The 227,690-nt window shown below is 72.5% G+C and carries 200 protein-coding genes, 1 tRNA gene and 1 riboswitch (1 of these 202 running past the window's edge); of the genes, 92 read left to right on the top strand and 109 right to left on the bottom strand.

Going from position 1 to position 227,690, the window contains the following annotated elements; genetic code table 11:
• On the top strand, positions 1–894 hold the 3' portion of the coding sequence (locus FGW31_RS27190) for a nucleopolyhedrovirus P10 family protein (protein WP_142196175.1). The gene continues 24 nt to the left of window position 1, outside the view; only the last 894 of its 918 coding nucleotides appear in the window; its start codon lies off the left edge, out of view; the stop codon is at positions 892–894.
• Between the two features lie 42 nt (positions 895–936).
• On the opposite strand, the gene FGW31_RS27185 is transcribed toward FGW31_RS27190, so the two are convergent.
• The 3 genes from FGW31_RS27185 to FGW31_RS27175 all read right to left on the bottom strand — a co-directional run bounded on the left by FGW31_RS27185 (position 937) and on the right by FGW31_RS27175 (position 4,337).
• Entirely contained in the window at positions 937–1,740 is an 804-nt protein-coding gene (locus tag FGW31_RS27185) for an enoyl-CoA hydratase/isomerase family protein (protein WP_142196174.1), read from the bottom strand.
• A gap of 106 nt (positions 1,741–1,846) precedes the next feature.
• Positions 1,847–2,068, bottom strand: coding sequence for a helix-turn-helix domain-containing protein (locus tag FGW31_RS27180; RefSeq protein WP_029385158.1), 222 nt, complete (start codon positions 2,066–2,068; stop codon positions 1,847–1,849).
• 670 nt (positions 2,069–2,738) lie between these two features.
• Positions 2,739–4,337 carry an ABC-F family ATP-binding cassette domain-containing protein gene (locus FGW31_RS27175; RefSeq protein WP_142196173.1) on the bottom strand — a complete coding sequence of 533 codons (1,599 nt, stop codon included), beginning with the start codon at positions 4,335–4,337 and terminating at the stop codon, positions 2,739–2,741.
• A gap of 159 nt (positions 4,338–4,496) precedes the next feature.
• On the opposite strand from FGW31_RS27175, the gene FGW31_RS27170 reads away from it, so the two are divergent.
• The gene (locus tag FGW31_RS27170; RefSeq protein WP_142196172.1) at positions 4,497–4,916 is read left to right on the top strand and encodes a VOC family protein; all 420 of its coding nucleotides are present in this window, start codon (positions 4,497–4,499) and stop codon (positions 4,914–4,916) included.
• A gap of 15 nt (positions 4,917–4,931) precedes the next feature.
• Here FGW31_RS27170 and FGW31_RS27165 read toward each other — a convergent pair whose 3' ends face one another.
• The 3 genes from FGW31_RS27165 to FGW31_RS27155 form a co-directional block, all read right to left on the bottom strand.
• Positions 4,932–6,368, bottom strand: coding sequence for a hypothetical protein (locus FGW31_RS27165; RefSeq protein WP_182675269.1), 1,437 nt, complete (start codon positions 6,366–6,368; stop codon positions 4,932–4,934).
• 192 nt (positions 6,369–6,560) lie between these two features.
• Complete coding sequence (locus FGW31_RS27160; protein ID WP_142196171.1) at positions 6,561–7,688, bottom strand: alpha/beta hydrolase; 1,128 nt, start codon at positions 7,686–7,688, stop codon at positions 6,561–6,563.
• 62 nt (positions 7,689–7,750) lie between these two features.
• Positions 7,751–8,581, bottom strand: a complete 831-nt coding sequence (locus FGW31_RS27155; RefSeq protein WP_142196170.1) for a class II aldolase/adducin family protein — start codon at positions 8,579–8,581, stop codon at positions 7,751–7,753.
• Positions 8,582–8,921: 340 nt separating this feature from the next.
• Between FGW31_RS27155 and FGW31_RS27150 the strand changes: the two genes are divergently transcribed.
• From FGW31_RS27150 to cobC, 15 genes are all read left to right on the top strand, one after another.
• Positions 8,922–10,202 (top strand): inorganic phosphate transporter, encoded by a 1,281-nt coding sequence (locus FGW31_RS27150; RefSeq protein ID WP_142196169.1) that lies wholly within the window; start codon positions 8,922–8,924, stop codon positions 10,200–10,202.
• 31 nt (positions 10,203–10,233) lie between these two features.
• Positions 10,234–10,455: a hypothetical protein gene (locus FGW31_RS27145; protein WP_142196168.1), complete on the top strand. Its 222-nt coding sequence runs from the start codon at positions 10,234–10,236 to the stop codon at positions 10,453–10,455.
• Between the two features lie 179 nt (positions 10,456–10,634).
• A riboswitch (cobalamin riboswitch) is annotated at positions 10,635–10,772 on the top strand.
• 122 nt (positions 10,773–10,894) lie between these two features.
• Entirely contained in the window at positions 10,895–11,836 is a 942-nt protein-coding gene (locus tag FGW31_RS27140) for a cobalamin biosynthesis protein (RefSeq protein ID WP_142196167.1), read from the top strand.
• Positions 11,833–13,344, top strand: a complete 1,512-nt coding sequence (locus FGW31_RS27135) for a cobyric acid synthase (RefSeq protein ID WP_142196166.1) — start codon at positions 11,833–11,835, stop codon at positions 13,342–13,344. The genes FGW31_RS27140 and FGW31_RS27135 overlap by 4 nt, the downstream gene beginning before the upstream one ends.
• Positions 13,341–16,994: a cobaltochelatase subunit CobN gene (cobN, locus tag FGW31_RS27130; RefSeq protein ID WP_142196165.1), complete on the top strand. Its 3,654-nt coding sequence runs from the start codon at positions 13,341–13,343 to the stop codon at positions 16,992–16,994. Before FGW31_RS27135 ends, cobN begins: the two co-directional genes overlap by 4 nt.
• Positions 16,991–18,991 (top strand): putative cobaltochelatase, encoded by a 2,001-nt coding sequence (locus FGW31_RS27125; RefSeq protein WP_142196164.1) that lies wholly within the window; start codon positions 16,991–16,993, stop codon positions 18,989–18,991. Before cobN ends, FGW31_RS27125 begins: the two co-directional genes overlap by 4 nt.
• Positions 18,991–19,590 (top strand): cob(I)yrinic acid a,c-diamide adenosyltransferase, encoded by a 600-nt coding sequence (cobO, locus tag FGW31_RS27120; protein WP_142196163.1) that lies wholly within the window; start codon positions 18,991–18,993, stop codon positions 19,588–19,590. Before FGW31_RS27125 ends, cobO begins: the two co-directional genes overlap by 1 nt.
• Positions 19,584–20,933 (top strand): cobyrinate a,c-diamide synthase, encoded by a 1,350-nt coding sequence (locus FGW31_RS27115; RefSeq protein WP_142196162.1) that lies wholly within the window; start codon positions 19,584–19,586, stop codon positions 20,931–20,933. The genes cobO and FGW31_RS27115 overlap by 7 nt, the downstream gene beginning before the upstream one ends.
• Positions 20,930–21,661: a precorrin-2 C(20)-methyltransferase gene (cobI, locus tag FGW31_RS27110; RefSeq protein ID WP_142196161.1), complete on the top strand. Its 732-nt coding sequence runs from the start codon at positions 20,930–20,932 to the stop codon at positions 21,659–21,661. Before FGW31_RS27115 ends, cobI begins: the two co-directional genes overlap by 4 nt.
• A 109-nt stretch (positions 21,662–21,770) precedes the next feature.
• Positions 21,771–22,589 (top strand): precorrin-4 C(11)-methyltransferase, encoded by an 819-nt coding sequence (cobM, locus tag FGW31_RS27105; protein WP_142196160.1) that lies wholly within the window; start codon positions 21,771–21,773, stop codon positions 22,587–22,589.
• The gene (cbiE, locus tag FGW31_RS27100) at positions 22,586–23,818 is read left to right on the top strand and encodes a precorrin-6y C5,15-methyltransferase (decarboxylating) subunit CbiE (RefSeq protein ID WP_142196159.1); all 1,233 of its coding nucleotides are present in this window, start codon (positions 22,586–22,588) and stop codon (positions 23,816–23,818) included. The genes cobM and cbiE overlap by 4 nt, the downstream gene beginning before the upstream one ends.
• Positions 23,815–25,506 carry a precorrin-3B C(17)-methyltransferase gene (gene cobJ, locus FGW31_RS27095; protein ID WP_142196158.1) on the top strand — a complete coding sequence of 564 codons (1,692 nt, stop codon included), beginning with the start codon at positions 23,815–23,817 and terminating at the stop codon, positions 25,504–25,506. Before cbiE ends, cobJ begins: the two co-directional genes overlap by 4 nt.
• Positions 25,503–26,090: a precorrin-8X methylmutase gene (locus FGW31_RS27090; RefSeq protein ID WP_142196157.1), complete on the top strand. Its 588-nt coding sequence runs from the start codon at positions 25,503–25,505 to the stop codon at positions 26,088–26,090. The genes cobJ and FGW31_RS27090 overlap by 4 nt, the downstream gene beginning before the upstream one ends.
• A complete protein-coding gene (locus FGW31_RS27085; RefSeq protein ID WP_142196156.1) occupies positions 26,087–27,004 on the top strand; it encodes a sirohydrochlorin chelatase in 918 nt (305 codons plus the stop codon). The genes FGW31_RS27090 and FGW31_RS27085 overlap by 4 nt, the downstream gene beginning before the upstream one ends.
• Entirely contained in the window at positions 26,994–28,061 is a 1,068-nt protein-coding gene (cobC, locus tag FGW31_RS27080; RefSeq protein WP_142196155.1) for an Rv2231c family pyridoxal phosphate-dependent protein CobC, read from the top strand. Before FGW31_RS27085 ends, cobC begins: the two co-directional genes overlap by 11 nt.
• 401 nt (positions 28,062–28,462) lie before the next feature.
• Here the strand turns inward: cobC and FGW31_RS27075 are convergent, their stop codons facing one another.
• The 4 genes from FGW31_RS27075 to FGW31_RS27060 are packed head-to-tail and all read right to left on the bottom strand — an operon-like array spanning position 28,463 to position 32,053.
• Positions 28,463–29,554 carry an amidohydrolase family protein gene (locus tag FGW31_RS27075; protein ID WP_142196154.1) on the bottom strand — a complete coding sequence of 364 codons (1,092 nt, stop codon included), beginning with the start codon at positions 29,552–29,554 and terminating at the stop codon, positions 28,463–28,465.
• Between the two features lie 21 nt (positions 29,555–29,575).
• Positions 29,576–30,367, bottom strand: a complete 792-nt coding sequence (locus FGW31_RS27070) for an amino acid ABC transporter ATP-binding protein (protein WP_142196153.1) — start codon at positions 30,365–30,367, stop codon at positions 29,576–29,578.
• Positions 30,364–31,197: an amino acid ABC transporter permease gene (locus FGW31_RS27065; RefSeq protein ID WP_142196152.1), complete on the bottom strand. Its 834-nt coding sequence runs from the start codon at positions 31,195–31,197 to the stop codon at positions 30,364–30,366. The genes FGW31_RS27070 and FGW31_RS27065 overlap by 4 nt, the downstream gene beginning before the upstream one ends.
• Positions 31,198–31,201: 4 nt before the next feature.
• Positions 31,202–32,053 carry a transporter substrate-binding domain-containing protein gene (locus FGW31_RS27060; protein WP_142196151.1) on the bottom strand — a complete coding sequence of 284 codons (852 nt, stop codon included), beginning with the start codon at positions 32,051–32,053 and terminating at the stop codon, positions 31,202–31,204.
• Positions 32,054–32,252: 199 nt separating this feature from the next.
• Here FGW31_RS27060 and FGW31_RS27055 point away from each other — a divergent pair, with 199 nt between their 5' ends.
• From FGW31_RS27055 to thpD, 5 genes are all read left to right on the top strand, one after another.
• Positions 32,253–33,392 (top strand): pyridoxal-phosphate-dependent aminotransferase family protein, encoded by a 1,140-nt coding sequence (locus FGW31_RS27055; RefSeq protein WP_142196150.1) that lies wholly within the window; start codon positions 32,253–32,255, stop codon positions 33,390–33,392.
• Between the two features lie 352 nt (positions 33,393–33,744).
• Positions 33,745–34,251 carry a diaminobutyrate acetyltransferase gene (gene ectA, locus FGW31_RS27050; protein ID WP_142196149.1) on the top strand — a complete coding sequence of 169 codons (507 nt, stop codon included), beginning with the start codon at positions 33,745–33,747 and terminating at the stop codon, positions 34,249–34,251.
• Positions 34,252–34,321: 70 nt separating this feature from the next.
• Entirely contained in the window at positions 34,322–35,593 is a 1,272-nt protein-coding gene (gene ectB, locus FGW31_RS27045; RefSeq protein ID WP_142196148.1) for a diaminobutyrate--2-oxoglutarate transaminase, read from the top strand.
• Positions 35,594–35,628: 35 nt separating this feature from the next.
• On the top strand, positions 35,629–36,027 hold the full coding sequence (locus FGW31_RS27040) for an ectoine synthase (protein ID WP_004932953.1): 399 nt from the start codon (positions 35,629–35,631) through the stop codon (positions 36,025–36,027).
• A gap of 6 nt (positions 36,028–36,033) precedes the next feature.
• Positions 36,034–36,930, top strand: coding sequence for an ectoine hydroxylase (gene thpD, locus FGW31_RS27035; RefSeq protein WP_142196147.1), 897 nt, complete (start codon positions 36,034–36,036; stop codon positions 36,928–36,930).
• Positions 36,931–37,104: 174 nt separating this feature from the next.
• Here the strand turns inward: thpD and FGW31_RS27030 are convergent, their stop codons facing one another.
• Complete coding sequence (locus FGW31_RS27030) at positions 37,105–38,163, bottom strand: aminotransferase class V-fold PLP-dependent enzyme (RefSeq protein WP_142196146.1); 1,059 nt, start codon at positions 38,161–38,163, stop codon at positions 37,105–37,107.
• A 96-nt stretch (positions 38,164–38,259) separates the two neighbouring features.
• Positions 38,260–38,970 carry a DsbA family oxidoreductase gene (locus FGW31_RS27025; protein WP_142196145.1) on the bottom strand — a complete coding sequence of 237 codons (711 nt, stop codon included), beginning with the start codon at positions 38,968–38,970 and terminating at the stop codon, positions 38,260–38,262.
• Positions 38,971–39,237: 267 nt separating this feature from the next.
• Between FGW31_RS27025 and FGW31_RS27020 the strand changes: the two genes are divergently transcribed.
• A complete protein-coding gene (locus FGW31_RS27020) occupies positions 39,238–40,959 on the top strand; it encodes a sensor histidine kinase (protein WP_142196144.1) in 1,722 nt (573 codons plus the stop codon).
• Between the two features lie 102 nt (positions 40,960–41,061).
• Positions 41,062–41,724 (top strand): response regulator transcription factor, encoded by a 663-nt coding sequence (locus tag FGW31_RS27015; RefSeq protein ID WP_142196143.1) that lies wholly within the window; start codon positions 41,062–41,064, stop codon positions 41,722–41,724.
• 3 nt (positions 41,725–41,727) lie between these two features.
• Here FGW31_RS27015 and FGW31_RS27010 read toward each other — a convergent pair whose 3' ends face one another.
• Positions 41,728–43,257: an aldehyde dehydrogenase (NADP(+)) gene (locus FGW31_RS27010; protein ID WP_142196142.1), complete on the bottom strand. Its 1,530-nt coding sequence runs from the start codon at positions 43,255–43,257 to the stop codon at positions 41,728–41,730.
• A 141-nt stretch (positions 43,258–43,398) separates the two neighbouring features.
• Here FGW31_RS27010 and FGW31_RS27005 point away from each other — a divergent pair, with 141 nt between their 5' ends.
• From FGW31_RS27005 to FGW31_RS26945, 12 genes are all read left to right on the top strand, one after another.
• Positions 43,399–44,172 carry an IclR family transcriptional regulator gene (locus tag FGW31_RS27005; RefSeq protein WP_142196141.1) on the top strand — a complete coding sequence of 258 codons (774 nt, stop codon included), beginning with the start codon at positions 43,399–43,401 and terminating at the stop codon, positions 44,170–44,172.
• Positions 44,173–44,175: 3 nt separating this feature from the next.
• The gene (locus FGW31_RS27000; RefSeq protein ID WP_142196140.1) at positions 44,176–44,649 is read left to right on the top strand and encodes a GNAT family N-acetyltransferase; all 474 of its coding nucleotides are present in this window, start codon (positions 44,176–44,178) and stop codon (positions 44,647–44,649) included.
• Positions 44,650–44,730: 81 nt separating this feature from the next.
• Positions 44,731–45,741: a hypothetical protein gene (locus tag FGW31_RS26995; protein ID WP_142196139.1), complete on the top strand. Its 1,011-nt coding sequence runs from the start codon at positions 44,731–44,733 to the stop codon at positions 45,739–45,741.
• Positions 45,738–46,988 (top strand): sensor histidine kinase, encoded by a 1,251-nt coding sequence (locus FGW31_RS26990; protein ID WP_142196138.1) that lies wholly within the window; start codon positions 45,738–45,740, stop codon positions 46,986–46,988. The genes FGW31_RS26995 and FGW31_RS26990 overlap by 4 nt, the downstream gene beginning before the upstream one ends.
• Positions 46,989–47,019: 31 nt before the next feature.
• Positions 47,020–47,676, top strand: coding sequence for a response regulator transcription factor (locus FGW31_RS26985; protein WP_142196137.1), 657 nt, complete (start codon positions 47,020–47,022; stop codon positions 47,674–47,676).
• A 93-nt stretch (positions 47,677–47,769) separates the two neighbouring features.
• Positions 47,770–49,227 (top strand): penicillin-binding transpeptidase domain-containing protein, encoded by a 1,458-nt coding sequence (locus FGW31_RS26980; RefSeq protein WP_142196136.1) that lies wholly within the window; start codon positions 47,770–47,772, stop codon positions 49,225–49,227.
• Positions 49,228–49,519: 292 nt separating this feature from the next.
• The gene (locus FGW31_RS26975; protein ID WP_142196135.1) at positions 49,520–50,125 is read left to right on the top strand and encodes a SigE family RNA polymerase sigma factor; all 606 of its coding nucleotides are present in this window, start codon (positions 49,520–49,522) and stop codon (positions 50,123–50,125) included.
• Entirely contained in the window at positions 50,122–50,955 is an 834-nt protein-coding gene (locus FGW31_RS26970) for a hypothetical protein (protein ID WP_142196134.1), read from the top strand. The genes FGW31_RS26975 and FGW31_RS26970 overlap by 4 nt, the downstream gene beginning before the upstream one ends.
• Positions 50,956–51,328: 373 nt before the next feature.
• On the top strand, positions 51,329–51,925 hold the full coding sequence (locus FGW31_RS26960; RefSeq protein WP_142196133.1) for a TetR/AcrR family transcriptional regulator: 597 nt from the start codon (positions 51,329–51,331) through the stop codon (positions 51,923–51,925).
• Between the two features lie 85 nt (positions 51,926–52,010).
• Positions 52,011–53,240 carry an MFS transporter gene (locus FGW31_RS26955; protein ID WP_142196132.1) on the top strand — a complete coding sequence of 410 codons (1,230 nt, stop codon included), beginning with the start codon at positions 52,011–52,013 and terminating at the stop codon, positions 53,238–53,240.
• Positions 53,241–53,583: 343 nt separating this feature from the next.
• Positions 53,584–54,414 carry a pectate lyase gene (locus FGW31_RS26950; protein WP_142196131.1) on the top strand — a complete coding sequence of 277 codons (831 nt, stop codon included), beginning with the start codon at positions 53,584–53,586 and terminating at the stop codon, positions 54,412–54,414.
• 207 nt (positions 54,415–54,621) lie between these two features.
• Positions 54,622–56,865 carry a family 43 glycosylhydrolase gene (locus FGW31_RS26945; RefSeq protein ID WP_142196130.1) on the top strand — a complete coding sequence of 748 codons (2,244 nt, stop codon included), beginning with the start codon at positions 54,622–54,624 and terminating at the stop codon, positions 56,863–56,865.
• 11 nt (positions 56,866–56,876) lie between these two features.
• Here FGW31_RS26945 and FGW31_RS26940 read toward each other — a convergent pair whose 3' ends face one another.
• The 14 genes from FGW31_RS26940 to FGW31_RS26875 form a co-directional block, all read right to left on the bottom strand.
• Positions 56,877–58,034 (bottom strand): dienelactone hydrolase family protein, encoded by a 1,158-nt coding sequence (locus FGW31_RS26940; protein ID WP_142196129.1) that lies wholly within the window; start codon positions 58,032–58,034, stop codon positions 56,877–56,879.
• Positions 58,027–59,151 carry a pectinesterase family protein gene (locus FGW31_RS26935; RefSeq protein WP_142196128.1) on the bottom strand — a complete coding sequence of 375 codons (1,125 nt, stop codon included), beginning with the start codon at positions 59,149–59,151 and terminating at the stop codon, positions 58,027–58,029. Before FGW31_RS26935 ends, FGW31_RS26940 begins: the two co-directional genes overlap by 8 nt.
• Positions 59,152–59,246: 95 nt before the next feature.
• Complete coding sequence (locus tag FGW31_RS26930) at positions 59,247–60,578, bottom strand: pectate lyase family protein (protein WP_142196127.1); 1,332 nt, start codon at positions 60,576–60,578, stop codon at positions 59,247–59,249.
• Between the two features lie 30 nt (positions 60,579–60,608).
• Positions 60,609–61,406, bottom strand: coding sequence for a rhamnogalacturonan acetylesterase (locus FGW31_RS26925; RefSeq protein WP_142196126.1), 798 nt, complete (start codon positions 61,404–61,406; stop codon positions 60,609–60,611).
• Between the two features lie 141 nt (positions 61,407–61,547).
• Positions 61,548–62,909, bottom strand: coding sequence for an ABC transporter substrate-binding protein (locus FGW31_RS26920; RefSeq protein ID WP_142196125.1), 1,362 nt, complete (start codon positions 62,907–62,909; stop codon positions 61,548–61,550).
• Positions 62,910–62,982: 73 nt separating this feature from the next.
• Positions 62,983–64,506 carry a glycoside hydrolase family 43 protein gene (locus FGW31_RS26915; protein WP_142196124.1) on the bottom strand — a complete coding sequence of 508 codons (1,524 nt, stop codon included), beginning with the start codon at positions 64,504–64,506 and terminating at the stop codon, positions 62,983–62,985.
• Positions 64,503–65,348, bottom strand: a complete 846-nt coding sequence (locus FGW31_RS26910) for a DUF6807 domain-containing protein (RefSeq protein ID WP_142196123.1) — start codon at positions 65,346–65,348, stop codon at positions 64,503–64,505. The genes FGW31_RS26915 and FGW31_RS26910 overlap by 4 nt, the downstream gene beginning before the upstream one ends.
• Entirely contained in the window at positions 65,345–66,526 is a 1,182-nt protein-coding gene (locus tag FGW31_RS26905; protein ID WP_142196122.1) for a Gfo/Idh/MocA family protein, read from the bottom strand. Before FGW31_RS26905 ends, FGW31_RS26910 begins: the two co-directional genes overlap by 4 nt.
• Positions 66,523–67,419, bottom strand: a complete 897-nt coding sequence (locus FGW31_RS26900) for a carbohydrate ABC transporter permease (protein WP_142196121.1) — start codon at positions 67,417–67,419, stop codon at positions 66,523–66,525. Before FGW31_RS26900 ends, FGW31_RS26905 begins: the two co-directional genes overlap by 4 nt.
• Entirely contained in the window at positions 67,416–68,351 is a 936-nt protein-coding gene (locus FGW31_RS26895; protein ID WP_142196120.1) for a carbohydrate ABC transporter permease, read from the bottom strand. The genes FGW31_RS26900 and FGW31_RS26895 overlap by 4 nt, the downstream gene beginning before the upstream one ends.
• A gap of 98 nt (positions 68,352–68,449) precedes the next feature.
• A complete protein-coding gene (gene araD, locus FGW31_RS26890; protein ID WP_142196119.1) occupies positions 68,450–70,201 on the bottom strand; it encodes an L-arabinonate dehydratase in 1,752 nt (583 codons plus the stop codon).
• Complete coding sequence (locus FGW31_RS26885; RefSeq protein WP_142196118.1) at positions 70,198–71,106, bottom strand: dihydrodipicolinate synthase family protein; 909 nt, start codon at positions 71,104–71,106, stop codon at positions 70,198–70,200. Before FGW31_RS26885 ends, araD begins: the two co-directional genes overlap by 4 nt.
• The gene (locus FGW31_RS26880; RefSeq protein WP_142196117.1) at positions 71,103–71,798 is read right to left on the bottom strand and encodes a GntR family transcriptional regulator; all 696 of its coding nucleotides are present in this window, start codon (positions 71,796–71,798) and stop codon (positions 71,103–71,105) included. Before FGW31_RS26880 ends, FGW31_RS26885 begins: the two co-directional genes overlap by 4 nt.
• A 582-nt stretch (positions 71,799–72,380) precedes the next feature.
• A complete protein-coding gene (locus FGW31_RS26875; protein WP_142196116.1) occupies positions 72,381–72,968 on the bottom strand; it encodes a TIGR03086 family metal-binding protein in 588 nt (195 codons plus the stop codon).
• A gap of 660 nt (positions 72,969–73,628) precedes the next feature.
• Between FGW31_RS26875 and FGW31_RS26865 the strand changes: the two genes are divergently transcribed.
• Entirely contained in the window at positions 73,629–74,879 is a 1,251-nt protein-coding gene (locus tag FGW31_RS26865; RefSeq protein WP_142196114.1) for an MFS transporter, read from the top strand.
• Here FGW31_RS26865 and FGW31_RS26860 read toward each other — a convergent pair.
• Both FGW31_RS26860 and FGW31_RS26855 read right to left on the bottom strand, forming a co-directional pair.
• Positions 74,816–75,979: a hypothetical protein gene (locus FGW31_RS26860; RefSeq protein ID WP_142196113.1), complete on the bottom strand. Its 1,164-nt coding sequence runs from the start codon at positions 75,977–75,979 to the stop codon at positions 74,816–74,818. The two genes, FGW31_RS26865 and FGW31_RS26860, sit on opposite strands and share 64 nt — an antisense overlap.
• Positions 75,976–76,917, bottom strand: coding sequence for a 5-dehydro-4-deoxyglucarate dehydratase (locus FGW31_RS26855; protein WP_142196112.1), 942 nt, complete (start codon positions 76,915–76,917; stop codon positions 75,976–75,978). The genes FGW31_RS26860 and FGW31_RS26855 overlap by 4 nt, the downstream gene beginning before the upstream one ends.
• Positions 76,918–77,175: 258 nt before the next feature.
• Between FGW31_RS26855 and FGW31_RS26850 the strand changes: the two genes are divergently transcribed.
• The 7 genes from FGW31_RS26850 to FGW31_RS26820 all read left to right on the top strand — a co-directional run bounded on the left by FGW31_RS26850 (position 77,176) and on the right by FGW31_RS26820 (position 84,647).
• On the top strand, positions 77,176–77,985 hold the full coding sequence (locus tag FGW31_RS26850; protein WP_142196111.1) for an NAD-dependent epimerase/dehydratase family protein: 810 nt from the start codon (positions 77,176–77,178) through the stop codon (positions 77,983–77,985).
• A 288-nt stretch (positions 77,986–78,273) separates the two neighbouring features.
• Positions 78,274–79,044: a DeoR/GlpR family DNA-binding transcription regulator gene (locus FGW31_RS26845; protein WP_142196110.1), complete on the top strand. Its 771-nt coding sequence runs from the start codon at positions 78,274–78,276 to the stop codon at positions 79,042–79,044.
• Between the two features lie 87 nt (positions 79,045–79,131).
• Positions 79,132–80,505 carry an ABC transporter substrate-binding protein gene (locus FGW31_RS26840; RefSeq protein WP_142196109.1) on the top strand — a complete coding sequence of 458 codons (1,374 nt, stop codon included), beginning with the start codon at positions 79,132–79,134 and terminating at the stop codon, positions 80,503–80,505.
• A complete protein-coding gene (locus FGW31_RS26835) occupies positions 80,502–81,443 on the top strand; it encodes a carbohydrate ABC transporter permease (RefSeq protein ID WP_142196108.1) in 942 nt (313 codons plus the stop codon). The genes FGW31_RS26840 and FGW31_RS26835 overlap by 4 nt, the downstream gene beginning before the upstream one ends.
• On the top strand, positions 81,440–82,291 hold the full coding sequence (locus FGW31_RS26830) for a carbohydrate ABC transporter permease (protein ID WP_142196107.1): 852 nt from the start codon (positions 81,440–81,442) through the stop codon (positions 82,289–82,291). Before FGW31_RS26835 ends, FGW31_RS26830 begins: the two co-directional genes overlap by 4 nt.
• Positions 82,288–83,277, top strand: a complete 990-nt coding sequence (locus tag FGW31_RS26825) for a zinc-dependent alcohol dehydrogenase family protein (RefSeq protein WP_142196106.1) — start codon at positions 82,288–82,290, stop codon at positions 83,275–83,277. Before FGW31_RS26830 ends, FGW31_RS26825 begins: the two co-directional genes overlap by 4 nt.
• Before the next feature lie 173 nt (positions 83,278–83,450).
• Entirely contained in the window at positions 83,451–84,647 is a 1,197-nt protein-coding gene (locus FGW31_RS26820; protein ID WP_142196230.1) for a TerD family protein, read from the top strand.
• 52 nt (positions 84,648–84,699) lie between these two features.
• Here FGW31_RS26820 and FGW31_RS26815 read toward each other — a convergent pair whose 3' ends face one another.
• From FGW31_RS26815 to FGW31_RS26800, 5 genes are all read right to left on the bottom strand, one after another.
• Entirely contained in the window at positions 84,700–85,266 is a 567-nt protein-coding gene (locus tag FGW31_RS26815; RefSeq protein WP_142196105.1) for a TetR/AcrR family transcriptional regulator, read from the bottom strand.
• A gap of 80 nt (positions 85,267–85,346) precedes the next feature.
• A complete protein-coding gene (locus tag FGW31_RS26810; protein ID WP_142196104.1) occupies positions 85,347–86,930 on the bottom strand; it encodes a TROVE domain-containing protein in 1,584 nt (527 codons plus the stop codon).
• 375 nt (positions 86,931–87,305) lie between these two features.
• Positions 87,306–87,375 (bottom strand) — tRNA-Met (locus tag FGW31_RS35130).
• A 45-nt stretch (positions 87,376–87,420) separates the two neighbouring features.
• Positions 87,421–88,884, bottom strand: a complete 1,464-nt coding sequence (locus FGW31_RS26805) for an alkaline phosphatase PhoX (protein ID WP_142196103.1) — start codon at positions 88,882–88,884, stop codon at positions 87,421–87,423.
• A gap of 587 nt (positions 88,885–89,471) precedes the next feature.
• Positions 89,472–90,914: a hypothetical protein gene (locus tag FGW31_RS26800; protein WP_142196102.1), complete on the bottom strand. Its 1,443-nt coding sequence runs from the start codon at positions 90,912–90,914 to the stop codon at positions 89,472–89,474.
• A 214-nt stretch (positions 90,915–91,128) separates the two neighbouring features.
• On the opposite strand from FGW31_RS26800, the gene FGW31_RS26795 reads away from it, so the two are divergent.
• The gene (locus FGW31_RS26795; protein ID WP_142196101.1) at positions 91,129–92,952 is read left to right on the top strand and encodes an endonuclease/exonuclease/phosphatase family protein; all 1,824 of its coding nucleotides are present in this window, start codon (positions 91,129–91,131) and stop codon (positions 92,950–92,952) included.
• Positions 92,953–92,977: 25 nt separating this feature from the next.
• Here FGW31_RS26795 and FGW31_RS26790 read toward each other — a convergent pair whose 3' ends face one another.
• The 3 genes from FGW31_RS26790 to FGW31_RS26780 all read right to left on the bottom strand — a co-directional run bounded on the left by FGW31_RS26790 (position 92,978) and on the right by FGW31_RS26780 (position 94,542).
• Positions 92,978–93,685 carry an antibiotic biosynthesis monooxygenase gene (locus FGW31_RS26790; protein WP_142196100.1) on the bottom strand — a complete coding sequence of 236 codons (708 nt, stop codon included), beginning with the start codon at positions 93,683–93,685 and terminating at the stop codon, positions 92,978–92,980.
• A 90-nt stretch (positions 93,686–93,775) separates the two neighbouring features.
• Positions 93,776–94,129: a DUF3618 domain-containing protein gene (locus FGW31_RS26785; RefSeq protein WP_142196099.1), complete on the bottom strand. Its 354-nt coding sequence runs from the start codon at positions 94,127–94,129 to the stop codon at positions 93,776–93,778.
• Positions 94,126–94,542, bottom strand: a complete 417-nt coding sequence (locus tag FGW31_RS26780) for a phage holin family protein (protein WP_142196098.1) — start codon at positions 94,540–94,542, stop codon at positions 94,126–94,128. Before FGW31_RS26780 ends, FGW31_RS26785 begins: the two co-directional genes overlap by 4 nt.
• A 133-nt stretch (positions 94,543–94,675) precedes the next feature.
• Here FGW31_RS26780 and dapA point away from each other — a divergent pair, with 133 nt between their 5' ends.
• Entirely contained in the window at positions 94,676–95,587 is a 912-nt protein-coding gene (gene dapA, locus FGW31_RS26775) for a 4-hydroxy-tetrahydrodipicolinate synthase (protein ID WP_182674627.1), read from the top strand.
• Between the two features lie 104 nt (positions 95,588–95,691).
• On the opposite strand, the gene FGW31_RS26770 is transcribed toward dapA, so the two are convergent.
• The 11 genes from FGW31_RS26770 to FGW31_RS26720 form a co-directional block, all read right to left on the bottom strand.
• Positions 95,692–95,931 carry a hypothetical protein gene (locus FGW31_RS26770; protein ID WP_233288710.1) on the bottom strand — a complete coding sequence of 80 codons (240 nt, stop codon included), beginning with the start codon at positions 95,929–95,931 and terminating at the stop codon, positions 95,692–95,694.
• Between the two features lie 133 nt (positions 95,932–96,064).
• Entirely contained in the window at positions 96,065–97,054 is a 990-nt protein-coding gene (gene dapD / locus FGW31_RS26765) for a 2,3,4,5-tetrahydropyridine-2,6-dicarboxylate N-succinyltransferase (protein WP_142196096.1), read from the bottom strand.
• A 91-nt stretch (positions 97,055–97,145) separates the two neighbouring features.
• The gene (locus tag FGW31_RS26760; protein ID WP_142196095.1) at positions 97,146–97,466 is read right to left on the bottom strand and encodes a DMT family transporter; all 321 of its coding nucleotides are present in this window, start codon (positions 97,464–97,466) and stop codon (positions 97,146–97,148) included.
• Between the two features lie 88 nt (positions 97,467–97,554).
• A complete protein-coding gene (locus FGW31_RS26755) occupies positions 97,555–97,887 on the bottom strand; it encodes a metal-sulfur cluster assembly factor (protein WP_129797254.1) in 333 nt (110 codons plus the stop codon).
• Complete coding sequence (gene sufU, locus FGW31_RS26750) at positions 97,884–98,348, bottom strand: Fe-S cluster assembly sulfur transfer protein SufU (RefSeq protein WP_142196094.1); 465 nt, start codon at positions 98,346–98,348, stop codon at positions 97,884–97,886. The genes FGW31_RS26755 and sufU overlap by 4 nt, the downstream gene beginning before the upstream one ends.
• Before the next feature lie 11 nt (positions 98,349–98,359).
• Positions 98,360–99,616, bottom strand: coding sequence for a cysteine desulfurase (locus FGW31_RS26745; RefSeq protein WP_142196093.1), 1,257 nt, complete (start codon positions 99,614–99,616; stop codon positions 98,360–98,362).
• 88 nt (positions 99,617–99,704) lie between these two features.
• The gene (gene sufC / locus FGW31_RS26740) at positions 99,705–100,469 is read right to left on the bottom strand and encodes a Fe-S cluster assembly ATPase SufC (protein WP_142196092.1); all 765 of its coding nucleotides are present in this window, start codon (positions 100,467–100,469) and stop codon (positions 99,705–99,707) included.
• Between the two features lie 7 nt (positions 100,470–100,476).
• Positions 100,477–100,794, bottom strand: a complete 318-nt coding sequence (locus tag FGW31_RS26735) for a non-heme iron oxygenase ferredoxin subunit (RefSeq protein ID WP_142196091.1) — start codon at positions 100,792–100,794, stop codon at positions 100,477–100,479.
• The gene (gene sufD / locus FGW31_RS26730) at positions 100,791–101,975 is read right to left on the bottom strand and encodes a Fe-S cluster assembly protein SufD (RefSeq protein WP_142196090.1); all 1,185 of its coding nucleotides are present in this window, start codon (positions 101,973–101,975) and stop codon (positions 100,791–100,793) included. The genes FGW31_RS26735 and sufD overlap by 4 nt, the downstream gene beginning before the upstream one ends.
• Positions 101,976–102,032: 57 nt before the next feature.
• Complete coding sequence (gene sufB / locus FGW31_RS26725) at positions 102,033–103,454, bottom strand: Fe-S cluster assembly protein SufB (protein ID WP_142196089.1); 1,422 nt, start codon at positions 103,452–103,454, stop codon at positions 102,033–102,035.
• A complete protein-coding gene (locus FGW31_RS26720) occupies positions 103,451–104,182 on the bottom strand; it encodes a helix-turn-helix transcriptional regulator (protein ID WP_142196088.1) in 732 nt (243 codons plus the stop codon). Before FGW31_RS26720 ends, sufB begins: the two co-directional genes overlap by 4 nt.
• Before the next feature lie 161 nt (positions 104,183–104,343).
• Between FGW31_RS26720 and FGW31_RS26715 the strand changes: the two genes are divergently transcribed.
• The 4 genes from FGW31_RS26715 to FGW31_RS26700 are packed head-to-tail and all read left to right on the top strand — an operon-like array spanning position 104,344 to position 107,960.
• Positions 104,344–105,156, top strand: coding sequence for an AAC(3) family N-acetyltransferase (locus FGW31_RS26715; protein WP_142196087.1), 813 nt, complete (start codon positions 104,344–104,346; stop codon positions 105,154–105,156).
• Between the two features lie 31 nt (positions 105,157–105,187).
• Complete coding sequence (locus FGW31_RS26710) at positions 105,188–106,111, top strand: ABC transporter ATP-binding protein (protein ID WP_142196086.1); 924 nt, start codon at positions 105,188–105,190, stop codon at positions 106,109–106,111.
• Positions 106,108–106,878, top strand: a complete 771-nt coding sequence (locus tag FGW31_RS26705) for an ABC transporter permease (RefSeq protein ID WP_142196085.1) — start codon at positions 106,108–106,110, stop codon at positions 106,876–106,878. Before FGW31_RS26710 ends, FGW31_RS26705 begins: the two co-directional genes overlap by 4 nt.
• A gap of 53 nt (positions 106,879–106,931) precedes the next feature.
• Positions 106,932–107,960 carry a COX15/CtaA family protein gene (locus FGW31_RS26700; protein ID WP_182674625.1) on the top strand — a complete coding sequence of 343 codons (1,029 nt, stop codon included), beginning with the start codon at positions 106,932–106,934 and terminating at the stop codon, positions 107,958–107,960.
• Here FGW31_RS26700 and FGW31_RS26695 read toward each other — a convergent pair.
• The 4 genes from FGW31_RS26695 to FGW31_RS26680 form a co-directional block, all read right to left on the bottom strand.
• Positions 107,918–108,685: a nucleotidyltransferase domain-containing protein gene (locus FGW31_RS26695; protein WP_182674623.1), complete on the bottom strand. Its 768-nt coding sequence runs from the start codon at positions 108,683–108,685 to the stop codon at positions 107,918–107,920. The genes FGW31_RS26700 and FGW31_RS26695 overlap by 43 nt on opposite strands.
• Positions 108,686–108,725: 40 nt before the next feature.
• Positions 108,726–109,832 (bottom strand): amidohydrolase family protein, encoded by a 1,107-nt coding sequence (locus FGW31_RS26690; RefSeq protein WP_142196082.1) that lies wholly within the window; start codon positions 109,830–109,832, stop codon positions 108,726–108,728.
• Positions 109,833–109,915: 83 nt separating this feature from the next.
• On the bottom strand, positions 109,916–110,248 hold the full coding sequence (locus FGW31_RS26685) for a hypothetical protein (protein ID WP_182674621.1): 333 nt from the start codon (positions 110,246–110,248) through the stop codon (positions 109,916–109,918).
• Between the two features lie 93 nt (positions 110,249–110,341).
• Complete coding sequence (locus FGW31_RS26680; RefSeq protein WP_373303446.1) at positions 110,342–111,325, bottom strand: heme o synthase; 984 nt, start codon at positions 111,323–111,325, stop codon at positions 110,342–110,344.
• Between the two features lie 340 nt (positions 111,326–111,665).
• On the opposite strand from FGW31_RS26680, the gene tkt reads away from it, so the two are divergent.
• The 5 genes from tkt to pgl are packed head-to-tail and all read left to right on the top strand — an operon-like array spanning position 111,666 to position 118,244.
• Positions 111,666–113,753: a transketolase gene (gene tkt / locus FGW31_RS26675; RefSeq protein ID WP_142196080.1), complete on the top strand. Its 2,088-nt coding sequence runs from the start codon at positions 111,666–111,668 to the stop codon at positions 113,751–113,753.
• A gap of 34 nt (positions 113,754–113,787) precedes the next feature.
• Positions 113,788–114,906 carry a transaldolase gene (gene tal, locus FGW31_RS26670; protein WP_142196079.1) on the top strand — a complete coding sequence of 373 codons (1,119 nt, stop codon included), beginning with the start codon at positions 113,788–113,790 and terminating at the stop codon, positions 114,904–114,906.
• A gap of 4 nt (positions 114,907–114,910) precedes the next feature.
• Positions 114,911–116,404, top strand: coding sequence for a glucose-6-phosphate dehydrogenase (gene zwf, locus FGW31_RS26665; protein WP_142196078.1), 1,494 nt, complete (start codon positions 114,911–114,913; stop codon positions 116,402–116,404).
• Positions 116,401–117,462, top strand: a complete 1,062-nt coding sequence (gene opcA, locus FGW31_RS26660; protein ID WP_142196077.1) for a glucose-6-phosphate dehydrogenase assembly protein OpcA — start codon at positions 116,401–116,403, stop codon at positions 117,460–117,462. The genes zwf and opcA overlap by 4 nt, the downstream gene beginning before the upstream one ends.
• On the top strand, positions 117,459–118,244 hold the full coding sequence (pgl, locus tag FGW31_RS26655) for a 6-phosphogluconolactonase (protein WP_142196076.1): 786 nt from the start codon (positions 117,459–117,461) through the stop codon (positions 118,242–118,244). Before opcA ends, pgl begins: the two co-directional genes overlap by 4 nt.
• A 109-nt stretch (positions 118,245–118,353) precedes the next feature.
• Here pgl and FGW31_RS26650 read toward each other — a convergent pair whose 3' ends face one another.
• From FGW31_RS26650 to FGW31_RS26630, 5 genes are all read right to left on the bottom strand, one after another.
• Positions 118,354–119,193 carry a carbohydrate ABC transporter permease gene (locus tag FGW31_RS26650; RefSeq protein WP_142196075.1) on the bottom strand — a complete coding sequence of 280 codons (840 nt, stop codon included), beginning with the start codon at positions 119,191–119,193 and terminating at the stop codon, positions 118,354–118,356.
• Positions 119,190–120,554 carry an ABC transporter permease gene (locus FGW31_RS26645; RefSeq protein WP_142196074.1) on the bottom strand — a complete coding sequence of 455 codons (1,365 nt, stop codon included), beginning with the start codon at positions 120,552–120,554 and terminating at the stop codon, positions 119,190–119,192. The genes FGW31_RS26650 and FGW31_RS26645 overlap by 4 nt, the downstream gene beginning before the upstream one ends.
• A gap of 5 nt (positions 120,555–120,559) precedes the next feature.
• The gene (locus tag FGW31_RS26640) at positions 120,560–121,888 is read right to left on the bottom strand and encodes an ABC transporter substrate-binding protein (RefSeq protein WP_142196073.1); all 1,329 of its coding nucleotides are present in this window, start codon (positions 121,886–121,888) and stop codon (positions 120,560–120,562) included.
• 41 nt (positions 121,889–121,929) lie between these two features.
• Positions 121,930–123,549 (bottom strand): glycoside hydrolase family 13 protein, encoded by a 1,620-nt coding sequence (locus tag FGW31_RS26635; protein ID WP_142196072.1) that lies wholly within the window; start codon positions 123,547–123,549, stop codon positions 121,930–121,932.
• Positions 123,550–123,729: 180 nt separating this feature from the next.
• The gene (locus FGW31_RS26630) at positions 123,730–125,001 is read right to left on the bottom strand and encodes an ABC transporter substrate-binding protein (protein ID WP_142196071.1); all 1,272 of its coding nucleotides are present in this window, start codon (positions 124,999–125,001) and stop codon (positions 123,730–123,732) included.
• A 127-nt stretch (positions 125,002–125,128) separates the two neighbouring features.
• Here FGW31_RS26630 and FGW31_RS26625 point away from each other — a divergent pair, with 127 nt between their 5' ends.
• Genes FGW31_RS26625 through FGW31_RS26615 form a run of 3 tightly spaced genes read left to right on the top strand, consistent with a single transcriptional unit; the run spans position 125,129 to position 128,718 of the window.
• Positions 125,129–125,644: a PadR family transcriptional regulator gene (locus FGW31_RS26625; RefSeq protein ID WP_142196070.1), complete on the top strand. Its 516-nt coding sequence runs from the start codon at positions 125,129–125,131 to the stop codon at positions 125,642–125,644.
• Positions 125,641–126,393 (top strand): ABC transporter ATP-binding protein, encoded by a 753-nt coding sequence (locus tag FGW31_RS26620; RefSeq protein WP_142196069.1) that lies wholly within the window; start codon positions 125,641–125,643, stop codon positions 126,391–126,393. The genes FGW31_RS26625 and FGW31_RS26620 overlap by 4 nt, the downstream gene beginning before the upstream one ends.
• Positions 126,394–126,435: 42 nt before the next feature.
• Positions 126,436–128,718 carry an ABC transporter permease gene (locus tag FGW31_RS26615; protein WP_142196068.1) on the top strand — a complete coding sequence of 761 codons (2,283 nt, stop codon included), beginning with the start codon at positions 126,436–126,438 and terminating at the stop codon, positions 128,716–128,718.
• 33 nt (positions 128,719–128,751) lie between these two features.
• On the opposite strand, the gene FGW31_RS26610 is transcribed toward FGW31_RS26615, so the two are convergent.
• The 12 genes from FGW31_RS26610 to uvrC form a co-directional block, all read right to left on the bottom strand.
• The gene (locus FGW31_RS26610; protein WP_142196067.1) at positions 128,752–129,705 is read right to left on the bottom strand and encodes a hypothetical protein; all 954 of its coding nucleotides are present in this window, start codon (positions 129,703–129,705) and stop codon (positions 128,752–128,754) included.
• Positions 129,706–129,795: 90 nt separating this feature from the next.
• Positions 129,796–131,448 carry a glucose-6-phosphate isomerase gene (gene pgi / locus FGW31_RS26605; protein WP_142196066.1) on the bottom strand — a complete coding sequence of 551 codons (1,653 nt, stop codon included), beginning with the start codon at positions 131,446–131,448 and terminating at the stop codon, positions 129,796–129,798.
• Positions 131,449–131,570: 122 nt separating this feature from the next.
• Positions 131,571–131,906 (bottom strand): RNA polymerase-binding protein RbpA, encoded by a 336-nt coding sequence (locus FGW31_RS26600; protein WP_093836171.1) that lies wholly within the window; start codon positions 131,904–131,906, stop codon positions 131,571–131,573.
• A 218-nt stretch (positions 131,907–132,124) separates the two neighbouring features.
• The gene (gene secG / locus FGW31_RS26595; RefSeq protein WP_048456966.1) at positions 132,125–132,355 is read right to left on the bottom strand and encodes a preprotein translocase subunit SecG; all 231 of its coding nucleotides are present in this window, start codon (positions 132,353–132,355) and stop codon (positions 132,125–132,127) included.
• A gap of 101 nt (positions 132,356–132,456) precedes the next feature.
• Complete coding sequence (tpiA, locus tag FGW31_RS26590) at positions 132,457–133,233, bottom strand: triose-phosphate isomerase (protein ID WP_142196065.1); 777 nt, start codon at positions 133,231–133,233, stop codon at positions 132,457–132,459.
• A gap of 6 nt (positions 133,234–133,239) precedes the next feature.
• Positions 133,240–134,451, bottom strand: a complete 1,212-nt coding sequence (locus FGW31_RS26585; protein ID WP_142196064.1) for a phosphoglycerate kinase — start codon at positions 134,449–134,451, stop codon at positions 133,240–133,242.
• Positions 134,452–134,597: 146 nt separating this feature from the next.
• Entirely contained in the window at positions 134,598–135,605 is a 1,008-nt protein-coding gene (gene gap, locus FGW31_RS26580) for a type I glyceraldehyde-3-phosphate dehydrogenase (RefSeq protein WP_142196063.1), read from the bottom strand.
• 225 nt (positions 135,606–135,830) lie between these two features.
• Entirely contained in the window at positions 135,831–138,785 is a 2,955-nt protein-coding gene (locus tag FGW31_RS26575) for a M14 family metallopeptidase (protein WP_142196062.1), read from the bottom strand.
• Between the two features lie 146 nt (positions 138,786–138,931).
• Positions 138,932–139,921: a DNA-binding protein WhiA gene (gene whiA, locus FGW31_RS26570; protein ID WP_142196061.1), complete on the bottom strand. Its 990-nt coding sequence runs from the start codon at positions 139,919–139,921 to the stop codon at positions 138,932–138,934.
• Positions 139,912–140,979, bottom strand: coding sequence for a gluconeogenesis factor YvcK family protein (locus FGW31_RS26565; RefSeq protein ID WP_142196060.1), 1,068 nt, complete (start codon positions 140,977–140,979; stop codon positions 139,912–139,914). The genes whiA and FGW31_RS26565 overlap by 10 nt, the downstream gene beginning before the upstream one ends.
• Positions 140,976–141,974, bottom strand: a complete 999-nt coding sequence (gene rapZ / locus FGW31_RS26560) for an RNase adapter RapZ (protein ID WP_142196059.1) — start codon at positions 141,972–141,974, stop codon at positions 140,976–140,978. Before rapZ ends, FGW31_RS26565 begins: the two co-directional genes overlap by 4 nt.
• Positions 141,971–144,058: an excinuclease ABC subunit UvrC gene (gene uvrC, locus FGW31_RS26555; RefSeq protein ID WP_142196058.1), complete on the bottom strand. Its 2,088-nt coding sequence runs from the start codon at positions 144,056–144,058 to the stop codon at positions 141,971–141,973. The genes rapZ and uvrC overlap by 4 nt, the downstream gene beginning before the upstream one ends.
• A 687-nt stretch (positions 144,059–144,745) precedes the next feature.
• On the opposite strand from uvrC, the gene FGW31_RS35125 reads away from it, so the two are divergent.
• Entirely contained in the window at positions 144,746–144,907 is a 162-nt protein-coding gene (locus FGW31_RS35125) for a hypothetical protein (protein ID WP_167530125.1), read from the top strand.
• A gap of 274 nt (positions 144,908–145,181) precedes the next feature.
• Positions 145,182–146,129, top strand: a complete 948-nt coding sequence (locus FGW31_RS26550) for a hypothetical protein (RefSeq protein WP_142196057.1) — start codon at positions 145,182–145,184, stop codon at positions 146,127–146,129.
• 33 nt (positions 146,130–146,162) lie between these two features.
• Here the strand turns inward: FGW31_RS26550 and FGW31_RS26545 are convergent, their stop codons facing one another.
• Entirely contained in the window at positions 146,163–146,582 is a 420-nt protein-coding gene (locus FGW31_RS26545) for a Rieske (2Fe-2S) protein (protein ID WP_142196056.1), read from the bottom strand.
• Positions 146,583–146,851: 269 nt separating this feature from the next.
• Between FGW31_RS26545 and FGW31_RS26540 the strand changes: the two genes are divergently transcribed.
• Complete coding sequence (locus FGW31_RS26540) at positions 146,852–147,943, top strand: LacI family DNA-binding transcriptional regulator (RefSeq protein WP_142196055.1); 1,092 nt, start codon at positions 146,852–146,854, stop codon at positions 147,941–147,943.
• The gene (locus FGW31_RS26535) at positions 147,940–148,857 is read left to right on the top strand and encodes a carbohydrate kinase family protein (RefSeq protein ID WP_142196054.1); all 918 of its coding nucleotides are present in this window, start codon (positions 147,940–147,942) and stop codon (positions 148,855–148,857) included. The genes FGW31_RS26540 and FGW31_RS26535 overlap by 4 nt, the downstream gene beginning before the upstream one ends.
• Before the next feature lie 70 nt (positions 148,858–148,927).
• Here FGW31_RS26535 and uvrA read toward each other — a convergent pair whose 3' ends face one another.
• Complete coding sequence (uvrA, locus tag FGW31_RS26530; protein WP_142196053.1) at positions 148,928–151,939, bottom strand: excinuclease ABC subunit UvrA; 3,012 nt, start codon at positions 151,937–151,939, stop codon at positions 148,928–148,930.
• 224 nt (positions 151,940–152,163) lie between these two features.
• On the opposite strand from uvrA, the gene FGW31_RS26525 reads away from it, so the two are divergent.
• On the top strand, positions 152,164–152,853 hold the full coding sequence (locus FGW31_RS26525) for a maleylpyruvate isomerase family mycothiol-dependent enzyme (protein WP_142196052.1): 690 nt from the start codon (positions 152,164–152,166) through the stop codon (positions 152,851–152,853).
• Positions 152,854–152,950: 97 nt separating this feature from the next.
• Complete coding sequence (locus FGW31_RS26520) at positions 152,951–153,607, top strand: MBL fold metallo-hydrolase (protein WP_142196051.1); 657 nt, start codon at positions 152,951–152,953, stop codon at positions 153,605–153,607.
• A 51-nt stretch (positions 153,608–153,658) separates the two neighbouring features.
• On the opposite strand, the gene aroQ is transcribed toward FGW31_RS26520, so the two are convergent.
• Positions 153,659–154,132 (bottom strand): type II 3-dehydroquinate dehydratase, encoded by a 474-nt coding sequence (aroQ, locus tag FGW31_RS26515; RefSeq protein ID WP_142196050.1) that lies wholly within the window; start codon positions 154,130–154,132, stop codon positions 153,659–153,661.
• A gap of 102 nt (positions 154,133–154,234) precedes the next feature.
• On the opposite strand from aroQ, the gene FGW31_RS26510 reads away from it, so the two are divergent.
• Positions 154,235–155,290: a S66 family peptidase gene (locus FGW31_RS26510; protein ID WP_142196049.1), complete on the top strand. Its 1,056-nt coding sequence runs from the start codon at positions 154,235–154,237 to the stop codon at positions 155,288–155,290.
• 148 nt (positions 155,291–155,438) lie between these two features.
• On the opposite strand, the gene FGW31_RS26505 is transcribed toward FGW31_RS26510, so the two are convergent.
• The 6 genes from FGW31_RS26505 to FGW31_RS26480 all read right to left on the bottom strand — a co-directional run bounded on the left by FGW31_RS26505 (position 155,439) and on the right by FGW31_RS26480 (position 163,964).
• Positions 155,439–156,536, bottom strand: coding sequence for a calcium:cation antiporter (locus FGW31_RS26505; RefSeq protein ID WP_142196048.1), 1,098 nt, complete (start codon positions 156,534–156,536; stop codon positions 155,439–155,441).
• A gap of 286 nt (positions 156,537–156,822) precedes the next feature.
• Positions 156,823–157,824 (bottom strand): TerC/Alx family metal homeostasis membrane protein, encoded by a 1,002-nt coding sequence (locus tag FGW31_RS26500; RefSeq protein ID WP_142196047.1) that lies wholly within the window; start codon positions 157,822–157,824, stop codon positions 156,823–156,825.
• A gap of 288 nt (positions 157,825–158,112) precedes the next feature.
• Positions 158,113–160,122, bottom strand: coding sequence for a TerD family protein (locus FGW31_RS26495; RefSeq protein ID WP_142196046.1), 2,010 nt, complete (start codon positions 160,120–160,122; stop codon positions 158,113–158,115).
• A gap of 87 nt (positions 160,123–160,209) precedes the next feature.
• Complete coding sequence (locus tag FGW31_RS26490) at positions 160,210–160,788, bottom strand: TerD family protein (RefSeq protein WP_142196045.1); 579 nt, start codon at positions 160,786–160,788, stop codon at positions 160,210–160,212.
• Between the two features lie 136 nt (positions 160,789–160,924).
• A complete protein-coding gene (uvrB, locus tag FGW31_RS26485; RefSeq protein WP_142196044.1) occupies positions 160,925–163,072 on the bottom strand; it encodes an excinuclease ABC subunit UvrB in 2,148 nt (715 codons plus the stop codon).
• Positions 163,073–163,112: 40 nt separating this feature from the next.
• Positions 163,113–163,964, bottom strand: coding sequence for an MHYT domain-containing protein (locus tag FGW31_RS26480; protein WP_142196043.1), 852 nt, complete (start codon positions 163,962–163,964; stop codon positions 163,113–163,115).
• A 277-nt stretch (positions 163,965–164,241) separates the two neighbouring features.
• On the opposite strand from FGW31_RS26480, the gene FGW31_RS26475 reads away from it, so the two are divergent.
• Both FGW31_RS26475 and FGW31_RS26470 read left to right on the top strand, forming a co-directional pair.
• Positions 164,242–165,114: a glycerophosphodiester phosphodiesterase gene (locus tag FGW31_RS26475; RefSeq protein ID WP_142196042.1), complete on the top strand. Its 873-nt coding sequence runs from the start codon at positions 164,242–164,244 to the stop codon at positions 165,112–165,114.
• A 66-nt stretch (positions 165,115–165,180) separates the two neighbouring features.
• Complete coding sequence (locus tag FGW31_RS26470) at positions 165,181–165,735, top strand: methylated-DNA--[protein]-cysteine S-methyltransferase (protein WP_142196041.1); 555 nt, start codon at positions 165,181–165,183, stop codon at positions 165,733–165,735.
• Positions 165,736–165,791: 56 nt separating this feature from the next.
• On the opposite strand, the gene FGW31_RS26465 is transcribed toward FGW31_RS26470, so the two are convergent.
• On the bottom strand, positions 165,792–166,220 hold the full coding sequence (locus tag FGW31_RS26465) for a VOC family protein (RefSeq protein ID WP_142196040.1): 429 nt from the start codon (positions 166,218–166,220) through the stop codon (positions 165,792–165,794).
• 103 nt (positions 166,221–166,323) lie between these two features.
• Between FGW31_RS26465 and FGW31_RS26460 the strand changes: the two genes are divergently transcribed.
• The 3 genes from FGW31_RS26460 (at position 166,324) to FGW31_RS26450 (ending at position 169,436) form a co-directional block, all read left to right on the top strand.
• Positions 166,324–167,232, top strand: a complete 909-nt coding sequence (locus tag FGW31_RS26460) for a pseudouridine-5'-phosphate glycosidase (protein ID WP_142196225.1) — start codon at positions 166,324–166,326, stop codon at positions 167,230–167,232.
• Positions 167,214–168,146, top strand: coding sequence for a carbohydrate kinase family protein (locus FGW31_RS26455; RefSeq protein WP_142196226.1), 933 nt, complete (start codon positions 167,214–167,216; stop codon positions 168,144–168,146). Before FGW31_RS26460 ends, FGW31_RS26455 begins: the two co-directional genes overlap by 19 nt.
• Before the next feature lie 162 nt (positions 168,147–168,308).
• Positions 168,309–169,436, top strand: a complete 1,128-nt coding sequence (locus FGW31_RS26450; RefSeq protein WP_142196039.1) for a magnesium and cobalt transport protein CorA — start codon at positions 168,309–168,311, stop codon at positions 169,434–169,436.
• A 28-nt stretch (positions 169,437–169,464) separates the two neighbouring features.
• Here FGW31_RS26450 and FGW31_RS26445 read toward each other — a convergent pair whose 3' ends face one another.
• Complete coding sequence (locus FGW31_RS26445) at positions 169,465–169,893, bottom strand: CBS domain-containing protein (RefSeq protein ID WP_142196038.1); 429 nt, start codon at positions 169,891–169,893, stop codon at positions 169,465–169,467.
• A gap of 134 nt (positions 169,894–170,027) precedes the next feature.
• Complete coding sequence (locus FGW31_RS26440; RefSeq protein WP_142196037.1) at positions 170,028–170,660, bottom strand: nucleoside/nucleotide kinase family protein; 633 nt, start codon at positions 170,658–170,660, stop codon at positions 170,028–170,030.
• 286 nt (positions 170,661–170,946) lie between these two features.
• Between FGW31_RS26440 and FGW31_RS26435 the strand changes: the two genes are divergently transcribed.
• The 3 genes from FGW31_RS26435 (at position 170,947) to FGW31_RS26425 (ending at position 174,217) form a co-directional block, all read left to right on the top strand.
• Entirely contained in the window at positions 170,947–171,645 is a 699-nt protein-coding gene (locus tag FGW31_RS26435) for a DUF2293 domain-containing protein (RefSeq protein WP_142196036.1), read from the top strand.
• 246 nt (positions 171,646–171,891) lie between these two features.
• Entirely contained in the window at positions 171,892–172,371 is a 480-nt protein-coding gene (locus FGW31_RS26430) for an anthrone oxygenase family protein (protein ID WP_142196035.1), read from the top strand.
• Between the two features lie 355 nt (positions 172,372–172,726).
• On the top strand, positions 172,727–174,217 hold the full coding sequence (locus FGW31_RS26425; protein WP_142196034.1) for a glutamate synthase subunit beta: 1,491 nt from the start codon (positions 172,727–172,729) through the stop codon (positions 174,215–174,217).
• A 525-nt stretch (positions 174,218–174,742) separates the two neighbouring features.
• On the opposite strand, the gene FGW31_RS26420 is transcribed toward FGW31_RS26425, so the two are convergent.
• From FGW31_RS26420 to FGW31_RS26410, 3 genes are all read right to left on the bottom strand, one after another.
• Positions 174,743–175,564 (bottom strand): SAM-dependent methyltransferase, encoded by an 822-nt coding sequence (locus FGW31_RS26420; protein WP_233288708.1) that lies wholly within the window; start codon positions 175,562–175,564, stop codon positions 174,743–174,745.
• A gap of 88 nt (positions 175,565–175,652) precedes the next feature.
• Positions 175,653–175,937, bottom strand: a complete 285-nt coding sequence (locus FGW31_RS26415; RefSeq protein WP_142196033.1) for a DUF397 domain-containing protein — start codon at positions 175,935–175,937, stop codon at positions 175,653–175,655.
• Positions 175,938–176,798 (bottom strand): helix-turn-helix domain-containing protein, encoded by an 861-nt coding sequence (locus tag FGW31_RS26410; protein ID WP_142196032.1) that lies wholly within the window; start codon positions 176,796–176,798, stop codon positions 175,938–175,940.
• 223 nt (positions 176,799–177,021) lie between these two features.
• Here FGW31_RS26410 and FGW31_RS26405 point away from each other — a divergent pair, with 223 nt between their 5' ends.
• On the top strand, positions 177,022–177,699 hold the full coding sequence (locus tag FGW31_RS26405) for an ATP-binding protein (RefSeq protein ID WP_142196031.1): 678 nt from the start codon (positions 177,022–177,024) through the stop codon (positions 177,697–177,699).
• On the top strand, positions 177,696–178,136 hold the full coding sequence (locus FGW31_RS26400) for a hypothetical protein (protein ID WP_142196030.1): 441 nt from the start codon (positions 177,696–177,698) through the stop codon (positions 178,134–178,136). Before FGW31_RS26405 ends, FGW31_RS26400 begins: the two co-directional genes overlap by 4 nt.
• A 45-nt stretch (positions 178,137–178,181) precedes the next feature.
• On the opposite strand, the gene FGW31_RS26395 is transcribed toward FGW31_RS26400, so the two are convergent.
• The 3 genes from FGW31_RS26395 to FGW31_RS26385 form a co-directional block, all read right to left on the bottom strand.
• Positions 178,182–178,364, bottom strand: a complete 183-nt coding sequence (locus FGW31_RS26395; RefSeq protein ID WP_142196029.1) for a hypothetical protein — start codon at positions 178,362–178,364, stop codon at positions 178,182–178,184.
• 156 nt (positions 178,365–178,520) lie between these two features.
• Complete coding sequence (locus FGW31_RS26390; protein ID WP_142196028.1) at positions 178,521–179,210, bottom strand: DUF899 domain-containing protein; 690 nt, start codon at positions 179,208–179,210, stop codon at positions 178,521–178,523.
• A gap of 113 nt (positions 179,211–179,323) precedes the next feature.
• The gene (locus FGW31_RS26385) at positions 179,324–180,703 is read right to left on the bottom strand and encodes an amidohydrolase (RefSeq protein ID WP_142196027.1); all 1,380 of its coding nucleotides are present in this window, start codon (positions 180,701–180,703) and stop codon (positions 179,324–179,326) included.
• Positions 180,704–180,802: 99 nt separating this feature from the next.
• On the opposite strand from FGW31_RS26385, the gene FGW31_RS26380 reads away from it, so the two are divergent.
• On the top strand, positions 180,803–181,237 hold the full coding sequence (locus FGW31_RS26380; RefSeq protein WP_142196026.1) for an ester cyclase: 435 nt from the start codon (positions 180,803–180,805) through the stop codon (positions 181,235–181,237).
• Positions 181,238–181,273: 36 nt separating this feature from the next.
• Here FGW31_RS26380 and FGW31_RS26375 read toward each other — a convergent pair whose 3' ends face one another.
• The 3 genes from FGW31_RS26375 to FGW31_RS26365 form a co-directional block, all read right to left on the bottom strand.
• The gene (locus FGW31_RS26375; RefSeq protein WP_142196025.1) at positions 181,274–183,142 is read right to left on the bottom strand and encodes an FUSC family protein; all 1,869 of its coding nucleotides are present in this window, start codon (positions 183,140–183,142) and stop codon (positions 181,274–181,276) included.
• Positions 183,143–183,365: 223 nt separating this feature from the next.
• Positions 183,366–183,578, bottom strand: a complete 213-nt coding sequence (locus tag FGW31_RS26370) for a DUF397 domain-containing protein (protein WP_142196024.1) — start codon at positions 183,576–183,578, stop codon at positions 183,366–183,368.
• Positions 183,575–184,423 carry a helix-turn-helix domain-containing protein gene (locus FGW31_RS26365; protein WP_373303337.1) on the bottom strand — a complete coding sequence of 283 codons (849 nt, stop codon included), beginning with the start codon at positions 184,421–184,423 and terminating at the stop codon, positions 183,575–183,577. Before FGW31_RS26365 ends, FGW31_RS26370 begins: the two co-directional genes overlap by 4 nt.
• Positions 184,424–184,603: 180 nt before the next feature.
• On the opposite strand from FGW31_RS26365, the gene FGW31_RS26360 reads away from it, so the two are divergent.
• Positions 184,604–185,131: an ATP-binding protein gene (locus FGW31_RS26360; protein ID WP_233452580.1), complete on the top strand. Its 528-nt coding sequence runs from the start codon at positions 184,604–184,606 to the stop codon at positions 185,129–185,131.
• On the opposite strand, the gene FGW31_RS26355 is transcribed toward FGW31_RS26360, so the two are convergent.
• The 3 genes from FGW31_RS26355 to FGW31_RS26345 all read right to left on the bottom strand — a co-directional run bounded on the left by FGW31_RS26355 (position 185,070) and on the right by FGW31_RS26345 (position 187,504).
• Entirely contained in the window at positions 185,070–186,164 is a 1,095-nt protein-coding gene (locus tag FGW31_RS26355) for a hypothetical protein (RefSeq protein ID WP_142196023.1), read from the bottom strand. The genes FGW31_RS26360 and FGW31_RS26355 overlap by 62 nt on opposite strands.
• Complete coding sequence (locus FGW31_RS26350; RefSeq protein WP_142196022.1) at positions 186,161–186,583, bottom strand: hypothetical protein; 423 nt, start codon at positions 186,581–186,583, stop codon at positions 186,161–186,163. The genes FGW31_RS26355 and FGW31_RS26350 overlap by 4 nt, the downstream gene beginning before the upstream one ends.
• Before the next feature lie 159 nt (positions 186,584–186,742).
• On the bottom strand, positions 186,743–187,504 hold the full coding sequence (locus FGW31_RS26345; RefSeq protein ID WP_142196021.1) for a nucleotidyltransferase domain-containing protein: 762 nt from the start codon (positions 187,502–187,504) through the stop codon (positions 186,743–186,745).
• Between the two features lie 208 nt (positions 187,505–187,712).
• Here FGW31_RS26345 and FGW31_RS26340 point away from each other — a divergent pair, with 208 nt between their 5' ends.
• Together FGW31_RS26340 and glpK are read left to right on the top strand one after the other, a co-directional pair.
• Entirely contained in the window at positions 187,713–188,600 is an 888-nt protein-coding gene (locus FGW31_RS26340) for an MIP/aquaporin family protein (RefSeq protein ID WP_142196020.1), read from the top strand.
• 56 nt (positions 188,601–188,656) lie between these two features.
• On the top strand, positions 188,657–190,174 hold the full coding sequence (gene glpK, locus FGW31_RS26335; RefSeq protein WP_142196019.1) for a glycerol kinase GlpK: 1,518 nt from the start codon (positions 188,657–188,659) through the stop codon (positions 190,172–190,174).
• Between the two features lie 6 nt (positions 190,175–190,180).
• On the opposite strand, the gene FGW31_RS26330 is transcribed toward glpK, so the two are convergent.
• Entirely contained in the window at positions 190,181–190,372 is a 192-nt protein-coding gene (locus FGW31_RS26330; RefSeq protein WP_142196018.1) for a hypothetical protein, read from the bottom strand.
• Between the two features lie 174 nt (positions 190,373–190,546).
• Between FGW31_RS26330 and FGW31_RS26325 the strand changes: the two genes are divergently transcribed.
• Positions 190,547–191,680 (top strand): glutathione-independent formaldehyde dehydrogenase, encoded by a 1,134-nt coding sequence (locus tag FGW31_RS26325; RefSeq protein ID WP_142196017.1) that lies wholly within the window; start codon positions 190,547–190,549, stop codon positions 191,678–191,680.
• Between the two features lie 42 nt (positions 191,681–191,722).
• Here the strand turns inward: FGW31_RS26325 and FGW31_RS26320 are convergent, their stop codons facing one another.
• From FGW31_RS26320 to FGW31_RS26295, 6 genes are all read right to left on the bottom strand, one after another.
• Positions 191,723–195,226, bottom strand: a complete 3,504-nt coding sequence (locus tag FGW31_RS26320) for a serine/threonine-protein kinase (RefSeq protein WP_142196016.1) — start codon at positions 195,224–195,226, stop codon at positions 191,723–191,725.
• The gene (locus FGW31_RS26315) at positions 195,223–195,948 is read right to left on the bottom strand and encodes a hypothetical protein (RefSeq protein ID WP_142196015.1); all 726 of its coding nucleotides are present in this window, start codon (positions 195,946–195,948) and stop codon (positions 195,223–195,225) included. The genes FGW31_RS26320 and FGW31_RS26315 overlap by 4 nt, the downstream gene beginning before the upstream one ends.
• A gap of 8 nt (positions 195,949–195,956) precedes the next feature.
• On the bottom strand, positions 195,957–197,471 hold the full coding sequence (locus tag FGW31_RS26310; RefSeq protein WP_142196014.1) for a protein kinase domain-containing protein: 1,515 nt from the start codon (positions 197,469–197,471) through the stop codon (positions 195,957–195,959).
• Between the two features lie 12 nt (positions 197,472–197,483).
• Complete coding sequence (locus FGW31_RS26305) at positions 197,484–198,146, bottom strand: DUF7019 family protein (RefSeq protein WP_142196013.1); 663 nt, start codon at positions 198,144–198,146, stop codon at positions 197,484–197,486.
• A 190-nt stretch (positions 198,147–198,336) separates the two neighbouring features.
• Positions 198,337–199,299 carry a prolyl aminopeptidase gene (gene pip / locus FGW31_RS26300; protein WP_142196012.1) on the bottom strand — a complete coding sequence of 321 codons (963 nt, stop codon included), beginning with the start codon at positions 199,297–199,299 and terminating at the stop codon, positions 198,337–198,339.
• 37 nt (positions 199,300–199,336) lie between these two features.
• Complete coding sequence (locus tag FGW31_RS26295; protein WP_142196011.1) at positions 199,337–200,053, bottom strand: uracil-DNA glycosylase; 717 nt, start codon at positions 200,051–200,053, stop codon at positions 199,337–199,339.
• Between the two features lie 407 nt (positions 200,054–200,460).
• Between FGW31_RS26295 and FGW31_RS26290 the strand changes: the two genes are divergently transcribed.
• Positions 200,461–201,126 (top strand): RNA-binding S4 domain-containing protein, encoded by a 666-nt coding sequence (locus FGW31_RS26290; protein ID WP_142196221.1) that lies wholly within the window; start codon positions 200,461–200,463, stop codon positions 201,124–201,126.
• A 215-nt stretch (positions 201,127–201,341) separates the two neighbouring features.
• Here the strand turns inward: FGW31_RS26290 and FGW31_RS26285 are convergent, their stop codons facing one another.
• Positions 201,342–201,824, bottom strand: a complete 483-nt coding sequence (locus FGW31_RS26285; RefSeq protein WP_142196010.1) for a DoxX family protein — start codon at positions 201,822–201,824, stop codon at positions 201,342–201,344.
• 92 nt (positions 201,825–201,916) lie between these two features.
• Positions 201,917–202,606, bottom strand: a complete 690-nt coding sequence (locus FGW31_RS26280; RefSeq protein ID WP_142196009.1) for a class I SAM-dependent methyltransferase — start codon at positions 202,604–202,606, stop codon at positions 201,917–201,919.
• Positions 202,607–202,840: 234 nt separating this feature from the next.
• On the opposite strand from FGW31_RS26280, the gene FGW31_RS26275 reads away from it, so the two are divergent.
• Positions 202,841–203,116 carry a DUF6343 family protein gene (locus tag FGW31_RS26275; RefSeq protein WP_142196008.1) on the top strand — a complete coding sequence of 92 codons (276 nt, stop codon included), beginning with the start codon at positions 202,841–202,843 and terminating at the stop codon, positions 203,114–203,116.
• A gap of 19 nt (positions 203,117–203,135) precedes the next feature.
• Here the strand turns inward: FGW31_RS26275 and FGW31_RS26270 are convergent, their stop codons facing one another.
• The 4 genes from FGW31_RS26270 to rpsA form a co-directional block, all read right to left on the bottom strand.
• Complete coding sequence (locus FGW31_RS26270) at positions 203,136–203,516, bottom strand: tetratricopeptide repeat protein (RefSeq protein WP_142196007.1); 381 nt, start codon at positions 203,514–203,516, stop codon at positions 203,136–203,138.
• 49 nt (positions 203,517–203,565) lie between these two features.
• Positions 203,566–204,186 carry a dephospho-CoA kinase gene (gene coaE / locus FGW31_RS26265; protein WP_142196006.1) on the bottom strand — a complete coding sequence of 207 codons (621 nt, stop codon included), beginning with the start codon at positions 204,184–204,186 and terminating at the stop codon, positions 203,566–203,568.
• A gap of 82 nt (positions 204,187–204,268) precedes the next feature.
• Complete coding sequence (locus FGW31_RS26260) at positions 204,269–205,207, bottom strand: PAC2 family protein (protein ID WP_142196005.1); 939 nt, start codon at positions 205,205–205,207, stop codon at positions 204,269–204,271.
• A 209-nt stretch (positions 205,208–205,416) separates the two neighbouring features.
• Positions 205,417–206,910, bottom strand: coding sequence for a 30S ribosomal protein S1 (rpsA, locus tag FGW31_RS26255; protein ID WP_142196004.1), 1,494 nt, complete (start codon positions 206,908–206,910; stop codon positions 205,417–205,419).
• Positions 206,911–207,216: 306 nt separating this feature from the next.
• On the opposite strand from rpsA, the gene FGW31_RS26250 reads away from it, so the two are divergent.
• Positions 207,217–208,089 carry a class I SAM-dependent methyltransferase gene (locus FGW31_RS26250; RefSeq protein WP_142196003.1) on the top strand — a complete coding sequence of 291 codons (873 nt, stop codon included), beginning with the start codon at positions 207,217–207,219 and terminating at the stop codon, positions 208,087–208,089.
• Positions 208,090–208,093: 4 nt separating this feature from the next.
• On the top strand, positions 208,094–210,652 hold the full coding sequence (gene hrpB, locus FGW31_RS26245) for an ATP-dependent helicase HrpB (protein WP_142196002.1): 2,559 nt from the start codon (positions 208,094–208,096) through the stop codon (positions 210,650–210,652).
• Between the two features lie 286 nt (positions 210,653–210,938).
• Here the strand turns inward: hrpB and FGW31_RS26240 are convergent, their stop codons facing one another.
• A complete protein-coding gene (locus tag FGW31_RS26240; RefSeq protein ID WP_142196001.1) occupies positions 210,939–212,681 on the bottom strand; it encodes a lytic transglycosylase domain-containing protein in 1,743 nt (580 codons plus the stop codon).
• Positions 212,682–212,969: 288 nt separating this feature from the next.
• Here FGW31_RS26240 and FGW31_RS26235 point away from each other — a divergent pair, with 288 nt between their 5' ends.
• Complete coding sequence (locus tag FGW31_RS26235; protein ID WP_142196000.1) at positions 212,970–213,833, top strand: DUF4184 family protein; 864 nt, start codon at positions 212,970–212,972, stop codon at positions 213,831–213,833.
• Here FGW31_RS26235 and FGW31_RS26230 read toward each other — a convergent pair.
• Both FGW31_RS26230 and polA read right to left on the bottom strand, forming a co-directional pair.
• Complete coding sequence (locus tag FGW31_RS26230) at positions 213,748–214,203, bottom strand: hypothetical protein (protein ID WP_142195999.1); 456 nt, start codon at positions 214,201–214,203, stop codon at positions 213,748–213,750. The genes FGW31_RS26235 and FGW31_RS26230 overlap by 86 nt on opposite strands.
• A 1,004-nt stretch (positions 214,204–215,207) precedes the next feature.
• Positions 215,208–217,934, bottom strand: coding sequence for a DNA polymerase I (gene polA, locus FGW31_RS26220; protein WP_142195997.1), 2,727 nt, complete (start codon positions 217,932–217,934; stop codon positions 215,208–215,210).
• A gap of 165 nt (positions 217,935–218,099) precedes the next feature.
• Between polA and FGW31_RS26215 the strand changes: the two genes are divergently transcribed.
• The 7 genes from FGW31_RS26215 (at position 218,100) to FGW31_RS26185 (ending at position 227,690) form a co-directional block, all read left to right on the top strand.
• On the top strand, positions 218,100–220,418 hold the full coding sequence (locus FGW31_RS26215; RefSeq protein ID WP_142195996.1) for an FdhF/YdeP family oxidoreductase: 2,319 nt from the start codon (positions 218,100–218,102) through the stop codon (positions 220,416–220,418).
• A 57-nt stretch (positions 220,419–220,475) separates the two neighbouring features.
• Positions 220,476–220,958: a PaaI family thioesterase gene (locus tag FGW31_RS26210; protein ID WP_142195995.1), complete on the top strand. Its 483-nt coding sequence runs from the start codon at positions 220,476–220,478 to the stop codon at positions 220,956–220,958.
• A gap of 1,039 nt (positions 220,959–221,997) precedes the next feature.
• Positions 221,998–223,230, top strand: coding sequence for a branched-chain amino acid ABC transporter substrate-binding protein (locus tag FGW31_RS26205; protein ID WP_142195994.1), 1,233 nt, complete (start codon positions 221,998–222,000; stop codon positions 223,228–223,230).
• Between the two features lie 113 nt (positions 223,231–223,343).
• Positions 223,344–224,273: a branched-chain amino acid ABC transporter permease gene (locus FGW31_RS26200; protein ID WP_142195993.1), complete on the top strand. Its 930-nt coding sequence runs from the start codon at positions 223,344–223,346 to the stop codon at positions 224,271–224,273.
• Between the two features lie 5 nt (positions 224,274–224,278).
• Positions 224,279–226,108, top strand: coding sequence for a branched-chain amino acid ABC transporter permease (locus FGW31_RS26195; protein WP_142195992.1), 1,830 nt, complete (start codon positions 224,279–224,281; stop codon positions 226,106–226,108).
• 5 nt (positions 226,109–226,113) lie between these two features.
• The gene (locus tag FGW31_RS26190; RefSeq protein WP_182674614.1) at positions 226,114–226,977 is read left to right on the top strand and encodes an ABC transporter ATP-binding protein; all 864 of its coding nucleotides are present in this window, start codon (positions 226,114–226,116) and stop codon (positions 226,975–226,977) included.
• Positions 226,974–227,690, top strand: a complete 717-nt coding sequence (locus FGW31_RS26185) for an ABC transporter ATP-binding protein (RefSeq protein WP_142195990.1) — start codon at positions 226,974–226,976, stop codon at positions 227,688–227,690. The genes FGW31_RS26190 and FGW31_RS26185 overlap by 4 nt, the downstream gene beginning before the upstream one ends.

Raw genomic sequence — 227,690 nt, 5'->3', positions numbered from 1 at the left:
GCGGAACGATGGACCCAAGTGGTACGGCAGCAGCTGGGGCTCGGCAGGATCCTGCCCCTGGGAGAAGCGCGTGACGGCGCGTGGATCGCGGAGCGGGCGGTCGCAGAAGTCCTGCGGCACGCGGTGGCCCGGGACGCTCCCGGCGTACGCCTGGGCGGTCTGCGGATCGGGCCGGTGGATCCGGTGGGGGCGGACGAGCCGGTCGTCCCGCCACCGCCCAGCGCGTTGCCGCCGGGCCCGCTGCGGGTGACGGCGGAGTTCGCGGCGACGGCTCAGCGGCCGCTGCCGGTGACGGCGTCCGGGCTGCGCGCCGTGCTGGCGGACGTGGCGGCACGACGGATCGGGCTGGTGGTCGCGGAGGTGGACCTGCGGGTGACGGAGCTGCTGGACGTGCGGCCGCCGGTGCCGTCGGAGCCGCTGGTGCCGTCGGGGTCGCCGCCCGTCGCCGCGGCGCGGGAGCCGGCGCCCGGCGGGTGGAGGACCGGCGACTGGGAGACGGGCGGCGCGGAGACGCGCGGCGCGGAAGCGGGTGGCCCGGAGGAGGGCGGCCGGGAGAGCGGCGACTTCGCAGCGGGCGATGCGGAGGCCGGCGGCTCGGACGTGGGGCGGGTGGCCGCCGCGGTGCTGGCGGTTCCGGGGGTGACGCGGCTGACGGGTGTGCTGGGCCGACCGGTGCATCTGACGTCGCTGCCGGGCACGGTGGCTCTGCCGCGCCGGCATGCGCGGGTGGACTTCGCGGTGGACGCGGACGCCCGGCCCCGGGAGGTGGCCCGGGCGGTCCGTTCGGCGGTGTCCGCGTCGCTGCCGGACCACCCGACGGTGACCGCTCTGATCACGGCCGTCGACCGGCCGACGGGCCGGGACACCGGCACCGGCGTGGTCACCGCCGACTGAGGCCGACGACGGGCCGGTGTCGGTGTCCCGACTCCACGGGGTCTATTCGCCGACGCCGGCCAGGTCGCGCAAGCGGCGGGCCTGGGCCGCGCGTTCGGCTGCGCGCTGCTCCTCGTAGGTGCGGTCCTGGGCGCCGCGCAGCAGGGCCTTGGTCTCGATCACGGCGTCCCGGGGCGCGGCCAGCAGGGCCGCGGCGAGGTCCCGTACGGCCGCGTCCAGTTCGGCCGCGGGCACGGCGAGGTTGGCCAGGCCGGTGGTCACGGACTCCTCGGCCGCGACGAAGCGCCCGGTCGCGCAGATCTCCAGCGCGCGTGCGTACCCGACGAGGCCGACCAGCGGGTGCGTGCCGGTCAGGTCGGGGACGAGGCCCAGGCTGGTCTCGCGCATGGCGAACTGCACGTCGTCGGCGACGACGCGCAGGTCACAGGCGAGAGCCAGCTGGAACCCGGCTCCGATGGCGTGTCCCTGGACCGCCGCGATGGACACGATGTCGCTGCGCCGCCACCAGGTGAACGCCTCCTGGTACTCGGCGATGGTCGCGTCCAGTTGGGCGTCGCCGCCGCGCGCGAGGTCGACGAAGGACGGCTCGCCGTCGAAGCCCTCGGGCGTGAACGCCTGCCGGTCGAGTCCGGCGGAGAAGGACTTGCCCTCCCCGCGCAGCACCACGACCCGGACGGAACCGGGCAGCAGTCGGCCCGCTTCGGTCAACGCCCGCCACAGAGCGGGGCTCTGCGCGTTGCGCTTGGCCGGGTTGGTCAGCGTCACCGTGGCGATCGTGTCGTCGACGGTGAGCCGTACGCCGTCCTTGTCGAGTAGCGGACCGAGGTCCTGGGCGGACGTGGCCATGGGGCGCCTCCGATGGGTGCGGTCAACCAAGTGACTGCACAGTAACCACCCGGTCGGTCGGTCGTCCGACCGGGTGGCCACCATCGGGATCGTGGGGCGCCCGGGGTCAGGCCGAAGGGGCCTTCTTGCCCCGCGTCGCCCCGCCACGCCCTCGGAGCGTGACGCCCGACTCGCTGAGCATGCGGTGCACGAAGCCATACGAGCGGCCGGTCTCCTCGGCCAACGCCCGGATGCTCGCACCGGCGTCGTACTTCTTCTTCAGGTCTGCCGCGAGCTTGTCGCGCGCGGCGCCGGTCACCCGGCTGCCCTTCTTCAGAGTCTCGGCCACCCGTGCCTCCTCATGGGAAGTGCGCTCTGGTTCTCCTCATGATCACCCCTTCCGGCCCTGATGGCCACCCATTCGGCAAGGTCGATGAGACAACGTTGTGACGACGGGAGCGCATCCCCACATACGGAATCTCGGATTCCGCGCTGTGCCGACGATGACTCCGAACGGGTTCTCCGGTGAAGTGCCAGGTCAGAAAGGAGTGGCGGCCGAGCCCCGGTCCGCCGGGGGCTCGGCCGCGATATCGGTGTAGGACACACCTCGGGGTGAGGAGATCTCACACGAATGATGGATCACCGATGGGCCGAATGATCCATACGCAGTGGATCACGCCTTCGATCAACCCCGGCTGACCGTTTCGAGCGCCGTCGCTGCCCGTATGGGGCCCACGGCTGCCCGTTTGCGACCCGGCGGCTGCCCGCTCGGCCGGGTCGGTCGCACGGCCCGCGGGCGGCCGGGAGCCGCGCGCTCGGGGCCGCGAGGGCCGCCCTGCACGCGTTCCGGAGGGCGGCCCACCCGTGGGGTCCGACCCTCACGTCCTCGTCCGCAGGGCGGGTCCACCCGTGGGGACCGACCCTCACGTCCTTGTCCGGTGGGTGTCCGTCCGTGCGGGCCGGCCCTCGATGCCGGCGTCCGGTGGGCGGCCCGCCCGTGGGGGCCGCCGTCCGGTGGGTCAGGCGAGGGTGACCAGGTCCGCGTAGTCGGCGCCCCACAGGTCCTCGACGCCGTCCGGCAGCAGGATGATCCGCTCCGGCTGGAGCGCCTCCACGGCGCCCTCGTCGTGCGTGACGAGGACGACCGCGCCCTTGTAGGTGCGCAGCGCGCCGAGGATCTCCTCGCGGCTGGCCGGGTCGAGGTTGTTCGTCGGCTCGTCGAGCAGCAGCACGTTCGCGGAGGAGACCACGAGGGTGGCCAGCGCCAGCCGGGTCTTCTCGCCGCCGGAGAGGACACCGGCGGGCTTGTCCACGTCGTCGCCGGAGAACAGGAACGAGCCGAGCACCTTGCGGACCTCGACCAGGTCCATGTCCGGCGCGGCGGAGCGCATGTTCTCCAGGACCGTGCGGTCGGCGTCCAGGGTCTCGTGCTCCTGGGCGTAGTAGCCGAGCTTGAGGCCGTGCCCGGGGACCACGGCGCCGGTGTCCGGCTGCTCGACACCGGCCAGCAGCCGCAGCAGCGTGGTCTTGCCGGCGCCGTTGAGGCCGAGGATGACGACCCGGGAGCCCTTGTCGATGGCCAGGTCGACGTCGGTGAAGATCTCCAGCGAGCCGTACGACTTCGACAGGCCCTCGGCCATCAGCGGGGTCTTGCCGCAGGGCGCGGGCTCGGGGAAGCGCAGCTTGGCGACCTTGTCGGACTGGCGGACGTCCTCCAGGCCGGACAGCAGCTTCTCCGCGCGGCGGGCCATGTTCTGCGCGGCGACCGTCTTGGTGGCCTTGGCGCGCATCTTGTCGGCCTGGGCGTTGAGCGCGGCGGCCTTCTTCTCGGCGTTCTGCCGCTCGCGCCGGCGGCGCTTCTCGTCGGCCTCGCGCTGCTGCTGGTACAGCTTCCAGCCCATGTTGTAGACGTCGATGGTGGCGCGGTTGGCGTCCAGGTAGAACACCTTGTTCACGACCGTCTCGACCAGGTCGACGTCGTGGGAGATCACGATGAAGCCGCCGCGGTAGGTCTTGAGGTAGTCGCGGAGCCAGACGATCGAGTCGGCGTCGAGGTGGTTGGTCGGCTCGTCGAGGAGCAGGGTGTCCGCGTCGGAGAAGAGGATGCGGGCCAGTTCGACGCGGCGTCGCTGACCGCCGGAGAGGGTGTGCAGCGGCTGGCCGAGGACCCGGTCGGGCAGGTTCAGCGCGGCGGCGATGGTGGCGGCCTCGGCCTCGGCGGCATACCCGCCCTTGGTGAGGAACTCCGTCTCCTGGCGCTCGTACTGCTTGAGGGCCTTCTCGCGGGTGGCGCCCTGGCCGTTGGCGATGCGCTGCTCGTTCTCGCGCATCTTGCGGATCAGGACGTCCAGGCCGCGCGCGGAGAGGATGCGGTCGCGGGCGAGGACGTCGAGGTCGCCGGTGCGGGGGTCCTGCGGGAGGTAGCCGACCTCGCCGGAGCGGGTGACGGTGCCGCCGGCGGGGATGCCCTGGCCGGCGAGGACCTTGGTGAGGGTGGTCTTGCCCGCGCCGTTGCGGCCGACCAGGCCGATGCGGTCGCCCTTGGCGACGCGGAAGGTGGCGCTTTCGATGAGGACGCGGGCACCGGCGCGCAGCTCGATGCCGGAGGCGGAGATCACGGACAGACTCCAGGGCGGGTGTGGGTGGCGGTGGGCGGCTGAGGACGTTCCCGCCGTCTAATGCGCGAGGAGAATGGCCATGCGAGCCATTCTAACGGGGCCGTGCAAGCGGTTTTCCTCGCGCGGCGTCCGGCTACGACGCACAAGGAAGTGATGGCGATGGCAGGTTCGGCCGGCGGGCGTCCGAGCGTCTTCCCGACGCTGCTCTACGCGGACGCGAAGGCGGCGGTACGGCAGCTCACGGAGGCGTTCGGCTTCACGGAGCGGTCGGTGTACGAGGGCGAGGACGGCACCGTGCTGCACGCCGAGCTGGTGCAGGGCAACGGCGCGGTGATGCTCGGCTCGAAGGGCCGCGGCGGGGTGTTCGACACGGCGATGCGCGGCGCGGGCCCGGCCGGGGTGTACGTCGTCGTGGACGACGTCGACGCACACCACCGGCGGGCGGTGGAGCAGGGCGCGGAGATCCTGATGCCCCCGACGGACCAGGACTACGGCTCCCGGGACTACATGGCCCGGGACCTGGAGGGCAACGTGTGGAGCTTCGGCACGTACGCGCCCGAGACGGGGAGCGGGGTCTGAGGGCCGCAGCGCGGCTCAGCCGCCGGTGTGCACCTGGAACGCGGCCCGGCGGACGGCCTTGGCCAGGGCCGGGTCGGGGTGCGCGGCGGCGAGCGCGACCAGCACCTGCACGGTGCGCGGGTGGCCGACCGCGCGCACCTCGCTGAGCAGCGCGGGCACGGTCGGCTGCACCGCGGACTCCAGGTGCCGCACCAGCAGCGGGGCCTCGCCGTGGTCGGCGACGGCGGCCGCGGTGTCCACCCACAGCCAGGTCGCCTCCTCGCGGGTGAGGACCTCGTGCGCGTCCTCGGGGTCGGCGCCGTCGTGCTCGGCGAGCCACAGCAGGGCGTAGGGGCGCAGCGTGGGCTCGTCGAGGGCGGCGCGGACCTCGGGTTCGGCGGGGGCGCCGACCACGCGCAGGGCCTCGAAGGCGAGGCCGCGCAGCAGGGCGTCCTCGCCGCGGGCGGCGGCGATCAGCTCGGTGACGGCGCTGCCGACCGGGCGGGCGGCGAGCCAGGCGCGGTACTCGGCGCGGGCGGCGTTGGGGCGCAGCCGGGCGCAGCCGCGCAGCATGTCCTCGGCGCCCTGCTCGATGTTCCCGGCGGGGCTCTGCGCGGCCACGCAGATCTGCTCCAGCTTGACCCACACCGCCCAGCTGCCGAGCGGGGTGAGGGTGGCCTGGCCGTCGCCGTAGGTGAGGGCGCCGACGGAGGCGAGGGCGCGCAGGGCCCAGTCGAGCAGCGGCTCGAGGGGCGCGTCGGCGGTGGCCGGCTCGGCGAGCGCGGGGCGCGGGGTCTCGGCGTCGGTCCCGGCGCCGGCGGCCGCGGGCTGCGGCGCGTAGTCGATCTCGCAGCGCTCGGTGCGCAGTTCGGTGACGCGCTGCTCCAGCAGGTCCAGGAGCTGCGGCACGGGGACCGGGCCGGCGGACAGCTGGAGGAAGGAGAGCACCTGCGGCATGGCCGTGACCACCTCGGCGACGGCGGCGGGCTCGTACTCCTCGGGCTCCGGGTACGCGAGCGACCAGGCGTCGCACAGGGCGACCCAGCCGCGCAGCACGGCGCTGTCGTCACGGTCCCAGGCGCGCAGCCGCCAGCCGGGGCGGGCGCTGTCGCCGTGCACCTCGATGAGACCGGCCAGGCGGGCGGTGTCCCAGTCGGCGCGGACCCGCTCCGGGGTCAGGCCCAGGGCGGCGGCCGCGCGTTCGGCGGTCGCGTCGGAGAGGGTGGCCTTGCCGTCGGTGGTGGCGCTGTCCCCGCCGGGGCCGAGGGCGGCGTCGGCCCAGCGGGCGACGCGGGCCGCGGCGGCCAGGCCGGAGCGCGCCATTCTGGCCAGCTCCGCGGGTGCGGGGGTGCCCTCCGGGGGGCGTGGCGCGGGGCGGCGCGGGCGCCGCTGGTTGATCGCTGTGGGGGCGGCGGCCAGGGGTCGCGGGCGGACAAGTCGAAGCCTGGAGTCGCGCGGGATACGGGACGTCACGGGTGCAGTCTTCCGGTTGACGGTCCGAAAACCCAAACGGAATGTGCACGAGGGCTCGGTGAGGGCCCTCGTCGTGGCCTCGGACACGGTCGGAGGGAGGAAATCCGGCCAGTGGTACGGCAATAAACGGAATCCTCGGCACCGGCCCCGGCCGGGGTGTGCCGGGGCCCTCGCGCGAGGCGGCCGGCGCCGTCACATGAGAGGGGTGAGGAAGCGCCTGAGGGTCTCCTCGTAGGCGTCCGGGTCGGCGTTCCACATGGCCGCGTGCGGGGCGCCGGCGACGGTGTGCAGGGTGACGGTGTTCGGGTTGTCGGCGGCCAGGCGGCGGGAGTGGCGCCAGGGGGCGACGGCGTCGTCGGGGCCGTGGAAGATCTGCGTGGGCACGGAGATCCGGTCGAGGTGGACGGCGCGCGGGCTGTGGTCGCCGTACAGGCCCGTGCGGCCCTGGGCGGCGCGGACCACGAGCGGCAGCAGCGGTCCCGGGACGCGGCCGGCCGAGGCGAGGGCGCGCACGGTGTCCTCCCAGTCGAGCACCGGCGAGTCCAGGATCAGTCCGGCGACGTGTGCGCGCAGGTCGGAGCGGGCGGCGACGCGCAGCGCCATGGTGGCGCCGGTGGACCAGCCGTAGAGGACGACCTGCCGGGCGCCGGAGTGCACCGCGTGGTGGAGCGCCGTGTCGAGGTCGCGCCACTCGGTCTCGCCGAGGTGGTTGAGGCCGTCCGGGGAGCGCGGTGCGCCCGGGTCGCCCCGGTGGGCGGCGGCGAGCACCGGGAAGCGGTGGCGGTGCAGCGCCTCCATGACGTTCATGGTGTGCTCCCGGGTGGCGCCGAGTCCGTGCGCGGTGATCACCCAGGTGTCCCGGGCGCCGGGCACGAACCACGCGGGCAGCGGGCCGAGTTCGCCGAGCAGGTCGAGGTCGGTGTGGTCCAGGCCGAGGGCGGTGCCGGGGTCGCCGACGTGGAGGTTCGGGGTGAGCCAGGCGCGGTCGCCGGGTTCGGGGGTGCCGTGGGTGACGCGTTCCAGACGGCGTACCACGGTGTCGGCGGTGTGCGGGGAGCCGTTCTGCACGGGTCCGACGACGGCGTGGAAGCCCTCCCCGGTGAGGCCGTAGCGGCCGGGCCGCAGCGCGGCGAGGTCCCGGGTGAGGCTGATCCGGCCGGCGGCGGTGGCGTGGACGGTGAGCCGGGGTTCGGTGGGCAGCGGCCCGCCCGGGGGCGCCTTGAGGGCGGTGTCGCAGGCGAACCGGCCGGCGGCCACCGCGGCGGCGCCGGCCCCGATCACGGCGGTGACGGCAGCGGCCGTCGCTCTGACAGTGCGCACACTCCCAGTGTCGGGGCCGAGCCCGCGACCGGCCAGCGGACACCGCGTGCGGGCCGGGCGGGTCAGCCCCGTTGGCCGTACCCGCGCAGGCGTTCACCGACCTCGGCCAGTTGGTCCGGGGTCAGCAGACGGGGGGTCAGGGACGGGACGGACGAGGCGGTCAGCCAGACCCTGCACATCCACTCCAGCTGGGCCGTGCGGTCGTAGGCCCGGTCGAGGGTGGAGCCGTGGGTGACGGTGCCGTGGTTCTGCAGGAGGCAGCCGGTGCGGCCGTCGAGGGCGCGGAGCAGGTTCGCGGCCAACTCGTCGCTGCCGTAGGTCGCGTAGCGGGCGACGCGGACGGGTCCACCGAGCGCCGCGGCCATGTAGTGGATCAGCGGCAGCTCGTCGACCAGGGTGGAGACGGCGGTGGCGTGCACGGCGTGCGTGTGCACGACGGCGCGCGCGCCGGTGGTGCGGTAGACGGCGAGGTGCATGGGCAGCTCGCTGGTGGGGACCAGGGTGCCGAGGACCTGCCGGCCGGTGAGGTCGACGCCGGTCACGTCGTCCGGGCCGAGCCGGTCGTACGGCATGCCCGACGGCGTGACCAGGACGGTGTCGCCGACCCGCACCGAGACGTTGCCGGAGGTGCCGACGACGAGCCCGTCGGTGACGGTCCGGCGGGCGGTCGCGACGAGGTCCGCCCAGGCGTGCGCCTCCTGCGCGCTCGCCCGCCTGCCGAGCGGCTCCGTCCGCCGCGGGTCCGTCTGCCGGTGCTCCGTGTCCCGGTGTTCCGTGGCCTGGTGTTCCGTGTCCCGGTGTTCCGTCCCGCGCGGATCCCGTGCCCGCCCCGCGTCCCGGGCGTCGTCCGCGGCGCCTTCCGTTTCCCGCCCGTCCCACCGCTGCTCAGCCATGCCATGATCCTGCCAGGCGGCTCCCCGGGGCGCCGGGGGCCGGGGCAGACAGGCCGGAAGCCGACCCCGCGCCACGCCCGCGACGACACGACGGCGGCGCGACACCCTCCCGGGTGACCAGCGTCTCCTCGGCGGCTCACCCGACCGGATGAAGCGTCCCGTCCGGGGCGGCCGGCCGGTCCCTGCGGGGCCCGCACGGCGGGAGCCGCGGCGGGACGGCCGATCGGCGGAGCGACCACCCCCTCTTACGGTCACCCCGACGCCCGTTCCAGTTCATCTTCCGTTCACCCTGGTTACCTACGGTCGACCAGCCAATGACCTCGAACGATTGCCTGGGTAAATGGAAAGCTTCTCGCTGATCCTCGCGATTGTGGTGGTAACCGCACTCGCGTTCGATTTCACGAACGGTTTCCACGACACCGCGAACGCGATGGCAACGACCATTTCGACCGGTGCGCTCAAGCCCAAGGTCGCGGTGGCCATGTCCGCCGTGCTGAACCTTGTCGGCGCCTTTCTCTCGGTGGAGGTCGCCAACACGATCTCCAAGGGCCTCGTCGACGAGGCCGGCATCCGTCCCGAGGTCATCTTCGCCGCCCTGGTCGGCGCGATCCTCTGGAACCTGTTGACCTGGCTGGTCGGTCTGCCGTCCAGCTCCTCGCACGCCCTGATGGGCGGCCTGATCGGCGCCACCGTCGCCTCGGCCGGCTTCGGCGCGGTGCACGGCGACGTCCTCGTCACCAAGGTCCTGATCCCCGCGATCGCCGCCCCGCTGGTGGCCGGCGTGGCCGCGATGTTCGCGACCCGGCTGACCTACCGCCTGGGCCGCGACGCCGACGGCAAGGCCTCCGCGAAGGGCTACCGCGCCGGGCAGATCGCCTCCGCGGGCCTGGTCTCCCTCGCCCACGGCACCAACGACGCCCAGAAGACGATGGGCATCATCACCCTCGCCCTGGTCGCCGGCGGCACCCTCGCCCCCGACTCCGACCCGCCCATGTGGGTCATCCTCTCGGCCGGCATCGCCATCGCGCTCGGCACGTACCTCGGCGGCTGGCGCATCATCCGCACCATGGGCAAGGGCCTGACCGACCTCCGGCCGCAGCAGGGCTTCGCCGCCCAGACCAGCGCCGCGACGGTCATTCTGGCCTCCTCCCACCTCGGCTTCTCGCTGTCCACCACGCACTCCGTCTCCGGCGCCGTGATGGGCGCGGGCCTCGGCCGCAAGGGCGGCGTCGTCCGCTGGTCGACGGCCACCCGGATGTTCGTCGCCTGGGGCCTGACGCTGCCGGCCGCGGCCCTCGTCGCGGCGGTCGCCGAGTGGGTCTGCGGCTTCGGCGACTGGGGCACCGCCCTCGTGGCCGTCTTCCTGGTCGCCTCCAGCGCGGCGATCTGGAAGATCTCCCGGCGCGAGGTCGTCGACCACACCAACGTCAACGACCACGACGTGTCCGGCGAGGAGCCGTCCGGCGTGGTGACCCAGGCGATCGCCGCGGTGACGCCGCCCCCGGCCGGCACCGTCGGCGAGGAGGCCACCGCCGGCACCGCGGGCGAGGAGCTCGCCGCCGCCATCCCGGCCCCGGCGCCCACCGACCCGGCGTCCCCGCCTGCCCGGACCACCGTCTGACCGCGACCCGGTACGAAGGAAGAAGAGCACCATGAAGATCGACTGGGCGGCCCTCGGTTCCGTCTTCGGCGTCAGCCTCGTGGTCACCGTGGCCCTGGTGGCCCTGTTCACCCTCGGCATCAACGGCCTGTCCCGCCAGGAGCGGGCCGCCGCCGAGGGCCGGTCCGCGGCCCTCGCCGTCACCGGCGCCTACGCCTGCTTCGCGGCCTGCGCGGCGGCGGTGGCCTACGGCATCTACCTGATCATGGCCTGATCCCGTACGACGTCGTCCCGACGTCACGGATCGTCACCGTCCGACGGGCGGTGCGGAGCGCCCCGGCCCTCCGCACCGCCCGTCGGCGTGCCCGCGGCCCCTGCCCGCGTTCGGCCCCGTCCAACCCTGTTGTGGGCCTCAGCACACTTCGCCGTCGCAGGTCAACGGCAAGTTGACGGCCCTTCCGGGGCCGTGGTGGACTGCCTCAGCCATTACGGCGGCAGGAGAGGAAGCCGGTGCGAGTCCGGCGCGGTCCCGCCACTGTCACCGGGGTGCCCACCCCGGGAGCCAGGAACTCTCACCGCCGGTCTTGTCGAACCAGGGCGTGGACACCCTGAGTGAGGACCTAACGCCATGCGCGGCTGCCTGTTGAGGTCGACCAGCGACACCCCGCCCCGACGCGGTGCCCTTCCCTCCGGAACCTCGGCCGGCTGAACCCATGGGTGCCGATCGCGTGTTCGCGTACGGCGCCGCCGCCGGCCTCCTCGGCGACCTCCTGCTCGGCGATCCCCGCCGCGGGCATCCGGTCGCCGCCTTCGGCCGGGCCGCGGCCGCCGTGGAGCGTGTGCTGTGGCGTGACCACCGCGGCGCGGGCGCCGTGCACACGGCCGTCTGCGTCGGCGGCGCCGTCGCGCTCGGCGGCCTCGCCGCCCGCTGCGTACGCTCCTCCCCCGCCGCCTCCGTCGCCATGACCGCCGTCGCCACCTGGGCCGTCGTCGGCGGCACCTCGCTGGCCCGGGAGGCCCGCACCATCGGACGGGCCCTGGAGGCCGGCGACGTCGACGCGGCCCGGGAGCGGCTGCCGCACCTGTGCGGCCGGGACCCGCAGGCCCTGGACGCCGACGGCATCGCCCGCGCGGTGGTCGAGTCCGTCGCCGAGAACACCTCCGACGCCGTGGTGGGCGCGCTGGTGTGGGGGGCGGTCGCCGGGGTGCCGGGGCTGCTCGGGTTCCGCGCCGTCAACACGCTGGACGCGATGGTCGGCCACAAGTCCCCGCGCCACCTGCGCTACGGCTGGGCCTCCGCCCGCCTCGACGACGTCGCCGGGTGGCCCGGGGCGCGGCTGACCGCCGTCCTCGCCGCCCTGAGCGGACCGGATCCGCTCGGTGCCGTGCGGGCGTGGCGCGCGGACGCCGCGAAGCATCCGAGTCCCAACGCCGGGCCCGTGGAGGCGTCCTTCGCGGGCGCGCTCGGCGTGCGGCTCGGCGGAACCCTGTCCTACGGCGGGCGGGTCGAGCACCGGCCCGTGCTCAACGGCGGCGGCCGTGCCGTGGCCGTGTCCGACATCGACCGGGCGGTACGGCTCTCGCGGCGGGTCGGCTGGCTCGCGCTCGGGGCCGGTGCCGCCGCGCGGCTCGTCAGGAAGGGACGTACGTCATGAGCGGTGGGGGTCTGCTGGTCGCCGGGACCACCTCGGACGCCGGCAAGAGCGTGGTGACCGCCGGGATCTGCCGGTGGCTGGTGCGCCAGGGCGTGAAGGTCGCGCCGTTCAAGGCGCAGAACATGTCGCTGAACTCGTTCGTCACCCGGGAGGGCGCCGAGATCGGGCGGGCCCAGGCCATGCAGGCCCAGGCCTGCCGGGTCGAGCCGGCCGCGCTGATGAACCCGGTGCTGCTCAAGCCGGGCGGCGAGCAGTCCAGCCAGGTGGTGCTGATGGGCCGGCCGGTCGGCGAGATGAGCGCCCGCGGATACCACGGTGGTCGCCAACAGCGGTTGCTGGCAACGGTGTTGGACTGTTTGGAGCAATTGCGGGGCACGTATGACGCGGTGATCTGTGAGGGGGCCGGGAGTCCGGCCGAGATCAATCTGCGGCGGACGGACATCGTGAACATGGGCATCGCCAGGAACGCCGGGCTTCCCGTGCTCGTCGTCGGCGACATCGACCGCGGCGGCGTCTTCGCGTCGTTCTTCGGCACGGTCGCGCTGCTGTCCCGCGAGGACCAGGAGCTGGTCGCCGGGTACCTGGTGAACAAGTTCCGCGGCGACGTGTCGCTGCTGGAGCCGGGGCTGGAGATGCTGCACGGCCTCACCGGGCGGCGGACGTACGGCGTGCTGCCGTTCCGGCACGGGCTCGGCATCGACGAGGAGGACGGCCTGCGCGTCTCCCTGCGGGGGACGGTGCGGGAGTCGGTCGTCGCGCCGCCGGTCGGCGAGGACGTGCTGCGGGTCGCGGTGTGCGCGGTGCCGCTGATGTCCAACTTCACGGACGTGGACGCGCTCGCCGCCGAACCGGGCGTCGTGGTGCGGTTCGTGGACCGGCCCGAGGAGCTGGCCGACGCCGACCTCGTGGTCGTACCGGGAACCCGCGGGACGGTGCGGGCGCTGGAGTGGCTGCGGGAGCGCGGGCTGGCGGACGCGCTGCGGCGGCGGGCGGCCGAGGGGCGGCCCGTGCTGGGCATCTGCGGCGGCTTCCAGGTCCTCGGCGAGCACATCGAGGACGAGGTCGAGAGCCGCGCCGGGCACGTGGACGGGCTCGGCGTCCTGCCCGTACGGGTGCGTTTCGCCCGCGAGAAGACGCTCACGCGTCCCGTCGGCCGGGCCCTCGGAGAGCCCGTCGAGGGGTACGAGATCCATCACGGGGTCGCCGACGTGCTCGGCGGTGAACCCTTCCTGGACGGCTGCCGGGTCGGCCAGACCTGGGGCACGCACTGGCACGGCTCGCTGGAGTCGGACGGGTTCCGGCGGGCCTTCCTGCGCGAGGTCGCCGCCGCCGCGGGACGCCGTTTCGTGCCGGCCCCCGACACCTCGTTCGCCGCGCTGCGCGAGGAGCAGCTCGACCGGCTCGGCGATCTCATCGAACAGCACGCGGACACGGACGCGCTGTGGCGGCTCATCGAGTCGGGCGCGCCGCAAGGACTGCCTTTCATTCCACCGGGAGCGCCCGCATGAGCACTGTGTTGTTGTTGTCGACCGCGGACACGGACCTGCTGGCCGCCCGCGCCGCCGACGCCTCCTACCGGATCGGCAACCCGACCCGCGTCGACGTGACCGAGGAGTTGCCCGCGCTGCTCGACGGCGCGGACCTCGCCGTCGTACGGCTGCTGGGCGGCAAGCGCGCCTGGGAGGACGGGCTGGCGGCGCTGAAGGGGTCCGGCGTCCCGACGGTGCTGCTCGGCGGCGAGACGGTGCCGGACGCGGAGCTGATGGCCGAGTCGACGGTGCCGGCCGGTGTGGTGGCGGAGGCGCTGCGCTACCTCGTCGAGGGCGGCCCGGACAACCTGACCGAGCTGGCCCGGTTCCTGTCGGACACCGTGCTGCTGACCGGTGAGGGCTTCGAACAGCCGCGGAAGATGCCCGAGTACGGGGTGCACGGCGAGCGGGCCGCGGTCGAGGGCCGTCCCACCGTCGGCGTGCTCTTCTACCGCGCCCACGAACTGAGCGGCAACACCGCCTTCGTGGACACCCTGTGCGACGCGATCGAGGCCCGCGGCGCCAACGCCCTGCCCGTCTACTGCGGTTCGCTGCGCGGCGCCGACGCGGGGCTGTACGAGCTGCTGGCGAAGGCCGACACGCTGGTCGCCACGGTGCTGGCGGCCGGCGGCACGCACGCCTCGCAGGCGTCCGCCGGCGGTGACGAGGAGGCCTGGGACATCGGCGCGCTGGCCGACCTGGACGTGCCGGTGCTGCAGGGGCTGTGCCTGACGTCGTCGCGGGCCGCGTGGGAGGAGTCCGACGCCGCCCTGTCCCCCATGGACGCGGCGATGCAGGTCGCCATCCCGGAGTTCGACGGCCGCCTGATCACGGTCCCGTTCTCCTTCAAGGAGCAGGGCCCCGACGACGTGCCGGTGTACGTCGCCGACCCGGAGCGGGCCGGGCGGGTCGCCGGGATCGCCGTGCGGCACGCGGCGCTCAGGCACAAAGCGAACGCCGACAAGAGGCTCGCGCTGGTTTTCACGGCCTACCCGACGAAGCACTCGCGCGTCGGCAACGCGGTGGGCCTCGACACGCCGGCGTCCGCGGTCCGGGTGCTGGACGCGCTGCGGGACGCCGGGTACGGCGTCGACGGCTACCCGGACAACGGCGACGAGCTGATCCACCGGCTCATCGAGGCCGGCGGCCACGACGTGGAGTGGCTGACGGAGGACCAGCTGGCCGCGGCGCCCGCACGGGTGCCGCTGGCGGACTACCGGGCGTGGTTCGAGAAGCTGGACCCGGAGCTGCGCGAGGCGATGACGGAGGCGTGGGGCGAGCCGCCGGGCTCGCTGTACGTCGACGGCGACGACATCGTGCTGGCGTCGCTGCAGTTCGGGAACGTCGTCGTGATGATCCAGCCGCCGCGCGGCTTCGGCGAGAACCCGATCGCGATCTACCACGACCCCGACATGCCGCCGTCCCACCACTACATGGCGGCGTACCGGTGGCTGGAGAACAGCTTCGGCGCCGACGCGATCGTGCACATGGGCAAGCACGGCACCATGGAGTGGCTGCCGGGCAAGGGGCTGGGGCTGTCGGGCGGCTGCGCGCCGGACGCGGTCCTCGGCGACCTGCCGCTGATCTACCCGTTCATCGTCAACGACCCCGGTGAGGGCACCCAGGCCAAGCGGCGCGGGCACGCGACGGTGGTCGACCACCTGGTGCCGCCGATGGCGCGCGCCGACACCTACGGCGACCTGGCGAAGCTGGAGCAGCTGCTCGACGAGTACGCGCTCGTCTCCGACCTGGACCCGGCGAAGGCGCCGGCGGTGCGCGCGCAGATCTGGACGCTGGTGAAGGCCGCCGAGCTCCACCACGACCTGCATGTCGAGGACCAGCCGGACGACGACGAGTTCGACGAGTTCGTCATGCACATCGACGGCTATCTGTGCGAGATCAAGGACGTGCAGATCCGCGACGGGCTGCACGTCCTCGGCGGCGGGCCGGTCGGTGAGCCGCGCGTCAACCTGGTGCTGGCCGTGCTGCGCGCCTCGCAGGTGTGGGGCGGGCAGGCGAACGCACTGCCGGGGCTGCGGGCGGCGCTGGCCGAGCACTTCGGGCTGGTGGAGAAGGAGCTGCTGGCCGAGCCGGGCGCGCCGGTGAAGGTGCCGGTGGAGCTGACGGACCTGGTGGACGGCCCCGCCCGCACCGGCGCCGACGCGATCGACCTGCTGGAGCGGCTGTGCCGGCGGATCGTGGAGGGCATGGAGGAACGCGGCTGGGACGCGGCGGCGGTGCCCGCGCTGGTCCGCGAGGCCGTCGGCACCGAACTCGCGGACGCGGTGGCCGTGGTGCGGTTCGCCTGCGAGGAGGTCGTCCCGCGGCTCGCGCGCACCACCGACGAGATCGGGCACATCCTGCGGGCGCTGGACGGCGGTTACGTCCCGGCGGGCCCGTCGGGCTCGCCGACGCGCGGACTGGTCAACGTGCTGCCGACCGGCAGGAACTTCTACTCCGTCGACCCCAAGGCGATCCCGTCGCGGCTGAGCTGGGAGGTCGGGCAGTCGCTCGCGGACTCGCTGGTCCAGCGGTACCTCCAGGACACGGGCGCGTACCCGAAGTCCGTCGGCCTGACGGTGTGGGGCACGTCCGCGATGCGCACCCAGGGCGACGACATCGCCGAGATCCTGGCGCTGCTGGGCTGCCGCCCGGTGTGGGACGACGCGTCCCGCCGGGTGACCGGCTTCGAGGTGGTGCCGCTCGCCGAGCTGGGCCGGCCGCGCATCGACGTCACGGTCCGCATCTCCGGCTTCTTCCGGGACGCGTTCCCGCACGTGGTGGGGCTGATCGACGACGCGGTGCGGGCGGTGGCCGAGCTGGACGAGCCGGCCGAGTCCAACTACGTACGGGCGCACGCCGACGAGGACACCGCCGCGCACGGCGACCGGCGGCGGGCCACCGCCCGCGTCTTCGGCTCCAAGCCGGGCGCGTACGGGGCGGGGCTGCTGCCGCTGATCGACGCCCGCAACTGGCGCTCGGACGCGGACCTCGCCGAGGTGTACGCGGTGTGGGGCGGCTACGCCTACGGGCGCGGGCTCGACGGGCGGGCGGCGCGCGGTGACATGGAGACGGCGTTCCGGCGGATCGCGGTCGCCGCGAAGAACGTCGACACCCGTGAGCACGACCTGGTCGACGCCGACGACTACTTCCAGTACCACGGCGGCATGGTCGCCATGGTGCGGCACCTGACGGGCGCGAGCCCGGAGGCGTACGTCGGCGACTCGGCCACCCCGGACCAGGTGAAGACGCGCACGCTCGGCGAGGAGACGCACCGCGTGTTCCGCGCCCGCGTGGTCAACCCGCGCTGGATGGCGGCGATGCGGCGGCACGGCTACAAGGGCGCGTTCGAGATGGCCGCGACCGTGGACTACCTGTTCGGCTACGACGCCACCGCCGGGGTCGTGGACGACTGGATGTACGAGAAGCTCAGCGCCGAGTACGTCTTCGCGCCGGAGAACCGGGACTTCATGAAGAAGTCCAACCCGTGGGCGCTGCGCGGCATCACCGAACGCCTGCTGGAGGCGGCCGACCGCGGGCTGTGGGCGGAGCCGGACGCGGACACGCTGGAGCGGCTGCGCGCCACCTACCTGGAACTCGAAGGTGATCTGGAGGGCGACGACCAGTGACCACCCCCTTTCCGTTCACGGCGGTCGTCGGACAGGACGACCTGCGGCTCGCGCTGCTGCTGAACGCCGTCTCCCCGGCGGTCGGCGGTGTGCTGGTGCGCGGCGAGAAGGGCACCGCCAAGTCCACGGCGGTGCGCGCCCTGTCGGCGCTGCTGCCCGAGGTCGCCGTGGTGCCCGGCTGCCGCTTCTCCTGCGACCCGTCGGCCCCGGACCCCGGCTGCCCGGACGGCCCGCACGAGAGCGGCGGCGGTACGGCACGGCCCGCCCGCATGGTCGAACTGCCCGTCGGCGCCTCCGAGGACCGGCTGGTCGGCGCGCTCGACATCGAGCGGGCGCTGTCCGAGGGCGTGAAGGCGTTCGAGCCGGGCCTGCTCGCCGACGCGCACCGCGGGATCCTCTACGTCGACGAGGTCAACCTGCTCCACGACCACCTGGTCGACCTGCTGCTGGACGCGGCGGCGATGGGCGCCTCGTACGTGGAGCGCGAGGGTGTCTCCGTGCGGCACGCGGCGCGTTTCCTGCTCGTCGGCACCATGAACCCGGAAGAGGGCGAGCTGCGGCCGCAGTTGCTCGACCGGTTCGGGCTGACCGTCGAGGTCGCGGCCTCGCGGGAGCCCGACCTGCGGGTGGAGGTCGTGCGGCGCCGGCTGGCGTACGACGACGACCCGGCGGGCTTCGCCGCGCGGTGGGCCGAGGAGGAGGCCGCCGTACGGGCGCGGATCGTGGCGGCACGGCAGCTGCTGCCGCAGGTGCGTCTCGGTGACGGGGCGCTGCGGCAGATCGCGGCGACCTGCGCGGCGTTCGAGGTGGACGGCATGCGGGCCGACATCGTGATGGCGCGCACGGCGACCGCGCTCGCCGCCTGGGCGGGACGCACCGACGTGCTCGCCGAGGACGTGCGGCAGGCGGCGCTGCTGGCGCTGCCGCACCGGCGCCGGCGCAATCCGTTCGACGCGCCCGGTCTGGACGAGGACAAGCTCGACGAGACGCTGGAGCAGTTCGGCGACGACGACGGTCCCGACACCGACCCGGACGGGCCGGACGGGCCCGACGGCGGTGGCGGGCAGCCGCCCGCGGACGGGCCGGACAGCGGGGGCGATGCGAGCACGCCGGCCGAGGCCGGGGAAGGCGGGGAGGCCGGGCAGCCCGCGGGCGCCGGGTCCGGTGAGCGGTCGCCGGTGGGCTCCGCGGAGCCGTTCCGTACGAAGGTGCTGAGCGTGCCGGGGATCGGCGAGGGGGCCGCCGGGCGGCGGTCCCGGGCGCGGACCGAGCACGGGCGGACCACCGGCGCGCGGCGGCCCCGGGGGGCGCTGAACAAGCTGCATCTGGCCGCCACCGTGCAGGCCGCGGCGCCGCACCAGCGGGCGCGGGGCCGCAGGGGTCCCGGACTGGTGGTGCGGCGGGACGACCTGCGGCAGGCCTCGCGTGAGGGGCGCGAGTCGAACCTCGTGCTGTTCGTCGTGGACGCCTCCGGGTCGATGGCGGCGCGGCAGCGGATGGGCGCGGTGAAGGGCGCCGTGCTGTCGCTGCTGCTGGACGCCTACCAGCGGCGGGACAAGGTGGGGCTGGTGACCTTCCGCGGGTCGGCGGCCGACGTCGCGCTGCCGCCGACCTCGTCGGTGGACGCCGCCGCCGCGCGGCTGGAGTCGCTGCCGACGGGCGGGCGGACTCCCCTGGCCGCCGGGCTGCTCAAGGCGCACGACGTGCTGCGGGTGGAGCGGCTGCGGGATCCGGCGCGGCGTCCGCTGGTCGTCGTGGTGACGGACGGGCGGGCGACCGGCGGCCCGGAGCCGCTGCTGCTGGCCTCCAGGGCGGCCGGGCTGTTCGCGGCCGACGGGGTCGCCTCCGTCGTCGTGGACTGCGAGTCCGGGCCGGTGCGGCTCGGGCTCGCCGGGAAGCTCGCCGGTGAGCTGGGCGGAACGGCCGTGACGCTGGACGAGCTGCGCGCCGACAGCATCGCCGGACTGGTGAAGGACGTACAGAGGAGGGCCGCGTAATGCCCCAGGGACAGCCGAGCGTGATCCCGGACGACGGGCTGACGACGCGTCAGCGCCGCAACCGGCCGCTGGTCGTGGTGCACACGGGCGTGGGCAAGGGCAAGTCGACGGCCGCCTTCGGGCTGGCGCTGCGCGCCTGGAACCAGGGCTGGCCGATCGGGGTGTTCCAGTTCGTCAAGTCGGCGAAGTGGAAGGTCGGCGAGGAGAACGCGCTGCGCGTGCTCGGCGCCTCCGGCGAGGGCGGCACCGTCGACTGGCACAAGATGGGCGAGGGCTGGTCCTGGGTCCAGCGCGACGCGCAGATGGACAACGAGGAGAAGGCCCGCGAGGGCTGGGAGCAGGTCAAGCGCGACCTGGCGGCCGAGACGTACCGGCTGTACGTGCTGGACGAGTTCGCCTACCCGATGCACTGGGGCTGGGTGGACACCGACGAGGTGGTGTCGGTGCTGCGGGACCGGCCGGGCACCCAGCACGTGGTGATCACGGGACGGAACGCCCCGGAGAAGCTGGTGGAGTTCGCGGACCTGGTGACGGACATGTCCAAGGTCAAGCACCCGATGGACGCCGGCCAGAAGGGCCAGAAGGGCATCGAGTGGTGACGTCCGTTCCCCGGCTGGTCGTCGCCGCGCCGTCGTCCGGCAGCGGCAAGACCACCGTCGCCACGGGGCTGATGGCCGCGCTCGCCGCGCGGGGACTCGCCGTGTCCCCGCACAAGGTCGGGCCGGACTACATCGACCCCGGGTACCACGCGCTCGCCACCGGGCGCGTGGGGCGCAACCTCGACGCCTACCTGTGCGGGGCCGAGCTGGTCGCTCCGCTGTTCCTGCACGGGGCCCGCGGGTGCGACATCGCCGTCGTCGAGGGCGTGATGGGACTGTACGACGGGGCCGCGGGCGAGGGTGAGCTCGCGTCCACGGCCCATGTCGCCAAGCTCCTCCGGGCGCCCGTGGTGCTCGTCGTGGACGCCGCGAAGCAGTCGCGGTCCGTGGCGGCGCTGGTGCACGGGTTCGCGTCCTTCGACCCGCAGGTGCAGGTCGCGGGCGTGATCCTGAACAAAGTGGGGTCCGACCGGCACGAGGAGCTGCTGCGGGAGGCGCTGGACTCGGCCGGGATGCCGGTGCTGGGTGTGCTGCGGCGGGCCCCGCAGGTGGACACGCCCTCGCGGCATCTGGGGCTGGTGCCGGTCGCCGAACGGCGGGACCAGGCCCTGGAGGCCGTCGCCGCCATGGCCGCGCAGGTCTCGGCCGGATGTGACATGGACGCGCTGGTGGCGCTGGCGCGGAGTGCGGGTGCGATGGCGCAGACGGCATGGGAGGCGCCCGTGCACCCGAGTGGGCGGCGGCCGGTCGTCGCCGTCGCCGGCGGCCCCGCGTTCACCTTCTCCTACGCCGAGCACTCCGAGCTGCTCACCGCGGCCGGGGCCGAGGTGGTCGCCTTCGATCCGCTGCGGGACGAGGAACTGCCCGAGGGGACACGGGGGTTGGTCGTCGGCGGCGGGTTCCCCGAGGTGTACGCGGCCGAGCTGTCCGCCAACGAGCCGCTGAGGAAGGCCGTCGCCGACCTCGCGGCCGGCGGTGCGCCGGTGGCCGCCGAGTGCGCCGGGCTGCTGTACCTGTGCCGGGAGCTGGACGGCATGCCGATGTGCGGCGTGCTGGACGCCACCGCGCGGATGAGTGAGCGGCTGACCCTCGGCTACCGGGACGCCGTGGCCGTGAGCGACAGCGTGCTGGCCGGCGCGGGGACACGGATGCGGGGGCACGAGTTCCACCGGACGGTGGTGGAACCGGGCGCGGGGGCCGCTCCCGCGTGGGGAGTGCGGGCGCCCGAGCGGCGCGTCGAGGGTTTTGTACAGCGCGGTGTGCACGCGAGCTATCTGCACACGCACTGGGCGTCCGAGCCCGGTGTCGCCCGTCGGTTCGTGGAGAGGTGCCGGACGTCATGAGCAGCAGGCTGATCGGGGTCGGGGTCGGTCCCGGGGACCCGGAGCTGGTGACCGTGAAGGGCGTCAACGCCCTGCGCGCGGCCGAGGTCGTCGTCGTACCGGTGATGGACACCGGGGAGCGGGGGCGGGCCGAGGCGACCGTGCTGCACTACGTGCCCGCCGAGAAGGTCCTGCGGGTGGTGTTCGCGCTGAACGAGCGCACCGACCGGGCGCGGCGCGAGGCGGCCTGGGACGCGGCCGGGGAGCGGGTCGCCGGGCTGCTGCGGGAGCACGGGTCCGTGGCGTTCGCGACGATCGGCGATCCCAACGTGTACTCGACGTTCACGTATCTCGCCCAGACGGTGGCGCGGGCGGTGCCGGGAACGGTCGTGGAGACCGTGCCGGGCATCACCGCGATGCAGGATCTGGCGGCGCGCTCGGGCGCCGTGCTCACCGAGGGCACCGAGCCGCTGACGCTGGTGCCGGTGACCGCCGGGGCCGCCGTGCTCAAGGACGCGCTCGCCGGTCCCGGGACCGTCGTGGCGTACAAGTTCGGGCGGCAGGCGGGCGAGGTGGCCGAGGTGCTGCGGGAGACCGGGCGGCTCGACGACGCCGTGTGGGGGTCGGCGCTCGGGCTGCCCGAGGAGTCGGTCCGGCCGGCGGCGGAGCTGGACGGCACGCCGCTGCCGTACCTGTCGACGCTGATCGCGCCGCCGCGGCGCGACGGCGGGCGCGGCGGCAAGCTGTGAGCCGCCGCCGCTGACCCCTTCGCCCCCTGTACTCGGATCCACCCCCCCTGTGCTCGAACATCACCCCGTTTCCCTTCCATCGCCGACTTCCAGGAGAGGACCCATTCCCATGGCCGATGCCCCCGCCGGCAAGGTGACCTTCGTCGGGGCCGGCCCCGGCGCCGCCGATCTGCTGACGTTCCGTGCCGCGCGCGCCATCGCCGAGGCCGATGTCGTGATCTGGGCCGCCAGCCTCGTCCAGGCCGAGGTCCTCGAACACGCGCGTGAGGACGCGGAGATCCTCGACTCGGCGACGATGTCGCTGGAGGACGTCGTGGCCGTCTACGCGCGGGCGCGGGCGGAGGGCCTGAGGGTCGCGCGGATCCACTCCGGCGACCCGGCGCTGTGGGGCGGCACCCAGGAGCAGGTCGACCGGTGCGCCGAACTCGGCATCGAGACCGAGATCGTGCCCGGTGTGTCGTCGTTCTCCGCCGTGGCGGCGCTCGCGCAGCGGGAGCTGACCATTCCCGAGGTGGCGCAGTCCGTGGTGCTGACCCGGCTCGGCGGCGGCAAGACGCCGATGCCGCCCGGTGAGGAGGTCCGCGAGTTCGCGCGGCACGGCACCACCATGGCGATCTTCCTGTCGGCCGCCCGCAGCGGGCAGCTGGTGCGGGAACTGCTGGAGGGCGGCTACCCGACGAGCACGCCGGTCGTCGTCGCGTACCAGGCGACCTGGCCGGAGGAACTGGTCGTGAAGTGCACGATCGGCACACTGGAGGAGACGGTCAAGGAACACAAGCTGTGGAAGCACACGCTGTTCCTGGTCGGGCCGGCCCTCGACGCGCACGGCACCCGCTCGCACCTGTACCACCCCGGTCACTTCCACGGCTTCCGCAAGGCCGACCCCGAGGCCCGCAGGGCGCTGCGCGCACGGGGTGCGAGCACGTGATCACGGTCGTCGGCATGGGAGCGGGCGCGCCGGTCGACGCGTCGGTCACGGCCGGCGCGGACCTGGTGGTCGGCGGGCGCCGCCACCTGGACGCCGTGCCGCTGCCGGAGGAGGCCGAGCGGGTGGTGCTGGGGCCGCTGGCGCCCGCGCTCGACACCGTGGAGAAGTACGTCGCCGAGGAGCGGCGGGTCGTCGTGCTGGCGTCCGGTGACCCCGGGTTCTTCGGGATCGTGCGGGCGCTGGCCGAACGGTTCGGGCCGCGGCGGCTGGACGTGCGGCCCGGCGTGTCCTCGGTGGCGGCCGCGTTCGCGCGGGCCGGGCTGCCGTGGGACGACGCCGTGGTGGTCAGCGCGCACGGGCGGGATCCGCGGACGGCGGTGAACCTGTGCCGGGCGCACCCGAAGGTGGCCGTGCTGACGGGTCCGGGCGCGGGTCCGGCGGAACTCGGGACGGCGCTGCTCGGGCACCCGCGGACGCTGGTCGTCGCCTCGGCGCTCGGCTCCGCCGGGGAGCGGGTGGAGCGGGTGACGCCCGCCGAGGCCGCCGCCCGTGACTGGGGCACGGCGGTGAACGTGGTGCTCTGCCTGGACGAGGAGCGGGCGCTCGGCGCGGTGCGCACGGTCGCGGGAGGGCCGGCCGGGCCGGCCGGATGGGCCTTGGACGAGACCGAGTTCACCCACCGCGACTCGATGATCACCAAGTTCGAGGTGCGGGCGCTGGCGCTGGCCCGGCTCGGACCGCGACCGGGTGACCTGGTGTGGGACGTCGGCGCCGGTTCCGGTTCCGTGGCCGTGGAGTGCGCGCGGCTCGGTGCCGCCGTCACCGCCGTGGAGAAGACACCGGACGGGGCGGAACGCGTCCGGGTCAACGCCGCCGCGCACGGCGTCGACGTCCAGGTGGTGCACGGGACGGCGCCGGACGCGCTGTCCGCACTGGACGATCCCGACGCCGTGTTCGTCGGCGGGGGCGGGCGGGAGCTGCCCGCCGTCGTCACGGCGTGCGCGCGGCGGGCCCGGCGGACCGTGGTCGTCGCCATGGCGGCCCTCGACCGGGTGCCGGCCGTGCGCGAGGCACTGACCGGGGCCGGGTTCACCTGCGACGGCGTGCTGTTGCAGTCGTCGCGCCTGGCGCCGCTGCCCGGGGACGTGACCCGGCTGGCGGCCACCAATCCCGTTTTCCTGCTGTGGGGCGTCAGGCCTCCGGCGCACAGTGAAGGAGTCTGCCAGTGATCGGCCTCATCTCCGCCACCGCGGCGGGAGCGGCTGCGCGGGACCGGCTGGCCGCGGCGTGGCCGGACCGCACGCGCGTGTACGAGGGTCCCGTGCCCGACGCGGTGCGGTCCGCGTTCGCCGAGTGCGAGCAGCTCGTGTGCTTCCTCGCCACGGGCGCCGTGGTGCGGCTGGTGGCGCCGCTGCTGGCCGGGAAGACCAGCGACCCGGGCGTGGTCTGCGTGGACGAGGGCGGACGGTTCGCGGTGTCGCTGCTCGGCGGGCACGGCGGCGGGGCCAACGACCTCGCCCGCGAGGTCGCCGGGCTGCTGGACGCCGAGCCGGTGGTGACCACGGCGACCGACGCCGTGGGGCTGCCCGGTCTGGACACGCTGGGCCTGCCGGTGGAGGGCGATGTCGCCGCCGTGTCCCGGGCCCTGCTGGACGGCGAGGCGGTGGCGCTGCGCGCCGAGGTGGCGTGGCCGCTGCCGCCGCTGCCGGTGGCGGACGAGGGCCGGTACACGATCCGGGTGACGGACCGTCTCGTCGAGCCCGCCGAACGGGAGGTGCTGCTGCGTCCGCCGACCCTCGTCGTCGGCGTCGGCGCGTCGAAGGACGCCCCCGTGGAGGAGGTGCTCGCGCTCGTCGAGGACACGCTGCGGGAGGCCGGGCTGTCCGCGGCGTCCCTCGCCGAACTGGCGACCGTGGACGCCAAGGCCGAGGAGCCCGGCATCGTGGCGGCGGCCCGGCGGCTCGGCGTGCCGCTGGTGACGTACGGCGCCGGGGAGCTGGCGCGGGTCGACGTGCCGAACCCCTCCGACGCGCCGCTCGACGCCGTCGGCACGCCGTCGGTCGCGGAGGCCGCCGCACTGCTCGGCGGCGGTGAACTCCTCGTGCCCAAGCGGAAGTCGCGGCGCGCGGACGGCCGGCCCGCGATGGCGACCTGCGCCGTCGTACGGCGGCCGGGGCGGGGGCGGCTCGCGGTGGTCGGGCTGGGTCCCGGCGCCCGCGACCTGCTCACCCCGCGCGCCGAGGCCGAACTGCGCCGCGCCTGCGTGCTGGTGGGCCTAGACCAGTACGTCGACCAGATCCGCGATCTGCTGCGGCCCGGCACGCGCGTGCTGGAGTCGGGGCTCGGCGCGGAGGAGGAGCGGGCCCGCACGGCCGTCGCCGAGGCCCGCGCGGGCCGGGCGGTGGCGCTGATCGGCAGCGGCGACGCGGGCGTGTACGCCATGGCGTCGCCGGCGCTGGCGGAGGCGTCCGACGACATCGACGTGGTCGGTGTGCCCGGTGTGACGGCGGCACTGGCGGCCGGGGCGATCCTGGGCGCGCCGCTGGGCCACGACCACGTCTCGATCAGCCTGTCCGACCTGCACACGCCGTGGGAGGTCATCGAGCGGCGGGTGCGGGCGGCGGCCGAGGCGGACCTCGTGGTGACGTTCTACAACCCGCGCAGCCGGGGCCGGGACTGGCAGTTGCCGAAGGCGCTGGCGATCCTCGCCGAGCACCGGGCGCCCCGGACGCCGGTCGGCGTCGTGCGCAACGCGTCGCGCGCGGACGAGTCGAGCCGGCTGACCACACTGGCCGCGCTGGACCCGGCGACGGTCGACATGATGACGGTCGTGACCGTGGGCAACACGGCGACCCGTGAGATCGCGGGGCGCATGGTCACCCCGCGTGGCTACCGCTGGCAGGAGGAGCCGCAGTGAACCGCGTGGTGCACCCCATCGAGCAGGAGTCCTTCCGGCGGCTGCGCGCCCGGCTGGACACCTCGCACTTCCCGCCGCTGACCCGGGCGGTCGTCGAACGCGTCATCCACTCCTCCGCCGACCTCGGCTACGCCGACGAACTCGTCATGGACGAGGGCGAGTTGGCGAAGGCGCACGCCGCGCTGCACGCCGGGGCACCGGTGGTCGCGGACGTGGAGATGGTCGCGGCCGGCATCACCCGCCGACAGACCGTGTGCCGGCTGAAGGACGCGACGTCCGGGCCCGGCCTGACGCGTTCGGCGCACGCGATGCGGCTGGCGTACGAGGAGGTGGGGCCCGGCGCCCTGTGGGTGATCGGCTGCGCGCCGACCGCCCTGGAGGAGCTGCTGACCCTCGACGCCTCCCCCGCGCTCGTCATCGGCCTGCCCGTCGGTTTCGTCGGGGCGGCCGAGTCCAAGGCCGCGCTGCGCGAGAGCGGGCTGCCGGCCGTGAGCAACGTGTCCGAGAAGGGCGGGTCGGCGGTGGCCGCCGCCGCGCTCAACGCCCTGCTCTACCACCCGACTTCTTCCGAGGAGACCCTGTGACCACCCCGCCCGCCCTGCTCATCGCCGGCCACGGCACCCGGGACGACGCCGGCGCGGAGGCCTTCCGCGACTTCGTGCGGGAGCTGGGCCGCCGCCACCCCGAACTGCCCGTCGCCGGCGGGTTCATCGAGCTGTCGCCGCCGCCGCTCGGCGACGCCGTCAGCGAGCTGGTGGAGCGCGGGGTGCGCCGGTTCGCCGCCGTGCCGCTGATGCTGGTGTCCGCCGGGCACGCCAAGGGCGACATCCCGGCGGCGCTGGCCCGCGAGAAGGAACGCCACCCCGGCATCTCCTACACCTACGGCCGTCCGCTGGGCCCGCACCCGGACCTGCTGCGGGTGCTGGAGCGGCGGCTGGCCGAGGCCGTGGATCCCGCCTGGGACCCGTCCGAGGTGACCGTGCTGCTGGTGGGCCGCGGCTCGACCGACCCGGACGCCAACGCCGAGGTGTTCAAGGCGGCGCGGCTGCTGTGGGAGGGCCGCGGATTCGCGGGCGTGGAGACGGCGTTCGTGTCGCTGGCGGCGCCGGACGTGCCGAGCGGTCTCGACCGGTGCGCGCGGCTGGGCGCGCGGCGGGTCGTGGTCCTGCCGTACTTCCTGTTCACCGGGATCCTGCCGGACCGGGTGCGGCAGCAGACCGAGGAGTGGGCGCAGGCGCACCCTCAGACCGAGGTGCGGGCGGCGGACGTCATCGGGCCCGAGCCGGAGCTGCTCGACCTGGTGTGGGAGCGGTATGAGGAGGCCGTCAAGGGCGACCTGCGGATGAACTGCGACACGTGCGTGTACCGGATCGCGCTGCCGGGCTTCGAGGACAAGGTGGGGCTGCCGCAGCAGCCGCACTTCCACCCCGACGACGACGGCCACCACCACCACGGCCACCACCACGGGCACGACCACAGCCACTCCCATGCACACTGAGCCCGGTGACGCCGGGCACGACCTGCGCCACCACGGGGACGCCGAGGTCCGTGACGACGGCTCGGCGCTGGTCGACCTGGCGGTGAACGTCCGCGCGGACACGCCGCCGGCGTGGCTGCGGGAGCACATCGCCGCGTCGCTGGCGGGGCTCGCCGCCTACCCGGACGGGCGGGCCGCGCGGGCGGCGGTGGCGGCACGTCACGGGCTGCCGGTGGAGCGGGTGCTGCTGACGGCCGGTGCGGCGGAGGCGTTCGTGCTGCTGGCGCGGGCGCTGAAGGTGTGCCGACCGGTGGTGGTGCATCCGCAGTTCACGGAGCCGGAGGCGGCACTGCGGGACGCCGGGCACTCGGTGGACCGGGTGCTGCTGCGGGCGGCGGACGGGTTCCGGCTGGATCCGGCGGCGGTGCCGGAGGAGGCGGACCTGGTGGTGATCGGCAACCCGACGAACCCGACGTCGGTGCTGCACCCGGCCGCGGACATCGTCCGGCTCGCCCGGCCCGGGCGGACGCTGGTGGTGGACGAGGCGTTCATGGACGCGGTGCCCGGCGAGCGGGAGGCGCTGGCCGGGCGCACGGACGTGCCGGGCCTGGTGGTGCTGCGCTCCCTCACCAAGACGTGGGGCCTGGCGGGTCTGCGGATCGGTTACGTCCTCGCCGACCCGGAGACCGTCGGGGAACTGGAGCGGGCCCAGCCGCTGTGGCCGGTGTCCACCCCGGCGCTGGCGGCGGCCGAGATCTGCGTGGGCACCCGGGCGCTCGCGGAGGCGGCCCACGCGGCGCACCGCGTCGCCGCGGACCGGGCCCACCTGCTGGCCGGCCTGGACCGCTTCGCCTCCCGCGGCGTGCGCGCGGTGGGCCCCGCCGAGGGCCCCTTCGTCCTGCTCCGGCTGCCGCACGCGGCGGCGGTACGCGCCCGCCTGCGCTCCCTCGGCTACGCGGTGCGCCGCGGGGACACCTTCCCGGGCCTGGACGACGGCTGGCTGCGCCTGGCGGTCCGCGACCGGGAGACGACGGACCGCTTCCTCACCGCGCTGGCCGACGCACTGGGCCCGCACTGACCACCACCGCCTGCCACGCACCGGCGCCTGCCGTCACCACGGGCCGGGACGGGCGGCCCGGCAGGCCGGCGGTGGCGGTGGTGGCGGCGGTGGCGGTGGCGGTCCACAACGCAGGCCCGACCGACACCACCGCACCCACTCCGGGAACACAGCCCACACACACCGCACCCTCACCGAGCGCGGCACACCAGCCACTGCCAACGCCATGAACCCGGCCCGGCGGGTCGGCGAGCAGCCCCACGACCGACCGCTACCGACACCACCACCCCCACTCCCGAAACACCGCCCACACACACCGCACCACCCCCACCGAGCGCCGCAAACCAGCCACTGCCGGCGCCATGAACCCGGCGCGGCGGCCCGGCGGGCAGGCGGCCCGGCGGCCCGGTGGGTCGGCGGTGTCAGCCGACGACGCGGCCGTTGAGGACCACGTGGCGTGGGTCCGTCAGGACGCGGACGTCCGCCCTCGGGTCGGCGGCGTAGACGACGAGGTCCGCCGGGGCGCCCTCGTCGAGGCCGGGGCGGCCGAGCCAGGCGCGCGCCGCCCAGGTGCCGGCGGACAGCGCCTCCACGGGCGGGATGCCGGCCCTGGTCAGTTCCGCGACCTCGTCGGCCGCGAGGCCGTGCGCGAGGCTGCCGCCGGCGTCCGTACCGACGAAGACGGGGACACCGGCGTCGTAGGCGGAGCGCACGGTGTCGTAGCGGCGTTCGTGGAGCCGGCGCATATGGGCCGACCAGCGCGGGAACTTCGCCTCGCCACCGGCGGCGAGCGAGGGGAACGTGGCGATGTTGACGAGGGTCGGCACGATCGCGACGCCGCGCTCCGCGAACAGCGGGATCGTCTCGTCGGTCAGGCCGGTCGCGTGCTCGACGCAGTCGATGCCGGCCTCGACCAGGTCCCGCAGGGAGTCCTCGGCGAAGCAGTGCGCGGTGACGCGGGCGCCCAGCCGGTGCGCCTCGGCGATCGCCGCCTCGACCGCGCCGCGCGGCCAGCAGGCCGACAGGTCACCCAGGTCGCGGTCGATCCAGTCGCCGACGAGTTTCACCCAGCCGTCGCCGCGCCGGGCCTCCTGGGCGACGTAGGCGACGAGGTCGTCGGGCTCGATCTCCCAGGCGTAGTTGCGGATGTAGCGGCGGGTGCGGGCGATGTGCCGGCCCGCCCTGATGATCTTCGGGAGGTCGTCGCGGTCGTCGATCCAGCGGGTGTCGGAGGGCGAGCCGGCGTCGCGCAGCAGCAACGCGCCGGCGTCGCGGTCGGTGAGTGCCTGTTTCTCGGCGGTCTCCGCCGGCACCGGGCCGTGCTGGTCGAGGCCCACGTGGCAGTGGGCGTCGACCAGCCCGGGCAGCACCCAGCCCTCGACGGTCGCTACATCCCGGGCGGCGGCGGGACGGTCGTAGGAGATCCGCCCGCCGACCACCCACAGTTCGTCGCGGACCTCGTCCGGGCCGACGAGGATCCGCCCCTTCACGTGCAGCACCGCGCGTTCGCTCATACCCGGCACCCTAGTCAGCCGCTACCCGCCCTTGCCCACCTGGTCCGAGGTCTCCTCCTCCACCTCCGCCATCGCCGGGTCGAGGAGGCGGGACAGGAAGTGGCGGGTGCGCTCGTGCCGGGGCCGGCCGATGACCTGATCGGGGCTGCCGTCCTCGACGATCACCCCGCCGTCCATGAAGACGACCCGGTCGGCGACCTCGCGGGCGAAGGTCATCTCGTGGGTGACGACCATCATCGTCATGCCCTCGTCCGCGAGCATCCGCATCACGGCGAGGACGTCGCCGACCAGTTCGGGGTCGAGCGCCGAGGTCGGCTCGTCGAACAGCATCACCTCGGGGCCCATGGCCAGCGCGCGGGCGATGGCGACGCGCTGCTGCTGGCCCCCGGAGAGGGAGGACGGATAGGCGTCCGCCTTCTCGGCGAGGCCCACCCGCGCCAGGTTCTCGGCGGCGACCTTCGCGGCCTCCGCCTTGCCACGGCGCAGCACCCGGCGCTGCGGCAGGGTGAGGTTCTCGGTGACGGTGAGGTGCGGGAACAGGTTGAACTGCTGGAACACCATGCCGATGCGGCGGCGGGCGGCGTCGATGTCGACGTCCGGGTCGGTGATTTCCGTACCGCCGACGAAGACCTGTCCCTCGGTGGGTTCCTCCAGGAGGTTCACGCACCGCAGCAGCGTGGACTTGCCGGAGCCGGAGGGTCCGATGACGCACACCACCTCGCCCTGGCCGATCTCCAGGTCGATGCCGCGCAGCACCTCGTTGCTGCCGAAGGACTTGTGCAGACCGCTGACGCGGATCTCGGGCCGGCTCATTTCACGGCCTCCTGGGCCTTGGCCTCCATGCGGCGCACGACGAAGCCGAGCGGGATGGTGATCAACAGGTAGCACAGGCCGGCCACCAGGATGGGCGTGGAGTTGGCGGTGGTGCTGGCCAGGTCCCTGCCGTACTTGGACAGTTCGCGCTCCTCCAGGGTGACGCCGAGGAACAGCACCAGCGAGGAGTCCTTGAACAGCAGGACGAGTTCGTTGGTCAGCGGCGGCAGGATGATGCGGAAGGCCTGCGGGATGATGACGGAGACCATGGCCCGGGCGGGCGAGAAGCCCAGCGAACGGGCCGCCTCCATCTGTCCCTTGGGCACGGCCTGGATGCCGGCCCGGATGGTCTCCGCCATGTAGGCGGCGGCGACCAGGCCGAGCGCGAGGGCAACCTTGCCGTAGGTGCCGCCGATGATCTCCGTGCCGGGGAAGGCGAGCGGCACGGCCACGCCGATGAAGATGAAGATCAGCAGGGCGGGCAGGCCGCGGAAGATCTCGATGTAGATGCCGGCCAGCCAGCGGTACGGGCCGACGGACGACAGCCGCATCAGTGCGATCAGCATGCCGAGCGCGAGCCCGACGGCGAAGCCGGTCACCGTGTACAGGACGGTGTTCTTCAGCGCCAGCGTGATGACGTCCGGGAACATCTGCCGGGCGATGTCCGCTTGCGCGAACTGGTTCTGCAGCCGGTCCCAGTCGGCCGCGACCGCGAAGGCGATCACGGCCGCGACGAACACGGCGTACTGGATGCCGCGCGACAGTCCGCGCTTCTGCCGCCGCGTCAGGCCCTTCTTCTTCGGCTGGAGTCGTGTCTCCGTGTCGGTCATGGGATCAGGATGCGGCCGGCGAGGCGGCGGACTCGTCGTAGGGGCCGATCCACTGCTCGTACAGCTTCTTGTACGTGCCGTCGGCCTTGGCGTCCGTCAGGGCCTTGTCGATGGCCTCGCGCAGCGCGGTGTTGCCCTTCTTCACCGTGAAGCCGTACTGCTCGCCGGTCTCGAGGTTGCCGACGACCTCGAAGGCGTCGGCGTTGGCCTTGTCCTTCAGCCAGCCCTGGACGACGGGGTAGTCGATGACGACGGCCTTGACCTGGCCGGTGCGCAGGCCGTTGAGGACGGCGTCGGAGGACTCGAAGGAGACCGGGTCGAAGCCCTGCTTCTTGACGTAGTCCTCGCCGGTGGTCTGCGCCTGGGCGCCGAGCTTCACCTTCTTGGACTTGATGTCGTCGAGCGAGGTGACGCCGCTCTTCTTGTCGACGAGGACCGCCTGGGTGGCGTTGAAGTACGGGTCGGAGAAGTCGACGTTCTTCTTCCGCTCCTCGGTGATGGTCATGCCGGCCGCGGCGAGGTCGCACTCGCCGGAGTTGAGGAAGGCGCCGGTCTTGAAGTTCTCGAAGGGCGTGTCGAGGATCTGCTGCTTCACGCCCAGGTCGTCGGCGACCAGGTCGATCAGCGCGACGTCGAAGCCCTGCACCTTGCCGTCGATCTCCGACTGGAAGGGCGGATAGGGCAGGTGGGTGCAGGTGGTGAGCTGCCCCGCCTTGACGAGCTCGACACCGCCGGCGGCGGTCTTGGAGCCGCCGCCTCCGTCGTCGGTGGAGGTGCAGGCGGTCAGGAGGACCAGCCCGGCCGTCGCGGTGGTGGCGGCCAGCATGCGGGTCCGGCGGCCGAGGAGCGTCTTCACGGGGGCCTCCTGTCAGGGAACTGTGGGTTCCGATTATAAGGAGAGGTTTGATCGCCCCAAACCGATCCGATGGCCGGCCGGCCGGCCGGCCTGCGAACGCCGGGGACGCCGACCACCCGGCGGCCGGGCGGCACTTCGGGGGACGGTTTACGCTCGACTGCGTCGTACCCCGCAGCCGTACAGCGAAGAGAGCACCGCCGTGACCCACCTCCTCCTCGACCTCCCCCCGCTGAGCGCCGAGCGCTTCGCCTCCATCGAGGACCGGGTGGCACGGCTGCTGGACACCGCGCGGGACGTCGTGATCATGCAGGGTGAGGCGCTGCTGCCGCTGGAGGGCGCGATCCGCGCCACCGCCGGTCCGGGCACGACCGCGCTGAACGTCATCACCGGCCCCTACGGGCAGACCTTCGGCGACTGGCTGCGGGACTGCGGCGCCACCGTGATCGATCTGGCGGTGCCGTTCCACACGGCGGTGACGGCCGGACAGATCCGGGAGGCCCTCGCCGAGCACCCGGAGATCGACTTCGTGTCCCTGGTGCACGCGGAGGCGGCCACCGGGAACACCAACCCGGTCGCGGAGATCGGCGAGGTCGTGCAGGCGCACGGGGCGCTGTTCTACCTGGACGCGGTGGCGTCGGTCGGCGCGGAGCCGGTGCTGCCGGACGCGTGGGGCGTGGACCTGTGCGTGATCGGGGCGCAGAAGGCGATGGGCGGCCCGGCCGGTGTGTCGGCGGTGTCGGTGAGCGAGCGGGCGTGGGCGCGGATGGCGGCCAACCCGCGGGCGCCGCGCCGCTCCTACCTGTCCCTGCTGGACTGGAAGGAACGCTGGATCGACGGCGGGCGCAAGGCGCTGCTGCACGCGCCGGCCCAGCTGGAGATGCTGGCGCTGGAGGCGTGCGTGGAGCGGATCGAGGCGGCGGGCCCGGACACGGTGATGGCCCGGCACGCGGCGGCCGCGGCGGCCACCCGGGCGGGTGCGCTGGCGCTGGGCGGCGGCCTGGCGCCGTACGTCCACGACGCGGCCGAGGCGGCGCCGGTCGCCACCACGCTGCGCGCGCCGTCCGGCACGGTGGCCGCGGAGTTGGTGGCCCGCGCGCTGGCCGCGGATCCGGCGCTCGTGCTGGCCGCCGGCGGCGGCGCCCTGGCCAAGGAGATGATCCGGGTCAACCACTACGGTCCCGAGGCGAACCCGGGCGCGGTGCGCGCGAGCCTGGCGGCCCTGGGCGCCGCGCTGGCGGACGCCGGCCTGACGGTGGACGTGGCGGCGGCGCTGGACGCGGCGGAGCGGGCCTGGCACGGGGCCCTGCGGGAGCGTATCGGCGAAGTGACCGGGGCGTGAATTCCACGGGATTATCAGAATCCCTCGCACATATTCTCCTGCGACATTCTTTCGCTTATTCAGGTATTACCTTCCAGAGCAGCTTCCCGTCTTCTTCTGCCCGCTTTCCCGGACCCTAAACGCCACGATTCCGAGGACAGGAAACCGCACGTTCCGGACACGGTCACGGGAGTTACATAGTTGTGACCGGTTCCACATCGCGCCCGATTTGCGGCCTATACACCCCGCAAACCAGGGCATATCGCCGAGTCCTCGCGCGGACCCGCCCGCCCGCGCGATAACACAGATCAAGCCTGTACGTAACCCCGTCAGGCGATGCAATTTCGAATTTACCTGGGTAAGTTCAATTCGCATGACTGCCGCACAAGCAGACCTGCAAATCGACCGCCCCACCGTGGCGGACGGAGCCGCGCTGTGGCGGATAGCCAAGGACTCGAAGGTCCTCGACCTGAACTCGTCGTACAGCTATCTGCTGTGGTGCCGGGACTTCGCCGCCACCTCGGCCGTCGCCCGCGACGGGCGAGGCGAGCCGATCGGCTTCGTCAGCGGATACCTGCGGCCGGACAGCCCGCGCACCCTGCTCGTCTGGCAGGTCGCGGTCGACGAGGCGCACCGCGGCCGCGGCCTCGCCGCGTCCCTGCTCGACGGGCTGGTCGCCCGGACCGCCGCCGAGCACGCCGTGGACACCGTCGAGACCACCATCACTCCGGGCAACACCGCGTCCGAGCGGCTGTTCACCGCGTTCGCGGAGCGCCACGGCGCCCTGCTGGAGCGCGAGGTGCTGTTCGACGCCGGCCAGTTCCCCGACGGGTCGCACGACCCCGAGGTCCTGTACCGCATCGGGCCGCTCGCGCACTGACCACGCGGCCGGCCCGCCCCTGATCTTCCGACTCCCTCTGACCTCCCACGCCACCGAGGAGCGATTCGTCGTGACCATCACCCAGCCCGACCTCAGTGTCTTCGAGACCCTCGAGTCCGAGGTGCGCAGCTACTGCCGCGGCTGGCCCACCGTCTTCGACCGCGCGCACGGCAGCCGCATGTACGACGAGGACGGCCACGAGTACCTCGACTTCTTCGCCGGAGCCGGCTCACTCAACTACGGGCACAACAACCCCGTCCTGAAACGGGCGCTGATCGACTACCTGGAGCGCGACGGCGTCACGCACGGGCTCGACATGTCGACCACGGCCAAGCGCGCCTTCCTGGAGTCCTTCCAGAACTGGATCCTGCGCCCGCGCGACCTGCCGTACAAGGTGATGTTCCCGGGGCCGACGGGCACCAACGCCGTGGAGTCCGCGCTGAAGCTGGCGCGGAAGGTGAAGGGGCGCGAGGCGATCGTGTCGTTCACCAACGCCTTCCACGGCATGTCGCTGGGCTCGCTCGCCGTCACCGGCAACGCCTTCAAGCGGGCCGGCGCGGGCGTCCCGCTGGTGCACGGCACGCCGATGCCGTTCGACAACTACTTCGACGGCCAGGTCCCGGACTTCCTGTGGTTCGAGCGGATCCTGGAGGACCAGGGCTCCGGCCTCAACAAGCCCGCCGCCGTGATCGTCGAGACCGTGCAGGGCGAGGGCGGCATCAACGTCGCCCGGCCCGAGTGGCTGCGCGCCCTGGCCGAGCTGTGCGAACGCCAGGACATGCTGCTCATCGTCGACGACATCCAGATGGGCTGCGGCCGCACCGGTGCCTTCTTCTCCTTCGAGGAGGCCGGCATCACGCCCGACATCGTCACCGTGTCCAAGTCGATCAGCGGCTACGGACTGCCGATGGCGCTGACCCTGTTCAAGCCGGAGCTGGACGTCTGGGAGCCGGGCGAGCACAACGGCACCTTCCGCGGCAACAACCCGGCCTTCGTCACGGCCACCGCGGCCCTGGAGGCCTACTGGGCCGACGGGGCGGCGATGGAGAAGCAGACCCGTTCGCGCGGCGAGCAGGTCGAGCAGGCGCTGATCGCCATCACCGAGGAGAACCTCGCCGACGTCAAGGAGTACCGCGGCCGCGGCCTGGTGTGGGGCTTGGAGTTCCACGACAAGGAGCGCGCGAACCGGATCGCCCGCCGCGCCTTCGAGCTGGGGCTGCTGATCGAGACGTCCGGCCCGGAGAGCGAGGTCGTCAAGCTGCTCCCGTCGCTGACCATCACCGAGGACGAGCTGGACGAGGGCCTCACCACCCTCGCCCGCGCCGTCCGCGAAACCGCCTGAAACACGCACCCGAGCCGAGGAGGCATCGCACCACCGTGATTGTCCGTTCCTTCAAGGAGATCGAAGGCACCGACCGGCACGTGAAGTCCGCGTCCGGCACCTGGGAGAGCAAGCGCATCGTCCTCGCCAAGGAGAAGGTCGGCTTCTCCGTCCACGAGACGATCCTGTACGCGGGTACGGAAACCGACATGTGGTACGCGAACCACATCGAGGCCGTCGTCTGCACCAAGGGCGACGCCGAGCTGACCGACCGCGAGACCGGGAAGACGTACCACATCACGCCCGGCACCATGTACCTCCTGGACGGCCACGAGCGGCACACGCTCAAGGTCAAGGAGGACTTCCACTGCATCTGTGTCTTCAACCCGCCCGTGACCGGACGGGAGGACCACGACGAGAACGGCGTCTACCCGCTGCTCACCGAGGAGGTGTGAGTCACCGTGACCACGACGGCGAACGTCACCGATCTCTATCCCACCCGCGGCGCGACCGAGGTGGCGACCCCCCGGCAGGACCCGGTCGTCTGGGGCTCCCCGGACACGCCCGGTCCCGTCTCGGCCGGTGATCTGCAGGCCCTGGACCGCGACGGCTTCCTCACCGTCGACCAGCTCATCGGGCCGGACGAGGTCGCCGTCTACCAGCGGGAACTCGAGCGGCTGGTCACCGACCCGGACATCCGCGCGGACGAGCGCTCGATCGTCGAGCCGAAGTCCAAGGAGATCCGGTCCGTCTTCGAGGTGCACCGGATCAGCGAGGTCTTCGCGAACCTGGTGCGCGACGAGCGGGTGGTCGGACGTGCCCGGCAGATCCTCGGCTCGGACGTCTACGTCCACCAGTCGCGGATCAACGTCAAGCCCGGCTTCGGTGCCAGCGGCTTCTACTGGCACTCGGACTTCGAGACCTGGCACGCCGAGGACGGCCTGCCGAACATGCGCACCATCTCGGTCTCGATCGCGCTCACCGAGAACTACGACACCAACGGCGGTCTCATGATCATGCCGGGGTCGCACAAGACGTTCCTCGGGTGCGCGGGGGCCACGCCGAAGGACAATTACAAGAAGTCCCTGCAGATGCAGGACGCGGGGACGCCCTCCGACGAGGCGCTGACCAAGATGGCCTCGGAGTACGGCATCAAGCTGTTCACCGGCAAGGCCGGATCGGCGACCTGGTTCGACTGCAACTGCATGCACGGCTCCGGCGACAACATCACGCCGTTCCCGCGCAGCAACGTGTTCATCGTGTTCAACAGCGTCGAGAACACGGCGGTCGAACCCTTCGCGGCGCCCATCCGGCGGCCCGAGTTCATCGGCGCGCGGGACTTCACTCCCGTCCGGTGAACCGGATCCCGGCCGGGGGTCCGGGGGTCGCCCCCGGATGCCACGACATCGGCGCGCGGGACTTCACTCCGGTGAAGTAGGCGCACGACAACGGTGCGGTAGGCGCGCACCACACAGACTGCGGGCCGGGCCTCCTCGTGTGGGACAAGGAGGCACCGGCCCGCTGCCGTGCGCTCAGCCGGACGTCGACAGGACGTCGAGCAGCCGGTCCACGTCGGCGGCCGTGTTGTAGAGGTGGAAAGACGCCCGCAGGTTGCCCGCCCGGTTCGACACCTGGATGCCCGCCTCGGCCAGCCGCGGCTGGAGGCGGCCGAGGCCGGGCACGGACACGATCGGGGAACCGGGCGCGGGCACCGGCGTGTGGCCCAGGTCGGCGAGCCCGGCACGGAAGCGGTCGGCGAGCGCCAGGTCGTGGGCGCGGACGGCGTCCACGCCGATCTCCTCGAGGAGTTCGAGGGAGGCCCGCAGGCCCGCGTAGCCGAACAGCGCGGGACTGGAGTCGAACCGCCGGGCGGAGCGGGCGAGTTCGGTGACCGGTCCGTAGCAGCTGTCCCAGGGGTTCTCGCCGGCGACCCAGCCCGCCTGCACCGGCGCGAGGTCGCCGAAGTCCTCCGGCACGACGAGGAAGGCCACGCCGTGCGGGCCGAGCAGCCACTTGAAGGTGATGGTGACGGCGTAGTCGTGCTCCCCGGCCGTGACCGGCAGCCAGCCGGCCGCCTGGGAGAAGTCGACGTAGGTGCGCGCCCCGTGCGCCCGGGCGGCCTCGCGCAGGGCGGCGAGGTCGGCGATCCGGCCGTCGGCGGACTGCGCGGCGCTGACCGCGACCAGCGCGGTGCCCGGGCGGACGGATTCCGCGAGCCCTTCCAGCGGCACGGCCCGCACCTTGAGGTCGCCGCGGGTGTGGAAGGGGTTCAGCACGGAGGAGAAGTCGCCCTCCGCGGTGAGGACTTCGGCTCCGGACGGCAGTGAGGCCGCGACCAGCGCGGTGAACAGGGCGACCGTCGCACCGGCGGCGACCCGCTCGACGGGGACGCCGGCCAGCCGGGCGTAGGCGGCGCGGCAGGTCTCGACGTCGGCGAAGAGCGGGTCGAGCGACCGGCCCTCGGCCCGCAGCCGCGCCGCGTCCTGGAGGGCGGCCACGGTCCGCTCCGGCAGCAGGCCGTTGCTCGCGGTGTTGAGGTAGGTGTTCTCCGGGGCGAACTCGGCACGGACGAGGTTCTCGAAGTTCTCCATGGGACCACTCTGCGGGTCCGGGATGTCCCCGTCCATTGCCGAAATCTGCGCGATATGGCCAAGGAACGCTTATGCACCGCCTCGACCTGCGCCTTTCTACGACTGGGGCACCGCGCACCCGTCCGGGCCACAGACCTCCGCGTCGCCGTCGACCAGCGTCAGCGGCGAGCGTTCGTCCCAGGCCCGGGTCAGTGCCTGCGCGAACACCTCGGCGGGCTGGGCGCCGGAGATGCCGTACTTCCGGTCGAGCACGAAGAACGGCACACCGGTCGCGCCGAGCTGTGCGGCCTCCCGCTCGTCGGCACGGACCTCGTCGGCGTACGCCTCCGGGTCGGCGAGGACCCGGCGGACGGCGTCCTCGTCGAGTCCGGCGGCGGTGGCCAGCCCGACGAGCCGTTCGTCGTCGTTGTAGACGGAGCGCTCCTCGGCGAAGTTCGCCCGGTACAGCAGGTCGAGCAGCTCCGGCCGGCGGCCCTGCTCGCGGGCGTGGTGCAGCAGGCGGTGCATGTCGAAGGTGCTGCCGTGGTCGCGGCCGCGGGTGCGGTAGGGCAGGCCCTCGGCGGCGGCCTGGGCGCCCAGGTTGTCCTCGCCGGCCTCGGCCTGCGCCTCGCTCATGCCGTACTTCTTCGTGAGCATCGTGATCACCGGCTGGATGTCGTCCTTGGCCCGGCCCGGGTCCAGCTCGAAGGAGCGGTGCACCACCTCGACCTGCTCGCGGTGCGGGAAGGCGGCCAGCGCCTTGTCGAAGCGGGCCTTTCCGACATAGCACCAGGGGCAGGCGATGTCGCTCCAGATCTCGACGCGCATGGGTCGGCTCTCTCCAGGGTCGTACGGGTGCGGAGACTCCCTCCGGCGACTGCGTGAACGTTCAAACAGTCGCTTTCATTCCCCCGGCGTCCGTCCCGCGGGGCGCTCGGCCGCCCGGGGCCGGTACGCGATGTCCCCGTACGTCGCCGCCTCTAGCAACGACCCGACAGCGCAGGCCCCTTGAAGGCCGGGAGTTCACTTTGGTCGTGCGGGACCGCACCGAAGGAGGGATGCGGGCGTCCGGGGACGGCCCTCTATCGTCTGCGCGTGGACCTACCCGAGACACCCCGCTCCGGCCTGCCGCTCCGTTCCCGGCTCGCCGCCGCCTCGCCCTGGCCCCGCAAGCGGATCGTCGGGGAGGCCCTACTCGCCCTGGTGCTCTGCGCGATCGCGGGTCTCCTCCACACGACGGAGACCGGATCCCCGGCACGCGGCGCCGCCCTGGCCCTGGTCGTCGCCGTGCTGTCGCTGGGCCGCCGCGCGCTGCCCGCGACGGTCCTGACGGTCGCGTCGGCCCTGGCCGCGACGGTCGTCGGCACGTTCCCGCTGCTGATCTGCGCGGCCTGGTCGGCGGGCAGCCGCATCAAGCGCCCGGTGCACGCATCGGCCGCGTTCGCGGGCGGGCTCGTGCTCCACCTCGTGCTCGCCGTCACCACCTCCGCCGACGACGAGCTCGGGCTGTCGCTGCCGATGACGGCCGTGCTGGCCGGGAGCCCGTTCCTGGTGCTGGCGGTCGTGCCGGGGCTCGCGTCCCGCTACCGCGCCCAGCGCCGCGACCTGCTCGACGCGCTGCAACGGCACAACGCCCAACTGGTGCGCGAGCAGGCGATGGTGGCGCGGCAGGCGCGGCTGCTGGAACGGCAGCGCATCGCCCAGGACATGCACGACAGCCTCGGCCACCAGCTCGCGCTGATCGCCGTGCACACCGGGGCGCTGGAGGTGGACCCGGACCTCGGCGACCGCCAGCGGGAAGGAGTGGGCATCCTGCGGGAGGCCTCCCGGTCGGCGATGCGGGAGCTGCGCGAGGCCGTGGGCATCCTGCGGGACGGCGTGGAGGCGCCCGCGCCCGGCTCCGAGGACGACACCGGGCCCACGACGGCCCGCGTGGCGGCCTCCGTCGACCGGCTGGTCGCGTCGTCGCGGGCCGCCGGCGCGCAGGTGGAGCTGCACCGCTCCGGCACCGAACGGCCCCTCGCGCCCGCCGCCGACCACGCGGTGTACCGCATCGCGCAGGAGGGCCTGACCAACGCGCACAAGCACGCGCCCGGCGCCCCGATCACCGTGGCGCTGCGCTACGAACCGGACAGCCTGGTGGTCGAGGTGGCCAACGGGCCGGTGCCGGCCGGAGCGCCGGCCGGGCCGCCCGCGATCAGCGGCGGCCAGGGACTGACCGGTCTTCAGGAGCGGGCCCGGCTGGTCGGCGGCATGGTGCACACCGGCCCCACCCCCGACGGCGGTTTCCGTCTCGCCGGTGTGCTGCCCTACGGCGACGGCGGCAGGCGGCCCGGTCCGGACGGCGCGACTTCCGTCGCGGCGGGCGACGACTTCCGGAGGCAGACCGGCGGGGGCTCGGCGGGCGACGGTGGAGCGGACATCGAACGCGCCGATCCGCAGAAGGAGTTCGCCGCCATCATGAGCAGCAGGAAGAACGTCACCCTCGGGTGCGCCCTCACCGCCGTCGTCCTCGTCGTGGGCGCCGGTGCCCTCCTGGTCTGGGGGGTCGGGAAACTGATCGACGAGGTGGAGAAGGGCGTCATCCCGGCGAGCGTGTACCAGTCGGCGACGGTCGGTGATGCCGAGGCGAACCTCCGGGCGAAGTTCCCGGAAGGCGGCTCGCTGCTCACCGACGGCGTGGAGAAGGACGGCCCGCCGCTGCCCGAGGACGCCGTCTGCGAGCACTTCGTGGACGACGAGGCCGACATCGTCTACCGGTTCTGCTTCCGCGACGGGAAGCTGGTCTCCAAGGAGTCCTATCCGCACCGGATCTGAGCGGCGGTCCGCGGCCCGCCCGCAACCGGATCGGGCATGATGGGCGGGCCCCGCCGTCCGCCCGTCGCACCGACGGCACACCGACACCGCGCAGGAGGCCGCGTGATCCGGGTCCTCGTCGCCGACGACGAGCCGCTCATCAGGGCCGGCATCAGGATGATCCTCACCTCGGCCGAGGACATCGATGTCGTGGCCGAGGCGCGGGACGGCCGGGAGGCGGTGGAGACCGCCCGGAGCACCGCGGTCGACGTGGCCCTGCTGGACATCCAGATGCCCGTGCTGGACGGGCTGGCCGCGCTGGCCGAGATGGCCCGCGCCGCACCGCGGGTACGCGTCCTGATCCTCACCACGTTCGGCGAACGCGACAACGTGCTGCGGGCGCTCGGCCACGGCAGCGCGGGCTTCCTGCTGAAGGACTCCGCGCCGCAGGAACTCATCCACGCGGTCCGCGCGGCGGCGGCCGGGAACGCCTATCTGTCCCCGGCCGCCACCCGGCACGTGGTGGACACGCTCGCCTCGCCCGCCGCCACCGTGCGCGGCGAGGAGGCCCGCCGCCGCCTGGCCGGCCTCACCGAACGCGAACGCGAGGTGCTGGCCCTGCTCGGCGAGGGCCTGTCCAACGCGGACGCCGGCGCCCGCCTGCACATGAGCGAGGCCACGGTGAAGACCTACGTCAGCCGCATCCTGACCAAGCTCGACTGCGACAACCGGGTGCAGGCGGCGCTCCTGGCCCGCGACGCCGGCCTGGAGCCGAGCGCGGGCTGAGCCTCAGCGCTCCAGCCGGCCGTTGAACCTGCGCGGCAGCCCCAGCGGGTTGTCGTCGCGCAGCTCCGGCGGCAGCAGCGCCTGAGGCGTGCCCTGGTAGACCACCGGCCGCAGCCACCGCTCGATGGCCGTGCCGCCCACCGACGTGGAGGTGGACGTGGTCGCCGGGTAGGGGCCGCCGTGGTGCTGGGCGGGGGCGACCGCGACGCCCGTCGGCCAGCCGTTCACCAGCACGCGGCCCGCCAGCGGCGTCAGTTCCCGCAGGAGTTCGGCGCCGCGGCCCTCACCGGCCGCCTCCTCGGCGGACAGCTGCACGGTCGCCGTGAGGTTGCCCGGCAGCCGCGACAGCACGGCGCGCACCTCGGCGTCGTCCTGGTAGCGGGCGACGACGGTGACCGGGCCGAAGCACTCCTCCAGGAGCAGGTCGTGCTCGCCCTCCTCGGCGAGCCGGCCCGCCGGGACGGTGAGGAAGCCGGCGCTGACCGTGTGCTCGCCGCCCGCGCCCGGGGTGACCGGGGACTCCACGTCGGGCAGCTGGGCGCGCTCGGCGACCCCGGCGACGAAGTTGTCGCGCATCCGGTGGTCGAGCAGGACGCCGGCGTCGGTGTCGCTGACGGCCTCCGTCAGCGACTTGACCAGCCGGTCACCGGCCTCGCCCGCCGGCGCCAGGACCAGGCCCGGCTTCACGCAGAACTGGCCGACGCCCAGCGTCATCGAACCGGCCAGCCCGGCGCCGATCGCCTCGCCGCGCTCGGCGGCGGCGGCCTCGGTGACCACGACCGGGTTCAGGGAGCCCAGCTCGCCGTGGAACGGGATCGGGACGGGCCGGGCGGCGGCCGCGTCGAAGAGGGCGCGTCCGCCGCGCACGGAACCGGTGAAGCCGGCCGCCGTGACCAGCGGGTGCTTGATCAGCTCGATGCCGGCCTCGAAGCCGTGGACCAGGCCGAGCACGCCGTCGGGGATGCCGTGCCGGGCGGCGGCCCGGCGCAGCACCTTGGCGACCAGCTCGGACAGGCCGGGGTGGTCGGGGTGGGACTTGACGACGACCGGGCAGCCGGCCGCCAGCGCGCTCGCGGTGTCGCCGCCGGGCACGGAGAAGGCGAACGGGAAGTTGGACGCCGAGTAGACGGCGACGACACCCAGCGGGATCTTGTAACGGCGCAGGTCCGGCACGGGCGGGGTCGCGGTGTCGTCGGGGTGGTTGATGACGACGTCCAGGAAGGCGCCCTCGTCGACGATGTCGGCGAAGGCGCGCAGCTGGTAGCAGGTGCGGGCGAGCTCGCCGGTCAGCCGTACGGGGCCGAGCGCGGTCTCCGCGTCGGCGGCCTCGACGAGCTGGTCCCGGGCCGCCTCGAGCTCGTCGGCGGCCGTGCGCAGGAAGGCCGCCCGGACGGTCCGGTCCGTCAGCGCGTCGCGCGCCTCGTGCGCGGCGCGGACGGCGGCGTCCACCTCCTGGGCTGTGGCCTCCACCGCAACCTGTTCACGCTGCTTCCCGGTTCGGGGGTCGACACTCCAGACTGGTGCTGCTGCCACCGCGGGTCCCTCCATTGATTGCCGCATCGAATGCCGCAGTATGTGCGTCATCCATCAGGGGCGTTCGATATACTGAACGCTGTCTCTGTTGATGAATGTGTGATGGAGACTATTTCCCGGCGAACGAAGGGGTCAAGGGCGATGTCGGCTGGCGAGACGGGCGGCGGGGCACAGGTGAAGTCCGCGGTGCGGACCGTTGAACTGCTCGAATACTTCGCCGGGCGTCCCGGTATGCACTCCCTGGCGGCGGTCCAGGAGGCCGTCGGCTACCCCAAGTCGAGCCTCTACATGCTGCTGCGCACGCTCGTGGACCTCGGATGGGTGGAGACGGACGCGACGGGCACGCGCTACGGCATCGGCGTGCGGGCGCTGCTCGTCGGCACGTCGTACATCGACGGCGACGAGGTGGTCGCGGCGGCCCGCCCGACCCTGGACCGGCTCTCCGACGACACCACGGAGACCATCCACCTCGCCCGGCTCGACGGCACCAACGTCGTCTATCTGGCCACCCGCCAGTCGCAGCACTACCTGCGCCCGTTCACCCGGGTCGGCCGCCGGCTGCCCGCGCACTCCACGTCGCTCGGCAAGGCCCTGCTCAGCACCTACACGGACGAGCAGGTGCGCAAGATGCTCCCGGAGACGCTGCCCGCCCTGACCGAGAACACCATCACCGACCGGGAGAAGCTCATCGAGGAGCTGCACCTGGTGCGGGAGCAGGGCTTCGCCGTGGACCGCGAGGAGAACACGCTGGGCCTGCGCTGCTTCGGCGTGGCGATCCCGTACCGCACGCCCGCGCGGGACGCGATCAGCTGCTCGGTGCCGGTGGCGCGGCTCACGCCCGCGCACGAGCAGATGGTCAAGGACGCACTGTTCGACGCGCGGGACCGGCTGACCCTGGCCACCCGTAGGCTCTGAGCCATGGACATCGCGTTGCGGCCCGTGCACGACAGCGATCTGCCGGTCTTCCACCGGCTGCTCAACGACCCGGAGGCGCTGCGCATGGCCGCCTTCACTCCCGAGGACCCGGCCGACCGGGACGCCTTCGACGCGCACTGGGCCCGCATCCGCAGCTCACCGGAGATCGTGGCGCGCACGGTGCTCGGCGACGGCGACGTGGTGGGCCACGCGTCGGTGTACGGCGAACCGGGCGAGCGCGAGGTGACGTACTGGATCGACCGCGCCCACTGGGGCAAGGGCGTCGCCACCGCCGCGCTGCGCGGTCTGCTGGCGGAGGTGACCGAGCGCCCGCTGTACGCGCGCGTCGCCGCGGACAACGCGGGCTCGCTGCGGGTGCTGCGGCGGTGCGGTTTCGAGGTCTCCGCGCACACCACCGGGTACGCGCCCGCGCGGCGCGCGGAGATCGAGGAACTCGTGCTGACGCTGGACGGCTGAGGCGGTCCTCCCCCGTGCGGCGGAGGCGGATCGTCGCCGCGCAGGAGGTGCCGGCGGGCGGCCGGACGCGAGGCTGGGGGCATGTCGCAGACCCTCGCCCCCGCCGTGGCCGCCGCCGGCCCGCCGCTGCCCCGTACCCGCAGGCTGCTGCGGGCCGTCGCCGTCGTGGCCTGCCTGCCGTACCTCACCCTGAAGACCCTCTGGGTGGCCGGGAGTCGGCTCGGCATCCCGCCGGGCAGCCCGCTGCTGGAGCACGGCACCGCACTGGTCGTCGCCAACGTCGTCACGGTCGCGATGGACGGCGCCGTGATCGTGCTCGCGCTGCTGCTGACCCGGCCGTGGGGCCGCGCGGTACCGGCGTGGCTGCTGGTGGCGCCGATGTGGATCGCGACCGGGCTGCTGGCGCCGGTCATGGCCGGCTATCCGCTGCAGTTGCTGGTGCGCGCGTTCGGCGCGAGCGCCGCGGGCACCTCCGGCGGCGGCGAGCCGTTCCTGGAGGAGTGGGTGTTCGCCGTCGTCTACGGCGGCTTCATCGTCCAGGGCCTGGCGCTGGGCGCGCTGTTCCGGCTGTACGCCCGGGACCGCTGGGGCCATCTGTGGCGCGGCCGGCTGTGCGACGTGCCCGCCGGCGCGGCGGACGCGGCGCAGCGGGCCGCCGCGGTGGCGGCCGCCGTGCTGGCGCTTTTCCCGCTGACGCTGCGGGCGCTGTGGGCCGCGGGCGGCACGACGGGGCTGAGCGCGGGCGTCGTCGCGGAGCGCGGCAGCGACTTCCACGTCCTGGAGTCCCTGTACGTGGTCTACCTCCTGGCCGCGGTCGCCGGCGGTCTGCTGCTGGCGTTCCGGCGGACTCCCGCGCTGCCGGTGCGGGTGCCGCTCGTCCTCGCCGGCATCGGCTCGGGTGCCGTGGCCTGCTGGGGCGGCTGGATGGCGGCGGCCGCCCTGGTCACCGGAGGGGATCCGGCCGACCGGCCGACGGGACTGATGCTGCTGGCCTACGCTGGCCAGATGATCGTCGGCCTGCTCGTCGCCCTCGTCGCCGCCCGCTTCCTCGCGGCGCGCTCCGCCGGCGCCGTGCGGCGCCCGGCGACGTGAGGGCCGTCGCCCGGCCGCTGTTCGGCCGGCGGGCGCGGCTGCGCTGGATCCATCTGATCCTGGGCGGCGCGCTCGCCATGCCGTACGTCCTGGTCGGCGCGATCGTCGTCGGTCCCGTGGCCGGTTCCACCGACGTCTTCTCGTCGTTCCCGCTGCAACTGTCCTCGTTCGCCGTCGGGTTGCCGCTGGCCGCCGTCACCTCCCTGTTCCCGCTGACCCGGCCGCTGGAGAGCGCCGCCGTGCGCTGGCTGTGCGGGGTGGACGCGGACCGGCTCGCCGACGGGCCCGCCCGCGGCCGGGCCGCCAAGGTCCGTACGGCGCTGTGGTTCACGCTGCACCTGGCGTTCGGCGGGATCGTCGCGGGAATGTCGCTGGCGGTGCCGCCGTTCGCGGCCGTGCTCGTCGTGATGCCGCTCACCGCGGGGGTGTTCGGCGACCGGCTCGGGTTCCCCGAGGTGTTCGGCCAGCCGTGGGCGATGGCGCTCGCGCCGGTCGCGGGCGTGGCCTCGCTGCTCGCGCTGGCGGGCTGCGCGGCGGGCGCCGGGGCGCTGCTGGCCCGCTGGGCGCCCGCGCTGCTCGGCCCCACGCCGGAGGACCGGCTGGCCGCCGCCGAGGCGCGCGCCGCCGACCTCGCGGTGCGCAACCGGCTGGCGCGGGAGCTGCACGACTGCGTCGGCCACGCGCTGAGCGCGGTGACCCTCCAGGCGGGCGCGGCGCGCCGGGTCCTGGACGCCGATCCGGAGTTCGTGCGCGAGGCCCTCGCGGCGATCGAGGAGACCACCCGGCGCACCGTCGGCGAACTCGACACGGTGCTCGGTGTGCTGCGCGACGGCGACGGCCCCGGCACCGCGCCGGCGCCGACGCTCGCCGCCGACCTGGACGGTCTGCTGCGCCGCACCCGGGCGGGCGGGCTGACGGTGACGGCCGAGGTCGCGGCGCCGCTGGAGGCACTGCCGCCGGTGCTGTCCCGGGAGGCGTACCGCATCGTGCAGGAGGGGCTGAGCAACGCGCTGCGGCACGCCGACGAGGGAGCGGGCGTGGCCGTGCGCGTGGAGGTGCGCGCGGGCCACCTGGAACTCACCGTGGACAACCCCCTCCCGTCCGTTCCCGCCACCCGGCCCGGCGGCGGCCACGGCCTGCCCGGCATCGAGTCCCGCGCCCGCGTCCTCGGCGGCACCGCCCACGCGGGCCCGGTCCGCGACACCTGGCGGCTGCACGTCCGCCTGCCGCTGCGGGCGACCTTGTGACCCGACCGTCCCGCCGCCTCCAGGGAGTTCCATGACCACCCCGATCCGTGTCGTCCTCGCCGACGACGAGCGCATGGTGCGCACCGCACTGCGGGCGATCCTGTCCGCCGAACCGGACCTGGAGGTGGTCGGCGAGGCGGCCACCGGCGCGGAGGCGGTGGCCGTGGTGCGGGAGCTGCGGCCCGACGTGGTGCTGATGGACGTCCGGATGCCGCAGGTCGACGGCATCCGCGCCACCGAGCGGATCCTCGCCGACCTGGCGGAGCCGCCGCGGATCGTCGTCGTCACGACCTTCGAGAACGACTCGTACGTGTACGACGCCCTGCGCGCGGGGGCGGCCGGGTTCCTGCTGAAGCGGGCGGACGCGGACGCGCTCGTCGGTGCGGTGCGGCTGGTGGCGCGCAGCGACACCCTGCTGTTCCCGGCGGCGGTCCGGGCGCTGGCCACCGAGCACGCGCGGGCCCGCCCCGCGCCTGCGGCGTGGGTGGCGCGGCTGACCGGGCGGGAGAGCGAGGTGCTGCGGCTCATGGCGGCCGGGCTGACCAACGCGGAGATCGCGCGGCGGATGGAGGTGGGTGCCGCGACGGTGAAGACGCACGTGGCCTCCGTACTGGCGAAGACGGGCGCCCGGGACCGCACCCAGGCGGTCATCGCGGCCTACGAATCCGGGTTCCTGCGCGACGCGTGACCCACCGGGTGAACGCCTGTTCCATGAACACCCGATGAGAAAACGGGTCGGACGGGAACGATTCACCCGGCCCCGCTCGTCTGTCCGGACGCGATGAACAAGACGATCAGGCGTGCCGCGGTCTTCACGCTGCTGCTGGTGTTCGCCCTGCTGATCAGGGCGACCTGGGTGCAGTTCTACGAGGGCCGGGCACTGGCGGACGACCAGGACAACCGGCGCAACGCGATCGAGACGTACGCGGAGCCGCTGGGCGACATCGTCGTGGCCGGTGAGCCGATCACCGGCTCGGCGCGGACGAAGAGCGGCGACCTCGCCCACAAGCGCACCTACGACGACGGCCCGCTGTACGCGGCGGTGACGGGCTACGCCTCGCAGTCGTACGCGCCGACGCAGCTGGAGGGCATCTACGCGGACCTGCTCAACGGCACGGACCCGCGGCTGCGGACGGTCATGGACACCGTGACCGACGGGCGGGCCGAGCCGGGCACCGTGGTGACGACCATCGACCCGGTGGTGCAGAAGGCGGCGTACGAGGCGCTCGGCGACAAGAAGGGCGCGGCCGTCGCGATCGACCCGAGGACCGGCCGGATCCTCGCCGCCGTGTCGACCCCGTCGTACGACCCGACGGCGCTGACCGACGCCAACACGGCGGGCGAGGCGTGGGAGAAGCTCAACGCGGACCCGGACAAGCCGCTCGTCAACCGGGCGCTGCGCCGGCCGCTGCCGCCGGGTTCGACGTTCAAGCTGGTGGTCGCGGCGGCGGCGCTGGAGGACGGCCTGTACGCGTCGGTGGACGAGCGGACCGACAGCCCCGACCCGTACCGGCTGCCGGGCACGGTCACGGACCTCGGCAACGAGAACCCGAACGCGCCCTGCGAGAACGCCTCGATCCGCGTCGGCCTCCAGTACTCCTGCAACAACGTCTTCGCGAAGATGGCGGTGGACCTGGGCCAGGACAAGGTGCGGGCGATGGCCGAGGAGTTCGGCTTCAACGACGCGACGCAGGACGTGCCGGTGCGCGCCCACACCAGCGTGTACCCCTCGGACATGGAGCCGTCGCAGACCGCGCAGACCGGAATCGGCCAGTTCGACGTGACCGCGACCCCGCTCCAGATCGCCATGGTGTCGGCGGTGCTGGCCAACGACGGGGAGCTGGTGTCGCCCCACATGGTGAGCCGGATCACCGACGGCGGCGGCGACGTGCTGAAGGACTACGACGACGAGTCCACGACGCGGCGGATCGTCAGTTCCTCGACCGCCGAGCAGCTCACGTCGGCGATGCAGACGGTCGTCGACGAGGGCACGGGGTCGAACGCGCAGATGGCCGGGGCCACCGTGGGCGGCAAGACCGGTACCGCCCAGCACGGCGAGAACAACAGCAAGACGCCGTACGCCTGGTTCACCTCGTACGCCGAGTCGGACGCCACCGGCGAGGAGGTCGCCGTGGCGGTCGTGGTGGAGCAGTCCGACGCGGCCCGCTCGGAGGTCAGCGGCAACGGCCTGGCGGCCCCGGTCGCCAAGGCGGCGATGGAAGCGGCGCTCGCGGACTGAACTTCCGCTGCCGCACAGGCGTCTGACACGACGGGCCCGCCCCCTCCCCCCGGGGCGGGCCCGTCGTCGTGCGGGCGCGGCCCCTTGACGCCGGGCGTCCTGCCGTCGAAGTTGGGGTTCAAGTGCCGACCAGCCAGACATTGTTCGGCCCTCCGTACGAACCCGCGAAAGATCACTGATACGCTCCGGAACCCGCGCCGGTCCACTCCGGACGTTCACATGTCGTCTACATGACACGCCCTGCTTCGGTGCCCGGTCGGGCGCCCGACGCCGCTGCGAGGGGAGGTCGCCCGTGGGCACCGTCGTCGACGATGCCGCCTCCGTGGAGTTCCACGCGTTCTTCGAACGCCACTACGCCGAACTGTCCCGGCTGGCCCATCTGCTGACCGGTGAGCCGGACACCGCCGACGATCTGGCGGCGGACGCGCTGCTGGCCCTGTGGCACCGCTGGGACCGGGTCCGCGCCGCCGACCATCCGGCGGCCTACGCCCGGGGCGTGGTGGCCAATCTGGCCCACACCAGGATCCGCAGCGCGGTGCGCGAGCGCCGGCGGATCGCGCTGTTCTTCACGCCGCGCGAGGAACGGACGGAGAACCCCGACGTGCCCGGCGTGGTGGACGTGCAGGAGGCGCTGCGCCGGCTGCCGTTCCGCAAGCGGGCGTGTGTGGTGCTGCGGCACGCCTTCGACCTGTCGGAGAAGGACACCGCACTCGCCCTCGGCATCTCGGTGGGTACCGTGAAGAGCCAGACCTCGAAGGCGATGGCGGAACTGCAGCGGCTGCTGGGCACGCAGGAGGTGCCCCGGCGGGTGCACGCGGCGGTGTCCGCGCCCGCTCGCGGGAACGGGGTCGGCAGCCTGCGCGAACGGGCCGACGGGGCCACGGGAAGGGACCGGTGACGATGCGGCGGGACGTGCACGAGGAGCTGCGCGCCCGGCTGCACGAGGCGGCCGGCGCGCACGAGCCCGACCGGGAGCGCATCCTGGCCCGGGTGGAGCGCGGCATGGCCGGTCCGGCCCGGACCGGCCACCGGGCCGTGCACCGGCCGGTGTTCGGCTGGCTGCGGGTGGCGGGCGCGACGGCGGCGGTGGCCGGCGTGCTGGCGTTGGGCGGGTACGCGGTCGCGTCCGCGGTGAAGGGCGAGGAGGCTCCCCCGCAGCGGCAGGTGGCGGTCTCGCCGACGCCCACGCCGTCCCCGGAGGCGACGAGCCGGCCGCCCGAGCCGCCGGCGGACCGCTCACCGGACCCGACGGCCGGCCCCCTGGACGACGCCACCGCCCCGGCCGGCACGCCGGGCCCCTCGGGCGGCGACGCCCGGCCGCCGGCCGGCGTCGAGGACGGGCCGCTGTGGTCGGACGGCTCGGTCGACCCGCACAGCAACGAGTTCTGGGCGCAGAGCAATGTGACGCTGAGGACGCGTACCGAACTGACCGCGCTCACCGTGCGGTTGCGCATCGAGCAGACCGGCGGGGTGTCCTCCACGGGGGCCTGGCGGTCCCTGCCCGAGGACGACTTCGCGCTCACCGTCGCGGAGCGGGACGGCTTCCTCGTCTACACGTGGACGCTCAAGGAGGGCCGCACCGTCGCGCCGGGCGAGTGGGTGTTCGCGGGCCAGTACAACCACGAGCGCGGCGGCCGGGACGCGGGCGGCGACACCTACACGGCGACGGCCGCCGCCGGGGCCGCACGGGTGGCGGTGGGCGGCGACTTCGCGGCGCACGACGACTAGTGCCGCATCGGGCGACGTTCGCCCAGGTCGCGACCCGCCGGCACCGCTTCGTCGTCAGGTGCGGGGAGCAGGTGTCGCAGACGATCGCGACGCGTGCCTCCCTCCGGTGCAGCGAGCGCGGGCAGCGGCAGTGGGCTGGAGGTCGAGCGGGTTGAACTCGTCCGCGCAGAGGACGACTTCGGGTTCGCCTTCCCGGTACGGCCCTGGGCCCGCCGCCAGGTCACCGCCAAGCCGGTGCCCGTGCGGATGATCCGCAGCAACCGCCCGACCGCTTCGCCGTCGACCTCCCGGACCTGCACACGGTCGGCCGCAGTGGCAGTGGGCTCCCCCAGGAGTATTGCAACGCACGGTCCAAAACGGCTAAGGTCCCACCATGGCCCGACCGAGGACGTTCGACGAGGATGGCGCCCTGGACGCGGCGATGCGCACGTTCTGGGAGAAGGGCTACGAGGCCACCTCCACACAGGACCTGTGCGACGCCACAGGGCTGGGGCGCAGCAGTATCTACAACACGTTCAAGAGCAAGCACGACCTCTTCGAGCGCGCACTCTCCCGTTACATCGACTCCATGACGACCTCCCAGCTGGCCGTGATGGAGGACACGCGGCTCAGCGCCGCCGAACGGCTGCGCACCCTGTTCGCCATGGTCGTCGACGCCGAGACCGCACACCGGACGGGCGGACGCGGCCCCGGCTGTCTGACCGTGAACACCACGGTCGAGCTGGTCGCCCGGGACCCGCAGGCGGCGGACATGCTGGAGCGCGACACACGGCGTCGGCTGACGGCACTGCGCGCGGTGCTCGAGGAGGGGCAGCGGGACGGCAGCATCACATCCCCTCGCGACGCCGGGGCACTTGCCCGCTTCGTCAACGCGGCGATCGCCGGCATGCGCATCTCCAGCCAGGGCGGCGCCGACCGGGCCGCACTGGAGTCGATCGCCGACATCACCTTGGACGCACTCACCGGCTGACGGCACACACCACCGGAGGCCGCGCCGAAGCACACCCGAGTTTTGAACTGATCAATCCATAATGAACCTCGAAGGAGCACGAACCGTGCCTCGTGCCGTTTACGTCCTGGCACTCGGCATCTTCGCCATGGTGACCAGCGAGTTCGTGGTCGCCGGGCTGATGCCGCAGATGGCCGAAGGACTGAACACGACCGTCTCCCGGATCGGCTACCTCATCACCGCCTTCGCGGTGGCCATGGCCGCCGGCGGCCCCTTCCTGACCGCGGCCCTGATGCGGTTCCCACCGCGTACGGCGCTGATGGTGCTGTTCACCGTCTTCCTCACCGGCAACGTCCTGGCCGCCACCGCGACCGGCTACGGCACGATGATGGCCGCGCGGATCATCACCGGCATCGCCTCCCAGGCATTCTTCGGCGTGGGCATCTCGATGTGCGCCCAGATCACCCGCCCCGAGATCCGTGGCCGCGCGATCGCCGTCGCGATGAACGGCCTCATGCTCGGCACCTTGCTCGGGCTGCCCGTCTCCACCCTGGTCGGCGAACGGTTCGGCTGGCGCGCCGCGTTCTGGACCATCACCCTGATCACCGTGATCGCGGCCGTGGCCACCCTGTTCGGCGTGCCCCGCATCGAGCGGGCGGAGGGCGGCGGCGGATTCCGCCAGGAGGCCGGCGTCTTCAGGAAGCCCAGGATGTGGCTGGTGCTGTCCAGCAGCACACTGATCATCGGTGCCACCTTCTCCGCCTTCAGCTATTTCAACCCCATCCTCACCGGCGTCACCGGCTTCTCCACCGGCACCGTCCCCCTGCTGCTCGTCGCCTACGGCGCCGCCACCGTGATCGGCAACAGCGTCGTCGGCCGCTTCGCCGACGGGCACACCGTCCCGGTGCTCGCCGTCGGCCTCGCCCTCAACACGGTGTTCCTCACGGGCTTCGCCCTCCTCGCCGACGTGCCCGCCGCGGCCGTCATCTGCATGATGGGCATCGGTTTGGCCGGCGTCACCATGAACCCGGCCATGGTGACCCGCGTCCAGCGCACCGGCAACGCCGGACCGCTGGTCAACACCGTGCACTCCTCCTTCATCACCCTCGGCATCATCCTCGGTTCCTCCATCGGCGCCGTGGTGATCGAAACCTGGGGCCTGCGCGCTCCGCTCTGGCTCGGCGCGGTCCTGGCGCTGGTCGGCCTGGCCACCGTCCTTCCCGACCTCGCCCACCGCCCCGCCCCGGCTGCCGGCCCCGCCCCCTTGTCCGCCCTGCCCGACGAAGGGACGGGTGCGCACCCGTCGAGCAGTCGGCAAGGCAGCGGCAGCAGTTGACGGCTGCGGCGACGTCGGTGAAAGCAACGAAGTGCTCCGCCGTGCACTCGGAACGGCCCCGGGCGTGAAGGTGGAAGCCGTCGAGGCCGAGGAAGTGCGGGCAGCGACCAGTCGTGGAGCCGCTCGCGACTTCCTCGATCCGGTCAGGAGTCGGCCACGCGACCCCGTCGCGCCAGGCGAACCGATCGGACGTCACGCGAGCACCCGTCCGACCTCGTGACGCTCCCCACTCGAACGAAGGCACGCGGCAGGGCCGCGGAAAAAGATCGCGGACGGCGGCAACCCCGTCGGCCCCGGCGGCGACCAGAAGACGCAAACACCCCCCGCACGCAAGGACATTGCGATGACTGCACAACCCGAACAGCGCGCCTCCCACCGCCGCCGCAGCACCAGGCGGCGGGCCGTGATCGCCGGTGTCTCCGCGCTCGGCCTCACGGGCGCGGCGATCGTCACCTCGTCGATGCTGTCCACCGCGGGCGCCGCCGCCTCCTGGCCCTCCGACACCGGCAGCAAGCCGGTCTCGAAGACCGTCCCCGTCTCCGGCGTCCACGACGGCGGCATGAAGAAGTACTACGGCACCGGCGACCTCGGCGGCGACGGCCAGGACGAGGGCCAGGACCCGATCTTCGAGCTGGCCGACGGCGCCACGCTGAAGAACGTGATCATCGGCACCCCGGCCGCCGACGGCGTGCACTGCAAGGGCAGTTGCACGCTTGAGAACGTGTGGTGGCTGGACGTCGGCGAGGACGCCGCCAGCTTCAAGGGCACGTCGTCGTCGGCGCAGTACCGGGTGGTCGGCGGCGGCGCGAGGAAGGCCGACGACAAGGTGCTCCAGTTCAACGGCGCCGGCACGCTCACGGTGAGCGGCTTCCAGGTGGAGGACTTCGGCAAGCTGGTGCGCTCCTGCGGCAACTGCAAGAAGCAGTACAAGCGCACGATCGTGCTGAAGGACATCGACGTCACCGCGCCCGGCAAGTCTCTGGTCGGCATCAACACCAACTACGGCGACACGGCCACGCTGTCGGAGATCCGCATCCACGGCGACAGCAAGAAGAAGATCAAGACCTGCACCCGCTACGAGGGCAACAACTCGGGCAAGGAGCCGAAGGACCTCGGCTCGGGCCCGGACGGAAAGTACTGCACGTTCTCGGCCTCGGACATCAGCTACGACTGAGCCCGCCGAGCACGTGAACCAAGGGCGCCCCGCCGGTCGGAACCGGCGGGGCGCTCCCGCTTGTCCGAGGCTGCGAACAGCGAAAACAGCCGAAAACTTTCGGTGCGTCCGGCCCCCGACGCACCGGTTGACGGCCCCCGCTCCACTGGTGACACTCCGAGGGCACGCCAACCCAACAGAATCCCTCACACTCCGACAGGAAGCCTCATGCGCCGCCTCATCGCCCGCCGCACGCTTCTCGTCCCCCGGCTCCCGTCCCTCGCCGCCCGGGCCTGCCTCGCGGCCCTCGCTCTCCTGCTCACCCTCCTCGCCGCCCCGCCGGCCACCGCACACCCCGGAGCACCGCCCGTGAAGCAGCCCACGTACGCCGGCTACCTCTTCGCCTACTTCACCGGCGAGGGCACCGCGGACGGCGAGCAGATCCGCTACGCCCTCAGCCGCGGCAACGACGCCCTGCACTGGCGCGAACTGAACGGCGGCGAGCCGGTGCTGACGTCGACCATCGGCGAGAAGGGGCTGCGCGACCCGTTCGTGATCCGCTCCCCCGAGGGCGACCGGTTCTACATGATCGCCACCGACCTGCGGATGTACCGGAACAGCAGCGGCAGCTGGGACGAGGTCCAGCGGCACGGCAGCAAGTCGATCATGGTGTGGGAGTCCACCGACCTGGTCCACTGGACCGACCAGCGCCTGGTCGAGGTCTCCCCCGACAACGCGGGCAACACCTGGGCGCCGGAGGCCTACTGGGACGACGAACTCGACGCCTACGTCGTCTTCTGGGCGTCCAAGCTGTACGCCGACGACGACCCGGACCACACCGGCTCGACGTACAACAGGATGCTGTACGCGACCACGAAGGACTTCCGCACGTTCAGCGAGCCGAAGATCTGGAACGACCCGGGCTACTCGGTCATCGACTCCACCGTCGTCCGGCACGACGACACCTACTACCGCTACACCAAGGACGAACGCGACCCGTCCTCCGGCTCGCCCTGCTCCAAGTTCATCACCGGCGAGAAGTCCACCTCGCTGACCGACACCTCCTACGACTTCGTCTCCGACTGCATCGGCCGCGGCGCCATGGAGCGGGGCGAGGGGCCGACGGTGTTCAAGTCGAACACCGAGGAGAAGTGGTACCTGTTCGTCGACGAGTACGGCGGCCGGGGCTACCTCCCCTTCGAGACCACCGACCTCGCCTCCGGCACGTGGACCCCGTCGACGGACTACCAACTGCCCGCGAGCCCGCGGCACGGCACCGTCATCCCGGTCACGCAGGCCGAGTACGACCGACTGCTCGCCGCCTACCCGCGGAGCCCCACGTCGATCGTGGACGCCACCGCGCCCGGCCAGAAGGGGTACGCGGTCGTCAGCGAGGAGACCGGCAAGGTGGTCCTGCCGATGGAACCGGACGCGGACCTGCGGCGCCTCGCGCCGACCCTGTGGACCGGCGAGGGCGCGACGGTCAGCCCGAGGGCCGGTGCCCGCCGTGACTTCCGCGCGCCGCAGACGTACACGGTGACGGCCGCCGACGGCACCCGGCGCACCTGGACCGTCGAGGCGGTGCCCACCCGCAGTCCCGTCCTGCCCGGCCTCAACGCCGACCCCGACGTGCGGTACCTGGACGGCCGCTACTGGATCTACCCGACGACCGACGGCTTCCCGGGCTGGGGCGGCACGCGGTTCAAGGCCTACTCGTCGAAGGACCTGGTGCACTGGACGGACCACGGCGTGATCCTGGACCTCGGGCCGGACGTGTCCTGGGCCGACCGGAACGCCTGGGCGCCGGCGATCGCCGAACGCGACGGCAGGTACTACTTCTACTTCTGCGCCGAACAGCAGATCGGCGTGGCGGTGGCCGACGCGCCGGCCGGCCCGTTCAAGGACGCGCTGGGCGAACCACTCATCGGCAAGGGGCAGTTCAGCGGCCAGATGATCGACCCGGCCGTGTTCACCGACGACGACGGCCGCTCGTACCTGTACTGGGGCAACGGGCGCGGCTACGTGGTCCCGCTCCACGACGACATGGTGTCCTTCGACGCCTCGCGGGTGAAGGACATCACCCCGACGGACTTCCGCGAGGGCTCCTTCGTGGTGAAGCGCCACGGCACCTACTACTTCATGTGGTCCGAGGACGACACCCGCAGCGAGAACTACCACGTGGCCTACGCGACCGGGCCGTCCCCGCTCGGCCCGTGGACCGAGCGGGGCACCATCCTGTCCAAGCGCCCCGAGTACGGCATCCTCGGCACCGGCCACCACTCCGTGGTCAACGCCCCCGGCACCGACGACTGGTACGTCGTCTACCACCGGTTCGCGCTGAACGGCCCCGGCCGGCCCGGCGGCGACGGCACCCACCGGGAGACCACCGTCGACCGCCTGGAGTTCGCGGCCGACGGCAGCATCGAACCCGTGGTGCCCACCCTGGAGTCGGTCCGGCCGGTACGGCACTGAGCCGCGCCGGCTCACACCACGGCGTCGAGCCAGGCGTACACCTCGTCCTGCATCGCGGAATTGAAGACGTGGCCGTACTCCGGCCACGTCTTCAGCCGCAGCCGCTCCTCGGCGCCGCGCGAGCGCCACACGGCGCGCAGCTTCTCGTGGGCCACCCGCACCCCGTCGGCGGTGAACAGGGTGTCCTGGCCGCCGTGGAAGAACAGCATCGGCCGGGGCGCGGCGATGCTCGCCACGTCGGGGATGTCCAGGTGCCGGGAGAGCCCCGGGTGGAGCATGTGGAACGCCGACTGGCCGCGCAGCGTGTTGTTGCCGGGGACCATCATCTCCTTCAGGCCCGTCATCCAGCACACGCTCGCCGCCGCCGCGATGTCGTCGCTGAGGGCGGCGACCTGCCAGGCGCGGTAGCCGCCCATGGAGAACCCGACGGCGGCGACCCGGCGTCCGTCCACCCGGTCCAGGCTCGCCAGGAAGGCGGCGGCCCGCTGGTCCTCGCGCGCCATCAGCCCGGCGGGCGAGGAGCCCAGGTGGTAGAGGTTGCTCGCCAGGGCCTGCTGCTGCTCGTAGGCGAGGGGCCCGCGGTCGCCCCAGCCGAGCGCGTCCAGGCACAGCACCACATAGCCGCGCCGGGCGAGTTCGTCGCCGACGAACCGTCCGTCGAAGTACCGGTCGGCCCAGGCCTGCGCGGAGGCGAGACGGGTGTCGTCGTGCCAGGGCCGGACGAGTTTCTCCTTCCCGATGTCGAACTTCGACCCGTGGTCGTGCAGCAGGAGCACCGCGGGGAAGGGTCCGCGGCCGTGCGGGGTGAGCAGCGAGCCGCGGACCCGTTCGTACCGGGTGAGGGAGAGGGTCACCGACTGCCGTGTGCAGCCGCCGGCCCGGACGCCCGCGGTGAACTCCGGCGCATACGGGGTGTCGTCCTGCCGGTCGGTGAACAGCAGTTCCTCGACCTGGGCGCGGGCCGCCCGGCGCCAGGCGGCGAAGTCCCGTTCGGGCGAGGTGCCCCAGGCGAGCGGGAACCGCAGGTCGTCCTTGAGGGCGGGGTGGAAGTGCGGCAGGTTGCCGCCGACGGGTTCGGCCGCCCGGCTGCTCCCGGCGCCCGCGGCGAGGGCCGCGGCGGCGGCCCCGGTGACGAACGCCCGTCGTCCCGGGCGCGCCGCGCTAGACACGGGGCCGCCAGTCGCCGAGGTGGTCGGCCGGGGTGTGGGAGGCGGCCTCGGCGCGGGTGAGCTGGGGCCGGTTCTCGGGGACGGTGATCACGGCGCCGGGGCCGGTGTTGCGGTACTCGGCGAAGCGCTGGTCCTGCCAGGGGTAGCCGCTCGCCATGGTGGCGTACGGCTCGGCCGCGTCGATGCCGGCGCTCAGGTGGGTCTCGCGGACGGTGAGCATCGGGCGGGCGGTGCGGTCGGAGCTGGGCACCCAGGGGCGGGCCAGCTTGTAGTGGCCGTCGGGGGCCTCGCTGCTGATCCGGCTGCGGGTGACCAGGTAGCCGCGCGGGTTGGCGCCGGCGGTGGACGGCGCGAAGACGAAGCCGTACGGCGCGGCCGTGAGGTCGGGGCGTACCAGGGTGCGGAAGTGGCAGTGCGCGAAGACGGCGGTGGCCCGGCCGAAGACGAAGTCGACGTCGCCCTCGGCGTAGCAGTGGGCGAAGTACTGGCGGGCGAAGACGTCCAGGGAGAGGGAGTCGGCGTACAGGGTGTCCTGGTGGCCGAGGAACCGGCAGTGGACGAAGGCGCTGCGGTCGCCCTGCACCTTGAGCGCGACGGCCTGGGTGCCGGTGGTGCCGGGGATGTCGCCGCGCAGCCAGTCGTTGGCGAAGGTGATCCAGCGGGCGGTGAAGCCGTCGGGGCGCAGGGTGGTGGTGGCGGAGCCGGAGGTGCCGAGGGTGCCGCCGCCGGGCTTGGGGGTGCCGGCCGCGTTGTTGTAGACGATCACCACGTCGCGGGGGTTCTCGGAGGCGCCGAGCCAGGTCATGTCGGTGCGGTCGGCGTCGACCGTGACCGTCTCCCGGTAGACGCCGGGCGCGATGACGAGGACGCGTCCGACGCCGGTCGCGGCGGTGACCGCGGCCTGCACGGAGGTGAAGTCACCGGCGCCGCCGGGGTGGACGTACAGGGTCCTGGGGGTGAGGCGGGCGGCGGGCGAGCCGTACCGGCCGAACGGGCCGCCGGGCCGGCCGCCGGCCGGGGCGGGGGCGGCGGACAGGGCGAGGGCGGTGCCGGCCGTGGCGCCGGCGAGCAGGAAGCCCCTGCGGGACAGGGACAGCGGGCCTGGGGAGGAGGGCATGCGGGTGCTCCTTCGGGGACGGTGAGGGCCGGGGCGGTGCGCACCCCCGTGGGTGGGGGCGGGGAGCGGGCCGCCCCGGCCGGCTGCCGGGAGGGTCAGCGGACGCGGCCGGCGCCCGCGTGGTGCTTCACCAGGGCCGGGACGGCACGGGCCGGGTGGACGGCGGCGCGCAGGGCGGGGGTCCATCCGGCGCCGGAGCGCAGGGTCTCCTGCGGGATCTCCGCGTTGTGCACGGCGATGAGGTCGGTGCTCCGGCCGTTGACGCGGTTGTGCGCGGCGGTGAGCGGTGAGTCGTTCCAGCGCTTGAGGATCTTCGCCGGGCTGATGCCCTCGGGCAGCGTGAACGCGTTGTGCTCGGCGACGAGCTGGGACTCCTTGCCGATGCCGAAGCTGTAGGAGTAGCCGGCGTCGGCGACGAAGTGGTTGTTGTACACGTCGACCTGTCCGAAGCGGACCCGCGGCGCGCGCTCGACCAGGTTCGAGAACAGGTTGTGGTGGAAGGTGGCCTTGAGTTTGCCCCGGTCGCCGACGGCGGTGGACTCGCCGTCGCTGTTGCCGATCAGGATCGTCTTGTCGTGCTCGGTGAAGACGTTCCAGGAGGCGGTGACGTAGTTCGCGCCCCGGACGATGTCCAGTTCGCCGTCGTGCTGCTGGTACAGCATGCCGAAGTACGTCGGGGCCTCGCTGTCGGGGTGCTCGCCGTCGGTGAAGGTGTTGTGGTCCAGCCAGACGTGGGTGGAGCCGTACACGACGGCGGTGTCGTACTCGGAGTTCCAGTTGCCCTTGCTGCCGTCGGTCGGGTCCCACTGGGGGAAGCAGTCGACCGGGCTCTCCAGGGTGAGGTTGCGGACGATGACGTTGTCGACGCCGCGGATCTGCAGGCTGGCGCCCTTGATGCCGGCGTTCCGGCCGACGCCGATGATGGTGGTGTCGGCCGGGATGTTCGCCTTGATGGCGGTGTCCTGCCGGGCGGCGGAGGCCCTGCGCAGTCCTTCCGGGCTGTCGTCGGGCTCGGCGCTCAGGTCCTGCTCCAGGCCCCAGGTCTCCGGCGCGTACTTCTCCAGGTAGGCGTCGAAGTCGTAGCCGGGCGCGGCGAACGCCTCGCAGCCCTGGGAGACCGCGTCGATGGTCCCCTTCACCTTGATGATCCTCGGCGCCGTGCCGCCGGCCGTCAGGGCCGCCTTGAACCCGGCCCAGTCGGTGACGGTGTACACGTGCTCGGCGTCGGCGTCCGCGCCGCCGGTGGTGCCGGTGCCGTGGGCGGCCCAGCCGTCGCCGGCGCCCAGCGTCTGGCGGGCGGGGTCGGGGTGGTGCGCGGGGGAGTGCGCCTGGGCGCCGGTGCCGGTCAGGGCCAGCACGAGGGCGGTGCAGCCGGCCAGCGAGGCGGCTCTGGTAATGGCATGCCCATGCCATATCGGTCTGTTCACGGTGCGGCTCTCCTTCGTGGTCCAGGGGTGTTACGCGGCGGCCTCCGGCCAGGTGATCCACGACTGCGGGATCTCCTCCTCCAGCCGCCGCACGTCGCGCGGGGCGAGCACCCGGGTGCGCAGCAGCTCCCGGGCGACAAGCCGCGCCACGGCGATCGCGCCCGGCGGATTGAAGTGCGTGTTGTCCTGCTCGGTCGCCGTCCAGTTGAAGTACGTCTTGGTCTCCTCGGCCCCGAGCCGCTGCCACAGCGCCAGCGACAGCGCCTGGACGTCCAGCAGCGGGACCCGCTCCCGCTCGGCCAGCGCCCGCATCGCCGCCGGGTACTCGCCGTGGCTCGGCACGGCCCGTCCGGCCGCGTCGAACCGCCGCCGCTCCACCGGGGTGGCCAGCACGGGGTGCGCGCCGCGGGCCCGCGCGCCGTCGACGTACATCCGCAGGTACTCCTGGTACGTGGTCCAGGGTTCGGTGTGGCGGCTCGGGTCCTCGGCCTTCTCGTCGTTGTGCGCGAACTGCACGACCAGCAGGTCACCGGCCCGGATCACGGCGAGGACCGCGTCCAGCCTGCCCTCGTCGACGAAGCTCTTCGAACTCCGCCCGTTGACGGCGTGGTTGGCGACGTCCAGCCGCCGGTTGAGCAGGAACGGCAGCGCCATACCCCACCCGGTCTCGGGCGCGGCGTCGGCGTACTTCTGCGCGGCGGTGGAGTCACCGGCGATGTGGAGGGTCCGGGAGCGGGGACCGGGAGCGGCCTGCGCCGTGCCGGCCGCGGCGAGGCCCAGCGGGAGAGCCAGGCCCGCGGCGGCGGCCTGTCTGCGCGTGAGGGACAACGGCTGTGCCTTTCGACGGGGAGGGAGCGCCCTCTCGGGGCGCCGGGCGACGGTGCTCCGCGGCTCCGCCGCGAAGGGCGCGGCCCGCCCGGGACGGCCCGCGGCCCGCACCGGGACGGGCCGCCCCCGGCGAGCGCGGGATCAGGCCATCTGCTCGTCCCACTCGGCCTTCGCCTCGTTCAGCTGCTCGGCCAGGTTGTCCAGGAACTCCTTGGCGCTCATGTCACCGAGGAGCACCTTCTGGAAGTTCGGCTCGTTGTCCGCCTTGGAGATGGTGTTCCAGTCCGGCAGGTAGTACGGCAGCTGCACGATGGTCGTGGACCCGTCGCTCAGCGCGTCCGCCGCCAGCTTCGTCGGCTCGGCCTCGGCGATCCAGTCGTCCTTCGCCGCGTCCGCGTGCGCGGGCACCTGGCCGGCCGACTCGTTGAACTTCGAGTTGGACGGCGCCGAGGTGGCGAACTCGATGAACTTCCAGGCGGCCTCCTTGTTCTTGGAGCTCTTGAACAGGCCGATGCCGTCGACCGGGTTGGAGACCTGGACGCGCTTCCCGCCGGGCCCGGTGGGCTGCGGAATGCCGCGGAACTTGTCCTCGCCGAGCGCCTTCACGTGGTCCTGGTAGGAGCCCAGGTTGTGGTTGAGCATGCCGATCTGGCCGGAGTCCCACTGCGCGACCATCTTGGTGAAGTCGTTGTTCAGGTCGGCCGCGGGCGTGGCCTTCTTGAACAGGGCGGCGTACTTCTCCAGCGCCTCGACGTTCTTCGGGTCGTTGACCGTGGTCTTCTTGCCGGTGGAGTCCCAGAACGAGGTGATGCCGGACTGGCCGTACATCGCGTCCAGGGCCTGGGCGATGGAGCCGGCGCCGCCGCGGATGGTGTAGCCGAACTCGTTCTTGTCCTCGTCGGTGAGCTTCTCCGCGGCCTCGAAGAAGCGGTCCCAGGTGGACGGCTCCTCCAGGCCCGCCTTCTCGAACAGGTCGGTGCGGTAGTAGAGGACGCCGTTGTTGGCCGAGGTGGGCACCGAGTACAGCTGGTCGTCGCCGCCGCCGGCGGCCCGCAGCGACTCGACCATGTCCTTGTTGAGCTTGCCGTCGAGCGGGGACTCGGCGATCCGGTCGTCCAGCGGGTCGAGCGCCCCCTGGGCGGCGAAGCCGGCGAGCATGGACGCGCTGATGCCGCCGACGTCGGGCAGGCCGCCGCCCTGGATGGCGGTGTCGACCTTGGACTGGTACTCGGTGGCGGCGATGCCGACGTACTGGACGTCGATGTCCGGGTTGGCCTTCTCGAAGTCGGCGATGATCTGCTTCCAGATGTCGGTGCGGACACCACCGTTGTTGTCCCAGAAGATGATCTTGCCCTTGCCGCTGCCCTCGGCGCCCTCGTCCCCGGCCGCGCCGCTGCCGTCGTCACCGCAGGCGGTGGCGGTCAGGGCGAGCACGGCCCCCAGGGCGACGGCGGCCGACGTCCGGCGCCTGCCTGTGCTGCTTCTGCGCATGCTGATCTTCATTGGTCGGCTCTCTTCTTCGGGATCCAACGGGTTATGAAGTTGTGGGGGGTCTGTCGCGGCGGTCCGGCGGTGGTCAGCCGTGCGCCCGGGCGCCGATCCGGAACCGCGTGAACGTGGCGGCACCGGCGTGTCCCTGACCGGTGGGCGCCAGGGCGACCAGGCCGAGCAGGGCTCCGACCCAGCGCCACGGAGTGGCGGCGAAAACCTGACCGGAGGGGCGGAAGCCGTCGCCGGTGTCGGCGGAGAACCGGCAGCGCGCGCCGGCGCCGATGTCGATGCGCAGCCGTGCCCGGCCCTCGGGAGCGGGGCGCGGGTGGCCGGCGTCGCGTTCCCTGTCGGCGACGGCCTCGGCGAACCGGTGCACCAGGCGCACCGCGCCGTCCGCGCCCCGCTCGAGCCCGATCCAGCAGTACGCGTCGCCGAGGACCGCCAGTCCGGCGCGCGCCCCGGCTTCCGCGCCGTCGAGCCGCAGCTCCACCTCGACGGTGCAGGGGGTGCCGGGCAGCCGCTGGGTGAGGACGTTGGGCACCTTGCGCAGGTCGTCCGCGTCGGCGGAGCGCACGCACGTCAGCCGCAGCCCGTCCGCCGAGTGCTGGGTCGCCCAGCCGTCCCGGGGGTTGGCGGCCCACTGCCACTGGCGGCCGTACCGTCCGCCGGGGAAGTCGTCGTCGGTGGCCGGCGCGGCCGGCGGCTGCGCCGGCAGGTCCGGGCGGCGGTGAGCGGCGACGGGGGCGCCGTCGTCGCCGAGGACCGGCCAGCCGTCCGTGTCCCAGCGCATCGGCTGGAGGTGGACCACCCTGCCGTACGCCCCGCGCTGCTGGAAGTGCAGGAACCAGTCCTCGCCGGACGGGGTGCGCACCCAGGCGCCCTGGTGGGGGCCGTTGACGTCGGTGTCCTTCTGTTCGAGGACGACCCGCTCCTCGTACGGCCCGAAGAAGTCGCGCGAGCGGAAGGCGCCCTGCCAGCCGGTCTCCACTCCCCCGGCGGGCGCGAGGATCCAGAACCAGCCGTCGTGCCGGTAGAGCTTGGGGCCCTCCAGGGTGAACCAGCCGGGGATGCGGTCGGCGTCGACGATCACCTTGCCCTCGTCGAGGAGTTCGGTGCCGTGCGGGTGCATCCGGTGCCCGGTGAGGCGGTTCTTGACGCCGCTGCGGGACTTCGCCCAGGCGTGCACGAGGTACGCCTCGCCGGTCTCGTCGTCCCACAGCGGGCACGGGTCGATCAGGCCCTTGCCGGCCTTCACCAGATGGGGCCGGGTCCACGGGCCGCGGATCGCGGGGGCGTTGATCTGGAAGATGCCCTGGTCGGGGTCGCCCCAGAAGATCCAGAACCGGTCGTCGTGGTGGCGCAGGGACGGCGCCCAGACACCGCAGTCGTGACGGGGCACCGCGAACTCGGCCTCGGGTTCGAGGCGTTCCAGGGCATGGCCGACGAGGGTCCAGTCGACCAGGTTCCGGGAGTGCAGCAGCGGCAGTCCGGGGACGCGGCCGAAGCTGGAGGCGGTCAGGTAGAAGTCGTCGCCGACGCGGATCACGTCCGGGTCGGACCAGTCGGCGTTCAGGACCGGGTTGCGGTAGGTGGGTTCTGCGCCGGTCACGGGCTCACCGCCTTGCGGACCAGGGCGGCGGCCTCGTCGCGGCCGAGCCGGCCGTCGGCGACGACGGTGACGACCCGACGGACCACGGTCTCGCCGGGCGGGACCGGCAGCCGTGCCTCGTGGGCGAGGGAGGAGCCGACGCCCGGGTACTCGCCGGTGCGCACGAACCAGGGGTCGCGCCGGGTCGGCGCGGTGGCACCGGCGAAGACCAGCGTCCACGTCGTTCCGGCGAGCGCCAGCCAGTCGGCGGGACGGCCGTGCACCGCGTCGACGCCCTCGGCGCCGGCGGTGAAGACGTCCGGTGCCGTCTCCTCCTTGCGGGCCCGCCAGAAGAAGCCGCCGTAGGCCGCGCCGGGACGGCCGTTGGTGGCCGGGCTGCCGACGGAGAGTGCGGCGGAGGTGACGTTGGTGAGCGAGAAGGTGAGGTCCAGCACCCAGGCGGTGCCGGTGAGTTCGGTGGCCGCCACCGTGCGGCGCTCGCGCAGCAGCTCGCCCGGCGCCGCCACCCAGCGCAGCTCCTCCACGAACCCGTCGGGGTCGCGCAGCTGGAAGGCGGTGTGCCGCTGGCAGCCGTGGTTGTCCAGCTCGGTCGGCCCCTGGTCACGGACGTAGGTGCGTCCGCCCCAGAAGTTGAACCCCTCGACGTCGGGAACGGCGACACCGACGCCGAGGTGGTGTGCGTGGTCGGCGGGGCTCAGTTCGGTGACCGCCGTGCCGGCCAGGGTGGTGACCGGGTGCAGGTACGGCCGCGGGGAGAGCCGGGCCGGCAGTTCGGGCCGGGTGACGTACCGGCCGACGGGCCGGCCCGCGACGCGCAGGACCAGGGAGTCGTTGCCGGTCATCGGGTGCTCACCTCTTTCGGCGGGTGCGGGACGGGCAGCGCCCAGGGGGCGCCGAGTTCGGAGTAGAGGGACAGGGTGTCGGCGGCGGCCGCGACCAGGCCGTCCACGCCGGGCACGACGCGCCGCTCCTCGCCGGGGACGCGGTGCCAGGTGCCGGCGGGCAGCGGGGCCGGGTCGGGGGCCTGCCGGATCGCCTCGACGACCTTCATGAACGCGCCCGTCGTGTCGGGCGTGACCAGCAGCGGGGTGCCGCCGGTGAGGTGGGCGACGAGGTCCTCCAGCAGGTCGGTGCGGTCGAACCGCAGCTCCTCGGGGCCGTGGTCGGCGCGCTGGACCAGGACGCGGTCCTGCTTGTACCAGAAGGTGATCCGCCCGCTGGTGCCGTGCACCAGGACGTACGGCTCGTCGGCCCGCTCCGCGCAGAGCGTCGCGGCAACGGTGACCGGCCCGCCGCGCACGGTGGAGATCCGTACGCAGGAGGTGTCGTCCGACTCGATGTCGTTGGCGCGCAGCAGTTCGGTCTCGATGCCGGTGACGTCCTCGGCGCGGGTGCTGCCGGCGAGCGCGAGCGCGGTGGCGACGGCGTGGGCGAGCGGGTTGGTCAGCGCCCCGTCGATCACGTCGACGCCGTTCAGCCGCCGCCGGCCCGCCCAGGGGGCGCGCCGGAAGTACGCCTCGGGCCGCACCCAGGCGCCGGCCCCGCCGACGCCGACCACCCGGCCGACGGCGCCCCCGGAGACCAGCTCCCGGATCGCGGGCACGGCGTGCGAGCCGAGCGACTGGAAGCCGATCTGGCAGGCGACGCCCGCCGCGGCGACCCCGTCGGCCATCCGCCGGAACTCGGCGTACGACGGTGCCGGCGGCTTCTCCAGCAGGAGGTGCACGCCCCGCTCGGCGGCCGTCAGGGCCAGGTCGGTGTGGGTGGGGATCGGGGTGCAGATCACCGCGATCCGGGCGCCGGTGGAGTCCAGCAGGGCCCCGAAGTCGGACGACTGCTCGGGGAGTTCACCGCCGAACTCGTCCTCGGTGAGCGGGCTGAGCTCGCAGATGCCCACGAGCCGTACGATGCCGCGGTCCTGGAGCCGGCGGATGTTCTCCACGTGCCAGCGGCCGTGGCCGCGGGCGCCGGCGAGGACGACCGGGAGCGGGGCGCCGGGGGCGGTCGGCGGTTGCGTCATCCCTTCACCGCCCCCGCGCTGAACCCGGTGATCAGCCACTTCTGGATGAAGGCGAAGACGATCACGACGGGGACGGCCGCGATGATGCCGCCCGCGGCGAGCGCGCCGAGGTCGACGCTGTCCGCGCTCATCAGGGTGTTCAGGCCGACCGGGATGGTCTGCTTCTCCTGGTTGTTGAGGAACATCAGGGCGAACAGGAAGTGGTTCCAGGAGTGGACGAAGGCGAAGGAGCCGACGGCGATCAGGCCGGGCCGCAGCAGCGGCAGCACCACCACGCGGAAGGCCCGCATGCGGTTGCAGCCGTCGACCCAGGCGGCCTCCTCCAGGGAGTACGGCACGTTCTTGATGAAGTTGCTGATCAGGATCATCGACAGCGGCAGCTGGAAGACCGTCTCGGCGATGATGACGCTGCCGAGGGAGTTGATCATCTGCAGTTCGGCGAAGATCTCGAACAGCGGGACCAGCAGCAGCGCGCCGGGCACGAACTGGGAGCAGAGCAGGGCCAGCATGAAGCCCCGCTTGATCCGGAAGTCGAACCGGGCGAGGGCGTAGCCGCCGGCCAGCGCGACCAGCGTGGTCATGATCAGCGTGGCGACGCCGACCAGGACGCTGTTGTAGAAGAAGGTGCCGAAGCTGCGGTCCGTCCACACCTTCTCGAAGTGGACGAACGTCATCGGCCAGGGCACCAGCGAGGTCGAGCCGGCCGGGCGCAGCGCGAAGAGCAGGATCCAGTAGAACGGGATCAGGGTGAAGACGAGGTAGATGCCCAGCGGAAGGTAGATCTGCCAGCGGGGCGCCTCGTCCCAGGCCCGGCGGCGCTTGTTCGGGCGGGGCGGTTCGGGGGCGGTGGGCGCGGGGGCGGGGGCGGCCTGCGTGGCCTCTTTGGTGATCACTTGCTTTCGCCTCCGAACTTGCTCAGCCGCAGGTAGACCATCGAGCAGAAGAGCAGGATCACGAACGCGACCGTGGTCAGGGCCGACGCGTAGCCGAAGTTGTGTGCGTCCACCGAGGTGTTGGCGATGTACAGCGGCAGCGTCGTGGTCTCGCCCGCGGGTCCGCCGCCGGTCAGCGTGTAGAGCAGGTCGACGTTGTTGAACTCCCACACCGCGCGCAGCAGCGTGGACAGGATGATGGCGTCCTTCAGGTGCGGCAGCGTGATGTGCCAGAACTGCTTGATGCGGCTGGCCCCGTCGACCTCGGCGGCCTCGTAGAGGTCCTTGGAGACGGACTGGAGGTCGGCGAGGATGAGGATCGCGAAGAAGGGCACGCCGCGCCACAGGTCGGCGACGACCACCGCGGGGAAGACCGTGGAGGTGTCCGACAGCCAGCTGACGCCGTAGTCGCCGATGCCCATGTCCGCGAGGTAACGGGTGATGCCGGTCTGGGAGTTGTAGAGCAGCACCCAGATCGCGGAGGTCAGCACGCCGGAGACGGCCCACGGCGAGAAGACCAGGGCACGGCCGAGGCCGCGGCCGACGAAGGTCTGGTTGACGATGAGGGCGAGCGCCAGGCCGAACAGCAGTTGCAGGCCGACCTCGACGAACACCCACTTGGCGCTGAAGACCAGCGTGTCCCAGAACAGCGGGTCGTCGGTGAAGATGCGGGTGAAGTTGTCGAAGCCCGCGTAGCCGTTCCGCCACGGCTTGGTGGGGTTGTAGTTCTGCAGGCTGTAGTAGAAGACGCTGATGACCGGGTAGGCGATGAAACCCAGCATGAGCAGGGCGGCCGGCGCGATCAGCAGGTAGGGGAGCCTGCGGGGCGTGGCGGAGGCACGGCGCCGCCGGGGTGGCGCGGGCGGTTTCGCCACGGCTGCGGCTTGGGCCATGACTGTTCTCCGTTCTCGGTACGTCGTGCTGTGGTGGTGCCTGAGCGGGGGAAGCGCTTTCTTCGTGTGTGTGCGGGGTTCCGTCGGCGAACGGCGGGTCAGCCGGCGTACGGATCCTGGACGGTGCCCGGGCGGGCGAGGAACTCGAAGTCGCAGCCGGTGTCGGCCTGGGTGATCTGCTCGTTGTAGAGCGCGCCGTAGCCGCGTTCGTAACGGACCGGCGGCGGTGTCCACTGCGCCCTGCGGCGCTCCAGCTCCTCGTCGTCCACGTCGAGGCGCAGGGTGCGGTTCTCCACGTCGAGGGTGATGGGGTCGCCGGTGCGCACCAGCGCCAGCGGTCCGCCGACGTACGACTCGGGGGCGATGTGCAGGACGCAGGCGCCGTAACTGGTGCCGCTCATCCGGGCGTCGGAGATCCGCACCATGTCCCGCACCCCCTGCTTGAGCAGGTGGTCGGGCAGCGGCAGCATCCCGTACTCGGGCATGCCCGGGCCGCCCTTGGGGCCGGCGTTGCGCAGCACGAGCACGCTGTCGGCCGTGATGTTCAGCGCCGGGTCGTTGATGGTCCGCTGCATCTGCTTGTAGTCGTCGAAGACGACGGCGGGACCGGTGTGCTTGAGCAGGTGCGGTTCGGCGGCGATGTGCTTGATGACGGCGCCGTCCGGGCAGAGGTTGCCGCGCAGCACGGCCACGCCGCCCTCGGCGGCGACCGGGTTGTCGCGGGGCCGGATGACGTCGTCGTCGTGGACCTGCGCGCCGGCGATCTGCTCGCGCAGGGTGTCGTGGCAGACGGTGGGCCGGTCCAGGTGGAGCAGGTCCGGGATCCGGGAGAGGAACCCGGGCAGCCCGCCCGCGAAGTGGAAGTCCTCCATCAGGTACGTCTGTCCGCCGGGCCGGACGTTGGCCAGTACCGGGACGGTGCGGGCGATGCGGTCGAAGTCGTCGAGGGTGAGCCGGACGCCCGCGCGGCCGGCCATGGCGATCAGGTGGATCACGGCGTTGGTGGAACCGCCGAGTCCGAGGACGGTCGTCACCGCGTCCTCGAACGCGTCCGCGGTGAGGATGTCGCCGATCCTGCGGTCCCGGTGCACCAGGTCGACGATCGTCATGCCCGCCCGTGCGGCCATCCGGTCGTGCCCGGAGTCGACGGCCGGGATGCTGGACGCGCCCGGCACCGTGACGCCGAGCGCCTCGGCCGCGGCGGTCAGCGTGGACGCCGTGCCCATGGTCATGCAGTGGCCGGGCGAGCGGGCCAGGCCGCTCTCCAGCTCCTGCATCTCGCAGTCGCCGATGACGCCGGCCCGCCGGTCGTCCCAGTACTTCCACATGTCGGTGCCGGAGCCGAGGACCTCGTTGCGCCAGTGCCCCGGCAGCATCGGCCCGGCCGGCACGAACACGGCCGGCAGGCCGGCGCTGGCCGCGCCCATCAGCAGCGCGGGCGTGGACTTGTCGCAGCCGCCCATCAGGACCGCCCCGTCGACCGGGTAGGAGCGCAGCAGCTCCTCGGTCTCCATGGCGAGGAGGTTGCGGTAGAGCATGGGGGTCGGCTTCTGGAAGGTCTCGCTGAGGGTGGAGACCGGGAACTCCAGCGGGAAGCCGCCCGCCTGCCACACCCCGCGCTTGACGGCCTGCGCGCGGTCGCGCAGGTGGACGTGGCAGGGGTTGATGTCGGACCAGGTGTTGAGGATCGCGATGACGGGCTTGCCCAGGTGCTCCTCGGGCAGGTAGCCGAGCTGGCGGGTGCGGGCGCGGTGACTGAAGGAGCGCAGCCCGGACGCGACGCCGCTGCCGTACCACTGGTGGCTGCGCAGTTCCTCGGGCCGCTTGCGCCGCTCGTCGGCGTGGCTCATATGGACCACCCCGCGGCGATGGCGGCGACCTCGGCGCGCTCGCTCTCCGGCAGGGGCCTGCTCGGCGGGCGGACCTCGCGGCGGCACAGGCCGAGGGAGGCGAGGGCCTCCTTGACGACGGTGACGTTGTTGGCGGAGCCGTTGGCGGCGCGCAGTTCCTCGAAGCGGCGGATCTGCTCCCACACCTTCATGGCGGTCGGGTAGTCGCCGGAACGCAGCGCCTCGATCATGTTCAGCGAGACGGACGGGGCGACGTTGACCAGTCCGGAGGTGAAGCCGGTGGCGCCCGCGGAGAAGTAGGACGGGGCGTACGGCTCGGCGAGACCGGCGACCCACACGAAGCGTTCGAGTCCCGCGTCGCGGGCGAAGGCGGCGAATCTGGTGGCGTCCGGCACCGCGTACTTGACGCCGATGACGTTGGGGCAGGCGTCGGCGAGTTCGGCGAGGCGGGCGCCGGTCAGCTGCGCGTTGCGGATGTAGGGGACGACGCCGAGTTCGGGCACCGCCTCGGCGATCGCGCGGTGGTAGTCGACCCAGCCGCTCTGCGAGACGTAGGGGTGGACGGGCTGGTGCACCATCACCATCTGCGCGCCCAGTTCCCGGGCGTGCCGTGCGGAGGCGACGGCGGTGGGCACGTCGTGGCCCACACCGACCAGGATCACCGAGCGCCCGCCGGCCTCGTCGACGGTCAACTCGGTGACCAGGCGGCGCTCTTCGGGCGTCAGGGCGTAGAACTCGCCGGTGTTGCCGTTGGGCGTGAGGGTCGTGATGCCACCGTCGAGGAGACGACGCAGCAGGGCCCGGTAGGTGCCGGGGTCGACCGTGCCGTCCTCGGCGAACGGGGTCACCGGGATCGCCACCACGTCGGCCAGCGCCGCCCGCTGGGTCTCGAACGTCGTTGTCATGCCTGACCGTCCTCTTTCTGGGCTTCCGGGGCGCCCTGGGCCTGCGGGGTGTCGAACCTCGCTTCGGGGAACGCCCGTCGCACGAACGACGCGATGTGCGAGTGCAGGGCGCGCGCCGCGCCGTCGGAGTCGCCGTCGAGGGCGAGCCGCAGGATGTCGCGGTGCTCGCTCGCCTCCCGCTCCCAGGAGGGGTCGGCGGCCCAGGCGACGGCCGAGACGAGGGCGGCCTGGTCGCGCACCTCGTCGAGCATCCGGGCGAGCAGCGGGTTGCCGCACGGCACGTACAGGGCGCGGTGGAACTCGCGGTTGGCCAGGGAGCGTTCGGCGGTGTCGGTGGCCTCGTCGGCCCGGGTCAGCGCCTCGCGGGCGGCGTCCAGGGAGGCGCCGCGCCGGACGGCGCGCTTGAGCGCCTCGGGTTCCAGGAGCAGCCGCACGTCGTAGACCTCGCGCGCCATGTCCGCGTCGACCATGCGCACCGTGACGCCCTTGTACTGGCTCATCACGACCAGACCGGTGCCGGCCAGGGTCTTGAGCGCCTCGCGCACCGGGGTCTTGGAGACCCCGAACTGTGCGGCGAGATCGGTCTCGACCAGGGCCTGGCCCGGGGTGAACCGGCCGGTGAGTATGCGGCGTTTGATCTCCTCCAGCACGTACTGCGTGCGGGAGGGGATCGGCGTGGGCACAGAGGTCATGCGCGCCTCTCGGATGTCGCGTATCTGATCTCGCGTATCGCGTCTCATATATGACGTACGAAGTACGACGCGATGACCGTAGGAGCGGCCCGGGGTTTCGTCAATGCTTCCGACAGGAGAAGTTGCCGTTGCCTTCCGGGAGGAGCGGTCGCGAGGAGCGGTCGCGAGGACGTCAGCCGCCCGGACACGGCGACGGCCCCGCCGTCCGCGCCGGGCGCGGGCGGGCGGGGCCGTCGGGGCCTTCGACCAGGTGGTCCCGCCCCGGGTGTCGCGGTGGTTCGCACCGGCCGGGCGGGCTCGTACGCAGCGCGCCCGGTGTGCTTCGCGGGACGGGTGCGGGCCGGGCGCGGGACGGGTGCGGGCCGGGCGCGGGACGGGTGCGCGACGGGTGCCGGGACGGGTGCGCGACGGGTGCCGGGACGGGTGCGCGACGGGTGCGGGACGGGTGCGTCCGTCCCGGGCACGGGCGGCCCGCCGGCCGGCGGTGGCGCGGCGGGGCGTACGACGGCGGCACACCGGCCGCGGTGGTGCAGCAGGCCGCCGGTGCCGGCCGCACGCGGCCGGAGCGCGCCGCTCAGGGGCTCACACGGAGCGCGTCCAGCCCGGGTCTCGGCCGCTCAGGCCGACCGCGCGGTCCAGGAGCGGAGCGTCGTCCGGGACGGGGACGACCGGGCCGAAGGGGCCCCGGTCGGACTCCTCGGCCGCCGCGGCGAGGAAGTCGTGCACCGCGCGGAGCGCCACGGGGTCGGGCGTGTAGTCCTGGCCGGTGGCGCGGGCCAGGTCCCAGCCGTGGATCACCAGTTCGTCGGCGACGACGGCGCCCGCGACCTCGCCCGGCAGGTCCACGCCCCCGGCCCGGGTCATGCCGGTCCAGGCGGCCGGATCCCGCCAGGCGTCGGCGAGTTCGTCGAGCGCCTTGGGCAGCTCCTCGCGCCAGCCGGGGCCGATGTCCGGCACGGCGGTGTCCGGGCTGGTGTCGGTGGTGACGCCGAGGTCCTTGCGCGCGGCGTCGCGGAAGGCCACGGCCAGCCCGAGGATGTGGCCCAGCACGGCGCGCACCGCGTACTCCGGGCAGGGCGTCCCGCCCGCCAGCTCGTCGTCGGTGACGTGCTCGGCCAGGCGCGCCACGATGCGTGCCTGTGGTCCGAGGTCGAGAGGGATGTCGGTCATGACCTGCCTTCCGTCGCGTGTACGGGTCCGCGGAACGTCGCTGTGTCCCGGCCCTGGAAGGCAGACCGGTCCGAACCGCGGAACTCATCGCCCGCCCGTCCCCGTCCCGAGCCCGTCGCCGAACCGTCGCGGGCCCGCGGGGCCCGGCACACGCGTCCGGTCCGGCGTCCGGAGGGCCTGTCGCGGCGATCGTCCCGGTGTCGCGGAGATCGTCCCGGTGTCACGGGGACCATCCCGGAGTCGCGGCGCCCGTCGTCGGACCGGCGCGGGCCGGCGCGGACCGGCGCGGACGGCGCGCCCCACCTCACGGCCGGGCCGCCCGGACGCCGGACCCCAGGGGCGTCGTTCGGATCCTGCCGGGGTCGCCGGGTCGGCGGGGACGCGCCGTTGCCCGGAGTCGGCCTGGTCCGAACGCCACCCCTAGGGCCTGTCGTTTGGATCATGTCGGTTTCGCGGGGCGTGGCACGCACATCTGCTGCGTTGTCGTCGGTTGTCGACGCTCCGCGTCGCCGCCCTCCTCCGCCTTGCAGCTGCACGCACCACGCCCCGCTCGGGTGGGCTGAGAAGCGCTGCGTCTCCCAGCCGACCTGATCCAAACGACAGACCCTAGGGCAGTTGCCCGATCCGCACCCCCGGGCCTTAGACCCACGATGGTCGGGCATGACGACCAAGAACGCCGGCAGGGCCGGCTGGAGCGCGGTGCGCGTGGTGCGCGACCGCAACGCCGGACTCTTCCTCGCCGGGGTGGTGATCTCGGGTTTCGGCACCTCGGCGCTGTGGCTGGCCGCCGGTGTGTGGGTCAAGGACCTCACCGGCTCGGACCGGCTGGCGGCCCTGTGCCTGCTGGCCATGTGGGCCCCGACCCTGGCCGGCCCGCTGCTGGGCGGCCTCGCCGACCGGGCGCGCCGCACACCGCTGCTGATCGGCGCGAGCCTGTTCCTGGCGGGCCTGCTGCTCACCCTGTGCACCGTCGACTCGCCACGCGGCCTGTGGCTGCTGTACGCGGTGCTGTTCGTGTACGGCGCGGTGGGTGTCGTCCACGACGCGGCCGAGTCGGCGCTGGTCGCCGCTGCCGTGGACCGTTCCCTGCTCGGCGACTTCAACGGGCTGCGGATGACCGCGAACGAGGGCATGAAACTGGTGGCACCGTTGGCGGGCGCGGGCCTGTACACGGCGTACGGCGGGGCGGGCGTGGCCCTGCTGGACGCGCTCACCTTCGTGCTCGCCGCGGCGGTGTACGCGTTCCTGCGGATCCCGGCGGACCGTCCGGCGCCGCCGTCGGACGGCCACCGGGTGCGGTCCGCCGAGGGCGCCCGCCACCTGTGGTCGCATCCGGTGCTGCGCCCGCTGGTCGTGGCGGGCGGCGCCACGATGCTGTGCGCCGGCCTGAGCGGCGCGCTGGTCTACGCCGTGGTCGACGACCTGGGCCACTCCCCCGCGTACGCCGGTGTGCTGTACGCCGTGCAGGGCGCGGGCTCGGTGACCGTGGGCCTGCTCTCCGGTCCGGCCCTGCGCCGGCTCGGCGCACGGCGCTTCGCGGCGTGCGGCATCGCGCTGCTCGCCGTGGCGGTGGCGCTGCGCGCGGTGCCGGACGACGCGCTGGCGTGGGCGTGCAGCGCGGCGATCGGCGCGGGCCTGCCCGCGGTGCTGATCGCCGCGCTGACCGCGGTGCAGCAGCAGACGCCGGGCCCGCTGCTGGGGCGGGTCACCGCGACCGCGAACACGCTGGTGTTCACGCCGAACGTCGTCGGCCTCGCGGTGGGCGCGGCGCTGGTCGAACCGGTCGGCCACCGGCTGCTGCTGGTCGTCGTGGGATGCGCGCTGGCCGCGACCGCCGCGGCCCTGCTTCACCGCCCGGCGAGCGCCGAGCGCACCGCCTCCAGGTCGCCGTCGGACGCCAACCCGGCGTGATACAGGCGCAGTTCGGTGGCGCCGAGCCGGCGCGCCTCGGCCGCGTCCGCCGCGAGGGTGCCGGGGCTGCCGCCCATGCCGGAGACCACGGTGAAGTTGGCGGCGAGGACGGCACCGTCGCGGCCCTCGCGCGCGAACGGCGTCAGCAGGCCGGCGCCGCCGGTGCAGGGCACGACCACGCCGTCGGCGACGGAGAGGATGTGCGCGGGGTCGACACCGGCGTTGGCGCCGCAGTGGTAGGAGACCGGGTCCGCGTGCAGCAGCACCTGGAAGCCCTCGGGTGCGGCCCGCCGCACGGCCGCGACCGCCGCCTCCTGGAGGGTGCGGGCGGTGCGGTCGCGCCAGGCGCGGGTGGCGCCGGCCCTCGCCGCGCCGAGGAGCTTCTCCACGCCCGCCCAGCCTCCGTCACAGGCGGCGCCCCGCCACACCGGGTCCAGCGCGTCCCGTACGGCGGCGGCCAGTTCACCGGCGTCCAGGCCCTCGGCGGCGTAGCCGTCGCGGCAGGCGGGGCAGAAGCACAGGGACATCAGGTACTGCCCGGCGCCCCCGAGCCCGACCCCGGCGGTCTTGTCGTGGGCGTGCAGATGGGCCAGCCCGTACCAGCCGAGGGACTCCAGTTCGGTGCCGCGCGCGCCGGGCCGTACCGCGGCCTCGGCGGCCAGCTCGATGAGGTAGGCGCGGGTGGCGGGCTGCGCGATGCACGGCGCCCACGGGTAGCGGTCGCCGTAGGCGTTGACCACGGAGGTGTCCGGACGCTCGGCGCCCAGGCGGGAGTTGTGGGCGAGCACCACCCAGGTGTGCACCTCCAGGCCGGCGTCCGCCAGTGCTTCGGCGGCCTCGCCGAAGGCGTCGCCGGGCGCCCAGTCACCGGCCGGGTACGGGCTCAGGGTGCGGCCGGACCAGCGGTCGCCGGGCGGGTAGAGCACGGCCGCGTGTTCGGCGGTGACGATGCGGTGGCGCGGGTGGCGCGGGGTCAGGGCGCGCGTGGAGTGGTAGGCGGAGGCGAGCGTCACCTGGGTGACGCCGAGCGCGGCGGTCCGCACGGGTGCCTCCGGGTCCCCGTTGACGTCCCAGGGGTAGACGAATGCCGAGGCCTTCACTTGTCCTCCTCGATGAGCGCGTGGCCCCGCTCGATCAGCCGGGCGAGCTGTTCGACATGATCCCCGGCCGGTTCGTGCAGCGGCGGCCGCACCTCCCCCACGTCCAGTCCGCCCATCCGCACGGCGGCCTTGACGAGGGAGACGGCGTACCCGGGGCCCTGGGCGCGCAGTTCGACGAAAGGCCGGTAGAAGCCGTCGATCAGCCGGTCCGCGGTGGCGTCGTCGCCGGTGCGGAAGGCGGTGTGGCAGGCGAGGGCGATCTGGGGCGCGAAGCAGAACACCGCGGACGAGTACAGGGTGATGCCGATGCCGCGGTAGGCGGGCTGGGTGAGTTCGGCGGTGGGCAGCCCGTTGAAGTAGAGGAAGTCGCCGGGGGCCTCGGTGCGGACGGCGCCGACGGTCCTGCGCATCAGGTCGAGGTCGCCGTGGCCGTCCTTGAGGCCGATGATCCCTTCGGTGCGGGCCAGTTCGACGACGGTCGGCGGGCTGAGGACGGCGTTGTCGCGCTGGTAGACGACGACCGGCAGGGAGGTGGCGGCGGCGATCTCGCGGTAGTGCCGCAGCAGCCCCTCCTGTGCGGCCCTGACCAGGTACGGCGGCATCGCGAGCAGCCCGTCGGCCCCGGCCCGCTCGGCCAGCCGGGCGTAGCGCACGGCGAGGGCCGTGCCGTAGCCGGCTCCCGCGACGACCGGGACGCGGCCCTCGGTGGCCTCCACGGCGGCCCGGACGCAGTCGCCGAACTCCTCGGGCGTCAGTGCGTGGAACTCACCGGTGCCGCAGCAGGCGAAGACGGCGGCGGCGCCGGCCTCCACCCCGCGCCGCACGTGCAGCCGGTAGGTGTCGAGGTCGACGGCGCCGTCGGGGCCGTAGGCGGTGACCGGGAAGAACAACGGCCCGCTGGGGACACTGAGTCGGGCGGTGAGAGGGGCTGGCGTCACAAGCTCTCCCGGGTCCATATTCATGATTCACGTCCATATTCCTGAACATGTACACGCTAAGACGCCGAAGCAACCGCGGTCAAGCGCACCGGCTCGTCGCACACCAGCGGATTCTCGCGTTCCGCGGGAAGTCGCGGCACACTTGACGGGCCGCACCCGATCTCCTTAGCGTGTCCACGCATATGAATGCCGTGCGCCCATGTGTACGTACATCCCTCTGTACGGCCGACACGGCCGGCGATGCAAGGAGACCCGAGGATGCCCGCTCCCCGCACCGTTCTGCTCACCGGCGCCGCCGGAGGACTCGGCACCCTGATGCGCGGGATCCTGCCGGACTACGGCTACGACCTGCGCCTGCTGGACCTGCGCCCGATCGACGGCGAGCCGGACGCGATCGTCGCGGACCTCGCCGACCGGGACGCCGTGCGCGAGGCGGTCCGCGGCGTCGACGCGATCATCCACCTCGCGGGCATCTCCCTGGAAGCCCCCTTCGCGAAGATCCTCAAGGCCAACATCGAGGGCACCTACCACCTGTACGAGGCCGCCCGCGAGGAAGGCGTCACGCGCATCGTCTTCGCCTCCTCCAACCACGCCGTCGGCTACACCCCGCGCCCGCAGGGCGACGACCCGCTCATCCCGGTCGACACCCCGCGCCGCCCGGACACCTTCTACGGCCTGTCCAAGTGCTTCGGCGAGGACCTCGCCCAGTTCTACTGGGACAAGCACGGACTGGAGACCGTCTCCGTGCGCATCGGCTCCTGCTTCCCCGAGCCGACCAGCGTGCGCATGCTCTCGGTGTGGATGAGCCCCGCCGACGGCGCCCGCCTCCTCCACGCCGCCCTGACCGCCGAGAACGTCGGCCACACCGTCGTGCACGGCTCCTCGGCCAACACCCGGCTGTGGTGGGACCTCACCTCCGCGCGGGCCCTCGGCTACGAACCGCAGGACGACTCCGAGCCGTTCGCCGAGAAGCTGATCGCCGAGCAGGGCGAACTGGACCCGGACAATCCGGCCCATGCCTGCCTGGGCGGGCACTTCCTCACCGACCCTCCGATCTGGCCGTACTGACGGGTCCCGGCCGGCCTCCGGTCGGCGGGAAAAGGACGCTCACAAGGGCGGGCGGGCACCGAACGGGCCCGCCCGCCCTCCCATTCGGGCATCCGGGCTGCCCGATCCCACGCCTCCACCCGCTCTTTTGCAGGTCCGGGCCGGGCCCCGCGTGAGCCGAACGGGCACAACCGGGCATGACCGGATCCTCAACAGACCTGGTCAGCAGCGGTCGTCCGCTGTAGAACTTCCTGCATGGGTCCCACCGGGCCCGAACGGGCAGTGAGATCAGGAAGCAGGTGTTCGGCCATGGGCAACCGGACGGCCGAAGAGCGCCAGCGGGAGATCGTCCGGGTGGCGCGTGCCACCGGATCGGTCGACGTCACCGCACTGGCCGTCGAACTGGGCGTGGCCAAGGAGACCGTACGACGGGATCTGCGCGCCCTGGAGGACCACGGTCTGGTGCGGCGCACCCATGGCGGGGCCTACCCCGTGGAGAGCGCCGGCTTCGAGACCACGCTCGCCTTCCGCGCCACCAGCCACGTGCCCGAGAAGCGCAGGGTCGCGGCCGCCGCGGCCGAGCTGCTCGGGGACGCCGAGACGGTCTTCGTCGACGAGGGCTTCACCCCCCAGCTCATCGCCGAGGCCCTGCCCACCGACCGGCCGCTCACCGTGGTCACCGCCTCGCTGCCGGTCGCGGGCGCGCTGGCGGAGAACGGCACCGCCTCCGTCCTGCTGCTCGGCGGCCGGGTCCGCTCCGGGACCCTCGCCACCGTCGACCACTGGACGACGAAGATGCTCTCCGGGTTCGTCATCGACCTGGCGTTCATCGGCGCCAACGGAATCTCCCGCGAACACGGCCTGACCACGCCCGACCCCGCGGTCAGCGAGGTCAAGGCACAGGCCGTGCGGGCCGCCCGCCGGGTCGTCTTCGCCGGCGTGCACACCAAGTTCGGGGCGGTCAGCTTCTGCCGGTTCGCCGACGTCGGCGCGCTGGAGGCGATCGTCACGAGCACGCTGCTCCCGGCGGCCGAGGCCCACCGCTACTCCCTGCTCGGGCCGCAGGTCATCCGGGTCTGATCCACATCCGCACACCGTTACACCCCCCATGGGGCCGATCCATGCCAGGTGACGCCCACTATCTCCCTATACGTCCAGGAGCGATCCATGCGAACCCAGAGCCGACGGAGGCCGCCGCGAGCCACACTCGCCGCGGTCGCCGCAGGGACGCTACTCGCCCCGCTGCTCTCCGGCTGCTGGGTCGGAGCGGGCGGGGCCGGATCCGGCGGTGACTCCATCAACGTCCTGATGGTCAACAACCCGCAGATGGTCGAGCTGCAGAAGCTGACCGCGAACCACTTCACCAAGGACACCGGCATCAAGGTCAACTTCACCGTGCTGCCGGAGAACGACGTCCGCGACAAGATCAGCCAGGACTTCGCCAACCAGGCCGGCCAGTACGACGTGGCAACGCTGTCGAACTACGAGATCCCGATCTACGCCCGCAACGGCTGGCTGCACGAGATGGACTCGTACACGGCGAAGGACGGCGCGTACGACGAGCAGGACATCCTCAAGCCGATGCGCCAGTCCCTCACCGGCGACGACGGCAAGCTCTACGGCCAGCCCTTCTACGGCGAGTCGTCCTTCCTGATGTACCGCAAGGACATCTTCGAGAAGGAGGGCCTGACCATGCCCGCCAAGCCCACCTGGCAGCAGGTGGCCGACCTCGCCGCGCAGCTCGACGGGGCCGAACCGGGCATGAAGGGCATCTGCCTGCGCGGCCTGCCCGGCTGGGGCGAGGTGATGGCCCCGCTGACCACGGTGGTGAACACCTTCGGCGGCACCTGGTTCGACGAGGACTGGAACGCGCAGCTCGACTCCCCGGAGTGGCAGAAGGCGACGAAGTTCTATGTCGACCTGGTCCGCGAGCACGGCGAGTCCGGCGCCGCCCAGGCCGGCTTCGCCGAGTGCCTGAACAACATGACCCAGGGCAAGGTCGCCATGTGGTACGACGCCACCTCCGCGGCCGGTTCCCTGGAGGCCGCCAAGTCCCCCGTCAAGGGCAAGGTCGGCTACGCGCCCGCGCCCGTGGAGAAGACCGAGTCCTCCGGCTGGCTCTACACCTGGGCCTGGGGCATCCAGCACGCCTCCCGCAACCCCGACAACGCCTGGAAGTTCGTCTCCTGGGCCTCCAGCAAGGGCTACGAGCAGCTGGTCGGCGACGAGTTCGGCTGGTCCAACATCCCGGCCGGCAAGCGCGCCTCCACCTACGCCAACCCCGACTACCGCGCCGAGGCCGCCGCCTTCCAGGAGATGACCAAGGCGGCCATCGAGCAGGCCCGGCCCGACGACCCCGGCGTCCAGCCCCGCCCGGCGCCCGGCATCCAGTTCGTCGGCATCCCCGAGTTCACCGACCTCGGCACCAAGGTCTCCCAGGAGATCAGCGCGGCCATCGCCGGACGGCAGTCCGTCGAATCGGCCCTGAAGAAGTCCCAGCAGCTCGCAGAAGAGATCTCCGAGGAGTACGAGGGACGATGACCGCCACGACAACGGCCCCCGTGGCCGCTCCGCCGACACCCACGGCCCCTCGCCGGCCCTCCCCCCGGCTGCGCGCCTGGGTCACCCGCGCCCCGCTGCTGCCCGCCCTGATCTTCATGATCGCGGTCACCCAGCTGCCCTTCGTGGCGACGCTGGTGATCTCCTTCTTCGACTGGAACTCCCTCTACCCCGACGCCCGGCACTTCGCCGGCTTCGAGAACTACCAGGAGGTGCTCACCGACGCGGCCCTGCGCAAGTCCGTCTGGACGACGATCCTGCTGACCGTCGCCGTCGTCCTGGCGAGCCTCGTCCTCGGGCTGCTCCTCGCCCTCCTGCTGGACCGGAAGTTCCGCGGCCGCGGCATCGTCCGCACCCTGCTGATCGCCCCGTTCCTGGTGGTCCCGGTGGCGGCGGCGCTGCTGTGGAAGCACGTCCTCTACAACCCGGAGTACGGCCTCCTCAACGGCCTGCTGCACTACGTCGGCGGCCCGCAGCCCGACTGGATCAGCGAAACCCCGCTGCTCGCCGTCGAGGCCTCACTGGTGTGGCAGTGGACCCCGTTCATGATGCTGATCCTGCTCGCCGGACTGCAGAGCCGGGACCAGCAGCAGCTCGAGGCCGCCCGCGTCGACGGCGCCAGCGACTGGCAGATCTTCGTCCACCTGACCCTGCCGCACCTGCGCCGCTACCTCGAACTGGGCGCGCTGCTCGGCTCGATCTACATCGTGCAGAACTTCGACGCGGTGTTCACCATCACCTCCGGCGGCCTGGGCACCGCCAACCTCCCCTACACCGTCTACCAGACCTTCTACCAGGCCCACGAGAACGGCCTCGCCTCGGCCGCCGGCGTCCTGGTCGTCATCGGCTCGATCATCATCGCGACCTTCGCCCTGCGCGTGGTGTCGTCCCTGTTCCGCGAGGAGGTGTCCCGCGCATGAGCAGCATCGCCGTACGCACCCGCGGCCGGTTCCGCGGTGGAGCGGGCCTCGGCCTGGTCGCCTGGCTGGCCGGCATCGTGTTCTTCCTGCCCATCGCCTGGATGGCGCTGACGTCCTTCCACTCCGAGGCGGACGCGGCCACCAACCCGCCGTCCTTCACCGCCGCCCTCACCCTCGACGGCTACCGCGAGTTCTTCGGCGCGGGCGGCGGCGCGAGCCCCTGGCCGGCCCTGATCAACTCGGCGGTGGCGTCCGTCGCCTCGACGCTGCTGGTGCTGGTGCTGGCCCTGCCCGCCGCCTACGCCCTGTCCATCCGCCCGGTGAAGAAGTGGACGGACGTCCTGTTCTTCTTCCTCTCCACCAAGATGCTGCCCGTCGTGGCCGGCCTGCTGCCGATCTACCTGTTCGCCAAGAACACGGACATGCTGGACAACATCTGGCTGCTGGTCATCCTCTACACCTCGATGAACCTGCCGATCGCGGTGTGGATGATGCAGTCCTTCCTGGCGGAGGTCCCGGTCGCCATCATCGAGGCGGCACGGGTGGACGGCGCCAGACTGCCGACGATCCTGGCCCGGGTGGTCGCGCCCATCGCCCTGCCCGGCATCGCCGCGACGTCCCTCATCTGCTTCATCTTCAGCTGGAACGAACTGCTGTTCGCCCGAGTCCTGACGGGTGTGGTGGCCGAGACCGCCCCCGTCTTCCTGACCGGCTTCATCACCAGCCAGGGCCTGTTCCTGGCCAAGGTGTGCGCCGCGTCGCTCGTCATCTCCCTGCCGGTACTCGCGGCGGGGTTCGCCGCCCAGGACAAGCTGGTCCAGGGCCTGTCGTTGGGAGCCGTGAAATGAAGGCCGCCGTCATCGAGTCCGTGGGGAAGGCCGTCGTCACCGAGGTCCCGGACCCGACGCCCGGGCCGCGCGAGGTCGTGGTCGAGGTCGCCGCCTGCGGGCTGTGCGGCACCGACCTGCACATCCTCCAGGGCGAGTTCGCCCCGAAGCTCCCGATCGTGCCGGGGCACGAGTTCGCCGGCGAGGTGGTCGGCGTCGGCAGCCAGGTCACCGAGGTCGCGGTCGGCGACCAGGTCGCGGTGGACCCCTCCCTGTACTGCTACGAGTGCCGCTACTGCCGCAACGGCCACAACAACCTGTGCGAGCGCTGGGCGGCGATCGGCGTCACCGAGCCCGGCGGCGCCGCCCGGTACGCGAAGGCCCCGGTGGCCAACTGCGTCAAGCTCCCCGACCACGTCCGCACCCAGGACGCGGCGCTGATCGAGCCCCTGTCCTGCGCGGTGCGCGGCTACGACGTGCTCCAGTCCCGCCTCGGCGCCCACGTCCTGATCTACGGCTCCGGAACCATGGGCCTGATGATGCTGGAGCTGGCCAAGCGCACCGGTGCGGCGAGCGTGGACATGGTGGACCTCAACCCGACGCGTCTGGAGACCGCCCGGAAGCTGGGCGTCTCGGCGGCGGCCGCCAACCCGGACGAGCTGGACCGTCCGCAGGGCTGGGACCTCGTCATCGACGCGACCGGCAACGCGGCGGCGATCCAGGACGGCCTGGACCGGGTCGCCAAGGCCGGCACGTTCCTCCAGTTCGGTGTGGCCGACTACGCGACGCGCGTGACGATCGACCCGTACCGGATCTACAACCAGGAGATCACGATCACGGGTTCGATGGCCGTGCTGCACAGCTACGAGCGCGCGGCGGAGCTGTTCGCGAACGGTGTGCTGGACCCGGACGTCTTCATCAGCGACCGCATCCCGCTGGAGCAGTACCCGCAGGCCCTGGAGCAGTTCGCGGCGGGCGTGGGCCGGAAGATCGTGGTGGTGCCGTAGGCCGTGCCTGCACGCCGGGCGGGCGGGCTGCTGGCCCGTCCGTCCGGCGTGCGGGGACGGGGCCCTTCGGGGGTCGGCGGGTGCGCCCCGGAGGGCCGCGAAAAGCGCTGGGCCGACCGTGCCGGGTAAGGGAACGGTAAAACGGCCCCGCTCGTTCACCCGGCATGACCGCTATGACCCCCGGCTCGAACATCCCCCTCCCCACCGCCCGAGTGACGGTGGACGTCGCCGCGCCCGTGCGGCTGGACGTATCGGGCCTGCTGCTCACCGCCGACGGCAAGGTGCGCTCCGACGACGACTTCATCTTCTACAACCAGCCCAGCGGCCCCGGCGTGACCTACCGCTCGGGCGGCGGCACCACCCCCGACGCCATCACGGTCGACACCAAGGCCCTCCCGCCCGGCATCGAGAAGATCGTCGTCACCGCGAGCCCGGACGCCGCGGGCCAGACCTTCCAGGGCATCGAACCGACCGCCACCCTCCGCAGCGCGGACGACAACACCGTCCTGGCCACGTTCACACCCCCGCGCCTGGGCGACGAGACGGCGCTGGTGGTCGTCGAGATCTACCTGCGCAACGGCGCCTGGAAGGCCCGCGCCGTCGGCCAGGGCTACGCCAACGGCCTGGCCGGCATCGCCACCGACTTCGGCGTCACGGTCGAGGAGCCCGCCGCCCCCGCCCGGCCCGCCCCGCAGGCACCTCCCGTGCCGGCCGCCGCCCCGCAGGCACCCCCGGTGCCGGCCGCGGCCCCCGCCGCTCCCCCGGCCCCACCCGCCGCGGCCCCCGGCACCGGCAAGATCAACCTCGACAAGGGCCGGGTCAGCCTCCAGAAGAACCAGACCGTCTCCCTGATGAAGGGCGGCCGCCCGCTGCTCTCGCAGGTCAAGATGGGCCTCGGCTGGGAGCCGGCGTACCGCGGCAAGGACATCGACCTGGACGCCTCGGTCATCGCCTACGGCCCGCAGCGCAACCACATCGACAGCTGCTACTTCGGCAAGCTCCAGATCGTGAACGGCGCGATCCGCCACTCCGGCGACAACCTCACCGGTGAGGGCGGCGGGGACGACGAGGTGATCACGGTGGACCTCGGCCGCCTGCCCCAGGAGGTCTCCGGCCTGGTCTTCACGGTCAACTCCTTCTCCGGCCAGAAGTTCACCGAGGTCGCCAAGGCGTACTGCCGCCTCCTGGACGCCGCCACCGGGGAGGAACTGGTCCGCTTCGACCTCACGAGCGCCGAGCCGCAGACGGGCGTGATGATGGCGAAGCTGATCCGCCAGTACTCCGGCGAGTGGGAGATGACCGCGATGGGCGACTTCGTGAAGTCGCGCACGGTCCGCGGCATGGTCAAGCCGGCCGCGCAGGCGCTGTAGCTCGTCCGTACGCCAGGCCGCCAGGCGCCCCCGTGGAGCGGGGGCGCCCGGTCTACGCCCGCAGGCCCGTGGTCAGCAGTTCCAGATACCGGCGCAGGCAGGCACCCTCCCCGCCGGCCAGCTCCGAGGCCGTGGCCACCCCGTGGGCCAGCCGCAGCACGTCGACCGGTTCGACGTCCCGCCGCAGCGTCCCCGCTTCCTGGGCCGCGCCGACCAGCCGGGCCACGGCCCGCAGCAGCGGATCACAGCAGTCGGTGCCGTCTCCCGCGGTCCCGCCGCCGACGGCCGAACCCAGCAGCGCCCGCAGTCCGCGCAGTTGGATCATCCCGGCGCCCAGTTCGTTCAGCCACTCCGTCAGCGCCTGGTCGGGCGGCAGTCGTTCGCCCAGCTCGGCGGCGCGCGCCGCGATCGTCTCGATCCGGTCGACATAGGCGGCCTCCAGCAGCGCCCGGCGGGTCGGGAAGTGCCGGTAGAGCGTGCCGGAGCCGACACCGGCCCGCTTGGCGATCTCGTCGAGCGAGGCGCCCTCTCCGTACGCGGCGAAGGCCTCCACCGCCACCTTCAGCAACCGCTCGTGATTGCGGCGGGCGTCCGCGCGCATGGGTCTGGCCTGCACCATCAGCCACTCCTCGCCCCCGGGGACCCTCCCCGTACCCTATCGAGCGGCGCACGGGGAGGGTGCCGGGCCGGGTCGGCGGCTCAGGCGGCCCACGGCCAGTCGGCGTTCCGGCCGGCCTCCAGCAGCGGAACCATCCGGAACGCGGCGTCCGACAGGCCGCCGAAGGTGTGCCGGTTCGCGGTGCCGGACGGACCGTGGCCCACCCGGTGGCCGGCCAGGTTCCAGGTGTAGACGGGCACGTCGGCCGGGATCTGCTCGGTCGGGTCGCCGTGCCGGTGGTGGGCGTACTGCTCGTCGGTGACGATCAGTACGCGGTCGTGCCGCTTGTAGTGGCGGCGCACCGCCTCGGTGGTGTCCGTGCCGCCGAGGTCGCCGAAGCGGCCGAGGATCTTCAGCACCGACTCGCCGCGGCGGAACCCCACAGGCTTGCTGGTCGAGCCGAACTCGACGAGGTCCGCCTTCGCCGCCCGCAGCGCCAGCGCCGTGCCGAACACGGCGGCGGCGTCCGCACGGGTCAGCTCGGAGCGGTCCGACAGCCGCGCGTGGAACATCGAGCCCGAGCGGTCGACGAGCACCAGGGTGCGGCCGGGCAGCGCGGGCACGTTGGCCAGCGAGTGGCCGAGCGCCTGCTCCAGCGGGTACGACCAGCGCAGCGACGGCGCGTGCCGGTACGCGGCGAGGTAGCGGAAGGGGAACTGCCGCGACCGTGCGACCTCCGCCGGGTCGGCGATCCGGGCGGCGACCCGTGCCGCGACCTCGTCGGACACGCCGGCCTCGTCGAAGTTCCGCAGGTTGCGGACGAGCGCCATGGTGCCCATGGACGGGATGACGGCCTCCCAGGCCGCCCGGTCCATCGGCCCCTGCAGCCAGCCCGCCAGCGCCTCCCAGGTGAGGCCGGCCGCGGCGAGCCGCTCGGCCCCGTCGGGTGCCGTGACGACCGCGCGCCGCTCCTCGACGGGCAGCGCCATCAGCTCGCGGTGCGCGGCGAGGACGCGGTCCGAGGCGGGCGGCACCGCGGTGTCCGGGTGGTGGCGGCGGTCGAGGGCGTAGCGGAACAGCTCGCCCTGCCACGGCTTGTCCGGGTCGGGTGCCGCGTGCACCAGGTTGAGGATGTCGCCGAAGCGGTAGCCCTTGGACGCGGTGTCGTACTTCAGCAGGGCCTTGGCGCCGTAGAGCCGGCGGACGGCGTCGGCGAGACCGCGCTTGACGGGCTTGGGGATGTTCCGGCCGTAGGTGGCGGTCCAGTACGCGAGCAGCTCACCGGGCTCGTCGGGGCGCCGCAGTACGGAGTCCACGACCTGCCGGTTCGACGGACCGCCGGTCGCGCCGGCGTCCAGGCGGGCCTTGACGTACTCGGCGGCGCCCACGATCGACGCGGTCCGCAGGTTGCCCTCGCCGCGCAGCCAGCCGAGCAGCCCGGCCGTCCAGGACGGGTCGCTCACGGCGAGCTCGCGCACGAGCTTCGCGAATCGGTCGTCGCGCTCGTCGCCGGTCTCGTAGAAGGTCTGCTGCGTCACGAAATGGGAGACGGCGAGCAGGAACAGCTCCGAGCGCGGCTCCCGCTCGCGGCCTCGGCCGCCCTCGTAGGTGCGCAGCACGCGACCGGTGGACGTCACGCGCGACGTCGGCTGTGCCTGGGCGGTACGCGTGTTGAAGCGCGCCATGGTGAATTCCCCCGAATTCAAGTCGGTTTTTCGCATACCGGATGCCGGAGGGAGGCGCGACGAAGGAGGGTGCCCGAGGTCGAAATCGGCGACGGGGACATTCGGATGCTCTGCCTCTTGAGCTACATCGACCCGAAGTCGACGACGGGACTCGAACCCGCAACTCTCCGATCAAAGAAGTATCCGCTGCCTGCGCACCGGGCACCCAGCCGTGCTGCGCCTCCCGAGATCAAGTCGGCGGCGGCCTGGATTCGATCACAACGAAGGAGCCGTCGCCCGCGCACCGGGAGGTGCATGAAGTTGTGGTGTCCAGAGATCGAGGCCGGCGGAACCGACAAGGTGCTCTGACCCCTGAGCTACACCGGCGCGTTGTGCCGGTGACGGGACTCGAACCCGTGACCGCCCCATTATGAGTGGAAGTAGGTCCTGCCTTCGCACCTGGACGTGCGTCACTCTAAGCGGGCGGTCCTCGGCCGGGCGAGCGAATTAATCACCGGAGCTTCTGCCGCTTCCACGGACCCGTGATGGCGAGCATGATGCCGGGTTCCTGGATGTTGGCGTACAGGGTCTTTCCGTCGGGCGAGAAGGTGACGCCGGTGAATTCGCTGAACTCCGGCTCCTCCTCGGTGCCGATGTTGAGTTCGTTGCGGGCGATGGGGTAGGTGCGTCCGCTGTCGGTGGCGCCGAACAGGTGCTGCACGCCCTCGCCGTCCTCGGCGATGATCAGGCCGCCGTACGGGGAGACGGTGATGTTGTCCGGGCCGTCGAAGGCGCCGTCCTCGGCCGGGTTCCGGTTGACGCCGAGCAGGACCTTCAGGGTGAGGGTGCGGCGCTTGGGGTCGTAGAACCAGACCTGGCCGTCGTGCTGGACCGGGCTCTCGTCACGGGCGTACGAGGCGACGATGTACGCGCCGCCGTCGGCCCACCACATGCCCTCCAGCTTGCGGGCCCGGGTGACCTCGCCGGCGCCGAACTGCTCGCGGACCGGGACCTCGCGGGCGTCGCGGTCGGGGACGTCCACCCAGTCGACGCCGTACACGGTGCCGGTCTTGGTGGCGCGGGAGAGGTCGTCGACGTACCGGCCGCCGGAGTCGTAGCACTTGGGCGCCTGGAGGACGCCGGCGTCGTCGGCGAGCCTGCGGAGGGTGCCGGGGCCGTAGCGGAAGCCCTCCGGCGGGGTCCAGCGGTAGAACAGGCCGTTGGGCTCGTCGGCGTCCTCGGTGAGGTAGGCGTGGCCGCGCTTGGTGTCGATGACGACGGCCTCGTGGTCGTAGCGGCCGAAGAACTTCAGCGGCTTGGGGTCGCGGTTGGCGCGCCGGTCGGCGGGGTCCACCTCGAAGACGTAGCCGTGGTCCTTGGTCATGCCGTTCTCGCCGGCCCGGTCGGAGTTCTCCTCGCAGGTGAGCCAGGTGCCCCAGGGGGTGCTGCCGCCGGCGCAGTTGTTGGCGGTGCCGGAGATGCCGACCCACTCGGCGACGCTGCCGTCGGGGCGCACCTCGACGATCGTGCAGCCGCCGGGCGCGGCCGGGTCGTAGACCAGGCCCTCGGTGAGCGGCACCGGGAACTCGGCCTCGTCGCGGGGGCCGTCCATCTCGTGGTTGTTGACCAGGAGGGTGCTGCCGCGCGGGCCGGGGAAGGCGGCGGTGCCGTCGTGCTCGGCGGGCGTGAACTCACCGGATTCCAGCCGGGTCCTGCCGGTGTGGGTGAGGACGCGGTAGGTGAATCCCGCGGGCAGGGCGAGGAGTCCGGCCGGGTCCGGCACGAGCGGCCCGTAACCGACGCCGACGTCCCCGTCCCGGTCCGCCGCGTCGCCCGGCCGCCCGTCCGCGGTCTCGGTGTCGGCGGACGCGAGGGCGTGGGGCGCGGAGGCGAGGGCGCCGACCGTGCCCGCCAGCGCGACCCCGGCTCCGGCGATCGCGGAATTCCTGGCGAAGTCCCTGCGGGTGAGCGACATGCTGTCTCCTGTGACGGTAAGGGCCGTGGAGGGTGGCGGACCCGTGCGCAGCCACGCTTGCGCCCATCGCTGAACGCCAGTTGAACACCGCGGGTCACGCCGCTTCCCCCTTGCGTGAACCGCACGGGTCACCGCCGCGGACGGTTCGGGCCCGGGCACGCCGGTCCGCTCTCCCGGCGGGGACACCCGAGAGCCCTCGCACGCGAACTCCGAGCCACCGAAGTCCGGCCCGGCCCACCCCACCGCCTCCGCGCACGTCGGCACCCCGGCCCCCGGCACCTCGTCCCCACTTCCGTGGTCGGCCCGCGCACTCCGGGACACCACAGCCCGGCCCCCGCGCGGACCCACAGATTGCCGGCACCGGCCGGACTCTCACGCGCGGACCCACGCACGCCCGAAGTGCGCGGACCCGCGTACGCCCCGAAGCGCGCGGACCCGCGCACGCCCGAAGTGCGCGGACCCGCGTACGCCCGGAAGGGCGCGGACCCGCGTACGCCCGGAAGTACGGGCCCGGTCCACCGGCTCCGCGCACCCCGGCGCGCCCTGGCCCGACGGGCCGGTCGGGACCGCTCCCGGGGCCGGACGGATCAGACCCCGTGCGGGGGCTGGGAGCGTGCCTTGAAGGCCGCCTTGCGCGCTTCCTTCGCGATCTTCTTGTCCGGGTGCAGGCGGCCCATCGCCTCCAGCACCTCCGCCGTGGCCGGGTGGTCCACCCGCCAGGCCGCCTCGAAGAAGCCGCTGTGCCCGCGGGCCAGCCCTTCCACCAGGGAGCGCAGCTCCTCGGAGTTGCCCTCGGCCGCGAGCTGGGCGGCCACCGTGTCGATGGTCAGCCAGAAGATCATCGCCTCGGAGGGCGGCGGTACGTCCCCGGCCCCGTGCTCGGCCAGCCAGACCCGCGCCAGCCCGCCGAGTTCGGCGTCGTCCAGCACCTCGCGCAGCGCGGGTTCCGCCGTGTCGCCGACCAGCGACAGCGCCTGCTGGCAGCGCAGCCGCCGCAGCGGTGCGCCCGGGTCGGACCCGCGGGCCGCGGCCAACAACTCCCGTGCGGCGGCGAGGGGTTCGCGCCGGGAGAGCCAGTGCTCGGTCTCGGCGTGGGCGGCCGTCGACGGGAATCCGGCGGTGCCGTCGAGCAGCGCGTCGGCGCCCTTGTCGGCGAGTTCACCGACCGCCGGCGCCTCGAATCCGGCCTCCAGCAGGCGGGCGCGCAGTCCGTACAGGCCCAGCGGGGTCAGCCGCACCATGCCGTACCGGGCGACGTCGGTGTCGTCCAGCGGCGCGGCGGGCTCCTCGTCGGCGTCGGCCATCAGCGCCTCGTCGACCGGCCGGTACTCCACGAGCCCCACCGGCTCCAGCATCCGGAACCGGTCGTCCAGCCGCATCATCGCGTCGGAGACCTGCTCGAGGACGTCGTTGGTGGGCTCCGTCATGTCGCCGGGCACGATCACCGACGCGGCGAGGGCGGGCAGCGGCACCATCGTCCCGCCGGGCTCCTCCTCGCCGACGGTCATCAGGTACAGGTTGCCGAGCACGGCGTCGAGGAACTCCGCCTCGGCCTCCGGCTGCCAGTCCAGCGCGTCGAGGTCGAGTTCGCCGGAGCCGTCCTCCGCGGCGATGGCGTCGACCAGTTGGTCCAGGTCGGGGACGCTCGCGTCGGCGAGCACGGTCTCCAGGGCGGTGAGCCACACCCCGAGCACGTCCTGCGGCGAGCCGCCGGTGAGCCGTGCCAGCCCGGCGCCCGCGGTCACCGTGCCCTCCTCCTCGTCGACCACCTCGACGAGCCCGGTGTCCACGGCGACCCGCCACGCCTCACCGGCGTCGGCGGCGGCGTCCTCGCCGGTCAGCCCGAGTTCCGCGGCGGCCGCCGGAAGCTGCTCCTCGGCGAGCCCGCCCCCGGCGTCGACCCTGGTCTCCGGGCCGGCCCAGCGGGCCAGCCGGGCCGCCCGGGAGAGCACGGGGGCGGACAGGGCGTCGCGCGCCAGCTCCGCTTCGGGGCGCAGCCGTGCGGGCGGCAGGGGGGAGCTGTCTGACATCGGCTGTTTCTCCTAGGGCGCCTTTTACGACTCAGCCGCTCAGCCTAGACGGATTTCCACCCATGCCGCCCGCTTCATCTCCCCTTCAGCGTCCGTACATGGCCGAAACCTTGACAAGTGGCCTGGCCAGGCTGGACATTGACGCGCGTAGACACATCGTGTCCCACGTTCCCACCCTCGTCCCCGGCGCAGATCACGCCCCCGGAGGAATCCGTTGCCGAGCAAGTCGTCCGCGCGCCTCGCCGCGCTCACCGTCGCCGCCGTGTGCTCCGCGACGGCTGCCACCCAGATAGTCGCCCTGCCCACTCCCGCGCATGCCGACACCGTGCGCATCCATGACATCCAGGGCGGCACCCGCCTCTCGCCGTACGCCGGCGAGCAGGTCACGGATGTGACCGGAATCGTCACCGGCATCCGCACCTACGGCTCCTCCCGCGGCTTCTGGATCCAGGACCCCGCCCCGGACGCCGACCCCGCCACCAGCGAGGGCGTCTTCGTCTTCACGGGCTCCACCCCGAAGGGCGTCGCGGTCGGCGACGCCGTGACGGTCTCCGGCACGGTCTCCGAGTACGTCCCGGGCGGCACGTCGTCCGGCAACCAGTCCCTGACCGAGATCACGCGCCCCACCGTCGAGGTCCTCTCCAGCGGCAATCCGGTCCCGGCCGCGACCACCATCGACGCGCGGTCCGTCCCGGACGCCTACACACCGTCCCCGAACGGCTCGGTCAACGCGCTTCCGCTGCGCCCCGCCGCGTACGCCCTGGACTTCTACGAGTCCCTGGAGGGCATGAACGTGACGGTGGCCGACACCCGCGTGGTGGGCGCCACCGACCCGTACGCCGAACTGTGGGTCACGGTGAAGCCGGACGAGAACCGCAACCGCCGCGGCGGCACGGTCTACGGCTCGTACGCGGCCCAGAACACCGGCCGGCTGCAGATCCAGTCACTGGGCAGGGCCGCCGACTTCCCCGACGCGAACGTCGGCGACACCCTCGCCGGAACCACCGCCGGGCCGCTGGACTACAACCAGTACGGCGGCTACACCCTCGTCGCCACCCGGCTCGGCGAGCTGCGCGGCGGGGACCTGCGGCGCGAGACGACCCGCGCGCAGCACGCCCGGGAACTGGCGGTGGCGACCTACAACGTCGAGAACCTCGACCCGTCCGACGACACGTTCGCCGCGCACGCCGCCGCGATCGTGAACAACCTGCAGTCGCCCGACATCGTGTCCCTGGAGGAGATCCAGGACAACAACGGCGCGACCGACGACGGCACGGTCGCCGCCGACCGGACGATGGCCGCGCTGACCGACGCGATCGTGGCGGCCGGCGGCCCCCGCTACGACTGGCGCGCGGTCGATCCGGCCGACAAGGCCGACGGCGGCGAGCCCGGCGGCAACATCCGCCAGGTCTTCCTGTTCAACCCCTACCGGGTCTCCTTCACCGACCGCGCGGGCGGCGACGCCACCACGCCCGTCGACGTCACCAAGGTGCGCGGCAAGGCCGCCCTGACCCTGTCTCCGGGCCGGGTCGACCCGGCCTCCGAGGCGTTCGCCAACAGCCGCAAGCCGCTGGCCGGCGAGTTCGTCTTCCGCGGCCGCACGGTGATCGTGATCGCCAACCACTTCGCGTCCAAGGGCGGCGACCAGGGCCTGACCTCGCAGTACCAGCCGCCGGCCCGCTCCTCGGAGCAGCAGCGCCACCTCCAGGCGAAGGCCGTCCACGACTTCACGGCGAAGATCCTCAAGACCCAGAAGAACGCGGACGTCGTGGTCCTCGGCGACATCAACGACTTCGAGTTCTCCACCACGACGGACCTCCTGGAGGGCGACGGCACGCTCTGGTCGGCCGTCAAGTCCCTCCCGGAGTCCGAGCGTTACTCGTACGTGTACCAGGGCAACAGCCAGGCCCTGGACCAGATCCTGGTCAGTCCGTCGATCCGCCGCGGCGCGTTCGACTACGACAGCGTGCACATCAACGCGGAGTTCCACGACCAGATCAGCGACCACGACCCGCAGGTCCTGCGGTTCCGCCCGTAGGCTCGCCCGGGGCCGGCCGGACGTCTCAGCCGGCCCCGCCGGGCACCAGCCCGAGGGCGTGCTCGTACCGCCGGACGGTGCTGCCCTTCAGCCCCGGCCAGGTCTGCACCCGCCGCCACGCGGCGCTGCCCGACCCGATCCCCTCCCCCGGTGCGGCCAGCGCGTCGGCATGGGCGCGGGCGCTCTCCCACTCCGCGTAGTTGAGCACCCGGTTGCCTTCGACACCCAAGTGGAAGTGGGCGGCGATGCCGCCGGGATGCGGCTCCTCGCCGTCCAGGGCCTCGAAGACGGCGTCGACCCATTCGCGCAGCCGCTCGGGGTCGGCTCCCTCGAACTCCACGTCGACGATCACCACGCACCCGGGAACGGCCCCGTCCTCGCGGGTGCCGCTGCGGTAGTGCCGGTAGCGGTGCAGCCCGACCCGCTCGATCCCGGGCACGGCGGTGTCGATCTCGTCGACCCGCTCCTGCCGGTGGGTCTTCACGAACGCCTCGTACGCGCCTTCGCTCGCCCACTGCGAGTAGTGCAGCAGCGTGTCCCCGTCCTCACCGGCGTACACGTGGTAGCCGAGCAGGTCGCGGCTGGGCCAGGCACGCCGCTCCCAGGTGTGCGCGATCGCCTCGACGGTGCGGGCCTGCCGCTCGGGCGTGCCCACCCGCCAGGTACTGAAGAAGGGCGCGCCGATGCGGGGATCGGCGAGGTCCGGGTGCCGGTTCGTACGGCGGGTCGTCATGGTGGCCTCCTCGGCTCGGCGGAATGACCACAGCATCCGACCTCGACCGAACTTGAGGTCAAGCCGCGCGCGGACGCCCCGTTTCCGGCGTCAGCAGCCGCGGCGGCGCATCATCACGCCCGCGGCGACCGCCGCGCCGACCGCCGCTCCGGCGATCATCACGGGCTTGCGGTGCCGCATCCCGACCTCGCCGGCGTGCGCGGCGCTGCTGCGCATCTGCACGGTCATCGCTCCGGCCCGGTCCCGCAGGTCGTCGGCCCGTGCCCGGGCCCGCCCCTTGACGTCCATCTTGTCCGCCAGCTCCGCGACGGTGTCGCCGAGTTCGTGCCGCGTCCGTTCGATCTCGCGCCGCAGCTCGTCCGGCCCCTTGGCGCCTCGCCCCGCCGCCGCTGCCTCGGCGTCCGCGTCCAGGTGCGATCCCGCGCGCCTCACGTCGTGCGTCATCGGTGCGCCCTTTCCTTGATCTCCTCCATGTCGGCCCGCACGCTGCCCAGCGTCCGCTCGGGCTTGGGCGGTGTGGCCCGGCGCAACTGACCGCGACCGGCGAGCGCCAGCAGGCCCGCGACGGCGAACAGCACCGCGGTGACGATCAGCGCCGCCGCCCACAGGGGCAGCACCAGGTCGAGTGCGGCGACGGCCGTGCCGGCCAGCGCCAGCAGCCCCGCGTACGCGAACGCCCCGGCCGCGCCCAGCATCCCGCCGCCGCGCCCGGCGCGACGTCCCTTCTCCGCCAGTTCCTCCTTGGCGAGAGCCACTTCCTGCCGCGCCAGCCGTGAGATCTGTTCGGTGGCCTGCCCGACGAGTTCGCCCACACTGTGCTCGTCATGAACCCGTCGTCGATCGATGGTTCCGGTCACGATGTTCCGCCTCCTCTCGGTCGGGCCGACCGGGTACCCGTCCGCCACTGCCCCTATCCATAAAGCAACGCTTATCGATACCGAACAGAACATATAAGTGGAACTTCACAACCAGGCGTCCGACACTACCCCCATGACCGACCCCACCACCGCATCCGCGCCCCCGCCCCCGCCCTTCGGCCGCACGCTGTGCGCGATGATCACTCCGTTCACCGCGACCGGCGCGCTGGACCTCGACGGCGCCCAGGAACTGGCCGACCACCTGGTCACCCGGGGCTGCGACGGCCTGGTCCTGTCCGGCACCACCGGCGAGTCCCCCACCACCACCGACGCGGAGAAGTCCGCCCTGGTCGCGGCGGTGCGCCAGGCCGTCGGCAGCCGCGCCGCGGTCGTCGCCGGCGTCGGCACCCCCGACACCCGCCACACCGCCGAACTGGCCCGCGAGGCCGAGCAGGCCGGCGCCGACGGCCTGCTGGTCGTCGCCCCCTACTACAGCCGACCCCCGCAGGACGCGGTCGAGGAGCACTTCCGCACCGTCGCGGACGCCACCGGCCTGCCCGTGATGGTCTACGACATCCCCGCCCGCACCGGCGTCCGCATCGAGCCCGACACCCTGCTCCGCCTCGCCGGCCACCCCCGGATCGTGGCGGTGAAGGACTGCTCGTACGACTTCCTCGCCGCCCAGAAGGTCCTCGCCCGCACCGGCCTCGCCTACTACGCGGGCTGCGACGAGCACAACCTGGCCCTGTACGCCGTCGGCGGCGCCGGCTGCGTCAGCACGGTCGCCAACGTGGCGCCGGCCCACATCCGTGCCGTCCTGGACGCCTTCGACGCGGGCGAGACGACCCGTGCCGCGCGCCTCCAGCAGCGGGCCACGCCGCTGATCGAGGCGATGATGGCGGGCGGCCTGCCCGGCACCGTCACCGCCAAGGCCCTCCTGACCGCCCAGTCCCTCCCCGCCGGCCCGGTCCGCCCGCCCCTGCGGCCAGCAGGCCCGGAGACGACGGAGAGCCTCACCGCGGCCTACGCGCACCTGTCCGCCTGACACGGCCGCACGGCCCCGGCGAGCGTCCCGCACACGACGGCGGGCCGGAGGCGCCGTCGTGTGCGACCACACGGCGCGTCCGGCCCGCCGAGGCGAAGCGTGCGTCAGTCCCAGACGTATCCGTCACCGAACAGCAGGAAGTGCTCCAGCACGTCCTCCGCCGGGTCGTCGATCTGCCCCACGTTGGCGTTGAGCAGCCCGAACCGGTGACCGTTGTGGGACGCGGTGTTGGTCTCGTCGGCGTGTGCGGACCCGGCGAGGGTCCCGCACAGCATCAGCACGGCCACCACACCCATCACTCCGACCGCGTAGCGCAGTACGCCCCACATCCACTTGTTCGTCATCGCCCGTCCCCATTCCTGTACGTCTGTCGTCCCGGCGTCTGATCGGACACTGTGTCCACCCGTTCATCTGCCAAAACGACCTCGAAGTCACGGGGAGTAACCCGTACGTGAGCATACGGGTGTGACGATCGGATCAGTTGTGGCTGTGCAGGACCTCGTTGAGGCCGCCCCAGACCGCGTTGTTCGGGCGGGCCTCGACCGTGCCGGTCACCGAGTTGCGGCGGAAGAGGATGTTGGAGGCACCGGACAGCTCACGGGCCTTGACGATCTGGCCGTCGGGCATGGTGACGCGGGTGCCCGCGGTGACGTACAGGCCGGCCTCGACCACGCACTCGTCACCGAGGGCGATGCCGACACCCGCCTCGGCGCCGATGAGGCATCGCTCGCCGATGCTGATGCGCACGTTGCCGCCGCCGGACAGGGTGCCCATGGTGGAGGCGCCGCCGCCGATGTCCGAGCCGTCGCCGATCACCACACCGGCGGAGATGCGGCCCTCGACCATCGACGTGCCGAGCGTGCCGGCGTTGAAGTTGACGAAGCCCTCGTGCATGACGGTGGTGCCCTCGGCGAGGTGCGCACCGAGCCGCACCCGGTCCGCGTCGGCGATGCGCACACCCTTCGGGGCGACGTAGTCCGTCATGCGCGGGAACTTGTCGACGGACGTCACGGCCAGGTGCAGGCCCTCGGCGCGGGCGTTGAGGCGCACCTTCTCGAGGTCGTCCACGGCGACCGGGCCGAGCGAGGTCCAGGCGACGTTGGCGAGGAAGGCGAAGATGCCGTCGAGGTTCTGGCCGTGCGGCCGGACCAGACGGTGCGAGAGCAGGTGCAGGCGCAGGTAGACGTCGTGCGCGTCGATCGGCTTCTCGTCCAGCGAGGAGATGACCGTACGGACCGCGACGACCTCGACACCCCGGCGGGCGTCCGGCCCGACCGCGGCGGTGGCGCCGCCGCCCAGCAGTTCCGCGGCCTGCTCGGCGGAGAGCCGCTCGGTGCCGGACGGGCCGGGGTCCGGGACCAGCTCGGGGGCGGGGAACCAGGTGTCGAGGACGGTGCCGTCGGCGGCGACGGTGGCGAGGCCGGCGGCCACTGCGCCGGTGGTGCTGTGAGCAGTCGTGTCGGTCATGAGGGCAACCTAACCGCCCGGTGGGCACGGACGCGAACCGGTCGGGGCCGCATCTCAGGGTGCGGTCGCGGGCCGCGGCCGGTGCGGTCCGTCAGTGCGCCCCGCCCAGGTTCAGCACCACCACACCGGCGATGATCAGCCCGATGCCGGCGGCCTTGGCGAGGGTCAGCCCTTCACCGAGGAACACGACCCCGATCGCCGCGATGACGGCCGTCCCGGCCCCGGACCAGAGGGCGTACGCGGTGCCGACGGACAGGGACTTCAGGGTCTGCGCGAGCAGCGCGAAGGCCACCAGGTACCCGACGGCGGTGACGAGCGAGGGCCACAGCCGGGTGAACCCCTCGCTGTACTTCATGGCGGTGGTCCCGACGACTTCGGCTGCGATGGCTGCGGCGAGCAGTGCGTACCCCATGCCGGTGATCGTAACGACGGGGCCCGGAACGCGAAGTGGCCCCCGGCGGACTGCCGGGGGCCACTGCGGGAAACCGCGCGGAGGTTGCTCAGACGTTGAAGCCCAGCGCCCGGAGCTGTTCCCGGCCGTCGTCGGTGATCTTGTCGGGGCCCCACGGCGGCATCCAGACCCAGTTGATGCGCAGCTCGCTGACCAGGCCGTCCGTGGCGGACTTGGCCTGGTCCTCGATGACGTCGGTGAGCGGGCAGGCCGCCGACGTCAGGGTCATGTCGACGGTCGCCACGTTGGAGTCGTCGATGTGGATGCCGTAGATGAGGCCGAGGTTGACGACGTCGATGCCCAGCTCGGGGTCGACGACGTCCATCAGGGCCTCGCGGAGTTCCTCCTCCGAGGCCGGCTTCATCTCCAGGGTCTCGCTCATGCCGTTGTCCTTTCGGCGTCGGCGCCCAGCGCCTGGGCCGTCGCGTCCTTCCACGCCATCCAGCTGAGGAGGGCGCACTTGACCCGGGCGGGGTACTTGGAGACGCCGGCGAACGCGACCGCGTCCTCCAGCACCTCCTCCATCGCGTCGTCGGGCTCGATCTTCCCCTTGGACTGCATCAGTTCCAGGAAGGTCGCCTGGATCCGCTGCGCCTGGGCGAGGTCCTTGCCGACCAGCAGCTCGTTCAGCACGGAGGCGGAGGCCTGGCTGATGGAGCAGCCCTGCCCCTCGTAGCTGACGTCGCTGATCGTCGTGCCGTCGTACTTCACGCGCAGCGTGATCTCGTCACCGCACGTCGGGTTGACGTGGTGCACCTCGGCGTCGCCATCCCGCAGACCCCGCCCGTGCGGGTTCTTGTAGTGGTCCAGGATGACGTCCTGGTACATGGAGTCCAGCTTCACGCCTCAGCCCCTCATCCGAAGAAGTTCCGTACGTGCTCCAGGCCGTCGACCAGTGCGTCGATCTCGGCCGGCGTGGAGTACAGATAGAACGACGCTCGCGTGGTCGCAGGAATTCCGTACCGCAGGCAGACCGGCCGTGCGCAGTGGTGGCCGACCCGGACGGCGATGCCCTGTTCGTCCAGGACCTGCCCCACGTCGTGCGGGTGGATGTCGCCCAGGGTGAACGAGATCGCGGCACCGCGGTCCTCGGCCGTGGCGGGACCGATGATGCGCAGGTCCGGGACCTCGGTCAGGCGCTTGACCGCGTACTCGGTGATGGCGTGCTCATGGGCGAGGATCTTGTCCATGCCGATGGCCGACAGGTAGTCGATGGCCGCGCCGAGACCGACCGCCTGGGCGATCGGCGGGGTGCCCGCCTCGAACTTGTGCGGGGCCGGCGCGTACGTCGACGAACTCATCGACACGGTCTCGATCATCTCGCCGCCGCCGAGGAACGGAGGCAGGTCCTCCAGGAGTTCCTGGCGGCCCCAGAGCACGCCGATGCCGGTCGGGCCGCACATCTTGTGGCCGGTGAAGGCGACGAAGTCGGCCTGGAGGGCCTGCACGTCCAGCGGCATGTGCGGCGCGGCCTGGGAGGCGTCGACGCACACCAGGGCGCCGACCTCCTGGGCGCGGCGCACGATCGCCTCGACCGGGTTGAGCGTGCCCAGGATGTTCGACACCAGCACGAAGGAGACGATCTTCGTCTTCTCCGTGATGACCTCGTCGATGTTGGACAGGTCGAGGCGGCCGTCGTCGGTGAGGCCGAACCACTTCAGCTTCGCGCCCGTGCGCTGCGCGAGCAGCTGCCACGGCACGATGTTGGAGTGGTGCTCCATCTCCGTGATGACGATCTCGGTCTCGTGGTCCACCCGGTAGGGCTCGTCGGCCCAGCCGAGCATGTTGGCCACGAGGTTCAGCGACTCGGAGGCGTTCTTGGTGAAGATCACCTCGTCGCGCGAGGGCGCGTTGACGAACTCCGCGACCTTGTCGCGCGCGCCCTCGTACAGTGCCGTGGCCTCCTCGGCGAGGACGTGCACGCCACGGTGGACGTTGGCGTTGTAGCGCTCGTAGTACTCGCTGAGCGCGTCCAGCACCTGGCGGGGCTTCTGGGAGGTCGCCGCGTTGTCCAGGTACACGAGCTTCTGGCCGTCGTGGACCTGGCGGTCCAGGATGGGGAAGTCCTTGCGGATCGCCTCGGTGTCGAGGAGGCCCGGCAGCTGTGTCACGCCTCGCCCCTTTCCTTCGCTGCTCCGCCCGCGAGGCGCACCTGCGGGTCGCAGGGCATCTGCGGGCCGGTGGCCTCGCGTGCGTCGCTCACTGGGATGCGCCACCCTTCGTGTAGGCCTCGTAGCCCTCGGCCTCGAGCTTGTCGGCGAGCTCGGGGCCGCCGGACTCGACGATCCTGCCGGCCGCGAACACGTGGACGTGGTCGGGCTTGATGTAGCGCAGGATGCGCGTGTAGTGGGTGATCAGCAGCGTGCCGACCTCGCCGGACTCGCGGACGCGGTTGACGCCCTCGGAGACGACGCGCAGCGCGTCGACGTCCAGGCCGGAGTCGGTCTCGTCGAGGATCGCGACCTTCGGCTTGAGCAGTTCGAGCTGGAGGATCTCGTGGCGCTTCTTCTCACCGCCGGAGAAGCCCTCGTTGACGTTGCGCTCGGCGAAGGCGGGGTCCATGTTGAGGCGCTCCATGGCCTCCTTGACCTCCTTCACCCAGGTGCGCAGCTTGGGGGCCTCGCCGCGGATGGCGGTGGCGGAGGTGCGCAGGAAGTTGGAGACGGAGACGCCGGGGACCTCGACCGGGTACTGCATGGCGAGGAACAGGCCGGCGCGGGCGCGCTCGTCGACGGACATCTCCAGGACGTCCTCGCCGTCGAGGGTGACGGTGCCGCCGGTGATCGTGTACTTGGGGTGACCCGCGAGCGAGTAGGCGAGAGTCGACTTGCCCGAGCCGTTGGGGCCCATGATGGCGTGCGTCTCGCCCTGCTTCACGGTGAGGTCGACGCCCTTGAGGATTTCCTTCGTGGCGTTGTCGGCCTCGACGGTGACGTGAAGGTCTCGGATTTCAAGCGTAGCCATGGGTGCCTCAGGACTCCTGGGTGACGGAGACGAGCACGTCGTCCCCTTCGATCTTTACGGGGTATACGGGGACGGGGCGCGTCGCCGGAAGGGCGTCGGGCTTGCCGGAACGGAGGTCGAAACGCGAGCCGTGCAGCCAGCACTCGATGTGGCAGTCGTCCACCTCGCCCTCCGAGAGGGAGACGTTCGCGTGCGAGCAGATGTCGTGGATCGCGAACACCTCGCCCCCGGTCTGCACGAGGGAGACCGGCGTGCCGTCGAGTTCCACCCGCTTCGGGGTGTCCTCCTCCAGCTCGCTCAGCCCGCAGGCGCGTCGGAAGGTCATGCGACCGCCGCCTCCAGCTCCTCCTCGATCTTGGCGAGCAGGCGCTCCTCGACGTCCGGGACGCCGATCTGCTGGACCAGTTCGGCGAAGAAGCCGCGGACCACCAGGCGGCGGGCCTCGTGCTCCGGGATGCCGCGGGCCATCAGGTAGAAGAGCTGCTCGTCGTCGAAGCGGCCGGTCGCCGAGGCGTGGCCGGCGCCGACGATCTCGCCGGTCTCGATCTCCAGGTTGGGCACGGAGTCGACGCGGGCGCCGTCGGTGAGGACCAGGTTGCGGTTCATCTCGTAGGTGTCGGTGCCCTCGGCCTTGGCCTCGATGAGCACGTCACCGATCCACACGGCGTGCGCGTTGTCGCCCTGCAGGGCGCCCTTGTAGACGACGTTGGACTTGCAGTGCGGGACGTTGTGGTCGACCAGGAGGCGGTGCTCCTGGTGCTGGCCGGCGTCGGTGAGGTACAGGCCGATCAGCTCGGCCTCGCCGCCGGGTCCGGCGTACTGCACGCGCGGGTGGAGGCGCACGACGTCGCCGCCGAAGGTGACGACGACCGACTTGAAGGAGGCGTCGCGGCCGACGAGGGCGTTGTGCTGGCCGACGTGCACCGCCTTCTCGTCCCAGTCCTGGACCGAGACGACGGTCAGCTTGGCGCCGTCGCCGAGGACGTACTCGACGTTGGCGGCGAGCACCGCGTCACCGGTGTGGTCGATGACCACGAGGGCCTCGGCGAAGGCGCCGAGTTCGATCACCTGGTGGCCGTAGGCGGTGCCGCCCTCGCCGTGCACCGCGATGCGGATCGGCTCGGTGAGGACGGTCTCCTTCGGCACGGTCACGACCGAGGCCCGCTCGAAGGCGGAGTACGCCTGGGCGGCGACGCGGTCCACCGGGGTGCCGGCGCGGCCGAGCCGGGCGTCGTCGCGTCCGACGGTCTCGACGGTGACGCCCTCGGGCGCCTCCACGGCGACCTTGACGCCCTCGCCGGTGGCGGTGGCGGTGCCGTCGTGCAGGCCGCGCAGCCGCTCCAGCGGGGTGAAGCGCCATTCCTCTTCTCGGCCGTGAGGGACGGGGAAGTCCGCCACGTCGAAGGACGGGGGCGCGCTCATGCGGGTGGCGACGGTCGACTCGGCGGCCACCGCGATCGAGCCCGCGGTGGTGGAGCCCACGGGGATGTTCTGAGCCTCAGCCATGGCTGTCGTAATGCTCGCTTTCCTTTGCGTAAGGGGCTGGACGGACGGCGGGGTGGGTCAGCCGACCGCGCCTTCCATCTGCAGTTCGATCAGCCGGTTGAGTTCGAGGGCGTACTCCATCGGCAGTTCCTTGGCGATCGGCTCGACGAAGCCGCGCACGATCATCGCCATCGCCTCGTCCTCGCTCAGACCGCGGCTCATCAGGTAGAAGAGCTGGTCCTCGGAGACCTTGGAGACGGTCGCCTCGTGGCCCATGGACACGTCGTCCTCGCGGACGTCCACGTACGGGTAGGTGTCCGAGCGGGAGATGGTGTCGACGAGCAGGGCGTCGCACAGCACGTTGGACTTGGAGCCCGGGGCGCCCTCGCCGATCTCGATGAGACCGCGGTAGGAGGTGCGGCCGCCGCCGCGCGCCACCGACTTGGAGACGATGTTGGACGACGTGTTCGGGGCCATGTGGACCATCTTGGCGCCGGCGTCCTGGTGCTGGCCCTCGCCGGCGAAGGCGATGGACAGCGTCTCGCCCTTGGCGTGCTCGCCCATGAGGTAGACGGCCGGGTACTTCATCGTCACCTTGGAGCCGATGTTGCCGTCGATCCACTCCATGGTCGCGCCCTCGTAGGCGACGGCGCGCTTGGTGACCAGGTTGTAGACGTTGTTCGACCAGTTCTGGATGGTCGTGTAGCGGCAGCGGGCGTTCTTCTTGACGATGATCTCGACGACCGCGGAGTGCAGGGAGTCGCTCTTGTAGATCGGGGCGGTGCAGCCCTCGACGTAGTGCACGTAGGCACCCTCGTCGACGATGATCAGGGTTCGCTCGAACTGGCCCATGTTCTCGGTGTTGATCCGGAAGTAGGCCTGGAGCGGGATCTCGACGTGCACGCCCGGCGGGACGTAGATGAAGGAGCCGCCGGACCACACGGCGGTGTTCAGCGCGGCGAACTTGTTGTCACCGGCCGGGATCACGGTGCCGAAGTACTCCTTGAAGAGCTCCGGGTGCTCCTTCAGCGCGGTGTCGGTGTCCAGGAAGATGACGCCCTGCTCCTCCAGGTCCTCGCGGATCTGGTGGTAGACGACCTCCGACTCGTACTGGGCGGCGACGCCGGCGACGAGGCGCTGCTTCTCCGCCTCGGGGATGCCCAGCTTGTCGTAGGTGTTCTTGATGTCCTCGGGGAGGTCCTCCCAGGACTCCGCCTGCTTCTCCGTGGAGCGCACGAAGTACTTGATGTTGTCGAAGTCGATGCCGGAGAGGTCGGAGCCCCAGTTCGGCATGGGCTTCTTCTCGAACAGGCGCAGGCCCTTGAGGCGGAGCTTGGTCATCCACTCCGGCTCGTCCTTCTTGGACGAGATGTCGCGGACGACGTCCTCGTTCAGGCCGCGGCGCGCGGAGGCACCGGCGTCGTCACGGTCGGCCCAGCCGTATTCGTACTTGCCCAGACCCTCCAGCTCGGGGTGGGCAGTCTCCGTGGGGAGAGTCATGCGGGGTTCCTCCCGGACGTGCTTGCAGATGCGGTGTGGGAAATCTTGGGGATGAACGTCGTGCAGACGCCGTCGCCGTGCGCGATCGTCGCCAGCCGCTGTACGTGCGTACCGAGGAGCTCGGCGAAAAATTCCGTCTCGGCCTCGCACAGTTGCGGGAACTGCTCGGCGGCGTGGGCGACCGGGCAGTGGTGCTGGCAGAGCTGCTCGCCCTGCTGGGGGTGGGGAGCGCTGCGCGCGGTTGCAGCGTACCCGTCCGCGCTCAGCGCCTTGGCCAGGGCCGATGCCCGCTCCTCGGGGGCGGCGGCCTCCACGGCCTGGCGGTAGGACTCGGCGTGGGCGGCGATCCTGGCGCGGGCGAAGGCGGCGATCGCCTTGCTGCCGCCCTCCCGTTCGCCGATCCAGCGCAGGGCGTCCACGGCGAGCTTGTCGTAGGACTGGTCGAAGGCGTCACGGCCGCAGTCCGTCAGGGCGAACACCTTGGCCGGGCGTCCGCGCGTGCGCGCGCCGTAGACCCGTCGCTCGCGAGCCTCCACGACGTTGTCCGCGGCCAGCGCGTCCAGGTGCCGGCGGACGGCCGCCTGGGTGAGTCCGAGTCGCTCGGCCAGTTCGGCGACGGTCGAGGGGCCGTGGTCCAGGATGGACCGGGCGACCCGGTTGCGGGTGGACCGCTCACCGGTCGCCAGCTCCTCATGAGGAGGCTCGGTCGATCGTGCACCGTTTTTCACAACGCCATTGTTGCGTAATTCGGCGGAGACCGGCAAGCCGCGCTTGAACGCCCCGACAGTGCGCTGCGTCACTTAGGTATACCTAATCTGACCTGCGGAAACGATCTTTGATCGATCAAATCGGTGGCACACGGCAGCGGTGTGCGGAAGACTCCCGGACCATGCCCGTACCCCCTCCCACCGGCCCACTCGTGACCCGCGACACACTCGCCGCGCAGCTGCGCGAGCTCGGTGTCCGGGCCGGTGAGAGCCTCCTCGTGCACTCCTCGCTCAGCGCCCTCGGCTGGGTCAACGGCGGGGCGGTCACGGTCGTCCGGGCGCTGCTCGACGCGCTCGGCCCCGACGGCACGCTGGTGGTCCCCACCCAGTCCGGCCACCTCTCCGACCCGGCGCTGTGGCAGGCACCGCCCGTGCCCGAGGAGTGGTGGGAGACCATCCGGGCCACCATGCCCGCCTACGACCCGCTGACCACGCCCTCGCGCGGGGTCGGCGTGGTCCCGGAGACCGTGCGGACCTGGCCCGGGGCGCTGCGCAGCGCGCACCCGCAGACGTCGTTCGCGGCCGTCGGCGCCCGCGCGGCACGGATCGTCGCGGGCCACGCCACCGACTGCCGGCTCGGCGAACGCAGCCCGCTGGCGGAACTGGAGCGGCTCGGCGCGCGGGTGCTGCTGCTCGGCGCCGGATACGACAGCTGCACCTGCTTCCACCTCGCCGAGTACCGGGTCCCGTCGCCGCGCGTCACGGTGGGCCGCCCCGGTCCGGGCGGCTGGGAGACGGTGACCGAGGTGGCCATCAGCTCCGAACGCTTCGACGAGCTGGGGCACGACTTCGAACGGGACCGTCCCGTCGTGCGCGGCACGGTCGGGGCGGCCGCGGCGCGGCTGTTCCCGGTGGCGGACGCGGTGGCCTACGCCGAGCGGTGGCTGCCGGTGCACCGGCCCCGCGAGGAGGACTTCCAGCACCCCACGGTCTGACCCCCCGGTCGTCTCCCTAGACTCGTGACCCATGCGAAGTGAGCCCGTGGTCCAGGTCCAGGCCCTGGTGAAGCGGTACGGAACGAAGACCGCGGTGGACGGCCTCGACCTGGTGGCCCGGCAGGGCGTGACCGCCGTGCTCGGCCCCAACGGGGCGGGCAAGACGACCACGGTCGAGACCTGCGAGGGGTACCGCCGGCCGGACTCCGGCACGGTGCGCGTCCTGGGCCTCGACCCGGTGAGGCAGTCGGCGGCGCTGCGGCCCCGCGTCGGGGTGATGCTCCAGTCCGGCGGCGTCTACTCGGGCGCACGGGCGGACGAGATGCTGCGGCACGTGGCGAAGCTGCACGCGCATCCGCTGGACGTGGACGCGCTGATCGAGCGGCTCGGCCTCGGCTCCTGCGGCCGTACGTCCTACCGGCGCCTGTCCGGCGGCCAGCAGCAGCGGCTCGCGCTGGCGATGGCCGTGGTGGGCCGTCCGGAGCTGGTGTTCCTGGACGAGCCGACCGCCGGCCTCGACCCGCAGGCCCGCCGCGCCACCTGGGACCTGGTACGGGACCTGCGCGCCGACGGTGTCTCCGTCATCCTCACCACGCACTACATGGACGAGGCCGAGCAGCTCGCCGACGACGTGGCGATCATCGACGCCGGCCGGGTCATCGCCCAGGGCTCCCCGGAGGAGCTGTGCCGTGGCGGCGCCGAGAACACGCTCCGCTTCTCCGGGCGGCCCGGCCTGGACGTGGCCTCCCTGCTGAAGGCCCTGCCCGCCGACACCTCGGCGGCCGAGGTGGCCCCGGGCTCGTACCGGGTCGTCGGCAAGGTCGACCCGCAACTGCTGGCCACCGTCACCTCCTGGTGCGCGCAGCACGGGGTGATGCCGGACCGGATCTCGGTCGAGCGGCACACCCTCGAAGACGTCTTCCTGGAGCTCACCGGCAAGGAGCTGCGCGCGTGACGGCCACCGGCACCTACTCCCCGAGGCCGGGGGCCGCTCCCCTGGCCCGCATGATCGCCGCGCAGGCGGTGCTCGAGACGAAGATGCTGCTGCGCAACGGCGAGCAGCTGCTGCTCACCGTGGTCATCCCCACGCTGCTGCTGGTGCTCTTCAGCACCGTGGACGTGGTGGACACCGGCGACGGCGAGACGGTCGACTTCCTCGCGCCCGGCATCCTCGCGCTCGCGGTGATGTCGACGGCGTTCACCGGTCAGGCCATCGCGACCGGTTTCGAACGCCGCTACGGCGTGCTGAAGCGGCTGGCCGCGTCGCCGCTGCCGCGCTGGGGCCTGATGACCGCGAAGACGCTGTCCGTGCTGGTCACCGAGGTCCTCCAGGTGGTCCTGGTGACGGCGATCGCCCTCGCGCTCGGCTGGTCCCCGCAGGGCAGCCCCCTGGCCGTGCTCCTGCTGCTGGTGCTGGGCACGGCCGCGTTCTCCGGGCTCGGTCTGCTGATGGCGGGCACGCTGAAGGCCGAGGCGACGCTCGCCGCCGCGAACCTGGTGTTCCTGCTGCTGCTCGTCGGCGGCGGGGTGGTCGTGCCGCTGGACCGGTTCCCGGACGCGGCGCAGGACGTGCTCGGTCTGCTGCCGATCTCCGCGCTGTCGGAGGGCCTGCGGGACGTGCTCCAGCACGGGGCCGGGATGCCGTGGGGCAACCTCGGGATCCTCGCCGTGTGGGCGGTCGCGGGTCTCGCGGCGGCCGGGAAGTTCTTCCGCTGGGAGTAGGTGCCATGGCCGAGCCGGACCCTCGTGAAAGCGTGCACAAGCGGCCGCCTACGATGGACCGCGTGCCAAACGTGACCCGCGCCGACGCCCAGGCGGCCCTGCGCAACCCGCTCGCCTTCATCGCCGCACGCTGGACCCCGGACCCCCGGACCGTCCGGCGCGCCGCCCTCGCCGCTCTCGTCATGGCGGTGGTGATCGTGGTCACCGGCGGTGCCGTGCGGCTGACCGGTTCGGGCCTCGGCTGTCCGACCTGGCCCAAGTGCACCGAGGACTCGATCACCACCACCAGCGAGATGGGCCTGCACGGCGTCATCGAGTTCGGCAACCGTCTGCTGACCTACGTGCTGTGCGCGGCCGTCGGCTGGGCGATCGTCGCCGCCCGCTCACAGAAGCCGTACCGGCGCGGCCTGACCCTGCTGGGCTGGGCGCAGTTCTGGATCGTGATGGGCAACGCGATCCTCGGCGGCATCGTGGTCCTCGTCGGTCTGAACCCGTACACCGTGGCCGCGCACTTCCTGCTCTCCTCGGCCCTGATCGCGGTCGCCACGGTGATGTGGCAGCGCACCCGGGAGGGCGACGGCGAGCCGCGTCCGCTGGTGGGCAAGGCCGTGCGGCAGCTGGTGTGGTGCATGGTGGCGGTCTCCGTGCTGCTGATCGCCGTCGGCACCGTGGTCACCGGCGCGGGCCCGCACGCGGGTGACTCCAGTGAGGTCCCGCGGATGCCGCTGGACTGGGAGACGGTCAGCAAGCTGCACGCCGTGCTGGCGTGGATCGTGGTGACGCTGACGTTCGCGCTGTGGTTCGTGCTGAAGGCGGTCGACGCGCCCGCGGCGCCGCTCGCCCGGACCCGCGAACTGTTCGTGATCCTGCTCGCGCAGGGTGCCATCGGCTACGTCCAGTACTTCACGGACCTGCCCGAGGTGCTGGTCGGCCTGCACATGTTCGGCTCGTGCGTGATGTGGATCTGGGTGCTGCGCGTCCTGCTGTCCCTGCGCGAGCGCCCCGGGGTCACGGCGCCGGACGCGGCCGTACCGGCCGCTCAGGAACCCGCCGCGAGCGCGTCGATCGCCGGCCCCAGGTAGTTCCGGGTCAGCCGGGCCCGGCGTACGGTCCACTCCTCGGCGGGCGACTCCTCGGCGGGCGGCTCCGCGGCGGGCGACTCCGCGGCGGCACCGTAGCGCCGCCTCCTGATGTCCTCGACGACCTCGCCGGGGGCGCCGAGGCCGGGCAGGACGTCGAGGGCCTCCCGTTTGGTGATCAGGCGGCCCTCGCGGAGGGTGACGGTGGCGCGGGCGAAGGTCAGCAGGCCCAGGTCGACCCAGACGTCCTGGGTCCAGTTGGCCGCCCGGTCCACCTCGCGCCGCCAGAACTCGCGCTGGTCGCGCACCACGAACGCGGCCAGTTCGCCGTCCGGCACCGGTGGCAGCACCTGTGCGGGCGGCGCCCCGTGCAGGACCTTGCCGAAGGTGTGCAGCTCGGTCCGGGTGACCGGGGTGACCGGGCGCCTGAAAAGCTCCTCGTGCGCCCAGGTGAGGTGGCGCCGTTCGGCGCCCGCCGCGGTGTCCGGTGTGAGGTAGGTGCAGTGGAGCCGGCCGGCGAGCGGTTCGCCGCGCAGCCGGGCGTGCAGCAGAGCCAGGCGCCACACCGTCCGCGCGCCGATCGGGTGGTCCAGGACCGCGATCAGGTCCAGGTCGCTGCGGCCCTCCACGTAGTCGCCGCCGGCCAGTGAGCCGTGCGCCCAGACGGACACGGGGGCGAGCGGCGCGAGGCCGGTGAGGAAGCGGTCGAGCAGGGCGTCGGTCGGCACCCGTCCAGTCTTCCCGCCCCGCTCCGGCCCGTACACCCGGTCACTCCAGCCCGTACACCCGGCCCGCGTTGCCCGCGGCGATCAGGCCGGCCACCCGCTGGGCGTCGTCGAGCGACCAGGCTCCCTCGGCCACCCAGGTCCCGAGCACCCGGGCGAGCGCCTCGCGGAACAGGCACGCCCCGACGACGTGCAGTTCGGGCAGGCCCCGGGCGCCGCTGGAGAAGAGGATCTTGCCGAAGGGGGCGAGTTCCAGGATCTCCGCGAGGACGGTCGCCGCGCGGGCGCCGGTGCGCACCAGGGCGGCGCCGCAGTCGGTGTAGACGTGCGGGAAGACACCGGCGAGGTGGGCGGCGTGGCGGTGGTACGGGTAGCCGTGCAGCAGGACCAGGTCGGTGCCGAGTCCCGCGGTGGCCCGTACGAAGTCGGTCAGCAGGACCGGGTCGCCGGCGTCGATGCGCGCCCCGGGTTCACCGAGGCCGGCGTGGAGCTGGAGGGGCCGGCCGGAGGCGACCGCGATCCACAGCAGGTGCCGCAGCAGCACCGGGTCGCTCAGCTGGTCCCCGGCGTGCCGCGCCGCCAGCCAGCGGCCGGCCGCGCCGCGCACCTCGCCCGGCCCGGGCGGCTCGGCGGTGAGCACCGGCCCGTGCCGGGGACCGGCGACGGAGGTGAACGCGGCGACGTGCGCGGCGGCTCCGTGCACGGACTCGGCGAGGTTGGCGAGGAAGGACTCGACGGTGCCCGAGGTGTCGGCGACCTGTTCGGCCAGCTGTTCCAGGCGGACGATCTCGTGGGCCTCGGCGTCCGCGGCGCGGCCCAGCTCGTCGGGGCCGGTGAGGTCGCCGGGCAGCCCGGTGTCCACCAGGTAGGCGGTGATGCCGCTGCCCCGCAGCAGCCGGCGTCCCGCCTCCAGGACGCCGAGTTCGCGGCGCCGGGCGAGGTAGCGGGCGGGCGGGCAGTGCGGCTCCAGGCCGAGCAGCGGCGGGCACCAGCGGCGCACGGCGAAACCGGTCTGGGTGTCGAAGAGGGTGGTGCCGGGCGCGGGCGGGCCCTCGGTGCGGGCCAGCTGGGCCTCGAAGGTGCCGAGGCCCAGCTCCGTGCGGAGCACACCGTGACAGTACTGGTCGACCAGGGACGTCGGGTCGATCATCTCCGGGCTCTCCCCGTGTGGACGCTGTGCTGCCACAGGTCCTAACGGGTGAACCGGTGAGTAGGTGTTGCCCCGAGCCGGTTTCAGTCGTTGGAGGGGCCGCCGATCTGGATGCCGGCCATGCGGCTCCACTCGTACGGGCCGGTCCGCACCTTCGCGGCGAACTCGCCGTCGAAGTCCTCGTGCACGGTGATGCCGGACTTCTCGACGGCCTTCAGCGCGATCTCGTGGGTGGGCGCGACCAGGTCGCCCCAGCCGCCGTCCGCTCCGACGAGCACGATCCGGGCGCCGCGCCGCCCGATGTACGCGACCTGCCCCTCGGCGCCGCCGTGCGCCTTGGCGAAGCCGTTGATCTGCTTGGCGAGTCGGGCCGCCTTCTGCTCGGCCTTCGGGTCCACCTGCTGCGTGTCTGCCATGACCAGGATGCTACCGACGGGTAGATCAAACGGCGACGGGCGGGGTCCGTGGCCTTGGCCACGCGCCCCGCCCGTATCCGGGTGCCGGAGGGCCTACCGCAGGAAGGGGTCCACCGCGACGGCCACGAAGAGCAGCGACACATAGGTGATGGACCAGTGGAACAGGCGCATCTCCTTGAGCTTGCCGCCGGTCGCCTCCGCCTTCGCGCGGTTCAGCAGCGCGTGCGCCTCCCACAGCCACCAGCCGCCGGCGGCCAGGGCGACCGCGGTGTAGAACCAGCCCGTGTAGCCGAGCGGGGTCAGCAGCAGGGACACGCCGACCATGACCCAGCTGTAGAGGACGATCTGCTTGGCGACCGCCTTGTTGGAGGCGATGACCGGGAGCATGGGCACGCCCACGCGTGCGTAGTCGTCCTTGACCTTCATGGAGAGCGGCCAGTAGTGCGGCGGCGTCCAGAAGAACATGACGAGGAAGAGGACGACCGGCGCCCAGGACATCGAGTCGGTGACCGAGGACCAGCCGATCAGCACCGGCATGCAGCCGGCGATCCCGCCCCACACGATGTTCTGCGACGTACGCCGTTTGAGGATCATCGTGTAGACGACGACGTAGAAGAGGAGCGCTCCGAGGGCGAGCCAGGCGGACAGCCAGTTGACGGTGAGGCCGAACAGCAGCGTCGAGACGACCGCCAGGGTGATGCCGAAGACCAGGGCCTCGCGCGGGCTGACCATGCCGGTCACCAGCGGACGCTGCGAGGTGCGGTCCATCAGGGCGTCGATGTCGCGGTCGATGTACATGTTGAGCGCGTTGGCGCCGCCCGCGGACAGGTAGCCGCCGAGGCAGGTCAGCAGCACCAGCTTCAGGTCGGGCACGCCCTGCTGCGCCAGGAACATCACCGGAACGGTGGTGATCAGCAGAAGTTCGATGATCCGCGGCTTGGTGAGAGCCACGAACGCCATCGCGCGGGCGCCGAACGGCCGACGGGCAGGGCTCTGGATGGTCCCTACTCCCTCCCCCAGAGCCTTGAGGGCCTGGGAGGTACCCCCAGGACGGGATTCAACGGCCGTCACGCACACCCCTAAGAGACATCCCAGCAAGCCTCACCGTGGTGAAGTGGCGGTAAAGGCTCGCGCGTACCACGCCACTGTAGACGTTGCCCAGACCCGGACATTCGCGGGGGTCGCCTCGTGTTGGACGGCGCCCTCCGAGGTGCGCCCGGCGGCTCGATTGAGCACCCGGATGAGCGGCTCCGTATTCATCTGCGAAATGGGAAAACGGACCGGTCAGGAGGCGGATCGGCGGGAGTGACCGCACTCTGGAACGACTCGGGGGAACCCACGTCCCACGGGGGTAGGCTCGACCTCGCCGGTGGGCCGTCACCGGCATCCGACATGTGGAGAGGAGCCCTGACTCAGGGTGAGCACAAAGCCGACCACCACAGACCTCGAGTGGACCGAGTTGGACCAGCGGGCCGTCGACACCGCCCGCGTCCTGGCCGCCGATGCCGTACAGAAGGTCGGTAACGGCCATCCGGGTACGGCGATGAGCCTGGCACCTGCCGCGTACACCCTCTTCCAGAAGGTGATGCGGCACGACCCGGCGGACGCCGACTGGGTCGGACGTGACCGTTTCGTCCTGTCCGCCGGGCATTCGTCCCTGACTCTCTACACCCAGCTGTACCTGGCGGGCTTCGGCCTGGAGCTGGACGACCTGAAGTCCTTCCGCACCTGGGGCTCGAAGACGCCGGGCCACCCGGAGTACGGCCACACCACGGGCGTGGAGACGACGACCGGCCCGCTGGGCCAGGGCGTCGCCAACGCCGTCGGCATGGCCATGGCCGCCCGTTACGAGCGGGGCCTGTTCGACCCGGAGGCCGCCGAGGGCGAGTCCCCGTTCGACCACTTCGTGTACTGCATCGCCGGCGACGGCTGCCTCCAGGAGGGCATCGCCGCCGAGGCGTCCTCGATGGCCGGCCACCAGAAGGTCGGCAACCTCGTCCTGCTGTGGGACGACAACCACATCTCCATCGAGGGCGACACCGAGACGGCCGTCTCGGAGGACACCTGCAAGCGGTACGAGGCGTACGGCTGGCACGTGCAGCGGGTCGCCCCGAAGGCGGACGGCGACCTGGACCCGAACGCGATCTACGACGCGATCCAGGAGGCGAAGAAGGTCACGGACAAGCCGTCCTTCATCGCCATGCGGTCGATCATCGCCTGGCCGGCGCCGAACGCGCAGAACACCGAGGCCGCGCACGGCTCGGCGCTCGGCGACGACGAGGTGGCGGCCACCAAGCGGGTGCTGGGCTTCGACCCGGAGCGGACGTTCGAGGTGGCCGACGAGGTCATCGGGCACACCCGCAAGGCGCTGGAGCGCGGCCAGGCGGCCCGCGCGGTGTGGGAGAAGTCCTTCCAGCAGTGGCGGGACAACAACCCCGAGCGCGCCGCGGAGTTCGACCGCATCTCCGCCGGTGAGCTGCCCGAGGGCTGGCAGGACGCCATTCCGCTGTTCGAGCCGGGCAAGGGCGTGGCCACCCGTGCCGCGTCCGGCAAGGTGCTGCAGGCGCTCGGCGCGGTGGTGCCGGAGCTGTGGGGCGGCTCGGCCGACCTCGCCGGTTCCAACAACACCACGATCGACAAGACCAGCTCCTTCCTGCCCGCGGGCAACCCGCTGCCGGAGGCCGACCCCTACGGCCGCACCATCCACTTCGGCATCCGCGAGCACGCGATGGCCGCGGAGATGAACGGCATCGCGCTGCACGGCAACACCCGCATCTACGGCGGCACCTTCCTGGTGTTCTCCGACTACATGCGCAACGCGGTGCGGCTGTCGGCGCTGATGCACCTGCCAGTGACGTACGTGTGGACGCACGACTCCATCGGCCTCGGCGAGGACGGCCCGACGCACCAGCCGGTCGAGCACCTGGCCTCGCTGCGCGCCATCCCGGGTCTGAACGTCGTCCGCCCGGCCGACGCCAACGAGACCGCGATCGCCTGGCGCGAGATCCTCCGGCGCTGGACCAAGGAGTTCGGCAAGGGCGCCCCGCACGGTCTGGCGCTGACCCGCCAGGGCGTGCCGACGTACGAGCCGAACGAGGACGCCGCGCGCGGCGGGTACGTACTGTTCGACGCCGAGGGCGGCGAGCCGCAGGTGATCCTGATCGCCACCGGCTCCGAGGTGCACGTCGCCGTGGAGGCGCGCGAGCGGCTCCAGGCGTCCGGCGTGCCGACGCGTGTGGTGTCCATGCCGTCGGTGGAGTGGTTCGAGGAGCAGGACCAGGGGTACCGGGACAGCGTCCTGCCGCCGTCCGTGAAGGCGCGCGTCGCCGTCGAGGCGGGCATCGGCCTGACCTGGCACAAGTACGTGGGGGACGCGGGGCGCATCGTGTCCCTGGAGCACTTCGGCGCCTCCGCCGACGGCAAGGCGCTGTTCGAGGAGTACGGCTTCACCGCCGAGAACGTGGCCGCCCAGGCCCGGGAATCGATCGCCGCAGCCCAGCGCTGACGCCCTTATACGACACGTAGGAGATGGAATTTCCATGACAGACGCACTGAAGCGCCTTTCCGAGGAAGGCGTCGCGATCTGGCTGGACGACCTGTCGCGCAAGCGGATCACGTCCGGCAACCTCGCCGAGCTGATCGACCAGCAGCACGTCGTGGGCGTCACCACCAACCCGACGATCTTCCAGAAGGCGATCTCCGAGGGCGACGGCTACGACCAGCAGCTGACCGACCTCGCCGCCCGCAAGGTCACCGTCGAAGAGGCCATCCGCATGATCACCACGGCGGACGTCCGCGACGCCGCCGACATCCTGCGCCCGGTCTTCGACGCCACCGACGGCCAGGACGGCCGGGTCTCGATCGAGGTCGACCCGCGCCTGGCCCACAACACCCGCGCCACGGTCGCCGAGGCCCGGCAGCTGGCCTGGCTGGTGGACCGGCCCAACACCCTGATCAAGATCCCGGCCACCGAGGCGGGTCTGCCGGCGATCACCGAGACGATCGGCAACGGCATCAGCGTCAACGTCACGCTGATCTTCTCGCTGGAGCGTTACCGAGCGGTCATGGACGCCTACCTGGCGGGTCTGGAGAAGGCGAAGGCCAAGGGCCTGGACCTGTCGAAGATCCACTCCGTGGCGTCCTTCTTCGTGTCCCGCGTGGACAGCGAGATCGACAAGCGGATCGACGCGCTCGGCACCGACGAGGCCAAGGCGCTGCGCGGCAAGGCCGCCATCGCCAACGCCCGCCTGGCCTACCAGGCGTACGAGGAGGTCTTCGCGACCGAGCGCTGGACCGCGCTGGAGCGCGAGGGCGCCAACAAGCAGCGTCCGCTGTGGGCGTCGACCGGTGTGAAGGACAAGGCGTACAAGTCGACCATGTACGTCGACGAGCTGGTGGCGCCGAACACGGTGAACACCATGCCGGAGGCGACGCTGGTGGCCACCGAGGAGCAGGGCGAGATCCGGGGTGACGCGGTGAGCGGCACCTACGAGCAGGCCCGCGCCGACCTCGACGCGATCGAGGCGCTCGGCATCTCCTACGACGAGGTGGTGCAGCTTCTGGAGGACGAGGGCGTCGACAAGTTCGAGGCGTCCTGGAACGACCTGCTGAAGTCGACCGAGGCGGAGTTGCAGCGCCTCGCCCCCGCGGAGGGCTGAGACCTTGTCGAGCAGCAACCCGCTGCGTGACCCGGCGGACCGACGGCTCCCGCGTATCGCGGGGCCGTCGGGCCTGGTCATCTTCGGTGTGACGGGCGACCTGTCCCGCAAGAAGCTGATGCCGGCCGTGTACGACCTCGCCAACCGGGGTCTGCTGCCGCCGGGCTTCTCGCTGGTGGGGTTCGCCCGCCGCGAGTGGGCGAACGAGGACTTCGCGCAGGAGGTCCACGACGCGGTCAAGGAGCACGCCCGCACGCCCTTCCGTGAGGAGGTCTGGCAGCAGCTCATCCAGGGCATGCGCTTCGTGCAGGGCACCTTCGACGACGACGAGTCCTTCGAGCGGCTGCGCGACACGATCGAGGAGCTGGACAAGGCGCAGGGCACGGGCGGGAACTTCGCGTTCTACCTGTCGGTGCCGCCCCGGTCGTTCCCGGTGGTCATCCAGCAGCTGAAGAAGCACGGGCTGGCCGACCAGACCGACGGCTCCTGGCGGCGGGCCGTCATCGAGAAGCCGTTCGGGCACGACCTGAAGTCGGCCGAGGAGCTGAACTCGATCGTCCACGAGGTGTTCGCCCCGGACCAGGTCTTCCGGATCGACCACTACCTCGGCAAGGAGACCGTCCAGAACATCCTGGCGCTGCGCTTCGCCAACACGATGTTCGAACCGATCTGGAACCGGTCCTTCGTGGACCATGTGCAGATCACCATGGCCGAGGACATCGGCATCGGCGCCGCCCGCGACGTCATCCAGAACCACCTGCTGCAACTGCTCGCGCTGACCGCGATGGAGGAGCCCGCCTCCTTCGACGCGGACGCGCTCGCCGCGGAGAAGACCAAGGTGCTCGGCGCCGTGCGGCTGCCGAAGGACCTGGGCCGCGACACGGTGCGCGGGCAGTACGCGGCCGGCTGGCAGGGCGGCGCGAAGGCGGTCGGCTACCTGGAGGAGGAGGGCATCGACCCGTCCTCGAAGACCGACACCTACGCCGCGATCAAGCTGGGCATCGACAACCGCCGCTGGGCGGGCGTCCCCTTCTACCTGCGCACCGGCAAGCGCCTCGGCCGGCGCGTGACGGAGATCGCCGTCGTCTTCCAGCGCGCCCCGCACTCCCCGTTCGACACCACGGCCACCGAGGAGCTCGGGCAGAACGCGATCGTCATCCGCGTCCAGCCCGACGAGGGCGTCACCGTCCGCTTCGGTTCCAAGGTGCCGGGCACGTCGATGGAGATCCGGGACGTGTCGATGGACTTCGCCTACGGCGAGTCGTTCACCGAGTCCAGCCCGGAGGCGTACGAGCGGCTGATCCTCGACGTCCTGCTCGGCGACTCCAACCTCTTCCCGCGCACCGAGGAGGTCGAGCTGTCCTGGAAGATCCTCGACCCGATCGAGGAGTACTGGGACGCGAACGGCAGGCCCGCCCAGTACCCCGCGGGTACCTGGGGACCCGTCGAGGCGGACGAAATGCTCGAGCGAGACGGACGGAGCTGGCGCCGGCCATGAAGACAGACCTCACGGACACCACGGCCAGCAAGATCAACAAGGCGCTGGTGCAGGCGCGCCGGGCCATCGGTACCCCGGCCGTCGGCATGGTGCTCACGCTGGTCATCGTGACGGACGAGGAGAACGCCTACGACGCGCTGAAGGCGGCCGGCGACGCCTCGCGCGAGCATCCCTCGCGCACGCTGGTGGTCATCAAGCGGGTCTCCCGCTCGCCGCGTGACCGTACGCAGTCCCGCCTCGACGCCGAGGTGCGGGTGGGCGCGGACGCGGGCACCGGCGAGACGGTGGTGCTCCGGCTGTACGGCGAGGTCGTGGACCACGCCCAGTCGGTGGTGCTGCCGCTGCTGCTGCCGGACGCGCCGGTGGTGGTGTGGTGGCCGGTCAACGCCCCGCTGGACCCGGCGAAGGACCCGCTGGGCGCGCTGGCCCAGCGCCGGGTGACCGACACCTACGCCTGCGAGAAGCCGGTGGAGGAGCTGGCGGCCCGCGCCGACGCCTACACCCCGGGCGACACGGACCTGTCGTGGACCCGCATCACGCCGTGGCGGTCGATGCTGGCGGCGGCGCTGGACCAGGTCGCCTGCGAGGTGCGGGGCGTCGAGGTGGAGGGCGAGGAGTTCAACCCGAGCTGCGAGCTGCTGGCGATGTGGCTCGCGGACCGGCTGGACGTGCCCGTCAGGCGTTCGCAGTCCCCCGGTCCGGGGCTCACCGCGGTACGGATGGACACCGACTGCGGGCCGATCGTGCTGGACCGTGCCGACGGTTCGCTGGCGACGCTGTCCATCCAGGGCCAGCCGAAGCGTGCGGTGGCGCTCAAGCGCCGGGACACGGCGGAGCTGATCGCGGAGGAGCTGCGGCGGCTGGACCCGGACGACACCTACGCGTCGGCGCTGCGCTACGGCGTGGAGCGGCTGAAGGGCGCGGAGGGGTCCGGTGAGCGGCCGGCCAAAGGAGACTCCGGACGCGAGGCTGTCCCGGCGCCCGTCGAGTCGGCTGCGAAAGCTCCCGCGTCCCGGGCGACGGCGCAGGCACCGGTGAAGAAGGCGGCGGCGAAGTGAGTACGGCACCGCAGCTGGTCGTGCACCGGGACAAGGAGCTGATGGCGCAGGCCGCGGCGGCCCGGCTGATCACGAAGATCGTGGACGCCCAGGCGTCGCGGGGTTCGGCGTCCGTCGTGCTGACCGGCGGCCGCAACGGCAACGGTCTGCTGGCCGCGCTGGCGTCGGCGCCCGCGCGGGACGCGGTCGACTGGGGCCGGCTGGACCTGTGGTGGGGCGACGAGCGGTTCCTGCCGGAGGGCGACCCGGAGCGCAATGTCACCCAGGCCCGCCGGGCACTGCTGGACTCGGTGCCGCTGGACCCCGAGCGGGTGCACGCGATGCCCGCGTCGGACGGCCCGTACGGCTCCGACGTGGACGCGGCGGCCGCGGCGTACGCGGACGAGCTGGCCGCGTCGGCGGGCCCGGAGAACCACGGTCCGGTCCCGACGTTCGACGTGCTGATGCTGGGCGTCGGCCCGGACACCCATGTGGCGTCGCTCTTCCCGGAGCTGCCGGCGGTCCGGGAGACGGAGCGCACGGTGGTAGGCGTGCACGGCGCCCCCAAACCGCCGCCGACCCGGGTGACGCTGACCCTCCCGGCGATCCGCGCGGCCCGCGAGGTGTGGCTGCTGGCGGCCGGCGAGGACAAGGCGGAGGCCGCGGCGATCGCCCTGTCGGGCGCGGGCGAGATCCAGGCGCCGGCGGCGGGCGCGTACGGCCGCGCCCGCACGCTGTGGCTGCTGGACGCGGCGGCGGCCTCGCAACTGCCGAGGTCGCTGTATCCGCCGGCGTCGCCGTGACCGGTTCGTCCGGCGCCTGAACGCCAGGGCCCCCGTCCGGGTGCGGACGGGGGCCGGGAACGGCAAGGGGCGGCGAGGGCTTCCGGCCCCGCCGCCCCTTGCCGTTCCGCTACTTCACGGATCCCGCCATGACTCCCTGCACGAAGTGCCGCTGGAAGGCGAAGAACACGACCACCGGCACCACCAGCGACAGGAACGCCCCGGGCGCCAGCACGTCGATGTTGCTGCCGAACTGCCGGATCTGCGACTGGAGCTGCACGGTCAGCGGCTGCGCCGAGCTGTCCGCGAACAGCAGCGCCACCAGCATGTCGTTCCACACCCACAGGAACTGGAAGATGGCGAGGCTGGCGATGGCCGGACGCCCCACCGGCAGCACCAGCCGGATGAAGATCCGCCATTCGCTGCCGCCGTCCATCCGCGCGGCCTCCAGCATCTCCTTCGGCATCTCGGCGAAGTAGTTCCGCAGCAGGAAGATCGCGAACGGCAGCCCGTAGGCGACGTGGAACAGCACCACACCCGGGATCGTGCCGAACAGCCCCAGCTGGCCGAAGAGTTTGGCCACCGGCAGCAGGCCGATCTGGACGGGCACCACCAGCAGCGCGACCACGAGCAGGAAGATCGGCTCGCGGCCGGGGAAGTCCAGCCACGCGAAGGCGTAGCCGGCGAGCGCGGCCACCACCACGACCAGCACGGTCGTCGGCACCGAGATCAGCACGGTGTTCCAGAACGCCTGGGTGATGCCCGAGTTGTCCAGCAGCGCCGAGTAGTTGTCGAAGGACAGCTGCCCGGGGCTGGTGAACACGGTCCACCAGCCGCCCTCGGCGGTCTCCTCGGCGGACCGCAGCGAGGACAGGAACAGACCGGCCAGCGGGGTCATCCACACCAGGCCGATGACGACCAGGAAGGCCTGCACCACCGCGCTGCTCAGGCCGCGGCGGATCGCGTTCATCGCTGACTCCTTCGGAAACGGCGGACGTTGAACACCATGGCCGGGATGACCAGCAGCAGGAGCAGCACACCGAGCGCACTGCCGAGGCCCTGGTTGTTGCCCCCGCCGAACGACACCAGCCACATCTGCGTCGCCAGCACGGTTGCGTCCTCCTGCACGGGTCCGGGCGCGATGATGTAAACCAGGTCGAAGACCTTCATGACGTTGATCACCAGGGTCACGAAGACGACGGTGAGCACGGGCGCGAGCAACGGAACCGTGATACGGCGGAAGATCTGCCACTCGTTGGCACCGTCCATGCGTGCCGCTTCCAGCGCGTCCCTGGGCAGGGTGGCGAGGCCCGCGCCGATGAGCACCATCGCGAAACCGGTCCAGATCCATAGGTACGCTCCGATGATCGCCGGCGTGACGAGCGCCGGGCCGAGCCAGGAGATGCCGTCGTAGGGTGCCGCGAAGTTCGCGGACGGCAGCTTCAGCGTGTAGGCGCCGCCGTCCAGTCCGGTGAAGCGGAAGGAGCCGTCGGCCCCGGTGGTCGCGGTCGCGACGGTGCTGCCGTCGCGGACCGCCTCGACCTTCATCCCGGGCAGTCCGCTCTCGTCCGGGTCGACCACGCCGGGCTTACCGCCTCCGCCGGGCGTGAAGTCGAGGTACACGACGCCGCCGATCTCGTCGGCGCCCGCCGAGCGGGAGGCCGCCGGGCGGGCCGGTTCGGCGTCGCCCGGCAGGTCCTTGGGGGCGACACCGACCAGGCCGAGCGCCGCGGTGCCGCCGGGTGAGACGTCCGCGCCGGTGACGTACGAGCCGTCCGGCCGCGCGGTCAGGCCCTCGCCGTCGCGGGCGCGGGCGGTCGGGTAGGAGGAGGAGCCCTCGAAGGCGTCGTGGACGGAGACGACGGCGGCGTTGAGCACGCCCTTGTCGGGGTCCTCGTCGTAGGCGAGGCGGAAGATGATGCCGGCCGCGAGGAAGGACACCGCCATCGGCATGAACAGCAGCAGCTTGAAGGCGGTGGCCCAGCGGACCTTCTCGACCAGGACGGCCAGGATCAGTCCGAGCCCGGTCAGCAGCGTCGGCGCCACCACGACCCAGATCGCGGTGTTGCGGATGGCCTTGAGGGTGGCCGGGTCGCGGAACATCTCGGCGTAGTTCTCGCCGCCGACGAACTCGTTGCCGGAGGCGTCGAAGAAGCTGCGGCCGACGGAGAACAGCACCGGGTACACGACCAGCGCGCCCAGCAGGAGCAGTGCGGGGAAGACGAACAGCAGGGCGATGACCCGCCCGCGCCGGCGCAGGCGCCGGCCGCGTGAGCCGTCCGGATGCGGGGCGGCCGGGGGGCTCGCCTCCTTGAGGAGTGTGGCTGTCATGGCCGTCAGTTCCCGTACGCCTTGGCCGCGGCGTCCTCGAGCGCGGCGGCGGTCTTCGCCGGGTCGGCCGGGTCGCGCAGGAAGTCCTGGAGGATCTTCCACTCGCCGACGCCCTTGGTGCCGCCGAAGGCCGCCGGGGCCTGGTCGGACATGTCGAAGCGGACCGAGTCGCCGGCCCCGACCAGGGACTCGGCGGTGGCGCGGGTGACGTCGTCGCCGTAGGAGGAGAGGTCGAGCTCCTTGTTCGGGGAGAGGAAGCCGCCGGCCTCCGCCCACACGGCGGCGGCCTCCGGGGTGGCCAGGTACTCCACGAGCGCCATGCCGGCGTCGCTGTTCTTGCCGTCCTTCAGGACGACGGCCGCGTCACCGCCACTGACCACGGGCGCCTTGCCGTCGCCGACCGGCGGGAAGGGGAAGAAGTTGGCGTCGGTGCCGATGGTCCTGCCGAACTGGTCCTTGGCGACGCCCGCGACGAAGTCGCCCTCGTAGACCATGGCCGCCTCGGCCTTGGGGCCGAAGACCTTCTCGACGGAGCCGGGGAAGTCGGTGTTGAGGGCTTCCTTCTGGCCGCCCGCGACGAGCTGCTTGTCCTTGAACAGCTTGCCGAGCGTGGTGAGCGCCTCGACCACCGTCGGGTCGGTCCACTTGATCTCGTGCGCGGCGAGGGCGTCGTACTTCTCGGGGCCGGCCTGGGAGAGGTAGACGTTCTCGAACCAGTCGGTGAGGGTCCAGCCGTCCTGTCCGGCGACGGAGAACGCGGCGAGGCCGGAGTCGGAGATGGTCCGGCCGTTCTTCAGCATGGCGTCGTAGGTCTTCGGCGGGGTGACGCCGGCCTGTTCGAACGCCTCGGGGCTGTACCAGACGGTCGACTTGTGGGCGGCCTTGAAGTACAGGCCGTACAGGGTGCCGTCGACGCTGCCGTAGTTCTGCCACACCTCGGCGAAGTTGGTGCCGATGGTGGACTTGACCTTGCCCTCCAGCGGCTTGAGCCAGCCCTTCTCGGCGAACTGCTTGAGCACGCCGACCTGCGGGACCATGACGACGTCGGGGGCGTTGCCGCCCTCGATCTTGCTGCCGACGACGGTGGAGACGTTGTCGCCGGTGGAGACGAACTGCGTCTTCGCGCCGGTCTTCTCCGTGAAGGCGTCCAGCACCTTCTGGAAGTTCTTCTGCTCGCTGCCGGACCACACGCCCGCGACGGTGACGGTCTGGCCGCTGAGCGCCTTGTCGCCGCCGCCGGCCGAGACGGGGTCGCCGCTGCCGCAGGCGGTGGCGCCGAGCGCGAGCACGAGGGCGGTGCATCCGGTGAGCAGGGTGGTACGTCGTCGCATCATCGTTGATGTCCCTTCGGGGATACGGAAGTTGACCGTGCTGTTCAGGAGCCGTCGATCCACCAGGCGGCGGTGGAGCCGGGGAGTACTCCGGCCTCGCAGGGTCCGCTGGCGAGCAGCGGGGTGCCGGGGAACGGAGCGGGTACGGGGGCGGTGCCGAAGTTGACGGCACAGACGAGGTCGCCGCGGGCGAAGGCGAGGACGCCGGGCTGGGTGTCCAGCCAGCGCAGCGAACCGTCGCCCAACTGCGGTAGGGCGGCGCGCAGTTGCAGGCCGTCGCGGTACAGGTGCCAGAAGGACCGGGTGTCGGCGAGGGCGCGGTCGGTGGCGTGCTCGGCGAACCACTCGGGCTGCGGCAGCCAGGGCTTGGCCCCTTCGGCGCCGGAGGTGAAGCCGAACGGTGACGCCTGGCCGGACCAGGGCAGCGGCACCCGGCAGCCGTCGCGGATCCGGGCGCGGCTGCCGGTGCGGCGGAAGATGGGGTCGGTGAGCACGTCGTCGGGCAGGTCCACGACCTCGGGCAGGCCCAGTTCCTCGCCCTGGTAGATGTACGCGGCTCCGGGCAGCGCCAGCATCAGCAGCGCGGCGGCGCGGGCGCGGGCGGGTCCGAGTCCGCTGCCCTCGGGGGTGGGTTCGCCGTAGCGGGTGACGGTGCGGACCTGGTCGTGGTTGTTGAGGACCCAGGTGACGGTCGAGCCGGTGCCGGCGATGTCGTCGATCGCCTCGGAGATGACCTTGCGGAAGGCGTCGGCGTCCCAGGGCGCGCCGAGCAGGTCGAAGAAGAACGCCTGGTGGAGCTCGTCCGGGCGGACGTAGCGGGCGTGCTCGCGGGCGGTGGGCACGGAGACCTCGCCGACCAGCAGGCGTTCGCGGCCGTCGCGGGCGGTGTACTCCTCGCACACCGCGCGCCAGTGCCGCCACACGTCGTGCACCTCGGGCTGGTTCCAGGCGAGCGGGTTGACCGAGTCGCGGGTGCGGGCGTCGGCCTCCGGGTCGGGCGAGTCGGGCAGTTCGGGGTGCTTGAAGAGGCCGGCGGCGACGTCGATGCGGAAGCCGTCGACGCCCCGGTCCAGCCAGAAGCGGAGGATGCGGTCGAACTCGGCGGCGACCTCGGGCTCGCGCCAGTTCCAGTCGGGCTGTTCCGGCGTGAACATGTGCAGGTACCACTGGCCGGGCCGGCCGTCGGGCTCGGTGACGCGGGTCCAGGCGGGGCCGCCGAACATGGCGTGCCAGTTGTTGGGCGGCTCGGTGCCGTCGGGGCCGCGGCCGTCGGCGAAGTGGAAGCGGGCGCGCTCGGGGCTGCCGGGGGCCGCGGCGAGGGCGGCGCGGAACCAGGGGTGCTCGCTGGAGCAGTGGTTGGGGACGATGTCGAGCAGCACCTTGACGCCGAGCCGCCGGGCGGCGTCCACCAGCCGGTCGAACTCGGCGAGGTCGCCGAAGACCGGGTCGACGTCGCAGTAGTCGGCCACGTCGTAGCCGTGGTCGTGCTGCGGTGAGGGGTAGAAGGGGCTCAGCCAGATGCCGTCCACGCCGAGCTTCTTCAGGTACGGCAGCCCCGCCCTGACCCCCGCGAGATCGCCGATGCCGTCACCGGTGCTGTCCAGGAAGCTGCGGACGTACACCTGATAGATCACCGCGTCACGCCACCAGTGGTGCCTGTTCACCCCATTGACCTGTCTGTGAGGAGCAGTCGTTATGCATGCATGTTAGGTAGGCGCGCCGAGAGGGTGTCAATGAACGTACGCGATTCCGCTCGGAGTTGACCGGTGCATACGGGTAATTACTGGGGCAGAACGGGCACAGTTGAGACGTCCGCGTTACCTAACATGTAACTAGAGGGAGATTCAGCGGGAGGAGATGGCGGCGAGTTCGGACGCCAGCCGGCGCACCGCGGCCTCGGGCGTCTGCCGCCCGTTCATCGCGTCGTGCACCACCGCCTGCACCACCAGGCTCACCTGGTCGTAGTGCGGGCTCTTGGGGCGCGGAGCGGCGGTGAACACGCTCTCGCGCAGGGTGGGCAGATAGGGAAAGCGCCGGACCAGCGCGGGGTCCTCGTACAGCGCGGCCCGCACCGGCGGCAGCGCGCCGCGCGTGAGGACCTGGCGCTGGACCCGCTCACTGGTGAGGTACGCGATCAGGCGTGCGGCGGAGTCGGGGTGCCGGGCGTGGCTGCTGACGGCGAGGTTGGAGCCGCCGAGCACGCTGGTACCGGGGCCGTCCGGCCCCGGCAGCGGCACGGCGCCGACCTTCCCGGCGACCGCGGAGCCCGGGGCGGAGGCGGCGACGTAGGCGTAGGGCCAGTTCCGCAGGAAGAGCAGCCGGCCGTCCTGGAAGGCCTGCTTGGACTCCTCCTCCTTGTACGTCAGCGCCTCGCGCGGGATCCAGCCCTCGCGCACGCCGCGCGCCAGGAAGCCGATGCCCTCCCGGGCCGCCCGCGAGTTCACGGTGACGCGCTCGCCCTCGTCGCCGAGGATGGTGCCGCCCGCCGAGTAGACGGCCTCGGCCGCGTTGACGGTCAGGCCCTCGTAGGGCAGGAACTGGCCCGCGTAGCCGTGCAGTCCGTGCCGCGGGGCGAGGGTCTTCGCGGCCCGTTCCAGCTCGGCCCAGGTGCGCGGCGGCGGCACGCCCTCCGCGTCGAGGACGTCCTTGCGGTAGAGGAGCAGTCCGGCGTTGGTGACGTACGGGACGGCGTAGAGGCGGCCGTCGTAGGTGGCCGTGTCCTCGACCCGCGGCAGGAAGGTGCCGAGCGGGAAGCGGTCGCGCGGCAGTGGGCGGATCCAGCCGGCGGCGGCGAACTCCGAGGTCCAGCTGACGTCGATGTTGAGCACGTCGAACCGGCCGCGCTCACCGCCCCGCAGGTCGGTGATCATCTGCGCGCGGGTCTCGTCGGCCGAGTCGGGCAGCTCGACGAGGGTCACCTTCTCGCCGGGATGGGTGCGGTTCCAGCCGTCGAGGACCGAGCCGAGGTACCCGGTGAGGTCCCCGGCGGTGGCCAGGGTGAGCGGCCCGCGGCCGCTCCCGCCGCGCTCGTCGGCCCGCGCCCCGGAGGCAACGTAGCCGGTCAGGACCACGACCAGGACGAGGAGGACCCTACCCGCGGCATGCACCCACCGCATAGGTTCCTCCCTGTACACCGGCACCCGGGCACCCTTGCCCGGGTCAGCTGCCATGTATACCTGTTAGGTATGGGCGATACTAGGCCCTGCGGCACATTACCCAAAAGCCCCGAGGAGGAGAGCTCGAGTGCGGCTGCACCTCCTGGCTCTGCTCGCCCGCGGCGCGGCCCACGGCTACGAGCTCAAGCAGGACCTTGAGCAACTGCTGGGCGCCGCGTACCCTCAGCCGAACGTCGGCCAGATCTACGTCACCCTCGGCCGTCTCGAGAAGACGGGACTGATCGAGGGCGAGGACGTCGAGCAGGCCGGCCGGCCCAACAAGAAGGTCTACCACCTCACCGACGCCGGGCGGGAGGCGCTGCGCGCCTGGTACGAGGAGACGGCGGACGAACCCCGGGTGCGGGACGAGTTCTTCATGAAACTGGCCCTGGCCCCGCGGACCGGACTCGCCGACCAGATCGCGCTGATCAACAAGCAGCGGCGCCAGTACCTGAACACCATGCGGCAGTTGTCGAAACTGGCCGCCGCCGAGGACCGGGAGAACCGCATCTCCCATCTGCTGATCGAGGGCGCGATGCTGCATCTGCAGGCCGACCTCGACTGGCTGGAGCGGTGCCAGGAGGAGCTGGAGGAGCTGGAGTGAGCGACAGTCCCGCTCCCGTGCTGCGCGCCGAAGGCCTGGCCAAGACGCACCACGGCGAGGGCGCTCCGGCGCACGCCGTGCGCGGGGTCGACCTGCGGGTGGCGCGCGGCGAGTTCGTGGCGATCACCGGCCCGTCCGGCGCCGGCAAGTCGACCCTGCTGCACCTGCTCGGCGGGCTCCAGCGGCCCGACGCGGGCAGCATCTGGCTGGACGGCGAACGCACCGACGGCTACAGCGAGGCCCGCTGGGCGGTGGAGCGCCGCAAGCGCATCGGGATCGTCTTCCAGTTCTTCAACCTCGTCTCCGACCTGTCGGTCGCCGACAACGTCGAGCTGCCGGCGCTGCTCGCCGGGGTGTCGCCGAAGAAGGCCCGCGCCGGACGCGAGGAACTCCTGGCCGAGCTGGGGCTGGAGGGCAAGGAGCGGAGCATGCCGGGCGAGCTGTCCGGCGGTGAGCAGCAGCGGGTCGCGCTGGCCCGGGCGCTGGTCAACCACCCGCCGCTGCTGCTGGCGGACGAGCCCGCGGGCAGCCTGGACAGCAAGGGCACCCGCGAGGTGATGCGGCTGCTGTCCCGCTTCCACCAGCGCGGGCAGACGATCCTGCTGGTCACGCACGACGCCCGGCTGGCGAGCGCCGCGGACCGGGTGATCAGCTTCTTCGACGGCCGGATCGCCGACGACGCCGCACTCGACGCCGGTCCGGCGCCGCGCCGGCGGGGAGCCTCGGGTGTGCTGGAGCTCAGGGACTGACATGCGCGTGAACGACCGCCCCGCGCGGAAGGGCTGAGGCCGGTGCGAGCGACGCTGCGCTGGGCGCACTCCGATCTGCGGACGCACCGCGGCGAGGCGCTGTTCCTGGTGCTCGCCACCGCGGGCATCGTCGCCTCGCTGCTGCTGGCCACGGCCCTGTTCGGCTATGCGACCAACCCCTGGCAGCGGGTCTTCACCCAGGCGCACGGCGCGCACGTCACGCTGCACACCACCGCCTCCGCCGACGCGGGCAGGCTGGCCGACCTGGACGGCGTGGACGCGGTCGCCGGCCCCTACCCGACCTCCTCGCTCACCCTCGCCTCGCGGGCCGGCCGGGCCTCCGCCGAACTGCGCGGCACCTCCGCCCGGCCCGAGGTGGGCCGCCCGCTGCTCGCCTCCGGGCGCTGGCTGGACCCGGCCACCCCCGACGGCGTCGTCCTGGAGAGCCGGCTCGCCCGCGCGCTGCTGACGGCGCCCGGTGACACGCTCACCGTGCCCGGCACCGCCCGCCGGCTGACCGTCGTGGGCGTCGCCGACAGTGCCGAGCCGCGCTACCGGCCGGGTGAGCGCAGCGGCCTGGTGTGGGCCCTGCCGTCGGCCGTGGCGGCCCCGGACGGCCAGGTGGTCGGGCTGCGGCTGACCGACCCGGGCGACACCGGGTACGCCGTGCAGCGGGCGGTGACCGAGCTGGGCGCCGGGGCGATCGGCGAGGTCGCCACCTGGCAGCAGGCCCGCGCCGAGGCACAGGGCGACAACCGGCTGCTCGGCCAGGTGCTCGGGCTGTTCGGCCTGGGCGCGCTGGTCGCCGCCGGGTTCGCCGTGCACGGGGCGATCGCCACCCGGATCCGGGGGCATCTGCGGGACATCTCCATCCTCAAGGCGATCGGCTTCACGCCCGGCCAGGTCGTGCGGGTCTTCCTCATCCAGCACCTGCTCTACGCGCTGCTCGGCGCTGTGGCCGCCGCAGTGCTCACCGAGGCGCTGGGCAGCGGGGTGCCGGGGCGGCTCGGCGACGCGGTCGCCGTGTGGCAGGGGCTGCCCGGGCACACGGTGGCGCTGTTCGTGGTGCCGGTGGCGGCGGTGCTGTTCATCGGTGCGACCACGGGACTGGCCGCCTGGCGTGCGGGCCGGGTGCCGCCGGTGCCGGTGCCGCGTCCGGCGGCGGCACCGGCCGGCCGGCTGACCGGTGTGGCGCGGCGGGCGCTGGGCGCGCGGGTGCCGCCGGCGCTGGTCCTGGGCTGGCACAAGGCGTTCACGCGCCGCCCTCGTGCCCTGGGCGCGGTGGCCAGGCTGGCGCTGCCGCTGCTGCTGATCGTCGTGGCGCTCAGCGCGTGGACCACCATCGACCGCTTCCACAGCAACCCCGAGCGGATGGGTCTGCCCACGGCGCTCAGCGTGCGCGCGGACGCCTCGCTGAGCGACCGGGAGACCCGCGCCCTGCTGGAGCGGGATCCGCAGGTCGCCGCCGCCCATCCGGGTGTGGAGGTGGCCGCGCTGGTGCCCGGCCAGACCGCCACCATCGCGCTGCGCGGCCTCGGCACCCGGCAGGAACCGTATCCGTTCACGCTGGCCGAGGGCCGGGCCGCGCGCGGTCCGGACGAGGCGGTGGCCGGGCAGGGGCTGCTGGACCTGCTGCACGTCGAGGTGGGCGACTGGGTGCGGATGACCGTGGGCGACCAGCCGCAGATCCTGCACATCGTCGGGCGCAGCATCGAGCCGGAGAACGCCGGCCGGGTCATCTCCACCTCGCTCGACACGCTGCGCGCCAACGATCCGCAGTTGCGGCCGAGCCTCTACCAGCTCCGCCTGGAGCCCGGGGCCGACCCGGGTGCGGTCGCCGCGCGGCTGGCCGGGGCGGGCCGCGGCCACCTGGACGTGCACACCGTGGCCAATCCGGCCGACGGGCTGTCACCGCTGCGCGCGGTCGTGCTCGGGCTGGTCGCGATCCTCGCCCTGATCGGGCTGATCGAGCTGCTGACGGCGATCGGCGGCACGGTCCGCGAGGGCGAGCGGGACCTGCTGGCGCTCAAGGCCATCGGTCTGTCCCCGCGGCAGATCACCGCCGTCACGGTCACGGCCACCGCCGCCACGGCCTTCGCGGCCGTCCTGCTGGCCATGGCCCTGGGGCTGCCGCTGGCGCACTGGCTGATCGACGCCCAGGGCCGGTCGAGCGGTATCGGCGCCGGCATCGCCCGGGGCCCCTCCCCCGCGATCCTGGTGCTGCTCGGCACGGCCGCCGTGCTGGGCGCCGCCGCGCTCGCCGCGCTCCCGGCCGCGCGCGCCGCCCGGCGGCGTCTGGCGGACACGCTGAGCGCGGTGGCCTGAGTCCCGTCCCGGCCGGTCGGCCGTCCGGGCCGGTCAGCTGCCGTAGGGGCGCTGCGGCGGCGGGTTGTACGGCGGCTGCGGGTGCGCGACGTACGGGTTGCCGGCGCCGGGCGCGTACGGGTTGCCGCCGCCGGGCGCGTACGGCTGGCCGTAGGGGTTGCCCTGCGGCGGGAGGTACGGCAGTCCGGTCGTGGGCGGCATCGGCGGGTGACCGGGGAGCGGCGGGAGGCCCGGGATCGGCGGGAGGCTCGCCGGGTGGGCGCCGAGCCGGATGCCGTAGCGGCGCTTCAGCCGGCCCATCTCCACCAGGGCGATCGCGGTGACCGTGACCGGGGCGCCCAGGATGAAGACGACGCCCATGGTGAGGCTGAGTCCGTGCAGGTCACCGGTGACGAGGTCGGGAATGGCCATCAGCCAGCTGGTCACCGTGGCGAGCAGGGCGGGCAGGCAGCGGTGCACGGCGGCCGTGCCGAAGAAGTTGCCGGAGACCCGCACGGCTCCGTAGGCCACGAAGATGAGCATCCACATCATCGTCAGGCCCGCGCCCATGATCACGGCGAAGTTGCCGCCCGCCGAGTTCGTCGTCTGCACCAGCAACACCAGGGCGACGACGCAGCCGACGAACAGCAGCAGCAGTTTCAGGGCGTTGAACAGCGGCACTCTCAACTGCCGTGCCGTGCCGGTGCGCCGCCACACGAAGAGCATCACGCCGACCGTCATCGGGGTGAGGAACAGCAGCACCACCGAGGCGGTCAGCGCGTTCTCCAGCAGCTCCGTGACGGCGAATCCGCCCTCGACGAAGGTGTAGACACCCAGCGAGGCCACCGCGCCCGCGATGATCCGGAAGCGCTTGAGCCGCTCGATCTTCGGGTCGAGCGAATCGGGGATCCACGCCGGGTGGAACACCGCCTGCGCGAAGTGATGGGGCATCAGAACGGACTTGGGGGTCAAGCCACCGCCGGTCCAACTCCCACGCGTACGTGCCACCTTGTGCTCCCCCGAGCGCTCGCTGTGATGAACGCCGTGGATTCTACGGGAAGCGGACGGCGTGCTGCCGTCCGCTTTCCCGTGGCGGCCTCACTGCCGTCCGCGCAGCTCCCGGTACGTGGCGACCAGCGCCGTCGTGGAGGCGTCCAGGCCGGGCACCTTGGCGCCTTCGGTGAGGGCGGGCTCGACGCGCTTGGCGAGGACCTTGCCGAGTTCGACGCCCCACTGGTCGAAGGAGTCGATGTTCCAGACCGCGCCCTGCACGAACACCTTGTGCTCGTAGAGCGCGACGAGCTGGCCGAGCACCGACGGCGTCAGCTCCCGCGCCAGGATCGTGGTGGTGGGGTGGTTGCCCTTGAACGTCTTGTGCGGGACCAGTTCCTCCGGCACGCCTTCGCCGCGTACCTCGTCCGGGGTCTTGCCGAAGGCCAGCGCCTGCGTCTGGGCGAAGAAGTTGGCCATCAGCAGGTCGTGCTGCGCCTTGAGTCCGTCGCTCAGCTCGGCGACCGGCTCGGCGAAGCCGATGAAGTCGGCGGGGATCAGCTTGGTGCCCTGGTGGATCAACTGGTAGTAGGCGTCCTGCCCGTGCGTGCCCGGCGTGCCCCCCACCCCCGGCCCCGTCTGCCACTCCACCTCGCGCCCGCCCCGGCCGACGTACTTGCCGTTGGACTCCATGTCGAGCTGCTGGAGGGAGGCGGTGAACTTCGACAGGTAGTGCGCGTACGGCAGCACCGCGTGCGACTGCGCGTCGAAGAAGTTGTTGTACCAGATGCCCAGCAGGCCCAGCAGCAGCGGGACGTTGGCCTCGGCGGGCGCGGGGCGGAAGTGTTCGTCGACGATGCGGAAGCCGTCGAGCATCTCACGGAAGCGGTCCGGGCCGATGGCGATCATCAGGGACAGGCCGATCGCCGAGTCGTAGGAGTAGCGTCCCCCGTCCCAGTCCCAGAACTCGAACATATTGGCCGTGTCGATGCCGAAGTCGGCGACCTTGCCGGCGTTGGTCGACAGGGCGACGAAGTGGCGGGCGACGGCGGCCTCGTCCCCCAGGGCGTCCAGCAGCCACGTGCGCGCGGAGGGGGCGTTGGTGACCGTCTCGATGGTGGTGAACGTCCTCGAGGCGACGATGAACAGCGTCTCGGCCGGGTCGAGGTCACGGGTGGCCTCGTGCAGGGCGGCGCCGTCCACGTTGGACACGAACCGGAAGGTCAGGTCGCGCGCGGTGTAGGGGCGCAGCTCCTCGTACGCCATCGCGGGGCCCAGGTCGGGGCCGCCGATGCCGATGTTGACGACGTGGCGGATGCGCCGGCCGGTGTGGCCGGTCCCCTCGCCGGAACGGACCCGCTCGGCGAAGGCGGCCATCCGGTCCAGCACCGCGGGCACGGCCGGCACCACGTTCTCACCGTCCACCTCGACCACCGCCTCACGCGGCGCGCGCAGCGCCGTGTGCAGCACGGCCCGGTCCTCGGTGGTGTTGATCCGCTCCCCGCGGAACATCGCGTCCCGCAGCCCGAACACATCGGTCGCCGCGGCCAGCTCCCGCAGCAGCGCCAGCGTCCCGTCGGTGACCAGGTGCTTGGAGTAGTCGACGTACAGGTCACCGACGCGGAGGGTGTACGCGGTGCCGCGGCCGGGGTCGGCGGCGAACAGCTCGCGCAGCCGCACCTCGCCGAGCTCCTCACGGTGCTTGGCCAGAGCGGTCCACTCGGGCGTCTGGTTGAGCCTGATACGGCCGTCTGCGTTCATCTCGGACTTCAGCCTTCTTCCTTGGTGTCCCCGCTGTCCCGGCTGTTCCCAACCTAATTGATCAGCGGTGAACGAGAAGAAGACTGAAGGCGACAGAAGGAGACCGCCGGGGCAGGAAGGTGTTAGATCTCGCCCCGCAGCTTGGCGAGCGCCTCGGCGAGGATCGCCTCGCCGTCCGCGTCGCTGCGCCGCTCGCGCACATAGGCGAGGTGCGTCTTGTACGGCTCGGTGCGCGGCGGGTCCGGCGGGTTGTCGGGGTCCTGTCCGGCCGGAAAGCCGCAGCGGGGGCAGTCCCAGGTGTCGGGCACCTGCGCGTCGCTGGCGAAGCTCGGCTGTGTCTCGTGCCCGTTGGAGCACCAGAAGGAGATGCGCAGCCGCGGCGCGGACTCGCCGCGCTCGGCCTCGCCCATCGGCCCCGCCCCGACCCGGCTTCCCCGAATCGCGTTGCCACTTGCCACGGTCGTAACTCCCTGCGTGATGGTGCAGCGAAGCGAGTCGGCGTACCGCTTCGCTGCGAGCGCCTCAGTCTACGTAAGGCCCAACGCGCGTCCAGTGATGGGAGTTACCTCCCCCGCAGCCAGACGCAAGCCCCATGATAGGCCGCGCTCAGCTGCGCGTACCGAACATGGGGCCTTACGTGGGGAATGCGTGGGAATGCGGGTGATCATGCCCTCGGTCAGTTGTTCATCTTCATCATGATGCCGAGCACGACGATGCACGCGAACCACAGCAGACCGATCACGACGGTGATCCGGTCGAGGTTGCGCTCGGCGACCGAGGAGCCGCCGACGGAGGACTGCATGCCACCACCGAACATGTCGGAGAGGCCGCCGCCCTTTCCCTTGTGCATCAGCACCAGCAGCATCAGCAGCAGGCTGAAGACGATCAGGGCGATGGAGAACCCCAGAACCACGGCTGGACCAACTTCCTCGGATGCGGATGGACGACGCGGGGCCCAGCACACTGCTGGACCCCGCAAGGGTACGACGGATCGCCGCTAGCGCATACTCACTGGTCGCGGAAACGAACGATCTTGACGAACTCGTCGGCGTCCAGCGAGGCGCCGCCGACCAGCGCGCCGTCGATGTCGGCCTGCGCCATGATCTCCGCGACGTTGCCGGACTTGACCGAGCCGCCGTACTGGATGCGGACCTTGTCGGCCAGCTCCTGCGAGTACAGCTCGGCGAGCTTGCCGCGGATGGCGGCGCAGACCTCCTGCGCGTCCGCGGCACCGCAGACCTTGCCGGTGCCGATGGCCCACACGGGCTCGTAGGCGATGACGATCGTCTCGGCCTGCTCGGCCGGGAGGTCCTTCAGACCGCCCTCGACCTGGGCGAGGGTGTGCGCGACGTGGTTGCCCGCCTCGCGGACCTCCAGCTCCTCGCCGACGCAGAGGATGGGGGTGATGCCGTGCTTGTAGGCGGCCTTCACCTTCGCGTTGACGATCTCGTCGGTCTCGGCGTGGTACTGGCGGCGCTCGGAGTGGCCGATCGCCACGTAGGTGCACTTCAGCTTGGCCAGCATGGGGCCGGAGATCTCGCCGGTGAAGGCACCGCCGTCGTGCGCCGAGATGTCCTGGGCGCCGTACTTGATCCTCAGCTTGTCGCCGTCGACCAGGGTCTGCACGGAGCGCAGGTCGGTGAAGGGCGGCAGGACGGCGACCTCGACGGCCTCGTAGTCCTTGTCGGCCAGGGCGAAGGCGAGCTTCTGGACGTGGGCGATGGCCTCGAGGTGGTTGAGGTTCATCTTCCAGTTGCCCGCCATCAGCGGCGTACGGGTGGTCATTGAGGGTCAGTCCTCCAGTGCGGCGAGGCCGGGGAGCGTCTTGCCCTCGAGGTATTCGAGGGAGGCGCCGCCGCCGGTCGAGATGTGGCCGAATGCCTGCTCGTCGAAGCCCAGGGTACGGACCGCGGCGGCGGAGTCGCCGCCACCCACCACGGTGAAGCCCGGGGAGTCGATGAGGGCCTGGGCGACCGCCTTGGTGCCCTCGGCGTAGTCGGGGTGCTCGAAGACGCCCATCGGGCCGTTCCAGAAGACGGTGGCGGCGTCGGCGAGCTTCGAGGCGTACAGCTTGCGGGTCTCCGGACCGATGTCCAGGCCCTCCTGGTCGGCCGGGATGGCGTCCGCGGCGACGGTGGTGGGGTGGGTCGCGGCCTTGGCCTTCAGGTCGGGGAACTCCCCGGAGACCAGCGTGTCGACCGGCAGGACCAGCTCGACCCCGTTCTTCTCGGCGCGCTCCAGGTACTCCTGGACGGCCGGGATCTGGTCCTCCTGCAGCAGGGACTTGCCGATCTCGTAGCCCTTGGCCTTGAGGAAGGTGTACGCCATGCCGCCGCCGATGAGGAGCCGGTCGGCCTTGCCGAGCAGCTGGTCGATCACGGCGAGCTTGTCGGAGACCTTCGCGCCGCCGAGGGCGACGACGTAGGGGCGCTTGACGTCGTCGGTGAGCTTGCGCAGCACGCCGACCTCGGTGGCGATGAGGTGACCGGCGTAGTGCGGCAGGCGGGCCGGCAGGTCGAAGACCGAGGCGTGCTTGCGGTGCACGGCACCGAATCCGTCGCCCACGTAGACGTCGGCGAGGGCGGCGAGACGGTCGGCGAACGCGCCGCGCTCGGCGTCGTCCTTGCTGGTCTCGCCGGCGTTGAAGCGCAGGTTCTCGATGACCGCGACCTGTCCGTCGGCCAGGCCGGCGACGGTGGCGCCGGCGGACTCGCCGACCGTGTCGGTCGCGAAGGCCACGTCGCTGCCGAGGAGTTCACCGAGGCGCGCGGCCGCGGGGGCGAGCGAGAAGGCGGGGTCCGGGGCGCCCTTGGGGCGGCCCAGGTGCGAGGCGACGACCACGCGGGCGCCCGCGTCGGCGAGGGCCTTCACGGTGGGCAGCACGGCGCGGATGCGGCCGTCGTCGGTGATGGTGGTGCCGTCCAGCGGCACGTTGAGGTCGGCGCGGACGAAGACCCGCTTGCCCGCGACACCTTCGGAGAGGAGTTCGTCGATCGTCTTCATAGGGGCTCCCTGGCTTGAGCTCGTGTTCGCTCGTGATCGCTCGTGATCGAAAGAGGGCGACCGTTCCGATACGTGCGTCAGGGCTCGGCCGGCGCGTTGCCGCACCGGCCGAGCCCTGCACTCATATCAGGCTGCCTGCTCCGCGATCAGAGCTGGTTGCCCACGAAGACCGTCAGGTCGACGAGGCGGTTGCTGTAGCCCCACTCGTTGTCGTACCAGCCGATGACCTTCACGTTCTTGCCCTCCTGGACCATGGTCAGGGAGGAGTCGAAGGTGCAGGACGCCGGGGCGTTGACGATGTCGGAGGAGACGATCGCGTCCTCGGTGTACTCGAGGTAGCCCTTCAGCTCGCCCTCGGCGGCCTTCTGGAAGGCGGCGTTGACCTCTTCCTTGGTGACCTCGCGGGAGAGCTCCACGACCAGGTCGGTGACCGAGCCGGTCGGGACCGGGACGCGCATGGCCATGCCGTCCAGCTTGCCCTTGAGCTGCGGCAGCACCAGGGCGGTGGCCTTCGCGGCGCCCGTGGTGGTCGGGATGATGTTCTCGGCGGCGGCACGCGCGCGGCGCAGGTCCTTGTGCGGGAAGTCCAGGATGCGCTGGTCGTTCGTGTACGCGTGCACCGTCGTCATCAGGCCCTTGACGATGCCGAAGTTCTCGTCGAGCACCTTCGCCATCGGCGCCACGCAGTTGGTGGTGCAGGAGGCGTTGGAGATGACGTGGTGGTTCGCCGGGTCGTACTGCTCGTGGTTGACGCCCATGACGAGGGTGATGTCCTCGTTCTTGGCGGGCGCGGAGATGATGACCTTCTTGGCGCCGCCGGCGATGTGCTTCTCGGCGTCTTCCTTCTTCGTGAAGATGCCGGTCGACTCGATGACGATGTCGACGCCCAGCTCGCCCCACGGGATGTCGGCGGGGTTGCGCTCGGAGAGCACCTTGATCGTCTTGTCGCCGACGGTGATCGTGTCGGCGGTGTGGGAGACCTCCTGCTTGAGGCGGCCCAGGATGGTGTCGTACTTCAGCAGGTGCGCAGTGGTCGCCGTGTCACCCAGGTCGTTGACGGCCACGATCTCGATGTCGGCGCCCTGCTCCAGCAGTGCGCGGAAGTAGTTGCGACCGATGCGGCCAAACCCGTTGATGCCTACGCGGATCGTCACGAACCGATCTCCTCGTTGGTGCGCCGGCTCTGTGCCGGCGAGCTGTGTTTGGGATGTCCCCGACCACTGTCGACCCTACCTCTCCGGGGCCCGGGCCGTGACATCGAGATGCCCGGTACCCGGCGCGGCGGTCCGTACCCGTCGGTAGGGTGCGGACCGCCCGGACCGGCGGGCCCTTGTCACTCCTTTTCGCTACGGATCGTCAGCCCTAGTTGACGTCGGGTGTCACCCGTCGAGGGCCGCCAGGGCCTTGCGCAGCAGGGCGGAGCGGTCGGCCGGGGAGGACAGGTGCTCCAGGCCGAAGCCCAGCAGCACGGTGTCGTCGGTGGTGACCGCGCCGTGGGTCCGGAACAGCGCCCCGGTGCGGGTCCAGTCCTTCAGGACGGCCGGGCTGCCGGCGGGCGGTCCGGGGGTCCGCCAGACGCCGAGGGAGGTCTCGAAGCCCTCGGTCCCGGTGGCCGTGCCGCCGACGACCAGGGTGGCCTCGTCGGCGAGGACGCCGCGGCCGCCGCTGCCCGGGTCGGTGACGTAGGCGATCGAGACCTCGACCGTCTTCCCGGCGTAGGCGCTCAGGTCGAACCCGACCTGCCGCCAGCCGCCGGAGGAGCCGGTGAGGGCGTTCCAGGAGCCGCTGGTGCCGGTCGCGGCGCAGCCGTCGTCGGACAGGGTCAGGTAGTGCTCCAGCCAGGGGTGCCCGCCGACGTAGAAGCCGGCCGCGCATTCGCTCGGCACGGTGGTGCGGGTCGCGCCGCCCGTCTCCGGCAGGGTCGTCCAGTCCTCGGCGCCCACGGTGTGCGCCTCCACGACGACGTGGTCGTAGCCGGGCTCGGTGTCCCACAGGAGCTGGGTGCGCAGGGCGGACCGGTCGGCCGCGTCGATTCCGGTGAGGTCGACGGTGCGGGTGAGGCGCTTGTACCCGTCGTCGGTGTGGACGGCGGCGGCCATGTACGAGCCGGCGTAGGGGGCGTACGGCCCGGCCGTCCCCGGGTACTGGCCGGCGCCGGCGCTCGCGAACCGCGGGTGGGTGTCGGCGGGCAGTTCGTCGGAGGTGACGCCGTAGCTGCCGGCCTCGTCCAGCGGGTTGCCGGGCGCGTCGCCCAGCGGGCCGGTGAAGCCGTCCAGCGCGCCGGAGCCGGTGAACGCGGTGACCCCGGGCGCGGAGGTGCGCGAGTAGGCGCCCAGGTAGTACTGGCCGAAGTCGTCGGACACGGCGCCGCCGCCGAGGTCGACGCCGCCGCCGGCCCGCTCGCCCGCCTCGATCAGCCGGCCGCCCTCGTTGAGGAAGGCGCGCAGCTGCAGCTGGGTGGCGACGCCGGGCGTGCCGGCGCCGGTGTAGTGGACGACCGTGTCGAAGTGGCCGAGCACGCCCAGCGCGTCGGGAGCGCCCCGCTCGGCGACGTCCCAGACGGCCGCCTTCCGGCCGCTCGCCCGCAACGCGTCGACGTACGTCCCGGCGTGCGCGGCCTTCGCGCCCTCCTCGGCGACGACGAGGACGTCCGCGCGGGGCCGTTCGGCGACGGTGTAGGTGAAGTGCTCACTGGAGACGTCGCGGCCGTTCGCGCTCTCGCCGGTGAACCACACCTCGACCGTGTCGCCGGGCCCGCCGTGCTCCACCTCGGCCCGGTACTCGTCGAAGTACAGGTTGTCGTCGCCGCCGTACCGCTCGCCGCCCTGCCAGGGTTCGAGGTCCCTCTCGTGCGTGCGGCCGCCGTTGACGCGGTACTTCAGCTCCTTGTCGCGCACCGACCTGCGCACGACGACGGAGACCTCCTGGTCGCCGCCGCGCGCGTACGAGGTGCCGAAGGCCGCCGGGGTGAAGTTGGCCGCCTCCAGGCCGACCGCGGAGGACGGACGGTCGGGATGGGCGGCGCTCTCGGCCACGGAGAGCGCGAACAGGACGTTCTTGGCGAACTCCTGCTGGATCAGCTTCTCGTCGTCGGGGAAGGTGAAGCCCGACCGGCAGTCGCGGGCGTTCCACTCGTCGTCCGGGTCGAGGTCGGAGACGGTCTGGCAGGTCGACATCTCGGGGGTGAACATCGCCATGCCGTTGACGTTGGCCGCGTGGCCGTCCGCCTCGCCGTTGGTGGTGTACAGCTCGGAGGAGAGCTGCGGGTGGTAACCGGGGATCGCGGAGTTGCCGGGTGTTCCGGCGAGGGCCCGGTAGAGGACGTCGTCGGGGGTGGGCGTGGCCACCTGCCAGCCGACTCCGTAGAGGAGGAGTTCGGCGGCGGAGTGGTAGTTGATGCCGTAGGTGAAGCCGATGCGCTTCTGGAAGGCGTCGATCGCCTTGGTCTCGGGCTCGGAGCCGGGACCCGCGCCGCGGTAGGTCTGGCTGGTGGGGTGCGGGGAGGAGCCCTCGTCGTCGTAGCCCCACTTGTAGGGGAAGTTCCGGTTGAGGTCGACGCCGTCGCCGGTGCCGATGGCGCCGTCGCCGTTGACGTCGCGCAGGTTCTTGCGCCACAGGCGGTTGTCGTCGTCGGCGAAGGTGTAGTCGTAGCCGTCGGGGTTGGCCGACAGGACGAACCACAGCTCGGTGGTGTCGACGATCTTCTTGATGCGCCGGTCGGTGCGGTAGGAGTCCAGGTAGTGGTGCATCAGCCGCCGCGTCATCTCCGGCGTGATCCACTCCCGGGCGTGCTGGTTGGACAGGTACAGGACGGCGGGCTTCGAGCCGTCCTTCGTGGTCCTGGCCTTCTTGGTGAGTTTCAGGGCGAGGATGTCCTGGCCGTTGATCGTCCTGCCGATGGAGACGACCTTGGTGAGGCCGGGGTGTTCCCGCGCGGTGCGCAGGATCTCCTCCTTGAGGCCGCCCTTGCTGCTGTACGGGCGGAAGACGCCGTCCGCTGCGTCCTCGACGCGGGCCCGGGCGCGGGCGGGCACGGTGTGCTCGGTGAGGTCGACGCCCTGGCCCTCCAGCTTCCTGGCCTGTCCGTCGGTGAGGTGGACCTCGACGGTGGCCGTTCCCTCGGCGGGCACGCGCTCGCCGAGTTCGTGGCCGTCCTGCCCCGCCGCCAGCAGCAGGGGCACCTGCTTCCGGGTGACCTCCGCGTGGAAGACCTTGACCTCGTCGGTCTCCGCGGCCGCGGGGCCGGCGGGTCGTGCCTGGGCGACGGGTGCGATGCTCGCTCCGCCGATCAGGAGCGCGCCGGCGGCGAGGACGGATCTCGCTGTATGTCTCATGAACCCCCCTGGTGTGGGTCCGCCACAGCAGCGAACGAATGCCAGGCTCATGACACTGCATGATCGAGTCAAGGGCGCGTCCACGACACGCGAAGAACGGCGCCGACCACCCGAGTGGGCGTCGGCGCCGGCCTGCTGAGCGTCCGTCAGCCGGCGAGGTTGTCGGCCAGTTCCTCGCTGAGGTTGGCCTCCGTGCCGGGGATCCCGAGATCGGCGGCCCGCTTGTCGGCCATGGCGAGCAGCCGGCGGATACGGCCGGCCACCGCGTCCTTGGTGAGCGGCGGGTCGGCGAGCGCGCCCAGTTCCTCCAGGGACGCCTGCTTGTGCTCCATGCGCAGCCGGCCGGCCGCGGCGAGGTGCTCGGGCACGTCGTCGCCGAGGATCTCCAGGGCGCGCTGGACGCGGGCGCCGGCGGCGACGGCCGCGCGGGCGGAGCGGCGCAGGTTGGCGTCGTCGAAGTTGGCCAGCCGGTTCGCCGTGGCGCGCACCTCGCGGCGCATCCGGCGCTCCTCCCAGGCCAGCACCGACTCGTGGGCGCCGAGCCGGGTGAGCAGGGCGCCGATGGCGTCGCCGTCACGGACCACGACCCGGTCCACGCCGCGCACCTCGCGCGCCTTCGCGCCGATCGACAGCCGGCGGGCGGCACCGACCAGGGCGAGCGCGGCCTCGGGGCCGGGACAGGTCACTTCCAGGGAGGAGGAGCGGCCGGGCTCGGTGAGGGAGCCGTGCGCCAGGAACGCGCCGCGCCAGGCCGCCTCGGCGTCGCAGGTGGCCCCCGAGACCACCTGCGGGGGCAGGCCGCGGATCGGGCGGCCCCGGCCGTCCACCAGGCCGGTCTGCCGGGCCAGCTGGTCACCGCCCGCGACCACCCGGACGACGTAGCGCGAGCCGCGGCGCAGCCCGCCCGGAGCCATCACGATCAGCTCGGAGCTGTGGCCGAAGATCTCCAGGATGTCGCGCTTGAGGCGGCGGGCCGCCATCGCGGTGTCCAGCTCCGCCTCGATCACGATGCGCCCGCTCACCAGGTGGAGGCCGCCGGCGAACCGCAGGACGGCGGAGACCTCCGCCTTTCTGCAGCAGGTCCGGGTGACGGGGAGCCGGGAGATCTCGTCCTTCACCGCTGCCGTCATCGCCATGGGCCGATCCTTCCATGCATCCGAAAAATACGGTCGTACGCGGCGGCCAACAGCTCCGGGTCGTGCCGGGGGCTTCCGTCGGGCCGGGCCACCGGCGCCAGCTCGACCGCGGCGCCCAGCCGCTTGGCGGCATCGGTCAGCGAGTCGCGGTCGGGCACGGCGGCCTCGTCGGCCAGCACCACGTCCAGGGCGAGTTTAGGGGCGTGTCGTCCCAAAACCTCCACATGACGCTGCGGGGAGAAGCCCTCGGTTTCTCCTGGCTGCGGGGCGAGGTTCAGCGAGAGTACCCGGCGTGCCTTCGTCGCGATGAGGGCGTCCAGCAGTTCGGGCACGAGCAGGTGCGGGATGACCGAGGAGAACCAGGATCCGGGACCGAGCACGACCCAGTCCGCGTCGAGGACCGCCTCCACCGCCTCGGGGACGGCCGGCGGGTCGTTCGGCACGAGGTGGACGGACTGCACCTCGCCGGGGGTGAGGGCGACGGTCGCCTGCCCGCGCACGGTGTCGACCTCGTCGGGCCGCTCCGGGTCGTGGCCCTTGACCAGGGCCTGGAGCTCCAGCGGGACCGCGGACATGGGCAGCACCCGTCCCTGCGCGCCGAGCAGCCGGCCGACCAGGTCGAGCGCCTGCACATGGTCGCCGAGCTGCTCCCACAGCGCGACGATCAGCAGATTGCCGACCGCGTGCTCGTGCAGGTCGCCCCGGGACTGGAAGCGGTGCTGGATGACCCGGGCCCAGGTCTGGCCCCAGTCGTCGTCGCCGCACAGCGCGGCCAGCGCCTTGCGCAGGTCGCCGGGGGGCAGCACCCCCAGTTCGTCGCGCAGGCGCCCGCTGGAGCCGCCGTCGTCGGCCACCGTGACGACGGCGGTCAGGTCGCCGGTGATGCGGCGCAGCGCGGCCAGCGAGGCGGACAGGCCCATTCCGCCGCCGAGCGCGACCACCTTGGGCTGGGCGCCCCGGCGGCGCGGTCGCGCGCCGCGGGACTCGACCGGCCGCCCGGCCCGTCCTTCGGGGACCGCCCTGCGCAGCCGGCTCAGCCGCGGAGTACGTGGTGTCATTCCCGTCCCATGTCCCGGTGGACGACCACCGTCTCCACACCCTCGGCGACCAGCCGGGCGGCGAGCTTCTCCGACATGGCGACCGAGCGGTGCTTTCCGCCGGTGCAGCCGACGGCGATGGTCACATAGCGCTTGCCCTCACGACGGTAGCCCGCGGCGATCATGCGCAGCAGCTCGGCGTACCGGTCGAGGAACTCCTTGGCGCCGGGCTGGTTGAAGACGTAGGAGGCCACCTCCTCGTTGAGACCGGTGAAGGGGCGCAGCTCGGGGACCCAGTGCGGGTTGGGCAGGAAGCGCATGTCCACGACCAGGTCGGCGTCGACGGGCAGGCCGTACTTGAAGCCGAAGGACATGACGGTGGCCCGCAGCTCGGGCTCCTCCTCGCCGGCGAACTGCGCGTGCATCTTGGCGCGCAGCTCGTGCACGTTGAGGCCGGAGGTGTCGATCACCAGGTCCGCGTCGCCGCGCAGTTCGCGCAGCAGCGTCCGTTCGGCGGCGATGCCGTCGACGATGCGGCCGTCGCCCTGGAGGGGGTGCGGGCGGCGCACCGACTCGAAGCGGCGCACCAGCGCGTCGTCGGAGGACTCCAGGAAGACCGTGCGCCGGGTGACGCCGCGGGCGTCGAGGTCGGCGAGGGACTCGCGGAGGTTGTCGAAGAAGCGCCGGCCGCGGACGTCGACCACGACGGCGATCCGCGCCACGTTGCCCTGGGAGCGGGCGCCGAGCTCCACCATGGTGGGGATCAGCGCGGGCGGCAGGTTGTCCACGACGAACCAGCCGAGGTCCTCCAGACACTTCGCGGCCGTCGAGCGGCCGGCCCCGGACATGCCGGAGATGATCACCAGCTCGGGGATGCCCGCCTCGGGCACCGAGCCGTTGTCCTTGCCCGTCTTCACCTGTGCTCCGTCGTCCTGGCCGGGGCCGGTGGCGTCCCCGCCGGTCTCCTGCGGTGCTCCGGCCCGCTCCGCCGCGGGTCCACTCTCGTGCTCGCTCATCGCTCCTGCCCCCGTCGTTCGTCCGGGGCGCCCGTGGGCACGGGCTCCCCTGGAGAACCCGTACTGTCCGCGGGTTCTTCCGTGTCATCCATGATCTCGCCCGTCGCCGTGTTCACGGCGGGGGCGGCGGGTGCCGCCCGGGCGAGGGCCGCGACGATCGTCTCGGCCGTCTTGCGACCTATGCCCGGAACGTCACAGATCTGATCGATTGTCGCCGATCGCAGCTTCTTCAACGACCCGAAGTGTTTGATCAGTGCCTGCCTGCGCGTGTCGCCGAGGCCGGGCACGTCGTCCAGCGGGCTGGACCGGAAGCGCTTGGCGCGCTTGGCGCGCTGATAGGTGATCGCGAAGCGGTGGGCCTCGTCACGGACCCGCTGGAGCAGGTAGAGGCCCTCGCTGGTGCGGGGCAGGACCACCGGGTCGTCGTCGCCGGGCAGCCAGACCTCCTCCAGCCGCTTGGCGAGGCCGCACACCGCGATGTCGTCGATGCCGAGTTCGTCGAGCGCCCGCCGGGCCGCCGCGACCTGGGGGGCGCCGCCGTCGACCACGACGAGCTGGGGCGGGTAGGCGAAGCGCTTGGGCCGGCCGTCGTCCTCGGTGAGGGTGCTCGCCGGGGGCTCGGTGAGACCGTCGGGGGCCGTGCCCTCGGCGCCGTCCCGGCCGTCGGTCCACTCCCCCGTCCGCTCCTTCTCCGCCAGGTACCGGCGGAATCTGCGGGTGATGACCTCGTGCATGGAGCGGACGTCGTCCTGTCCCGCGAATCCCTTGATCTGGAAGCGGCGGTATTCGCTCTTGCGGGCCAGTCCGTCCTCGAAGACGACCATGGACGCCACCACGTCGTCGCCCTGGAGGTGCGAGATGTCGTAGCACTCGATCCTGAGCGGGGCGCTGTCCAGGCCTAGGGCGTCGCTGATCTCCTCCAGCGCGCGTGAGCGCGTGGTGAGGTCGGAGGCGCGCTTGGTCTTGTGCAGCACGAGCGCCTGCTGGGCGTTGCGCTCCACGGTCTCCATCAGGGCCTTCTTGTCGCCGCGCTGCGGGATGCGCAGGGAGACGCCTGAGCCGCGCCGCCCGGTGAGCCACTGCTGGACCGGCTCGACCGGGTCGGGCAGGGCGGGGACCAGGACCTCGCGGGGCACGGCGTCGCCGCTCTCCTCGCCGTAGAGCTGCTGCAGGGCGTGCTCGACGAGGGCGCCGGTGGTGATCTCCTCGACCTTGTCGGTGACCCAGCCGCGCTGGCCGCGCACGCGTCCGCCGCGGACGTGGAAGATCTGCACGGCAGCCTCCAGCTCGTCCTCGGCGACCGCGATCAGATCGGCGTCGGTCGCGTCGGCGAGCACGACCGCGTTCTTCTCCATGGCCTTCTTCAGGGCGCCTATGTCGTCGCGCAGGCGGGCGGCCCGCTCGTACTCCATGTCCTCGGCCGCCTCGGTCATCTGCTTCTCCAGCCGGCGGAGGTAGGTGCCGGTGCGGCCGGCCATGAAGTCGCAGAACTCCTCGGCCAGTTCGCGGTGGTCCTCGGCGGAGACGCGGTCCACGCAGGGCGCCGAGCACTTGCCGATGTACCCGAGCAGACAGGGGCGGCCGGTGCGGGCGGCGTTCTTGAAGACGCCGGCCGAGCAGGTGCGGACGGGGAAGACGCGCAGCAGCAGGTCCACGGTGTCGCGGATCGCCCAGGCGTGGGCGTACGGGCCGAAGTAGCGCACGCCCTTCTTCTTGTGACCGCGCATCACCTGCACGCGCGGGAACTCCTCGTTCATCGTCACCGCGAGGTACGGGTAGCTCTTGTCGTCGCGGTACTTGACGTTGAACCGGGGGTCGTACTCCTTGATCCAGGAGTACTCCAGCTGGAGCGCCTCCACCTCCGTGGACACCACCGTCCACTCCACGGAGGCGGCCGTGGTGACCATGGAGCGGGTGCGCGGGTGCAGCCCGGCCAGGTCCTGGAAGTAGTTCGCCAGGCGCTGGCGCAGGCTCTTCGCCTTTCCGACGTAGATCACCCGGCGGTGCTCGTCGCGGAACCGGTAGACCCCCGGTGAGTCGGGGATCTCACCCGGTTTGGGGCGGTAGCTGGAGGGGTCGGCCATGTCTCACACCCTACTGGCGGGCACCGACACCGCGGCGGCCCTGTGGACGACGGGGCCGGGCGGGTTCCGGTCCTGGCGGGCGGCGGCGTCCCGGTCCGGCGGGCGGGCGGCGACAGGCCCGGCGGGCGGTGGTGCGAGGAGCCGCCGGGGCGGGCCGCCGAGGCGCGACGGAGTGGCCCTGCGAAGTCCACCGGTGGGCGGTCCTCCGGGGCGCGATGGGGCGGTCGCGCGAGGTTCGGTGGGCTGTCCTTAGAGGCCCGGCGGGATGGTCCTGCGAGGGCCGGTGAGCGGTCCTCCCAGGCGTGACGGGGCGGTCGCGCGAGGTTCGGTGGGCGGGCCGCCGAAGCGCGGCGGGATGGTCCTGCGAGGGCCGGTGGGCGGCCCTTAGAGGCCAGGCGGGATGGTCCTGCGAGGGCCGGTGGGCGGCCCTTAGAGGCCAGGCGGGATGGTCCTGCGAGGGCTGGTGAGCGGTCCTCCCGGGCGCGACGGGACGGTCGCGCGAGGGCCGGTGGACGGGCCTCCCGGGCGTGACGGGGCGGTCGCGCGGAGGCCGGTCGGCGGTCGCGCGCGTGATCGTGTGGCGGCCGGATGGGTTACGGCGGGCGGGAAGCGGGAAGGTGGGGGGTCCGTCCCTCGGGCGAGCGGCGGACGGTCACGAGGACCTTCACGAGTCGGAGGGCTGGTCGGATGCGACAGACACGGATCGAGAAACCACGACGCCCGGCCCGGGCCCGCCGGTACGCGCAGGAGAGGGCCGCGATCATCGACTCCCTCGACCCGCGCGATCCCGACATCGTGCGCGCCAAGCGCCTGCGGCAGCGGGAACAGGACACGGCCGGCGACTCCTAGGAACCGGCCTCACTCAGGACGAAAACCGCATCACGGTACGGGCCGCGGGGCCGTACCGGCCTCCACGGCCGGTACGGCCCCGCCGGTGTGTGGCGGTGTGGGGCCGACAGGTGTTGTCGGGACTTGGTCAACACGCTTCAATGCGGGGGAACTCCGGGCCCTGAACGACGGCGTACGGATGTGAAGGCTCCGCCGCGCCGACGGTGGCGGCTCCCGGGTGACCCGCGCGGAACGGTCCGACCAGCCGTTGTGGACATCACAGAAAGGCCCCTGCATGCCGCACGCCACACAGCACGCGGACGCCGCCACCACGGAACTGGACTCGGTCCTGCGCGGCGGCCCTTTCCACGTCGCCCTGCGCGCCGCGATCGCCGCGCGGGGGCTGCCGTTGCAGCGGGTGCAGCACCATCTGTCGCGCCGCGGCGTGAAGGTCGGTGTCACGAGCCTGAGTTACTGGCAGCAGGGCGCGCGCCGCCCGCAGCGCCCGGAGTCGCTGCGCGCCGTACGGGCGCTGGAGGAGATCCTGCAGCTGCCCGAGGAGTCGCTGATCCGGCTGCTCGTCGAGCCGGACGAGCGCACGGGGCACCACCGGTCCACCGGCCGGTCCCACCACTCCCTGGTGGAGGCCTCGGGCGTACTGCAAGGACTGCTCGCCGAGTTCGGCACGCCGCGCGACGGCGGGCTGCACAGCCTGGCGCACCACGAGCGGGTGCGGATCGGGCCGCGCCGCGAGCTGGCGGAGCGCGAGTCGCACCACATAGTGCGCGCGCACCGGGACGGCGGCGACCGTTATGTGGCCGTCCACCACGGCGACCCCGGATCCGCGCCGGAGCGGATGACCGTGCACGCCCTGGAGAACTGCCGGACGGGGCGGGTGCGTTGGCACCAGGACACCGGTGTGCTCGTGGCGGAACTGCTCTTCGACACCCGGCTGCGCGCCGGGGACACCTTCCTCTTCCGCTATGCCGTCGAGGACGGCACGGCCGGGGTGTCGCACGAGTACCTGCACGGCACCGACTCCCCCGGTGGCCAGTACGCGCTCCAGGTGTGCTTCGGTTCCGGGACGCTCCCGGTGCGCTGCCACCGGTTCACCCAGCAGTCGGCGGCGGCCCCGCGCAGCGGCCACCAGGAGCTGGCGCTCAGTGGACGGCACCGCTCGGTGCACCTGGTGGAACCGCGTGTGCGGTCGGGGTACGTGGGGATCGCCTGGGACTGGGACTGAGCGGCGGGCACCGACCGCGGCCGGCCGGGGCGGTCAGACCTCCGGCTTCGCGGTGATCGTGCCGTTCTTCACCTCGACGGACAGCGCCATCAGGGGCGCCACGGCCGGCTCGCGCAGCACCTTGCCGGTGGTGGCGTCGAACTCGCTGCCGTGACAGGGGCAGATCAGTTTCGTCCCCTCCAGCTTGTTGATGGGGCACCGCGCGTGCGTGCAGACGGTGCTGTACGCCGTGAGGGCGCCGTCCTCGCCGCGGCTGACCACGACGTTGTGTTCCCGGTACAGCTTCGCGCCACCCCGCGGCACCTCGCTCTCGGCGCCGAGCTCCACCGGGCCGGTCGGCCGCGCGGGCCCGTCCTCCGGGGGCGCGCAGGCGGCGAGCGCCAGTCCGGCGACGGGTGTGAGGGCGACGCCCCGCAGGACGGTACGGCGGCTCGCGGCGGGGCGGGCGGGCATGAGGGGCTCCACGGGGTCGGACGGCGGTGCGGTCGGGTGTGCGCGGGGTGCGGCGCTGCGCCGGCCGCGCACAACCGGACATCCGGGGACGATACCGAGGTCGTCTCGGGCGGCTGCGGGTGGGGGCGGGGCGGGCAGGTGGGCCGCCCAGCGTGCGAGCGGCTCGCGTAAACGTTTGCGCAAGCGTTTACGCGCCCCCGTCGCATGGGATACCGTCCCCACCCGGAAACGGAAGAAGCCCGCCGCGACAACCGGAGGAGACCGCAACCATGGCCACCATGGCGGACGTGGCACGCCGCGCCGGTGTCTCCGTCGCGACCGTCTCCCACGTCCTCAACGACACCCGTCCGGTGCTGCCCCACACCCGGCAGGCGGTCCTGGACGCCGTCGAGGAGCTCGGCTACACCCCGAACGCGCTGGCCCGCTCCCTGGTGACGTCCCGCACCCGGTCGATCGGGCTGGCGGTGTCGGCGGTCAGCAACCCGTACTTCACGGAGATCCTCCAAGGTGCCGAGGCGGCCGCCCTGGAGCACGGATACAGCCTGCTCATCGCCGATCCGCACGACGACCCGGAGCACGAACGCAAAGTCGTCCAGCTGCTGCACGAACGCCGGGTGGAGGGCATGATCGTCGCGCCGTCCGCGCAGCCGCGCGAACTGCTCGCCTACCTCGGGCGGCACCGGGTGCCGGCGGTGTTCCTGGACCGGCTGGTCGACGCGCCCGGGAGCGGCGACGGCGGTCCGCACTTCGACCAGGTGTGCGCCGAGAGCACGGAACCGACGGCCCGGCTGGTCACCCATCTCGCCGGGCTCGGCCACCGCCGTATCGCGCTGGTCGCCGGGCGGCCGGGGCTCAGCACCACCGCCGAGCGGATCACCGGCTACCGGCAGGGTCTCGAGGCGTCCGGCCTGCCCTACGACGAACGGATCCTGGTGCACGGCGACTCCGAGTCGGCCGGCGCCGAGCGGGCCACCGCCGCGCTGCTGTCCCTCGGTTCGCGTCCCACCGCGCTGGTCACCGCCAACAACGCCATGACCATCGGCGCGCTGCGCGCCCTGCGGGACCGCGGCCTGTCCGTGCCCGACGACATCGCGCTGTGCTGTTTCGACGACTTCGCCTGGGCGGACCTCTTCTCGCCCCGCCTCACGGCGATCGCCCAGCCCAGCCGGGACATCGGCGCCCGGGCCGTGCAGGTCCTGCTGGACCGCCTCGCCGAACCCGACCGGGCCCCGCGGACCGAACGGCTGCCCTGCGCCTTCGTGCACCGCACGTCCTGCGGCTGCCCGGACGGACCGGAGCAGGTCGCCCCCACGATCGGATCCAAGGATTCCGAGCGTTCCCAGAAAGGAAGTCCCTCGTGATCGTCGTAGCCGGTGAGGCACTGATCGACCTGGTACCGCGGGGTGCGGGAGCGCTCGCGGCGCTGACGCCGGCGCTCGGCGGCGGCCCCTTCAACACGGCGGTGGCGCTGGGCCGCCTCGGCTCCCCCGCCGCGTTCTGCTCGCGGGTGTCCCGTGACGCCTTCGGGGAGGCGCTGCTGGACCGGCTGCGGGAGACCGGCGTGGACGTGTCGTCGGTGCAGCGCGGGGACGAGCCGACGACGCTCGCCGTCGCGACCATCGGCAGCGACGGTTCGGCGGCGTACTCCTTCTACGTGGAGGGCACCGCCGACCGGCTGTTCACGACGCCCGATGCTCTGCCGGCCGGTACCCGCGCGGTGTCCTTCGGGACCTGTTCGCTGGTGCTGGAGCCGGGCGCGAGCGCCTACGAGGAGCTGATGCGCTCGGCTCACGCGCGGGGTGTGTTCACCGCGCTGGACCCCAACATCCGGCCGGGGTTGATAGCGGACCCCGACGCCTACCGGGCGCGGTTCAGGGGCTGGCTGCCGTCGGTGTCGCTGCTGAAGCTGTCCGCGGAGGACGCCGAGTGGCTCGGCGGTTCCCCGCGGGAGTGGCTGGCGGCCGGTCCGGCGGCGGTCGTGGTCACCCGGGGCGGTGACGGGCTGACCGTGTTCACCCGCGACGGCGGCGAGTACACGGTGCCGGGCGAGCGGGTCGAGGTGGTGGACACGATCGGCGCCGGTGACACGGTGAACGCGGCGCTGCTGCACGGCCTCGCGGCTCGGGACGCGCTCAGCGACGAGGGCGTGGCCGCGCTGGGCGCGGAGGGCTGGCGGGGGCTGCTCGGCTTCGCGGCGCGCGCAGCGGCGGTCACCTGCTCCCGGGCAGGCGCGGAACCGCCGTACGCCCACGAACTGGAGGCGCGGGGCGTCTGACGCGCACGCGCCGTGCCGCGCGGGGACGTCGGTCCTCCGCGCGGCACGGCGCGTGTCGGTGCGGGCCGCCTCAGGCCTTGGTGCCCCGCGTCGTCTTCTTCGCGGCGGCCTTGGTGGTGCGCTTGGCGGCCGTGCCGTCGACCGTCCTGGTGGCGGTCCTCCGGGTGCCGGCCTTGGCCGCGACCGCCTTCTTCGCCGCGGCCTTGCGCGGGGCCCGCACCTGGGTGGCGTCGCTGATCCGCTCCGCCCCCAGGATCTCCCGCAGGAACTTGCCGGTGTGGCTGGCGGGAACGCCCGCGACCTGCTCCGGCGTGCCCTCCGCGACGACCAGGCCACCGCCGGAACCGCCCTCGGGGCCCATGTCGACGACCCAGTCGGCGGTCTTGATCACGTCGAGGTTGTGCTCGATGACGATGACCGTGTTGCCCTTGTCGACGAGGCCGGACAGCACCTTCAGCAACTTGCTGATGTCCTCGAAGTGCAGGCCGGTGGTCGGCTCGTCCAGGACGTAGACGGTGCGGCCGGTGGAGCGCTTCTGCAGCTCGCTGGCGAGCTTCACGCGCTGCGCCTCACCGCCGGACAGGGTCGTCGCGGACTGGCCGAGCCGGACGTAGCCGAGGCCGACGTCGTTGAGCGTCCTCAGGTGGCGGGAGATCGCCGGGACCGCCTCGAAGAAGTGCATGGCCTCTTCGATCGGCATGTTCAGGACGTCGGCGATGGACTTGCCCTTGTAGTGGACCTCCAGGGTCTCCCGGTTGTAGCGGGCGCCGTGGCAGACCTCGCACGGGACGTACACGTCCGGGAGGAAGTTCATCTCGATCTTGATGGTGCCGTCGCCCGCGCAGTTCTCGCAGCGGCCGCCCTTGACGTTGAAGGAGAACCGGCCCGGCATGTAACCGCGGACCTTCGCCTCCGTCGTCTCGGCGAACAGCTTGCGCACGTGGTCGAAGACACCGGTGTACGTCGCCGGGTTGGACCGCGGGGTGCGGCCGATGGGCGACTGGTCGACGTGGACGACCTTGTCGACGAGGTCGTCGCCGTCCACGCGCGTGTGCCGGCCGGGGACGCTGCGGGCGCCGTTCAGCTCGCGCGCCAGGTGCGTGTACAGGATGTCGTTGACCAGCGTCGACTTGCCGGAGCCGGACACGCCGGTGACCGCGGTGAACACGCCCAGCGGGAAGGACACGTCGATGTCCTGGAGGTTGTTCTCGCGGGCGCCGTGCACCGTGAGCCGGCGCGACGGGTCGTGCGGGCGGCGGACGTCGGGCAGCGGGATGGCCTTCTTGCCGGACAGGTACTGGCCGGTCTGCGACTCGGTGTTGGCGAGGAGCTCCTTCAGGGAGCCGCTGTGCACGACCTTGCCGCCGTGCTCGCCGGCGCCGGGACCGATGTCGACGATCCAGTCGGCGACCTTGATGGTGTCCTCGTCGTGCTCCACGACGATGAGCGTGTTGCCCATGTCCCGCAGCCGGACCAGCGTCTCGATCAGCCGGTGGTTGTCGCGCTGGTGCAGGCCGATGGACGGCTCGTCGAGGACGTAGAGCACGCCGACGAGCCCGGAGCCGATCTGGGTGGCCAGGCGGATGCGCTGGGCCTCGCCGCCGGAGAGGGTGCCCGCCGCGCGGTTCAGCGAGAGGTAGTCCAGGCCGACGTCGACCAGGAACCGCAGCCGTTCGTTGACCTCCTTGAGCACGCGCTCGGCGATCTTCTTGTCGCGGGCGGTCAGCTTCAGCTCGCGCAGGAAGTCCGCGCAGTCGCTGATCGACATCGCGGAGACCTCGGCGATGGACTTGCCCATGATCGTGACCGCGAGGACGATCGGCTTCAGTCGCGTGCCCTCACAGGTGGGGCAGGGCACCTCGCGCATGTAGCCCTCGAACCGCTCCCGGCTGGCGTCGCTCTCGGCCTCGCTGTGCCGGCGCTTGACGAAGGGGACGGCTCCCTCGAAGGCCGTCGTGTACCGGCGCTCGCGTCCGTAGCGGTTGCGGTAGCGGACCTCGACCTGGGTCTTGTGGCCGTGCAGCAGCGCCTTCCTGGCGCGCTGCGGCAGGCCCCCGAAGGGGATGTCGGTGCGGAAGCCCAGCGCGTCCGCGAGGGCGCCGACGAGGCGGTCGAAGTAGTCCTTGGTGTGGCCGTGCGACCACGGGTGGATGGCGCCCTCGTCGAGGCTCTTGTCCGGGTCGGGGACGATCAGCTCCGGGTCGACCTCCATGCGCGTGCCGATGCCGGTGCACTCGGGGCAGGCGCCGAAGGGCGAGTTGAAGGAGAAGGAGCGGGGCTCCAGCTCCTCGAAGGACAGGTCGTCGTACGGGCAGTAGAGGTGCTCGGAGTACATGCGCTCGCGCTCGGGGTCGTCCTCGGGGAGGTCGACGAAGTCGAGCACGACCATGCCGCCGGACAGGCCGAGCGCGGTCTCCACGGAGTCGGTGAGGCGGCGCTTCGCGGAGTCCTTCACGGTGAGGCGGTCCACGACCACCTCGATGGTGTGCTTCTCCTGCTTCTTCAGCGTGGGCGGGTTGGACAGCTGGACGGTCTCGCCGTCCACGCGCGCGCGGGAGTAGCCCTTGGTCTGGAGGTCGGCGAACAGGTCGACGAACTCGCCCTTGCGCTCGCGCACCAGCGGGGAGAGCACCTGGAACCGGCTGCCCTCGGGCAGTTCCAGCACCTTGTCGACGATGGCCTGCGGCGACTGGCGGGAGATCGGCCGGGAGCACTCGGGGCAGTGCGGCTTGCCGATGCGGGCGAAGAGCAGGCGCAGGTAGTCGTAGACCTCGGTGATGGTGCCGACCGTGGAGCGCGGGTTGCGCGAGGTCGACTTCTGGTCGATGGAGACCGCCGGGGACAGGCCCTCGATGAAGTCGACGTCCGGCTTGTCCATCTGGCCGAGGAACTGCCGGGCGTACGAGGAGAGCGACTCGACGTAGCGCCGCTGCCCCTCGGCGAAGATGGTGTCGAAGGCCAGCGAGGACTTGCCCGACCCCGACAGGCCCGTGAAGACGATGAGCGAGTCGCGCGGGAGGTCGAGCGAGACGTTCTTGAGGTTGTGCTCGCGCGCTCCACGGACGATGAGACGGTCGGCCACGCCGGTCCGCACCTTTCTTGAGAGAAGTGACAGGGGCGGGGCCCCCGTGCTTTCTCAGACTAGGGGGAGCCACTGACAACGCCGGTTCGGATTCACGGGTTGACAACAAACCCCGGCTCTCCAGCATGCCCGACGCCGCACCCGACCATATAGCACGTGCATTCGATTTCGGGCACGGGTCCAGCACCTTCACCCGAAGGTGTGACGGGACTAGGGTCGGCACCATGATTGATCACGCTGATGACCTGGCGTCTGTACAAGCAGCGACCGATCGGCTGCTCACCGCGGTCGCCGCCCTGGACAACGCGGCTGTGACCCAGTCGTCACGCCTTCCCGGCTGGACCCGCGGCCATGTGCTGGCCCACCTCGCCCGCAACGCCGACGCCCTGGTGAACGTCCTCGAGGGCCGGCCCATGTACGTCTCGGCCGACGCCCGGGACACCGACATCGACCGGGGAGCGCCGCGTCCGCTCGACGAGCAGCTGGCCGACCTGCGGGAGAGCGCGGAGCGCTTCCGCGCGGCGGGGGCGGCACCGGCGGACTGGTCGCGCACGGTGGAGCTGCGCAACGGGGTCACGGACCGGGCGGCCCGGGTGCCGTTCCGGCGCTGGGTCGAGGTGGAGCTGCACCACGTGGACCTGGGGATCGGCTACGAGCTGGAGGACCTGCCGGCCGCGTTCACCGCGCGGGAGATCGACTTCCTGGCGGAGCGGTTCGACGGCCACAAGGACGTGCCGCCGACGACCCTCACCGCCCCGGACGGCCGCACCTGGACGACCGGCGGCGGCGCGGCCGGCGACCCGGTCTCGGTCGAGGGGACGGCCGCCGACCTGCTCGGCTGGCTGGCAGGCCGCCGGGACGGCTCCGCCCTCGCGGTGAAGGGCGGCGACCTGCCGGCGCTCCCGCCGCTCTAGGTTCCGTCGTCGCACCGGCCCGGCTGTGCGGTGCCGGGAGGCGTCCGGCGCGGGGTACGGGACGACCGGCGCGGCGTCCCGCTATAGGCTGACGGCCATGACGTACAGCGGTCGGGTGACGGTCGGCGGCCCAGCCGACGTGCACGAACTCAAGGACCTGATGATCACCAAGGTCGCGGTCGGCCCCATGAACAACAACGCCTATCTGCTGCGTTGCCGGGCCACCGACGAACAACTGCTGATCGACGCGGCCAACGACGCGGAGACCCTGCTGGGCACGATCGGTGACGACGGCATCGCGTCCGTCGTCACCACCCACCGGCACGGCGACCACTGGCAGGCCCTCGCCGAGATCGTGGCGGCGACCGGCGCCCGCACCCACGCCGGCCGGGACGACGCCGAGGGCATTCCGGTGCCGACCGACGTCCTGGTCGACGACGGCGACACCATCCGGGTGGGCCGGGTGGAGCTCACCGCCCGCCACCTGGTGGGCCACACCCCCGGCTCCATCGCCCTCGTCTACGACGACCCGCACGGGCATCCGCACGTGTTCACCGGGGACTGCCTGTTCCCGGGAGGTGTGGGCAACACCCACAAGGATCCGAAGGCGTTCGCCAGTCTGATCCATGACGTCGAGACCAAGATCTTCGACGTGCTCCCGGACGAGACGTGGGTCTACCCCGGACACGGCAACGACACCACGCTGGGCGCGGAGCGCCCGCACCTGCCGGAGTGGCACGCGCGGGGCTGGTGAGCGTCGGACGGCGGCGGCGCCGGTAAGGACCGCCCGCCCGGCGAACGGGACTTACGCCTCGGCGAGTCCCGGTCCCGCCAGCGCCGCGATCCGCTCCACCGCGAAGACGTAGCCCTGCACGCCGCACCCCGCGATGACCCCGTCGGCGCGCAGCGAGACGTAGGAGTGGTGCCGGAAGGACTCGCGGCGGTGGATGTTGGAGATGTGGACCTCCATCACGGGCAGCCCGTCGCAGGCGTTGAGCGCGTCCAGGATCGCCACGGAGGTGTGCGAGTAGGCGCCGGGGTTGATGACGATGCCGCAGTGGTTCAGCCGCGCCTCGTGGATCCAGTCCACCAGCTGTCCCTCGTGGTTGGACTGGCGCAGGTCCACGGTTCCGCCGTGCCCCGCCGCCGCCTTCGCGCACAGCCGCTCCACGTCGGCGAGCGTGTCCGATCCGTAGATCTCCGGCTGACGCTGCCCGAGCAGGTTCAGATTGGGGCCGTTGAGGATCATGATCGGGGCGTTGGCCAGGTTGCGGGGCACGGTTCCTCCGGTCCGTCGGGGTGGGCGGTCCTCGCCGGGACCGCTGCTCGCCCCCGGTTTATCACGGTGCGCCGGACGGCCGCCGGGCCCTAACCTTCCGGCATGACCGACCTCGTGCACCCGGTGTACCCGCCCAAGCCCGAACCGGGCGACCGGGTCGCCGTGATCTCGCCGTCCTCCGGCCTTCCGGGGCTCTTCCCGCTCCCCTACGAGCTGGGACTGCGGCGGCTGCGCGAGGAGTTCGGGCTGGAGCCGGTCGAGTACCTGGCGACCCGCACCATGGGCGCGACGCCCCGGCAGCGCGCCGACGACATCCATGCCGCCTTCGCCGACCCCGGGATCAAGGCGGTCTTCGCGTCGATCGGCGGCGACGACCAGATCACCGTGGTGCCGTTCCTCGACCGGGAGTTGCTGCGCGCGCACCCGAAGCCGTTCTTCGGCATGAGCGACAACACCAATCTGCTCGCCTTCCTGCGCGAGGCCGGGATCGTCGGCTTCCACGGCGGGAGCGTGATGGTCGAGCTGGGCCGCCCGGGGGCGATGCATCCGCAGACCGCGGACTCCCTGCGCGCGGCCCTGTTCACCCCGGGACCGTACGAACTGCGCCCGGCCGAACGGTGGCGGGACGTCGACGGGGACTGGGCGGACCCCGCGACGTTCGACGCCGAGCCGGAGACCCGGCCGGGCACGGGCTGGACCTGGCTGAACGCCGACCGCGTGGTCGAGGGCCGCACCTGGGGCGGCTGCCTGGAGATCGTCGGCTGGATGCTGATGGCCGGCCGCGGGCTCGGCCGGGACCTGTCGGAGTTCGACGGCGGTGTGCTGTTCCTGGAGACCTCGGAGGAACTGCCGAGCGCCGAGGAAGTCTTCCGCACCCTGCGGAACATGGGTGAGCGCGGGCTGCTCGGGCGGTTCTCGGCGCTCCTGATGGGCCGCCCGAAGACATGGTTCTTCGAGCGGCCCCTCGGCCCGCAGGAGGGCGCCGCGTACGCCGCCGAGCAGCGTGCGGCCGTGACCCGGGCGATGCGGACCTACGCGCCCGACGCCCTCGTCGTCTTCGACGTGGACCTCGGGCACACCGACCCGCAGTTGGTGATCCCTTACGGGGGTCTGGCCCGGGTGGACGGGCCCGCCCGGCGCATCACCGTCACCTACTGACGCCGGTACGGGGCGGGCACGCCGCCCCGGCCGGGCGCCGGCCGTCCCCTCCCGACCCCGTCCTCGTCCCCGGGACGACCGTCCCTGCCAGGGGTCGACCGACTGTTGCTCGGGTCGATCGACCGTTGCTCGGGTCGGTCGACCGTTACTACGGGTTGATCGCCAGCTCCAGATAGGCGGCGAGCAGCACCAGGTGCACTCCGCCCTGGAGCGGTGTGGCCCGTCCGGGCACCACGGTCAGCGCGCCGACCACGACGGTCAGGGCGAGCAGCACCATGTGGGTGTTGCCGAGGCCGAGGACGAGCGGGCCGGGCAGCCAGAGGGAGGCCAGCGCGACGGCGGGGATGGTCAGGCCGATGCTGGCCATCGCCGAGCCGAGCGCGAGGTTCATGCTGGTCTGCACCTGGTTGCGGCGCGCGGCGCGTGTCGCGGCGATGGTCTCCGGGAGGAGGACCAGCAACGCGATGATCACACCGACGACGGAGTGGGGCAGGCCGGCCGCGTCGACTCCGGACTCGATGGTCGGCGAGACGCCTTTGGCCAGGCCCACCACTCCGATCAGGGCCAGGCCCAGCAGCCCCAGGCTGATCAGGGCGGTGCGTGTGGAGGGCGCCTCGGCGTGCTCGTCCGGTGCGGCCGGCGCGCCCTGCTTGGTTATCGGCAGGAAGTAGTCGCGATGTCGCACGGTCTGGGTCGCGACGAACAAGCCGTAGAGGATCAGCGAGGACACGGCCGCGAACGTGAGCTGGACGGTGGAGAACTCCGGGCCCGGCTTGCTCGTGGTGAACGTCGGCAGCACCAGACTGAGGGTCGCCAGGGTCGCCACCGTGGAGAGGGCCGCGCCGGTGCCCTCGGAGTTGAACACCGCCGTGCCGTGACGCAGGGAGCCGACCAGCAGGCTCAGTCCGACGATGCCGTTGCAGGTGATCATCACGGCCGCGAAGACGGTGTCCCTGGCGAGGGTCGCGCTCTTGTCCCCACCGTCGATCATCAGTGTGACGATCAGCGCCACCTCGATGACGGTGACGGCGACCGCGAGGACCAGTGAGCCGAAGGGCTCGCCGACCCGGTGGGCGACGACCTCGGCGTGGTGGACGGCCGCCAGCACGGCCCCGGCGAGGACCAGGGTGACCACCGCGACGATCCAGCCGGGCAGGTCCCGCCCCCAGGTCAGCACCAGCAGGACTACGGCGAACACCGGTACCAGGGTCGTCCACTGCGCGAGTGACCTGAACCGAGCGGTCATGGGGCGATCGTCGCAGACGTGAAGGGGGGTCGCACCCCGCTGGTGTCCTCCGCCCGTCGGCAGGGCGCCGTGGTCACGGCGGAAGGAACCGCCGGCCGATGTTTCCCTCCGTTCCACCGCACTGATCGTCTCGGGGTCATCAAGGTCACGCATGGCCTCCTCGTACGAGTCGAATTCGGTCGGCGCCGGCGGGCGGCGCGAGTGGAGACAGACAGACACCGGGAGCGGTGGCAGGCAAGGTGCTGTCCTCCGCTCCCGGTGCGGGTGTCCCCGGTGTCCGACGGGGTCAGACGTCGATGTTGTCCTTCATGGTGCCGTCGCCCCGGCCTGCGGCCGCCTCGGCCTCCGCCTGCTTGCGGGAGGCCCGGAGGCTGGTGATCGTGGTGACGATCAGGACCGAGCAGATCACGCCCAGCGAGACGGGGATGCTGATCTCCGGGACGTGCACCCCGGACTCGTGCAGCGCGTGCAGCACCAGCTTGACCCCGATGAAGCCGAGGATGATCGACAGGCCGTAGGAGAGGTGGACCAGCTTCTTCAGCAGGCCGCCGATGAGGAAGTACAGCTGCCGCAGACCCATCAGGGCGAACGCGTTCGCGGTGAACACGATGTACGGGTCCTGCGTCAGACCGAAGATCGCGGGGATCGAGTCGAGCGCGAACAGGACGTCCGTGGTGCCGATGGCGAGCATGACGACGAGCATCGGGGTCATGACCCGCTTGCCGTTCTGCTCGATCCACAGCTTGGTGCCGTGGTACCGGTCGGCCACACCGAAGCGGCGCTCGGCGGCCTTGAGCAGCTTGTTCTCCTCGTACTCCTCGTCCTGCTCCTCGGCCCGGGCCTCCTGGATGAGCTTCCAGGCGGTCCAGATCAGGAAGGCGCCGAAGATGTAGAACACCCAGGAGAAGCTGGCGATGATCGCCGCGCCCGCGGCGATGAAGATCGCGCGGAGCACCAGCGCTATGAGGACACCCACGAGGAGCACCCGCTGCTGGTACTGGGACGGCACCGCGAACTTCGCCATGATCAGGACGAAGACGAAGAGGTTGTCGACGCTCAGCGACTTCTCGGTGATGAAGCCGGCGAAGAACTCGCCCGCGGGCTGACCGCCACCGAAGAGCAGCAGGCCGAGCCCGAAGAGCGCGGCCAGGGCGATCCAGACGCCTGTCCAGATCCCCGCTTCCTTGATGGACACGTCATGCGGCTTGCGGCCGATGAAGAAGTCGATGGCGATAAGGGCACACAGGCCCACGATCGTCAGGACCCATAGGGTCGGGGAAACATCCACTGCGCCTCCGGCAGATACGTCACACGGCAAATGTCAGCGTCGTCGCTGCCGGAGGTCTCTTCCACCCGGGCCTCCGGCGCTCGACTGCGTCCGGACGGTCCTTCGGGCCGACGCCCCGGGATCTGGCCTGATCCGTATTGACGGGGTCGCCGCACAGACAGGGAGTACTCCCCTCCGTGCGGTCGACAATACCTCAATCACCAAGGATTGGTAAAGAGAGAGGTAAAGAAACCAGTAAAGCCCCAGGTCGCGGGGCTTTACCGAGGCTTGGTCAAGGGTGTGGGGCGGTCACCGGTTCCAGGCGCGACGGGCCGCCGCCACCTGGGTGAGCACCTGGTGGAGCACCTGGCTGCCCGGCGGCACCACCGGTGGCTCGTAGGTCCAGGCGTGCCCGACCCACGGGTCGGCCAGATGGTCGTCGGGCACCGCGGTGAGCCGCAGCAGCGAACGCCACAGCGGGTCGAGGAGCGGGCCGTACCCGGCGGACTCCTGGCGGTCGGCGACCATCATCAGATGCACGCCGACGGACGGGCCCTCGTCGGCGAGGTACCGCAGCTGGTTCACGGCCCGGTCGTCGAAGCCGTGCGGGAAGTCGTTGACGATCAGCAGCTGCTGGGAGGTGTCGAGGCCGGGGGGCAGCGCGTCCGGTGCGCCGCCGCGCAGCGCCATCTGCACCAGGTCGACCCGCTGGGTGAGCCGGCCCAGGACGTCCGTCACTCCCGCGGCGCCCTGTGCGGGCGGAGCGGCCAGCACCCCGGTCTGCGTCAGCGGCGCCAGGGCCTGCGCACCGGAGCCGGCGGGGTCGATGACGTGGACCGTGAACTCGCCCGCCGGGTACACGGCGAGCAGCCGGGCCGCGTGCGCCACCGCCGTCTCCATGGCGAGACGCCGCATGTCGTGCGCGTCGGTGAACGTGCCGTCGAAGGATTCGGTCCGTCCGCTGTCGATCCACAGCCCCCGCTCCAGCGGCAGCCGGAGCAGCATCGGAATGCGGATCCGCTCCGCCTCGGGAAGGCGGAGGTCACCCAGGCGCAGCGCCATGGGTATCTCCATCGGCACCCGGTAGGCGTGCCAGGCGGGGTTGTCCCAGCGGGCGAACGCCGGAGGCAGTGCGGGCTCGACGACCTCGGCCTCGGCGACGAGCTGCGCGAGGTCCCGGTCGAGGGCCTCCCGCGCCTGGCCGACGAGCTGGGCCTGCCGTGCCCGGGCCGCCTCGCGTGCGGCGTCGCCCTGGCCGCCGATCCGGCTGCGCGGGTCGGACAGGGCCTGCTCGAGCTCCTTGTCCAGGCGCGACTCGGCGAAGTCGACGGCGCTCCGGTAGGCGGCGGTGGTGCGGGCCAGGTCCTCGAACATGCCCCAGACCTGGTTGTAGAGCCGCTCCTCCATGGACCAGCCGGTCGCGTCTCCCGCCACGGGCTGCGCGGGCCGGCCGGGCTGGGCGGGCGGCGCCGCGGGCGGGGGCGGCGGCGGAGCGGAGGTCTGCCGGCGGGGGTGGCTGTAGTTCACCGGGCCGCCACCGGTGGCCGCGGACGGATCGACCGCACCGGTACCGCCGTGCACCGGCCGCGGTCCGTCCTGTCCGGGTCCGCCGGTCTGCTGCCCTCCGTAGGGCGGCTGGGCGGGACCCGGGGAGCCCTGCGGTGCCGTGCCGCCCTGGTCGGGACCGAACGCGGGGGCGGCCGCCTGCCGTGAGCGGTCGCCGTCGGCCTGGCGGGGCGGCGGTGCCTGCACGGAGCGGGCGAGGCCCTTCGCCACCGCCTCGTGGATGCTGCCCGCGAGCGGAACGGCCTCGGGCAGGCCCTGGTCGGTGAGGAGTTCGGCCAGGCCGCCCGCGTAGCCCTGGCCGACGGCGCGGACCTTCCAGGCGCCCTGCCGCCGGTAGAGCTCCAGCGCGACGACGGCCGACTCGGCCTCCAGACCCGTGATGGTGTAGGTGGCGACCTCGCTTCCGTCCAGGCCGGTGACGGCGACGAAGGGGGCCGCCACGGAGCCGAAACGGACGGGCCCGGGGCCGCCGCCGGGGGCGGGCAGGGCGAGCAGCACGCTGACGCGGTGCACCGCGTCCGTCACGGCGTCCAGGTCCACCGCGAGGCGGTGGTCGGCGGCCGCCTGCCGCGACACCTCCAGACCGGGCTGGGTGGGGGCGCCGGGATGCGCCACCCAGTCCACTCCGTGGATCCGGCCGTTCTCGTCGCCGAGTGCGGCCGCGGCCACGATCGGCGTGCCGGCCGAGATCCGGATCTCCAGACGGGCCTGGGAGAGCGGATGGTTCTGCCCCCGCACCAGCTCGGCCGTCATCGCCTTCGTCCCCCTGATGTCGCGTGTGCTGTGTCGTGTGGCACGCGCCGGTCCGCCAGGACGGCGGCCGGCGTGCCGTGCGGGTGCCTAGAGGACCGGCAGGATCGCCGGCATCAGGTCCTGGAAGGTGCGGCCGTTGGCCGGGTTGCCGAGGGCCGTCATCGTCCAGCCCGAGCCCGAGCGGTGCACCTTGGCCATGATCTGCGCCGTGTAGGCGCCGCCGCCGGCCAGCGTGTAGCGGGCGAGCTCCTGGCCGTTGGTCTCGTCGACGAGGCGGCAGAACGCGTTCTGCACCTCCTGGAAGGTCTGGCCCGTGAAGGAGTTCACGGTGAAGACGATCTGGTCGATGTGGACCGGGACGCGCGACAGGTCGACGAGGATGGCCTCGTCGTCGCCGCCCTGGCCGACACCGCCGACGAGGTTGTCACCGGTGTGGCGCACGGAGCCGTCGTCGCTCACCAGGTGGCGGAAGAAGACGACGTCGACGGGCTGCTTGTCGGCGAACAGGACGGCCGAGGCGTCCAGGTCGACCTCCCGGGTGCGGGAGCCGAACAGGCCGCGACGGGGAGCCGCCTGCCAGCCGAGACCCATGCGCACCGCGGTCAGGCTGCCGCCGTCGTTCTTCTGCAGACTGATGGCCTGACCCTTGGTCATGTTGACGGTCACGTGCTGATTCCCCTCTCGGACTGTCCCCTGTTGCCGCGCAATCGCGGTTGACCAGAACCCTACGCAGCGGCACTGACAGTGACGTAGCCAGGTCCACACTTTGTGTCGTTCTTGCAACACATGGCGTGCAGGGCCGTCAGGACAGGCCGGCCTCCTGCATCTGCCGCAGTTCCTTCTTCATCTCCGACACCTCGTCGCGCAGCCGTGCCGCGATCTCGAACTGGAGGTCCGCCGCGGCGGCGCGCATCCGCGCGGTCAGTTCCTCGATCTGTTCGGCGAGTTCGGCGGCGGGACGGTCGGTCGGCGCCGTCTCGGCGGTCCGGCCCTTGGCGCCCTTCGTGCTCTTCGCGCCCTTGGCGGCCTTGCCGAGGGCGGGCACGGGCGCCTTGGTGCCGCCGCCGTCCTTCTTGGCCTTGCGGTAGCCGGAGCCGAGCAGCTGCTCGGTGTCGATGTCCTCGCGGGCGATCTGCGCGACGATGTCGTTGATCTTCTTGCGCAGCGGCTGCGGGTCGATGCCGTTCGCCCGGTTGTAGGCGATCTGCTTCTCCCGGCGGCGGTTGGTCTCGTCGATGGCCTTCTCCATCGCCGGGGTCATCTTGTCGGCGTACATGTGGACCTGGCCGGAGACGTTGCGCGCCGCGCGGCCGATGGTCTGGATCAGGGAGGTGCCGGAGCGCAGGAAGCCCTCCTTGTCGGCGTCGAGGATCGCCACCAGGGACACCTCGGGCAGGTCGAGGCCCTCGCGCAGCAGGTTGATGCCGACGAGCACGTCGAACTCGCCGCTGCGCAGCTCGCGCAGGAGTTCCACCCGGCGCAGCGTGTCGACGTCGCTGTGCAGGTAGCGGACCTGGATGCCGAGTTCCAGGAAGTAGTCGGTGAGGTCCTCGGCCATCTTCTTGGTGAGCGTGGTGACCAGGACGCGTTCGTCCTTCTCCACGCGCGAGCGGATCTCGTGGACCAGGTCGTCGATCTGGCCCTCGGTGGGCTTGACCACGACCTCGGGGTCGACCAGGCCGGTGGGGCGGATGATCTGCTCGACGACGCCGTCCGAGCGGGAGAGCTCGTACTGGCCGGGGGTGGCCGAGAGGTACACGGTCTGGCCGATGCGCTCCTGGAACTCCTCCCACTTCAGCGGACGGTTGTCGAGGGCGGAGGGGAGACGGAAGCCGTGGTCGACGAGGGTGCGCTTGCGGGAGGCGTCGCCCTCGTACATGGCACCGATCTGCGGGACGGTGACGTGGGACTCGTCGATGACGAGGAGGAAGTCGTCCGGGAAGTAGTCCAGCAGGGTGTTCGGCGGCGAGCCGGGCGAGCGGCCGTCGAAGTGCATCGAGTAGTTCTCCACGCCGGAGCAGGAGCCGATCTGGCGGAGCATCTCGATGTCGTAGGTGGTGCGCATGCGCAGGCGCTGGGCCTCCAGCAGCTTGCCCTGCTTCTCCAGCTCGGTCAGGCGCTCGCCGAGTTCCTTCTCGATGTCGTTGACCGCGCGCTCCAGGCGCTCGGGGCCGGCGACGTAGTGGGAGGCCGGGAAGACGTACAGCTGCTGGTCGTCGCTGATGATCTCGCCGGTGAGCGGGTGCAGCGTGGACAGGGCCTCGATCTCGTCGCCGAACATCTCGATGCGGACGGCGAGCTCCTCGTAGACCGGGAAGATCTCGATGGTGTCGCCGCGGACGCGGAAGGTGCCGCGGCTGAACGCCATGTCGTTGCGCGTGTACTGGATGTCCACGAAGCGGCGCAGCAGTTCGTCCCGGTCGAATTCGTCGCCGACGCGCAGGGGGACCATGCGGTCCACGTACTCCTGGGGTGTGCCCAGGCCGTAGATGCAGGAGACGGAGGCGACCACGACGACGTCGCGGCGGGTGAGCAGCGAGTTGGTCGCGGAGTGGCGCAGCCGCTCGACCTCCTCGTTGATCGAGGAGTCCTTCTCGATGTAGGTGTCCGACTGCGGGACGTACGCCTCGGGCTGGTAGTAGTCGTAGTACGAGACGAAGTACTCGACCGCGTTGTTCGGCAGCAGCTCGCGGAACTCGTTGGCCAGCTGGGCGGCCAGGGTCTTGTTCGGCGCCATGACCAGGGTGGGGCGCTGGAGCTTCTCGATCATCCACGCGGTGGTGGCGGACTTGCCGGTGCCGGTCGCGCCGAGCAGGACGACGTCCTTCTCACCGGCTTCGATGCGCCGGGCGAGGTCGGCGATGGCCGCGGGCTGGTCGCCGTTGGGCTGGTAGGGGCTGACGACCTCGAAGGGCGCCACCGTGCGTTCGATCTGGGAAACGGGCCGCATGTCATCAACCGTACGACCCCCCACTGACAACCGGTCCGGATCAGCGGCGCTGCGGGGTCCGGGAGCGGTGTTCCACGGGGCCCCGGAGGCGCAGCCGGGAGGGCCGGACCGGGGAGTGGGCCGGGATGCCGGGCTTGTGCTCGGTGGGCGGCGCGGCGGGGGCGCCCATGACCATGAGCGGGTCGAAGATCACCACGATGCCGGCGAGGACGAGGAAGGCGAGCGGTCCCACCAGCATCGGCCCGAGCAGGTCGGACGCGGGCTCTCCGGCGAGGGGGTCCGCCGTGCCGTGGACGTGGACGTCGAGGGCCGCCATGCCGGTGTAGTGCATGCCGGTGACCGCGAGTCCCATGACGAGGCTCGCGCCCACGCTCCACAGGAATCCCCTGGCCTGCCCGGCCGCCCACAGGGCGGCGCTGGCGGCGGCCATGGCGATGGCGACGGAGGCGGCCACCGTGACGGTGTCGTACTCCAGCCGTCCGTCAAGGCTCATGCCGGCCATACCCAGGTAGTGCATGGAGGCGATGCCGAGGCCGGTGACGGTACCGCCGGTGAACAGGGCGGTCCCGGTCGCGCCCCGGTAGCCGACGATGAAGATTCCCGTGCCCACCATGACGATGGCGACGGCCAGGCTGGCGAACGTCATCACGGGGTCGTAGTGGATGGGCGTGCCCTCGATGGTGAAGCCCAGCATCGCGACGAAGTGCATCGTCCAGATGCCGGAGCCGAGGGCGGCGGACCCCAGGACGAGCCAGCCGGAACGCCGGCACCGGGACGTCACCATCGCCCTGGTGACACAGCGCAGGCCGAGGGCGCCGCCGAGGCAGGCCATGAGGTAGGCCACCACCGGTGTGACCAGGCCGTAGCTGAATCCGTCGACCGTGCCCTGCATGCGCGGCTGCCCTTCCCGCCGTGTGCGTCCCGCATTCCCGATGTGAGCCCCCTCCCCGGGACCGCGACGCGGCCTGGGTTGACGCAGAGAGTATGACCCCACCGGAATGGTCGAACGACTTTCCGGCAAAGAAACACGCCCTTGCCCCACGTGTGAGGCACCAGTGTGCGGAGTTCGGGCAACACCGTTCAATCTGTGGCCATCCTGCGCCCGTCTCGCGTTGACCGTCTGCTGTCAGAGTTGAGCTGACCGTGACCGTTCAACGCGAGGAGTACGCATGCACGCACGCGCTGTCGCCGCCTCGACCACCGCGGTCCTGGGGACCGCCGCCCTCCTGCTCACGTTCTCCCCCGCGCGGGCCGCGGACAGCGGTGCCGGCCCGGTGGTCATCGCTCACCGCGGCGCCTCCGCATACGCGCCGGAGAACACCCTGGCGGCCGTCGACAAGGCGGCCGAACTCGGTGTCGAGTGGGTGGAGAACGACGTCCAGCGCACCAAGGACGGCGAGCTCGTCGTGCTGCACGACGACAGCCTGCAGCGCACCACCGACGTCGAGGAGGTCTTCCCCGACCGGGCTCCGTGGAAGGTGAAGGACTTCACCGCCGCGGAGATCGCCCGTCTGGACGCGGGCAGCTGGTTCGACCCCGCGTACGCGGGCGCGCGGGTGCCGACGCTCGAACAGTTCGTGCACCGCGTCGAGCGGTACGACCAGAAGCTGCTGCTGGAGCTCAAGAATCCCCAGCTGTATCCGGGCATCGAGCGGCAGACCCTCAAGGTCCTCAGCAACGAGGGGTGGCTCGACCGCGAGCACGTGCGCAACCGGCTGATCGTGCAGAGCTTCGGCGCGGACAGCGTGCGGACGGTCCACGAGCTGAAGCCCGCGGTGAAGACCGGGTTCCTCGGGACGCCGCCGGTGGCCGACCTGCCTTCGTACGCCGCCTTCACCGACCAGATCAACCCGTCGTACGGGTCGCTGACGGCCGACTACGTGGACGCCGTGCACGCCTTGCGCGGGGCGCACGGCAAGCGGCTCGAGGTGTTCACCTGGACCGTGAACGACGCCGAGAACGCCCGGCGGGTGGACGGTTACGGCGTGGACGGCATCATCACCAACACGCCCGACGTGGTCCAGGAGGCGGTGGACGGCTGACCCGTCCCTCCCGTCGCCGCTCCGGCCGGCCCGGCGTTGTCAGTGGCGGGTCGTACGGTGGGGCGCATGGACAGCCATGGGCAGTACGAGCAGCGGGTCGGGTGGGCGGTCGTCGGTACCGCCATCGGCCCGTTGCTCCTGGCCGCGACCCGCGACGGCCTGGTCAACGTCGTGTTCCACGCCACGGACGAGGTGCGCGACACCGCGCTCGGCCGGCTGGCGTCCCGGCTCGGCACCGAGCCCGTCGAGGAGCCCGGCCACCCCGTGCTGGCCGAGGCGATACGTCAGCTGGAGGCGTACTTCGCGGGCGAGCGGCAGGCGTTCGACCTGCCGCTGGACTGGTCGCTGATATCCGGCTTCAACCGCGAGGTGCTGCGGGAGCTGGCCGGAGGCGTGCCGTTCGGCACGGTCGTCGGGTACGGCGATCTGGCCGGCCGGGTCGGGCAGCCCGGCGCCGCGCAGGCCGTGGGGACGGCGATGGGCGCCAATCCGCTGCCGGTGGTCGTGCCCTGCCACCGGGTCGTGGAGAGCGGGGGCGGCATCGGCGGCTTCGGGGGCGGTCTGGAGACCAAGAGGCGGTTGCTCGCCCTGGAGGGTGTGCTGCCCGAGCCGTTGTTCTGACGGCCCGGGTGCTTCGGCGCCCGCTGGTGACGGAGCCGGCGGTGCGGGCGGCCCGCTCAGTCGTAGTGCCGCGCCTCGAAGATGTTGCCGTCCGGGTCGCGGAAGTAGAAGCTGCGCCGGGCCAGGCCGCGTGCTCCGAAGGAGTCGTGCGCCAGGTCGCTCACCGGTACGGAGCGCTCCTCCAGGCGGTCGCGGAGAGCGTCGAAGTCGCCGGCCGGCAGGGACAGGCAGACGTGGTTGACGGGGTGGCCGGAGCTTTCGGCGGCGCCGGGAAGCATCGTCATGCGTTCCGCCGTGGCCAGCGGCATGAGGTCGAGGATGGTCTCCTCGTTGACGCGCACCGAGGGGAACGGTGCTTCGCCCACGGAGTAGTCGGTGAGCCGGACGGGCTCCAGGCCGACGGCCTGCTCGTAGAAGTGGGCGGCGGCGATGGGGTCGCGCACCCACAGGACGACGTGGTCGAGACGAGTCGTGTGGTCCGTCATGTCCGTCAGCATCCGTGACGTCCGTGACGGCGCGCGAGGGTTTGATCCGGCACGCCGACCGCCAGAGATGAGGGAGGACCGGCAGACAGGAGGCAGATCCGTGGTGCTGATGGTGTCCGAAGAGGTGCGGGAGGCGATCGCCGCGCGGCGGCCGGTGGTGGCCCTGGAGTCCACGATCATCGCGCACGGACTGCCCCGGCCGCGCAATCTGCAGGTGGCGCGGGAACTGGAGGCGGCCGTTCGGCAGGAGGGCGCGGTGCCGGCGACGATCGCGGTGCTGGACGGGCGTCCGCGGGTCGGTCTGGACGAGGAGCAGTTGGAGCGGGTCGCCGATGAGGACGGGATCCGCAAACTGGGCCACCGTGACCTGGCGCCGGCCGTGGCCGCCGGGGTGAGCGGGGCGACCACGGTGTCGGCCACCGCCCTGCTGGCGGCGCTGGCGGGTGTGCGGGTGTTCGCCACCGGTGGGCTGGGCGGGGTGCACCGGGAGTGGACGGTGACCCAGGACGAGTCGGCCGACCTGGGGCTGCTGGCACGCACCCGGATCACGGTGGTGTGCGCGGGCGTGAAGTCGATCCTGGACGTGCCCGCGACGCTGCAGCGGCTGGAGACGCTGGGGGTCGCGGTCGCGGGGTACGGCACGGACCGCTTCCCCGGGTTCTATCTGTCCGACTCCGGGCATGCCGTGGACTGGCGGCTGGACACACCCGGTCAGGTGGCCGGTGTCATGCGGGCGCAGGACGCGCTCGGCGGGCCCGGGTCGGCGCTGATCGTGGCCAATCCGGTGCCGGAGGACGAGCAGTTGGATCCCGCGGTGCACGCCCGGGTGCTCGACGAGGCGCTGCGCGCCTGTGCGGCGGAGGGCGTCACCGGTCAGGGGGTCACGCCGTTCCTGCTGGACTACCTGGTGCGGCACACCGACGGTGCGTCCCTCTCCGCGAATCTGGCGGCGGTCCGGGGCAACGTGCGCCTGGCGGCGCGCGTCGCGGCGGCCTGGGCCGCCGGGGAGTGACGCGGGCGGTGCGGGACGGGGCGCTGCTGGTCGTCGGTGACGTGATCACGGATGTGGTCGCCCGGCACCGGGGGCCGCTGGCCCCGGGTACGGACACGGCGGCGGCGATCCGTACGGTGCCGGGCGGTGCGGGCGCCAATGTGGCCTGCTGGGCGGCGCGGTGGGGCGGCGCCGAGGTGCGTCTCCTCGGGCGGGTGGGGCGGGACGCGGCCGCCTGGCACGAGCGGGAGCTGGCCGCCTGCGGTGTCCGGCCGCTGCTGGTGGTGGACGAAGGGGCGCCGACGGGGACGGTGATCTGTCTCGTCGACGAGGGTGCGGCGGCCGAGCGGACGTTCCTCACCGACAGCGGCGCGTCGCTGCGGCTCGACCCCGGTGACTGGTCGGACGCGTTGCTGGACGGGGTGGCACGGCTGCATCTGTCGGGCTATCTGCTGTTCACCGAGCCGAGCCGGGCCTTCGTCGCGGTGGCGTTGGCGGCGGCGCGTGCACGCGGGGTGCCGGTGAGTCTGGATCCCGCGTCGGCCGGGTTCCTGGCGGAGCTGGGTGCGGACCGCTTCCGGGCGCTGGTGGACGGCGTGGACGTGCTGCTGCCGAGCCGTGACGAGGCGTGTCTGCTCACGGGGTCGTCCGATGCGGTGGAGGCGGCGGCGCTGCTGAGCCGGCACGTCCCGCTGGTGGTGGCCAAGCTGGGCGCCGAGGGCGCGTTGCTGGCGCGGTCGGGCGCGGTGTACGCCCGCGTTCCGGCCGTACCGGCGACGCCACGGGACACCACGGGTGCGGGTGACGCCTTCACGGGTGCGTTCCTGGCGTCCCTGCTCGCGGGCGCCGGCCCGGAGCGGGCGGCGGCTCAGGGGTGCGGGGCGGGCGCGCGGGCGGTGGAAACCATAGGGGGACGGCCGCCCTCGTCAGCCTGACGAGCGGCCCGCCACGAGGGGCAACTTCCTTTGTCCACAGGCGGGAACCAAGCGGAACAGATGGTTCCCACAGGTTCGCGCGTGATCCGCCCGCGGCTGGCAGACTGGCGCGCCAGAGCCGGGAAGCAGCACGGCACGGGGGAATCACGCTAGGAGAACCGGATGTCCATGGCAGGGAATCTGCGGAAGGTCACGAGCCTCGGCGGGGTCGGCGGGCTGCGCCGGGTGGCCCGGCTGGCGCGGCGGCGCCCGCGCGTGGACCTGAGCCATCCGGCGAGGTCCCCGCTGGGGTCCTCGGTGGTCAACTGCGTGACGTACCGGGACGGTCGGCGCACGGCCGCCCGCGAGGACCTGGTGGACGCGGTCCGTCAGGTGCGCAAGACCGGGGAAGGTTTCGTCTGGCTCGGACTGCACGAGCCCACCAACGAGGAGTTCGCCGGCATCGCCGACCTGTTCGACCTGCACCCGCTGGCCGTCGAGGACGCCGTCGAGGCCCACCAGCGTCCCAAGCTGGAGCGGTACGGCGAGACGCTGTTCGCCGTGTTCAAGACGGTCTGCTACGTCGAGCACGAGAAACTCACCGCCACCAGCGAGGTGGTGGACACCGGGGAGATCATGGTGTTCCTCGGCGAGGACTTCGTGATCACCGTGCGGCACGGGCGGCACGGCTCGCTGGGACCGCTGCGCGAGGGGCTGGAGTCCGACCCGGTGCAGCTCGCCAAGGGCCCGTCCGCGGTGCTGCACGCGATCGCCGACCATGTGGTCGACGACTACCTCACCGTCATCGACTCGGTCCAGGAGGACGTGGACGAGGTGGAGACGGAGGTGTTCGCCGAGCACGGCGCCCGGGTCGATCCGGGCCGCATCTACCAGCTGAAGCGGGAACTCCTCGAACTGAAGCGGGCGGTGGTGCCGCTCGGCCGGCCGCTGGAGGAGCTCGCCGGCCGGCCGATCCGGGCGGTCGCCCCGGAGATACAGGCGTACTTCCGTGACGTCTCCGACCATCTGCAGCGGGCGACGGAGCAGATAGCGGCCTTCGACGAACTGCTCAACTCCATCCTCCAGGCGCACCTGGCGCGGGTCACGGTCGCGCAGAACGAGGACATGCGCAAGATCACCGCATGGGCGGCGATCGTCGCCGTGCCGACGATGGTGTGCGGGATGTACGGCATGAACTTCGACCACATGCCCGAGCTGCACTGGCGGTACGGCTACGGCATGGTCATCGGGGTGATATCCGTGGCCTGCCTGCTGCTGTACCGGGCGTTCCGGCGCAGCGGCTGGCTGTGACACCCGTCCCGGGAGCGGTCCGGCGGGGTCAGCCCGTCGTGGTCCTGGCGTAGACGTTCCCGGCCCAGGTGGCCATCTGATGCTCCGTCAGGTGTCGGGCGAGGTCGGCCTCGCTGATCATGCCGACGAGGCGCTTGCCGTCGATGACGGGCAGCCGGCGGATCCGGTGGGTCTGCATCTCGCGGAGGACGTCGTCGATGTCGGCGTCCGCCTCGATCCAGCGCGGGGTGCCCTTGGCCAGGTCGCCTGCGGTGACCCGGGCGGGATCGTGGCCCATGGCGACGCAGCCGACGACGATGTCGCGGTCGGTGAGGATGCCGCACAGCCGCTCGTCGTCGTCGCTGATCGGCAGCGCGCCGACGTTCAGTTCACGCATCAACTGGGCTGCCCGGTCGAGGGTTTCGTGAGCGGGGATCCACTGGGCACCGCGGTGCATGATGTCTCCGGCGGTGGTCATGGGGTACCTCCCGGTGCCGGACGGCCGGCGCGGCGCGGGTCGCACCGCGAGTCCCGGCGCTCCTCATTGTCTCCGTGCCGTTCCCGGACGGCACCCGGAGAGCGGCTCGCGCCGGTGCGCCTGCCCTGTCGGTCTCAGCCGCGCCATGCCGGATGGCGGGGATCGTCGGCCCGCACCAGCACGTCAGCGGTGCCGGCCGGGTCGGTCTCCCGCTCGTAGCGTTCGAAGGCGGGGAGCGTCCAGTGCTCGGACTCGGGGGTGCGGCGGCGCAGGGCGCCCGGGGAGAGCAGGACGTGCACGCTCAGGTCGAAGGGGAACCAGTGCCGCAGAAGGAGGGGACCGTGCAGCAACAGCACACCACCGGGAGGGATGTCGACGTAAGGGCTGCGGGTGGCGCGATCGGTGACCGGGTCCCACAGGTCGGGCAGGACCCGCCCGGTCCCGCCGGGTTCGAGCGGGCCGAACACCTCCCGCCAGAGGGCTCCGGTGTCGTACCAGCAGCCGTAGTAGGACTCCACGTCCCGGTGGCCGTACTCGAGCCGGACCGAGGCGGGCCGCAGAAAACCGTCGGCGCCCACGACCAGGGAGGGGCGGCCGCGTATGCGCAGCGCCTCGGCGACACGTTCGGCGAGGTCTCCCGGGCGGGCGGCCGGGGCACCGTCCAGCGCGACCCGCGGCCAGGGGCCGCCGTCGGCCGTCTTCAGCTGAAGCAGGCGCTCGGCGAGGAGGTCGCCGAGCCGGTCCCAGGTGATCGCTTCGAGTCGCACACGGCCATCATGCGTCAGCGGCCGGTCCAGGCGCTCGGACCGCACGAGGCGTCCAGGCCGGTCGGGCCGGTCGGGCAGGTTGGGCCGGTCGGGACGCCCAGGACGCCCGGCCGCTCGGGCCGCTCAGGCGGCTCAGGCGGCTCAGGCGGCTCGGATCGACGGTGGGAGGGCTGTGGCGCCTCGGGCGACGGGCGGAGCGCTCCGTGCGGGTTCTCGGCCGGTGGCCGGGACACGGCGGGCGGCGGGCGGAGCGCGCCTCACGGCCCGTCGAGGGGAGGAATCTTGCATGGCACGCCGCCCAACTCCCCCGCCGTTCCCCGGCATTGTCGTCCACCAGCCGCTCAGGGAGCGGCACTGCGCCGACTGCCGTCGGGGCCCGCTCCCCCTGCTCGTCATGGAGAACGGTGCGCCGCGTTGTCTCGACTGCGCCGACCTGGGCCACCTCGTCCTGCTGCCGCGCGGTGACACGGCGCTCACCCGGAGGTCACGGGAGGAGAGCGCGCTGTCGGCCGTGGTCGTGCGGTTCAACCGGCGCAAGGGCCGTTACGAGCGGCAGGGCGTCCTGGTCGAGGAGGAGGCGCTGGCCCGGGCCGAGCGGCGCTGCCTCGCGGACGCGGAGGCGCGCCGCCGGCGCCGGGCACGGGACGCCCGGCGGAGGGCGGCCGAGGACGAGCGGTTCGCGGAGGCGTTCGCGGCAGAGATACGCAGGCTCTTCCCGGGCTGCCCGGAGGAACGGGCCCGGGCGGTCGCCGCGCACGCATCGGTGCGGGGCAGCGGCCGGGTGGGCCGGAGCGCGGCGGGACGAGCGCTGTCGGAGAGGGCGGTGACCTCGGCGGTCGTGGCGTCCGTACGGCACCTGGACACTCCGTACGACCGCCTGCTGATGAGCGGGGTGCCCAGACACGAGGCGCGGCGGCGGATCGCCGCGGCAGTGCAGACAGTGCTGAGCAGCTGGTCGGAGGGCGGCCTGGGATCCACCGGGTGACCGCGGCGCGCGTACCGCCGTGGCCGGACGGGGCGGTTGGGACGAGGCGGGAGCGGGACGGACGGGAGAGAGGGAGGGGACGGGGGCGGGGAGGGGCGGGGGGGGAGGGGGCGGGGCCCCGGGGGGAGGGAGACGTCGGCGCATGGGGCGGCGTCGTTCGGGCATGGCCGGGCGGGTCCCGGCCATATTGACTGATGGCAGGCATGGCGGCCGGGAGGGTCTCGGCTGCCGGACGGGGATGACGACATGATCGACGGACCGTACTTCGTGCTGACCGTGCTCGGTGTGCTCGGGACCGGGCTGACGGCGGGGGTCTTCTTCGCCTTTTCGACGTTCGTGATGAGAGGGCTCGCGGCGCTGCCGCCCGCGCAGGGTGTGGCCGCGATGCAGGCGGTGAACGTGGCGGCGGTGAGCCCCGCCTTCATGCTGCTGTTCCTCGGCTCGGCGGTGCTGTGCGCGGTGATCACGGTGGTGACGTTCGTGCTGTGGCCGGATGAGGGGACGGTCGAACTGTTCGTGGGCGGCGCGTTGTACCTGGTGGGAACGTTCGGGGTGACCGTGGTCGGGAACATACCGCGCAACGAGGCGCTGGCCCGGCTGGAACCGGGCAGTGCGGAGGCGGCCGTCCACTGGCCGGTGTTCGTGCGCGAGTGGACGGTGTGGAACCACGTCCGCGCGCTCGCGTCCGCCGGTGCCGCGCTCTCGTACCTGCTCGCCTTGACCTGACGCGCCCCAGCGTGCCTGACGGGCGGGCCCTGACCAGACGCGCCCCACCGTGCCTGACGGGCGGGCCCTGACCTGACGCGGCCCACCGTGACCACGGCCCGGCCCCGACCCGCCACAAGCCACCGTGACCTGCCACGCCCCACCGTGACCTGCCGCACCCCACCACACCCGCCCACCACACCCGCCCACCGCACCCGCCCACCGTCCACCCGCTCCGGCGGCTCCGGCGGCTCCGGCGGCTCCGGGGTAGCGCTGTCCGGCGCTCTGCGGGCGCGGGGGAACGGACGTATCGTGGCTCGAGGAGTGCCGCCCGACGACGCACGGCCTGTCACTCGCGCACGCAAGGAAGACGGCCATGGCCGATCCCAAGGGTTTTCTGACCACCCCCCGCCAGGAATGGCCCCGCAGGCCCGTGTCGGAGCGGGTCCGCGACTGGAACGAGGTCTACGTCCCGGGGGCGCTGCTGCCCGTCATCGGCGCGCAGGCCGACCGCTGCATGGACTGCGGTGTTCCGTTCTGTCACGACGCCTGTCCGCTCGGCAATCTGATCCCGGAGTGGAACGACCTGGTGTCGCGGGAGGACTGGCGGGCGGCGGCGGAGCGGCTGCACGCCACCAACAACTTCCCCGAGTTCACCGGCCGCCTGTGCCCGGCGCCGTGTGAGGCGGGCTGTGTGCTCGCCATCAACCAGCCGGCGGTGACCATCAAGAACGTCGAGTGTGCCGTCGCGGACCGGGCGTGGGAGGAGGGTTTCGCGCCGCCCGCCCCGCCGGAGCGGCTGTCGGGCCGTACGGTCGCGGTCATCGGCTCGGGCCCCACCGGGCTGGCCGCGGCGCAGCAGTTGACCCGGGCGGGTCACACGGTCGCCGTGTACGAGCGGGACGACCGGGTCGGCGGGCTGCTGCGGTACGGCATCCCGGAGTTCAAGATGGAGAAGCGGCATCTGGAACGGCGTTTGGAGCAGATGCGGGCCGAGGGGACGAGGTTCCGTACGTCCACGACGGTCGGGCGGGACGTGGACGCGGCCGGGTTGCGGGCCCGTTATGACGCGGTGGTGATCGCCACGGGGGCGACGGCGTGGCGTGAACTGGCCGTGCCGGGCAGGGAACTGGCCGGTGTGCACCAGGCGATGGAGTACCTGCCGCTGGCCAACCGGGTGTGCGAGGGCGATCTGGCGGTGTCGCCGTTGTCCGCCGCGGGGCGGCATGTCGTCATCGTCGGGGGCGGCGACACGGGCGCCGACTGTCTGGGCACCGCGGTGCGCGAGGGGGCGGCGTCGGTCACCCAGCTCGACATCTACGCCCGTCCGGGCGGGGAGCGGGACGAGGATGCCGAGCCGTGGCCGACGTTTCCGAAGCTGTACCGGCTGTCCGCGGCGCACGAGGAGGCCGGCGAGCTGCGGACGGCTCCGGCGGCGGACGCGGACGCGCGGTTGTTCGCGGCGTCCACGCTGCGTCTCACCGGCGACGCGGACGGGCATGTGCGCTCGTTGCACGTGGTCGAGGTGGATGCCGGTCGGCGTCCCGTGCCGGGCTCGGAGCGGACGCTGCCCGCCGATCTCGTGCTGCTCGCGCTCGGCTTCTCGGGGCCGGAGCGGGGGGACGGGCTGATCGCCCAGTTGGGTCTGGAGTTGGATCCGCGTGGCACGATCGCGCGGGACGCGGATTTCGCGACGAACGTGCCGGGCGTGTTCGCGGCCGGTGACGCCGCTCGTGGGCAGTCGCTGGTCGTGTGGGCCATCGCCGAGGGCCGGGCGGTGGCTGCGGCGGTCGACCGCCATCTGACCGGCGGCCCGTCCCGGCTCCCGTCCCCGATCGGACCGTACGACCGCCCGATGACGGCCTGAAGCAGCCTGCCCCCCTCGCCCGCCCTACTCAGCCCCTCCCCTGCCCTGTCAGCCCCTTCCCCGCCCTGTCAGCCCCTTCCCCGCCCTGCTCAGCCCCTCGCCCGCCCTGCTCAGCCCGCCCCCCGCCCTGCTCAGCCCCCCGCCCCACCCTGATCCGGAAGCCCTGCCCCCACCGGAGCCGAGCCCGTCCCCGACGGATGCCCCGCCCCGATCCGGAACCCCCAAGAAACCATCCCCACCCAGGCACCTACACCCCGGCCGCCCTCCGGCCGCCCTCGGCCACCTTCCGGCCGGGTTCCGCCCGCCCTCCGGCCGGGTTCCGCCCGCCCTCCGGCCGGGTTCCGCCCGCCCTCCAGCCGCCCTCCGGCCGGTTCCGAACGCCCGACGGCGGCCCGCCGGTATCGCAGCGGGCCGCCGTCGGCGGAGTGGTGCCGGAACTGCGGGCTCGTGCCCCACCGCTCCGCCGGGGTGGGCGGTGGGCGCGGATCCGGGGCCGGATCCGTGGCGCCTGCCGCCCGGCCTGGTTCAGGGCTTGCGGGCCACCGCCCCGTAGCCCGGGATCGTCTCGTCGTCCTGGCCCGGTACCGGATCGCCCAGTTCCGGGTGCCACAGGTGGGGCACCTGGACGCCGGGGTCGACCAGTTCGAGGCCGTCGAAGAAGCGGGTGAACTCCTCGCGGGAGCGCAGTGCCAGGGTGACGCCGGCCGCCTTGAGCTTGTCGGTGGCCGCCTTCGACTCCTCGGGTTTGAAGTCGGCCGTGGCGTGGGTGAGGACCAGGTAGCTGCCGGAGGGCAGTGCGCCCAGCAGCCGCCCGACCAGTTCGTGCGCGCCGTCCTCGTCGGAGACGAAGTGCAGCAGCGCGATGAGCGACAGGGCGACGGGCTGGTTGAAGTCGAGGACCTTGCGGGCGCCTTCGAGGATGGTGTCCGGATCGCGTACGTCGGCCTGGAGGTATTCGGTCAGCCCTTCGTCGGTGCCGCGCAGCAGGGCCGCCGCGTGGGCCAGCACGATGGGGTCGTTGTCGCAGTACACGACGCGGGCGTCGGGTGCGACCGTCTGGGCCACCTGGTGCAGGTTGGGTTCGGTGGGTATGCCGGTGCCGACGTCGAGGAACTGGCGGATGCCCTGGCCGGCGAGCCAGCGTGTGGCCCGCTGCATGAACGCGCGGTTCACGCGCGCCATGACCGGGACCCTGGGGTCGAGGGCCAGCATCTGCCGGCCCATGGCTTCGTCGACCGGGTAGTTGTCCTTGCCGCCCAGGTACCAGTCGTACATCCGCGCGGGGTGCGGTCTGCTGGTGTCGATCTCCATGGGCGGCGTGGGCTCCATGGGGTTGTGCCCGGTCATGACGGACTCCGTAGGTCTCTGCAACTGTTAGTGATCAATTCAGTGCCGCTTCAGCAGGGAAAACACAAGGTAGAGCGGACAACAGGGGTCAGGACAGCAGGAAATCCGCCTCTCCGGCCTTGGCTCCTTCGATGAAGGCCGTCATCTCGGCGGAGGTGTAGATGAGCGCCGGGCCGTCGGGGTCGGTGGACTGCCGTACCGCGATCCGGCCGTCGGCGAGTTTCATCGCCTCCAGGCAGTTGCCTCCGTTCCCGCCGCTCCACGGCTTGTGCCAGCCCTCGCTGCCCAGGTCCCGCGCGGGCATGCCGTTGTAGATCCGCTCGGTGCGGACGCGCGGCTGGGGCAGGGACTTGCGGGACTCGAAGAGTTCCATTCACAGCTCCTTGCGGAGATCCTGGAGGATCTCCTTCGTGCGATGTGCCGTAGCGGCTTGCGCCGCCATGCGGTCCATGACCTCGAGGTGGGTCGCCACCTCGGCGCGCGCGTCCAGGTAGACGGCGCCGGTCAGGTACTCGCTGTAGACCATGTCCGGCAGTTCGGGCATGGCAAATCGGAACAGCACGAACGGCCCGTACGTGCCGGGGTGCGGCCCGCCGGCGAACGTCGCGACCTGCAGCGTCACATTGGGCAGCTTCGTCGCCTCGAGGAGCTTGTCGATCTGGGCGCGCATGACCTCGGTGCCGCCGACCGGGCGGCGCAGGGCGGTCTCGTCCATCACGACCCACAGCCTGGGCGCGTCCTCGCGGGTGAGGAGTGCCTGCCGCTGCATGCGCAGGTCGACATGGCGCTCGATGTCCTCGGGCTGGGTCTGGCCGACGGCACCGGAGCGCAGCACGCCGCGCGCGTAGTCCTCGGTCTGGAGCAGGCCGGGGACGAAGTGGGGTTCGTAGCTGCGGATGAGGGAGGCGGCGCCTTCGAGGCTGACGTACATCGAGAACCAGCCGGGCAGGATGTCGTGGAAGCGCTGCCACCATCCGGGGCGGTTGGCGTCCTCCGCGAGCTGTACGAAGGCGTCGGCTTCCTCGTCGGAGACGCCGTAGGCCTTCAACAGCAGTTGGAGGTACGGGATTTTGAGCGCGACCTCGGCCATCTCCATGCGGCGGACCGTGGCCGGGGCCACCCGGAGGATGCGGGCTGCTTCCTCCCGTTTGAGCCCCGCGCGTTCCCGCAGGTCCAGCAGGCGTCGGCCGAGGACGACCTGGCCGACCGTCGGCGCGGACCGGGGTTCGCTCACACTCCACCTCCCTCGAACGTTTGCTGACAGCCTCGCGGCGCCACTCGAAGACCCGTCCGAAGATCCTTCGGTCCGAACATGTGGTTCGAACAGTTCTTCGGCGATCCCAACTGGCGCCGCGCGGGGTGCTGTTGCGAGCAGTGTGCCACGGCCGTGCAGACCGTCATACAGCACTCTGCATTTTTCAGAGTGACACTTGCCAAGTGTTCACGGCGGGGCGATAGTGGCAAGCGTGATTCCGTCCGCGCCTTTAGGAACAGACGCCGCCGCCGCTGGTTCCATCGGCCTCGGCGCCGCCTCGGCTGCCACCCCGTCCGGGGTCGCTGCCGGACGCCGGTTCCGTTTCGAGCTGGCCGCCCATCCGGGTTCCCCCGCCCAGGCCAGACGCCTGACGAGGGCGCGACTGACCGGCTGGTCGGTGTGCGAGGACACCTGCGACACAGCGGCCCTGGTCGTCTCCGAACTGGTCACCAACGCCATCGTCCACACCGCGAGCAGGCACATCGTGTGCGAGCTGCACGACAGCGGCGACCTGGTGCGCATAGCCGTGCGTGACGAGGGCTGCGCGCCGGGCCGGCCACGGGCGAACACCCGTCGGCGGCCGGAGGAGGAGCGCGGCCGGGGGCTGCTTCTCGTCGACGCCCTGTGTCAGTCGTGGGGCGCCCACGAGCACGGGCCCGGCCTGCTGGTCTGGGCCGATCTGCCGCGCACGGCGGACGCTCCGCGCGATCCCTCGGAGCCCCGCAACGACCTCGGCTGGGGCACCCGCCCGAAACCGGGACCGGCCGGCGGCTCGGACAACGACGAGGGCGACGACGAGGCCGGCCGCCTGGGCCGGCCCGCGGAGAGCCGGGACGCGTCTCCGCGCCGACGCGCCCACCGGGACGGGGCGCGCACGTGACGGGCGTGTCCGGCCCGCGGGTGCTGACCCTCGACTCGCTGGTCCGCATCCGGCGCGGACGGCAGACACGCGGCGCACCGCTGCGGCTGCCGGTGCCCGACGGGATGACGGCCCCGATGGGCTGCGACGCGGTGGCGGTGCCCGCCCTCCTGGGCCAGCAGGTGATTCCCCGCCTGCCCCGGGTGGGCTGCGTCTACGCCGACGAGACGCACTGGTGGTGGCTGGTCCCGTCCGACTCCGACTACGCCCTGCAGTGGCCGGCGCCCGCGCGCTACGCCGTCGGCGCGATCCTCCCGGACACCGGCACCTCGGTCCTGCCCGACCTGATCCACCGCCCCGACGGCACGCTCCCGTACACGCCGCCTATACCGCTCTACCTGGCGCTGTGCCACCTGACCGGGACCGCTCCGGCCTGGTCCCGTCCGGTCAGCGCGTAACCACAGGCAGAGCCCTGCCGGCGCACGCCGGGTCCCGCGCCGGTGTCACGCGGTGGCGTCACCGGCGCTCTCGCCGCGGACGATCACCAGGAACATGTCGGTGGCGAGGTCCATGACGACCTCGGCGGGCAGGCCCTCCAGGCGTCGCGCGTGCGCGAACTCCTCCGCGGGCCAGGAACCACGCGGTCCACCTGCGGGAAAGCGTTCGAGCACCGTTCGCCCGTTCACCCTGCCACCTCCATGCTGCGTTGTACTCGTAGAGTTAAACGCCAACCATGGGGTGAACACCTCGCCCGGTGACGGTACTGAGACCTAGTTGACACCCGTTCACCGTCACGTGTGAGCGGGATCTCAGCTTTTCGGCTCAATGCGTCACGGACGGTGTCAGTCGTCGTACTCGTCGTGATAGCGGATGCGGTCGCTTCCCGCGGGCGCGCCGAGGGCCGACGCGCGCCCTTCGGGTTCCTCCCACTCCTCCTGCCGGCCGAGCGCGGTCAGGTCCAGCAGGCTGGTGGTCGAGCCGAGCCCGTCGAGTCCGCGTCCGTACGTCGAGTAGGTGTGGAACACCTGGTCGCCGTCGCGCAGGAAGCAGCTGAGGCCGGGCCGCTCGACGCGTTTCCCGTCCTGTTCGACGGTCGCTTCGAAGTCCTCGTTGAAGTCGCCGGAGCAGGTGGAGTACCAGGGCACTGTCCAGCCCATCCGCGCCTTGAACGGCAGGATCCTGGTGTACGGGGCCCGCGAGACGGCCGCGAACGTGGTGCCCCGCGCCCTGAGGTGGGCGAGGTGACCGATCTGGTCGAGGAACGCGGAGCAGCCGCGGCATCCGGCGTCCCACTCGGGGGCGAACATGAAGTGGTGGACGACGAGCTGCTGCCGCCCCTCGAACAGGTCGAGCAGCGTGGCCTTGCCGTCGCCGCCCTCGAAGAGGTACTCGCTGTCGATCCGGACCATGGGCAGGCGACGCCGCTCGGCGTTCAGCGCGTCCCGCGCGCGGGTGACGACCTTCTCCTTGACCAACAGCTCCTCGCGCGCCGCGCGCCACTCGGCACGCGAGACGACCTCCGGAAGCGACATGACTCCTCCTGTACGACGGTCCCGTTCCACGGGTGACTCCCGGGCCGTACGGAACTCATCGCTCGCCCGCGGATTTTCCGCTCACGGATTTCCGCGCACGCGTCCGCCGCGCGTCATGTGTCGTAGTCCTGGATGCGGCGGCCGTGGCTCCGGTCGACGAGTGCGGGCAGCCGTTCGCCCAGTTCCCGTACCGTCTTCGCGACGTCGAGGGTGAGGAGTTGCCGGTCGCGCATGAGGATGCGGCCGTCCACGACGGTCGTGCGGACGTCGGCGGAGCGGGCGCTGTGCACCAGGGTCGCGGCGAGGTCGTGGACGGGCTGGGTGTGGGGTCCGGTGAGGTCGACGAGGGCGATGTCCGCGCGGCGTCCGGGCGCGATGCCGCCGACGCTGTCGCCGAGGCCGACCGCGCGGGCGCTCTGCAGCGTGGCGTGGTGCAGGGCCTGACGGGAGGTCATCCAGCGCGGGTCGCCTTCCGTCGACTTCTGGATCAGTGAGGTGAGCGCCATCGACTCCCACACGTCGAGGGAGTTGTTGGAGGCGGCGCCGTCCGTGGCGAGGCCGACCGGGATGCCGATGGCGCGCAGCGCGCGCACCGGTGTGGTGGTGGGCCAGGCGAACTTCAGGTAGCCGCGCGGTGCGGTCGCCACGGCCGTACGGCCGCTCGCGCGTTCCAGCAGCGGCAGATCGCTCTCCGCGATGCCGGTGCCGTGGGCGAGGAGCACGTCGGTGTCGAGGATGCCGGTGCGGGAGAGGACCTCGATGGGGGTGACGCCGTGCCGGGCGAGGGAGGCGTCGGTCTGGTCGCGGTTCTCGGCGGCGTGGACGTGGACGGGCAGTCCGTGGGTGCGGGCCAGTTCGGCGGTGGCGGTGAGGTCGGCGTCGGCCACGGTGTAGGGGGCGTGCGGGGCCAGCGCGGTGGTGATGCGGCCGTCGGCGGCCCCGGCGTACCGCAGTGCGAACTCCAGTGAGCGTTGCCGTCCTTCGGGTCCCTGCGAGGAGAAGAACGCCTCTCCCAGCAGCGCCCGCATGCCGCACTCGGCGACCACGGCGGCGACCGCGTCCATGGCGAAGTAGTGGTCGGCGAAGCAGGTGACGCCGCCCATGATCATCTCCGCGCAGGCGAGCCGGGCGCCGAGTTCGACGTCCCGGTCGGTGAGGTTGGACTCCACCGGCCAGACGACGTCGTTGAACCACTCCTCGGTCGGCAGGTCCTCGGCGAGGCCGCGCAGGGCGACCATCGGGGCGTGCGTGTGGCAGTTGATCAGGCCGGGCAGCGCGACCTGGCCGCGGGCGTCGATCCGTTCCGCGGCGGCGCGTCCCGCGACGGCCTCGGCACTGGTCACCTCCTCCACGATCCCGCCGCGTACGACGATCGCGGCGTCCTGCGCGAAACCGATCCGTTCCTGGTCGTCGTGGGTGAGGACGGTGCATCCGGTGATGAGGAGATCGGCCGGCGGCTGCGGGCCGGTGGACGTCGTCGCGGTGGGCGTCATCACGCCAACATAGAAGGACCTCGGCGAACAGGACATTCCCGCGGAGGCTGGCTAGCGTGGGCCGTACGGCACTCGGTCCCACGGCCCGCTGGAGGCGACATGGTGCTCGACCGGCTCACTGCGCACAAGGACGTCGCCCGCCGCTTCCTGGAGGAGGCCCGGCAGGCGGACCGGGTGGCCGAGTACGGCGAGCTGTGCACGGCGGACTACGTCGAGCACGACCCCGGGATGCCGCGCGAGTCGGTGGGCCTGGCCGAGGCCCGGGAGGTGTACCGGGGAGTGGCCGAGGCGTTCCGGCTCCGGCACTCGGTGGAGAGCATGGCGGCCGAGGACGACCTGGTGTGCATGCGGTTCACGGTGCGCGGACAGCACACCGGTGCGTACGAGGGTCTCGCGCCGTCCGGCCGGACCTTCGAGTCGACCGGTCATGTCACCTGCCGTTTCCGGGACGGGAAGATCGCGGAGACCTGGTTCAACTGGGACACCGCGGGCATGAAGGAGCAGCTCGCGGGCGGCTCCGCGGCTCCCGCGTGACGCACCGCTGCGGGCCGCGTCGCCCAGGGCTTCGGCTCATCCGGTGACGGCCGGCAGGCGCGGCAGGCGCAGGTCGACCCGGGGCCGGCGGCGGGCGAGTTCGTCGCGGAGTTCGGTGAGCCGGCGGATGTGCGGGGAGTCGAGCCGGCCGGTGTCGTCGAGGTGGACGGCGCAGGCGGTGGTGGTGTCGACGAGCCGTTCGAGGGTGGCGGCGGTCTCGTCCGCGCCGTCGGCGTGCCGGGCGAGCGGCGGGAGTTCCGCGGAGGCCAGGGCGATGGCGGTACGGGCTTCGGCGAGGGTGCGGTAGGCCTCGCGGCGCAGCGCCCAGCGGGCGGCGCGGTCGTCGGAGCCGCAGAGTACGTGGTCGAGGTAGGTCTGGGCGGCGGCGCCCGCCTCGGTGAGCCGGGCGCGGATGGCGTCGCCGCGCGGTCCCGGCAGCGGGAGGTGACCGACGACCAGGACGAGGCCGCAGGCCAGCAGGGTCTCGGCGATCCGGCCGACGGACGCCTGCGGCTCGCCGCCGGCCATGACCAGGGCGAGCACCAGCACGGTGACGACGGCGGTCTGGGCGGCGAAGTGCCGGGTGGCCACGGGGATCAGCGCGCCGCAGGCCGCGACCAGCGCGACGAGCCCTTCGGGCCGGGGCAGCAGCGCGGCGAGCCCGGCGAACAGCAGCGCCCCGAGGACCGTGCCCGCGGCCCGGGACAGCACCCGGGAGGCCAGGGGTCCGAGGTCGGGTTTGACGAGGAAGACGGCGGTGGCGGGCAGCCAGTACCAGTGTTCGTGCTGCCCGTACCAGCGGGCGTGGTGCAGGGCCTGGGCGATGGCGGCGCTCGCCCCGAAGCAGAGCGCGACCCGTGTGCCGTACTCGCGGCCCCGCGCGCCGAGGACGGTGCGGACGCGGGCGGCCCGGGACCGCCTGCGGCCGTGCAGGTCGCCGCCGTCGGCCCGGTCGAAGGCCTCGGCGGCGTTCAGGAGGGCGTCATCGAGGGCGCGCAGCGCGGGAGCGGACCGGGCCGGTGCGGGCAGCGGCCCGGTGGAGGCGTTGTCGCGTACGGCGGCGGCGAGGCGCCGGGGCCCCTCGGACGCCCGGGCGGGTACGGCCTGCTCGGCCCAGGCCAGCGCGGTCGCGGCCTCGGCGAGCGGCAGCGCGGCGGCGTACTGGGCGTGCAGCCGCCGCTCGGCAGCGGAGGACGCGTACCGTCGCAGCCGGGGCCCGGCGAGCGCGTCCTGCGCCTGGTCGAGGGCGGCGGTGAGGGCGGCCCGTCGCGCGGTGGCCGTCGGGGAGCCGGCCGCGTCGAGGAGCGCCGCGACGGCGTCGTACACCCCGGCGACGGCGTGCCGCTCCCCGTCGAAGCGGAAGTCGAGCCGGAAGTCCCCGGCGAAGGAGCCCGGCGTGGGCAGCGCCAGCCGCAGCGCGAGGAGCCATCCGGCACCGGCGAGGAAGGCGAGCGCCCGCAGCCATCCCGGCTCGGGCAGCGGCATCCCGGCCCCGACGGCCGCGCCGACCAGCAGTTGAATGCCGACGGCGGAACCCACCGGGCCCAGCGCGCTGACCGCTCCGGCGACCAGGCCGAGACCGGTCAGCAGCAGCGTGAGCAGCACGGCCGCGAGGTGGTCACCGGTGTACGTCCCGACGACCAGCCCGGCCGCTCCGGCGAGCGCGGGCCCGCCGATCCGTCCCACGGAGGCCCGGCGGCTGCCCGGCCGGTCGTTGATCCCGGCGAACATGGCGCCGATGGCGGCGACCACGCCGACGGTGGGCCGCCCGGCGAGTACGGCCGCGAGGAGCAGGGGCCCACCGCCCAGGGCGCCCCGTACGACCGCGCTCCGCGAGACCGGTCCGCGCTGGGCGCGCAGGGCGTGGGCCAGCCACGGGGGCAGGGCGCGGGCGGGACGGGACACGGGACTCCAGCGGTCGCATCGGGAAGGGCGTGAGCTCGCGGGCGACGGTGACCGGGCCGGGTGGACGTGTCCTCCACGGTAAGCGACGTCGTGGGAGCACCGTGAACGGTCGCGTTTCCGGCAGGTGACGAACGCGCCCCGGGCCTTCGCCCGCCCGCCCGCACGCACGCCAGTGCCCCGTGACCCGCGTCGGCGGTCACGGGGCACTGCGACGCGCTTCGCCCTACGCGGTGTGCCGGGCGGCGAACCCGACGAAGGCGGCCCACGCCTTCGGCGTGAGGCTGACCATGGGGCCTGCGACGTCCTTCGAGTCACGGACGTGCAGAACCCCGCTCCCTGGAGCCACCTCGACGCACTCGCCGCCGTTCCCGGCGCTGTAGCTGCTCCTGTACCAAGCCAGGTCGCCGATGTCCCGCCCGGCCGATTCCCCGCTCATCTCTCTCCCAACAGCTTCTCGATCAACGCGCGCGATTCTTCCGGGGTGAACGCCTGCGCGCGAAGGGCTCCGTACGCGACTTCGAGTTCCCGGACCTTTCCGCGCTCTGTGTGGACGTGGCTGTCACCTTGCACTTCCGTGTAGGCGATCCTCCGCCCATCCCTGGTCTCCATCAAGGTGAACGGGCCGGCCAGTCCAGCGTGCTGTACGCGTGCAAGCGGCATCACCTGAATGTCGACGTTCCGCTTGTCGCCCGCCAGCAGGATCTGCTCCAACTGGCCGCGCCAGACCGACTCACCACCCAGCGGACGGTGCAGCACGGCCTCCTCGATCACGAAACTCAGGTCCGGTGCCGGACGCCGGGCGAAGATGTCCTGCCGTGCCAGTCGGGCGGCCACGCGTTGCTCGATGACCTCCTCGTCCAGCAACGGACGCCACATCGCACACACCGCGCGGGCGCACTCCTCCGTCTGCAACAGTCCAGGAGCAGCCTGGGTGGCGTACACGTGAAGTTCCACCGCCTGCGTCTCCAACCTGGCCGCGTCCCGGAAGAACGCCGGATACTGCGCCCGGGCCACCTCCTCCTTGCCCGCCTTCAACAGCCCACCGGCGTCGAGCAGTTCGTCCGCCCTGTCGATGAACTTCGGCGGCGGGATCCGCCTGCCCTGCTCGAACGAGGCGATCGTCGAAGCCGAGTACCCTGCCCTGCTCCCCAGCTCCGCCCGGTCCAGTCCCGCCCGTTCCCGGCACAGTTTCAACTGCCGCCCGAACACGTGCAGGATGCCCGCGCCCGCCTCCTGCTCCTGGCCGTCCACCTGCTGCCGCTGTTCCTCCACGCCCGGCACCTCCCGTACGTACTCACCGCCGAACACCCCGCGCCTCGTCGCGCTCGCAACCAACCCGCCCCGCACCGGCCCGGTCACGGCTCACCCCGTGTACAAGGCCCGCGCCGACGGCGTACAGCCGCTGCCGGTCAGCGCGTCACGCCTGGTCCACGCTACGCACAGTGCGCGACCGTTGACCTCATGAAGTCAGCTACTCCCCCGCAAGGGCGTACGTCCCGACCGGCGCGGCCCGCCCGCGCGTTCGCGATGCGGTTCACCTCGTCCCCGCGCGGCGCGCGCCTCGCCCGCCGACTGGTCTCGCACCGCCTGCACGCCTGGGGCCACTCCTACGCCTCGCCGGCGAACGAGACGCTCACCCTGATCGCCTCCGAGCTCACCGCGAACGCCGTCCGTCACGGTCTCGTCCCCGGCCGGGACTTCCGCCTCCGTCTGACCGAGGCCGAGGGCGGCATGCTGCGCGTCGAGGTCACGGACACCCGGGCGGAGCGACGGCCGGTGGCCGAAACGCCCGGCCCGGACGGCGAATCGGGCCGGGGGCTGCTCCTGGTGGACGCTCTCGCGGACGACTGGGGTGTCACGCCCCGGCCGGCCGGCCCCGGCAAGACCGTGTGGGCGGAGTTCCGTCCGCCGCCCGGACCGGCCGCGGTTACGCCGGTATCAGGGACGCGAGGCCCCGGCCCCATGCCCCGGCGGGGCCCGGCCAGCTGAGCGGGGTGAAGAACGCGGCGACGAGCAGGAGCAGGGACACCAGTACGCAGAGGACGGCGGGGCGTTGGATGAGCCTGCGTTCCCGGTCGCCGAGCCACAGGTTCTCGGCCACCAGTCCCGCACTGCCCAGGAGGAAGACGTACGCCAGCAGGCCCGCCACCACCGTGACGGCGGTGAACCAGCCCACGTCACCGTGCTGCTCGGTCGCCGCGTAGGCCGCCCTGTTGGTCGTGACGACGAGCATCGGAACCCACGGCGGGAGGGTGAGGAGTGCCCAGATCGTGCCCACCGGGCCCCACAGGGGCAGGCCGGTCGTGTGGATCGCGGGCACGGGGCGGGCCGGGGCGTCGTGGGCGTCCGGGGCGGCCGGCCGGGCGGGGGCCGGATGCCGGTCCGGCGCGGTGCGGCGCGTCCACTCCCCCGCGACGACCCGCGCCGGGTCGGGGCCGGTCTCCTCGCCGAGCCGACGCAGCCCTTCGCGCACGGCGCCGAGTTCGGCCTCCGCCCGTTCCAGGAGGTCGGAGAACTCCTCGGCGTCCCGCTCGTCCTGCGGCGGACCGGGACGAACGGGACGGAGGTCGTCGTCGTCCCGGTCCTGTTCGCCGCCGCGTCTGCGACGCGCCAGTTCCTGCTGCGCCTGGGCCAGCAGCGCCTCGGCCCTGGCGCGTTCCTCCTCGGCCTGCCGCATCGTCGACCGGGCGCGCATGACGCGCAGTTCGGCGTCCCGCAGCCGCTCGGTGAACTCGGCGTGGGCCTCGGCGCGGCCCTCGGCCTTGGCCCTGCGGGCCTTCTCCTCCAGTTCCTGACAGCGTGCCGCCCACTCTCCGACGGCGCGGGCCAGCACCTGGACGACCACGTCGGCCCGCTCGCGCGCCTCGTGGGCGGCCAGGCCCCGGCCCTCGGCCGTGATGTTGACGTGGGTCACGTACTGGTCGCCGGCGGACTGGTACACCTGCCCGTGGCCCGAGGCGCGGCCGTACGTACCGGCGCGACGGCGTGCGTCGCCGCCCGCGCCGTCGTCCGGTGCTCTCATCGCTCGGTGATGTGGATGTCCCGGGCGGCCTGGTAGATGCGGCCGTGGTCCGTCGCGTGCGCCTCCATCCGTACTCCGCCGTCGGTGGGCCGGCCGTCCGGTGCTCGCCGCTCCCACTGTTCCAGCAGGTCGCGCAGCTCGTCGGCGGCCTCGGGGTGCTCGGCGAGCAGTTCGACGAAGCGCGCGGCCCACCGGCCCTGCAGCGGTCCGGTGACGTCGGGGCCCTCGCTCTCGGCGGCGTCGAGCGCGGTGGCGCGGGAGGCGTCGAGGTCCCGTCCGACCTCGTCGGCGGTCTGGGGGCGGAAGCGGCGCCAGACGGTCACCACTCCGTCCCTCGTCTGCTGCCATCCCTCGGCGACGAGCAGTCCCACCAGGGACGTGCCGGCCGTACCGGCCAAGGTGAGCAGATAGGGATCCATCGAAGCCCCCCGAAAGTCCGAATCCGCCGGGAGGCGTGCGCACTCCCGGCCGCGACGATGGTTCCACCGTAGTCCAACGCGCCCGCCGCACAACGCCGTTGGCGCATGCGCCCGGTACGGCGCACGGGCCGGCCCGTGCGCCTGCGCTCGCCGCGGAAGTCAGCGCAGCGCGGCCTCGAACAGCGCCTCCGCGTCGGCGACGGCCGTGGTGAGCGACTCGGGGTCGTTCCGCATGCGGGCGAGGACGTCGTCCACGGTGCGCAGTCCGGCGCGGTCGAGCAGCCGCTTCTCGTTGGTGACCCACTCGCCGCGCGCGGCCAGCACGGCGTGCCCGGTGTGCAGGGCCGCCGTGGCGACGGCCCCGGCGACCTCGGTGAGACGGCCGTGCGGGGCGTGGTTGGCCCGCGCGTAGGCGAGCGTCGCGGCGGCCGTACCGTGCCAGCGCTCGGCAGCGGTGCGGCGCAGGGCCTTTGGGTAGGCCGGGCGGGGCAGTTCACCGCGCAGCACCTCGTTGATCGCGAGTTCGGCGACCACCAGGTAGGTCGGGATGCCGGCCAGGTGGAACAGCAGCGGTTCGACGCGGAAGCGGCCCGCCTGCGCCTCCGCCAGTTCGTGCTCGACGACGTCGAGGTCGCGGTAGTGCACGTCGACGCGGCGCCCGTCGATGGTCAGCCAGGCACCGCCGTTGAAGACGCCGCCGCCCCAGGCGCCGACGTCGCAGACCTCGCCCTGCCAGCCGACGGCGCGCAGGTCGTCCGGGTCGAAGGGGCCCCGGTAGTAGACGGCCAGGTCCCAGTCGCTGTCGGGCCGGTGGGTGCCCTGCGCGCGGGAACCGCCGAGGGTGACCGCCCGGACGGTGGGCAGGGCGGCGAGACGGTCGGCGGTGGCGTCGAGGAACGCCTGGTCCGTGCGGGAGGGCATGGCTGCGGGCTCCTGTCGGTCGGTCGGGCACGACGGTCCGCCAGCGTACGCGGGAGGCGGAGCACGATGGTCGGGCGCCCGCACGCCGGTACCGCCGGGCATTGCTCCAGAGGGAGGAAACACGGCTCTCGACGAGCCCGATCACTCCGGCGCACCTACGCTTCCGTTCAGGGAGGGAGGTCCACGTCAATCCAGCCGAGGAGAGCCGATGGCTGAACGCATGGCACGTCGACGCGGCTATCGAAAGGGCCTCGGCGGTGAGATGCTCGCCGAGTTCCTGGGAACGTTCGTCCTGATCCTGCTGGGCGTCGCCTCGGTGGCCGTCTCCGTGGTCGGTCTCCCGGGTTCGGGCCGGCAGGTGGTGGAGTTCGGGCCCGCCAACTGGCTCATCATCGCGTGGGGCTGGGGGCTCGCCGTGGTGTTCGCCATCTACGTGGCCGGCGGCATCAGCGGCGCCCACATCAATCCCGCGGTGACGCTGGCCTTCGCCGTCCGCAGGGACTTCCCGTGGCGGAAGGTGCTGCCGTACTGGCTGGCGCAGGTCCTGGGCGCCTTCGTCGCCGCCGCGCTCGTCTACGCCTGCTACCGATGGGCGATCGACGCGGCCGACGCCCGGGCGGGCGTCCCGCGCGACGAATCACTGGCGACCTACTCGATCTTCGCCACGTTCCCCGCCGAATACTTCGGAAACTCCTGGTGGGGGCCGCTGCTCGACCAGATCGTGGGGACCGGGATCCTCCTGCTGCTGGTGTGCGCGCTCATCGACACCCGCAACACGGCACCGCTGTCGAACCTGCACCCCTTCCTCATCGGCCTGGTGGTCGTCGCGATCGGTCTGACGTTCGGCACCAATGCCGGATACGCGATCAATCCCGCGCGTGACTTCGGACCGCGGCTGTTCACCTACTTCGAGGGCTGGGGCTCGATCGCCCTGCCGGGAACGTTCGGGTGGTTCAGCGGCTACTGGTGGATCCCCATCGTCGGCCCGCTCATCGGCGGAGTACTCGGAGCCCTGGTGTACGACCTGCTCGTCAGCCCGGTGATCAAGGCCCGGCTGGAGGCGGCCGAGGAAGGCCCGGCCACGGAACAGCCCTAGGTGTTCGCACGGTTTCGGGCACGGCCCTGCCCGGTCACGAGGAGAGGTGACACACGATGCCCGAGTTCGTCGGCGCGGTGGACCAGGGAACCACCAGCACCCGCTTCATGGTCTTCGACCACGCCGGAAACGAGGTGGCGAAGCACCAGCTCGAACACCGGCAGATCCTGCCGCGCTCGGGGTGGGTGGAGCACGACCCGGTGGAGATCTGGGAGCGCACCAACACCGTCATCCAGAACGCGCTGCGCGACGGCGGCCTGTCGGCCACCGACCTGCGGGCCATCGGCATCACCAACCAGCGCGAGACGACCGTGGTGTGGGACCCGCGCACCGGCCGCCCGTACTACAACGCCGTCGTCTGGCAGGACACCCGCACCGACAGCATCGCCGCCGCCCTGGAACGCGAGGGGCACGGCGAGGTCATCCGCCACAAGGCCGGTCTGCCGCCGGCCACCTACTTCTCCGGCGGCAAGATCAAGTGGCTGCTGGAGAACGTGGACGGACTGCGCGAGGCCGCCGAGGCGGGCCACGCCCTGTTCGGCAACACGGACGCCTGGGTGCTGTGGAACCTCACCGGCGGCCCCAACGGCGGAGTGCACGCCACCGACGTGACCAACGCCAGCCGCACCATGCTGATGAACCTGGAGACCCTGGACTGGGACGACGAACTGCTGGGCATCTTCGGCATCCCGCGCGCCATGCTGCCGTCCATCCACCCGTCCTCCGACCCGGAGGCGTACGGCAGGGCCCGCACCTCCCGGCCGCTGGGCGCCGCCGTTCCGATCACCGGCGTCCTCGGCGACCAGCAGGCCGCGACCGTCGGCCAGGTCTGCTTCTCCCCCGGCGAGGCCAAGAACACCTACGGCACCGGCAACTTCCTGGTGCTCAACACGGGCACCGAGCTGGTGCGGTCCCGCCACGGGCTGCTGACGACGGTGGCGTACCAGTTCGCGGGCAGCCCCGTGGTCTACGCGCTGGAGGGTTCCATCGCCGTCACCGGCGCGGCCGTGCAGTGGCTGCGCGACCAGCTGAAGATCATCAGGAGTGCGCCGGACAGCGAACAGCTGGCGCGTACCGTCGAGGACAACGGCGGCATGTACTTCGTGCCGGCCTTCTCCGGCCTGTTCGCCCCCTACTGGCGCTCCGACGCCCGCGGCGCCATCGTGGGGCTGGCCCGCTACAACACCGGCGGGCACATCGCGCGGGCCACGCTGGAGGCCATCTGCTACCAGAGCCGTGACGTGGTCGAGGCCATGGAGCAGGACTCGGGCGTGCACCTGGACGTACTGAAGGTGGACGGCGGCGTGACCGCGAACGACCTGTGCATGCAGATCCAGGCCGACGTGCTGGGCGTGCCGGTGAGCCGTCCCGTGGTGGCCGAGACCACGGCACTGGGTGCCGCGTACGCGGCCGGGCTCGCCACCGGCTTCTGGCGGGACACCGACGAACTGCGCTCGCACTGGCAGGAGTCCCGGCGCTGGGACCCGCAGTGGAGCGAGGAGCGGCGCCGGGACGGCTACCAGGACTGGAAGCGGGCGGTGGAGCGCACCCTGGACTGGGTACGGGTCGACTGAGGGCGGTCAGCGGTCGGCGATGTCCTCGCGCAGGCCGTCGGAGAACTCCCACCACGCCAGCGGGAGCCAGTCACCGTCGACGAAGGCGTCGACACTCGCGCCGCGACCGCGGACCGTCACCGTCGTGCCCGGCGGATAAGTGGTGCCGGACAGTCCGGGCACGGGAACGAGGAGCGTTCCCAGCCTCTGCGCCGCCATGTCCGCCCCTTTCCGTTCCGGGTTCACTGCCGACCTGGCATTGCCGGGGATATTACCGGCTTGCCCCATTCGGCAGACCGGAGAATCATGAGATATCGGTCACGCGGAACACCGGGAGGGGCGCGGCACACCGGATTCAACGGATATCAACCCCAGTGAGCGGAGGTCGCAGCCATGAAGGCCGTCGTGTACAAGGGACCGTTCGAGGTCGCGGTCGAAGAGGTCGAGGATCCCGCCGTCCAGCATCCGAACGATGTGATCGTCAAGGTCACCTCCACCGCGATCTGCGGCTCCGACCTGCACATGTACGAAGGCCGCACCGCCGCCGAGCCCGGCATCACCTTCGGCCACGAGAACATGGGCACGGTCGCGGAGGTCGGCCCGGGTGTCACCACCCTGAAGGAGGGCGACCGCGTGGTCATGCCCTTCAACGTCGCCTGCGGTTTCTGCACCAACTGCGTCGAGGGATTCACCGGTTACTGCCTGACCGTCAATCCCGGTTTCCCGGGCGGCGCCTACGGTTACGTCGCCATGGGCCCCTGGAAGGGCGGCCAGGCCGAATACCTGCGCGTTCCCTACGCGGACTTCAACTGCCTGAAACTGCCGCCGGGCACCGAGCACGAGAACGACTTCGTCCTGCTCGCCGACATCTTCCCCACCGGTTACCACGGCTGTGAACTCGCCCAGGTCCGACCCGGCGAGAGCGTCGCCGTGTACGGAGCGGGCCCGGTCGGCCTCATGGCCGCCTACTCGGCGCTGCTGCGCGGCGCGAGCAAGGTGTTCGTCGTGGACCGGGTCGCCGAGCGGCTGCGGAAGGCGGAGGAGATCGGCGCGGTCCCGGTCGACTTCTCCCAGGGCGATCCGGTCGAGCAGATCCAGGAGCAGACCGACGGCGCGGGCACCGACAAGGGCATCGACGCGGTGGGCTACCAGGCGGCGGCGCGCGGCGCGGACCGCGAGGAACCGGCGACGGTCCTGAACTCGCTGGTCCGTACGGTGCGGGCCACCGGGGCGCTCGGCGTGCCCGGCCTCTACGTCCCGGCCGATCCCGGCGCACCGGACGAGCAGGCCAAGCAGGGCATGCTCCTCGTCGCGATCGGCAAGCTCTTCGAGAAGGGCCTGCGGATGGGGACAGGCCAGTGCAACGTGAAGCGCTACAACCGGCACCTGCGGGACCTGATCATCGCGGGCAGGGCCCGGCCGAGCTTCGTCGTCTCGCACGAACTGCCGCTGGACCAGGCGCCGTCGGCCTACGACAAGTTCGACAAGCGGATCGAGGGCTACACGAAGGTGGTGCTGCGCCCGTAGCCCGGCGTCGGGCGGCCGGACAGAACCTGCACCGCCGCCCCGTCAGCGCGGGTCGCGCCCGGCCAGCTCCCAGTCGATGTCCCAGACGTGCACGGCGCCGTCGTCACCCGCGGCCAGGACGTGCTGCCCGTCGGCGGTCATGTGCACCGCGTGCACATCGCAGCCGTGTCCCTCCAGCCGACCCGCCTCGCGGCCCGTGGCCACCTCCCACAGGCGCAGCACGTTGTCCGTGCCGGCGGTGACGACGAAGTCGCCGACCGGCACGGCGTGCACGTCCCGCAGCATGACGGCGCCGGTCCCGGCGTCGATACGGCGGACGAGCCGGCCGGAGGCCAGATGCCGGACGCGCACTCCGCCCTGCGACCGCAGCCGGGTGGCCGTCACGAGGTGGCCGTCGGGGGTGAGGCACATCGAGCCGGGGCCGCCGGCGGGATGGGTCTCCGGGACGCGGACGCAGCGGCCGGTGCTCAGGTCCCACTGGCGGACGCCCGTGTCGTGGACGCCGGCCGACAGGGCGTGACGGCCGTCGGGCGTCACGCACACCGACCCGACGGGGCCGTGGTGACCGGTCATCGTGTGGAGGCACGCCTGCGTCCGCAGGTCCCACACCCGTACCGTGCTGTCGCTGCCGCCGGTCACGACGCGTCGGCCGTCGGGGGTCACGAAGACGGCGAGGACGGCGGCGGTGTGCCCGGTGAGGGTGCGGTGACGGTCGGCGGGCAGGCCCTCGGCGGGGCCGTCCGGGTCGGCGGGCAGGCCCTCGGCGGGGCCGTCCGGGTCGGCGGCCGGCGCGGTGAGGTCCCACACGCGCGCGGTGCGGTCCCGGCCGCCGGTCACCGCGTACCGGCCGTCGGGCGTCACGCGGACCGCCAGCACCGTGCCGGTGTGCCCGGCGAGCCGTCGGACACGGCGGCCGGTGGTCAGGTCCCGCACCCAGACGGTGTCGTCGGTGTGGCCGCTCGACAGGACGAACCGGCCGTCGGGGGTGACGCAGACGTCGGTGAGGGCCCGGCCGTCCCCGTCCAGGCGGCGGCTGTGCCACGCCGCCCGCAGGCCGGTCGGGCGGGTGTCGCGCGCCATGCGCCGCCAGGCGGCCATCAGCTCCGGTGAGCGCTCGTGCCCGGGCAGGGACCGGGCCTCGCGCAGCAGGGCGAGCGCGGCTGCGGTGTTCCCGCGCTCCTGCTCCCGGGCCGCCCGCGCCACCAGTTCCGTCCCCCGCGCGTCGCCCGCGGAGGCGTCCAGGGCGGAGCGGGGACGGCAGACCTGGAGTGCGACGGCACCGGGGCGCGGCCACAGGCTGTGCACGACGACCTTCCGGCGGCCCGGCTGCAGCAGGTAACGCCCGTCGGCGGTGAGTTCGGCCCACACGCCCGGCACGTCGTCCTGCTCGAAGGCGTTGAGGCAGCGTCCGGTGGTGAGGTCCCACACGCGGGCCGGGCCGCCGAGTTCGGTGGTGAGCGCCAGGTCCGCGGAGCCGTCGGCGAACGCGGCACCGTCGACGATTCCCGTGTGCCCGCCCAGCGTGCGCACGCAGTCGCCGGTGTCCAGGTCCCACAGCCGTGCCATGTGGTCGCCGCCGGTCAGCGCCAGCCGGCCGTCGGCCGCGACGGCGAGCGCGCCGACCGGGGCGGTGTGTCCTTCGAGCCGGTGCGTGCAGCGCCCGGTGCGGACGTCCAAGACCCGGACGGTGAGATCCTCGTCGTCGGCGGCGGCGGTGATCACCCGCCGGCCGGCCCGGTCCGCGGCCATCAGCACCACCGAACGGCTGTGGCCGCGCAAGGTGCCCAGCCGCCGGCCGTGCGGCCAGTCCCACACCCCCACGTCACCGCCCGACTCGGCGATCAGCACCGTGCACTCGTCCAGGAACAGGGGGCCCGCCGTCACCTCGGCGGCGGCCCGGACGACGTACGGGCGGCGGCGGCCGTCGAGCCGCCAGATGCGGATGCGGTCCGGCTGGTCGGACAAGCGGTGCAACGCCATCACCCGGATGTCGGGAGCCACGGTGACCCGGGCGGCGGGTCCCCGGCGTTTCCTGCCGCGCAGGCAGGCGCCGCTGCTCAGATCCCACAGCCTGACCGCACGGTCCGTTCCGGTGCTGACGGCGTACCGCCCGTCCGCGGAGACGTGCACCGCGTTCACCTGGTGCGGTGCGTGGCCGCCGAGGGTGCGCACCAGGCGTCCGGTGGCCGTCTCGTGCAGGGTGAGCCGCCCGTCGTCGTGGCCGGTCAGCACGTGCCGGCCGTCGGGCAGCGTGCGCATCACGGCGACCCTGGTGGTGCCGACGACGGGGATGGTGACCGCCGGGACCGTCGCACCGCGTTCGGCGTCGACGAGCGCCGTCAGCCGCCGTACCCGCTCGTGGCGTTCGGTGCTCGCGCGGCCGGTGTCGCCGGGCAGCGCCGACCGCAGTTCGCGCAGCACGTCGTCGGCGGTGATCTCGCCCGCGCGCCAGCGCAGCACCCCCAGGTTGTAGGAGGCCTCGGGGTGCCGCGGGTCGACCTCCAGGGCCCGGCGCAGCAGCCGCAGCACCTCGGCGTCCCCGGCCCGCCGCAGGTCGCGGAGGGACAGTGCCCGGTTGTTCAGCTCGTCGGCGCGCAGCCGGGCGGCGGCCGGCCGCTGTCGCGGGTAGCGGCGCCCGGTCAGCTCCTCGTGCACGGCGGTCAGCTCGGCGGCGACCTCCGCCATGCCCGCAGGCCGGTCCTCGGGTGCGTGGGCCAGGCAGCGTGCCAGCAGGCCGGCGAGCCGGTCGGGTACGGGCCACACACGGGCCCAGCGTCCGCCGGTGGCGCGGTAGTCGGCGAGGGCGTCCGCGGCTGCGGCCCCGTCGAGCCAGGGTCCTCCGCCGGTGAACATCTCCAGCACGGCGGCCGCGAAGCTCCACAGGTCCGTGGCGGGGCCGGTGGCACGTCCGGCGGCCTGTTCCGGCGAGCGGTAGCGCGGGGTGCCGCGGTGCGCGCCGGGGGCCTGCGCCAGCCCGAAGTCGGCGACCCTGACCTGCCCGTCGTCACCGACGAGGACGTTGCCCGGCTTCACGTCCCGGTGGACCACTCCCCGGGCGTGGGCGTACTCCAGGCCCCAGGCCGTCTGCACCGCGATGTCCAGGATCCGGGCGAGGACGTCCGGCTCCTCGCCCCGGTACAGCGGCGGGTCCTCGACCCGCATCCGGTCGTCGAGGCTGCCTCCCTCCACGTACTCGGCGAACACCCGGGGGAAGTCGTCCACGGTGCGTACGTAGTGGCAGGCGCAGATGTGCGGGTGCAGACCGAGGTCGACCCAGGTCCGGGCCTCCTGCACGAAGCTCTCCCGGTCGGCCGGGCGGCTGAGCAGGTGCCGCTGGGGGCTCTTGACGGCGACGGCTGTGCCCCAGTCCAGGTGCCGGGCCGGGTAGACGACGCCCATGCCGCCGCTGCGTGGCTCGCCGGTGATCTCGTAGGTGTCCAGCAGGCGTGTGCCGACGGGCCATTCGACCGGCGGGCCCGCCGGGGAGGGCGCCGGGCCGGTGGCGTCGAGGGTGGCCCCGTCGTCGTGTCCGCCGTACCCGGTCATCCGCGCTCTCCCGGCGGCGGCAGGCCGTTGATCGCCATGGTGCAGGCCACGGGCAGCAGCGAGGGCAGGTAGACGTCGTCGTCGGGCGGTGTCGGCCAGGAGCCGGGCCCGTTCTCGATGTTGAAGAGCACGGCGTACGGGTAGCCGGCCAGGTGCAGGCGGGGATCCGCCTCCCAGGGCAGGTCCTGTGCCGCGTACGCGCGCATCCACCGCCGCATCCGCAGCAGCAGGCGCCGCGTGCGGTGCCGGTCCCACCGGTTCCAGGCGAGGCCGTCCGCCTTCATCCGCCGGTGGATCAGTTCGGTGAGCCGGTCCCAGGACCGTCCGTCGGTACGGCCGGCCAGCCGGACGCTCTGCGCGCGGCCGAGGACGACGTCCAGCAGCAGGGCCTCCTCGGGCACCGTCGGCTCGGGGGCGTCGGGATGCCGGGAGACGACCAGTCCGGACGGCCCTGCGTACTCGCTCCCGTAGCTGAGCCACAGGTGCCTGCGGATCGCGAGGTCGGCCAGCTGGGCGGCCACCACCCGCCCGTAACGGTGCTCCGGCACCTCGTTCATCGCCGGCCACACCAGTGCGCCCGCCCGCAGCAGCGGCATCTCCGCGGACACGCCCTCGAACATCGGCGTCAGACGCGCGGGCAGCGGAAGGCTGCCGAGCGGGACACCGGTCCCGGGCGGCCCGCCCGTGATGCGGGTGTGCAACCGCGCGTAGGGTCCCGTCACCGACCGTCTCACATCGCCTCCCTCAGGGCCCGCCCGAACTCCAGCGCCGACGGGACGGTCCGGCCGCCCGCATCCCCGTCGGCCAGGACGCTGTCGATCAGTCCGGCGAGCCGGACCGGAAGGGTGCGCGTTCTGCGCAGGACCGGCACCACGGGCTCGCGCAGGACCACGCCGACCGGGTCGGCGCCGTCCGGGAAGTCACGGGGTGTGGCGCCGGTGAGCGTCCAGTACAGGCATGCCGCCGCGGCCCACACGTCGACCGGCGGCGCCGCGTACTTGTAGTTGACGATCTGCGACCGGGGCATGAAGGCGACGCTGCCGCCCAGGGCGCCGGTCGACGTGTATCCGGACAGGCCCGCCCGCTCGAAGGCCTTGGCCAGGCCGAAGTCCGCGATCTTCACTTGCGGTTCGGTGCGGGGGCCGGTCAGGAGGATGTTCTGCGGCTTGACGTCCCGGTGCACGAGCCGGTCCGTGCCTGCCGGTGCCGGGCCGGAGGCAGAGCCGGCGGCAGAGGGGACGGCTTCCGTGACGGCTTCGGCCGCCGCGGCGGCGAGGGCTCCGGTCGCGGAGTCGCCGACGGCTTCGATGGTCGCGGAGTCGCTGGCGGCTCCGGTGGTCGCGGAGTCGCCGACGGCTCCGGTGGCAGTGTCCGTGGCGGCTTCGGTGGCAGTGTCCGTGGCTTCCGGCGCAGTGTCCGTGGCGGCTTCGAGGGCGTGGCGGCCGTGCAGGTACGCCAGGCCGTCGAGGACCTGGAGGATCAGGGCCACCGCCTCCTCGGGCGCGAGCGGGCCGCCCCGTTCCGCCACGCGCCGGGCCAGGCTTCCGCCGTCGCAGTACTCGCAGGCCAGGAAGAACCGCGTACCGGTGGAACCGGCCTCGTGGAACGCGACGAGACGCGGGTGGCGCAGGGTCCTGGTGATGTTGATCTCCCGCAGGAAGCCGTGCACCAGCTCCGGGCGGAGGACGGCATCGGGCCGGAGCACCTTCAGCGCGCGCAACTCGCCGGAGGGCCCGTGCCGCGCCAGGTGGACGGCGCCCTGGGCCCCGCGCCCGAGTTCGCGGACGAGGCTGTAGTCACCGATCCGTGCGTCACCGGCCGGGCGCGGGTGTCCGTCCGGTCTCCGGTGACCGGCACCGGTGGAGACCGCGACCACCACGCCGCCGAGGCGCACCTCGTCACCGTCGGCCAGCTCGTACGGCCGGGACGCGAACGGTGTCGATGCCGGTGCCGGTGTCGATGCCGGTGCCGGTATCGGTGTCTGTACCGGTGTCGGTGTCGGTGTCGGTGCGAGCCTGACGCCGTTGACGAACGTGCCGTTGCGGCTGCCGAGGTCGCGCAGCCGTACCGCGGGCGGGTCGATGTCGAACGCGCAGTGGTGGCGCGAGACCCGCCGGTCGTCGGCCGGTACCCGCAGGTCGCAGTCCTCCGCCCGGCCCACCAGCAACGCGGCCGGCCCTCGGAAGACGAACGTGCGTGCCGGCACGATCGTGCCCGTCGCCTCCAGCCGCACCGCCTCCCCCACGGTCCGCCGGCCTCAGTCCGCGAGGGCCACGTACAGCGGTGAGCCCAGCAGTACGGCCGATCCGTCGCCCGCTTCGGGATCCGGACCGTGCAGCAGCCGCTTGGCGACGAACTCCACCGTCTGCGCCGGTCCTTGCAGCCCGTCCGTGGCCTCGCGCACCGCCCGCAGGGCGAGGCCGTCCGGGTCGGGGGACGGGTCGGTGGCGGTGAACAGGGCCGCGATGCGGGGGTCCAGGCGCAGACCGTCCAGCAGGGACGGGAGCAGTGACCGCGTGAGGGGCGGGCCGTCCGCCGCGTCGGCCGAGGAGCCCAGAACGTGCCGGGTGGAGCCGCCCAGGCCGACGACCGTGCGGCCGGCGCGGGCGCCGAAGAACACCAGCGACATGTCGTCGCCGTGCGCCGGCGCGCCCCAACGCATCGGCAGCCGGCCCCGGAAGAACGGCCCGGGCTCCTCCAGCGTCCCGATGGCGCCGTCCTTCTCCAGCCGCTTCAGGACCCTGTCCAGCCGGCTCACGGGATCCGTGTCGGGAGAAGTCTCCACGCTCCGCCTGCCGTTGACGACCTTCAAGTCGACTCCGACCTCGGTCGTGCGCGTACCGGTGGACGACGGGTCGAGCTGTGACAGCAGCATGTCGACCTTGACGTCGCTGATGTACAGGTAGAACCGGTACGCCACCGGACAACCTCCGCTTCGGCCGAGGCGATCAGTATGGAACACGAACCGCACGCACCGCACCGGTTCGGTGTCTTCACCGGAGCCGAACCGGCCACGTCCGATCGCCGCGCCGGCTCCTGTGCGGGCGGCGCGCAGCGGCAGCGGCAGCGGGGCCCGACGTGCGGTACGAGTGGCGGCCGCAGAGGCCCTCTCAGACGCGGCGCGCGTACCGGTCCGTCGCCGCCACCAGCGCCTCGTCGCCGACCGCTCCGGCGTCGTGGCCGGCCTCGTCGACGATCACCAACTCGCTGTCCGGCCAGGCGTGGTGGAGCCGCCAGACGATGCCGAGGAGGTTGCCGAAGTCGAGGCTGCCCTGCACCAGCGTGCCGGGAATGCCCTTGAGAAGGTGGGCGTCCCGCAGGACCACGCCGTCGTCGTTGCCGTCGCCGAGGAAGTGGTCGTTGCCCCAGTAGTGGGTGACGGTCCGCGCGAAGCCCCTGCGGAACTCCGGGTCCTGGAACCGGGCGACCGAGCCCGGCGGCGCGGGGATCGTCGCCGTCTCCCAGTCGGTCCAGGCCCGCGCGGCGCGTTCCCGCACCTGCGGGTCGGGCGACTCCAGCAGCCGGTTGTACGCGGCGGCCACGTTGCCGTCGCGCTCACCGGCGGGCAATCCGGCGAGGAACCGCGCGTACGGCTCCGGGAAGACGGTGCCCAGTCCGCGGGTCAGCAGGGCGACCTCGGGGTTGGAGCCGGTGGCGACGGCGGTCAGCACCAGCTCGGAGACGACCCCGGGATGCGTCTGCGCGTACCGAAGGCCCAGGATCGAGCCCCACGACAGGCCCCACACCAGCCACCGGTCGATGCCGAGGTGGGCGCGCAGCCGCTCCAGGTCCGCCATGACGTGGGCGGTCGTGTTGACGCTCATGTCGGTGGCGGGGTCGCTCGCGGGAGGGGTCGACCGTCCGGCGCCGCGCTGGTCCAGCAGTACGACGCGGTACGCGGTGGGATCGAAGTAGCGCCGGTAGTTGGGGCGCAGGCCGCTTCCGGGGCCGCCGTGCAGCACCACCGCCGGCTTGCCCCGCGGGTTTCCGCACGTCTCCCAGTAGACGCGGTTGCCGTCCCCCACGTCGAGCATGCCGCGGTCGTACGGTTCGATCTCCGGATACAGGCCCATCGGGGCACCGTAACGTCCTCGGCCCGGAGGTTTCATCTCAATTCCGCACGGGCAGCCCGGCCGCCCCGGCCGCGGTGCGCAGGACCTCCCGGAGCATCCCGGGGGTGAGCCGGCCGGTGAAGGTGTTGCGCTGGCTGACGTGGAAGCAGCCGAAGAGGTGCAGGCCGGGGCCGTCGGCGGCGTCCAGGGTGACCCGGGCGCCGTGCGCGAAGGCGGGCCGGGGCCGCGGGACGGTCCAGCCGGCCTCGGCGAACGCGGGCAGCGCGGCCTGCCAGCCGAAGGCGCCGAGGACCAGCGCGGCGCGCACCGTCGGCCGCAGCAGGTGCAGTTCCTGCACCAGCCAGGGCCGGCAGGCGTCGCGTTCTGCGGGGGTGGGCTTGTTGGCGGGCGGGGCGCAGTGTACCGGCGAGGTGACGCGCACCCCGTACAGTTCCAGGCCGTCCCCGGCGTGCACGGACGTCGGCTGCGAGGCGAGCCCCACGTCGTACAGCGCCTGGTACAGCACGTCACCGGAGCGGTCGCCGGTGAACATCCGGCCGGTGCGGTTGCCGCCGTGCGCCGCGGGCGCCAGACCGACGATCAGCAGCCGGGCGTCCGGCGGCCCGAACCCGGGCACCGGCCGGCCCCAGTACGTCCAGTCCGCGAACGCGGCACGCCGGGTACGGGCGACCTCCTCGCGCCAGTCCACCAGCCGGGGGCAGGCGCGGCAGTCCGCGATGCGCCGGTCGAGCCGGGCGAGGCCGCTGGTGTCCATGGCTCCACGGTAGGCCGTCGAGCGGCGGGAGCGGTGGGTGCGGTGAGAGCGGTGAGAGCGGTGGGTGCGGTGACGGTGCCGCAGGTCTCGGGGCCCGCGGCCAGCCGGCCGCGCGGAAATCCCCGTACGGCCGGCGCGGCGGTCGGGCTAAGGTCGGAACCATGGTGACCGAGGGTGCCGACAGGGACAGGACGGGCGGGGCCCGGGATGCGGCGGACGCGACGCGGCCGACCGGGGACGCCGCATTCGTGCGGGGTCCGGCCGAGGACGCCGGGGATACGGCGTCTACGCGGGAGGCCGACGGGCACGCCGCGGGTGAGGCGTCCGCGCGGGGTGCCGACGGGCACGCCGAGGAGGCGGCGTCCGCGCGGGGTGCGGGCGGGGGCGCCGGGGATGCGGCGTCCGCGGTGGTGGATCCGAAGACCGCCGCGGCCGTGGCCGCCGCCGAGGCGGCCGGGCCGCAGCCCGGCGAGTCCGTCCGCATCGACAGCTGGATCTGGTCGGTGCGTCTGGTCAAGACGCGTTCCCTGGGCGCCGCCGCCTGCCGGGGCGGTCATGTGCGTCTCAACGGCGAGCGGGTCAAGCCCGCGCACTCCGTGCGCGTCGGTGACGAGGTGCGCCTGCGGCACGAGAACCGGGAGCGGATCGTCGTGGTGAAGCGGCTGATCCGCAAGCGGGTCGGTGCCCCGGTGGCCGCCCAGTGCTACATCGACAACTCGCCGCCGCCTCCGCCGCGCGAGGCCGTCGCTCCGGCCGGTGTCCGCGACCGCGGCACGGGCCGCCCGACCAAGCGCGACCGGCGTGAGATGGAACGCCTGCGTGGACTGGGCGGGCTCGGCGGCTTCGGCGGACCGGGCGGACTCGGTGGGGCCGGCGGGGCCGGTGGGCCCGGTGAGCCGGGCGCCGCGTCCGGTCGTTCCGGCGGCCGGGGCGCGTCCGGTGGCCGCCGGACGGCCGGAGGCCGTGGCGGCGGTGGCGGTGCGGGCCGTGGCGGCGGTGGCGGTGCGGGCGGTGGCCGGGCTGCCAAGGGCGGCCGTACGTCGCGCGGTGGCGGCGGCGCGGCGCGCCCCTGACGCATGCTGTCGGCGCAGTCCGGCAGCGCACCGCTGCGGGACCCGGCCGCACCGTCCCGGTCGGCCGGGTGCGGGACCGTGCTCGGGGCGCCGCGCGATCCCGGCCGGGCAGTGGTGCGAGAGCGACACGGGCGCGCGGACGGCGGGACGAAGGGACGGGTGGAGACGGACGGCGCCGCTCCCGTCCGGCTCCGTGATCCGCGCCGGAGGGGCCGTCAGCCGCGGCGACGCAGGAGGCGCAGCAGGTCCGCGTTGTGGCTCCGCCGCGCCCAGGCGATGTAGGCGAGCGGCACGACCAGGATCAGTGGTGTCGCCGCGTACTGACCGTCGAGCACGGTGATCTGCACGACGAACGCCCCCACCATCAGCGCGGCCAGCCCCGTCGCGGCGGCCGACTGCAGGACGGGGACCAACAGCCCGACCGCCCCGGCGAGTTCCAGCAGCCCGATGGCGTACATCCCCGTGCTGCCCCAGCCCATCTCGTCGAAGGTCTTGGCGGCCGAGGAGTGCGCGATCAGCTTCGGCAGCGCGCTCGGGATCGCGTAGAAGAGCGCGAGCAGCACCTGGAGTGCGCGCAGCGCGACCCGGGCACGTCTCCCGCGGACCGTCGCGGCCCCGGCGACGCTGGTACGGGCGGAGCGGGCAGAACGGGCGGCGGCAGACGCGGTGGTCGCGGCGGGAGCGGTGGTTTCCGACATGGGTTCTCCTGGGAAGCGGTGCGTGTCGCTGTCACAGGAGTAGACCGAGCCGCGGCCCCGAACTCATCGCGTCTCCGGGCGCTTCGGCCCGCTCAGTCGCCGGTCGCCACCGGCACCGCTCTCACCCACATCCCGTCCGCCGTGAGATACCGGTCCACCCGCAGCCCCGCCTCCCCGAGCGCCTCCTCGAACTGTTCCCTCGTCAACGGCCGTGCCCGGAACGTCTGCGTCCATACGGCGTCCGGGAAGACGTACTCGGCGTGCACCGAGTCGACCCCGTCCCCGACCGGCTCGGCCGAGACGATCCGCACGGTGAAACCGGCCGGGTCCACCCGCTCGCGCGGCACAGCGGTGTGGTAGTCCGGGCCCTCCCGCTGGATGAGGACGCAGCCGCCCTCGGCGAGGTGCCGCACACAGGTGCGCAGCATGCCCCGCCGCACCTCGACGTCCCCCACGTGCACCAGGAAGGACGCGAGGAGCACCACGTCGAAGGTCTCGCCGAGGTCGAGCCGCTCTATGGCGCTGCGTATCGTCCGCGCTCCGCGGACGCGCTCCAGCATCTCGGCGGACTCGTCCACCGCCGTGACGTCGAAGCCGCGCTCCAGCAGCGCATGGGTCATCCGCCCGACCCCGCTGCCCAGCTCCAGCACGCGCGCCCCCGCCGGCACCGCGGCGGCGATGATGTCCGGCTCGTCCCCGACGGGCAGCCGGGAGTAGAGCTCCACCGCGCAGCCGTCCGGAGTGATCGCCCCCGGTCCCGTCCCCTGGTACCCCTCACGCATTTTCAGCTCCATGCCCGTCCAACGGACCGCTCCCGCACACCCGTTCCCGAGCACCGCAGGTTCACCCGACCGAGTGAGCACCGGTGCCCGCACGCACGCTGCAGCCCTACGTGCACACGCGGTGAGGCCCCTCCGTCCCGTCCGCGGACGGTGAGGCCCTTCGGCCCCGTCCACGGGCGGTGAAGCCCTTTCGTAGAGGGAACCCGGACTTCACGAACCGCGGCTCGGGCGGGAGTGGTGATCGTGAAGCGTACGGGCAGTGAGCCGACGACCGCGCGCAGTGCGCTGCGGATGCGGTTCTGGCTGAGCGTGTGGGGGGTGGTCTGGACGGTGGCCGGGACGGTGGCGTTCGCGGTCGCGGGGCACCGCGGCTGGGCGCTCGTCTGCGGGCTGCTGTGGGTGCTCGTCACGATCGACCTGGTCGTCGTGCTCCGGCACATCCGCCAGGGGCCGCACTACCAGCCGGGGCCCGACGTCCCGCCGTACCGGCCGCCGGGGGGCCGCCCGTAGCACGGGCGGAGCCGGACACTCACGCGTCGAAGCGGGCGGCCTTCAGGTACTCCGGGTTCGGGTCGAGCGCGGCGGCGAGCCGGAAGTGCCGCTTGGCCGGGTGCGGGCGGCCCTGGCGCTGGTAGGTGCGGGCCAGCGCGAAGTGGGCGAAGGCGTTGTCCGGCTCGCGCTCCAGGACGAGGGAGAACTCGAGCTCGGCGGGCCGCAGCTGGGCCGCCGCGAAGAAGGCCCGGGCGCGCAGCAGCCGGGCGGCGGTGTTCTCGGGGTGGACGTCGATGACGCCGTCGAGCAGCTTCACCGCCCCCCGCGGATCCCGGGAGGCGAGCAGGTGCTCGGCGGCACGGAAGTCGATGACATGCGTCTCCGGCGTACGTCCGGTCGAACCGCTGGTCTCGGGCACGGCGGAATCCTTCCCTTGCTGACGGGGTTCAACGCACCGTCCGGGGCCGCTATTCCTGCGCGGACTCCCGTGACGTGCGGGCCCGGCGGACGAGTTCGGCCCACACCTCCTTGACGCGCCGTTCCAGCTCGTCGAGGGGAACGTCGTTGTCGATGACGATGTCGGCGATCTCCCGGCGCTGCTCGCGGGTCGCCTGGGCGGCCATCCGCGCGCGGGCGTCCTCCTCGCTCATGCCGCGCCGGCCCACCAGCCGGGCGAGCTGCGTCTCGGCGCTGGCGTCGACGACGATCACGAGGTCGTAGAGCGGGGCGAGGCCGTTCTCGGTGAGGAGGGGGACGTCGTGCACCACGACGGAGTCCTCGGCGGCGGCCTGTTCCAGTTCCCGGGAGCGGACGCCCACCAGCGGGTGGACGATCGAGTTGAGGACCGCCCGTTTGTCCGGGTCGGCGAAGACGATGGAGCCCAGCCGGGGCCGGTCGAGGCTGCCGTCCGCGGTGAGCACCTCCTCGCCGAAGGCGTCCACGACCGCCGCCAGGCCGGGCGTACCCGGTTCGACGACCTCGCGGGCGATGCGGTCCGCGTCGATCAGTACGGCGCCGCATTCGACGAGCAGCCGCGACACCTCGCTCTTGCCGGCGCCGATACCGCCGGTCAGGCCCACAGTCAGCATGGAAAGCAGCCTAGGGGGTGTCCGCGACATCGCCGACACCCTCCGAGCCCACGGCTCCCGCCGCCCCCGGAGCAGGGGTCGGCTAGCCGTCGCCCTCCCGCTCCGCCAGGAACCGTTCGAACTCGCGGCCGATCTCGTCCGCGGAGGGGATGTCCACCGGCTCGGCGAGCATGTTGCCGCGGGTCTCCGCACCCGCCGCGGCGTCGTACTGGTGCTCCAGGCCCTGGACGAGAGCGGTGAGCTCCTCGTCGCCCTCCCGGATCTGCCGGTCGATCTCGGTCTGGGTGCGGTGGGCGTCGGTGCGCAGGGAGTGCGCGACGCCGGGCAGGACCAGCCCGGTGGCGGCCGTGATGGCCTCCAGCGCGGTCAGGGCCGCATCGGGGTACGGGGACCGGGCGATGTAGTGGGGGACGTGCGCGGCGACGCCCAGGACGTCGTGCCCGGCCTGCATGAGCCGGTACTCGACGAGGGCCTCGGCGCTGCCGGGAACCTGCGCCTCGTCGAAGACGCTGCTGGTCACGGGCACGAGGTCGGTGCGGTTGCCGTGCGGGGTGATGCCGACCGGCCGGGTGTGCGGGACGCCCATGGGGATGCCGTGGAAGTTCACCGACAGGCGGACGCCGAGACGCTCCACGATCTGCTGCACGGCGGCGGCGAAGCGCTCCCACTCCACGTCCGGCTCGGGTCCGGACAGCAGCAGGAACGGCGCTCCGGTGGCGTCCTGGACGAGCCGCACCTCGATGGCGGGCACCTCGTAGTCGCTCCAGCGGTCGCGGGTGAAGGTCAGCAACGGGCGCCGGGCGCGGTAGTCCACGAGCCGGTCGTGGTCGAACCGGGCGACGACCTGGTGGGGCAGCGAGTCGAGCAGCCGGTCCACGATCTGGTCCCCGGTCTCGCCCGCGTCGATGTATCCGTCGAAGTGGTAGAGCATGACAAGTCCGGCCGACTCCTGCGCGAGCGCCATGTCGACGACGCCCAGCCCCTTCGGCTCCCATGCGTACAAACCCTGCGGATCAAGCACAGTGACCGCTCCTCCTCATGTTCGTACTGCACAACGTGGCACACGCCACCGACATTCCCGGACGCCGTGCAACTCCCTCGACCGGGGCGCGGCCTCGGGCGGGCCGGTCTCTCCCGCCGGGGCAGCGCCCCGGGGCAGCACTGAGGGGCCGCACCTCACAAGGTGCGGCCCCTCAGTTACGGGCTGTGCTGTGCCTCAGCGGCGAGCGGTCAGCTCTGGCCGCCGGCCAGCTTCTCGCGGAGCGCGGCAAGCGCCTCGTCCGAGGCCAGCGCGCCGGAGTTGTCGGCGCCCTCGGAGGAGTACGAACCGCCACCGGACGCGGCCGGAGCGGCGGCCTCGCCACCCTCGGCAGCGGCCTGGGCGTCCGCCTCGCGGGACTTGATGACCTGCGCCTGGTGCTGCTCGAAGCGCTGCTGCGCCTCGGCGTACTGGCGCTCCCACTCCTCGCGCTGCTTCTCGTAGCCCTCGAGCCAGTCGTTGGTCTCGGGGTCGAAGCCCTCGGGGTAGATGTAGTTGCCCTGGTCGTCGTAGGACGCGGCCATGCCGTACAGGGTCGGGTCGAACTCGACCGCCGACGGGTCGGCACCGAAGGACTCGTTGGCCTGCTTCAGCGAGAGGCTGATGCGACGGCGCTCGAGGTCGATGTCGATGACCTTGACGAAGATCTCGTCGTTGACCTGGACGACCTGCTCCGGGATCTCCACGTGGCGCTCGGCCAGCTCGGAGATGTGGACCAGACCCTCGATGCCCTCGTCCACGCGGACGAACGCACCGAACGGAACCAGCTTCGTGACCTTGCCGGGCACGACCTGGCCGATCTGGTGGGTGCGGGCGAACTGCTGCCACGGGTCTTCCTGGGTCGCCTTCAGCGACAGGGAGACGCGCTCGCGGTCCATGTCGACGTCGAGGACCTCGACGGTGACCTCCTGGCCGACCTCGACGACCTCGGACGGGTGGTCGATGTGCTTCCAGGACAGCTCGGAGACGTGGACCAGACCGTCGACGCCACCCAGGTCCACGAAGGCACCGAAGTTGACGATCGAGGAGACGACGCCGGAACGGACCTGACCCTTCTGGAGGGTGGTGAGGAACGTCTGGCGGACCTCGGACTGGGTCTGCTCCAGCCAGGCACGGCGGGACAGGACCACGTTGTTGCGGTTCTTGTCCAGCTCGATGATCTTGGCCTCGAGCTCCTTGCCCACGTAGGGCTGGAGGTCGCGGACGCGGCGCATCTCGACCAGGGAGGCCGGGAGGAAGCCACGGAGGCCGATGTCGAGGATGAGACCACCCTTGACGACCTCGATGACGGTACCGGTGACGATGCCGTCCTCTTCCTTGATCTTCTCGATGGTGCCCCAGGCACGCTCGTACTGGGCGCGCTTCTTCGAGAGGATCAGGCGGCCTTCCTTGTCCTCCTTCTGGAGGACCAGGGCCTCGATCTCGTCGCCGACGGCGACGACCTCGTTCGGGTCGACGTCGTGCTTGATCGAGAGCTCGCGGCTCGGGATGACACCTTCGGTCTTGTAACCGATGTCGAGCAGGACCTCGTCCCGGTCGACCTTCACGATGACGCCGTCGACGATGTCGCCGTCGTTGAAGTACTTGATCGTCTCGTCGATCGCTGCGAGGAATGCTTCCTCGTTACCGATGTCGTTGACCGCTACCTGCGGGGTGGTGGCGGTGGTCTCGGTGCTGCTCGTCATGTGGGAAAGGGCTCCGGTACGGACATTGAAGTCGTAGGTACTGCTACGCCGGAGCCCGTTTCGCTCTGCAGAAGCCGGACAGCCAAGGAAGCGCCCCACCGGTGAACAGTGATGACGCCTCGACAACCGAGGGGACATACAACAGATGCGAGCGCAGCCTGCTACGTCTGAGGTGCGCAGGCCCGCAGCGCAACTTGTAGCATACGGGGGCAGCCGGGCAGGGTCAATGCGCGAAGCCGCCCAGCGGGGGCGGATCGCCGCATAACCGGCACAATTCCCGTCCCGCGAGGCCAAACGGGGGCCGTCATGCGCCCCTCGGCGACACACCGGGGTCCGGCTGGACGGAAGAGTACGACGAGGGAGCCGATCATCCAAGAGCCCGAAGCGCCCGAACCGGAGGCGACCCGGCGGGACGCCGGTGTCACCGAGAGCGCACGCGCCAACCGGGGCTGGTGGGACCGCAACGCGGACGAGTACCAGATCGAGCACGGCACGTTCCTCGGTGACGACCGCTTCGTGTGGGGACCCGAGGGGCTGGACGAGTTGGAGGCCGAGCTGCTCGGCCCGCCGGAGGACCTGAAGGGCAGGGACTTCCTGGAGCTGGGCGCCGGCGCGGCGCAGTGCTCGCGCTGGCTGGCCGCCCAGGGGGCACGTCCGGTGGCCCTGGACATCTCGCACCGGCAGTTGCAGCACGCGCTGCGCATCGGCGGGCCGTTCCCGCTGGTGTGCGCGGACGCGGGCGCGCTGCCGTTCGCCGACGGCTCCTTCGACCTGGCCTGCTCGGCGTACGGGGCGCTGCCGTTCGTCGCCGATCCGCGGCAGGTGCTGCGCGAGGTGCACCGCGTGCTGCGGCCGGGCGGCCGGCTGGTGTTCTCCGTGACCCATCCGATCCGCTGGGCGTTCCCGGACGAGCCGGGCCCGGAGGGGCTGAGCGTGTCCGGGTCGTACTTCGACCGCACGCCGTACGTGGAGCAGGACGACGAGGGCCGCGCGGTGTACGTGGAGCACCACAGGACCGTCGGGGACCGGGTCCGCGACGTCGTGGCCTCGGGGTTCCGTCTGGTGGACCTGGTGGAGCCGGAGTGGCCGGCCTGGAACACCTCCGAGTGGGGCGGCTGGTCGCCGCTGCGCGGGAACCTGATCCCGGGCACGGCGATCTTCGTGTGCGTACGGGACTGAGTGCGTGATCCGTCATGACGCCCTGGAGGCCCTTCCGGTCCGCGCCGTCCTGCCCGGGCTGACCGGTGCGCTCGACGCGCACGGCACCGCCGTGCTGGTGGCGCCGCCGGGCACCGGCAAGACGACGCTGGTGCCCCTGGCGCTGGCCGGGCTGCTCGGTGACGGGCCCGCGCGGCGCGTGGTGGTCGCCGAGCCGCGGCGGATCGCGGCCCGCGCGGCGGCGCGGCGGATGGCGTGGCTGCTGGGCGAGCGGGTCGGGGAGTCCGTCGGGTTCACCGTGCGCGGGGAGCGGGCGGTGGGCCGGGACACGCGCGTGGAGGTCGTCACCACCGGTGTGCTGCTGCAGCGCCTGCAGCGCGACCAGGAGCTGACCGGGGTGGACGTGGTGGTGCTCGACGAGTGCCACGAGCGGCATCTGGACGCGGACATGGTGGCGGCGTTCCTGTGGGACGTGCGCGAGACGCTGCGTCCGGATCTGCGGCTGGTGGCGGCGTCGGCGACCACGGACGCGGCGGGCTGGGCGCGGCTGCTGGGCGACGCGCCGGTGGTGGAGGCGCACGGTGCCGCGTTCCCGGTGGAGGTGGTGTGGTCGCCGCCGGCGCGTGCGGTGCGGCCGCCGCACGGGATGCGGGTCGATCCGGCGCTGCTGGCGCATGTGGCGTCGGTGGTGCGGCGGGCGCTGGCCGAGCGGGACGGGGACGTGCTGGTGTTCCTGCCCGGCGTGGGCGAGATCGCGCGGGTGGCCGGGCAGCTGGGGGACGCGGGCGGCGTCGAGGTGCTCCAGGTGCACGGGCGGGCGCCGGCCGACGTGCAGGACGCGGTGCTGAGGCCCGGGGAGCGGCGCCGGGTGGTGCTGGCGACGTCGGTGGCGGAGTCGTCGCTGACGGTTCCCGGGGTGCGGGTGGTCGTGGACTCGGGGCTCGCGCGGGAGCCGCGTGTGGACCACGCGCGGGGGCTGAGCGCGCTGACGACGGTGCGGGCCTCGCGGGCGGCGGGCCGGCAGCGGGCGGGTCGGGCCGGGCGTGAGGCGCCGGGCACGGTGTACCGCTGCTGGGCGGAGGCGGAGGACGCGCGGCTGCCGCGGTTCCCCTCCCCCGAGATCAAGGTGGCCGATCTGACGGCGTTCGCGCTCCAGGCGGCCTGCTGGGGTGATCCGGACGCGTCCGGGCTGGCGCTGCTGGATGCTCCGCCGGGCGGGGCGATGGCGGCGGCCCGGGAGGTGCTGACGGCGATCGGTGCGGTCGGGCCGGACGGTAGGGCCACGGAGCGCGGGGTGCGGCTGGCGCGGCTGGGGCTGCATCCGCGGCTGGGCCGGGCGCTGCTGGACGCCGGGCCGGTGGTGGGCGTCGGGCCGGCCGCCGAGGTGGTCGCGCTGATCGCGGAGGAACCGCCGCGCGACTACGGCGACGACCTCGCCCGCGCACTGCGCACCGCCCGGCGCGGGGGTGACGCGTACGCCGCGCGGTGGCGGACGGAGGTCCGCCGGCTGCGGGCTCTCGCCTCCGAGGCCGCGGGCGGGAGCGCACGGGGGTCGGCTGCGGTACCTGCCGGCGGGAGCGACGATCCGGCGGGGTCGCCGGCGAAGGGCGGGGAGGACGCGCGGGTCGGGCTGGTGGCGGCGCTGGCCTTTCCCGAGCGGGTCGGCCGGCTGGACGGCGGGTCGTATCTGATGGTGGGCGGGACGCGGGCCGAGGCGGGCGCGGGTTCCGGTGTGCAGGGTGCGGAGTGGGTGGCCGTGGCGGTGGCCGACCGGCCCGTGGGCCGGGGGCACGCGCGCGTGGGTCTCGGCGCGGTCGTCGACGAGGCGGTCGCACGGTTCGCGGCCGGGGCGCTGCTGGAGTCGCGTACGGAGGTGCGCTGGGCGGACGGGGACGTCGTGGCGCGGCGCGTCGAACGGCTCGGCGCGGTGGAGCTGGCGGTACGGCCGCACACCGACGCCGACCCCGCGCTCGTCCGGGCGGCGCTGCTGGAAGGGCTGCGGCGGGAGGGGTTCGGGCTGCTGCGGTGGCCGGCGGGGGCGGCCGTGCTGCGGCAGCGGCTGGCCTTCCTGCACGGCCGGCTCGGCGAGCCGTGGCCGGACGTGTCCGACGAGGCGCTGCACGCGTGTGCGGCGCGGTGGCTGGAGCCGGAGCTGAGCCGTGCCCGTCGGCGGGCGGACCTCGCGCGGATCGACGCCGGGCAGGCACTGACGCGGCTGCTGCCGTGGGCCTCCGGCGAGGCCGCGCGGCTCGACGACCTCGCGCCCGAGCGGATCACCGTGCCCAGCGGGTCCGCGATCCGCGTCGACTACTCCGACCCGGAGCAGCCGGTGCTGGCCGTGAAGCTGCAGGAGATGTTCGGGCTTCAGGAGTCGCCGCGGGTGGCGGGCGTGCCGCTGCTGGTGCACCTGCTCTCCCCGGCGGGCCGGCCGGCCGCCGTCACCGCCGATCTCGCCTCGTTCTGGCGGGACGGCTACAAGGGCGTACGGGCCGAGCTGCGGGGCCGCTATCCCAAGCATCCGTGGCCCGAGGACCCGGCCGCCGCCGAACCGACCCGGCACACCAACGCCCGGCTGCGGCGGTGAGCCGCGTCCGGCTCGGACGGTGAGCCACCTGTGACTCGGGTGGTGAGCCGGTCCGATGCTCGGACGGTCGGCCGCCTTCGGCTCGGGTCGGGCGGGGAGCGGATGGACGGGAGCGGATGCGGGCCGGAGAGGCATTGCGGCCGGGAGCCGGTGCGTGTCGGACGGTGGCGGATGCGTGTGAGGGCGCCTCTTCGCCGTGCCGGTGAAGAGACGCCCTCGTGCGCTGTGCGCGGGCCGGTGAGCCAGTGGGCCGGTGGGCCAGTGGGCCGGTGGGCCGGTGGGTGGGTCAGGTGCTCGGGGTCTCCGACGGGCTCGGGGACGTCGTCGTGGCCTCCGCCACGGTCAGTTCGACGGTGAGGGTCGCGCCGCCCGCGGTGGTGATGCGGAGCAGGAACGTGCCGGCGGTGTCGTCCGCGTACAGCTGCGGCAGCTTCAGCAGGCCGTTCTCGTCCGTCGTCAGACCGCTCAGGGTGCGGATCGTCCTGCCGTCGGCGTCCTTGAAGTAGGGGCCCTTGTCATTGACGGTCGGGTCGTCGGCCGACTTGATGAGCGTGGCGGTGGCGGCGACCCCGTCGGCGGCGGCACCGTCGTACGTGGCCCGCACCTCGACCGGCTCGGCGAACTCCCCGCCCGGGGTGCACGTCAGCTCCGCCTCGCTGGTGCGGACCAGGGCGTCGGCGGCGCGCTCGGTGACGGTCACCGGGTAGGCGAGGCCCGGGAACGCTCGGCCCACGACGGTGGCGCGGACGGTGAACTCGCCGGTCTTCTCTCCCGCCCGGAGCGCCGGCGCCACGGCGACGCCGGAGCTGTTGGTGAGGACGGTGGCCACGCTCTCGCCGCCGGTGAAGGTGGTGTCGGTGTCGCCGACGACGGTGAAGCGCACCCGCACCTTGGCCACCGCCTTGCCCGTCTCCGTCTCGGCGCGCGCGCTGATCCGCTCGGTGAACGCGTCGCCCGCCATCGCGGTGAGCCGCTCGGTTCCGGCGTCCTGCAGGTGGTGCACCGTGTCGGTCGGCGTCGGCGTCGACGTCGGCGGAGGAGTGGGCGTGGGGTCGGTGCTGGGCGGCGGCGTGGTCGGGCTGCCGGTGTCCGGGGCGTTCGGCCCCGGGCTCGGGCTGCTGCCGGACGGCTTGCCGGGCTTGGGGTCGGGCTTCGGCGAGGAGGTGCCGGGCGCCGACGGGGAGGGGCGCGTGGTGGTGTCGTCGCTGCGGCCGCCGGGCAGGGCGCCGGTGCCGTCGGGGATCTCGTGCGTGCCCCTGCGGTAGTACTCCAGCCACGACAGGACGGTGTTCAGGTAGTCCGTCGAGTTGTTGTAGCTGAGGATCGCCTTGTTGAGGTCCGCCTGGTCGGACAGGTCCCAGCCGAACCGGCACAGGTAGTGGCCGGCGGCGAGGGCGGCGTCGTAGATGTTGTTGGGGTCCTTGCGGCCGTCGCCGTTTCCGTCGCGGCCCGCCCATTCCCAGGTGGACGGGATGAACTGCATGGGGCCGACGGCATGGTCGTAGGTGCTGTTGCCGTCGTAGGCGCCGTTGTCGGTGTCCCGGATGGTGGCGAAGCCGTTGCCGTCGAGCTGGGGGCCGAGGATCGGGGAGACCGTGGTGCCGTCGGCGGTGACTCGTCCGCCGCGGGCCTGACCGGACTCCACCTTTCCGATGGCGGCGAGGAGTTGCCAGGGCAGGTTGCAGCCGGGCTTCTTCTCGCGCAGCGCGGCCTCGGCCTTCTTGTAGGCGTCGAGGACGGTCGCGGGTATGCCGGCCTCGGCCGAGCCCGGGACGGCCTCGCCGGCGCCGGTGCTCGGGGCGGGGCTGGGGCTGTTGAGCGGCGGCAGGTCCGTGTAGTAGGGCGAGTTGCCGGTCGCGCTGTCCACGGTGTCGTCGGGCGAGGGCGTGGCGTCGGAACTGGTCTGTCTGCCCTGGCCGTCGACCGTCACACCCGGAGCCTGGGAAGCGGACAGGGCCGCCACCGCCGCCGCGGCCACTGCGGTGGTTGCCGCTCCCTTGCGCAGCCTCCTGCCGAAATGCGCCGCCATAGAGTGAACCCCTCCCGTGGACGCCGGGGCGTCCGTCAGCGTGTGTTGTGTCCGCCCTGTTGTGACGATCTGCCCGCCCCACTGGTTGCCCCCGGAGGGCCTTCCGGCACGACGGCCCTCGCGACCCTACGACAACTTGCTGTGCACGGACACCCGTTGATGCCGGATATACACCGGTTCGGCCATCTTCGTTCTCCGGGCGGTCCGGTGGTAGGGCGTCCCGCATACTGAGGCCTGCCGGCCGTCGTGACCCAGCGGTCCGGCCAACCACTGCCGCGAGGAGCCGAGTTGCCGTTCACCCTGAGTCATGCGGCGGCGGTCCTGCCGGCCGTGCGCGCCGACGGGAGCGGGCGTGCCTCGCTGGTTCCCGCCGTGCTGGTCGCGGGCAGCTTCGCTCCCGACACGACCTATTACGCGGCGAGTGTCCTGTCGGGTGCGATGGAGTTCGGGGACGTCACCCACGCCTTCTGGGGCGTGTTCACGGTCGACGTGCTCATCGCCTGGACGCTGGTGGGGCTGTGGCTGCTGGTCCGCGAGCCGCTGGTGGCCCTGCTGCCGCGGGCCCTCCAGGGGCGGGCGGCGGCACTGCTGCGCTGCGGCGCGCCCCGGGCGCGGGTACGGGCGTCGCTGCTGGCGCGCTGGTACGTCTCGGCGGTACTGGGGGCGCTGACGCACGTGGTGTGGGACGCCTTCACGCACCTCGACCGGTGGGGGATGCGGGTGTTCCCGGTGCTGGGCCGGGAGATCGCGGGCTCGCCCCTGTACTGGTACCTGCAGTACGGCGGGTCGGCGGTGGCCGCGGTCGTCATCGTCGTGTTCGTGGCGCGGGCGCTGCGCCGGACGACGCCCGGGGCCGGGCCGACCGGGGTGCCGCGGCTGTCCGCGCGGGACCGTTGGTGGGCCGTCGCGCTGTTCGCCGGGTGCGCGCTGCCGGCGGCGGTACATCGGGCCTCACGGTGGTGGGCCTACTGGGGGTCGACCGCGAAGCCCTGGGAACTGATTCCGACGGTGTGTTTCGGGGCGGGCGCGGGGCTCGCCGTCGCGCTGCCGCTGTACGCGGTGGCCGTCAGGGCGTGGCGTCCGGCCGTCCGGGCAGACCCGGATCCGGAAGCGGCCGGTGAGCGGCGGCCGAGCCGTACGGCCGCACGCTGAGGGTGTCGCTCGCCGCGACGAACACGGTGACGGTGCGGACCGGGCGGGGCCGGGGCAGCAGGGTGAGCGCCAGGGTGAGGTAGGCGCGGGCCAGCTCGGCCCACAGCCGCCAGGGCGGCTGCTCTCCGGGGACACCGGGACGGCCGGGCAGTAGGGCGGTGGCGGCGCGGTCGGCGCGCCGTGGGCCGTCGACGATGCGGCGGCCCAGGTCCGCCGTGGCGCGCCGCAGAGCGGTCGCGAGGGTGGCGGGGATGCGGGCGGTGCTTGCGGCGGCCGCGAAGACGGGAACCGGCGGAAACGCCTCGAGGGTGGGTCCGTCGGTGCCGGCCCGCGGGGGTGCCGCTCTGCGGTGAAGCATGCGTATACCCATGCCTCGCATGGTGTCCCGGCCCACCGGACGGCGGCGCCTCCGCGAGGGCCACGCGAGTGAAGCTCCCGCCCGGGAGTGCGCCGCGCGGGGCCGCGACCTATCGGGCTCGCCGGGCAGCGGTGGGAGCCGGACCGTGGCGGAGCCGCGCGTGGGAGCCGGGGAGCGGCGGGAGCCGCGCGGTGGGAGCTGGACAGCGGCGGGAGCCGGGGAGCGGGTGGGACGGGGGCTGCGGTGGCACGGGGCTGCGGTGGCGGTGGCACTGGTCCCGCGCCTGGGGCACTCGGGACGGCACCGTGCCCGCAGCCGGGCCGCTGGCGACGGCACGGTCCGGGTCGGCGGCGAGGCTCCGGGGCTGGCACGGCACCGGTCTCGAAGGGTGAGCGCCAGGCGACGGCACGGTCCAGGTCGGCGGCGAAGCTCCAGGGACGGCACAGCACCGGTTCCGAAGGATGAGCGCCAGGCGACGGCACGGTCCAGGTCGGCGACGAAGCCCCAGGGACGGCACGGTCCAGGTCTGCGGCTGGGCGTCGGGCGGCGGCACGGATACGTCGGGGTTGACGCCGGACTCGTCAGGATCCGGGCCGGCTCGGCACCGCCGGGCCACGCCGTCGCGGCTGCTCGCCGTCGCGGCGGGAACAAGGCGGCGGGGCCAGGCGCCCGGCCCGCAGCCGGGCGCCTGCCCCCGCCGCACGGACACAGCGAGGTCACGCCGGGCCAGCGGCCGGATGCGTCAGGCGCAGGGCACCCCGCCGGACGGGGTGGCCCGTGACCCTGAGGCGGGGACAGGGGCCGGTGGCTCCCTGTCCCCGGTGGATCAGTGGGCCAGCGCCCCCGTCCCCGGTACATCAGTGAGCCGGTACCCCCGGCCCCCGGTGAATCAGTGGGCCAGTACCCCCCGCCCCGGTGAATCAGTGGGCCAGCGCCCCCGTCCCCGGTGAATCAGTGGGCCAGTACCCCCGCCCCGGTAAATCAGTGAGCCAGTACCCCCCGCCCCCGGCCGTTGGTCAGTGGGCTGCCGATTCCCAGTCCGGGCCCGCGCCGACGGAGACGCCGAGGGGGACCCGGAGCTGGACCGCGCTCGCCATTTCCCGGCGGACCAGGTCCTCCACTGCCGGACGCTCGCCGGGAGCGACCTCCAGGACGATTTCGTCGTGGACCTGGAGCAGCATCCGGGAGGTCAGGCCCGCCTCGCGCAGCGCCCGGTCCACGTTCAGCATGGCGATCTTGACGATGTCCGCCGCCGTGCCCTGGATCGGTGCGTTGAGCGCCATCCGCTCGGCCGCCTCGCGGCGCTGGCGGTTGTCGCTGTTGAGGTCCGGCAGATAGCGGCGGCGGCCGAAGAGCGTCGCCGTGTAGCCGGTCGCCCGGGCCTCGTCCACCACCCGGCGCAGATAGTCCCGTACGCCGCCGAACCGCTCGAAGTAGGCGTCCATCAGGGCGCGGGCCTCCGCCGCCTCGATGTTCAGCTGCTGGGAGAGGCCGAAGGCCGACAGCCCGTACGCCAGGCCGTACGACATCGCCTTGATCTTGCGGCGCATCTCCGCGTCGACCGCGGACTGCTCGACCGAGAACACCTGCGCGGCGGCCGTGGTGTGCAGGTCCTCGCCCGAGGTGAACGCCTCGATCAGACCGGCGTCCTCGGACAGGTGGGCCATCACGCGCAGCTCGATCTGGCTGTAGTCGGCGGTGAGCAGCGACTCGAAGCCCTCGCCGACCACGAAACCGCGGCGGATCGCGCGGCCCTCGTCCGTGCGGACGGGGATGTTCTGCAGGTTCGGGTCGGTCGAGGACAGGCGGCCGGTCGCGGCGACCGTCTGGTTGAACGTGGTGTGGATGCGGCCGTCCGCGGCGATCGTCTTGATCAGGCCCTCGACGGTGACGCGCAGCTTCGCCTGCTCACGGTGCCGGAGCATGATCACCGGCAGTTCGTTGTCGGTCTGCGTGGCCAGCCAGGCCAGCGCGTCGGCGTCCGTGGTGTAGCCGGTCTTCGTCTTCTTCGTCTTCGGCAGGGCCAGTTCGCCGAAGAGGACCTCCTGGAGCTGCTTGGGCGAGCCCAGGTTGAACTCGTGGCCCGCCGCCGCGTGGGCCTCCTTCACCGCCTGCTGCACGGCGCCCGCGAACATCTGCTCCATGGCCTCCAGGTGCGCCCGGTCGGCCGCGATGCCGTTCCGCTCCATGCGGGCCAGCAGCGCCGACGTCGGCAGTTCCACGTCGCGCAGCAGGTCCGCCGCGCCCACGTCGGCCAGGCGGCCCTCGAAGGCCTCGCCCAGGTCGAGGATCGCGCGGGCCTGCACCATCAGCGCCTCGGCCTCCGCGCCGTCGTCCGCGCCGAAGGCCAGCTGCCCGTCGGGCGCGGCGGCCGGCGCCAGTTCGCGGTGCAGGTACTCCAGGGACAGCGCGTCCAGGTCGAAGGAGCGGCGGCCCGGCTTCACCAGGTACGCGGCGAGCGCGGTGTCCATGGTGACGCCCTCGACGCTCCAGCCGTGCTCGGCGAAGACCCGCATCGCGCCCTTGGCGTTGTGGAAGACCTTGGGCCGGTCCGTGTCGCGCAGCCAGCCGGCGAAGGCCCGCTCGTCGGCCTCGTCCAGCTCGGCCGGGTCGAACCAGGCGGCCGGTCCGTCGGACGCGGCGAGCGCGACCTCGGCGACCGAGCCGGTGCCGAGCGCCCAGGTGTCGACCGTGGCGACGCCGAGCGGCCCGGTGTCGTGTTCGGCGAGCCAGCCGGCCAGCTCGCCGGTGCCCAGCACGGTGCCGTCCAGCTCCACGCCCGCCGCGACGACCGGGGTGGTCTCGGCCTCCTCGGCGCCGGGGTCGACGGCGAACAGGCGCTCGCGCAGCGACGGGTTCCTGATCTCCAGGGTGTCCAGGATCATCGCCACGGCCTTGCGGTCGTAGGCCGTGCGCTCCAGGTCGGTGACGCCCTTGGGCAGCGCGACCCGCCGCTCCAGCTCGGTGAGCCGACGGTTGAGCTTGACGGACTCCAGGTGGTCGCGGAGGTTCTGCCCGGCCTTGCCCTTGACCTCGTCGACGCGCTCGACCAGCTCGGCGAAGGAACCGAACTGGTTGATCCACTTCGCGGCGGTCTTCTCGCCGACGCCGGGGATGCCGGGCAGGTTGTCGGACGGGTCGCCGCGCAGCGCCGCGAAGTCGGGGTACTGGGCGGGCGTCAGGCCGTACTTCTCGAAGACCTTCTCCGGGGTGAACCGGGTCAGCTCGGAGACGCCCTTGGTCGGGTACAGCACCGTGGTGTGCTCGGAGACCAGCTGGAAGGAGTCCCGGTCGCCGGTGACGATCAGCACCTCGAAGCCCTCGGCCTCGGCCTGGGTGGCGAGGGTGGCGATGACGTCGTCCGCCTCGAAGCCCTCGACGGCGAAGCGCTCGGCGCGCATCGCGTCGAGCAGCTCGCCGATCAGCTCGACCTGACCCTTGAACTCGTCCGGGGTCTTGGAGCGGTTCGCCTTGTACTCGGTGAACTCCTCCGACCGCCAGGTCTTGCGCGAGACGTCGAAGGCGACCGCGAAGTGCGTGGGCGCCTCGTCACGCAGTGTGTTGGCCAGCATCGACGCGAAGCCGTAGATCGCGTTCGTCGGCTGGCCCGTCGCGGTGGTGAAGTTCTCCGCGGGCAGCGCGAAGAACGCGCGGTAGGCCAGCGAGTGCCCGTCCATGAGCATCAGTCGCGGACGGGTCCCGCCGGAGGTCTGGTCGGTCTTCTTCGATGCTGTCTCTGCCACGCCCCCGATCCTGCCACGCCCCACTGACACCCGGCCCCGCCCACCGGGCCCGGGCACGCCCCGCGCACCGCGCCGCACGTTCTCCTCACGATCTCCGTCCGCCCGGCCCCCGTCGCCGTAGGATCGGAGACGTACCTCACATGTGTACGCGAACAGGAGTGCGCGATGGCCACGAAGCCGCCCAAGGGTGATCCGGTTCAGGACGCGCCGCAGGTCACCGAGCCCCAGCACGCGGCAGCGGGCCTCCCCGCGATCGGTCACACGCTGCGCATGGCCCACCAGCAGATGGGTGTGAAGCGGACGGCGCTGACGCTGCTCAGCGTCAACCAGAAGGACGGCTTCGACTGCCCGGGCTGCGCCTGGCCGGAGCCGGAGCACCGGCACCGGGCGGAGTTCTGCGAGAACGGCGCGAAGGCCGTCGCCGAGGAGGCCACCCTGCGCCGGGTCACCCCGGAGTTCTTCGCCGCGCACTCCGTGGCCGACCTGGCCGGCCGCAGCGGCTACTGGCTGGGCCAGCAGGGCCGGCTGACCCACCCCATGTACCTGCCGGAGGGCGGCGACCACTACGAGCCGGTCACCTGGGAGCGGGCCTTCGACATCGTCGCCGAGGAGATCGACGGCCTCTCCTCTCCCGACGAGGCCGTCTTCTACACCTCCGGGCGCACCAGCAACGAGGCCGCGTTCCTGTACCAGCTGTTCGCGCGCGAGCTGGGCACCAACAACCTGCCCGACTGCTCCAACATGTGCCACGAGTCCTCCGGCTCGGCCCTGTCGGAGACCATCGGCGTCGGCAAGGGCAGCGTCCTGCTCGAGGACCTGTACCGGGCGGACCTGATCGTCGTCGCCGGGCAGAACCCGGGCACCAACCACCCGCGCATGCTGTCCGCGCTGGAGAAGGCGAAGGCCAACGGCGCGCGGATCGTCAGCGTGAACCCGCTGCCCGAGGCGGGCCTGGAGCGGTTCAAGAACCCGCAGACGCCGAAGGGGCTGACCACCGGCGCCGCCCTGACCGACCTGTTCCTGCAGATCCGCATCGGCGGCGACCAGGCGCTCTTCCGTCTCCTCAACAAGCTGATCCTCGACACGCCCGGCGCGGTGGACGAGGAGTTCGTGCGTGAACACACGCACGGCTACGAGGAGTTCGCGGCGGCGGCGCGCGCCGCCGACTGGGAGGAGACGCTCGCCGCGACCGGCCTCGCCCGCGAGGACATCGAGCGGTTCCTGCGGATGGTCCTCGACTCCGAGCGCGTCATCGTGTGCTGGGCGATGGGTCTGACCCAGCACAAGCACTCGGTGCCGATGATCCGCGAGATCGTCAACTTCCTGCTGCTGCGCGGCAACATCGGCCGGCCGGGCGCGGGCGTGTGCCCGGTGCGGGGCCACTCCAACGTGCAGGGCGACCGCACGATGGGCATCTTCGAGCGGCCCGCGCCGGCGTTCCTGGACGCGCTGGAGAAGGAGTTCGGCTTCGCTCCGCCGCGCGAGCACGGCTACGACGTGGTGCGGGCCATCCGCGCGCTGCGCGACGGGAAGGCGAAGGTCTTCTTCGCGATGGGCGGCAACTTCGTCTCCGCCTCCCCCGACACGGCGGTCACCGAGGCCGCGATGCGGCGCGCCCGGCTGACGGTGCACGTGTCGACCAAGCTGAACCGCTCGCACACCGTCACGGGAACGCGCGCCCTGATCCTGCCGACACTGGGCCGCACCGAGCGCGATCTGCAGGCCGGCGGCGAGCAGTTCGTGACGGTGGAGGACTCGATGGGCATGGTGCACGCCTCGCGCGGGCGCCTGGAGCCGGCGAGCCGGCACCTGCTGTCCGAGCCGGCCATCGTGTGCCGGCTGGCCCGCCGGGTGCTGGGTGAGCGCAGCACGGTGCCGTGGGAGGAGTTCGAGAAGGACTACGCGACGATCCGCGACCGCATCGCGCGCGTGATCCCCGGCTTCGAGGACTTCAACGCGCGCGTGGCCCCTCCCCGAGCTCGCGGCTCCGCCCGAGCAGGGGACACCCCATCCGGCGGCTTCGCGCTCCCCCACGCCCCGCGCGACGAACGCCGCTTCCCGACGGCGACCGGCAAGGCCAACTTCACCGCCGCCGCGGTGGAGTACCCGAAGCTGCCGGAGGGCCGGCTGCTGCTGCAGACGCTGCGCTCGCACGACCAGTACAACACCACGATCTACGGCCTGGACGACCGCTACCGCGGCATCAAAAACGGCCGCCGGGTGGTGCTGGTCAACCCGGAGGACGCGCGGGAACTGCGGCTCGCGGACAGCTCGTACGTCGACCTGGTGAGCGAGTGGACGGACGGTGTGGAGCGCCGGGCGCCCGGTTTCCGCGTGGTGCACTACCCGACGGCGCGGGGCTGCGCCGCGGCGTACTACCCGGAGACGAACGTGCTGGTGCCGCTGGACGCGACCGCGGACACCAGCAACACCCCGGCCAGCAAGTCCGTCGTGGTGCGTCTGGAACAATCGGCGACCGACTGAGCGTTTGCTCAGCCGTCAGCCGTGTTGATCAGGACGCACCGCGAACGGAGCCGGGCCATGGGAGAGCAGCAGCACGTGAAGTTCCCGCAGGAGGTCGTCGACGAGTACGCCGCGCTCGGGGTGGACCTCCAGGCGTTGTTCTCGGCGGGCCACCTGGGCACGCGGATGGGCGTGCAGATCGTGGAGGCGTCGCCGGAGCGGGTCGTCGGCACCATGCCGGTGGAGGGCAACACCCAGCCGTACGGCCTGCTGCACGGCGGTGCGTCCGCGGTGCTGGCCGAGACGCTGGGGTCGGTGGGGTCGATGCTGCACGGCGGCAGCTCGAAGATCGCGGTCGGCGTCGACCTCAACTGCACGCACCACCGCGGCGTCCGGTCCGGTCTGGTGACCGGTGTCGCCACGCCGGTGCACCGGGGGCGGTCCACGGCGACGTACGAGATCGTCATCACCGACGAGGCGGACAAGCGGGTGTGCACCGCGCGGCTGACCTGCCTGCTGCGCGATGTGCGGCCCGGCGACGCGGAACAGGCCGCGGGCTGACGGCCGTCGTGGTGCGGGAGCGCCTCCGCGCCCCGCGCCACGCCTCTTTGGACCTGGGGGCGCGGCATCGCGGTGCGAACCCGTGCCGCCCGACCGTCGAAAGGCGGTACCGCGGGCGGGCGTTCACCCGCTCGACCTCCGGGTGCGCCCCGGGGCCGGCCCGTCCGGGCAGGCAACGGACGGGAACCCCTGGGCCGCGGGCGGCCACGACCGCCCACTCCCCCGCACACCCCTCGCCCCCGGCGCACCCGCCGGTGACCGGGTGCGATGCGCCCGAGCGCCGCACACTCCCCGGCCGGCCGCCGGAAGACCCCACTGCGGGTGAGTTGACGAACCGTCAGGTATACGCGGCGGAGGGCGGCCCGCACCGACCCGGCGGGCCGGCCGCCGGACAGCCGCTCCGTCCCGACAGCCACCGGGGAACTCACGAAACCCGCAGGCCAGGGCCCTTGATCCAATAATCCGGAACTCCGGATTCACCGTTTGATCGATCACTGATTCCGCAATTTCCGTGGCTATTACATGGAATTCTGGGGCCCACCACCGGCCCCGGCCGCCCTTTCCCGCGCCCCTCCCGGCACGGAATGAGGGAAACCACCGAAGAACGCCGGAACGCCGGACTCCCTTTCCTGGGCGTAACTCTGCGTAATGCGCGCGTTATACAGCCACCGGCCACGCGACTTCGGGCCACAGGCCCCGTGAAGCCCCTCCCCGAGCCCCGCGCACCACCTTCGGCACTTCCGTCCGGTCATTACCAAAACCCCTGATACACCTGAACCGACCTTGCCGAGTCCTGCGGTTTCTCACCATCCGGACAGGGCAAAACGGCGAGAATTCCGCCGTTCCCCCCAGTCAGTACCGCTCTGCAATACGTCGTGTCATAACAAGAGAGTCACAGCCTTGGCCAGACCCTCCTCCACGTTCCCTACACCCGCTTAGAGTCACCGCCAGTCACCGCGCCGCCCGATTGTCACGTCGGCCCAGCGCTCGACTCGGCCGTTTCCATCGGGGAGCGGTTGTCAGGGGAAAGGACTGGATCGTGCGTCAACGTTCGCTCATCGCCCTCACCGCGGCACTCGCGGCGGGCTCGCTCACGCTCACCGCATGCGGGTCGCGCGACGACAGCAGCAACGGCAGTGGCGGCGGCGACAAGACCACTGTTGTGATCGGCATCGACGCCCCGCTGACCGGCGACCTCTCGGCCCTCGGCCTCGGCATGCGCAACTCCGCCGAGCTCGCGGTGAAGACCGCCAACAAGGACGGGTTCGTCGACGGCGTCGAGTTCAAGCTCGAACCGCTCGACGACCAGGCCCAGCCCTCCGTCGGCCAGCAGAACGCCCAGAAGTTCATCAGCAACAAGGACGTCCTCGGCGTCGTCGGCCCGCTGAACTCCAGCGTCTCCCAGCAGATGCAGAAGCCGTTCAACGACGCCGGCCTGGTCCAGGTGTCCCCGGCCAACACCGGCACCGAGCTGACCCAGGGCGACGGCTGGAAGACCGGCGACTCGGTCCGCCAGTTCAAGACGTTCTTCCGCACCGCCACCACGGACGAGATCCAGGGTGCCTTCGCCGCCGAGTACCTGTACACCAAGGCCGGCAAGAAGAAGGTCTACCTGATCGACGACCAGAAGACCTACGGCGCGGGCCTGGCCGCCTCCTTCAAGACGAACTTCACCAAGCTCGGCGGCAAGATCGTCGGCAACGACCACATCAACCCCGACGACCGCGACTTCAACGCCGTCGTCGCCAAGATCAAGAAGACCGGCGCCGAGGCCCTCTACTACGGCGGCGAGTACCCGGCCGCCGCCCCGCTGAGCCAGCAGCTCAAGGACAGCGGCCAGAACATCCCGCTCATGGGCGGCGACGGCATCTACTCCGGCGAGTTCCCGAAGCTGAACAAGAAGGCCGAGGGCGACCTCGCCACCTCCGTGGGCAAGCCGGTCGAGCAGCTGCCGTCCGCCAAGGAGTTCATCGAGAACTACAAGGCCGAGGGCTTCGAGGACCCCTACGAGGCGTACGGCGGCCTCACCTACGACGCCACCTGGTCGATCATCGAGGCCGTGAAGCTGGCCGTCGAGGGCAACGACGGCAAGGTCCCGTCCGACGCCCGCAAGGCCGTCCTCGACGCGATGAGCAAGGTCAAGTTCGACGGCGTCACCGGCACCATCTCCTTCGACGAGTTCGGTGACACCACGAACACCCTGATGACCGCCTACAAGATCAAGAACAACGCCTGGGCGCCCGAGTACAGCGCCTCGCCCAAGGTGGACTGACCGAGGGACACACAGAGGACACTCCCCTCACACATTGATCCCAGGCCGCGCGGGAGCGCCCACCAGCGCTCCCGCGCGGCGCCGTATCCGAACCACTCCACGGAGGCCCTGCGGTGAACGAACTGCCGCAACAGCTGGCCAATGGACTCATCCTCGGCGCGATGTACGGACTCATCGCGATCGGCTACACGATGGTCTACGGCATCGTCCAGCTCATCAACTTCGCCCACGGCGAGATCTTCATGGTCGGGGGCTTCGGGGCCCTCACCGTCTTCCTGATACTCCCCGACGGCTTCGCCCTCGGAGCCGCCATACCCCTCATGATCCTCGGCGGCGTCGTCGTCTCGGTGGCGTTCGCCACCGCGGCCGAGCGCTTCGCCTACCGGCCGCTGCGCAACGCACCACGGCTGGCACCGCTGATCACCGCCATCGGCCTGTCCATCGTGCTCCAGCAGATCGTGTGGATGTGGTACCCGGAGGCGAAGAAGGACCGCTCCTTCCCGCAGTTCCAGGGCGAGCCCATCGACATCCTCGGCGCCACCGTCCAGCGCGGTGACCTCTTCGTCATCATCGCCGCCCCGCTGTGCATGGTCGCCCTCGGCCTCTTCGTGTCCAAGACCCGCTCCGGCCGCGGCATGCAGGCCACCGCCCAGGACCCCGACACCGCCAAGCTGATGGGCGTCAACACCGACCGCATCATCGTCATGGCCTTCGCCATCGGTGCCGCGTTCGCCGCCGTCGCGGCCGTCGCCTACGGCCTGAAGAACGGCCAGGTCGGCTTCCGCATGGGCTTCCTGATGGGCCTCAAGGCCTTCACCGCCGCCGTCCTCGGCGGCATCGGCAACATCTACGGCGCCATGCTCGGCGGCATCGTCCTCGGCGTCGCCGAGGCCCTCGCCACCGGCTACATCGCCAACGTCCCCGGCATGGACCTCTTCGGCGGCGGCGCGTGGAAGGACGTGTGGGCGTTCAGCCTGCTCATCCTGGTCCTGCTCTTCCGGCCACAGGGCCTGCTCGGCGAACGCGTCGCGGATCGGGCGTGATACCCATGACGACCAAGACTCCCACCACCGACGGCACCGCCACCGCCAAGGCGGACACCGCACCGGCCACCCCGCTCGTCCCGCTGCCGCACGCCGCGGCACGCGCGATCACCGTCGCCGGCTCGGCCCTCGCCCTCGTCGGCACCTTCCTCGCCTGGACCTGGACCGACGAGTTCCCCGGCAACCTCACCGTCACCGGCTACCCGGGCGGCCTGCAGGTCCTCACCCTCGTCGGAGCCGCGCTCACCCTGCTGTTCGCCCTCTCCGGCTACGGCATCCGGGGCCTTGGCTGGCTCACGCCCGGCGGCACCAACAGCCCGGTCGTGCTGAGCGCCCTCGGCGTCCTCGGCACCACCGGCTACACCATGGGCGCCATCAGCCAGGAACTCGGCGGCCTGGTCAACCTCGAACCCGGCGCCTGGGTCTCCGGCATCGGCTCCCTCGTCGCCGTCGTCGGCGCCCTGGGCCTCCCGGTCGACCAGCCGTACGACAAGGACGCGGGCCGGCCCGGACCGTGGGGCCGGTTCCGCCACTCCCTCACCGCCCCCGAGCCCGGCCGCGCCGAGGAGCTGCCCTCCTGGGCCGAGATCCTGATCATCGCCGCCGGTTTCGGTGCCGGCCTGTACGTCTTCGCGTACGGCATCGGCACCGAGTACTCCGAGCTGTTCGTCGGCTTCCTGATCACCGCCGGGTTCGGCTTCACCGCCGTCACCCGCGCCGGACTGCTCAAGCGGCTCTCGGCGCTCACCGCCAAGCACCGCAACGTCACGCTCGCGGCCGCCTTCGTCGCCGCGATCTGCTTCCCGTTCACCCAGAGCAACGACCAGTTCGCCCTCATCGGCGCGAACATCCTCATCTTCGCCACGGTCGCCCTGGGCCTCAACGTCGTCGTCGGCCTCGCCGGCCTCCTCGACCTCGGTTACGTCGCCTTCCTCGGCGTCGGCGCCTACGCCGCCGCCCTGGTGTCCGGCTCCCCGCAGTCGAGCATCGGCGTGCACTTCCCGTTCTGGGCGGCCGTCCTCACCGGCGCGCTCGCCTCGCTGGTCTTCGGCGTGGTGATCGGCGCCCCGACCCTGCGGCTGCGCGGCGACTACCTCGCCATCGTGACGCTCGGCTTCGGTGAGATCTTCCGCATCACCATGAACAACCTGAACGGCAACAGCGGACCGGACGTCACCAACGGCTCCAACGGCATCCCGAACATCCCCGACCTGGAGATCTTCGGCTTCAACCTGGGCCTGCCGCACAACGTCCTCGGCCACGAGCTCACCCGCTCCGGCAACTACTACCTGCTGATGCTGCTGTTCACGGCGATCGTCGTGCTGGTCTTCCGCCGCTCCGCGGAGTCCCGCATCGGCCGCGCCTGGGTCGCCATCCGCGAGGACGAGACCGCCGCCACCGCCATGGGCATCAACGGCTTCCGCCTCAAGCTCCTCGCGTTCGCGCTCGGCGCCTGCCTGGCCGGCCTCGCCGGCACCGTGCAGGCCCACGTGTCCTACAGCGTCACCCCCGAGCAGTACCAGTTCGCCGGCTCCGTGCCGCCCAACTCGGCCTTCCTGCTCGCCGCCGTCATCCTCGGCGGCATGGGCACCATCAGCGGCCCGCTGATCGGCGCCGCGCTGCTCTACCTGATCCCGGCCAAGCTCCAGTTCATGGCGGAGTACCAGCTGCTCCTCTTCGGCGCCGCGCTCATGCTCCTGATGCGCTTCCGCCCCGAGGGCCTGGTCGCCGACCGCAGGAAGCAGCTCGAGTTCCACGACACCGGACAGCTCGACGTACCGGACGACAAGCCGCTCCCCGACGGCGCGACCGGCGTCGCGAAGGCAGGGGCGTGACCCTCATGACGACCACCACCGCACCCACCACCACGACGGTCCTCGACGCCAGCGACGTCACCATGCGGTTCGGCGGCCTCACCGCCGTGCGCTCGGTCGACCTCGTCGTCAACAGCGGCGAGATCGTCGGTCTGATCGGTCCCAACGGCGCCGGGAAGACCACCTTCTTCAACTGCCTCACCGGCCTGTACGTCCCCACCGAGGGGAAGGTCGCGTACAAGGGCACCGTGCTGCCGCCCAAGCCGCACCTGGTCACCCAGGCCGGCATCGCCCGCACCTTCCAGAACATCCGGCTCTTCGCCAACATGACGGTTCTGGAGAACGTGCTCGTCGGACGGCACACCCGCACCAAGGAGGGCCTCTGGTCGGCCCTGCTGCGGCTGCCCGGCTTCAAGCGGGCCGAGCAGGAGTCCCGCGAACGGGCCATGGAACTCCTGGAGTTCACCGGTCTCGCCGCCAAGGCCGACCACCTGGCCCGCAACCTGCCCTACGGCGAGCAGCGCAAGCTGGAGATCGCCCGGGCGCTGGCCAGCGAACCCGGCCTGCTCCTGCTGGACGAGCCCACCGCGGGCATGAACCCGCAGGAGACCCGCGCGGCCGAAGAGCTGATCTTCGCCATCCGCGACAAGGGCATCGCCGTCCTGGTCATCGAGCACGACATCCGGTTCATCATGAACCTCTGCGACCGGGTCGCCGTACTCGTCCAGGGCGAGAAGATCGTCGAGGGACCCGCCGAGGTCGTCCAGGCCGACGAGCGCGTCATCGCCGCCTACCTCGGCACCCCCTTCGAAGGAGCGCCGGGCCAGGAGGAGGCCGCCGAGGTCGAGGCGGCCGAGGCGCACAGCACCACAGAAGGGGACGACAAGTGACCGCACTGCTGGAGGTCGAGGACCTCAGGGTCGCCTACGGCAAGATCGAGGCCGTCAAGGGCATCTCGTTCACCGTCGACGCGGGCGAGGTCGTCACCCTCATCGGCACCAACGGCGCCGGCAAGACCACCACGCTCAGGACGCTGTCCGGGCTGCTCCAGCCGGTCTCCGGCGACATCAGGTTCGACGGGCAGTCGCTGAAGAAGATCCCCGCGCACAAGATCGTGTCGCTGGGGCTCGCCCACTCCCCCGAGGGGCGGCACATCTTCCCCCGGATGACCATCGAGGACAACCTCCGGCTCGGCGCCTTCCTCCGCAACGACAAGGACGGCATCGAGAAGGACATCCGGCGCGCCTACGAGCTCTTCCCCATCCTCGGGGAGCGCAGCAAGCAGGCCGCGGGCACGCTCTCCGGCGGCGAGCAGCAGATGCTCGCCATGGGCCGGGCCCTGATGTCGCGGCCCAAGCTGCTCATGCTCGACGAGCCCTCCATGGGCCTGTCGCCGATCATGATGCAGAAGATCATGGCGACCATCAAGGAGCTCAAGGACCAGGGCACCACCATCCTGCTCATCGAGCAGAACGCCCAGGCCGCGCTCTCCCTGGCGGACCACGCGCACGTGATGGAGGTCGGCAAGATCGTCCTGTCCGGTTCCGGGCAGGAGCTGCTGCACGACGAGTCCGTCCGCAAGGCCTACCTCGGCGAGGACTAG

It is taken from the genome of Streptomyces calvus (assembly GCF_006782915.1).
Classification (GTDB): domain Bacteria; phylum Actinomycetota; class Actinomycetes; order Streptomycetales; family Streptomycetaceae; genus Streptomyces; species Streptomyces calvus.
This window is presented reverse-complemented; position numbering and strand designations above follow the sequence as displayed.

What these genes read in the sequence shown, in the direction of transcription:
- FGW31_RS27185 (WP_142196174.1), bottom strand. Translation starts at nt 1,740, where the DNA reads ATGGCCACGTCCGCCCAGGACCTCGGTCCGCTACTCGACAAGGACGGC.
- FGW31_RS27170 (WP_142196172.1), top strand. Translation starts at nt 4,497, where the DNA reads ATGGCAGGTTCGGCCGGCGGGCGTCCGAGCGTCTTCCCGACGCTGCTC.
- FGW31_RS27155 (WP_142196170.1), bottom strand. Translation starts at nt 8,581, where the DNA reads ATGGCTGAGCAGCGGTGGGACGGGCGGGAAACGGAAGGCGCCGCGGAC.
- FGW31_RS27150 (WP_142196169.1), top strand. Translation starts at nt 8,922, where the DNA reads ATGGAAAGCTTCTCGCTGATCCTCGCGATTGTGGTGGTAACCGCACTC.
- FGW31_RS27145 (WP_142196168.1), top strand. Translation starts at nt 10,234, where the DNA reads ATGAAGATCGACTGGGCGGCCCTCGGTTCCGTCTTCGGCGTCAGCCTC.
- FGW31_RS27140 (WP_142196167.1), top strand. Translation starts at nt 10,895, where the DNA reads ATGGGTGCCGATCGCGTGTTCGCGTACGGCGCCGCCGCCGGCCTCCTC.
- FGW31_RS27135 (WP_142196166.1), top strand. Translation starts at nt 11,833, where the DNA reads ATGAGCGGTGGGGGTCTGCTGGTCGCCGGGACCACCTCGGACGCCGGC.
- cobN (WP_142196165.1), top strand. Translation starts at nt 13,341, where the DNA reads ATGAGCACTGTGTTGTTGTTGTCGACCGCGGACACGGACCTGCTGGCC.
- cobO (WP_142196163.1), top strand. Translation starts at nt 18,991, where the DNA reads ATGCCCCAGGGACAGCCGAGCGTGATCCCGGACGACGGGCTGACGACG.
- cobI (WP_142196161.1), top strand. Translation starts at nt 20,930, where the DNA reads ATGAGCAGCAGGCTGATCGGGGTCGGGGTCGGTCCCGGGGACCCGGAG.
- cobM (WP_142196160.1), top strand. Translation starts at nt 21,771, where the DNA reads ATGGCCGATGCCCCCGCCGGCAAGGTGACCTTCGTCGGGGCCGGCCCC.
- cobC (WP_142196155.1), top strand. Translation starts at nt 26,994, where the DNA reads ATGCACACTGAGCCCGGTGACGCCGGGCACGACCTGCGCCACCACGGG.
- FGW31_RS27075 (WP_142196154.1), bottom strand. Translation starts at nt 29,554, where the DNA reads ATGAGCGAACGCGCGGTGCTGCACGTGAAGGGGCGGATCCTCGTCGGC.
- FGW31_RS27070 (WP_142196153.1), bottom strand. Translation starts at nt 30,367, where the DNA reads ATGAGCCGGCCCGAGATCCGCGTCAGCGGTCTGCACAAGTCCTTCGGC.
- FGW31_RS27065 (WP_142196152.1), bottom strand. Translation starts at nt 31,197, where the DNA reads ATGACCGACACGGAGACACGACTCCAGCCGAAGAAGAAGGGCCTGACG.
- ectA (WP_142196149.1), top strand. Translation starts at nt 33,745, where the DNA reads ATGACTGCCGCACAAGCAGACCTGCAAATCGACCGCCCCACCGTGGCG.
- FGW31_RS27030 (WP_142196146.1), bottom strand. Translation starts at nt 38,163, where the DNA reads ATGGAGAACTTCGAGAACCTCGTCCGTGCCGAGTTCGCCCCGGAGAAC.
- FGW31_RS27025 (WP_142196145.1), bottom strand. Translation starts at nt 38,970, where the DNA reads ATGCGCGTCGAGATCTGGAGCGACATCGCCTGCCCCTGGTGCTATGTC.
- FGW31_RS27005 (WP_142196141.1), top strand. Translation starts at nt 43,399, where the DNA reads ATGTCGGCTGGCGAGACGGGCGGCGGGGCACAGGTGAAGTCCGCGGTG.
- FGW31_RS27000 (WP_142196140.1), top strand. Translation starts at nt 44,176, where the DNA reads ATGGACATCGCGTTGCGGCCCGTGCACGACAGCGATCTGCCGGTCTTC.
- FGW31_RS26995 (WP_142196139.1), top strand. Translation starts at nt 44,731, where the DNA reads ATGTCGCAGACCCTCGCCCCCGCCGTGGCCGCCGCCGGCCCGCCGCTG.
- FGW31_RS26985 (WP_142196137.1), top strand. Translation starts at nt 47,020, where the DNA reads ATGACCACCCCGATCCGTGTCGTCCTCGCCGACGACGAGCGCATGGTG.
- FGW31_RS26980 (WP_142196136.1), top strand. Translation starts at nt 47,770, where the DNA reads ATGAACAAGACGATCAGGCGTGCCGCGGTCTTCACGCTGCTGCTGGTG.
- FGW31_RS26960 (WP_142196133.1), top strand. Translation starts at nt 51,329, where the DNA reads ATGGCCCGACCGAGGACGTTCGACGAGGATGGCGCCCTGGACGCGGCG.
- FGW31_RS26950 (WP_142196131.1), top strand. Translation starts at nt 53,584, where the DNA reads ATGACTGCACAACCCGAACAGCGCGCCTCCCACCGCCGCCGCAGCACC.
- FGW31_RS26945 (WP_142196130.1), top strand. Translation starts at nt 54,622, where the DNA reads ATGCGCCGCCTCATCGCCCGCCGCACGCTTCTCGTCCCCCGGCTCCCG.
- FGW31_RS26935 (WP_142196128.1), bottom strand. Translation starts at nt 59,151, where the DNA reads ATGCCCTCCTCCCCAGGCCCGCTGTCCCTGTCCCGCAGGGGCTTCCTG.
- FGW31_RS26920 (WP_142196125.1), bottom strand. Translation starts at nt 62,909, where the DNA reads ATGAAGATCAGCATGCGCAGAAGCAGCACAGGCAGGCGCCGGACGTCG.
- FGW31_RS26910 (WP_142196123.1), bottom strand. Translation starts at nt 65,348, where the DNA reads ATGACCGGCAACGACTCCCTGGTCCTGCGCGTCGCGGGCCGGCCCGTC.
- FGW31_RS26905 (WP_142196122.1), bottom strand. Translation starts at nt 66,526, where the DNA reads ATGACGCAACCGCCGACCGCCCCCGGCGCCCCGCTCCCGGTCGTCCTC.
- FGW31_RS26895 (WP_142196120.1), bottom strand. Translation starts at nt 68,351, where the DNA reads ATGGCCCAAGCCGCAGCCGTGGCGAAACCGCCCGCGCCACCCCGGCGG.
- araD (WP_142196119.1), bottom strand. Translation starts at nt 70,201, where the DNA reads ATGAGCCACGCCGACGAGCGGCGCAAGCGGCCCGAGGAACTGCGCAGC.
- FGW31_RS26885 (WP_142196118.1), bottom strand. Translation starts at nt 71,106, where the DNA reads ATGACAACGACGTTCGAGACCCAGCGGGCGGCGCTGGCCGACGTGGTG.
- FGW31_RS26880 (WP_142196117.1), bottom strand. Translation starts at nt 71,798, where the DNA reads ATGACCTCTGTGCCCACGCCGATCCCCTCCCGCACGCAGTACGTGCTG.
- FGW31_RS26875 (WP_142196116.1), bottom strand. Translation starts at nt 72,968, where the DNA reads ATGACCGACATCCCTCTCGACCTCGGACCACAGGCACGCATCGTGGCG.
- FGW31_RS26865 (WP_142196114.1), top strand. Translation starts at nt 73,629, where the DNA reads ATGACGACCAAGAACGCCGGCAGGGCCGGCTGGAGCGCGGTGCGCGTG.
- FGW31_RS26850 (WP_142196111.1), top strand. Translation starts at nt 77,176, where the DNA reads ATGCCCGCTCCCCGCACCGTTCTGCTCACCGGCGCCGCCGGAGGACTC.
- FGW31_RS26845 (WP_142196110.1), top strand. Translation starts at nt 78,274, where the DNA reads ATGGGCAACCGGACGGCCGAAGAGCGCCAGCGGGAGATCGTCCGGGTG.
- FGW31_RS26840 (WP_142196109.1), top strand. Translation starts at nt 79,132, where the DNA reads ATGCGAACCCAGAGCCGACGGAGGCCGCCGCGAGCCACACTCGCCGCG.
- FGW31_RS26835 (WP_142196108.1), top strand. Translation starts at nt 80,502, where the DNA reads ATGACCGCCACGACAACGGCCCCCGTGGCCGCTCCGCCGACACCCACG.
- FGW31_RS26830 (WP_142196107.1), top strand. Translation starts at nt 81,440, where the DNA reads ATGAGCAGCATCGCCGTACGCACCCGCGGCCGGTTCCGCGGTGGAGCG.
- FGW31_RS26825 (WP_142196106.1), top strand. Translation starts at nt 82,288, where the DNA reads ATGAAGGCCGCCGTCATCGAGTCCGTGGGGAAGGCCGTCGTCACCGAG.
- FGW31_RS26820 (WP_142196230.1), top strand. Translation starts at nt 83,451, where the DNA reads ATGACCCCCGGCTCGAACATCCCCCTCCCCACCGCCCGAGTGACGGTG.
- FGW31_RS26815 (WP_142196105.1), bottom strand. Translation starts at nt 85,266, where the DNA reads ATGGTGCAGGCCAGACCCATGCGCGCGGACGCCCGCCGCAATCACGAG.
- FGW31_RS26810 (WP_142196104.1), bottom strand. Translation starts at nt 86,930, where the DNA reads ATGGCGCGCTTCAACACGCGTACCGCCCAGGCACAGCCGACGTCGCGC.
- FGW31_RS26805 (WP_142196103.1), bottom strand. Translation starts at nt 88,884, where the DNA reads ATGTCGCTCACCCGCAGGGACTTCGCCAGGAATTCCGCGATCGCCGGA.
- FGW31_RS26800 (WP_142196102.1), bottom strand. Translation starts at nt 90,914, where the DNA reads ATGTCAGACAGCTCCCCCCTGCCGCCCGCACGGCTGCGCCCCGAAGCG.
- FGW31_RS26790 (WP_142196100.1), bottom strand. Translation starts at nt 93,685, where the DNA reads ATGACGACCCGCCGTACGAACCGGCACCCGGACCTCGCCGATCCCCGC.
- FGW31_RS26785 (WP_142196099.1), bottom strand. Translation starts at nt 94,129, where the DNA reads ATGACGCACGACGTGAGGCGCGCGGGATCGCACCTGGACGCGGACGCC.
- dapA (WP_182674627.1), top strand. Translation starts at nt 94,676, where the DNA reads ATGACCGACCCCACCACCGCATCCGCGCCCCCGCCCCCGCCCTTCGGC.
- FGW31_RS26770 (WP_233288710.1), bottom strand. Translation starts at nt 95,931, where the DNA reads ATGACGAACAAGTGGATGTGGGGCGTACTGCGCTACGCGGTCGGAGTG.
- dapD (WP_142196096.1), bottom strand. Translation starts at nt 97,054, where the DNA reads ATGACCGACACGACTGCTCACAGCACCACCGGCGCAGTGGCCGCCGGC.
- FGW31_RS26760 (WP_142196095.1), bottom strand. Translation starts at nt 97,466, where the DNA reads ATGGGGTACGCACTGCTCGCCGCAGCCATCGCAGCCGAAGTCGTCGGG.
- FGW31_RS26755 (WP_129797254.1), bottom strand. Translation starts at nt 97,887, where the DNA reads ATGAGCGAGACCCTGGAGATGAAGCCGGCCTCGGAGGAGGAACTCCGC.
- sufC (WP_142196092.1), bottom strand. Translation starts at nt 100,469, where the DNA reads ATGGCTACGCTTGAAATCCGAGACCTTCACGTCACCGTCGAGGCCGAC.
- FGW31_RS26735 (WP_142196091.1), bottom strand. Translation starts at nt 100,794, where the DNA reads ATGACCTTCCGACGCGCCTGCGGGCTGAGCGAGCTGGAGGAGGACACC.
- sufD (WP_142196090.1), bottom strand. Translation starts at nt 101,975, where the DNA reads ATGGCTGAGGCTCAGAACATCCCCGTGGGCTCCACCACCGCGGGCTCG.
- sufB (WP_142196089.1), bottom strand. Translation starts at nt 103,454, where the DNA reads ATGACTCTCCCCACGGAGACTGCCCACCCCGAGCTGGAGGGTCTGGGC.
- FGW31_RS26715 (WP_142196087.1), top strand. Translation starts at nt 104,344, where the DNA reads ATGCCCGTACCCCCTCCCACCGGCCCACTCGTGACCCGCGACACACTC.
- FGW31_RS26710 (WP_142196086.1), top strand. Translation starts at nt 105,188, where the DNA reads ATGCGAAGTGAGCCCGTGGTCCAGGTCCAGGCCCTGGTGAAGCGGTAC.
- FGW31_RS26700 (WP_182674625.1), top strand. Translation starts at nt 106,932, where the DNA reads ATGGACCGCGTGCCAAACGTGACCCGCGCCGACGCCCAGGCGGCCCTG.
- FGW31_RS26690 (WP_142196082.1), bottom strand. Translation starts at nt 109,832, where the DNA reads ATGATCGACCCGACGTCCCTGGTCGACCAGTACTGTCACGGTGTGCTC.
- FGW31_RS26685 (WP_182674621.1), bottom strand. Translation starts at nt 110,248, where the DNA reads ATGGCAGACACGCAGCAGGTGGACCCGAAGGCCGAGCAGAAGGCGGCC.
- tal (WP_142196079.1), top strand. Translation starts at nt 113,788, where the DNA reads ATGACAGACGCACTGAAGCGCCTTTCCGAGGAAGGCGTCGCGATCTGG.
- opcA (WP_142196077.1), top strand. Translation starts at nt 116,401, where the DNA reads ATGAAGACAGACCTCACGGACACCACGGCCAGCAAGATCAACAAGGCG.
- FGW31_RS26650 (WP_142196075.1), bottom strand. Translation starts at nt 119,193, where the DNA reads ATGAACGCGATCCGCCGCGGCCTGAGCAGCGCGGTGGTGCAGGCCTTC.
- FGW31_RS26645 (WP_142196074.1), bottom strand. Translation starts at nt 120,554, where the DNA reads ATGACAGCCACACTCCTCAAGGAGGCGAGCCCCCCGGCCGCCCCGCAT.
- FGW31_RS26640 (WP_142196073.1), bottom strand. Translation starts at nt 121,888, where the DNA reads ATGATGCGACGACGTACCACCCTGCTCACCGGATGCACCGCCCTCGTG.
- FGW31_RS26630 (WP_142196071.1), bottom strand. Translation starts at nt 125,001, where the DNA reads ATGCGGTGGGTGCATGCCGCGGGTAGGGTCCTCCTCGTCCTGGTCGTG.
- pgi (WP_142196066.1), bottom strand. Translation starts at nt 131,448, where the DNA reads ATGAACGCAGACGGCCGTATCAGGCTCAACCAGACGCCCGAGTGGACC.
- tpiA (WP_142196065.1), bottom strand. Translation starts at nt 133,233, where the DNA reads ATGACCACCCGTACGCCGCTGATGGCGGGCAACTGGAAGATGAACCTC.
- FGW31_RS26585 (WP_142196064.1), bottom strand. Translation starts at nt 134,451, where the DNA reads ATGAAGACGATCGACGAACTCCTCTCCGAAGGTGTCGCGGGCAAGCGG.
- FGW31_RS26575 (WP_142196062.1), bottom strand. Translation starts at nt 138,785, where the DNA reads ATGAGACATACAGCGAGATCCGTCCTCGCCGCCGGCGCGCTCCTGATC.
- whiA (WP_142196061.1), bottom strand. Translation starts at nt 139,921, where the DNA reads ATGGCGATGACGGCAGCGGTGAAGGACGAGATCTCCCGGCTCCCCGTC.
- FGW31_RS26565 (WP_142196060.1), bottom strand. Translation starts at nt 140,979, where the DNA reads ATGACACCACGTACTCCGCGGCTGAGCCGGCTGCGCAGGGCGGTCCCC.
- rapZ (WP_142196059.1), bottom strand. Translation starts at nt 141,974, where the DNA reads ATGAGCGAGCACGAGAGTGGACCCGCGGCGGAGCGGGCCGGAGCACCG.
- uvrC (WP_142196058.1), bottom strand. Translation starts at nt 144,058, where the DNA reads ATGGCCGACCCCTCCAGCTACCGCCCCAAACCGGGTGAGATCCCCGAC.
- FGW31_RS35125 (WP_167530125.1), top strand. Translation starts at nt 144,746, where the DNA reads ATGCGACAGACACGGATCGAGAAACCACGACGCCCGGCCCGGGCCCGC.
- FGW31_RS26550 (WP_142196057.1), top strand. Translation starts at nt 145,182, where the DNA reads ATGCCGCACGCCACACAGCACGCGGACGCCGCCACCACGGAACTGGAC.
- FGW31_RS26545 (WP_142196056.1), bottom strand. Translation starts at nt 146,582, where the DNA reads ATGCCCGCCCGCCCCGCCGCGAGCCGCCGTACCGTCCTGCGGGGCGTC.
- FGW31_RS26540 (WP_142196055.1), top strand. Translation starts at nt 146,852, where the DNA reads ATGGCCACCATGGCGGACGTGGCACGCCGCGCCGGTGTCTCCGTCGCG.
- FGW31_RS26525 (WP_142196052.1), top strand. Translation starts at nt 152,164, where the DNA reads ATGATTGATCACGCTGATGACCTGGCGTCTGTACAAGCAGCGACCGAT.
- FGW31_RS26520 (WP_142196051.1), top strand. Translation starts at nt 152,951, where the DNA reads ATGACGTACAGCGGTCGGGTGACGGTCGGCGGCCCAGCCGACGTGCAC.
- FGW31_RS26510 (WP_142196049.1), top strand. Translation starts at nt 154,235, where the DNA reads ATGACCGACCTCGTGCACCCGGTGTACCCGCCCAAGCCCGAACCGGGC.
- FGW31_RS26505 (WP_142196048.1), bottom strand. Translation starts at nt 156,536, where the DNA reads ATGACCGCTCGGTTCAGGTCACTCGCGCAGTGGACGACCCTGGTACCG.
- FGW31_RS26495 (WP_142196046.1), bottom strand. Translation starts at nt 160,122, where the DNA reads ATGACGGCCGAGCTGGTGCGGGGGCAGAACCATCCGCTCTCCCAGGCC.
- uvrB (WP_142196044.1), bottom strand. Translation starts at nt 163,072, where the DNA reads ATGCGGCCCGTTTCCCAGATCGAACGCACGGTGGCGCCCTTCGAGGTC.
- FGW31_RS26480 (WP_142196043.1), bottom strand. Translation starts at nt 163,964, where the DNA reads ATGCAGGGCACGGTCGACGGATTCAGCTACGGCCTGGTCACACCGGTG.
- FGW31_RS26475 (WP_142196042.1), top strand. Translation starts at nt 164,242, where the DNA reads ATGCACGCACGCGCTGTCGCCGCCTCGACCACCGCGGTCCTGGGGACC.
- FGW31_RS26470 (WP_142196041.1), top strand. Translation starts at nt 165,181, where the DNA reads ATGGACAGCCATGGGCAGTACGAGCAGCGGGTCGGGTGGGCGGTCGTC.
- FGW31_RS26465 (WP_142196040.1), bottom strand. Translation starts at nt 166,220, where the DNA reads ATGACGGACCACACGACTCGTCTCGACCACGTCGTCCTGTGGGTGCGC.
- FGW31_RS26450 (WP_142196039.1), top strand. Translation starts at nt 168,309, where the DNA reads ATGTCCATGGCAGGGAATCTGCGGAAGGTCACGAGCCTCGGCGGGGTC.
- FGW31_RS26445 (WP_142196038.1), bottom strand. Translation starts at nt 169,893, where the DNA reads ATGACCACCGCCGGAGACATCATGCACCGCGGTGCCCAGTGGATCCCC.
- FGW31_RS26435 (WP_142196036.1), top strand. Translation starts at nt 170,947, where the DNA reads ATGGCACGCCGCCCAACTCCCCCGCCGTTCCCCGGCATTGTCGTCCAC.
- FGW31_RS26430 (WP_142196035.1), top strand. Translation starts at nt 171,892, where the DNA reads ATGATCGACGGACCGTACTTCGTGCTGACCGTGCTCGGTGTGCTCGGG.
- FGW31_RS26425 (WP_142196034.1), top strand. Translation starts at nt 172,727, where the DNA reads ATGGCCGATCCCAAGGGTTTTCTGACCACCCCCCGCCAGGAATGGCCC.
- FGW31_RS26420 (WP_233288708.1), bottom strand. Translation starts at nt 175,564, where the DNA reads ATGACCGGGCACAACCCCATGGAGCCCACGCCGCCCATGGAGATCGAC.
- FGW31_RS26415 (WP_142196033.1), bottom strand. Translation starts at nt 175,937, where the DNA reads ATGGAACTCTTCGAGTCCCGCAAGTCCCTGCCCCAGCCGCGCGTCCGC.
- FGW31_RS26390 (WP_142196028.1), bottom strand. Translation starts at nt 179,210, where the DNA reads ATGTCGCTTCCGGAGGTCGTCTCGCGTGCCGAGTGGCGCGCGGCGCGC.
- FGW31_RS26385 (WP_142196027.1), bottom strand. Translation starts at nt 180,703, where the DNA reads ATGACGCCCACCGCGACGACGTCCACCGGCCCGCAGCCGCCGGCCGAT.
- FGW31_RS26380 (WP_142196026.1), top strand. Translation starts at nt 180,803, where the DNA reads ATGGTGCTCGACCGGCTCACTGCGCACAAGGACGTCGCCCGCCGCTTC.
- FGW31_RS26370 (WP_142196024.1), bottom strand. Translation starts at nt 183,578, where the DNA reads ATGAGCGGGGAATCGGCCGGGCGGGACATCGGCGACCTGGCTTGGTAC.
- FGW31_RS26360 (WP_233452580.1), top strand. Translation starts at nt 184,604, where the DNA reads ATGAAGTCAGCTACTCCCCCGCAAGGGCGTACGTCCCGACCGGCGCGG.
- FGW31_RS26355 (WP_142196023.1), bottom strand. Translation starts at nt 186,164, where the DNA reads ATGAGAGCACCGGACGACGGCGCGGGCGGCGACGCACGCCGTCGCGCC.
- FGW31_RS26350 (WP_142196022.1), bottom strand. Translation starts at nt 186,583, where the DNA reads ATGGATCCCTATCTGCTCACCTTGGCCGGTACGGCCGGCACGTCCCTG.
- FGW31_RS26345 (WP_142196021.1), bottom strand. Translation starts at nt 187,504, where the DNA reads ATGCCCTCCCGCACGGACCAGGCGTTCCTCGACGCCACCGCCGACCGT.
- FGW31_RS26340 (WP_142196020.1), top strand. Translation starts at nt 187,713, where the DNA reads ATGGCTGAACGCATGGCACGTCGACGCGGCTATCGAAAGGGCCTCGGC.
- glpK (WP_142196019.1), top strand. Translation starts at nt 188,657, where the DNA reads ATGCCCGAGTTCGTCGGCGCGGTGGACCAGGGAACCACCAGCACCCGC.
- FGW31_RS26330 (WP_142196018.1), bottom strand. Translation starts at nt 190,372, where the DNA reads ATGGCGGCGCAGAGGCTGGGAACGCTCCTCGTTCCCGTGCCCGGACTG.
- FGW31_RS26325 (WP_142196017.1), top strand. Translation starts at nt 190,547, where the DNA reads ATGAAGGCCGTCGTGTACAAGGGACCGTTCGAGGTCGCGGTCGAAGAG.
- FGW31_RS26320 (WP_142196016.1), bottom strand. Translation starts at nt 195,226, where the DNA reads ATGACCGGGTACGGCGGACACGACGACGGGGCCACCCTCGACGCCACC.
- pip (WP_142196012.1), bottom strand. Translation starts at nt 199,299, where the DNA reads ATGGGCCTGTATCCGGAGATCGAACCGTACGACCGCGGCATGCTCGAC.
- FGW31_RS26295 (WP_142196011.1), bottom strand. Translation starts at nt 200,053, where the DNA reads ATGGACACCAGCGGCCTCGCCCGGCTCGACCGGCGCATCGCGGACTGC.
- FGW31_RS26285 (WP_142196010.1), bottom strand. Translation starts at nt 201,824, where the DNA reads ATGTCGGAAACCACCGCTCCCGCCGCGACCACCGCGTCTGCCGCCGCC.
- FGW31_RS26280 (WP_142196009.1), bottom strand. Translation starts at nt 202,606, where the DNA reads ATGCGTGAGGGGTACCAGGGGACGGGACCGGGGGCGATCACTCCGGAC.
- coaE (WP_142196006.1), bottom strand. Translation starts at nt 204,186, where the DNA reads ATGCTGACTGTGGGCCTGACCGGCGGTATCGGCGCCGGCAAGAGCGAG.
- rpsA (WP_142196004.1), bottom strand. Translation starts at nt 206,910, where the DNA reads ATGACGAGCAGCACCGAGACCACCGCCACCACCCCGCAGGTAGCGGTC.
- FGW31_RS26250 (WP_142196003.1), top strand. Translation starts at nt 207,217, where the DNA reads ATGCGCCCCTCGGCGACACACCGGGGTCCGGCTGGACGGAAGAGTACG.
- FGW31_RS26240 (WP_142196001.1), bottom strand. Translation starts at nt 212,681, where the DNA reads ATGGCGGCGCATTTCGGCAGGAGGCTGCGCAAGGGAGCGGCAACCACC.
- FGW31_RS26230 (WP_142195999.1), bottom strand. Translation starts at nt 214,203, where the DNA reads ATGGGTATACGCATGCTTCACCGCAGAGCGGCACCCCCGCGGGCCGGC.
- FGW31_RS26215 (WP_142195996.1), top strand. Translation starts at nt 218,100, where the DNA reads ATGGCCACGAAGCCGCCCAAGGGTGATCCGGTTCAGGACGCGCCGCAG.
- FGW31_RS26210 (WP_142195995.1), top strand. Translation starts at nt 220,476, where the DNA reads ATGGGAGAGCAGCAGCACGTGAAGTTCCCGCAGGAGGTCGTCGACGAG.
- FGW31_RS26195 (WP_142195992.1), top strand. Translation starts at nt 224,279, where the DNA reads ATGACGACCAAGACTCCCACCACCGACGGCACCGCCACCGCCAAGGCG.
- FGW31_RS26190 (WP_182674614.1), top strand. Translation starts at nt 226,114, where the DNA reads ATGACGACCACCACCGCACCCACCACCACGACGGTCCTCGACGCCAGC.